This is a genomic window from Ignavibacteriales bacterium (assembly GCA_015709675.1).
Taxonomy (GTDB): Bacteria; Bacteroidota; Ignavibacteria; order Ignavibacteriales; family Ignavibacteriaceae; genus H2-BAC3.
Genome location: CP054182.1, coordinates 2,768,227 through 2,998,912 on the forward strand (window position 1 = coordinate 2,768,227; position 230,686 = coordinate 2,998,912).

183 protein-coding genes and 7 tRNA genes (2 of these 190 running past the window's edge) are annotated in these 230,686 nt (G+C 41.9%); 64 read left to right on the forward strand and 126 right to left on the reverse strand.

The window, feature by feature from the left end:
• A protein-coding gene (locus HRU80_10575) for a hypothetical protein (GenBank protein ID QOJ29301.1) crosses the window boundary here: on the reverse strand, positions 1–325 show its beginning. It extends 551 nt beyond the left edge of the window; 325 of the gene's 876 nt are visible here — the first part of the coding sequence; its start codon is at positions 323–325; its stop codon lies off the left edge, out of view.
• A gap of 4 nt (positions 326–329) precedes the next feature.
• On the reverse strand, positions 330–1,430 hold the full coding sequence (gene alr, locus HRU80_10580; protein QOJ29302.1) for an alanine racemase: 1,101 nt from the start codon (positions 1,428–1,430) through the stop codon (positions 330–332).
• A 185-nt stretch (positions 1,431–1,615) separates the two neighbouring features.
• Here alr and HRU80_10585 point away from each other — a divergent pair, with 185 nt between their 5' ends.
• The 14 genes from HRU80_10585 to HRU80_10650 all read left to right on the forward strand — a co-directional run bounded on the left by HRU80_10585 (position 1,616) and on the right by HRU80_10650 (position 13,465).
• Positions 1,616–2,062 (forward strand): NADH-quinone oxidoreductase subunit A, encoded by a 447-nt coding sequence (locus tag HRU80_10585; GenBank protein QOJ30521.1) that lies wholly within the window; start codon positions 1,616–1,618, stop codon positions 2,060–2,062.
• Positions 2,062–2,553, forward strand: coding sequence for an NADH-quinone oxidoreductase subunit NuoB (nuoB, locus tag HRU80_10590; GenBank protein QOJ29303.1), 492 nt, complete (start codon positions 2,062–2,064; stop codon positions 2,551–2,553). The genes HRU80_10585 and nuoB overlap by 1 nt, the downstream gene beginning before the upstream one ends.
• Positions 2,550–3,077: an NADH-quinone oxidoreductase subunit C gene (locus HRU80_10595; GenBank protein ID QOJ29304.1), complete on the forward strand. Its 528-nt coding sequence runs from the start codon at positions 2,550–2,552 to the stop codon at positions 3,075–3,077. Before nuoB ends, HRU80_10595 begins: the two co-directional genes overlap by 4 nt.
• 1 nt (position 3,078) lies before the next feature.
• Positions 3,079–4,221, forward strand: a complete 1,143-nt coding sequence (locus HRU80_10600) for an NADH-quinone oxidoreductase subunit D (protein QOJ29305.1) — start codon at positions 3,079–3,081, stop codon at positions 4,219–4,221.
• Positions 4,218–5,288: an NADH-quinone oxidoreductase subunit NuoH gene (nuoH, locus tag HRU80_10605; protein QOJ29306.1), complete on the forward strand. Its 1,071-nt coding sequence runs from the start codon at positions 4,218–4,220 to the stop codon at positions 5,286–5,288. Before HRU80_10600 ends, nuoH begins: the two co-directional genes overlap by 4 nt.
• On the forward strand, positions 5,285–5,848 hold the full coding sequence (locus HRU80_10610) for an NADH-quinone oxidoreductase subunit I (GenBank protein QOJ29307.1): 564 nt from the start codon (positions 5,285–5,287) through the stop codon (positions 5,846–5,848). The genes nuoH and HRU80_10610 overlap by 4 nt, the downstream gene beginning before the upstream one ends.
• 1 nt (position 5,849) lies before the next feature.
• Positions 5,850–6,347, forward strand: coding sequence for an NADH-quinone oxidoreductase subunit J (locus HRU80_10615; protein QOJ29308.1), 498 nt, complete (start codon positions 5,850–5,852; stop codon positions 6,345–6,347).
• Positions 6,347–6,658: an NADH-quinone oxidoreductase subunit NuoK gene (gene nuoK, locus HRU80_10620; protein ID QOJ29309.1), complete on the forward strand. Its 312-nt coding sequence runs from the start codon at positions 6,347–6,349 to the stop codon at positions 6,656–6,658. Before HRU80_10615 ends, nuoK begins: the two co-directional genes overlap by 1 nt.
• A gap of 2 nt (positions 6,659–6,660) precedes the next feature.
• Positions 6,661–8,727, forward strand: coding sequence for an NADH-quinone oxidoreductase subunit L (gene nuoL, locus HRU80_10625; protein QOJ29310.1), 2,067 nt, complete (start codon positions 6,661–6,663; stop codon positions 8,725–8,727).
• A gap of 31 nt (positions 8,728–8,758) precedes the next feature.
• Complete coding sequence (locus tag HRU80_10630) at positions 8,759–10,348, forward strand: NADH-quinone oxidoreductase subunit M (GenBank protein ID QOJ29311.1); 1,590 nt, start codon at positions 8,759–8,761, stop codon at positions 10,346–10,348.
• Positions 10,349–11,851 carry an NADH-quinone oxidoreductase subunit N gene (locus HRU80_10635; GenBank protein QOJ29312.1) on the forward strand — a complete coding sequence of 501 codons (1,503 nt, stop codon included), beginning with the start codon at positions 10,349–10,351 and terminating at the stop codon, positions 11,849–11,851. It begins immediately after the preceding gene.
• Between the two features lie 203 nt (positions 11,852–12,054).
• Positions 12,055–12,390, forward strand: a complete 336-nt coding sequence (locus HRU80_10640; GenBank protein ID QOJ29313.1) for a hypothetical protein — start codon at positions 12,055–12,057, stop codon at positions 12,388–12,390.
• 11 nt (positions 12,391–12,401) lie between these two features.
• On the forward strand, positions 12,402–12,752 hold the full coding sequence (gene erpA / locus HRU80_10645; protein ID QOJ29314.1) for an iron-sulfur cluster insertion protein ErpA: 351 nt from the start codon (positions 12,402–12,404) through the stop codon (positions 12,750–12,752).
• Between the two features lie 110 nt (positions 12,753–12,862).
• Complete coding sequence (locus tag HRU80_10650; GenBank protein QOJ29315.1) at positions 12,863–13,465, forward strand: superoxide dismutase; 603 nt, start codon at positions 12,863–12,865, stop codon at positions 13,463–13,465.
• A 51-nt stretch (positions 13,466–13,516) separates the two neighbouring features.
• On the opposite strand, the gene atpC is transcribed toward HRU80_10650, so the two are convergent.
• The 16 genes from atpC to HRU80_10730 form a co-directional block, all read right to left on the reverse strand.
• Complete coding sequence (gene atpC, locus HRU80_10655; GenBank protein ID QOJ29316.1) at positions 13,517–13,924, reverse strand: ATP synthase F1 subunit epsilon; 408 nt, start codon at positions 13,922–13,924, stop codon at positions 13,517–13,519.
• 1 nt (position 13,925) lies between these two features.
• On the reverse strand, positions 13,926–15,338 hold the full coding sequence (gene atpD, locus HRU80_10660; protein QOJ29317.1) for a F0F1 ATP synthase subunit beta: 1,413 nt from the start codon (positions 15,336–15,338) through the stop codon (positions 13,926–13,928).
• A 97-nt stretch (positions 15,339–15,435) separates the two neighbouring features.
• A complete protein-coding gene (locus tag HRU80_10665) occupies positions 15,436–17,748 on the reverse strand; it encodes a T9SS type A sorting domain-containing protein (GenBank protein ID QOJ29318.1) in 2,313 nt (770 codons plus the stop codon).
• Entirely contained in the window at positions 17,748–18,836 is a 1,089-nt protein-coding gene (locus HRU80_10670) for a hypothetical protein (protein ID QOJ29319.1), read from the reverse strand. Before HRU80_10670 ends, HRU80_10665 begins: the two co-directional genes overlap by 1 nt.
• Positions 18,833–19,813: a PorV/PorQ family protein gene (locus HRU80_10675; protein ID QOJ30522.1), complete on the reverse strand. Its 981-nt coding sequence runs from the start codon at positions 19,811–19,813 to the stop codon at positions 18,833–18,835. The genes HRU80_10670 and HRU80_10675 overlap by 4 nt, the downstream gene beginning before the upstream one ends.
• A gap of 4 nt (positions 19,814–19,817) precedes the next feature.
• The gene (locus HRU80_10680) at positions 19,818–22,625 is read right to left on the reverse strand and encodes a TonB-dependent receptor (protein ID QOJ29320.1); all 2,808 of its coding nucleotides are present in this window, start codon (positions 22,623–22,625) and stop codon (positions 19,818–19,820) included.
• The gene (locus HRU80_10685) at positions 22,622–24,184 is read right to left on the reverse strand and encodes a hypothetical protein (protein QOJ29321.1); all 1,563 of its coding nucleotides are present in this window, start codon (positions 24,182–24,184) and stop codon (positions 22,622–22,624) included. The genes HRU80_10680 and HRU80_10685 overlap by 4 nt, the downstream gene beginning before the upstream one ends.
• An 11-nt stretch (positions 24,185–24,195) precedes the next feature.
• Entirely contained in the window at positions 24,196–26,316 is a 2,121-nt protein-coding gene (locus tag HRU80_10690; protein ID QOJ29322.1) for a T9SS type A sorting domain-containing protein, read from the reverse strand.
• Positions 26,317–26,327: 11 nt separating this feature from the next.
• Positions 26,328–28,400 (reverse strand): hypothetical protein, encoded by a 2,073-nt coding sequence (locus tag HRU80_10695; GenBank protein QOJ29323.1) that lies wholly within the window; start codon positions 28,398–28,400, stop codon positions 26,328–26,330.
• A 1-nt stretch (position 28,401) separates the two neighbouring features.
• Positions 28,402–29,328, reverse strand: a complete 927-nt coding sequence (gene lipA / locus HRU80_10700) for a lipoyl synthase (GenBank protein QOJ29324.1) — start codon at positions 29,326–29,328, stop codon at positions 28,402–28,404.
• Between the two features lie 36 nt (positions 29,329–29,364).
• Positions 29,365–31,101, reverse strand: a complete 1,737-nt coding sequence (sucB, locus tag HRU80_10705) for a 2-oxoglutarate dehydrogenase, E2 component, dihydrolipoamide succinyltransferase (protein QOJ29325.1) — start codon at positions 31,099–31,101, stop codon at positions 29,365–29,367.
• A gap of 13 nt (positions 31,102–31,114) precedes the next feature.
• On the reverse strand, positions 31,115–33,214 hold the full coding sequence (locus HRU80_10710) for a tungsten formylmethanofuran dehydrogenase (protein QOJ29326.1): 2,100 nt from the start codon (positions 33,212–33,214) through the stop codon (positions 31,115–31,117).
• Entirely contained in the window at positions 33,215–33,928 is a 714-nt protein-coding gene (gene lipB, locus HRU80_10715; GenBank protein QOJ29327.1) for a lipoyl(octanoyl) transferase LipB, read from the reverse strand.
• Positions 33,906–35,309: a dihydrolipoyl dehydrogenase gene (lpdA, locus tag HRU80_10720; protein ID QOJ29328.1), complete on the reverse strand. Its 1,404-nt coding sequence runs from the start codon at positions 35,307–35,309 to the stop codon at positions 33,906–33,908. Before lpdA ends, lipB begins: the two co-directional genes overlap by 23 nt.
• Before the next feature lie 124 nt (positions 35,310–35,433).
• Complete coding sequence (locus HRU80_10725; protein ID QOJ29329.1) at positions 35,434–37,404, reverse strand: acetoacetate--CoA ligase; 1,971 nt, start codon at positions 37,402–37,404, stop codon at positions 35,434–35,436.
• Between the two features lies 1 nt (position 37,405).
• Positions 37,406–38,380 (reverse strand): flavin reductase family protein, encoded by a 975-nt coding sequence (locus tag HRU80_10730; protein QOJ29330.1) that lies wholly within the window; start codon positions 38,378–38,380, stop codon positions 37,406–37,408.
• A 46-nt stretch (positions 38,381–38,426) separates the two neighbouring features.
• Here HRU80_10730 and HRU80_10735 point away from each other — a divergent pair, with 46 nt between their 5' ends.
• On the forward strand, positions 38,427–38,837 hold the full coding sequence (locus HRU80_10735) for an NUDIX hydrolase (protein QOJ29331.1): 411 nt from the start codon (positions 38,427–38,429) through the stop codon (positions 38,835–38,837).
• On the opposite strand, the gene HRU80_10740 is transcribed toward HRU80_10735, so the two are convergent.
• The 9 genes from HRU80_10740 to HRU80_10780 all read right to left on the reverse strand — a co-directional run bounded on the left by HRU80_10740 (position 38,790) and on the right by HRU80_10780 (position 44,686).
• Positions 38,790–39,464, reverse strand: coding sequence for a regulatory protein RecX (locus HRU80_10740; GenBank protein ID QOJ29332.1), 675 nt, complete (start codon positions 39,462–39,464; stop codon positions 38,790–38,792). The two genes, HRU80_10735 and HRU80_10740, sit on opposite strands and share 48 nt — an antisense overlap.
• A complete protein-coding gene (recA, locus tag HRU80_10745) occupies positions 39,464–40,534 on the reverse strand; it encodes a recombinase RecA (protein ID QOJ29333.1) in 1,071 nt (356 codons plus the stop codon). The genes HRU80_10740 and recA overlap by 1 nt, the downstream gene beginning before the upstream one ends.
• A gap of 27 nt (positions 40,535–40,561) precedes the next feature.
• Positions 40,562–41,110 carry an RNA 2',3'-cyclic phosphodiesterase gene (gene thpR, locus HRU80_10750; protein ID QOJ29334.1) on the reverse strand — a complete coding sequence of 183 codons (549 nt, stop codon included), beginning with the start codon at positions 41,108–41,110 and terminating at the stop codon, positions 40,562–40,564.
• Complete coding sequence (locus HRU80_10755; GenBank protein ID QOJ29335.1) at positions 41,100–42,356, reverse strand: competence/damage-inducible protein A; 1,257 nt, start codon at positions 42,354–42,356, stop codon at positions 41,100–41,102. The genes thpR and HRU80_10755 overlap by 11 nt, the downstream gene beginning before the upstream one ends.
• A gap of 18 nt (positions 42,357–42,374) precedes the next feature.
• Entirely contained in the window at positions 42,375–42,968 is a 594-nt protein-coding gene (gene pgsA / locus HRU80_10760; protein ID QOJ29336.1) for a CDP-diacylglycerol--glycerol-3-phosphate 3-phosphatidyltransferase, read from the reverse strand.
• Positions 42,969–42,971: 3 nt separating this feature from the next.
• Positions 42,972–43,307 carry a DUF971 domain-containing protein gene (locus HRU80_10765; protein ID QOJ30523.1) on the reverse strand — a complete coding sequence of 112 codons (336 nt, stop codon included), beginning with the start codon at positions 43,305–43,307 and terminating at the stop codon, positions 42,972–42,974.
• The gene (locus HRU80_10770) at positions 43,261–44,163 is read right to left on the reverse strand and encodes a phosphoribosylaminoimidazolesuccinocarboxamide synthase (protein QOJ29337.1); all 903 of its coding nucleotides are present in this window, start codon (positions 44,161–44,163) and stop codon (positions 43,261–43,263) included. Before HRU80_10770 ends, HRU80_10765 begins: the two co-directional genes overlap by 47 nt.
• Before the next feature lie 113 nt (positions 44,164–44,276).
• Positions 44,277–44,349: transfer RNA gene (locus HRU80_10775), tRNA-Phe, on the reverse strand.
• 49 nt (positions 44,350–44,398) lie between these two features.
• On the reverse strand, positions 44,399–44,686 hold the full coding sequence (locus HRU80_10780) for an ATP-dependent Clp protease adaptor ClpS (GenBank protein QOJ29338.1): 288 nt from the start codon (positions 44,684–44,686) through the stop codon (positions 44,399–44,401).
• Positions 44,687–44,810: 124 nt separating this feature from the next.
• Between HRU80_10780 and HRU80_10785 the strand changes: the two genes are divergently transcribed.
• Genes HRU80_10785 through HRU80_10795 form a run of 3 tightly spaced genes read left to right on the forward strand, consistent with a single transcriptional unit; the run spans position 44,811 to position 47,134 of the window.
• Positions 44,811–45,557: an electron transfer flavoprotein subunit beta/FixA family protein gene (locus HRU80_10785; protein ID QOJ29339.1), complete on the forward strand. Its 747-nt coding sequence runs from the start codon at positions 44,811–44,813 to the stop codon at positions 45,555–45,557.
• 9 nt (positions 45,558–45,566) lie between these two features.
• Positions 45,567–46,535 carry an electron transfer flavoprotein subunit alpha/FixB family protein gene (locus HRU80_10790; protein ID QOJ29340.1) on the forward strand — a complete coding sequence of 323 codons (969 nt, stop codon included), beginning with the start codon at positions 45,567–45,569 and terminating at the stop codon, positions 46,533–46,535.
• A gap of 2 nt (positions 46,536–46,537) precedes the next feature.
• Positions 46,538–47,134, forward strand: a complete 597-nt coding sequence (locus HRU80_10795) for a bifunctional nuclease family protein (GenBank protein ID QOJ29341.1) — start codon at positions 46,538–46,540, stop codon at positions 47,132–47,134.
• On the opposite strand, the gene HRU80_10800 is transcribed toward HRU80_10795, so the two are convergent.
• From HRU80_10800 to HRU80_10860, 13 genes are all read right to left on the reverse strand, one after another.
• Entirely contained in the window at positions 47,135–48,535 is a 1,401-nt protein-coding gene (locus tag HRU80_10800; GenBank protein QOJ29342.1) for a DUF2851 family protein, read from the reverse strand.
• Positions 48,536–48,538: 3 nt separating this feature from the next.
• Positions 48,539–48,889 carry a hypothetical protein gene (locus HRU80_10805; protein QOJ29343.1) on the reverse strand — a complete coding sequence of 117 codons (351 nt, stop codon included), beginning with the start codon at positions 48,887–48,889 and terminating at the stop codon, positions 48,539–48,541.
• Between the two features lie 11 nt (positions 48,890–48,900).
• Positions 48,901–49,701, reverse strand: a complete 801-nt coding sequence (gene pyrF / locus HRU80_10810; GenBank protein ID QOJ29344.1) for an orotidine-5'-phosphate decarboxylase — start codon at positions 49,699–49,701, stop codon at positions 48,901–48,903.
• 1 nt (position 49,702) lies between these two features.
• Positions 49,703–50,965 carry a rod shape-determining protein RodA gene (rodA, locus tag HRU80_10815; GenBank protein ID QOJ29345.1) on the reverse strand — a complete coding sequence of 421 codons (1,263 nt, stop codon included), beginning with the start codon at positions 50,963–50,965 and terminating at the stop codon, positions 49,703–49,705.
• Positions 50,937–52,730, reverse strand: coding sequence for a penicillin-binding protein 2 (gene mrdA / locus HRU80_10820; protein ID QOJ29346.1), 1,794 nt, complete (start codon positions 52,728–52,730; stop codon positions 50,937–50,939). Before mrdA ends, rodA begins: the two co-directional genes overlap by 29 nt.
• Positions 52,727–53,218: a rod shape-determining protein MreD gene (gene mreD / locus HRU80_10825; protein QOJ29347.1), complete on the reverse strand. Its 492-nt coding sequence runs from the start codon at positions 53,216–53,218 to the stop codon at positions 52,727–52,729. The genes mrdA and mreD overlap by 4 nt, the downstream gene beginning before the upstream one ends.
• The gene (gene mreC, locus HRU80_10830; protein QOJ29348.1) at positions 53,211–54,047 is read right to left on the reverse strand and encodes a rod shape-determining protein MreC; all 837 of its coding nucleotides are present in this window, start codon (positions 54,045–54,047) and stop codon (positions 53,211–53,213) included. Before mreC ends, mreD begins: the two co-directional genes overlap by 8 nt.
• A complete protein-coding gene (locus tag HRU80_10835) occupies positions 54,047–55,072 on the reverse strand; it encodes a rod shape-determining protein (protein QOJ29349.1) in 1,026 nt (341 codons plus the stop codon). Before HRU80_10835 ends, mreC begins: the two co-directional genes overlap by 1 nt.
• Before the next feature lie 8 nt (positions 55,073–55,080).
• The gene (gene purH, locus HRU80_10840) at positions 55,081–56,589 is read right to left on the reverse strand and encodes a bifunctional phosphoribosylaminoimidazolecarboxamide formyltransferase/IMP cyclohydrolase (protein QOJ29350.1); all 1,509 of its coding nucleotides are present in this window, start codon (positions 56,587–56,589) and stop codon (positions 55,081–55,083) included.
• A 7-nt stretch (positions 56,590–56,596) separates the two neighbouring features.
• Positions 56,597–57,208: a phosphoribosylglycinamide formyltransferase gene (locus HRU80_10845; GenBank protein ID QOJ29351.1), complete on the reverse strand. Its 612-nt coding sequence runs from the start codon at positions 57,206–57,208 to the stop codon at positions 56,597–56,599.
• 68 nt (positions 57,209–57,276) lie between these two features.
• A complete protein-coding gene (locus HRU80_10850) occupies positions 57,277–58,779 on the reverse strand; it encodes a DUF3808 domain-containing protein (protein ID QOJ29352.1) in 1,503 nt (500 codons plus the stop codon).
• Entirely contained in the window at positions 58,779–60,404 is a 1,626-nt protein-coding gene (locus tag HRU80_10855) for a CTP synthase (protein ID QOJ29353.1), read from the reverse strand. The genes HRU80_10850 and HRU80_10855 overlap by 1 nt, the downstream gene beginning before the upstream one ends.
• A 128-nt stretch (positions 60,405–60,532) precedes the next feature.
• On the reverse strand, positions 60,533–64,312 hold the full coding sequence (locus HRU80_10860; GenBank protein ID QOJ29354.1) for a T9SS type A sorting domain-containing protein: 3,780 nt from the start codon (positions 64,310–64,312) through the stop codon (positions 60,533–60,535).
• A gap of 233 nt (positions 64,313–64,545) precedes the next feature.
• On the opposite strand from HRU80_10860, the gene HRU80_10865 reads away from it, so the two are divergent.
• Genes HRU80_10865 through HRU80_10885 form a run of 5 tightly spaced genes read left to right on the forward strand, consistent with a single transcriptional unit; the run spans position 64,546 to position 68,814 of the window.
• A complete protein-coding gene (locus tag HRU80_10865; protein QOJ29355.1) occupies positions 64,546–65,643 on the forward strand; it encodes a glycosyltransferase in 1,098 nt (365 codons plus the stop codon).
• On the forward strand, positions 65,637–66,059 hold the full coding sequence (locus HRU80_10870) for a cytidine deaminase (protein ID QOJ29356.1): 423 nt from the start codon (positions 65,637–65,639) through the stop codon (positions 66,057–66,059). The genes HRU80_10865 and HRU80_10870 overlap by 7 nt, the downstream gene beginning before the upstream one ends.
• Positions 66,059–66,634, forward strand: a complete 576-nt coding sequence (locus HRU80_10875) for a thymidine kinase (GenBank protein ID QOJ30524.1) — start codon at positions 66,059–66,061, stop codon at positions 66,632–66,634. The genes HRU80_10870 and HRU80_10875 overlap by 1 nt, the downstream gene beginning before the upstream one ends.
• A 3-nt stretch (positions 66,635–66,637) precedes the next feature.
• Complete coding sequence (locus HRU80_10880; protein ID QOJ29357.1) at positions 66,638–67,990, forward strand: NupC/NupG family nucleoside CNT transporter; 1,353 nt, start codon at positions 66,638–66,640, stop codon at positions 67,988–67,990.
• Positions 67,990–68,814: a purine-nucleoside phosphorylase gene (locus HRU80_10885; protein ID QOJ29358.1), complete on the forward strand. Its 825-nt coding sequence runs from the start codon at positions 67,990–67,992 to the stop codon at positions 68,812–68,814. Before HRU80_10880 ends, HRU80_10885 begins: the two co-directional genes overlap by 1 nt.
• Here the strand turns inward: HRU80_10885 and HRU80_10890 are convergent.
• The 16 genes from HRU80_10890 to HRU80_10965 all read right to left on the reverse strand — a co-directional run bounded on the left by HRU80_10890 (position 68,804) and on the right by HRU80_10965 (position 85,771).
• Positions 68,804–69,208 (reverse strand): SPOR domain-containing protein, encoded by a 405-nt coding sequence (locus HRU80_10890; protein QOJ29359.1) that lies wholly within the window; start codon positions 69,206–69,208, stop codon positions 68,804–68,806. The genes HRU80_10885 and HRU80_10890 overlap by 11 nt on opposite strands.
• Before the next feature lie 139 nt (positions 69,209–69,347).
• Positions 69,348–70,670: a hypothetical protein gene (locus tag HRU80_10895; protein QOJ29360.1), complete on the reverse strand. Its 1,323-nt coding sequence runs from the start codon at positions 70,668–70,670 to the stop codon at positions 69,348–69,350.
• A 13-nt stretch (positions 70,671–70,683) separates the two neighbouring features.
• Positions 70,684–71,931, reverse strand: coding sequence for an outer membrane protein transport protein (locus HRU80_10900; protein ID QOJ29361.1), 1,248 nt, complete (start codon positions 71,929–71,931; stop codon positions 70,684–70,686).
• 35 nt (positions 71,932–71,966) lie between these two features.
• Entirely contained in the window at positions 71,967–72,461 is a 495-nt protein-coding gene (locus HRU80_10905) for a hypothetical protein (protein ID QOJ29362.1), read from the reverse strand.
• Positions 72,451–73,944, reverse strand: a complete 1,494-nt coding sequence (locus HRU80_10910) for an acetyl-CoA carboxylase biotin carboxylase subunit (protein ID QOJ29363.1) — start codon at positions 73,942–73,944, stop codon at positions 72,451–72,453. The genes HRU80_10905 and HRU80_10910 overlap by 11 nt, the downstream gene beginning before the upstream one ends.
• Positions 73,941–76,289, reverse strand: coding sequence for a Smr/MutS family protein (locus HRU80_10915; protein QOJ29364.1), 2,349 nt, complete (start codon positions 76,287–76,289; stop codon positions 73,941–73,943). The genes HRU80_10910 and HRU80_10915 overlap by 4 nt, the downstream gene beginning before the upstream one ends.
• Entirely contained in the window at positions 76,290–76,808 is a 519-nt protein-coding gene (locus HRU80_10920; protein QOJ29365.1) for a CvpA family protein, read from the reverse strand.
• Complete coding sequence (locus tag HRU80_10925) at positions 76,809–77,258, reverse strand: GatB/YqeY domain-containing protein (GenBank protein QOJ30525.1); 450 nt, start codon at positions 77,256–77,258, stop codon at positions 76,809–76,811.
• A 74-nt stretch (positions 77,259–77,332) separates the two neighbouring features.
• A complete protein-coding gene (locus HRU80_10930) occupies positions 77,333–77,746 on the reverse strand; it encodes a biopolymer transporter ExbD (protein QOJ29366.1) in 414 nt (137 codons plus the stop codon).
• A gap of 14 nt (positions 77,747–77,760) precedes the next feature.
• Positions 77,761–78,300, reverse strand: a complete 540-nt coding sequence (locus HRU80_10935; GenBank protein ID QOJ29367.1) for a biopolymer transporter ExbD — start codon at positions 78,298–78,300, stop codon at positions 77,761–77,763.
• Positions 78,301–78,325: 25 nt separating this feature from the next.
• Positions 78,326–79,006 carry a MotA/TolQ/ExbB proton channel family protein gene (locus HRU80_10940; GenBank protein ID QOJ29368.1) on the reverse strand — a complete coding sequence of 227 codons (681 nt, stop codon included), beginning with the start codon at positions 79,004–79,006 and terminating at the stop codon, positions 78,326–78,328.
• Positions 79,007–79,120: 114 nt separating this feature from the next.
• On the reverse strand, positions 79,121–79,822 hold the full coding sequence (locus HRU80_10945; protein QOJ29369.1) for an SDR family NAD(P)-dependent oxidoreductase: 702 nt from the start codon (positions 79,820–79,822) through the stop codon (positions 79,121–79,123).
• On the reverse strand, positions 79,819–80,868 hold the full coding sequence (locus HRU80_10950; protein QOJ29370.1) for an endonuclease: 1,050 nt from the start codon (positions 80,866–80,868) through the stop codon (positions 79,819–79,821). Before HRU80_10950 ends, HRU80_10945 begins: the two co-directional genes overlap by 4 nt.
• Position 80,869: 1 nt before the next feature.
• Positions 80,870–82,681 carry a KUP/HAK/KT family potassium transporter gene (locus HRU80_10955; protein ID QOJ29371.1) on the reverse strand — a complete coding sequence of 604 codons (1,812 nt, stop codon included), beginning with the start codon at positions 82,679–82,681 and terminating at the stop codon, positions 80,870–80,872.
• A complete protein-coding gene (locus HRU80_10960; GenBank protein QOJ29372.1) occupies positions 82,674–84,242 on the reverse strand; it encodes a sodium-dependent transporter in 1,569 nt (522 codons plus the stop codon). The genes HRU80_10955 and HRU80_10960 overlap by 8 nt, the downstream gene beginning before the upstream one ends.
• Positions 84,242–85,771, reverse strand: coding sequence for a dicarboxylate/amino acid:cation symporter (locus tag HRU80_10965; GenBank protein ID QOJ29373.1), 1,530 nt, complete (start codon positions 85,769–85,771; stop codon positions 84,242–84,244). The genes HRU80_10960 and HRU80_10965 overlap by 1 nt, the downstream gene beginning before the upstream one ends.
• Before the next feature lie 181 nt (positions 85,772–85,952).
• Between HRU80_10965 and HRU80_10970 the strand changes: the two genes are divergently transcribed.
• Positions 85,953–87,377, forward strand: a complete 1,425-nt coding sequence (locus HRU80_10970; GenBank protein ID QOJ29374.1) for an amino acid permease — start codon at positions 85,953–85,955, stop codon at positions 87,375–87,377.
• On the forward strand, positions 87,367–90,123 hold the full coding sequence (gene polA, locus HRU80_10975; protein ID QOJ29375.1) for a DNA polymerase I: 2,757 nt from the start codon (positions 87,367–87,369) through the stop codon (positions 90,121–90,123). The genes HRU80_10970 and polA overlap by 11 nt, the downstream gene beginning before the upstream one ends.
• A gap of 71 nt (positions 90,124–90,194) precedes the next feature.
• Here polA and HRU80_10980 read toward each other — a convergent pair whose 3' ends face one another.
• The 15 genes from HRU80_10980 to HRU80_11050 form a co-directional block, all read right to left on the reverse strand.
• A complete protein-coding gene (locus tag HRU80_10980) occupies positions 90,195–91,478 on the reverse strand; it encodes an oleate hydratase (GenBank protein ID QOJ29376.1) in 1,284 nt (427 codons plus the stop codon).
• Positions 91,475–92,323, reverse strand: coding sequence for a presqualene diphosphate synthase HpnD (hpnD, locus tag HRU80_10985; GenBank protein ID QOJ29377.1), 849 nt, complete (start codon positions 92,321–92,323; stop codon positions 91,475–91,477). Before hpnD ends, HRU80_10980 begins: the two co-directional genes overlap by 4 nt.
• Positions 92,310–93,176: a squalene synthase HpnC gene (gene hpnC, locus HRU80_10990; GenBank protein QOJ29378.1), complete on the reverse strand. Its 867-nt coding sequence runs from the start codon at positions 93,174–93,176 to the stop codon at positions 92,310–92,312. The genes hpnD and hpnC overlap by 14 nt, the downstream gene beginning before the upstream one ends.
• 216 nt (positions 93,177–93,392) lie before the next feature.
• Positions 93,393–93,476: transfer RNA gene (locus HRU80_10995), tRNA-Leu, on the reverse strand.
• Positions 93,477–93,513: 37 nt separating this feature from the next.
• Positions 93,514–95,757 (reverse strand): PBP1A family penicillin-binding protein, encoded by a 2,244-nt coding sequence (locus HRU80_11000; protein ID QOJ29379.1) that lies wholly within the window; start codon positions 95,755–95,757, stop codon positions 93,514–93,516.
• A 12-nt stretch (positions 95,758–95,769) separates the two neighbouring features.
• On the reverse strand, positions 95,770–96,504 hold the full coding sequence (locus tag HRU80_11005) for a UDP-2,3-diacylglucosamine diphosphatase (GenBank protein QOJ29380.1): 735 nt from the start codon (positions 96,502–96,504) through the stop codon (positions 95,770–95,772).
• Between the two features lie 13 nt (positions 96,505–96,517).
• On the reverse strand, positions 96,518–98,194 hold the full coding sequence (locus HRU80_11010) for a M1 family metallopeptidase (protein ID QOJ29381.1): 1,677 nt from the start codon (positions 98,192–98,194) through the stop codon (positions 96,518–96,520).
• 34 nt (positions 98,195–98,228) lie between these two features.
• Positions 98,229–100,256 carry a dehydrogenase gene (locus HRU80_11015; GenBank protein QOJ29382.1) on the reverse strand — a complete coding sequence of 676 codons (2,028 nt, stop codon included), beginning with the start codon at positions 100,254–100,256 and terminating at the stop codon, positions 98,229–98,231.
• Positions 100,257–100,272: 16 nt separating this feature from the next.
• Entirely contained in the window at positions 100,273–101,643 is a 1,371-nt protein-coding gene (locus tag HRU80_11020) for an NAD-dependent succinate-semialdehyde dehydrogenase (protein ID QOJ29383.1), read from the reverse strand.
• An 80-nt stretch (positions 101,644–101,723) separates the two neighbouring features.
• Complete coding sequence (locus tag HRU80_11025; GenBank protein ID QOJ29384.1) at positions 101,724–102,956, reverse strand: serine/threonine-protein phosphatase; 1,233 nt, start codon at positions 102,954–102,956, stop codon at positions 101,724–101,726.
• Between the two features lie 82 nt (positions 102,957–103,038).
• The gene (locus HRU80_11030) at positions 103,039–104,310 is read right to left on the reverse strand and encodes a peptidase M64 (GenBank protein ID QOJ29385.1); all 1,272 of its coding nucleotides are present in this window, start codon (positions 104,308–104,310) and stop codon (positions 103,039–103,041) included.
• Complete coding sequence (locus tag HRU80_11035) at positions 104,307–105,437, reverse strand: mechanosensitive ion channel family protein (GenBank protein QOJ29386.1); 1,131 nt, start codon at positions 105,435–105,437, stop codon at positions 104,307–104,309. Before HRU80_11035 ends, HRU80_11030 begins: the two co-directional genes overlap by 4 nt.
• Entirely contained in the window at positions 105,434–106,018 is a 585-nt protein-coding gene (locus tag HRU80_11040; GenBank protein ID QOJ29387.1) for an orotate phosphoribosyltransferase, read from the reverse strand. The genes HRU80_11035 and HRU80_11040 overlap by 4 nt, the downstream gene beginning before the upstream one ends.
• A 2-nt stretch (positions 106,019–106,020) precedes the next feature.
• A complete protein-coding gene (locus tag HRU80_11045) occupies positions 106,021–106,305 on the reverse strand; it encodes a 4a-hydroxytetrahydrobiopterin dehydratase (GenBank protein QOJ29388.1) in 285 nt (94 codons plus the stop codon).
• A 104-nt stretch (positions 106,306–106,409) separates the two neighbouring features.
• Complete coding sequence (locus tag HRU80_11050) at positions 106,410–108,908, reverse strand: ATP-dependent Clp protease ATP-binding subunit (GenBank protein QOJ29389.1); 2,499 nt, start codon at positions 108,906–108,908, stop codon at positions 106,410–106,412.
• Between the two features lie 195 nt (positions 108,909–109,103).
• Between HRU80_11050 and floA the strand changes: the two genes are divergently transcribed.
• The 3 genes from floA to HRU80_11065 are packed head-to-tail and all read left to right on the forward strand — an operon-like array spanning position 109,104 to position 112,686.
• Positions 109,104–110,099 carry a flotillin-like protein FloA gene (gene floA / locus HRU80_11055; protein ID QOJ29390.1) on the forward strand — a complete coding sequence of 332 codons (996 nt, stop codon included), beginning with the start codon at positions 109,104–109,106 and terminating at the stop codon, positions 110,097–110,099.
• Positions 110,099–110,683, forward strand: a complete 585-nt coding sequence (locus HRU80_11060; GenBank protein QOJ29391.1) for a hypothetical protein — start codon at positions 110,099–110,101, stop codon at positions 110,681–110,683. Before floA ends, HRU80_11060 begins: the two co-directional genes overlap by 1 nt.
• The gene (locus HRU80_11065; GenBank protein QOJ29392.1) at positions 110,680–112,686 is read left to right on the forward strand and encodes an ATP-dependent helicase; all 2,007 of its coding nucleotides are present in this window, start codon (positions 110,680–110,682) and stop codon (positions 112,684–112,686) included. The genes HRU80_11060 and HRU80_11065 overlap by 4 nt, the downstream gene beginning before the upstream one ends.
• Positions 112,687–112,787: 101 nt before the next feature.
• Here HRU80_11065 and HRU80_11070 read toward each other — a convergent pair whose 3' ends face one another.
• On the reverse strand, positions 112,788–118,655 hold the full coding sequence (locus HRU80_11070) for a choice-of-anchor D domain-containing protein (GenBank protein QOJ29393.1): 5,868 nt from the start codon (positions 118,653–118,655) through the stop codon (positions 112,788–112,790).
• Between the two features lie 241 nt (positions 118,656–118,896).
• Here HRU80_11070 and HRU80_11075 point away from each other — a divergent pair.
• The 4 genes from HRU80_11075 (at position 118,897) to HRU80_11090 (ending at position 120,742) form a co-directional block, all read left to right on the forward strand.
• Positions 118,897–118,969: transfer RNA gene (locus HRU80_11075), tRNA-Gln, on the forward strand.
• Positions 118,970–119,161: 192 nt separating this feature from the next.
• Positions 119,162–119,938: a hypothetical protein gene (locus HRU80_11080; protein ID QOJ29394.1), complete on the forward strand. Its 777-nt coding sequence runs from the start codon at positions 119,162–119,164 to the stop codon at positions 119,936–119,938.
• Entirely contained in the window at positions 119,931–120,440 is a 510-nt protein-coding gene (locus tag HRU80_11085; GenBank protein ID QOJ29395.1) for a hypothetical protein, read from the forward strand. The genes HRU80_11080 and HRU80_11085 overlap by 8 nt, the downstream gene beginning before the upstream one ends.
• Positions 120,437–120,742, forward strand: a complete 306-nt coding sequence (locus HRU80_11090) for a hypothetical protein (protein QOJ29396.1) — start codon at positions 120,437–120,439, stop codon at positions 120,740–120,742. Before HRU80_11085 ends, HRU80_11090 begins: the two co-directional genes overlap by 4 nt.
• Here HRU80_11090 and HRU80_11095 read toward each other — a convergent pair.
• The 13 genes from HRU80_11095 to HRU80_11155 form a co-directional block, all read right to left on the reverse strand.
• Positions 120,717–121,361, reverse strand: coding sequence for a TonB family protein (locus tag HRU80_11095; protein ID QOJ29397.1), 645 nt, complete (start codon positions 121,359–121,361; stop codon positions 120,717–120,719). The genes HRU80_11090 and HRU80_11095 overlap by 26 nt on opposite strands.
• Positions 121,362–121,364: 3 nt before the next feature.
• On the reverse strand, positions 121,365–121,772 hold the full coding sequence (locus HRU80_11100) for a biopolymer transporter ExbD (protein QOJ29398.1): 408 nt from the start codon (positions 121,770–121,772) through the stop codon (positions 121,365–121,367).
• Positions 121,773–121,774: 2 nt separating this feature from the next.
• On the reverse strand, positions 121,775–122,437 hold the full coding sequence (locus HRU80_11105) for a MotA/TolQ/ExbB proton channel family protein (protein ID QOJ29399.1): 663 nt from the start codon (positions 122,435–122,437) through the stop codon (positions 121,775–121,777).
• Positions 122,438–122,457: 20 nt separating this feature from the next.
• Positions 122,458–124,344: an SPOR domain-containing protein gene (locus tag HRU80_11110; protein ID QOJ29400.1), complete on the reverse strand. Its 1,887-nt coding sequence runs from the start codon at positions 124,342–124,344 to the stop codon at positions 122,458–122,460.
• Positions 124,328–125,917 (reverse strand): hypothetical protein, encoded by a 1,590-nt coding sequence (locus HRU80_11115; protein ID QOJ29401.1) that lies wholly within the window; start codon positions 125,915–125,917, stop codon positions 124,328–124,330. The genes HRU80_11110 and HRU80_11115 overlap by 17 nt, the downstream gene beginning before the upstream one ends.
• Positions 125,914–128,856 carry a tetratricopeptide repeat protein gene (locus tag HRU80_11120; GenBank protein ID QOJ29402.1) on the reverse strand — a complete coding sequence of 981 codons (2,943 nt, stop codon included), beginning with the start codon at positions 128,854–128,856 and terminating at the stop codon, positions 125,914–125,916. The genes HRU80_11115 and HRU80_11120 overlap by 4 nt, the downstream gene beginning before the upstream one ends.
• Before the next feature lie 91 nt (positions 128,857–128,947).
• Positions 128,948–129,709, reverse strand: coding sequence for a tetratricopeptide repeat protein (locus HRU80_11125; GenBank protein QOJ29403.1), 762 nt, complete (start codon positions 129,707–129,709; stop codon positions 128,948–128,950).
• A 27-nt stretch (positions 129,710–129,736) separates the two neighbouring features.
• Positions 129,737–129,821 (reverse strand) — tRNA-Leu (locus HRU80_11130).
• Positions 129,822–129,950: 129 nt separating this feature from the next.
• Positions 129,951–130,694, reverse strand: coding sequence for a 2-oxo acid dehydrogenase subunit E2 (locus HRU80_11135; protein ID QOJ29404.1), 744 nt, complete (start codon positions 130,692–130,694; stop codon positions 129,951–129,953).
• 110 nt (positions 130,695–130,804) lie between these two features.
• Positions 130,805–131,770: a hypothetical protein gene (locus tag HRU80_11140; protein QOJ29405.1), complete on the reverse strand. Its 966-nt coding sequence runs from the start codon at positions 131,768–131,770 to the stop codon at positions 130,805–130,807.
• A 1,031-nt stretch (positions 131,771–132,801) separates the two neighbouring features.
• A tRNA-Val gene (locus HRU80_11145) sits at positions 132,802–132,876 on the reverse strand.
• Positions 132,877–132,939: 63 nt separating this feature from the next.
• Positions 132,940–133,012 (reverse strand) — tRNA-Gly (locus HRU80_11150).
• Between the two features lie 38 nt (positions 133,013–133,050).
• Positions 133,051–136,665, reverse strand: a complete 3,615-nt coding sequence (locus HRU80_11155; protein QOJ29406.1) for a multifunctional oxoglutarate decarboxylase/oxoglutarate dehydrogenase thiamine pyrophosphate-binding subunit/dihydrolipoyllysine-residue succinyltransferase subunit — start codon at positions 136,663–136,665, stop codon at positions 133,051–133,053.
• Positions 136,666–136,792: 127 nt separating this feature from the next.
• On the opposite strand from HRU80_11155, the gene pdxH reads away from it, so the two are divergent.
• Positions 136,793–137,437, forward strand: coding sequence for a pyridoxamine 5'-phosphate oxidase (pdxH, locus tag HRU80_11160; protein QOJ30526.1), 645 nt, complete (start codon positions 136,793–136,795; stop codon positions 137,435–137,437).
• A gap of 6 nt (positions 137,438–137,443) precedes the next feature.
• Here pdxH and HRU80_11165 read toward each other — a convergent pair whose 3' ends face one another.
• The 5 genes from HRU80_11165 to nuoE all read right to left on the reverse strand — a co-directional run bounded on the left by HRU80_11165 (position 137,444) and on the right by nuoE (position 145,260).
• Positions 137,444–138,295 carry an EamA family transporter gene (locus HRU80_11165; GenBank protein QOJ29407.1) on the reverse strand — a complete coding sequence of 284 codons (852 nt, stop codon included), beginning with the start codon at positions 138,293–138,295 and terminating at the stop codon, positions 137,444–137,446.
• A 369-nt stretch (positions 138,296–138,664) separates the two neighbouring features.
• Positions 138,665–140,794: a T9SS type A sorting domain-containing protein gene (locus HRU80_11170; GenBank protein QOJ29408.1), complete on the reverse strand. Its 2,130-nt coding sequence runs from the start codon at positions 140,792–140,794 to the stop codon at positions 138,665–138,667.
• 234 nt (positions 140,795–141,028) lie between these two features.
• The gene (locus HRU80_11175) at positions 141,029–142,759 is read right to left on the reverse strand and encodes an iron hydrogenase small subunit (protein ID QOJ30527.1); all 1,731 of its coding nucleotides are present in this window, start codon (positions 142,757–142,759) and stop codon (positions 141,029–141,031) included.
• A 24-nt stretch (positions 142,760–142,783) separates the two neighbouring features.
• Positions 142,784–144,769, reverse strand: coding sequence for a 4Fe-4S binding protein (locus tag HRU80_11180; GenBank protein ID QOJ29409.1), 1,986 nt, complete (start codon positions 144,767–144,769; stop codon positions 142,784–142,786).
• Positions 144,763–145,260: an NADH-quinone oxidoreductase subunit NuoE gene (gene nuoE, locus HRU80_11185; GenBank protein ID QOJ30528.1), complete on the reverse strand. Its 498-nt coding sequence runs from the start codon at positions 145,258–145,260 to the stop codon at positions 144,763–144,765. The genes HRU80_11180 and nuoE overlap by 7 nt, the downstream gene beginning before the upstream one ends.
• A 249-nt stretch (positions 145,261–145,509) precedes the next feature.
• Here nuoE and HRU80_11190 point away from each other — a divergent pair, with 249 nt between their 5' ends.
• The 3 genes from HRU80_11190 to HRU80_11200 are packed head-to-tail and all read left to right on the forward strand — an operon-like array spanning position 145,510 to position 149,719.
• Complete coding sequence (locus HRU80_11190) at positions 145,510–146,664, forward strand: trypsin-like peptidase domain-containing protein (protein ID QOJ29410.1); 1,155 nt, start codon at positions 145,510–145,512, stop codon at positions 146,662–146,664.
• Positions 146,665–147,963, forward strand: a complete 1,299-nt coding sequence (locus tag HRU80_11195) for an adenylosuccinate lyase (protein ID QOJ29411.1) — start codon at positions 146,665–146,667, stop codon at positions 147,961–147,963.
• A gap of 19 nt (positions 147,964–147,982) precedes the next feature.
• The gene (locus HRU80_11200; GenBank protein ID QOJ29412.1) at positions 147,983–149,719 is read left to right on the forward strand and encodes a T9SS type A sorting domain-containing protein; all 1,737 of its coding nucleotides are present in this window, start codon (positions 147,983–147,985) and stop codon (positions 149,717–149,719) included.
• Between the two features lie 134 nt (positions 149,720–149,853).
• On the opposite strand, the gene HRU80_11205 is transcribed toward HRU80_11200, so the two are convergent.
• Complete coding sequence (locus tag HRU80_11205; protein QOJ29413.1) at positions 149,854–151,386, reverse strand: aldehyde dehydrogenase family protein; 1,533 nt, start codon at positions 151,384–151,386, stop codon at positions 149,854–149,856.
• A 316-nt stretch (positions 151,387–151,702) separates the two neighbouring features.
• Between HRU80_11205 and HRU80_11210 the strand changes: the two genes are divergently transcribed.
• Together HRU80_11210 and rsmI are read left to right on the forward strand one after the other, a co-directional pair.
• Positions 151,703–153,052: an L-lysine 6-transaminase gene (locus HRU80_11210; GenBank protein QOJ29414.1), complete on the forward strand. Its 1,350-nt coding sequence runs from the start codon at positions 151,703–151,705 to the stop codon at positions 153,050–153,052.
• A 66-nt stretch (positions 153,053–153,118) separates the two neighbouring features.
• The gene (gene rsmI / locus HRU80_11215) at positions 153,119–153,823 is read left to right on the forward strand and encodes a 16S rRNA (cytidine(1402)-2'-O)-methyltransferase (protein ID QOJ29415.1); all 705 of its coding nucleotides are present in this window, start codon (positions 153,119–153,121) and stop codon (positions 153,821–153,823) included.
• On the opposite strand, the gene HRU80_11220 is transcribed toward rsmI, so the two are convergent.
• The 19 genes from HRU80_11220 to HRU80_11310 all read right to left on the reverse strand — a co-directional run bounded on the left by HRU80_11220 (position 153,807) and on the right by HRU80_11310 (position 178,629).
• Positions 153,807–154,532 (reverse strand): RDD family protein, encoded by a 726-nt coding sequence (locus HRU80_11220; protein ID QOJ29416.1) that lies wholly within the window; start codon positions 154,530–154,532, stop codon positions 153,807–153,809. The genes rsmI and HRU80_11220 overlap by 17 nt on opposite strands.
• A gap of 18 nt (positions 154,533–154,550) precedes the next feature.
• The gene (locus HRU80_11225; GenBank protein ID QOJ29417.1) at positions 154,551–155,882 is read right to left on the reverse strand and encodes a DUF58 domain-containing protein; all 1,332 of its coding nucleotides are present in this window, start codon (positions 155,880–155,882) and stop codon (positions 154,551–154,553) included.
• On the reverse strand, positions 155,882–156,835 hold the full coding sequence (locus tag HRU80_11230) for a MoxR family ATPase (protein ID QOJ29418.1): 954 nt from the start codon (positions 156,833–156,835) through the stop codon (positions 155,882–155,884). Before HRU80_11230 ends, HRU80_11225 begins: the two co-directional genes overlap by 1 nt.
• Positions 156,810–158,015, reverse strand: a complete 1,206-nt coding sequence (locus HRU80_11235; GenBank protein QOJ29419.1) for a hypothetical protein — start codon at positions 158,013–158,015, stop codon at positions 156,810–156,812. The genes HRU80_11230 and HRU80_11235 overlap by 26 nt, the downstream gene beginning before the upstream one ends.
• Complete coding sequence (locus tag HRU80_11240; GenBank protein ID QOJ29420.1) at positions 158,012–158,632, reverse strand: DUF4129 domain-containing protein; 621 nt, start codon at positions 158,630–158,632, stop codon at positions 158,012–158,014. Before HRU80_11240 ends, HRU80_11235 begins: the two co-directional genes overlap by 4 nt.
• 45 nt (positions 158,633–158,677) lie before the next feature.
• Positions 158,678–159,502: a hypothetical protein gene (locus HRU80_11245; GenBank protein ID QOJ29421.1), complete on the reverse strand. Its 825-nt coding sequence runs from the start codon at positions 159,500–159,502 to the stop codon at positions 158,678–158,680.
• Positions 159,495–160,460, reverse strand: a complete 966-nt coding sequence (locus HRU80_11250; protein ID QOJ29422.1) for a stage II sporulation protein M — start codon at positions 160,458–160,460, stop codon at positions 159,495–159,497. The genes HRU80_11245 and HRU80_11250 overlap by 8 nt, the downstream gene beginning before the upstream one ends.
• 1 nt (position 160,461) lies before the next feature.
• Positions 160,462–163,872, reverse strand: coding sequence for a hypothetical protein (locus HRU80_11255; GenBank protein ID QOJ29423.1), 3,411 nt, complete (start codon positions 163,870–163,872; stop codon positions 160,462–160,464).
• 154 nt (positions 163,873–164,026) lie between these two features.
• On the reverse strand, positions 164,027–165,259 hold the full coding sequence (locus HRU80_11260) for an ABC transporter permease (GenBank protein ID QOJ29424.1): 1,233 nt from the start codon (positions 165,257–165,259) through the stop codon (positions 164,027–164,029).
• The gene (locus HRU80_11265) at positions 165,259–166,503 is read right to left on the reverse strand and encodes an ABC transporter permease (protein QOJ29425.1); all 1,245 of its coding nucleotides are present in this window, start codon (positions 166,501–166,503) and stop codon (positions 165,259–165,261) included. The genes HRU80_11260 and HRU80_11265 overlap by 1 nt, the downstream gene beginning before the upstream one ends.
• A 1-nt stretch (position 166,504) precedes the next feature.
• A complete protein-coding gene (locus tag HRU80_11270) occupies positions 166,505–167,230 on the reverse strand; it encodes an ABC transporter ATP-binding protein (GenBank protein QOJ30529.1) in 726 nt (241 codons plus the stop codon).
• Positions 167,231–167,245: 15 nt separating this feature from the next.
• On the reverse strand, positions 167,246–168,541 hold the full coding sequence (locus tag HRU80_11275; protein QOJ29426.1) for an efflux RND transporter periplasmic adaptor subunit: 1,296 nt from the start codon (positions 168,539–168,541) through the stop codon (positions 167,246–167,248).
• Between the two features lie 12 nt (positions 168,542–168,553).
• Positions 168,554–169,894 carry a TolC family protein gene (locus HRU80_11280; GenBank protein ID QOJ29427.1) on the reverse strand — a complete coding sequence of 447 codons (1,341 nt, stop codon included), beginning with the start codon at positions 169,892–169,894 and terminating at the stop codon, positions 168,554–168,556.
• 166 nt (positions 169,895–170,060) lie between these two features.
• Positions 170,061–171,479 carry an HD domain-containing protein gene (locus HRU80_11285; protein ID QOJ29428.1) on the reverse strand — a complete coding sequence of 473 codons (1,419 nt, stop codon included), beginning with the start codon at positions 171,477–171,479 and terminating at the stop codon, positions 170,061–170,063.
• Positions 171,463–172,545 (reverse strand): AI-2E family transporter, encoded by a 1,083-nt coding sequence (locus HRU80_11290; protein ID QOJ29429.1) that lies wholly within the window; start codon positions 172,543–172,545, stop codon positions 171,463–171,465. Before HRU80_11290 ends, HRU80_11285 begins: the two co-directional genes overlap by 17 nt.
• Positions 172,545–174,677: a hypothetical protein gene (locus HRU80_11295; GenBank protein QOJ29430.1), complete on the reverse strand. Its 2,133-nt coding sequence runs from the start codon at positions 174,675–174,677 to the stop codon at positions 172,545–172,547. Before HRU80_11295 ends, HRU80_11290 begins: the two co-directional genes overlap by 1 nt.
• 16 nt (positions 174,678–174,693) lie before the next feature.
• Positions 174,694–175,959 (reverse strand): UDP-N-acetylglucosamine 1-carboxyvinyltransferase, encoded by a 1,266-nt coding sequence (murA, locus tag HRU80_11300; protein ID QOJ29431.1) that lies wholly within the window; start codon positions 175,957–175,959, stop codon positions 174,694–174,696.
• A 13-nt stretch (positions 175,960–175,972) separates the two neighbouring features.
• Complete coding sequence (locus tag HRU80_11305; protein QOJ29432.1) at positions 175,973–177,886, reverse strand: protein kinase; 1,914 nt, start codon at positions 177,884–177,886, stop codon at positions 175,973–175,975.
• A 2-nt stretch (positions 177,887–177,888) separates the two neighbouring features.
• Positions 177,889–178,629, reverse strand: a complete 741-nt coding sequence (locus tag HRU80_11310; protein QOJ29433.1) for a Stp1/IreP family PP2C-type Ser/Thr phosphatase — start codon at positions 178,627–178,629, stop codon at positions 177,889–177,891.
• Between the two features lie 246 nt (positions 178,630–178,875).
• On the opposite strand from HRU80_11310, the gene HRU80_11315 reads away from it, so the two are divergent.
• The 11 genes from HRU80_11315 (at position 178,876) to HRU80_11365 (ending at position 190,347) form a co-directional block, all read left to right on the forward strand.
• Positions 178,876–178,957, forward strand: a tRNA-Leu gene (locus tag HRU80_11315).
• A gap of 28 nt (positions 178,958–178,985) precedes the next feature.
• Positions 178,986–180,275 carry a trigger factor gene (gene tig, locus HRU80_11320; protein QOJ29434.1) on the forward strand — a complete coding sequence of 430 codons (1,290 nt, stop codon included), beginning with the start codon at positions 178,986–178,988 and terminating at the stop codon, positions 180,273–180,275.
• Positions 180,276–180,294: 19 nt separating this feature from the next.
• Positions 180,295–180,906: an ATP-dependent Clp endopeptidase proteolytic subunit ClpP gene (clpP, locus tag HRU80_11325; GenBank protein ID QOJ30530.1), complete on the forward strand. Its 612-nt coding sequence runs from the start codon at positions 180,295–180,297 to the stop codon at positions 180,904–180,906.
• A 41-nt stretch (positions 180,907–180,947) separates the two neighbouring features.
• Complete coding sequence (locus HRU80_11330) at positions 180,948–182,432, forward strand: serine hydrolase (GenBank protein ID QOJ29435.1); 1,485 nt, start codon at positions 180,948–180,950, stop codon at positions 182,430–182,432.
• Positions 182,433–182,497: 65 nt separating this feature from the next.
• Complete coding sequence (locus HRU80_11335) at positions 182,498–183,595, forward strand: hypothetical protein (protein ID QOJ29436.1); 1,098 nt, start codon at positions 182,498–182,500, stop codon at positions 183,593–183,595.
• A 9-nt stretch (positions 183,596–183,604) separates the two neighbouring features.
• Positions 183,605–185,122: a magnesium chelatase gene (locus tag HRU80_11340; GenBank protein ID QOJ29437.1), complete on the forward strand. Its 1,518-nt coding sequence runs from the start codon at positions 183,605–183,607 to the stop codon at positions 185,120–185,122.
• A 110-nt stretch (positions 185,123–185,232) separates the two neighbouring features.
• Positions 185,233–186,222, forward strand: a complete 990-nt coding sequence (locus HRU80_11345; protein QOJ29438.1) for an Omp28-related outer membrane protein — start codon at positions 185,233–185,235, stop codon at positions 186,220–186,222.
• 9 nt (positions 186,223–186,231) lie between these two features.
• Positions 186,232–186,954, forward strand: coding sequence for a T9SS type A sorting domain-containing protein (locus HRU80_11350; protein ID QOJ29439.1), 723 nt, complete (start codon positions 186,232–186,234; stop codon positions 186,952–186,954).
• Positions 186,951–187,442 carry a TlpA family protein disulfide reductase gene (locus HRU80_11355; GenBank protein QOJ29440.1) on the forward strand — a complete coding sequence of 164 codons (492 nt, stop codon included), beginning with the start codon at positions 186,951–186,953 and terminating at the stop codon, positions 187,440–187,442. The genes HRU80_11350 and HRU80_11355 overlap by 4 nt, the downstream gene beginning before the upstream one ends.
• Positions 187,443–187,501: 59 nt before the next feature.
• The gene (locus HRU80_11360) at positions 187,502–188,989 is read left to right on the forward strand and encodes a hypothetical protein (GenBank protein QOJ29441.1); all 1,488 of its coding nucleotides are present in this window, start codon (positions 187,502–187,504) and stop codon (positions 188,987–188,989) included.
• A 14-nt stretch (positions 188,990–189,003) separates the two neighbouring features.
• A complete protein-coding gene (locus tag HRU80_11365; GenBank protein ID QOJ29442.1) occupies positions 189,004–190,347 on the forward strand; it encodes a cytochrome P450 in 1,344 nt (447 codons plus the stop codon).
• Between the two features lie 8 nt (positions 190,348–190,355).
• Here HRU80_11365 and HRU80_11370 read toward each other — a convergent pair whose 3' ends face one another.
• Genes HRU80_11370 through HRU80_11395 form a run of 6 tightly spaced genes read right to left on the reverse strand, consistent with a single transcriptional unit; the run spans position 190,356 to position 196,366 of the window.
• Positions 190,356–191,483, reverse strand: coding sequence for a saccharopine dehydrogenase NADP-binding domain-containing protein (locus tag HRU80_11370; GenBank protein ID QOJ29443.1), 1,128 nt, complete (start codon positions 191,481–191,483; stop codon positions 190,356–190,358).
• Complete coding sequence (locus HRU80_11375) at positions 191,480–192,418, reverse strand: lytic transglycosylase domain-containing protein (GenBank protein ID QOJ29444.1); 939 nt, start codon at positions 192,416–192,418, stop codon at positions 191,480–191,482. Before HRU80_11375 ends, HRU80_11370 begins: the two co-directional genes overlap by 4 nt.
• Positions 192,419–192,421: 3 nt before the next feature.
• Positions 192,422–193,843: a ferrous iron transporter B gene (locus tag HRU80_11380; protein QOJ30531.1), complete on the reverse strand. Its 1,422-nt coding sequence runs from the start codon at positions 193,841–193,843 to the stop codon at positions 192,422–192,424.
• A 17-nt stretch (positions 193,844–193,860) separates the two neighbouring features.
• Complete coding sequence (locus tag HRU80_11385; GenBank protein ID QOJ29445.1) at positions 193,861–194,661, reverse strand: 50S ribosome-binding GTPase; 801 nt, start codon at positions 194,659–194,661, stop codon at positions 193,861–193,863.
• Positions 194,662–194,666: 5 nt separating this feature from the next.
• Positions 194,667–195,689: a metal-dependent transcriptional regulator gene (locus HRU80_11390; protein ID QOJ29446.1), complete on the reverse strand. Its 1,023-nt coding sequence runs from the start codon at positions 195,687–195,689 to the stop codon at positions 194,667–194,669.
• Entirely contained in the window at positions 195,686–196,366 is a 681-nt protein-coding gene (locus HRU80_11395; protein QOJ29447.1) for a metal-dependent transcriptional regulator, read from the reverse strand. The genes HRU80_11390 and HRU80_11395 overlap by 4 nt, the downstream gene beginning before the upstream one ends.
• Before the next feature lie 68 nt (positions 196,367–196,434).
• Here HRU80_11395 and HRU80_11400 point away from each other — a divergent pair, with 68 nt between their 5' ends.
• The 10 genes from HRU80_11400 (at position 196,435) to HRU80_11445 (ending at position 206,816) form a co-directional block, all read left to right on the forward strand.
• A complete protein-coding gene (locus tag HRU80_11400; GenBank protein QOJ29448.1) occupies positions 196,435–197,838 on the forward strand; it encodes an APC family permease in 1,404 nt (467 codons plus the stop codon).
• A 20-nt stretch (positions 197,839–197,858) separates the two neighbouring features.
• Positions 197,859–199,376 (forward strand): beta-lactamase family protein, encoded by a 1,518-nt coding sequence (locus HRU80_11405; GenBank protein QOJ29449.1) that lies wholly within the window; start codon positions 197,859–197,861, stop codon positions 199,374–199,376.
• 75 nt (positions 199,377–199,451) lie between these two features.
• Positions 199,452–200,063, forward strand: coding sequence for a TetR/AcrR family transcriptional regulator (locus HRU80_11410; GenBank protein ID QOJ29450.1), 612 nt, complete (start codon positions 199,452–199,454; stop codon positions 200,061–200,063).
• A complete protein-coding gene (locus HRU80_11415; GenBank protein ID QOJ29451.1) occupies positions 200,060–201,028 on the forward strand; it encodes an efflux RND transporter periplasmic adaptor subunit in 969 nt (322 codons plus the stop codon). Before HRU80_11410 ends, HRU80_11415 begins: the two co-directional genes overlap by 4 nt.
• Positions 201,006–201,944, forward strand: coding sequence for an ABC transporter ATP-binding protein (locus HRU80_11420; protein QOJ29452.1), 939 nt, complete (start codon positions 201,006–201,008; stop codon positions 201,942–201,944). The genes HRU80_11415 and HRU80_11420 overlap by 23 nt, the downstream gene beginning before the upstream one ends.
• Positions 201,934–202,869 (forward strand): ABC transporter ATP-binding protein, encoded by a 936-nt coding sequence (locus tag HRU80_11425; GenBank protein ID QOJ29453.1) that lies wholly within the window; start codon positions 201,934–201,936, stop codon positions 202,867–202,869. The genes HRU80_11420 and HRU80_11425 overlap by 11 nt, the downstream gene beginning before the upstream one ends.
• Positions 202,866–204,008, forward strand: a complete 1,143-nt coding sequence (locus HRU80_11430; GenBank protein QOJ29454.1) for an ABC transporter permease — start codon at positions 202,866–202,868, stop codon at positions 204,006–204,008. Before HRU80_11425 ends, HRU80_11430 begins: the two co-directional genes overlap by 4 nt.
• Positions 204,009–204,067: 59 nt before the next feature.
• Positions 204,068–205,138, forward strand: a complete 1,071-nt coding sequence (locus tag HRU80_11435) for an ABC transporter permease (GenBank protein ID QOJ30532.1) — start codon at positions 204,068–204,070, stop codon at positions 205,136–205,138.
• Positions 205,131–205,502, forward strand: coding sequence for a methyltransferase domain-containing protein (locus HRU80_11440; protein QOJ29455.1), 372 nt, complete (start codon positions 205,131–205,133; stop codon positions 205,500–205,502). The genes HRU80_11435 and HRU80_11440 overlap by 8 nt, the downstream gene beginning before the upstream one ends.
• Positions 205,503–205,742: 240 nt before the next feature.
• Positions 205,743–206,816, forward strand: coding sequence for a hypothetical protein (locus tag HRU80_11445; protein ID QOJ29456.1), 1,074 nt, complete (start codon positions 205,743–205,745; stop codon positions 206,814–206,816).
• Positions 206,817–206,874: 58 nt separating this feature from the next.
• On the opposite strand, the gene HRU80_11450 is transcribed toward HRU80_11445, so the two are convergent.
• Together HRU80_11450 and glmS are read right to left on the reverse strand one after the other, a co-directional pair.
• A complete protein-coding gene (locus tag HRU80_11450; GenBank protein QOJ29457.1) occupies positions 206,875–208,191 on the reverse strand; it encodes a GTPase in 1,317 nt (438 codons plus the stop codon).
• Positions 208,192–208,211: 20 nt separating this feature from the next.
• Positions 208,212–210,044, reverse strand: coding sequence for a glutamine--fructose-6-phosphate transaminase (isomerizing) (gene glmS, locus HRU80_11455; protein ID QOJ29458.1), 1,833 nt, complete (start codon positions 210,042–210,044; stop codon positions 208,212–208,214).
• A 182-nt stretch (positions 210,045–210,226) separates the two neighbouring features.
• Here glmS and HRU80_11460 point away from each other — a divergent pair, with 182 nt between their 5' ends.
• The 4 genes from HRU80_11460 to HRU80_11475 are packed head-to-tail and all read left to right on the forward strand — an operon-like array spanning position 210,227 to position 216,404.
• The gene (locus HRU80_11460) at positions 210,227–210,889 is read left to right on the forward strand and encodes a TetR/AcrR family transcriptional regulator (protein QOJ29459.1); all 663 of its coding nucleotides are present in this window, start codon (positions 210,227–210,229) and stop codon (positions 210,887–210,889) included.
• Positions 210,886–212,208 carry a TolC family protein gene (locus HRU80_11465; GenBank protein ID QOJ29460.1) on the forward strand — a complete coding sequence of 441 codons (1,323 nt, stop codon included), beginning with the start codon at positions 210,886–210,888 and terminating at the stop codon, positions 212,206–212,208. The genes HRU80_11460 and HRU80_11465 overlap by 4 nt, the downstream gene beginning before the upstream one ends.
• A 15-nt stretch (positions 212,209–212,223) precedes the next feature.
• Positions 212,224–213,291, forward strand: coding sequence for an efflux RND transporter periplasmic adaptor subunit (locus HRU80_11470; protein QOJ29461.1), 1,068 nt, complete (start codon positions 212,224–212,226; stop codon positions 213,289–213,291).
• A gap of 11 nt (positions 213,292–213,302) precedes the next feature.
• Complete coding sequence (locus HRU80_11475) at positions 213,303–216,404, forward strand: efflux RND transporter permease subunit (protein QOJ29462.1); 3,102 nt, start codon at positions 213,303–213,305, stop codon at positions 216,402–216,404.
• Between the two features lie 32 nt (positions 216,405–216,436).
• On the opposite strand, the gene HRU80_11480 is transcribed toward HRU80_11475, so the two are convergent.
• Positions 216,437–222,166: a T9SS type A sorting domain-containing protein gene (locus HRU80_11480; GenBank protein ID QOJ29463.1), complete on the reverse strand. Its 5,730-nt coding sequence runs from the start codon at positions 222,164–222,166 to the stop codon at positions 216,437–216,439.
• Positions 222,167–222,664: 498 nt separating this feature from the next.
• Between HRU80_11480 and HRU80_11485 the strand changes: the two genes are divergently transcribed.
• Positions 222,665–223,360, forward strand: coding sequence for a PIG-L family deacetylase (locus HRU80_11485; protein ID QOJ29464.1), 696 nt, complete (start codon positions 222,665–222,667; stop codon positions 223,358–223,360).
• A 20-nt stretch (positions 223,361–223,380) separates the two neighbouring features.
• Here HRU80_11485 and HRU80_11490 read toward each other — a convergent pair whose 3' ends face one another.
• From HRU80_11490 to HRU80_11520, 7 genes are all read right to left on the reverse strand, one after another.
• Positions 223,381–225,072 (reverse strand): hypothetical protein, encoded by a 1,692-nt coding sequence (locus tag HRU80_11490; protein ID QOJ29465.1) that lies wholly within the window; start codon positions 225,070–225,072, stop codon positions 223,381–223,383.
• 37 nt (positions 225,073–225,109) lie between these two features.
• Positions 225,110–225,736: a sugar transferase gene (locus HRU80_11495; GenBank protein ID QOJ29466.1), complete on the reverse strand. Its 627-nt coding sequence runs from the start codon at positions 225,734–225,736 to the stop codon at positions 225,110–225,112.
• A complete protein-coding gene (locus tag HRU80_11500) occupies positions 225,696–226,859 on the reverse strand; it encodes a DegT/DnrJ/EryC1/StrS family aminotransferase (GenBank protein QOJ29467.1) in 1,164 nt (387 codons plus the stop codon). Before HRU80_11500 ends, HRU80_11495 begins: the two co-directional genes overlap by 41 nt.
• Positions 226,852–227,817, reverse strand: coding sequence for a glycosyltransferase family 2 protein (locus HRU80_11505; GenBank protein QOJ29468.1), 966 nt, complete (start codon positions 227,815–227,817; stop codon positions 226,852–226,854). Before HRU80_11505 ends, HRU80_11500 begins: the two co-directional genes overlap by 8 nt.
• A complete protein-coding gene (locus tag HRU80_11510; GenBank protein ID QOJ29469.1) occupies positions 227,814–228,911 on the reverse strand; it encodes a glycosyltransferase in 1,098 nt (365 codons plus the stop codon). The genes HRU80_11505 and HRU80_11510 overlap by 4 nt, the downstream gene beginning before the upstream one ends.
• Positions 228,908–230,242: an O-antigen ligase family protein gene (locus HRU80_11515; protein QOJ29470.1), complete on the reverse strand. Its 1,335-nt coding sequence runs from the start codon at positions 230,240–230,242 to the stop codon at positions 228,908–228,910. The genes HRU80_11510 and HRU80_11515 overlap by 4 nt, the downstream gene beginning before the upstream one ends.
• Before the next feature lie 110 nt (positions 230,243–230,352).
• Positions 230,353–230,686, reverse strand: partial view of a glycosyltransferase family 9 protein gene (locus tag HRU80_11520; GenBank protein QOJ29471.1) — the 3' portion only. 650 nt of this gene lie beyond the right edge of the window; the window shows 334 of its 984 coding nt (coding positions 651–984); the start codon falls outside the window, past its right edge — the gene reads right to left on this strand; the stop codon is at positions 230,353–230,355.

Genomic DNA, 230,686 nt, shown 5'->3' on the forward strand with positions numbered 1-230,686 from the left:
CTTTCTGGAATCTTACTCCTGTCAGTATATCAAGAAACGGTGTCAGATCTTTTAAAAGAAGATCTGAATGTTCCTCAAATTTCTTTGATATAGTCCGGAACTCAATCTTTGTGGTATTCAGATACACATAAATATCGTTAAGCCGGATTGCCAGTTTGGCAAACTCCGTTACCTTTTTCATATTTCTGAATAATACTTCAGGGGATTCTGACTTATATATCTGCTCTTTCAGAAGTGTTATCACTTCCAGTTTGCTGCTGTCCAGTCTTAGTTTGTTGGAGCAGTCGGTAAGAACCTGAATCAGATAGTCTTTAATGAAATCCATTATCTCAGATATATACCCTTGGAACCCGTGCTGATATTCCGCAGGTTATTTCATATGAAATTGTATGGGCAATTTTTGCCCAGGTATCAGCAGTTGTTCCTGTTTCACCAAAAAGGATTACTTTAGCATTTTTGTCAATGGGATCATTTCCGCAGTCAATCATAATCCGGTCCATGGTTATAGTTCCTGTCTGCCGGTACTCTTTTTCACCGATACGCACCGAAATTTTTCCAGACAGAATACGCGGAATACCATCCGCATAGCCGGCTGGTATGGACGCTATCTGCGTTTTTTCAGTTACGATATACTTCCTTCCGTAAGAAACTGATTCACCTTGCTTAAAATATCGAATCGTCTCGACTTCAGAAACCAGAGACATCACAGGTTTTAACGGAATACGTTGATTGCAAAACTCAGACGGATAGTAGCCATAAAGTGATATTCCGGCCCGCACAAAATCCGCACCTTGCTGATCAAGATTGTGAATTCCGCCGCTGTTTGAAAAATGTGTAAATCCGACGGGCAATCCCTGATTCTGTAAGTCCCTTGTCAAAGATAAATATCTTTCAACCTGAAGCCGTGCAAATGATAAATCCTGCTCATCCGAAGTCGCCAGATGGGTATAAACTGAGTGAATTCCGGAATTTTTGCCGTTAACCAGAGTGCGGAGCGCCTCAGCCACTTCCTCAATTGTAAATCCCAGTCTGCCCATTCCCGTATCCACTTTTACGGCCGGGTGCAGATTACCCCGTTTTTCCTCTGAAATAGCTGAAAACACACGTAAGCCGTCAGCATCCGCTATAGTAGGCGTAAGTCTGTATTCAAGATGTTCTGTTATATTACCCCCTGAAAGATTTTCAAATACCAAAATCGGAGTTTCAATTCCCGCTTTCCTTAAGGTTATGGCCTCCTCGGTCATCGCGACGGCAAAAATTTCAGGCGGAAAATCGGTTTTTAATAAAGAAAATGCCACTTCCGCAGCCCCATGGCCATAACCGTTTGCTTTAACCACAGGAATAACTCTCGAAGGAAAACTGTGTTTCCTAATGTTGAGATAATTTTCTCTGAGATTAGAAAGGTTAATGACTGCTTTAGTGGGACGCATGGAAAATAATTATGGTAATTTTGAACAGAAATATATCCGAATAATAGCAGGATTACAAAGAAAATGCCTAAGTTTTGAGGCGAATGAGTGTTGGCATGAGATTTGCACGATACAAATGGTTTTATCAAAATTATTGAAAAATTCGACACTAAATTGACTTTTGAATACTCTAATCCGGAAAGTTTATCATGACTGAATTCGGTAAAATCCTGGCTTTCATGATTCTGGCTATAGTTTTTGTTATAGTTGGAATTTTTACAGCCTACCTCATAAGACCCCATCGCCCTACCGACGAAAAATTATTAACATACGAATGCGGAGAAAATGCTCAGGGCTCCCCCTGGGTCAGGTTTAATTTCCGTTTTTATATAGTAGCCCTGATATTCCTGATATTTGACGTGGAAATTGTGCTGCTTGTACCATGGGTGATAATTTACCAGGAATACGGAATCATTGGATTTGTAACTGGATTTGCCTTTATTTTCCTCCTTGTAGCAGGTATGGTTTATGAGTGGAGAAAGGGCGATCTGGAATGGGACCGGCCGGAAAGTGAGAAATTCATGTCAAATACGTTTAAGTTACCGCAGGTTACCCTGCCAGCCAAAAAAGTAAAAGAAGAGGTTACAAATTAATGGGACTTCTCGATCAGAAATTCGAAAACGAAAATATAGTAATAACCAATCTTGAGGATCTCCTCAATTGGTCCCGCCTGTCATCACTTTGGCAGGTTGGATTTGGTCTTGCCTGCTGCGCAATCGAAATGATGGCTACTTCAGCTTCTCATTACGATTTTGACCGTTTTGGGGTAATCCCCCGCCCATCCCCCCGTCAGTCAGACATCATTATTATCTCGGGTACCGTTACCCTTAAAATGGCTACGAGAGTAAAAAGACTGTACGAACAGATACCTGATCCAAAATATGTAATATCAATGGGAAGCTGCGCCAATTGCGGAGGACCGTATTGGGAGCACGGCTATCATGTGCTTAAAGGGGTGGACAGAATTATACCTGTTGATGTTTATGTCCCCGGATGTCCTCCAAGACCGGAAGCACTCCTGGAAGGACTTCTGAAACTTCAGGATAAAATCCGTAATGAATCTCTTGTTAGGAATGCATCATGACGCAGGAAGAAATTAAAACTTACATCACAGAACATTATCCAGCGCTTAGCGGACTCGATTTTGATAAATCTGCGTCAGATAAAGCTCTTGAAGTACCGGCAGATAAACTGATTGACCTTATGTCAGTTCTTTATGGTGATTCAGAGTTAAAAATGGATAATTTAATCCTCCTTTCAGCTGTTGATGATTTCAATGGTACAAAATCCACACTGGAAGACGGGAGCACGGTTATGACCGGTGGTACCCTTTCGGTGTATTATCACCTTGAATCACTAAGTCTTCGTCATAAATTTAACGTTGTGGTTCACGTTCCCCGGGAGACTCCGGATGTCCCTTCCGTAACTTTTATCTGGCAGGGAGCAAACTTCCACGAACGCGAAGGATATGATATGATTGGGATCAATTTCACAAACCATCCAAATCTTATCCGGATTCTAATGCCTTATGACTGGGAAGCAGGATATCCGCTCAGAAAAGATTACAAAAATCCTGAATTTTATCAGGGAATGAAGGTCCCCTACTGATATGAGTGAATTTTTAACTTTACCCCCTCAGCAAGTAAAAACTGAAGAAATGGTCCTGAATATGGGACCTCAGCATCCTTCTACGCACGGCGTTCTTCGCCTGGAAATCGTTCTTGAAGGAGAAGTAATAGTTGATGTAAAACCGCATGTTGGATATCTGCACAGATGTTTTGAAAAACACTGCGAAGCGCTTACCTATCAGCAGATTGTTCCTTACGTTGACCGGATGGATTATCTGGCCGCGATGGGTAATGAAATGGGCTGGGCAATTGCATGTGAACGCCTCATGGGAATTGAAGTACCACAGCGCGTTGAGTATATCCGTGTCATCATGGCTGAACTGCAGAGAATTGCCTCTCACCTTGTTGCCGTCGGAACTTATGGGCTTGATATTGGAGCATTCACTCCTTTCCTCTATTGCTTTAGAGACCGCGAGAAAATATTAAATCTCTTTGAAATAACCTGCGGCGCAAGACTTCTTTATAATTATATGTGGCCGGGCGGTCTTTCACATGATATTCCCCCTGACTTTGTGAGACTGACCAAAGAGTTTCTCGAAGAATTCAAACCGACTGTAAAAGAACTGAATAATCTTCTTTCATACAATAAGATATTTATTGAAAGAACGGCAAATGTCGGAATACTTCCGCTTGATGCTGCAATTAACTACGGCATGACTGGTCCAAATTTACGGGCTTCCGGCCTTAAATGGGATCTAAGACGAGATGACCCATATTCAGTATATGACAAGTTCGACTTTGATATACCAGTCGGCGAGGGCTGGCATGGAACTGTCGGAGACTGTTGGGACAGATATTACGTACGTGTTCTTGAAATGGAACAGAGCATACGGATTATTGAGCAAGCCATTGATCAGATACCAGAAGGTGATGTAAGTTCTGCCATTCCGAAAAGATATAAACCCCCTGTCGGGCATATCTACGCAAGAGTGGAAAATCCCCGCGGAGAACTCGGTTATTTCATTGTGAGTAACGGCGGACAGCAGCCCGCAAGAGTAAAGGTACGGCCTCCATCTTTTATTAGTCTTGGAGTTATGGGCGAACTTTGCAAAGGCCATCTGGTCGCGGATGTTGTGGCGATTTTAGGAAGTATTGATATTGTACTCGGTGAGGTAGACAGATGATTTTCGATTCTCTTTTTGAGTTAACCAATAACCTGTTCATTTCCTTAACTGTAAATGCTGCTCTGCCTTTAGTTTTTATCATACCCTTCGCGCTTTTTGCGGTCTGGTGGGAAAGAAAAGTATCAGCCCATATGCAGGACCGCCTCGGCCCGATGCGGGTTGGTAAACATGGCTGGCTGCAAACAGTTGCTGATATTTTAAAGCTTATTCAAAAGGAAGATATTGTTCCGAAAGTAGCTGACCGGAAACTATTTAATATCGCTCCGGTACTGACCTTCATGGGAAGCTATGCAGTGTTTGCGGCAATTCCCTTTGCAGGTGCCTATATCGGTTCGGACATAGATCTCGGTCTTCTTTATATTGTGGCAGTTTCCGGGCTGGTTGTCGCAGGCATTCTTATGGCAGGGTGGGCATCGAACAACAAGTATTCCCTTCTTGGTGCAATGCGTTCAACTGCACAGATTATCAGTTATGAAATTCCGACAGTGGTTGTTATTCTTACAGTTGCAATCGTTGGCGGCTCGTTCAATCTGAGAGAGCTTTCTGAAACACAGACTGCTAACGCGTTTAACTGGTTTATATTCGGCGGTTCTTATCCTCTAATGACCAAAATTGCACTTATCCCGTTAATGATAATTGCCTTTGTGATTATCTATATAAGTTCCCTGGCCGAAGTAAACAGAACTCCTTTTGATATCCCAGAAGCAGAATCAGAACTCGTCGGTGGATACCACACTGAATACAGCGGTATGAAGTTTGCGATGTTCTTTCTATCTGAATACGCGAATATGTTTGCGGTATCTGTTCTTGTTGCAAGTCTTTTCCTTGGAGGATATCATTCTCCGTTCGGATATATAGGTGACCTTGTGGGCTCTCCTCTCCTGAAGGGCATTGAACAATTTTTCTGGTTCACGTTTAAGGGACTGCTTCTGGTTACCGTTCAAATGTGGCTCAGATGGACTCTTCCGCGTCTTAGAGTTGATCAGCTCATGGCTCTGTGCTGGAAGTATCTGATTCCCATTTCGATTCTTAATTTTGTTATAGTAGCACTTTTGATGGTCTTATGAGAGAATATTTATCAAATATTTATACAGGCCTGATGACTGTCTTCATAGGAATGAAGATAACATTACAGCATGTATTCACAAAATCCGTAACGATACAATATCCTGATGTAAGAGTTCCCATGGTTGACAGAGTCAGAAACAGACTATATGTCAATATGGATGACTGCATTGGCTGCGATCAATGCGCACGTGCATGTCCAGTGGATTGTATCACAATTGAAACTGTAAAATCACTTCCCGGTGAAGATCTTGGCAAGACATCAAACGGCAAGAAAAAAGCTCTTTGGGTAACCAAATTTGATATTGATATCGCAAAGTGCTGCTACTGCCAGCTTTGCGTTTTCCCCTGCCCGACCGAATGTATTTACATGACTGATACCTATGAGTTTTCAGAGTATAATCGTCAGAATCTGATCTACAACTATTCAACTCTTTCTCCTGAAGAAGCTGAACAAAAAGTGATCAACTTCCAGAAATTTGAAGAGGAAAAGAAAGCTGCAAAAGCCGCTGCGGATGCTGCCGCTGCTGCAGCAAAAGCCAAGGAAGGAGAAGCTAAATAAGATGACCTATTATTCTCTTGTTTTCTGGCTGTTTGCCCTTATCACCGTCGGCTCTGCTTTTATTGTTGTTATGAGCAAGAATCTGATATATTCAGTTTTTGCTCTAATGCTGACTTTCTTCGGTGTCGCCGGCTTATACGTTCTTCTGAGCGCTGATTTTATCGCTATTGTTCAGTTAATTGTTTACGTTGGCGGCATTCTGATTGTACTGATTTTCGGAGTGATGCTCACGAACTCAGTTCTTACAGAAGGAATTAAAAACAGCATGACCAATCTGCTGCTGGGTTCAATTGCGACCGGTGCACTGGCTGGTCTTCTCATTCTTCTTTTTACCGAAAGCGGTTTATATACGAATGCAGCAGTTCTGACGCCTGTTCCGTTGAAAGAAATCTCACGGCTATTTATAGTTGATTACCTGGTGCTTTTTGAACTGCTCGGTGTTCTTCTTCTTGCTGCACTTATCGGTGCTGCTTCTATCGGAAGAAAGGAGAAAATCTAATGTCTGAAATCACCCTCAATCATTTTCTTGTTATCAGTTCGCTGTTGTTCAGTCTGGGGCTTTATGCAATGATCACAAGAAAAAATTCAATCCTCATTCTGATGGGTGTTGAACTGATGCTTAATGCTGCAAATATTAATTTTGTGGCTTTCTCCCATTTTGGAAACTTTGGCGCATCGGGCCATCTTAACGCACTGGTTATTATAGTACTTGCCGCTGCTGAAGCAGCCGTTGCACTGGCCATTGTGCTCAATATTTACAGGAATTTTAATACAGTAAACGCTGACGAAGCAGATAAACTAAAAGAGTAATTATGAATTCTGAGTTTCTCTCTCTTATTGCAATAATCGCACTCTTTGCTCCGCTGGCAGGATTTTTTACAACTCTCCTGCTTAATAAATGGACAAAGAATGCTCATTATGCGGAGATGTTCTTTATCGGATTAAATGTTATTGCCGCAGGTATCCTGCTGTTTATGACTTCCGGTGATTTACATTCACTTCATCTTATTTCGAGTTTTAACTGGATAGAGTTCCCCGGCATTACTATTGAGCTGGGATTTCAGTTTGACAGTCTCTCGGTAATCCTGCTTTTCGGCGTGGCTCTTATCAGTTTTCTGGTTCATACCTTTTCTCTCGAATACATGCACGGTGATAAAAGATACTCACGCTACTTTGCGTATCTGGGTATCTTTACCTTCTCAATGAACGGAATCGTTATTACGAATAACCTCCTTATGATGTATATCTTCTGGGAACTGGTAGGACTCTCCTCTTACCTGCTTATCGGGTTCTGGTTCGAAAAAACATCTGCTTCGGACGCGGGTAAAAAAGCGTTCATCGCGAACAGATTCGGTGATTTCGGAATGCTTGCGGGTATTCTTCTGGTATTTGTGACCTTCGGAACTTTCTCATTTGACGGCATTAAAGAAGGTCTCCTGAGCGGCGTTCTTCCATTCAACAGCGGTTTCTGGCTCACTGTTATGGGCGTTCTTCTTTTCTGCGGTGCTATCGGAAAATCGGCTCAATTTCCCCTGCATGTCTGGCTGCCAGATGCAATGGAAGGCCCGACCCCTGTAAGCGCACTGATCCATGCTGCAACAATGGTGGCAGCCGGTGTTTACATGGTCATTAAAATATACTTCCTGCTATCAGCTGATGCATTACTGGTTATTGCAGTTATCGGAGCTTTATCAGCACTGATTCCGGCTACCATTGCATTCACTCAATATGACATCAAGAAAGTACTCGCCTATTCTACACTCAGCCAGCTTGGCTTGATGGTTATGGCAATCGGACTTGGCGCCTTCGGTTTTGCATTCTTTCATCTCATGACTCATGCTTTCTTTAAGGCTGGCTTATTTCTTGCAGCAGGTTCAGTTATTTATGGTATGCACCATGAGCAGGATATAAGACACATGGGCGGACTAAGAAAGTATATGCCTAAAACATTTCTTGCATTCGCGATTTATACATTGGCGATTTCCGGAGTTCCATTTACTTCAGGATTCCTGAGTAAAGATGCAATCCTGAATGCCACAATGATCTACGGTTCATTAACTGGAAACTGGTTTTTCGCGGTCGTTGGTTTTGGAGTTACATTCCTGACAGCCTTTTATATGTTCAGACTTCTCTTCAAAGTGTTCATCAAAGGAAATATAAGCGGTGTAGAGCATCATATAGCTCATGGTCATAAAGTCCATGAGTCCCCAAATGTTATGGTCATCCCGCTTCTGATTCTGGCTGCACTTTCAGTATTTCCGTTTTACTCATTTAATCCTCTTTCAGGTGAAAATGGCTGGCTGATGAAGGGAATGAACTTTGCCTCCTCAGCTGTACCCGATGGATTGCGGTACTCATTCATGACTTTAGCAGGTACATCAGCTACAGGATATACAGAAGCGTATGCTGAGGCATCGCATCATTACCATTACATAGCTATGGCTCTTTCCCTGCTCTTTGCCTTTGGCGGATTTATGTTATCATACACCGTTTATTTTAAGGAAAAGATCTCAACAGACATATATAAAGAGAAGTTCCGTCCGGTTTATAACTTTCTTTACAACAAGTGGTACTTTGATGAGCTTTATGAGGTAATAGTAGTAAAGTTTTCTATGCTCGTAAGCAGAGTTCTTTATTGGTTTGATGCAACTATCGTAGATGGTCTGGTTAATTTATCCGCATATGTAACCCGTAAAGTTTCTGACTTAGGCGGTCTGTTTGACAAATATGTTGTTGATGGTTTGGTGAATTTTACAGCAATGTTCACCGGACTTATAGGTTTATTTATGCGGAAGCTGCAGACTGGTAAAATTCAGACTTATGTGGCTTTCATTGTAGTTTCAATAGTTTTAATATTTTTCTTTTACGCAAGACAGTAGATAATCGGAATAAATTATGTCAAGTTTCCCTATGCTAACACTTTTGACGTTTTTACCCATCATCGGTATGGTCATCATAATGATGTTACCGAAAGAAAAACGTACGCTCATAAAAATCACCACACTGGTAGCAACCGGACTTCAGGTTGTTCTTGCCGGTGTTATGTGGGCCGGATTTAATTATACACAGGCAGGAATCAATAACCCCGCTACCTTTCAATTCGTAGAAAGAGTTCCGTGGATTACCTTTGATTCAGGTTCCTGGCTTGGAATGATTAAGATTGATTATTTCCTTGGCGTTGACGGACTTTCAGCTCCCATGGTGCTTTTGACCGCGCTGATCTCTTTCATTGCGGCAATTTCATCCTGGAATATTGATAAGTCAGTAAAAGGATACTTTGCCCTCTTCCTGCTGCTTGACACAGGTATGATGGGAACTTTCCTTGCACTGGATTTCTTCCTATTCTACGTTTTCTGGGAAATCATGCTTCTTCCGATGTATTTCCTGATTGGTATCTGGGGTGGTCCTAGAAAGGAATACGCAGCAATCAAGTTCTTTATATACACACTCTTCGGAAGCGTATTTATCCTTCTTGTTATGATCGGTTTGTATCTTTCAGTAAATGAAGTTACCGGTGAAGGAGCATCATTCCATACCTTCAACATACTTTCAATGATGGATCCGAAAAACTATACTCAGGATGGTATTCTCTCTCCGTTTAATCCGGCAAACCTGAGATTTATAGCGTTCATCGGATTGTTTGTGGGTTTTGCAATAAAAATACCGATGTTCCCTTTCCATACATGGCTGCCCGATGCACACGTTGAAGCTCCGACTCCAATAAGCGTTATACTTGCAGGCGTACTTTTGAAGCTCGGCGCTTACGGTATTATCCGGTTCAATTATTCCATCTTCCCGGAAATCACCCGTGACTTAGTCTGGTGGATAGCACTTTTCGGAATGATTAATATTATCTATGGTGCTTTCTGTGCAATGGCTCAGAAAGATTTCAAGAAACTGATTGCGTATTCTTCTGTATCTCACATGGGATATGTACTGCTTGGTATGGCCGCCCTCAATGAAGTAGGATTAGGCGGTGCGGTTCTGCAAATGTTCAATCATGGTACCATAACAGCTATGCTCTTCCTTCTGGTGGGCGTGATTTATGACAGAACTCATACACGCGGTCTTAATGATTTTGGCGGGCTTGCAGTTAATCTTCCGGTTTATACAGGATTTGCAACTGTTGCATTTTTTGCTGCAATCGGACTTCCCGGACTGAGCGGTTTTATATCTGAAAGCTTTGTTTTCCTCGGAGCATTTAAGGTTGAATCAATCCGACTTCTGACCATCATCTCTGCTGCTGGTATTATCCTGGGTGCAGGCTATATGCTCTGGACTATGCAGCGTGTATATCTCGGTAATCTGAATCAAAAGTGGGCTGATCTGAAGGATCTGGATTTCAGAGAATATACAATGCTTGTTCCTCTTGCAGTGATCGTTCTGATTCTCGGTATCTTCCCTTCAATTATGCTTGATCTGATGAATACTTCAATCAACGAACTGGTGAATCAGGTTAGTAAAACGGATTTTCAATCCTTTATGTCAGGAATGAAATAAATGGAACTTTCTCAGAACCTACATGATCTGCTGAGTTTGCGGGCAGAACTGGTACTGACAGGAGTCATACTGCTTCTGCTGACGATTGAACTCTTCAGTAAAGGAAATAAAATACTTCTAAGAGCTGTTTCCTTAACCGGAATTGGTCTTGTACTTATTATTCTCTTTGGAGACAGTAATACCAGTATGAAACTTTTCACCGGTTCAAACGGTGTTCCCCTCATGAGTATTGATCCTCTGGGAACCTTCGTTAAAATAATAGCATCAATTTCTGCTTTATTCACTGTCCTTTTTATGGGCATTAACCGTGAAGATGCAACTATGGAAAAGCGGGAGGGTGAATTTGTTGTTCTTCTGCTATGCACAGTACTTGGAGTTTTTTTCCTGTCATCATCTTATGACCTGATTCTTTTGTATGCCGGCTTTGAATTGCTCTCCATTTCATCTTACGCTTTGTCGGGATATTACAAACGCTCGTTACAAAGCAGCGAAGCATCGTTAAAATATCTTGTTTACGGAGCGGCATCTTCTGCAATAATGATATATGGTATATCCATTCTATACGGTTTAACCGGAACTACCAATATCTTCATCATTCAGGCGATTTTGGGATCCGGCGCAGTAAGCGGTGCCCTACTGCTGATGTCGGTCGTATTTATCCTTGCTGGTGTTGCATTCAAAATCTCCGCATTCCCGTTCCACTTCTGGACTCCGGATGTTTACGAAGGAGCCCCGACTCACTTTACAGCGTATCTTTCGGTCGCCAGTAAAATAGGCGGATTTATTCTGCTTCTCCGTCTCATTCTGGACCTTTTCTTCAGAAAAGGATTTAATTCTGATGTATTACAGCCAATAAGCAGTCTGCCCTGGAACGATATTCTTATTTTCATAAGTATCGGTTCAATGACTATCGGAAATTTGATTGCGCTTTGGCAAAGGAATGTTAAACGACTCCTGGCCTATTCCAGTATTGCACATGCCGGTTATCTTCTGGCGGGAATAGCTGCCCTGAACTCAGCAGGCATGGTGGCAGTGCTGGTTTACTTTGCGTTCTATCTTCTGATGAACTTAGGTGCATTCCTCGTTGTCATTCTCATTAAAAATGAAATTAACAGTGAAATGCTCGAAGATTATAACGGAATCGGCTCTAAACTGCCGCTTTATGCCATAACGCTAAGCATTTTTCTGATATCACTGACCGGACTACCCCCGACAGCCGGGTTTATCGGAAAATTCTATATTCTGATGGCCCTAATAAACGCAGATCAGGTTCTGCTTGCGTTTTTCCTGTTTCTGAACAGCGTTATCTCACTTTATTACTATGTAAGAGTGATGAAACACCTCTTTATTTCCAAACCAGAAAAGGAGCAGGGTCCGGTAACTCAGAATGTGTATGGCGGGGTTTTAACTCTGGTTCTGGCAGTACCGACCATAATTTTCGGAATTTTCTTTACTCCGATTATTAAATTTGCTGAAGCAGCCCTGAAGTTTTATCTGCCATAAAGGGTTTTTCAAGGAATTTATTAACCGCAGTCAGCAAAACTGGCTGCGGTTTTTTTATGGCCTTAGACTGCATAACTAACTGTTAATAAGGAACTTACACCGCTAAAACGGTGTTGAATTTGTTAAGAATTGCAGTCTGACACGCATTCTTCTTATATTTAATACTATAATATTTCTAAATTAGCCGTATCCGAAACCCCAGGGTGTTTAATACATCTAATATCAGGCCTGAGGATACAATAAACCTCTTCAAAAACAGAAAACTTATGGAAAATATCAACAGTTTTATTGAGAAATTCAGAAAAAGATTTAAGTTCTTTTACAATTCAAACATCTTTTTCAGGGACATTCACTATACCTTAGTGCATGATACCCTGCCTAAAGGACAAAATCTGCATCTTTCGGAAACAGAGAAAAAAGCCAAAGAAATTGTAAAAAATATGATTGAAGCCGGGGTTATAAGTCCAGTTTCAGATCACGCGTACAGAGTTATTGATACAAAATACCAGGAAAATAAAGAAACAGCAGTAGTTAGTTAACAGGAGATTATATGGAAACAGCACAGATAGAGAGAGAGATTACCATTACAGCAAAAGCCGTTAATCAGATCAAAAAAGTGATGGCTGAAAGTAAAATTCCAAGCGGTTATGGGCTAAGAGTTGGTGTTAAAGGAGGCGGGTGCTCAGGTCTTTCTTACACCCTTGGGTTTGATGAAAAAGCAAAGGACGGCGACACCATAATTGAAGAAGAGGGTGTAAGACTGTTTATTGATGGGAAAAGTCTCTTCTATATCTCAGGTATGACACTTGATTTTACGGACGGATTGAACGGCAGAGGGTTTGTTTTCGACAACCCGAATGCAACAAAAACCTGCGGCTGCGGCAGTTCTTTCGGGGTTTAACCGTGAAGCGGCGCAGTTTCATCTCAGCATTTTCTCTTTTCGGGGCAGGAATGACCCTCGGAATGAACAATTTAGGTATATTTTCTAATAGTAAAGGAAGGACATCTTTAATGGCTAATTACGAATTACCGGCACTCCCCTATGCTCATGACGCATTGGAGCCGTTTATCGACAAAATGACGATGGAAATTCATCATGGCAAGCATCATAATGCTTATGTGACCAATTTGAATAATGCTCTTGCAGGCAATGAACTTCTCGGTTCATCACTCGAACAATTGATGGCAGGTATCTCAAAATTATCACCCGCTGTCAGAAACAATGGCGGAGGTCATTACAATCACTCACTTTTCTGGAAAGTTATGAAGCCAGGAGGTTCAGCGCCGGAAGGAAAACTTCTTGACGCAATTAATTCTGCATTCACCTCTGTTGACGAGTTTAAAAAACTCTTTGCTAATGCAGCAATGACAAGATTTGGTTCCGGCTGGGCATGGCTTTCAGTAGCAGATGGAAAACTGGTTATCTCTAGCACACCAAACCAGGATAACCCGCTGATGGATGTTGCTGAGGTTAAAGGCACTCCAATCTTAGGACTGGACGTTTGGGAGCATGCTTATTATCTGAAATATCAGAATAAGAGAAACGAGTACATTGAAAACTGGTGGAATGTTGTAAACTGGGGTGAAGTAGCGGCCCGTTTCGCAAAATCTTAAAATATCCCTAAAAGTAAAAAGGCCTCAGAAATTCTGAGGCCTTTTTTTTATTTATAACCCTTTGGCTATTCGCAGCCGGTTAAGAGCTCTGGTTAGAGCAGCTTCAGCACGCGGAACATCCACGTCACTGCTTCCCTTTTTCGATAGTCTGTCCTGAGCCCTCTTTGCAGAGTTTTCTGCTCTTTGAACATTGATTTCGTCAGCACGCTCGAGCGAGTCAGCAAGTATAAGAATTTTATTATGCAACACTTCAACTGTTCCGCCTGATGTTGCAAATAAAACTTCATTATTGTCGGCTTCAATTATTTTAATACCACCAACTTCAAATGTACTCATCAGAGGTGCGTGAGCTCTTAAAACCTGAAACGAACCCTCAGTTCCGGGAATGGTAACAGATACTACTTCACCATGGTACACCGGTTTAGAGGGGGTAATTATTTCAAGGTCAAGATTTTTCATTTTAGACAGCCGCCATCATCTTTTTAGCTTTATCTTCAGCTTCATCAAGAGTACCAACATACATGAATGCCTGTTCTGGCCATTCATCGCAAGCACCTTCGAGGATTGATTTGAAGCCCGCAATGGTGTCAGCAAGTTTAACGTATCTTCCCTGATAACCGGTAAACTGTTCAGCTACGCTGAAAGGCTGACTGAAGAATCTCTGGATTTTTCTGGCTCTGTTAACGACAAGTTTATCATCATCTGAAAGCTCATCCATTCCAAGAATCGAGATAATATCCTGCAGATCCTTATATGACTGGAGTACTTCTTTGGTGCGCTTTGCAACAGAATAATGCTCAATACCGATGATTCCTGGCTCAAGAATTCTTGAGGTGGAATCAAGCGGATCAACTGCCGGATAAATACCAAGTTCGGTAATTGCACGGCTTAATACGGTTGTTGCATCAAGGTGAGAGAATGCAGTTGCCGGAGCCGGGTCAGTAAGGTCATCAGCAGGTACGTAAATCGCCTGAACTGAGGTAATTGAGCCGCGGTCTGTAGAAGTAATTCTCTCCTGAAGAGCACCCATTTCAGTAGCCAGCGTGGGCTGATATCCTACTGCTGATGGCATTCTGCCCAGAAGCGCGCTCACTTCGGAACCCGCCTGAGTAAAACGGAAAATGTTATCAATAAACAGCAGAACGTCTTTGCCTTCTTCATCTCTGAAATATTCAGCGATTGTGAGACCTGTAAGAGCCACACGAAGTCTTGCTCCGGGAGGTTCGTTCATCTGTCCGAATACCAGTGCTGTTTTGTTAATTACACCTGATTCGGTCATTTCAAGATACAAGTCATTACCTTCACGGGTTCTTTCACCTACTCCTGCAAATACAGAGTAACCACCGTGATGCTGGGCAATGTTATTAATAAGTTCAAGGATTACGACGGTTTTGCCTACACCCGCACCGCCGAAAAGACCGGTTTTACCACCCTTTGAGTAAGGCTCGAGAAGGTCAATGACCTTAATTCCGGTTTCAAACATTTCCGTCTTTGTTGAAAGACTTGCGAAATCCGGAGCTGGTCTGTGAATAGGGTATCTTTTACCGGATGTAATCGGTTCTTTACCATCAATAGTGTCACCAACAACATTAATAAGTCTGCCAAGAGTCTGGGGACCCACTGGTACCGTTATTGGCTCCTCAGTGTCAAAAGCATCCATACCACGGACAAGGCCGTCAGTGGAGTCCATTGCAACGGTTCTTACCCGGTCTTCACCGAGGTGCTGCTGAACTTCAACAATCAGTTCTTCCTTCTGACCGTCTGCATTGGTTCTTGGAATTTTGATAGCGTTATAAATCTTTGGGAGATGGTTATTCTCAAAGTGAATGTCAACAACAGGCCCGATAACCTGGATTATTTGTCCTTTTTGCAAGATGCAGTTACTCCTGAATTTTAAAACAGTTTAGAAATTTACTGAATTTTTTACTCATTTCAAATGAACACATTTCCCAATAACCACGAAATAGGGGCTACTTGAGGTAGACCATTTTACGGACTGAGGAGAAGGAATCCCCCGTCAGCCGGTAAAGATAGACTCCTGAAGCCAAATCGAGCCCGTAAGCAGAAGGACTAAAGTCAACAGCAATAACACCCGGCTCAACCTCTCCCTCAAAGAGTATTGCTAAATCCCGCCCAAGGATATCCGTAAGTATGAGGCTTATATTCTGCCTTTGTGACACGCTTATTTTAATCGTTGTCATTGGATTAAATGGATTGGGATAATTCTGATATAGTTCAAATGATGAGACGGAAGCTCCCATTGTTTCCTGAAGACCGGTAGGAACTATGAATATACCAGTCCCCCCTTCATCATTATATCTCTTTTTGAACTCCTGCATGTACTGATTGGCTACGAGCGGATCCACTATAATGAGGGTATTCTCATCATTATTGGTTTCCGCAGCAGTTGACCAGTTATGTGACCCGGTTATTACCGTCGGGAAACTCTCCGGATGAGATGGATCAACGACAGCATATTTATGATGCAGAACACCTGCAGAGGAATTATCAAAAACCTCAGAGAAGGTTTTCAAGTAATTATACTGTGAACTCGCATCACCCGTCTGGTCAATAATGCCTCTTAAGTTTACTCCCAGATCATGACGGTTACGCAGCGTTGTGGCAATTTCACCACGAGTAAATGAATATAATGCATAAAAAACATGATGATTTGCCGTGTTAATTGCAGACATAATCTTGCTGGTTGTCTGATCAGAGGGGCTGAAATACAATTTAACATCTCTTCCTCCCACGGTAAAAGAGTGAGGCGTATTGTCAAGCTTTTGTGAACCGAACCGGGCATTTGCAGCATTTGGTTCATCGGTATTACTTCCCCACATTTCCTCAAACTCAATCATATACGCCTGAGCAAGTGATGGATCATTAATCTCTATGATATTATTTTTCCAGTTGAGTTCAGTTGTAGTAAGATTATACGAACCCGTCCATATCCAGTCATTGGAAAGAATAGTATCTCTGGCGTCAATAACAAGGAATTTATTGTGCATGATACCGCTCGTGGACTGTCTTTTGCTCATTTTAATACCGGCGTTGAGCAGTGAGATCATTCCCGGCTGATTTGTTCTGCTGTCATATACAACACGAATTTTCACTCCCCGGTTTTTTGCCGTCAGCAATGCAGCTATAACATCAGTGAGTCCGGTAAAACTATATACCGCCATATCAATTGAGTAGTTTGCCCTGTTTATTCTTTCAACCAGCTTTTGCTGAAAATTCACATTCCCCTGTGCGGCATTTCCGGGCAATGCAACGGAAGTATCAACAGAATAATTGAAATATACATTAATTTTTCCAACTTCTGGATCATCAGATGCTGTGATAACACTCTGAAGACCGGAAACACTCAATCCGGCTGAATTCGCAGATAAGGCTTTGAAGAAATACCTTGTTCCGGGTTCTAATCCAGTAACCGGGACGGAATGTGATGTTGTATCTACAGATATCAGAAGAGTATCAAGTTCAACATTTTCCGTCAGACCGTATGCAACTCTGGAATCTCCGTTTCTCACTGTTGAAAAATACACCTTGAAGGAGGATGTCGTAATATCTGCAGCTAAAACAGGAGTTAGAATCTGAGGTGCTCCATCGTACACAAAATCAGCAATAAATCTCGGCATGATCTGATAGCCTGAACTATAGGGGGCGCTAAACTTATACTGAGCAAGTATACCCACAATATCAACTGATCCTGAAGGAATCGGAGTTCCGATTACTGAGGTGACATTATTGTCAATCCTGAGTGTTAATGTACCTGTACCGTCAGTTATATTATAATTAGTAGCAGAAGCAAAATTACCGCTGCCCGTAATAGTACAGTTATCTATTCGTATAAGTTTGCTCTCATATTCCTCATACCCATTCCACTGTTGAGCCAGTATCTGAGCTATGGTAAGTACTTCCGGCTCAATTTGCTGCCCCGAAGATATCTTGAGAACCGTTGACCCTGAAGCTGCCAGATCAAATTGCGTAAGTCCGTTAAAATGGGTAACAGAAGAATAAACTTCTACTGTATCACCCGGCACCAGAGGGCCTGCAAAAGTTGATCCATAAACACTAATAGCACCAGTTTCATCCTGAATTGCACCGGGGCCGGCTGTTCCGAAATGATTCGAAGCAGTTACCACTCCCCGTACCTTGAAATACTGACCCATGGTAACAGGAATTCCGGATGCGTCATTAACACGGAGATTAACTATGGGAGTGATATCCTGTGCGGCCGCAAAGCCGGAAATCACTAATAAAAGGAGAACAATTCTGTGCATTATATATTCGTTGATAAAATAAATCGAAGTATCCGGTTATTCTTTGTATCTGCGATATACAGAGTACGGTCATAAAAAGCTACACCCATCGGCCCGTTAAACATTGATGACCCGCCAAAGGACTGAGCTTCATCACCCGAGGAGTTGAAAACAAACACGCTGTCCTTCTGTGCATCAACAATAAACATGTTGCCTGAATTGTCAATGGCTACATCTTCAGGCTGTTCAAATCTGCCAACCCTCATCAGATCAGCATTACCCGGCTGCAGTTTACTAATGTAACCTGAAAACTCTGTAGTTTCAATAAATGTGAACCACTGTGTTTTAAACGAGTTTTCACCAGTGAGCGTAACAACGATATCCTGATTCCTGCGGTTAAATGCGGCTATTGATGATAAATTGTTTGCACTGAGCAGTCCCGTCCCAAGGGGTTCAATAAGCGGAACTCTGCCTATAAGGGTATCCTTCTTAACTCCTCCGATAATTCTTCTTTCAAAGAAAAGGATAGAATTATCAGGAAGTTTAAAAATGTTATTGTTTATAGGGCCCTTCCTGGTTACAAAGATACGGTTATCATAAAGAACCGTAACTCCGGTATATTTTAATGCAGTATTAAAATCATCAGCCACACCAACTCTTGGAAGAAGCCGGGTAACAGGAGCAGAAGCTATGTTATGATTGGAAGCAACAAGATCAATTTTATACACTGCATCGTAGGTTTGCAATGCTCCGGTTGAGAGGACTGTATCAAACTGACCGCAGACAATCAGATTGAATTCATAATCCTGGGCAATAGCTATCGGGTGTTTTATGGGTAAAGCACCTGCAATAGTACCATCCAGTCTCATCATCACAATGCGGTCATTATCGGTATCAGCAACGTAAATAAAGGGCTCTCTGCCGATGAGAATATCCTGCGGATTATTAAATCCGCTCCATACCGGATTCAGCTGAATGTATGTTGTATCGCCGGGAGGAGTAGTATCCCTTACGGAATTTCCAAATTCGGTCAGATCAAGTTTGTCACTGCATCCGCCAAGGAAAATCAACATTCCGGAAAATATTGCTGTTAAGATATGTTTTTTCATAAGATACCGACACTCACTGAAATTCTGTGGGATGAACCAAGTCTCTCAAAACCAGCATAAGCGTAATCAAATGTTAAGAGCGAAAATCCTGCATTATATTTAATACCTGCCCCAAAAGTCAGATCCTGCTCAAGAACATTAAATTTATAACCACCGCGGAGAGCAAAAGAAATTCCTTCAAAGGAATTAAAGACATATTCACTTCCGAAGGAAATATTTTCACTGTTATCATTCGGATGATTCAGCTGGAGACTGGTAGTCACCATCTGATGCTCATCCTGATACGGTTCAAATGCAATTCCAAACCGGAACATAGTCGGAGGAGAGAAACTCTGCCAATCCGATTTTGAACGCTTACCAACCAGGGTTACTTCCCCGTCTGGTGCAAGCTGGTTTCCAAAGTTGGTAACTGAAACCGCAAAACGTGAGGTGCCCAGACCCGTCCAGTAAAAAGTACCAAGGTCAATGAGAACGCCTCTCATTTTCAATTTATCAAGTGTTTCTTCCATATATCTTACGGTTGCACCAAAACTAAACTGATCAGTCATTTTCTTTGCAAACGTAAGTCCGATTGCGATATCAGAGAATGCAAAATACTGACCTGTGCCAAAGGGGGCAAATTCCGTAGTTACTTTCATTTTATCCATAGTCACAGAGGTAAACGAAAGCCCTATAGCGTCACTTGGGGTTAAATGATAAACCGCACCAAGAAAATCATGATTGATATCTACAACCCACTGGTTATGGGAGAACATGATTTCATTTGTAGTAAACTGAGTAATTCCAGCCGGATTCCAATAGAGTGCTGATGCATCATCAGAGATAGCCACAAAAGCATCGCCAAGTGAAGTTGCACGGCTTCCGATACCAATTTTCAAAAACTGAGCGGTTGATATACCGCTTCTCTGTCCGCCCAGATTCGGAAACAACTGAGCATGAATAGTGCCGGTCAGAAAAACGACCAGCAGGAGGATTATTTTCTTAAAATCTGACTGTAACACCGAACTTTACATTCCTTCTGGTTAAATATCTTGCCGGATTAAACGGATACGGATTAAGAGGCGCCTGAAGATCAGGATATAACGGATCATTCCAGCTGTTTGGAGTAGGATCACCAAATTCATAAGCCCGGCCTGTGACCGGATTTATAATAGCACTATTCTTATGATCAAACAGATTGCTCACTTCCATGAACAGGATGAATCTCATACCTCCAACTTTAATATTCTTCTCGAGATTCAGATCAACCCAGAACCAGTCATCCCCAATCTGATTATATCTGGCGTTTCTAATAAATTCATATTCAGGACGTCCGTCTTGCGCATAACTGCCTGAGAAAACAGCGGGAGTATATCTCTTGCCTGACTGATAGAACATTCTTAACAGCAGGGTGATATCATCAAGATAACCATTGCCGAAACCAAACAGCGCTTTGTCCTTCTCAATATAAAAACTGGTATTCAGACTGCCTGTAAAAGGTCTGTCCCATCCGACATATTCTTCTTTAATTGATTCTTCAAGAAGTCCGCTGAGAACAAGTACACCGTCATCAGCAGATGATGCTTTTCCTGTTACGATCGAATAAGAGAAATTTGCTGCTCCTGTAAACCACTTACCTATTCTCTTTTTATACTCAAGTTCAAGACCGCGCGAACGAGCGTAATCCTGATTGACATAGGTAATAAATCTCTGAGTAGCAAAACGCGCTGAGGAGATAAGAGACGTGCGTGTATTTACGTAATCAAAGATATCCTTATAATACGCTGTAGCAGTCAGAACGTCATCATCAGTAATCTGAGTTTTAAGTCCAAGTTCATATGCCACAGTTGTTTCAGGTTTTAAATTCGGATTTCCGAATCTCTGAAATGATGATTTAGCACTGTAAGGACTAAGTTTTGCATAGACGAACTGTGGTCTGGGCCATTTACTGAAATGTCCGTAAGAAAAGAACAGAGTTTGAAATTCGGAAATCGGATGAGATATTCCAAGCCGGGGACTTAGTCTTCCTTTGTAGTGACGATTTCCAAAAAGGTTAAAACTTTCCTCCTTATACTTTTTCCTGATTTCATCGGGAATAGTAATTACATCCGGATTATCAACCGCATCATCAACAAATTTTCCCGGGAACCAGAAATCATATCGCAGCCCAAAATTCAGTATCATACCGCCAAAGTTGATATTATCCTGGGCATACATACTTCCGATGGTCGGATATACTTTATAGATATCATTATTGAGACCGAGTTCACCTACCCAGGGACGAAAGATATCTACAACCTGCATTTCCTGGAACTGAATATTAAACCCGGCCTTAAATTTGTTTTTCTCATCAAAGAAAGAGGTTATATCTCCCTTAACTGAGAATTCTTCAACATGGTGATCACGCCAGGTTGAGGGATTACCCACATCCCAGAAACCATCTCCCGGAATTATACCGACGGTATCTCTGCCGATATTATAATACTCTACAGGGAAACTTGGGATATCCTTAGGTTCAAGATATTCACTCCAGTGTTTGCCGTTGGCATCTGCACGGAGGTGAGTAAAAAAATGTCCCAGTTTTAACTCATAAAAAGTACGGCTGTTAAGCGTGTGCGTAAGAGTTAGCGTATTATACTTATTATTATGAGTAAAGGTATTGGCATCTTCAAGGATATTCTGGAATTCATACTGATATCCCGGTGATGGTTCAACATATTCCAGATTTGACTGCAATGACTGCGAGTTCTGATTAATGCTGACCGACTGGTTAAATGAATATCCGATTTTGAAAGTTGGTGAATACTTATAAGTCAGTTTTCCCAGCGCGAACCAACTGTTTTCAGCTCTGAACGCGAACTTATCGCCATTAAATATTGAGGAATAAATTATTCTTGACTTTGGTTTATAATACCCCTGAGTTATACCGTCAGAAAGCCCTGCATATCCGTTTACGAAAAATGACAATTCACCCGGCACTTTAAGTCCGATTGCAGGCAGAATAAAGTTCGTAAATGGTTCAGGTCCGCTCAGGTTAGCTTCGATAATATCAATATTAAAAACGTGCGGAGAGGTTTTATCACCAAAATTATCTTTCTTATAGGTAACAGATCCGGCATATTTTGTTACACTCCCCTCTCTTGTCCGGACGTTAACAATTCCGGAAGTTGCCTGACCAAATTCAGCATTAAATCCACCAGTGATGACTTCAACTTCTTCAATAGAATTAGCGCTCAATTGAAGTCCGAAGCCAGTACCAGCAAGAGGATCCTGAACTGACACTCCGTCAAGCATAAATGCATTTTCATACGAACGCCCTCCGCGGATATGAATGGAATTATCCGATTTCACAACTCCGGCCTGCTGTACAACAATATCATTTACGTTTTCCACAATTGAAAGTTCTATATCTTCACGGGATATAGATTTCTTGCTTTGTGTTTCTTCAATATTAATAAGCGGCTTTTCACCAACAACAACAATATCCTGATCAAGCGTTAAAACTGTTTCCTCAAGTAAAACTTCCAGAACAGTAGGTTTTCCTTCTGTAACTTTTACGCCGGTATACTGAGTAGTTTTGTAACCAATAAGAGAGACTTCAATGGTATAGGTACCGGGAGTAACATTTTCTATCTTGAAGTTACCATTAAAATCGGTGGCTGCTCCGTAATAAGTTCCTTTAGCGATAATGTTTACGCCAGGTAAAGCATCCTTCGTTTTGGCATCCGTGATTTTTCCCTGTATTGAACCTTTTTCAGCAGGGAAAAGAATAATTGAAAAAAGTAATAGGAAAGGTAATATTCTTGTCATGGAGTCAGACCAAATTTTTCGAATAATACTTTTGAAATAAATTGTTCAGCAGTTCCGGCGGTACCGTTACACTTACTTAAAGGAAGTCCGATAAAATAAAGACGGTCAGCAGTATCTGTAAAACCGATATCTCCCGGAAGAATTCCTGATGCAAATTTATAGAATGGTCTGGCAAATTCCGTTGAAGGATAAAAACTCCTTACACGTGGAATACTGCCCACAGTTGTCAGCACCGGAAAATCTGAGAAACGTGTTGAATCGGGATTCAACTGTGAATTCGGGAAGAGGAAATTAATAAAATTGGTCGTGCTGTCAATAGGAAGGAATCCCTGTAGAATGCTCACATCAAATGTGGACGGGAACGACATGGAAAACAGAATCTTTCCGCCGGCATCATTGAATTTCTTGACGGCACCAGCAGCTAAATCAAGAGAAGGATTTGTATCTGAATACCATAAAACATATTTGAATAGTTTCAGAGTAAGCGGAAAAGTCACGCTTGAAAACGGTACTTTAGAGCGGTTATAATCCCAGGTATCAAATTTTCCTGAGAGCTGACTTCCATTAATAGTATGAAGCGTTCTTGAATAAAAATCAGCAGCATCATCTATTATTGTATAATCATCAAACAGAAGAAACTGTCCTTTGGGTTTCTTAACATACCAGTTTATGCCTGCGTCAGGAATACTTAAATACCGGCTTGTTGCACCAGATATATCCCTTGCCCTTACAAAAAGTCTGTTAACAGCATCGAGCTGCATTCCGGGTAAGGTTACCGGATGAATGGTTGTCTCGAGTCCATTAAGCAGTATCTCAGCGGATACGGTATTGAAAGCAAAATTCTGAACCCGGAGAGTAATCAATCTGATATTACCGGGGATGGAAACTATATTTCCGGACGCAGTACTGTCATTTAGAACAAGTTCAATTGCAGATATCGTCTGATCACCGTCAATATCACTTGCATTCCAGCCAAAGGTCATTACCGGATAGGAAGAATCCGGGAGCACTGTAAGTGTATTAAGCGATATGACCGGTGCAGAATTTTTAATCGGAAACGGCAATGAAACAGGATTTGGATCCATTGCCCCTATATCCACGAAAACTTCACCGGCATCATATACGCCATTTCCGTTTGCATCTTCGAACGGTTCCGGACCGAGATTAATTCCGTTCCTTACAACTGAAGCATCGAAAACCCCGTTACCGGCATCATCCACTGCTGCAACTCTGAATGTATATATAGTATCCGCGGCACCAATCTGCAGGGAAAAAGTACTGTCTTTTCTTGTTGTAAACGACCAGTTTGTATTATCCCACGTGAAATAAAATCCTACAACCAGACCATCGGAATCATCCCCCCACCAGTTTACTTTCAGGCGGCTTGCCTGCTGGCTGATAACCGAATCCGGTGAAAGGAACAGACCGGTTTTAGGTGGTTTATTTACATAAGGCACCTCCGTAACATCTTCGGTGCATCCTCCCGCAAGTAATAGGAAGATGAATGAAAGATAGAGGTATCTTCTTCTGATAAAATTTATTAAAACCGGTCTGTTCATCTTTAATTTTTTTATTTAATGAGAATCATTTTCTTTGTGCTGACAAAATTATCAACAGTCATCTGATACATATATAAACCTGAAGCAAGTTTGGATGCATCGAAAATAACTTTATAATCACCCGGAGTCTGTTCAAAATCAACAAGTGTTTTAACCAGCTGACCCAGAGCGTTATAAATGTTGATTTTTACATGTCCGGCTGATTTAAGACTATAAGATATCGTTGTTGCCGGATTAAAAGGATTCGGATAATTCTGATGCAGTGTATAGTCAGAAACCGCGTAACTCTCATTAACACTTGTAACTACTCCGTTAAAGTCATCATCTTTACGGGGGGTGAGTTTATAGTTGCTGAATGAAAAATAGAGAATACCCGAAAGATCAGATATTGTTGTGCCCTGGATGATTCTTTCAAGGTTTGGATTCGATGTAAACGTTGAATCCCACAGATTGTGATATTTATGATTACCATCCTGCAGTTCAACGCGGGTATTGATACCTGAGGTATCTGCAACAAATATTTCACCAAAGTTATTTGTAGTACCTGAATTACCGTCAGCATTATCATCGGTTACGGTAACATTTTTATACTTTACAAGTACACCTTCATATTGTTCTGCATTAACCGTTCCGCTCGGCTGTGTTCCGATGGTTCTGGTAGTAACTTCAACAGCCAAAGGCAAAGGATTATTAGAACTGTTAACAATAATCTGAGTAATTGTATCTATACGGGTATAACTGAAATCCTCGATTACCGTACCCGATACAGTTACATTGTCCCCTCTTCTGAGATTAAGAGCCGAAGCTCCGTTAATCTGAATACCTGACCAAGGTCCGGTACCGTCCTGAATATGAACTCTCAGTGCAGTTGATCCAAATCCCGGAATATCAGAAGTATCAGATGTTACAACACCTGAGACTGTTACTTTGTAAGCAGTATACCCGCCAAAATTTCCTCCGAAAGGACTATACTGAATGTCCCGGATAGTAACCGGACGGTTAAGTACAAGATAGAAGTATTTACTTCTCACAGTATCAGTCGGGTTTACGGCTATTCTGCCATCATTATCAGTAGCAACTACATAATAACTGATAAGTGAAGAGTCTGCATTCACTCCCGGAATCGTACCCTGAAATACATTGGAGTCAGCAGGGGTTCTGGTCATGTTTATTACAAAATTCTGATTTGCACCAGTGCTGTAGTGAAGTTTTGCTGAAGTTACAAAACCATCAAGGTCAATAACTCTGGATGTGATTACAACTGGCTGATTTGGTCCGACAGTCGGAGCGTCACGTCTGATATTTGTAACATTCGGTGGTGTAGCAGAAATCATGATATCACCCGGATAAATCGGAGTGATATAGTAACCATCAGCACGGGTCTGAATCACGCCTCTGATGTATTCGATTGCAGAACCATCATTTGGAGCCTGATAAGTTGTCAGACCAGTAAGGCGATGAGCTCTTGTGGTGAAATACCCTGACTGGTCATACATGGTCATATAGTTACCCTGACCATCATTTATTCTGAAAGTACCGTTGGATGTATTTCTGTCGCTGCTTATAACATTACGAATGACAACATACATACCTTCGTACTGCTCTGCAGTAAGTTTTATCTGACCGTTTTCCATGAAGTCCGTAATCTGCAGTTCAAGCGGAGCCGGTCTCTGCGGAAGCTGATTGATAACATTAACAGGGACAGCTGGATTTACCAAAATATCAAACTGTGTAGTCGTGCTGAATTCATTAACAACACCGGTAAATTCTACAACCTGGGCGGTATCTACCAGATCAAAAAATGTATTGTGGTTAGCAAGACTGGTATCATGCTGGAGAAGCGCTATTCCGCCAAAAACATTTCTGTTTTCATCCATAAGATAGGTGTGCCATCTGGCGCCAGCAGCAATTACTCTTCTTCTGTCAGTTGCGGGGTCTACCACAGGACGAACCATGATAACTCCTCTGACTCTTACTGTATCTCCCTGCAGAACTGACGGCGGGTCAGAGACACCAAAAAGTGAATCAGGGACTCTCTGTATATCCTGCAAAGTTACGAGCGGATACGTCTGTGAGTATAACTCACTCGCTCCTATAATTAAAATGAAAAATAAAGCTAAAAAAGATCTCATTTGAGCATCCATTATTTTATGATTAAAAACTTTCCGGATTTAATAGAACCGGTCTTTTTATTCTTTACTGTAAACAAATACAGGCCGGTTGCAATGGCCTGATCATCGTTTGTAATTAAATCCCACGCATGTTCCCCGCCGCTAAAAACCTGATCCTGTTTGGAAGAGAAATTATTGAACCAGCGGATTTCACTTCCCCCTTCACCCGGTTCATGATTAATGGTTTTTACAATGTCACCTGAGATTGTGTATATAGTTATTTCACAGGATTCAGGTAAATTATAAAAATAAATTTTTCTCAACCGCTCTGAACCGCCGTCCCAGTAAGCATTTCCGTAATATGGATTTGGATATACACCAATCTCAGTATTCTCATCTTCAACGTGCGGTGTACCCGGAACAATTCTGTTCAGATTTGCAAGCAGGGAGGATTCCAGACTCTCCGTATTAATTTCTTCATCACTCTTGTCAAATGCCGTAACGGTAAACAGGTACTGCCATCCGTTAAGGAGATTGTCAATTGTATATTTATACCAGTATGTAACGGTATCCCCCGGGAATGTGACCGGAGTACTAAGCCGGACAGCACTGAATCCGGTGTTAAATCCGGTACTGTTACCTGTACTGTCAAACGCAGCAAGTAATGTAAGAGCGTTTAAATCATTCTGTGAGGATGTAAGATCAAACCCTGCACTGGATCTGTATAAACGGTAACCTTCAAAATCTTTTTTTGCAGATATAGGATCAACAGATTCTTCGCTGTTCCTGTCCCAATAAATATCTACTTTTTGTGAAGAAGGCACAACTTTCACGAAAGGTGAATTCGGCGGTGAAGGTAATATATACCTTGTAATCTTGCCGTCCCTGTCTGTATCTTCACCGGGATCAAGTACACCATTCCGGTTTCTGTCTTCACCATAAAATGCACGGAGTGCCCAGTCTGCATTATCATACAGATTTTTTCTCTGCTCTTCGGTATCAAAAGAAGCTGCCTGAGTTCCGAATTTTTTTGCAGCAAGGATTGCAAATACAACGTTTATGGAATCTCCCGGAGCAATTTTTTTGAAAGGACCTGCAGAGATCATGAAAGACCTGTTTGCGGGCTGCTGGAGAGTTGAGGGATTAATACCTGAACCGTAACGGTTTGTGCCTCCGAAAAAGCCCTGCATTTTATAATACTTGTCACCATCCGTTACAGGAGCGAAAAAGTTCGGGTCTGAAGTATTTCTGAACTGCCATGAAACATAATTAACGCTGTCATATGCTCTGTCAGAGCCAAGAAACATTACTCCAAGATAACTATCCGTAAAACCAACATCACCATTAGAGTCAAATTCGTATGCTAATCTCAGTGAATCCTTAAATCCATTTCCCCCTTTATTATAAAACGCCGTTCCGCCCGGTGACGTAACTTTAGTATTTCTGACAACTGCATCGGTCCAGAGGCCAGCATAGACGCTGTCGATATACTTGTTACTTACATTTTTTACCCAGTAATTCATGATTACAAAAAAATCAGCAAAAGGAAAGTTCCATGAATAGGAAGAATGTGTTACTTCAATTCCTAAGGGAGAGTGATCGGTAATTATTTCTCCATTATCCAGAACCGTTGATGTATCACTGAATACTGAAATAAAATCCTGGTGAGAAACCGCCTGAGGCGAATAAAACTTGGAAGTGATAAGAGATGAAATTTCCTTTACAAATGTTCCCTTTTGATTGGTAAACTCAAAACCTCCACCTCTCTGAGAAACAGAAGCAGCATCAACAGCAGCTGTGGTTACAAAAGGACCGGTTCTGTTAGCACCGAGAGAATCGGTTGAGATAAATCCTCCAAACCAGAGACCGCCGTCAAATATATGTTCAATTCCGCTGCCTAATGGATATTCACATGATGGCTGAGCAGGCCATTTTGCAAATCCATGACCGTAAGTTCCGAAATTGGTTATGGTCAACCCAATACTTCCGACATTGGTAAATTTTGTGTTGTCATCATCCAGCTGTTTCCGGAATCCCTCTCCTTGCTGTGCCAAAAGCGAAAACGAGAATATTGCTGTCAGGATTAAAGTTCTGAGAAAAATCATATCAGTTTGTTTTGGATGATTCAATAAATATCTGTCTTGCCTGTTTATCTGCATGGTAAGAACTTCTTACCAAAGGAGCTGATTCAACAATTTTAAATCCCATTTTCAGTCCCTCTTCTTTATAAAAAAGAAATTCTTCCGGAGAAACAAAGCGATCAACAGGCAAATGTTGTTTGGAAGGCTGCATATACTGTCCTATCGTGAGTATATCACAGCCGTGGTTAAGGAGATCATTCATGAGCTCAAGCACTTCATCAGGCTTTTCTCCGATTCCCACCATAATACCGCTTTTGGTCTTCAAACCTTTTTCCTTGAACCATCGGATAAGTTCAAGACTTCTTTCATATTTTGCCTGAGGCCTGACTGCATGATAAAGCCGCTTTACAGTTTCAAGATTATGATTAAGTATATCAGGCGGATCATTCAGAATTATCTCAAACGCGGTCTCTTCACCTTTGAAGTCGGGTATCAGAATCTCAATAGTACATTCCGGAAGTTTCTGTCTGATTCTTCTTGTTGTCTCAGCAAAAATTTCCGAGCCGCCATTTTTTAACTCATCACGGTTAACCGAGGTGATTACAACATGCTTTAACTGCAGTTTCTCAACTGCCGAAGCAACTCTTAAGGGTTCAAACAAATCAAGTTCATTTGGCATCCCGACTTTTACATTACAAAATCCGCAGCTTCTTGTGCAGGTATCTCCCAGAATCATGAAGGTTGCAGTTCTGTGGTTCCAGCATTCTGCAATATTTGGGCATCTTGCTTCCTCGCAGACGGTATTCAGCTTATGCGAATGCATTAACTCCTTAAGGTCTGCGTAGTTTTTTCCTGATGGCAGTTTCACCTTCAGCCATTCCGGGCGTTGTAGTTTTACTTCTCTGCTTTTCTCTGCAGTTTCTTTAAATGTGCGCTGATGCCTGTTAATCATTATCTTTTCTTAATGCAAAATATCCAAAATACTGTTTCAGGAAGTTAAATTACCATTAAAGTTTTCAAGATGGTCTTTCACCGCTTTCAGGAATCGTCCGCCTAACATGCCGTCAACCAGACGATGATCATGAGAAAGCGTAAGATACATCATGCTTCTTACGGCAATCATTTCTGTTCCGTCATGTTCAATAACAACCGGTCGTTTTACCACCGCACCGACACCAAGGATAGCGAGTTCCGGCTGATTGATGATTGGTGTACCAAAAAGAGTACCAAAAACTCCATAGTTAGTTATGGTAAATGTACCGCCTGAAATATCATCCGGAGTAAGTTTTTTAGTACGGGCTTTCTCCGCCATTTCTGCAATACTCTTTGCAATTCCAATGAGATTCTTTTCGCCGGTGCGTTTGATATTCGGAACGATTAGTCCGTTTGGTTCAAGAGCTACAGCAATTCCAAGGTTGATATCTCTTTTCCTGATAATCGTGTTATTGTCAATCGAAGCATTAATCAGCGGAAATTGCTGAAGTCCTTTAACAACTGCCTGAGAGATAAAAGCCATATAGGTTAGCTTGGCACCATACTGCTTCAAAACATTCTCTTTTTCAGCCGCAAGGAAATTAGCAATCTTTGTCATATCAACTTCAACCAGACCCGTCACATGTACACTCGTATCCCGGCTGTGAACCATATGCTGCATAATTTTCTGACGGATGTTATCCATTGGTATGGATTCAAATGCTTCAGCTGGTAACGATGTTGAGAAGTTTGCAAATGCGGAAGCTGCAGAACTTGTCTGAGTAATTGTCTGTTGAACAGGGGCGGTGTATTGCTGCACCGGTGTAACAGATGCAGGCTTTGTAACAACACCAGCGGTTCTGTTTTTTAAATAATTCAGAACATCATTTTTTGTTACTCTTCCGCCTAATCCGCTCCCTGAAATGTTCTCCAGTTCACCCATGGATATATTCTCAGTTCTTGCAATATTAAGGACAAGCGGAGAATAAAACCGGTTGCTCAGTCCGGGTTTTTGACTTGCCTGGATCTGTGGAGGAGTCTGACTAACCGGTAGTTGTGATGTGACTGCCTGTGCAATCATATCATGCATTGATGAAGCAGGAGCAGAGGTTTGTGCTGCTGGAGCCGAGACTACTGATGAACCATTGCCACCCAACCGGGCTACAACAGTACCAACTGGGACAGTCGTCTGCTCACTGACTAATATCTCAGAGACAACTCCTTCTGATGGTGAAGGTACTTCTGTATCAACCTTATCCGTGCTGATCTCAAAAATGATTTCATCCTTCTTTACTAAATCTCCAACTTTTTTATGCCATTTTATGATGGTCCCCTCCATTACAGATTCACCCATTTTTGGCATAGTTATATCAATTCCCCCGGTCATTGCCGGCTGCGCAATCACTGCACTGGGAGCGGCCGGCGTAATTACTTCCGGAACAGATGGTTTGACCTCCTGTACAGGTTCTTTTATTTCCAACGGCTTTTGTGCTGGCGCGGGAACTGAAGCACCGGGTTCAGATTCAAGAATTGCAACTACCTTACCCACCTCAATGGTTTCCCCTTCACCGAAAAAAATCTGGGTTATATACCCTTCATCCTGAGAAGGTATTTCGGTATCCACTTTGTCAGTGCTGATTTCAAAGATAATTTCATCGCGCTTAACAAAATCTCCCGGCTTTTTATGCCATTTAATAATTGTTCCTTCGGTAACGCTTTCACCCATCTTGGGCATTATAATTTCTGAACGCATGAGAAAACCTTTATTAATAAAGTATAAGTTCTTTAATGGATTGATAGATACCTTCCCTTGAAGGAAGCACTGCATTTTCTAAAATCGGGCTGTATGGAATGTGTGCATCTTTGGCTGCAACCCTACGCACCGGACCGTCAAGATGCTGGAAACAGTTTTCTGTTATTCTTGAGGAAATTTCTGCACCAAAACCAGCTGTTAGGGTATCCTCATGAATAACGATCACCTTGCCGGTTTTTTTAACTGACTGGTAAATCAGTTCTTCATCAAGCGGAATAATTGTTCTGAGATCAATTATTTCAACTGTATAACCTTCTTCCACGAGTCTTTTAGCTGCGAATACTGAATCCCATACTGAAGCACCATAGGTTACCACAGTCACATCACTTCCTTCCATGACAATTTTACCCTTACCGAAAGGTAACAGGTAATCTGCTGATGGTTCAGGTGCTATAGCAAAACTCTGACGGTATAAGCCCTTGTGCTCACAGAAAAGCACAGGATCATTTATTCTGATAGCGGTTTTTAGCAATCCTTTTGCATCAGCGGAATTTGAAGGATACGCAATATAGATACCAGGCACATGCGCAAAAATGGATTCAATATTCTGGCTGTGATAGAGTCCTCCGTGTATATATCCGCCCACAGCAACCCGGGTGACAACAGGAGATGACCAGTAATTAAAGGAACGATAACGAATGGTTGCCAGTTCATCCTTCATCTGCATGAACGCGGGCCATATATAATCACCAAACTGTATTTCGACAACCGGTTTCAGTCCGGCAAATGCCATACCGGTAGCCACTCCCATAATACTTGCTTCGGCAAGCGGAGAATTAAATACTCTGTCCGTGCCAAATTTTGTGGTAAGTCCCTTTGTCGCAGTAAATACCCCTCCTTTACCATCAGCAATATCTTCACCAAAAACATAGATATCCGGATTCTTCTCCATCTCTTCGTGAAGAGCATGATTGATAGCGTCAACCATTACTATTGGAGTACCAGCAGGCTTCTCTTTTTCATAGGTTAATGACTCCTTGAATCCGCTTTCGTCATATACATATTTAGCTGCTTCATCAGCTCTCGGATCTTCAGAGTTTAGTGCTTCTGCTGATGCTCTGTCAACTTCATCTCTAACCTGAGCCTGAACTTCATCAAGTTCCTTCTGAGTCAGCAGATTGTGACTAAGTACATAGGTGGAAAATTTCTGTATCGGGTCATTCTTTAAGTCTTCTTCAAGATCCTGAAGATCCCGGTATTTTTTCTGATCGTCAGATGATGAATGCGATAACAATCTAACGCACTCAGCTTCAACAAGCACTGGTCCCCTGCCTGAGCGTGCATATTCATAAGCTTCGTCTGCCGCTTTCATTGAATCAGTAAAACTGGTGCCGTCAATTTTCATCCTAAGCAGATTGTCATAACCCGCCATCATCTCTGATATTGAGTGCCCTTTTCCGCCTGACTGCTGCGAAACATGTACGGAAATCGCATACTTATTATTCTGTATAACAAACACAACTGGAAGTTTTTCGCGGCTTGCCCAGTTAATGGCTTCATGAAACTCACCCTGACTGGTTGTTCCTTCTCCTGAGCTTACATAGGAAACTGACTTGATCCCTTTTTTTACAGCTGCAAGTGCAGTACCAACAGCCTGAAGAAATTGCGTACCTGTGGGGGATGACTGAGTCGGGATATTTAATTCGCGGGTATATCCCCAATGGCAAGGGAGTTGCCTTCCGCCGCTGGATAAATCGCCGCGTTTAGCAAAACTCTGCATGAAAAAATCGATCGGCTTATATCCCATGGCAAGGATTAATGCTAAATCACGGTAATATGGAAAAGCCCAGTCAACTTTGGGATTTAATTTTTGTCCAAATGCTACCTGTACTGCTTCATGTCCCGACCCTGCTATATGGAAAAAAGTCTTGCCCTGCTTCAGGTAATTCATCGCTTTTACATCAATATGCCGGGCTGTATACATTAACCGGTAAAAATTGAGCAGTTCCTCACGGGATATATCAGGCCTGCCGTTATTCTTTCCCGCTGACAGAGATTGTTTTTTCTCTGAAGCGGAATTAGCGGTTGCCGTTTTATTACCTGATTTCGCCATTTAATTTGCCTCTTTTAATTCTTGCTCATGAGTAATAATTCGTTCAATAGTACTTACTGAATCGTATTCAAAAACGTCCGAAAATATGTTAATGATTTTTTCCTTTACCAGTTTCATGTCATGCATGATTCCGGTTTCCAGCTGCAAAGAAGTTACATCCTTATCCTTGATTCCGCAGGGAATAATGCCGCCGAAATAATTAAGATCAGGTGCTATGTTCAGTGCAAATCCATGCATGGTTATCCACCGGCTTATTTTAATGCCAATGGCAGCAATTTTTTTCTGTTTAATCCAGACCCCTGTGAGTCCTTCAATTCTGCCTGCTTCAAGAGAAAATTCTCTGCAAAAAGCTATAAGAACCTCCTCCAATGCCCGAAGATATTTGTGAGAATCCAGTTTCCATTTTCTCAGATCAATGATTGGATACCCGACAAGTTGTCCAGGTCCATGGTACGTAATATCTCCGCCACGGTCAATATCAACAACTCTTATCTTATTTTGTGCCAGATATATATCATCGGCCAGAAGATTCTGTCTATCCGCCGTTTTGCCAAGGGTATAAGTATGCGGGTGCTCAAGCAAAACAAGGGTATCGTTTTGGCTTCCTTCCAATACACGCGCGAAAATCTGCCGCTGTAAATCCCAGGCAGAATGATACTCTAGCAATCCTGCATCAAGTATCTGTAATGACCTAGATATGGATTGATTCTCCATATGCGTTTGCCGCAGCTTCCATTATTGATTCTGAAAGAGTCGGGTGCGCATGAACTGTTTTAATGATTGTTTCACCGGTTGCTTCTAGAGATCTTGCTAACCCGAGTTCGGCAATGAGTTCAGTTGCTTCAGATCCAATGATATGAGCGCCAAGAAGCTCATCGTATTTAGCATCAAATATCAGTTTAACAAAGCCTTCTCTCTCCCCGATCGCAAATGCTTTTCCGCTTGCCATAAAAGGGAATTTTCCGATTTTCAGTTCGTAACCGGCTTCACGGGCTTTCTGTTCCGTCATACCTATACTTGCAACCTGGGGCTGGCAGTATGTGCATCCTGGGATATTATCATAATCAACCGGAACGGGATGATGACCGGCAATCACCTCAACACAATGAATTCCTTCTGCAGAAGCCACATGTGCTAACCATGGAGGACCTATAACATCCCCAATAGCATAAATGCCTTCAATGTTAGTCTTATAGGTGGTCTTGTCAACTTTGATGTGATTTTTATATATTTCAACACCCAATTCTTCTAACCCAAACCCGCTGATATTGCCTGAGACCCCGATGGCAGATAGTACTTTATCTGCAGAAATAACTGATTTCTCGCCATTCCGGTTTATGGTTACTTCAACCTTTTTCCCTTTAACCTCTGCCTTTTCAACTGAGGTTTTTGTATGAATCGTAATGCCCCGTTTTTTAAAGTTCTTCTCAAGGAGTTCACTTACTTCCTTATCCTCAATCGGAAGAATATTGTCGAGCATTTCAATTACAGTAACTTTTGTTCCCAAAACACTGTAGAAATATGCAAATTCAATTCCTATAGCACCTGCACCAATAATAATTAGTTCTTTAGGCTGCTCAGGCAGGCTCATTGCCTCTGTGCTGGTGATAATGTTTTTATGGTCAACAGGAATATTCGGGAGGATTCTTGGGGAGGCACCTGTAGCAATGATAATGTGCTTAGCTGTTACGGTTTCAGCCACTTTACCGTCTTTATCAAGTATGTCAATGGTATTTCGTGAAGTAAGTTTACCAAATCCACGGTAACGCTCAACCTTGTTCTTCTTAACCAGCATTTCAACATTTTTTGTAATCCGGTCAGAAATATCCCTTGATCTTTTTATGATCTTGGTGAAGTCAAATTTGAGGTCAGAAAAGGAAATTCCGAAATCAGAAGCATGATTATTTAGATTATCATACATTTCAGCGTTTTTCAGGAGTGATTTAGTCGGAATACAGCCCCAGTTAAGGCAAACTCCTCCCAGATTATCCTTATCAATGATAGCAGTTTTGAGCTTCAACTGCCCAGCTCTGATCGCTGCAACATAACCACCAGGTCCGCCGCCTAAGACAATTAAATCGTATTCCTTTGCCATTACCTTCCTTGTAATCTTAAGAAAATTTGAACAACAAATATAGCTAAGCTTACTCTATTAGGAAACGAGGTAAGACCCTCCGGAGGCGGTATTGAAGCCATTCCTCAGATTATTTATGACAGTTTTACGCCTTTTTTAAAACCCCGGCAATTTTACGAATTTCTGCAAGGCATTCCTGATTAACTATCGAATCAGTATTTGATATCGGCTGGCTATTTAGAATTTTTGTAACAGCAACTTCAACTTTTTTTCCATTTATCGTTCTTGGAATATCTGAAACCTGGAAAAAATATGACGGAATATGCCTGGGTGAAAGTGAATCTTTTATTCTGTTTCTTATTCTTGAAATGAGGGCATCGTCCAGAGTTATTCCGGGTTTGAGGACCAAAAAAAGACAAATCTTAGCATCGTCCTGTTCGGTAACCGATGCAAGAATCGAATCAGAAATTTCCTGGAATTCCTCCACCACCCGGTAAATTTCAGCTGTTCCGATGCGTACTCCCCCTGGATTGAGTGTAGTGTCCGATCTTCCGAATACCTTAAAACCCCCGGTCAAAGCTTGTTCAATATAATCACCATGCCGCCAGATACCGTAAAAGTATGAAAAATATGAATCCCTGTATTTTTCATTCCCGCTATCTCCCCAGAAGCCAACTGGCATTGAAGGAAATGACTTAACACAAACCAGTTCCCCTCTTTCAAGTAATACACGTTTACCTGAATCACTCCATACCTCAACTGCCATTCCAAGTCCCGGACCCTGCAGTTCTCCCGGGAAAACCGGAGACAAAGGATTACCGAGCATGAAACAGGAGATAATATCAGTTCCCCCCGAGATTGAGGAGATGTGAATATCCTTTTTAATGTTTTCATAGATGAAAGAGTAATAGTTTTCCGTCAGCGGAGCACCTGTAGAAAGAATCATCTTAAGATTTTCCAGCTGGTGGGTATCCTTCAAATTCAAATGAGCTTCCCTGCAGAGAGAAAGAAATTTTGGACTAATACCCAGATGTGTCAGTTGTTCTGATTCAGCAATGTCCCATAACCGGCTTGTTTCAGGATAAACCGGAGATCCGTCATAAAGATGTATCTCAGCACCCGTCATAAGCCCGCTTGCCAGCCAGTTCCACATCATCCAGCCGCACGTGGTAAAAAAGAGTATTTTACTTTCCTCTGTCAGACCAGAATGGAGATGAAGTTCCTTATAGTGCTGAATAAGTGTACCCCCTGCTCCGTGAACAATGCATTTAGGTTTACCGGTAGTTCCGGATGAATACATTATATAAACCGGATCATTAAACGCCGTTTGTGTAAATGTTAATTCCGCCGCATCATGAGTAATCAGATCACCAAATGTATTTTCATCTTTCAGCAGTTCAATGTTCTGTTCACTATTTCCTGCTGCGAAGTCAAAATAAAGTTCAGTCCAGATAATTTGTTTAACTGATGGTAATTTATCTCTTACGTTTCTGATTTTATTTTCAATAGAAAATAATTTACCATTATAAGAATATACTCTCTGGCCAACCAGAACTTTGGGGGTGATCTGTTCAAACCTGTCAAGAATCGCGGACTCACCAAATTCCGGAGATGAAGAAGACCAGATTCCTCCAAGTGATGTAACAGCAAGCATCAGAATAACAGCCTCGGGTATATTTGATATAACAGCAGCTACTCTGTCTCCTTTTCCAACACCCAGATTTCTCAGATAATCAGCAGCCGAAGCAACATAGGTATTCAAATCTGCATATGATATCCTCAATACAGGCCTGTTTTCCCTGTGTGAAACTAATGCGAAAGATGAACTTTTGCTTCTCAGCAAATTTTGCGCGAAATTCAATTCTGCACCTTCAAACCAGCGGGAGAGAAACATTTCATCACCGTTGAATAAACTTGAATATTCTTTTGTCAGTTCAATCGGTGAGTATTCAAGTAATAATTTCCAGAAGAGTTCGTTCTGCTCAACAGTCCATAAATGCAGTTCCTGATAGGATAAGAAATCTTTACCGGTTCGCTGTGAAACGAATTTCATGAACTGAAACATCGGAGAATTAATGATACTCTCTTTTGAAGGTACAAAAACGGGAAGATTCATATCAGTCAGCTTTTCCTGAAATTAGTATATACCAGGCGATTTCAGTCATATTCGCCTGAAGAAATGCTTTTGCGGCTAAAATATAATCATGATTATGATATTTTTTACCGGTCTTCAGACGGTAAGCAATATGACTGAGTGTTTCTTCGGGACGGAATGAACTTAATGACCTGAAAAAACTTTCTTCAGTATAGTACGAAGCATCTTTAAGGGATAGCTGGTAATTATGAAAATACTGACCTGCTTCCTCATCATCGGGAATTTTTTCAAAGTTCGCTAGTTTCGCAAGATCATTGGCTGATAGTATATCAGAGTGCTTTAGCTCACCGGGAAGATTTTCGTACCCAATACCTAATTTGTTTAATGGTTTTACTATTTCGAATATGTTCGGTGAAACAGCTCTGTTATAGTAATCACTCCCCATCCTTGCAACAAGATCTATCCGGTCAGGCTGAATCACACCCTTCTCCATAATATCCTCAGCAACATGAAAAAGAATTACTTCACAGATGACCAGGTTAGCCGATGCGCCTCCGTTCCCATAACTCTTAATTTCCAGAACTTTACACTCCATCTGGAAAGGTGACTCTTTTACCCTTGAGGGTTTTACCATTACCGAAGGAACCGGGGTTAACCCTGATTTTATGAATTCATCAATTTCAGGAGAAAACTCCGCTGAAGCAAGATTAATCTGCTCAACCATTGGATAGGTTACAGACTGTATGACACACTCCCCCGTGGATTCACAATTAAAATAGGTATCCTTTAGTGTAGCATCTCTCCCCCTGCGGGAAGGGGAAAAAACCACAATAGGTGGATTTGCACCAAAAACATTATAAAATGAAAATGGACTAAGATTAGGTATTCCCTCGGCTGACAGGGTTGAAACCAGGGCAATCGGTCTAGGTGCGATACCTCCCTGAAGCAGCCTCTGAACCTCAGGTACAGGTAAGGTTTTCGGATCAATTTGTTTCATACTCTTTTCTTTTTAAAATTGCCTGATAATTAAAATATTTTTTGTATTGAGACCATCATTTAAGCTTTATCAGTCCGGACTCCTTGCTTATAAAAAAGAAAACGGACAGATACATTTTCTCCTGATTACATCACGCAAGAGTAAAAAATGGATTATCCCGAAAGGATATATTGATTCAGCTCTTACTCCTTTTGAATCTGCCCAGAAAGAGGCATATGAAGAAGCAGGAATAATTTGTAAAAATAGTGAAAAAATGATTGGCGAATGGTGGATTCAGAAAAAATACGGGAAAAATGTGGTGGTGGTCTATTGCGCTGAAATTGTGAAAGAACTGGAGCAATATCCGGAGAAGAATGAAAGAATCAAAAAGTGGTTTTCCTCAGATGAGGCCATAAAAGAAACTGCCGGCTCAGAGTTGTCCGTCATCCTCAAGAAGGCTCTCACTTTCATCGGATAATTGATCCATATTCTCGTTGATGCATTTCTTTATCTCCTGAAAAGTAAATCCCCTTGAGAGCAAATACCTGGTCACCCGGATAATCATGTCCTTTTGTTCGAGGTTTTTTTTACCCAGCTGTTTCCATTTTTTCCTGAACTCCTCGGTTAGTCCTTCCTGATATTCCTCAGCTAATTCGTCCTGAGTCCGTTCAAGATTTTCTTTTGAGATTTCACGGCTTATACCCTTCTCAAACAATTTGGCTTTAATTTTATTAACGCCTGAGTGTTTCCGTACCAGAGATTCAGTATAATGCTCAGCAAATTGTGCATCGTCCAGCAAACCCTGCTCAGCAATGTTACGGAGCACCTCATCAATCAGATCATGCTCCCGGAATTTTGTCCGGAGTTTTCTTTTAAGTTCTGCCTGAGAATGCTGCCGCATATAAAGCAAAAAAATTGCTCTCTGTTTTATTTGCAGCCTCATTGCCTCAGTGGTAATTTGCCCTAACAGCTCTTCCGTAATCTGCTCCCCGACTCTGAGCTTATAGGAAAAAAAAATGTGAGGCTCCAGAAAGAACCTCACATCATCAATGGTTACCTTATAAATTCCGCTTGAAACCAGCTGAACTTTAGATACATAAGGCATTAATTTTTAGGCGTTTTTTCTTTCTTTGCAGGAGCTTTTTCCGGCTGTGGTAATTCAGATTCATCTATATCAACTTCTCCAACACCTAATCTTATTTTTACTTCAGCGGAAAGCTTTTTGAACATATCAGGAAATTCCAGGAGTTTCATCCTGAACTGCTCCCTGCCCTGGAAACGATCCTCTCCATACGTAAACCATGCTCCGCTTTTCTTGACCAGGCCAAAGTTTACAGCGAGATCCAGCACATCGCCTGATTTACTAATACCTTCATTATAAAGTACGTCAAACTCCACTTCCTTAAATGGCGGAGCAACTTTGCTCTTTACAATTTTTACCTTGGTTCTGTTGCCAATTACATCATTACCCTCTTTTATCTGGGCAACGCGTCTTATATCAAGCCGGACTGAGGCATAAAATTTGAGTGCATTACCTCCTGTAGTGGTTTCAGGATTACCGAACATAATGCCTATTTTGCTTCTTAACTGATTGGTAAAAATCACTGAGGTCTTTGATTTGGAGATAGCACCAGTCAGTTTTCTTAATGCCTGAGACATCAGTCTCGCCTGCATAGCCATATGTGCATCACCCATTTCTCCCTCAATTTCACCTTTTGGTACAAGAGCAGCAACTGAGTCAATAACAATGACATCCAGTGCATTACTGCGCACCAGTGTATCGGTTATTTCAAGAGCCTGTTCGCCGTAATCCGGCTGTGAAAGCAGCAGATTGGCTGTATCTACTCCAATCTTTTTGGCATAATTGACATCCAAAGCATGCTCGGCATCAATAAATGCAGCTAAACCTCCGGTTTTTTGAGCTTCAGAGATAATATGAAGACAAAGAGTTGTCTTACCTGAAGATTCCGGACCGTAGATCTCCGTGATTCTGCCGCGGGGAATTCCGCCAATACCAAGAGCCCAATCCAGCGATAATGCTCCGGTTGGAATAAAATCCACCGGGGCTACCACACCGTCTCCCATTTTCATGATGGCGCCTTTGCCATGTGCTTTCTCTATTACACCGATGGTGTCTTCAAGAATCTTGATTTTTTGATCTCTTTCACTGCTCATTTTTCTTTACCTTTTTCTGTTGAAAACTTACATAATTTCGAGGAGAGGGTGATACACCGACCCGGTTCTTAATAACTTACTTTCATAAAGCACAAAACTACGAATCCTGCTGCGTAAATTTCTAACATCTGATGATAGAAATTTATCCAGAAAACCATCCGGAAGCTTCCTCTTTGCCCGCATCAGAGTAATATGGGGTTTGAAATCGCCGCCAGTTTCCGGGAACCCTGCCGAATGCAATATTTTGTTAAGTGAATGAAAAAATTCAGATGGCTCAGGATTTAACCTTGCTTGAGCAAGTAAAACTATCCTGTCAGACTCTCTTCCAAAATATCCATATTTATCAACCTCAACTTCAAGTTCCGGCAGTCTGAGACCTTCTCTCAGCATTTCCGACAGGACTTTTAACCTGGAGGGTTCAGAATCACCAAAAAACTTTACTGTAATATGCAGTTTTCCGGCCTTTTCAATTCTTCCGGAATCAGGATACTGCGAATGAACCTCCTCAAAACGCTGAAACAATTTTTGCTTAAAATCATTTTGCAGGTCAAATGCCAGGAATGATCTAATTTTCAAAAGGTATACCCAGCAAATGTCTTCTCAGCAGCTCTAGTGCTGCCTGTATTACGCGATCTTTATTTAACAAACGGTTATCTCCCATCAAATAGTGCCTGGCATATGAACCTTCTTGCGAAGCAATTCCGATAAAGACAGTTCCCACTGGTTTTTCAGCTGATCCTCCTGACGGCCCCATTATACCTGTTGCTGAAAGTCCGATATCCGAACCGCTAATTGCTTTTATTCCGATGGCCATTTCCAAAGCAACCTCTTCACTTACCGCTCCCTTTTCCATTATAAGATCTTCATTCACATTCAGAATTTCAACCTTTGCTGCATTACTATAGGAAACTACTCCTCTTTCAAAATAAGCACTTGAGCCGGCAACATTTGTTAGTTGATTCGCGATACCTCCTCCGGTGCAAGACTCTGCCACAGCGACAGTTTGTCCCCGCTCTTTAAGTAATCTCCCTACAACTTCAGCAAGAGACTCTTCACCTTTTCCGTAAATATATCTTCCGGCAACAGAACGTATTTTTTGCTCAATTTCAATTAATGATTCCTGCGCTGCAGACTTATTCTCCGCCTTGACAGTTATACGTAATTTTACTCCAAACTGACTTGGTAAAAAAGCAAGTTTATTACCTTTAAGGAGTTCGTCCAGATTTCCCAGTTTCTGAAATAATACGGATTCAGGTATACCTGTCGTCAGCAGTGTGGACATAATTGTATAGCTTCCGGTATCTTGACGAAGACGAATTATCTCCGGGATAACATAATTCTGCATCATTGCCTTCATTTCTGACGGCACTCCGGGCATAAAAAAGAATGTGCAATTCCCTTTCTTTAAGATATATCCCGGAGCAGTGCCCTGCAGGTTTCGCATAATAGTTGCAGATTCCGGAACCATTGCCTGATCTTCATTGAGCGGAGTAAGTACTCTGTTTAACCTTGCAAATCTTTCTGCTATATCCTGGTATACCCGTTCATCTTTAATGAGACTTGCAGAAAAATATTCAAGAATGCAGGATCTGGTAATATCATCATGAGTTGGTCCCAATCCTCCGGTAACTATTACAGCATCAGCTTTTGCAGCACAGTAGTCAAATTCATTCAGAATTTCCGTTCTGTCATCCCCGATCACACTTGAGCGTACAATATCCGTCTGATTTTCGGTCAGCAGATTTCCAATATACGAAGCATTCGTGTTTATGGTCTGACCAATAAGCAGTTCATCCCCGATACTTAGAATAGCGGCTTTCATTAATTTTTTCCAGTCATATTATTTATCAGCCTTGAATAACTTTGAAAGAACTTTCTTTTCCTGCCAAAAGTAATCAGCACCGGAATGGAGAGTAATTGCCATAATAGCTAAAAGAAGAAAAGTGATCACGGTGTTGTCTAAAAGCATCTCAATAACACTCTTGTATTCCGCAGTCCAGGTGGCATTGAGCAGTATATATAAAATAAGGACATAATACAGAAAAACCATTTGCAGAAGGGTTTTTAACTTAGCGTAAAAACTCGTAGGAAAGGTAAATCCCTTATATTCAGCAAAAGCTCTGAAGCCGGTAACAAGAAAATCCCGCAAAAGTATCAGATAAACTGGCCAGCCCAGTAGGACACCTTTATACACAAGACTCAGAAAAGCCCCCGCAGTGAGGATTTTATCAGCAATAGGATCCCAAAACTTGCCCCATGCAGATATATAATTGAATTTTCTCGCGAGCCAGCCGTCATACCAGTCTGTAAGAGCAGCAATAAGAAAGATTACCAGAGCAATTTCTCCTGAATACTCTCCCTCTGAAAAAAAATAGAAAACAAATACCGGAGTAAGAATAATTCGAAGAATAGTAAGCTGATTTGGCAGGGTCATCTGTTATTCCAGATTCATTGAACGCAGATTACTGTATTCGTATATTCCTGTGCTGTGTCCATCCTGCCAGATGACGTTGAGTGCATACGATCCGACTGCTTTAAGCTCTTTAACCATAATCTGATCCCGCATGTAAAGAGGTATATATTTGGAAGACTGTCCTGCCTTTTCTGCGACACAGGTAGCACACGGACATTTTTTGCGGAGTTCCTGTAGTGGTATTCTGGATACCTGACTGTCATTCCACTCAATTATCAGCTCTTTACCCCCTGAGAGGCGGATTTTAACGGGCTCAGCCTTCAATGGAGTTTCCCGTAAGAAGTTTAAATGCTTCCTTATAGAGGTGTGATGTTTTCTGAATTACTTCCTCAGGTAAATCCGGTGCAGGCGGTTGTTTGTTAAAATTAATCGAGAGCAGAAAATCACGCACATATTGTTTATCAAAATTTGTCTGCATTTTACCCGGCTGATAGTCTTTTTCAAGCCAGAACCGAGACGAATCCGGTGTAAGAACTTCATCAATGAGGATAAGATCCCCGTTTTCATTATATCCAAATTCAAATTTTGTATCTGCTATTATTATCCCCCGGCTTAATGCATAGTCTGATGCTCTTTTGTATATTTCTAATGATTTTTTATTCAGCACATCAATCAGTTGAGTCCCGAATCGCTGCTCAGCTTCCCCAATACTGATATTTTCATCATGCTCGCCAATTTCAGCTTTTGTTGATGGAGTAAATATCGGGAATGGCAATTTTGAAGATTCAATCAATCCTTCCGGAAGTGTATTTCCGCAAATCTCTCCTGTTTTTCTGTAATCATTCCAGCCGGTCCCGGCAAGATAACCTCTCACTATACACTCCACAGGTACAACTTCTGCCTTTTGGACGAGCATTACCCTGCCCCGGTAATCATCTTTCTGATTCTGAGGGATATAATCAATCTCATCAACATTTGCGGTAATCAAATGGTTTGGAATTATATCCTTTATCATGGAAAACCAGAAAACCGCCATTGTATTCAGAATCTTTCCCTTAAATGGGATGCCCTGATTCATTACAACATCAAAAGCAGAAAGCCGGTCAGTGCTCACAATCAGATAATATTCACCTGCATGATACACATCCCGGACCTTTCCCCTGCGGTGCAGTTGGAGTCCCTCAATGCTGCTGTAGAGAATAATGGATTGTTTCATAATTCAGAAATAATAAATAGGAAATATAAAAATTCACAAGGTGAGAAATGGCACCTCTGATGATCCTGAAATATTTTAAAATAAAAAAGGCACCCGGTTAAGAGTGCCTTCTGTGGGCAGAGAGGGAATTGAACCCCCGACACAAGGATTTTCAGTCCTTTGCTCTACCGACTGAGCTACCTGCCCTAAAAACAGACTCCAAATATAGTATTTACTTTAAAATAAGTCAAATCATTTAGCCAAGAATTTGAGTGTGGAGTGCAATTTCTTCCAAAACCGATGAAACTTTGAGACATGAAGCCATATCACCGTAGTAAACAATTGCTTTTCCCTTAAGATGGACTTCAAATGTGTACTTGCGTGCCTGCTGCACTGAACACTGGACGGCTTTTATAATTTGGTTAATCACCTCATCAAAAGTGTGCCAGTCGTCATTGAACAGAACCACCTTATACGGTAATTCAGTTTCTGTCAGTTCAGACTCAATTATTTCCGGTTCAGGAGTTTGTTGTGTATTGCCCATAATTCTGCTTTTAACTGGTCGAAAAATAAGAACCCGCAGGGACTTTTCGTAAAAAACCTGTCAAGTTTCTTTCTCCTGAGGTATATTTGTGCACTTAAATTATCTAGTTTTTAGCGGAGAATTAATGAAAATCGCTGTTTGCGTTAACCATGTTCCGGATACTGCAACCAAAATAAAAGTTGGTCCGGATGGTAAAAAAATCGACACTAACGGTGTCACCTTTATTGTTAACCCTTATGATGAATACGCTATTGAGGAAGGTCTTAAATTAAAAGAGAAAACTTCCGGAACAGTGTATGTTATCGGACTGGGGGGAGAAGCACACAAAGAATCCCTCAAAAAGGCATTAGCGATGGGGGCAGATGAAGGAATCCTACTTAAAACAGACCAGGATTTTGATTCTGTGACAGTTGCCAGACTGCTTGCAGATGAGATAAAAAGTCTTGGATGTGAAGTTGTATTCACCGGTAAGCAATCAATTGATTTTGACAATTCTGCCGCCGGACAGCTGATTTCCGAATTTTTAGGTTTTAATTGTGTTAGCAACGTAGTTGCTTTGACTATTGATAATAATGCTATACAGGCTGAAAGAGAAGTCGAGGGCGGTAGAGAAGTTGTGAAAACCTCGATGCCGGCTGTTATTACGGCTCAGAAAGGTATTAATGAGCCCCGTTATGCTTCCTTAAAAGGTATCATGGCTGCAAAGAAGAAAGTAATTACAGAAAAAGCGGTTTCAAACAGCACTCCTAAGTCAACCTCTCTTGGATTGCGCCTTCCTGCACCAAAGAATCCAGGCAGAATTCTTGGTTCAGATGCTGCAGCAATCAAAGAGTTAGTCAAATTATTACGCGAAGAAGCGAAGGTTATATAGGAGTCATCAATGAAAAAAGCAATTGTATTTTTAGAAGTCAGAGAGTCTAAAATTAAAAAATCCTCAATTGAGGCATTATCTGCTGCACTTATGTTTAAAGGCAGTTATTTTAACGAAATTCATGCAGCCGTATTTTGTGATGTTAATCCCGATTTTAGCGTTCTTGACGGACTCTATCCGGATGCTATTCACCTGTTCAAGAGTCCTGAATTCAATAATTATACGCCTAAATCGTTTAAAAATGAACTGGCCGCACTCAAATCAGGAGCAGACGCAGCCGTTTATTTCTTCAGTAATACTGCCCAAGGTAAGGACCTGGCTCCCCGGCTTGCCGCCACTCTGTACTGCGGCCTCGCAATGGATCTGGTTGAAATGAAGCTTGACGGTGACAATTTTGTATTCACCAGACCAGTTTATGCCGGAAAAGCACTTGAAGATTTATCGATAAATACCTCAGATAAAGTAATAACACTTCGTCCAAATGTATTCCCGGTAAGACTTGGTTCGGGAAATTCAGAAGCCAAGGTAAGTGAGATTACAGTAAACAATCCTGATGTTTCCGTAAAAACAGTGGAAATCAAAAAAGCTGAGGGTAAACTGGATGTCTCCGAAGCGGGAATAATCGTTTCAGGCGGCCGTGGGCTTAAGGGTCCTGAAAACTTTCATTTGATTGAATCCCTCGCTGAGGCCTTAGGCGGAGCGGTCGGAGCATCAAGAGCAGTCGTTGATGCCGGCTGGAGACCTCATAGAGAGCAGGTCGGTCAGACAGGAAAGACAGTCTCCCCTTCTTTGTATGTAGCAGTTGGAATTTCCGGTGCAATTCAGCATCTGGCCGGAATGTCAACTTCTAAGTATATCGTTGCTATCAATAAGGATAAAGACGCTCCGATCTTCCAGGCGGCTGATTATGGTATCACCGGAGATGCTCTTGAACTTCTCCCAATTTTTACGGAAGAAGTAAATAAGCTTAAAGGATAGTTTTGAGTAAGATCGAATGTGAAATTCTGGCGCTCTCTTCCAACCCCACATCAAGCGGCGCTTATGCATTAGTTCTGAAGGAAGTCTTCGGTAACAGAAGACTTCCTATTATTATCGGTCACTTTGAAGCACAGGCCATTGCGCTTGAACTTGAAGGTATCCATCCTCCCCGGCCTCTTACCCACGATCTCATTAAGAATCTGATTGAGAATCTTGGAGGTACAGTAATGGAGGTTGAAATAAGTGAGTTAAGAGACAATACTTTTTACTCAAAGATAATACTTGAAGTTTCTTCTCTGACTAATGAGGTGGATGCCAGACCAAGTGATGCGATCGCGATCGCTTTACGTACGGGTGCTCCTATATATGTAGCTGAGCAGGTTCTTGAAGCCGCAGGTTTTATTTCATCTTCTGAAACCGAAGATACCGGCGAATTTAATCCCGAAGCAATGGAGGAAAACGAGCCGGAAGTACCTAAGGGAAAAGAATCTAAACTGGCTGCGCTGCAATCTAAACTGAGAGAAGCACTTGAAACTGAAGATTATGAGCGGGCTGCAAAGATTAGAGATGAAATTCAGCGGTTGACGAATAGCAACTGATCAGAATACAAGTCCCCCAATTTTGCACTCCTCACATTTTCCCTTCCTGCAGTATTCATTCGAAAGTTCAACTGCGCCCTGATAATATACAGCGGTACCGGTCTTCTCTCCGTGAAGTAATTCATTCAGTATCCTAGCAATACTCCCGGGGTATTTGGGAATTTTCATTTCGAGATAAATATTCCTGCAAATCTCCGTCATTCTGGTATTGTCTGTTGATGAATAATACGCATAAAGTCCCGGCAACAAAACATTGATAAGAATTTCCTGAATTCTTGATTCACCCGGCAACGTATGGATCCTGCCCGGTGTTTTCTTAGTAAATGACGAATGCTGAGACCAGAAATTTCCTGCATCTGTTCGAATTATTTCAGCCAGCCTGTTCTGATAATCCTTTATATCTGTTTGAGTATCTTCATAATGGAATAATGCAGTAAAACCATCCTGCCATAAAACAGCAACAATTTTCACCGCCGTATAAATTCTTAAATAAACCGAAGCATTTGGTCTCAGACTGCGGGTCTTCCACTGATAACGGGAAATCCTTGATGCATTAAGATAAAGTTTCACTTCTTCCCAGCGCTCTTTCAGATTCCGTAAGTAACTTATTGCCTCACTTTCCTCAACCTCAGAAAGTTCAGGCAATAACCCTGTCAGTTCCCAAACATAAGCCTCAAGATACTCTGGAAAATTGGGATTTTTTGAATAGTCAGTAAAAAAGTGAGGATTAATCAGAGAAAACAGATCTTCCATAAGACCGCTGTTGGCTGAATAACCCATCGCCCTGAATATCATCGAGGAAATAGTATATTTCCAGATATATTCTGCATCTGAAGTGAGAGAATATAACAGGTTTACATTCTGGGCAGAATTATAATACAGATCACTAAATCTTCTGCATTTTTTTTGAAACCGCTGAATAGCAAGTTCATACAGAACTTTTTTAGAAATTTCAGTCGTAATACGATGTAAATTCCCTGAGCAAACCAGGGTTGTGTCACGAGGAAGATTTCCTTCTGAAATTAATCCAGAAAGAGCGGTCTGCATACTTTCTGAAAGGATTATATCAATTGGTAAAGAAAGAATTTGCTTTTCATTACTCAGGGAAACAGTATCAGAGCCGGATTGACTGCCATGAATATGTAAAACGCATGGCAAAAAAGATTGATCTGAACAGTGTCCATGTGAAATCCACCCGGACTGTTCCGCATCAATTTCAATTGAACCGTTAAGGAGAGTTCCATTTATTTTTACTGAGACGTCTGAATAATCAGGTCCTCCATGATTCCCGGTGTACTTCCCCCTATGGATAATTTCTATTCTGTTATTTTTATAGTTAATTATCTTTTTAAGGGAGGAAAATTCCCAAAGTGCCCAGAGGATGTTTTCCGGTAAATGCATAATTCATTTCAGGTATATCACCTGCTCCTTTGAACGAATTACTCTGTTATAATATAGTATAGAAATCTTTCTTACTTTTGTTGATAAAGGCACAATAAATTTATATCTGCCTTCAGAAATATTGAAATACAAATCATATTTTACATCATTAACCAGGCAAATCAGATTAATCTCATGCAATTCCGGGGGGACAACAACCATAATAGAAATTTCATTTTCACCTTTTTCTATATCACAGGCAAGAGCGGATAACATAGTATTGACCGGCAATTCAGTATACTCAGTTTCAATCGGAAATACAGGCTGAAACTCAGCGGCAGAGAGATTAGAGAGATCAGGATTCTTTTGCATCATTTCTCCGATTATTATAAGTATTGCCGTATTAAATCGTCAGTTTTCTTTATTTCACTCCTGACTGCCTCGTGAAATCTCACAGAAGTATCACAATAGAGGAGTGAACGGCTGAAATTTATTAAATAGCGGAATGAATTATTCGCAGCAAAAACAGGTATAATATCCTCCAGCCGGGCACCCTGTGCACCAACGCCGGGGAGCAATAGGTCAAAATTCATGAAAGCAGAAATCTTTTCTTCAAGCATCTTTTTCTGGGTAGCTCCAAACACAAGCCCAGTGTTATTTTTAACATTCAGATTTCTGCACAATTCCACGGTCTCTTCAAATACAGTGGTCCCCTGCTCCGTTTTTTTTAATTGTAAATCTTTTGATCCCGGATTTGATGTCAGGGCCAGTACGTATGTAAGTTTTTCTTCATACTTAAGAAACGGTTCGATTGAATCCTGCCCCATGTAAGGTGCAACGGTACAACTGTCAAACCGGTAAACTTCATACATTGACTTAGCATACATATCGGAGGAATTACCAATGTCTCCCCGTTTTCCATCTCCAATTACGAAAACCTCATTTTGAAGATATTCAATCGTCCGGAGCATCGATTCAATTCCCCTGATTCCCAGGCTTTCATAGAATGCCAGATTGATTTTATAAGCAGCTGCGTAATCTCTGGTAGAATCAATAATAATTCTGTTAAAATCGAACAGCGGATCATCAGCACGCAATATATGGGAAGGTATCTTGGTCAGGTCGGTATCAAGACCGACACATATATGCATTCCTTTTTTATTGGCATCCCGGAGCTGCTGTATCATATCAGGAATAATTCTTTCTTGTACGATAAATGTTAAAAATAATTCCAAGCATCGTCATATTAATAAGTAATGAAGAACCGCCATAACTGATAAAAGGAAGCGGAATGCCAATAACTGGAATAATACCTATTGCCATACCAACATTTATCACAAAATGAGTGAAGAATATTGAAAGAACACCCACAGCAATCAGACTGTGGAACTGATATTTACTCATATTAGCGATGCGGAGAATCCTGGTGAATAAAATCATATAGAGAATCAAAATTGCCAGACTTCCTGCAAATCCAAATTCTTCACCAATAACGCAAAAGATAAAATCAGTCCACTGTTCCGGAATAAACTGAAGCTGCGTCTGATTGCCGGACAAAAATCCTTTGCCAAATAGTCCCCCTGAACCAATTGCAATTTTTGCCTGAATTGAATTGTAGCCGGACCCAAGAGGATCTGAGGCCGGATCAAGAAAGGATGCTATTCTCTTTTGCTGATGAGGACTAAGAAATTCATATACAATATCAACAAAAAATCCGACTGCAATATTGACCGCGAATATTGATCCGGAAAAAAATAAATCTCTTTTAAAATATATAAGACCGGCAATTACAACAAGGAGAGCCAGAAAGAAATAGAAACCGCCAAACAGCGCTGCCCCCATAACGAGAACTGGACTCAGAACCAGAAATAATCCAAAAAGACTTATTCCCTTCCAAAAAACCATTGTTATCATCATTCCTGCGAATACCAGTGAACTTCCAAGATCCGGCTCCATGAGAATAAGAAGAACAGGCACTCCTCCTATCGAAAGAGTAATAATAATATCCTTTAGTGAATCAATCTGTGTTTGATTTCGTGACAAATATCTGGCCAGAAAGATTACGGTGGCCATTTTCGCGAATTCTGCAGGCTGAAATGAAAAAGTTCCGAAATAGAGCCAGGCTTTTGCACCGCCTACTTTTCTTCCGAAAAGCAGTACCGCAACCAGAAGCACAAGCGAAAATATGTAAAGCGGCAGACTGGCCTTACTTATTATTTGCGTCGGAAGATTATATATAACCGCAAAAACACTTAATGAAAGTACAACTGCGATTGTTTGCTTAAGGAAATTTCCTTTTTCAATTACGGTATTCTGAGTACTGCTGTATATGGCAAGAAAACCCATAGCCAGCAGTATCAGTACCGATAAAAACATTACCAGATCAAACCGGTCGTTAACAGTATAATATACCTGAGGAGAATCAGTTCTTCGCGAGAAGGGATTTTTCATCCTTATTCTTTTTCTCCTTGGTATCTCTTAATAAATAACTTTCAAACATTTTTTTTGCAATCGGTGCTGCATGAGTCCCGCCAAATCCGGAATTTTCAACAAGGACACAGATGGCAATTTTGGGATCTTCGAATGGGGCAAACCCGATAAACCATGCATGATCCTTGCCATGCGGATTTTGTGCAGTACCGGTTTTACCGGCTACATGTATTCCCGGAATTCTTACATGGGTTGCTGTTCCGGCTCCATTGACAACCAGGAACATTCCCTTTTTCACAATTTCAAACGAACTTTCTTTAAGACCAGTATTTACCTCATCCACGAGATTCGGGGAAAACTTTTTATTCTCATCAAGGTATCCCTTTACAATATGAGGTAAATATGATTTTCCGTTGTTTGCTATAAGGGCCGTATAGTACGCTAGCTGAAGAGGTGTCAGAGAGATTTCGCCCTGTCCGATTCCCAGACTGACCAAAACACCCTGCGGCCAGTTCTTTCCGAATGCTCTTTCATAATATTTTGTATTTGGAATAAGACCACCAGATTCCTCAAAAATATCTATTCCTGTTTTGGTTCCTGTCTTAAACCTTTTGGCGTATTCATGAAGATTATCCAGTCCGATTCTGAAAATCAGCTGGTAAAAGAATGAATTGCATGATTTTTCAATCGCACGGGTAACATTAATGGCTCCATGCACACCGCCATGGCACTTAAAGAACCGGCCGAACGTAAAACCTCCTGCACAATACAATGTGGTATTCTCATCAATTACTCCCATGTCTAGTGCAATCGCAGCACAAAGAACTTTAAATGTTGAACCAGGAGGATGCAATGACATTGTTGCACGATTAAACTGGGGGATGCCAGGGTCAGCAGCGAGCTGACGCAGATAATCTCTGGACGTAACATAGGAGAATTCGTTCAGATCGTAATCAGGAGCTGAAGCCATCGCGAGAATCTCTCCGGTCTTTGGTTCAACAGCAACCACAGCACCCGCCTTACCCTTCAGATTTTCTTCAGCAATTCTCTGTATCTCAGCATCAATACCTAAAACAAGGTCCATGCCTTTAGTTGATGGGATATCCTGGTACCCCTCTTTAAATTTCGAAATTTCCCTTCCACGGCTGTCAACAATAATAAAGGTTTTACCTTTAACTCCTCTGATAATTGATTCATACTTACGTTCAATTCCATTGTAACCGATCAGATCTCCTGCCGAATAATAAGGATCTATTTTGATCTGATTCTTGTTAACCTCTTTTGAATACCCGAAAATATGAGAACCATGCACCCCCGCCGGATATCCTCTCTGTAGTTCAATTATATAATCAACACCATGGAACAACTCTGAATTCTCTTCAATCCATGCGATTGATTCAAAACTCACACCACGCTTCACTTTAATGGGTGAAAATTTACTATAATCCCTGTTTTTTTTCAGAATCGTTCTTATAGAACCTGCATCCATTCCGGCAATTTTCTCAAGAACTCTGTTATTTGCAGTGTCGTAATAAGCCGGAGTAATTCTAATGGTGTAAGCAGGAGTATTTTCTACCAAAAGTTCCCGGTTGCGATCATAAAAAACCCCTCTCAGCGGAGTTAGGTCAATCGCTTTAACAGAATTCTCTGTTGACTCCTTATCAAACTTCTTGTGTTCTACTATCTGCAGCTGAAATAGCCTGACAGAATATACAAGCACAATAAATACTATAATCGAAATCAGAATTCCGCTGCGGTTTATGTTAGAAATTCTCTCGGTTGTCATATAGTAAGATACCTCTTTGGAAAGAAAGCGGCAATTACAGAGGCAAGAACCGCAGTATAGACAGCAGGAAGAAAGGTCATTCTAACCGCAAGGTCTGCAGGTGTAAAACTGACATCATAAGCAGTGAGCAGACTGTATGTAAGATTATTTATAAAAGCGAACAATATAGTCAGGTAAATAAAACGGCCAGATTTGACGAAACTCTCGACCCGGATTTCTGAATAAAAATACCCGAGAATAAAGGCCGAAAGCGAGAGCGAGAACATAGCCCCGCCTAAAAGCTGGAAAGATACCAGTGCAAATACTAAACCTGCATACCCCCCGAAAAACATTCCCTGAATCTGGCCGGATTTCAGCACGACATAGAGAACATAAATTGCGATTAGATCGGGAGCAATCCCAGCTATTTCGAACAGAGGTAATACGTATATCTGAATCACGATAACGGGAAGAATTAAAAGGAAATGTAAATAATACTCTTTATTCATTTCCGGTTAAATCAGCTTCTGGGTCATAAAATGGGTTATTCTTCGATTTCATCTGCAGCACAAACACATATTCAACCACATCAAGATGAGCAGATGGTGTGATCTCTATATCACTGAGCAAACCTTGTTCGGGATTAATAATTTTCGAAACAGTTCCTACTGTCAGAGGTACAGGGATAAGACTGCTTATAGGTGAGGTAACAATTCTGTCCCCAATCGTGAGTTCAGCAGTCTTGGGAAGATTGGTTACCTTAAGACTGCTTCCGTTCCATCTGAGAATTCCGTTATATCTGCTTCCCTGTTCTTTAACAACTACCTTAAAATTCACATCTTTCAGTGTACGGATAACGGAGAAATTTGCATCCACTGAATGAATAATACCTATAAACCCGCCGAATGCAATGACAGGCATACCCCGTTCTATTCCGTCATTTCTTCCCGAATTTATAACCAGAGTTCCCTGCGTTGAAGAAAAAACGCGGTATACAACCTCACTGAATTTTAATTTAAGGGTAGTTGTATCCTTTATGCCCAGAAGTCTTTTCAGTTCTTCATTTTCCAGCGCTGCCTTGCGCAGTTTATTTACTTCAACCAGCAATTCCGCATTTTTATGTTTCAAAGTCATGTTCTCGCTGCGAAGAGAAGTAGTATTCATCACATTCTTCAGAAATTCAGTTGAAACTGAAAACAGTCCGAAAGTAAATGTGCGGAAATTCATGAGCTGAGGCGAATCACTCAGAGCTATAAGGAAAAGACTCGCGGTAAGCAGCAATGAGAGAAATATATACTGCCGGAAATTTCTGAAAAATTTAGCCGGGAAAAATTTCATTAATAGCGTCTGCTGCGAATAAGAACGCGGGAATACTTATTAAGGTTTTCTATAACTTTACCAGCGCCCCTGACAACCGCGGTCAGCGGATCTTCAGAGACATGAACGGGAAGATTGGTTTCAAGACGGATTCGTTCATCAAGTCCTTTAAGGAGAGCTCCTCCGCCCGAAAGCATAATGCCCTGGTCAAGAATGTCAGCGGATAATTCAGGAGGGGTTCTTTCCAGTGAAAGTCTTACCGCATCCACTATCTGTGAAACACTTTCATTAAGCGCTTCACGTATTTCAACTGAAGAGATCTCAGTGGTTTTGGGAATACCATTAACGAGGTCTCTGCCTTTTACCTGAATAGTAAGTTCTTCCTTCAGAGGCATTGCTGATCCCACCTGACATTTGATCGCCTCGGCAGTTTTCTCACCAATGAGCATATTATGATTTTTCTTAAAGTAATGAAGAATTGCATTATTCATCTCATCCCCTGCAATCCGGATTGATTCTTCATTAACGATACCTGAAAGGGCAATAACCGCGATTTCGGTGGTTCCTCCTCCGATATCAATAATCATATTCCCTACTGAAGCTTCAACGCTCAAACCGATACCAATTGCAGCAGCCATTGGTTCTGCAATAAGATGAACTTCCTTTGCGCCGGCATGCTCTGCACTGTCTCTTACCGCCCGTTTTTCAACTTCGGTAACACCGCTGGGCACAGCAATTACAATCCTTCTGCTTGAGAACATTCCAACATCAACACGTTTTATAAACGCACGCAGCATTCCCTCGGCAATTTCAAAATCAGCAATTACACCATCTCTCATAGGCCTGGTAACTTTTATCTCACGGTGCTCTCTTCCGAACATCTCTTTTGCCTGTTTACCAATTGCGAGAATTCTCTTCGTGTTTGCATCATAGGCAACAATTGATGGCTCATTAAGCACCACCCCTTTACCCTTTACATAGATTAGCGTATTGGCAGTACCAAGATCAATGGCAATATCTGCAGCAAAAAAATCTAAAAAACTCATTTTTCCTCTTAGTGTTTAAAGTGCCTATGGCCTGTAAAATACATTGAAACCTGCAGTCTGTTTGCTGCAGCAATAACTTCCTCATCTCTGACTGAACCTCCCGGCTGAACAATTATGCCTGCACCCGCAGCAACGCATTCTTCAAGACCGTCCGCAAAAGGGAAGAATGCATCAGAGGCAACACAACTTCCGTTAAGATCATGTCCTCTGTCCTTAGCCTTCATCACTGCAAGTCTGACCGCATCAACCCGTGAAACCTGTCCTCCTCCAATTCCTAAGGTCATTTTATCCCTGGTAAACAAAATTGCATTTGAGCGGATATGTTTAACAATTTTCCAGCTGAACTCTATTTCTTCCATCATATCCGGGGTGCTGGTTTTTTCAGTTACGCATTTAAATTCCGGTTTCAGACCTCGGTCGGCAGACTGATATATCAATCCGCCAGGTATAGATCTGAACTCAATTTCTGAAGCGCTGAATAATGAAATTTTTGAAAGTATTCTTCTGTCCTTCTTCTTTTGAAGAATGATAAGCGCATCATCCGTATATCCTTCCGCAATAATCACTTCAAGGAAGATTTCATTCAGTTTTTCAGCCAGTTTATTATCAACTATTCCGTTAAAACTAACAATGCCTCCGAATGCTGATACCGGATCACAGGAAAGAGCTTTGGTATATGCTGTTAACAGGTCTTCTGCCTGAGCAACACCGGCAGGGTTAACATGCTTTATAATAGCGGCAACAGGCCGGTCAAACTCTTCAGTTATCCCGACAGCCGCGATAGTATCCATTATATTGTTATAACTAAGTTCTTTACCGTGATGAACTCTTATGCATGAATAAAAATCACCATACATACCTGCTGACTGATGTGGATTTTCACCGTAACGAAGCGGGGTGCCGGAAGTGTAGTTTAATGAAAAAACGGAATGATCAAAAAACCGTTTGCTCAGGGTTCCTGATATAAGCGCATCATACTGTTGTGTATAAAGAAATGCATCAACAGCGAATGTTCTCCGTGATTCTTCTGTGAGAGAATCACCTGCAATTAAGGAAAGAAATTTTTCGTACTGCGAAGGATTGGTAAGTACAGTGACAAACTTATGGTTCTTGGCGGCGGCTCTGATCAGAGATGGTCCGCCGATATCAATATTTTCAATAAGTTTTTCAACAGTTGAATCGGGGTTTCTTGCCGCAGCCTCAAACGGATATAAATTCACACAGACTACATCAATTGATTCACCTCCGATTTGAACCAATTGCTGCTGATGTTCCTGATTATCACGCTTGTAGAGGATTCCGCCGAATACTACCGGATTAAGAGTCTTTACTCTTCCCTCCATCACTTCAGGGAATCCGGTGAGCTGACTAATTTCAGTAACTTGGAAATGATGATCCTTAAGATATGCTGCTGTCCCTCCCGTCGCAATAATACTGTAACCGTGTTTACGGAGGCCTTCAGCTAATTCAATCAGATTTGTTTTATCAGATACGCTTATGAGAGCAGTTTTTTTCAAATTTTCACTAATATATTACGGTTACTCTGCCGTTACTGATTTTAATTCTATCCTCAGCAAATGCATGAACTATTTTTGGCAGTAAAATATGTTCAGTATTTAAAACTAATTTTGCAATTTCTTCAGGAGACTTTGCAGCTGATATATCACAGGTTTCCTGTGCAATAATTTTTCCTTCATCATACTGATCATTTACAAAATGAACAGTTGCCCCTGATTTCTTCATACCGGAAAGAAACACAGCATCATGCACTTTTGAACCGTAGAAGCCCTTTCCCCCAAAAAGAGGAAGAAGTGCCGGATGAATATTAATAACCCGCCCAGGATACTGCTGAAGAAGAAAATCCGGAAAAAGTTTCAGATAGCCGGCAAGTACAATCAGACCAATATTGAGTTCAGAAAACAGATTAAGAACCTGTTCCAGAAATACAGAATCAGTCCGGTATCGTATGAATGAATTAACTACAGGGATATTTTTCCGGGCTGCGAACTCAAGTGCTCCACACACTTCTTTATCACTTACGACACATCCTATCGAATAGGAGCCATAAATGAAACTTTTCTCGTATAAAGAAACAAGGCTGCTTCCCTTTCCAGAGGCAAAAACTGCAACTTTCAAGAAAAGTAACTTTTCATTGCAAAATTAGCGATTTTATGCGTTTTTTTCAATAAAAATCACCAAAATCCCTATATTTCCACACTATTGTTTAACCGGTATTCCAGGGAAAAGAAGAGACCCTCCAGGCGTGAGGGAAAGTCAAAATTGCTGTAATTCTCCACCCTGTTTTTATACTCGGCGAAAGACTCCTGGTCCCTCTCCCTGACAGCGATTTCCGAGAGCAGATAAAGACTATAGGGATACAGCCAGACCTCGCTAAGATTCTTTTTACTCAGGATACTCTCTGCCAGTTCTTTCACCTTTCTTAGTTCATTAGAACTCAGGTAGAGCAATGCTAATTGGTACTCCGCCTCGGCTATCATTTCAGGTTCGGTCCCTTCGTTAATCACCTTATTGAAAACCGATTCAGCTGAGTCTGTCTTTCCTCTCATGACAAGTGATTCTCCATAAAGGAGCAAAGCTTCATCATAATAAACGATTCGGCTGGTCAGTTGTTTCCCTTTCCGTTCAGCATAACGATCCTCATCAATAGATCTGCTTCCGCTGCCGGTTAAGGCATAAATCTCTTCAGCTTTCCTTCGGTTGCCCGAAAGATCATATGAATACCCCAGACGAAGAGCAGCAATCCCCTTATAATCATTTTCTTTTGAAATAGCTAAGAAATCGGTATAAAACCTGATTGCTTTGCTATAATTACCCGAGTAAAAGTGAACATCCCCCATCAGAAAGTGGGTAAACGCCAGCAATTTTGGCAGGGGGTTGTTTTTAACTCGCTGAATCTTTTGGAGCTGTTTTTCCGCAACATCAAGATCCCTTAGTTTTATGCTGTTCACGGCAAGGAAATAGCTAAACAGAAGATTTCCGGGATATTTTGCTGATAGTCTGGCTAATACCTTCTCGGATTTACGATAATCATGAAGAAGTTCTGACAAAATGAAGGCATAGTAGAATTTTGATTCAACCTCATTTTTTTCAGCTTTTTCTGCTGCTAAGGTTAAATATTCAAGCCCCAGTTTAAGGTCGGCCTTAAATCCGATGACTTCAAGAGCCCACTTAAAGGAGGAAGGTACCTGAGAAAGAAATATTTTAAATAATCCCAATCCCAAATATGCATCGTAAACATCAGGGTCGGAATTCTTTAACTTCTCTAGAAAACTGTTGGCTTTTTGGGCTGCCCAAATGCATTCCAGGTAATTTTCTTTTCTGGCAAATGCAATAGTTCTGAGGGTATAAGTATTTCCTGCCAGAAGAAGAAGATCATTATCAGGATCATTCTTCTTCATCATTACATTGATTTTATCAATAGCCAGATCTGAATACTTTAGGAACTGGTCAAAATCCGCATTATCGGGCACACTCATCAGTTTCCAGAAGAAAAGAGACGACTTGTGGTAATATGCAAGCGGATTATCCGGGCTGGCTTTTATCAGCTGATCATATACTCTGGCAGCTTCATTAAGCTTAAAATTGTAAGAAAGCTCAATTCCTTCATTCAGCTGATTATTATAATTATTCGCGTTTACGGAATTTAAAAAGAAAAGAATGGAAATTATGAACAGTATTTTTTTCATCAGTGCTTCTTAGATGCCTTGTTTTCCAGAGAAACACGGATGAATTCCCTGAATAATGGATGTGGTTTTGTAGCCCGTGATTTAAGTTCAGGATGAAACTGACAGCCGAGAAACCATTTATGCCCGGGCAACTCAGCAATTTCAACTAAAGTTTTATCAGGTGAGAGACCCGAGAATTTCATTCCGGCATCACTTAGCTGCTTTCTGAAGTCATTGTTAACCTCATAACGATGTCTGTGTCGTTCAGTTATATACTCGCTTCCGTAAGCATTGAATGCAGCCGAATTCTTTTCGATAATTGCCGGATATGCGCCTAATCTCATGGTGCCCCCCATATTCTTCACACTTTTTTGTTCATGCATCAAATCAATAACGCTGTATTTATTCTTCTTGAATTCAGAACTATTTGCATGCTTTAACCCGCAAACGTTTCTGGCATATTCAATGATAGCACATTGCATACCTAAACAGATGCCAAAGAATGGCAGATTATTCTCTCTCGCAAATTTTATAGCGTTTATCTTTCCTTCAATACCCCTTTCCCCAAACCCGCCCGGAACCAGCAGACCGTCAGCATCCTCAAGTATCTTCTCAAATCCAGGCTTTTCACATTCTTCAGCTGAGAGAAATACCAGATCCACCTTGGCATCATTGGCAGCACCTGCATGCACAAATGACTCAACTATAGATTTATAGGAATCAGCCAGGTTGGTATATTTGCCGCAAATGGCAATTGTAACTGATTTTTTAGGATTTTTAATTTTATCTACAAATTTTTCCCATTCGTCCAGCTTTGATTTCTTATCAAGCAGATTCAGCCGTTTAATAATCATCTGGTCAAGCTTTTCTTTATGAAGCACTAATGGTACTTCATAAATTGAGGTGCAGTCATAGGCTGAAATAACCGCCTGCTCCTCAATATTGCAGAATAAACCAATCTTGGCACGTATTTCAGCAGGGAGTTTCTTTTCAGAACGACAGACCAGTATATCGGGCTGGATACCCAGTTCTAATAGATTCTTTACCGAATGCTGTGTAGGTTTGGTTTTTAATTCCCCTGCTGACGCGATGAAGGGTACCAGGGTCACATGTATGGCAAGTGCGTTTTTCCTTCCAACCTGCAGCATAAACTGTCTCATTGCCTCAATGAAAGGGAGGCTTTCGATATCACCGACCGTACCGCCGATTTCAGTAATCACAATATCATACTGCCCCAGCGTGGCAAGACGATTCATCCGCTCTTTAATCTCGTCGGTAATATGGGGAATGACCTGAACGGTAGCACCCAGATACTCTCCCCGTCTCTCTTTTTGAATTACGTGATTATAAATCTGCCCTGTTGTAACGTTATTCAACCGGGTCATATTATCATTTATGAACCGTTCATAGTGTCCGAGATCAAGGTCAGTCTCAGCCCCGTCATCGGTGACATAAACTTCTCCATGCTGAAAAGGGCTCATGGTACCCGGGTCAATATTGATGTAGGGATCAAACTTTTGGATGGTCACCCTGAATCCGCGCTGTTTTAGCAAAAGTGCCAGAGATGAGGCAGTAATTCCTTTTCCGAGAGAAGAGACCACCCCCCCGGTTACAAATATGAATTTGACCTTATTTTTTGTCAGCATTTCGGGTATAGATTATAATTAAATAAACAAGAAAATTAAACTTAAAGCAGAAATTCTTCAATAAAACTTTGGAGAAATCGCGATATTTTTAAAATAAAAAAGGGAGCCGAAGCTCCCTTTTAAGGAAATTACTTAAGTAGAATAAGTTTCTTAGTTGAAATAAACTCACCTGCTTCAAGTTTGTAGAAATAAACACCTGAGGAAAGTCCTAAAGCGTTGAATTCCACCTCGTGGTTGCCTGATTTTCTTACTTCATTAACTAGAACTCTTACTTTTTCACCCAGTGCATTAAATACTGATAATTCAACGCGGCTTTCAACCGGCAGGCTGAATTTTATCAGTGTTGAAGGGTTAAAAGGATTCGGATAGTTCTGTTCCAGCGCAAACTGAACCGGATTCAGGATTTCTACTTCCACCACATCACTGTAGGTGTGAGTACCATCAAAATCAATCTGTTTGAGCCTGTATGAGTAATTACCTTCTTCAAGACCTCTGTCTGTGAAGACATAGGAATTTTGCAGAAGTGAGGTTCCGTTACCCTGAACGAATCCAACCTGCTCAAATGAGCCCTTAGAAGATTTTCTTTCGATTTCAAATCCAAGGTTATTCTTTTCAGAAGCTGTAATCCAGCTGAGAGTTACCTGATCATTTGTCGTGCTTGCGGTAAATGATGTTAACTCAACGGGAATGATACCGGAAGCAACAAAATTGAATACGTTCTCAACAAGAGCGGTTCTCTGCTGAAGGTTATTCATTCTTCCGATTGCAAACGCAAGGAATACATTTCTGATGTTGTAAGGATTATTGTTTGGTGAATAAGCAATAATACTTGCAGAATCGGGCATTGCACTCCAGGTACCGAGTTTAAAGACACCTGTTTTATTCGGGATGATTCTCATTGCATCTCTTGTTCCCCATGAGGAGGATGAAGGATTGGTGAATGAGAGAGTATCCAGAATCGGATTCGGGAAATTGAAAATTGGATGCAGCGGATCCTTCTTGAAAAGAGTAGAAGTTGTTACGTCACTGACCCATGCGCTATCATTGAGCACATTTCTTCTGAAATACGGATCTTTATCTGTCGTAGTTCCGGAAATACGGTAAACATAACCCACTTCACCGCCTTCAACGATAACTTTACCGCCTCCGAGGGTGTAGTTCACAATTTCCGTTCTCTTTGCAAGGTCGTCGAACATTGCTGAGGTACGTGTACCAGCTGTAAGACAAACAATGTCATAGTTATTGAGCGTTGCTGCATTCAGTCCGGCCCACTCAACAGTGTCTACCACATAACCAGCATTAACCAGTGTCTGGGCGATGAATGATGACGATGCACCAAGAGGAGTCTCCAGATCACCAGGTCCGCCTTTGACTGATGAAACTCTGGCAGCCAGGGTATTGTCATCGTTCACAACAAGAACAACTCCAAGCGTGTTAATAACAGTGAATTTGAAATATCCGGTTGAAGGATAATAAGAAACGTTTTTATTAGTTGAATTATCAACCGCTTTTATCCTGTACCAGATTGAATCGCCGACCTGTACAACGGTGGTATCAATATCAAATACACCCGTAAAGCCTGCACCCTGTGGGCTGAGAGAAAACATTCCGGTGTTGGCAGGAAGATTACGATAGTATTCAACTGATGCTGCGCTGATACCAAGTGTATCATAGATACCAGCATCCACTCTTGCCGGCCAGCGGAGTCTTGGCTGATCACGGAGCGGCAGATGTGTAACAACCGGTGCTGTCTGATCTGCTACAAATGCAAAAGTAAACCAGGTATTTGCTCCTGGAGCATAACCATAATTGCCAAGTGAGGAAGCATCCTTAGCTTGTATTCTGTAATATACAGTATCGCCTACGGCATACTGAGAGGAATCAGAATTAAACACTCCGCTATAGCTGTTATCGGTTCCGGCTGCTAACATAAATTCAGAGACTGAACCGCTAAAGCCCTTTTTATGGAGTACTTTTACAGTATCAACACCGATATTATCAGTAACTACTGCATTCACCTGCTTTGGCCAGGTCTCTCTGAACTGATTCGGGAGTGCAGTGTGAGTAATCACGGGTGCAATTGAGTCAATGTTCGCAGTGAACGAGAAGTAATTTCCCGGTGCTCCTGCAGGAAGTAACGTTGATCCGCCCTGCTGATCAGCAGTTGCAATGTAGTAATTATACACAGCAGGAGATCCGTTTCCGGGGATATTAGCTGAGTACTGATCTGTACCAACCATGGTAAGTTTTACTGAATCAGTAATTGCACCATTGGCACCTCTGCCCCAATGAACATAGAGTTTATTAGTATCAAGAGGGACTGAAGAAGAAATTCCGACATTTACAGTATAAGGGCCGGTGAGGTTTTCGGTATTGGTGAGTGCATCATGAGTAACCGATGGTCCGAATGTAACTGTTGACATCCAGATCTGATAATTACCTGTTCTGTCATCAGCCCAGGTAGGATACACGGTATTTCTGTTTGCAGCAATGCCGATATAATCACCCTGGTAACCGCTTGCTAAGCCAGAGATTGTTTTTGGTTTGAAAGCCCTGTCAGTTACTTTGATGTTATCAAAGGTTGTTCCGCCGTCAGTACTGCGTGCAATATAAACATGGGCGCTGTCATTTGTAACATCACGGCTGTCATAAAATACTACATAGACATTACCTGTTGACTGATCAACGGTCATCCAGGGATAATACTGATCTTTGCCATTATTCAGAGGATCGTTATTTACTCTTACAAGCGGAGCCCAGGTCTCACCGCCATCAGATGATTTTGTAAGAACGATATCCGGATCACTGCCGGCTGGTGCGACTGTTTTCTGCGGCCACACTGCATAAATTGTTCCGTTACGCGATCCACCCGTGCGGTCAACTCCCATTACAGGAAAAGAAGAAACACGGATATTGCCTTTATTGGCAAGATTACCTCTGATACCAAAATTGGCAGCAGAGTAAATTCTTTTTGGCTGCGCCCATGTAGCACCGCCATCTGTGGATTTATTAAAACCAATAGCATCTTCCCCGTAGACACCAGCAGCCCAGTTATCGTAGACTGCCCAGAGTGCATACACTTCACCATTGGGTCCGGTTGAAAGATTAATGCCCTGATCATGAGAACCGGCATTAATCGGACCACTAACATTGGATGAATTACTCCAGGTCTGGCCATTATTGGATGAGTAACGAACCTCAATATCATTATTATTAGGGCTGGTTGAAACAAAAGCTGTCCAGGCAGCATAAACACGATTTTCGTAAGGACTGCCGGCTTTTTTATCAACAACTAAGTGGTTTTTGTCAAGGAGATCAGATGCGCCAGGAGGTCTTGGACCGACAACATATCTGCTCCATGAATTGCCGTTGTTAGAGGTAACAGCCACACCCTGACCGCCGTCATTTGTTCCGGCGTCAATAAATCCTGTGTAAATTAATCCGTTTGTACCAATACTTACGGCCGGATCACCTGAGGTGGCGCCATATGGGGGCTGATCAAATCCAGTCCAGCTTGTACCGCCGTTTGAAGTAAAATAGCCGCCGGTACCGTAAAGCGTGGTTACGGGCCAGTTGGTAGTATTAGGGGATACAAAAACGATATTTTCGTTTGTAGGATGAACATCCACACTCACTTCAGATTGTGTGGTGTTGCTCATAGGGAAAGGTCTGTAATTCGCTGAAACGGTTCCGGCTGATTTACCAAAATCATAAAACCGGGGACCGTAGAAGGTCGGGATGTAAATGTAATTTGCATCTCCTGGTACAGTCTGTGGAATATCGGATTTCGATATTTTAGACCATTTTTTATCCAATTCTCCTTCTCTCACAGGGGAATTACTCTGAGCGATGAGAGAGGCTGAAAACAGGAATAAATACGCGATTACAAAAAGTCGCATTTTTTTCATTAGTTTTCCTAACTTATGTTGATGATGATTTTGATTTCGGATTCAATGACGCAGTGTCTTTTCGAAGTACGAGTGAGCGAGATTTCTTTTTTCCTGAAATTTAGGAGCTAATATTTCAATATCCTTAATAATAAACAAATGATTTTTTCACTCTCTTTACTTCGTGTGATGTCAGCATCTTTCGGTAAAGTTGCCGGCTCTCGCGTGTTACCATCCGGCTCCGGTTATTCATTATGAATTCATTTTTGGATTGGTTTATTCTCTATGTATTTGCGGGCTGTATTTTATTCAATCTGGGACTGATTCTTATTCTCTGGAGAGTATTCCGGTCTGCAAAAAAGAGTGCTCCAACGCAATCCGGAATCTGTACCGGACTCAGTGTAATAATTGCCGCCAAAAATGAGGCCGGAAGGCTCCCCTTCCTGCTGTCAGCATTGGAAAACCAAAAACCCGTTTCAGTACCATTTGAAGTAATTATCGTTAACGATGCTTCAGAGGATTCTACTCCCGTTCTGCTTCATAAGGCATCACTTAAATATCCCTGGCTCAAAGTAATTGACCTTCCGCAGAGTTCAGGAAAAAGAAGGGCATTAACCCGGGGTGTCGAAGAAAGTCAATATAACTCAATAGCGATTACTGATGCGGACTGCCTTCCCCAAGATGGCTGGTTCCGGGCACTGGTGAATAACTTCAATCAGGATTATGATGTGATTTTCGGAGTGGCCTATTCTGAAATTAACGATAACTATGTCTCGAGAATAGGCTCCTATGAGAATTTCAGGGGAACTCTCCTCCTGCTTGCGGCAGCATATCTGAAAATCCCCTATTCGGCACGGGCAGCAAATTTTGGATTTAAGAAGGCATCCTTTCATGCTCTGGGCGGCTATCATTCAACAAATGATTCCATCAGCGGAGACGATGATCTTCTTATCAGGGAAGCATTTAAGGCAAAAATGAAGATTCATTATTTTACTGATGAATCTTCATTTGTGAAGTACTTTCAGAAAACATCGGTTTTTGACTATCTCAGACAAAAGGCCCGCCATACCGGCTCCTCACACCATTATCTCTTTTTGCATCAGTTTATCCTGACTTACTGGCATGCAATGAATATCTTCGGCCAGTGGGCAATCATTTTCGCTCCTTTCTCAGTCTGGTTTTTATGGCTGACGGTTCTTAAAACACTGTTTGATGCAGTAATTACCTCTCTTTTTGAAAGAAAATGCGGGTATAAATTCCCGTTAATTGATAAATTCGTGATTCCTTTTATTTATGAATTTTTTATTGAAGTCAATTTTTTTTACTCCTTTTTCAGAAAATCCAAATGGTAAGAGTATCAGAAGCAAAAGCTAAAGAGTTAGCGCTGATTGCCCGTGAAACCAGAAAAAACGCCCATGCCCCCTACTCAGGATTTCACGTTGGATCTGCCCTGCTCACATCAGATGATAAAATATACACTGGCTGTAACGTTGAAAACAGCAGTTATTCACTTACAAATTGCGCGGAGCGAACAGCAATATTTAAAGCAATTTCAGAGGGGGAAAGCAAATTTAAGGCTATCGCAGTCGCTTCAGACAGTCCTGATTTCCTTCCGCCCTGCGGTGCTTGCCGCCAGGTTATTGCTGATATCTGCGGAAATATAGATGTGGTCATGATCGATGAAGAAGATTCCCTTAAAATACTCTCGATTTCTGAACTTCTTCCCCTGGCTTTCAGCGGGGACCAGATCAAACCGGAGGGTAAATGATGGAATCCTCTATCCCTCACCTCCTGCCAAAGGATACCGGCTGGATTGAAGTAATAACAGGCTGCATGTTCAGCGGAAAAACGGAAGAACTTATCCGGCGGCTCAGGAGAGCTCAAATAGCAAAGCAGAAAGTGCTTATTATTAAACCCGCAATTGACAATAGATACTCAGAAAACAATATAGTCTCACATAATACCCAAAGTCTGCCCTCGGTAGTTCTGGATAACAGTTCTGCCATCCGGGATCTGGCAAAAGACGCTCAGGTTATCGGAATAGATGAGGTCCAGTTTTTTGACGGAGATATCCTTTCGATCTGTAAAGAACTTGCATCTGACGGCAAACGAGTGATAGTAGCCGGACTTGATCAGGATTACACCGGCAAGCCATTTGAACCGCTTCCCCAGTTTCTTTGTGAAGCAGAATATATAACAAAGACACTTGCTATCTGCGTTGTCTGCGGCAATCCGGCAGACCGGACTCAGCGGACAACCGTAAGCAAAGAGAAAGTGTTAGTTGGTGCTGCTGATTATTATGAAGCACGCTGCAGAAAATGTCATTATATACCCGGAGAATAACCAATGTTTATCGAGAATTTGTTCAGAGGGATTCTGGGGATAATCCTTATACTTGGAATCGCCTATCTTTTATCGAATAATAGAAAAAAACTTAACCTCAGGCTCATTGGCGGCGGTCTCACTCTGCAGATAGTATTTGCAATACTGGTCATAAAGGGAGAAGAACTGCGTCAGTTCTTTTTTATTTTTGGCTGGCCGCAGGATGCATTTAAGGCAATCAGTTCCGGATTTGTAGCGATAATGAATTTTTCCTCTGAAGGTGCGAAGTTTATCTTTGGCAATCTTGGCATCGCACCTGGTTTTGAAGGAAGTATGGGGTTCTTCTTTGCTTTTCAGGTTCTCCCGACAATCATTTTCTTTGCATCATTAATGTCCGTGCTCTATTACCTGGGTATTATGCAAAAAATTGTTCAGGGAATGGCATGGATAATGGCCCGTGTAATGGGCACTTCAGGTGCCGAATCATTGAGCTGCACTGCAAATATCTTTGTCGGTCAGACAGAAGCTCCGCTTATGATACGGCCATTTCTTAAAGATCTTACCAAAAGTGAAATGCTGACTATTATGGTCGGCGGTATGGCGACTATTGCCGGCGGCGTGATGGCTGCATATATACAAATCCTTGCATCTTCACTTGCTGCAGCAAAGGGCATTCCTATTCAGCAGGCACAAATTGAGTTTGCCACTCATCTGCTCGGCGCCAGCGTTATGGCGGCACCAGCTGCTCTTCTTATATCAAAAATTATATATCCTGAGACTGAAGACCCGGTTACCCAGGGGACAGTAAAAGTAAAAGTTGAAAAGAATGCAGGCAATGTCCTTGAAGCCGCTTCCGCAGGTGCTGCAGATGGTCTTGGCCTCGCACTGAACGTCGGTGCAATGCTTATAGCTTTCATTGCATTGATTGCCCTTCTCAATGCAATTATTATGTATATCGGTGATGTCACGGGACTGAACGGAGTGGTTAAAGCTGCTTATAACACAAATTTTAACTTTCAGTTTATTCTCGGATGGATACTGCAGTGGCTTGCGTATGGAATTGGCGTACCCTCAGCTGATGCATTAAGTTTTGGCGGACTGGTAGGTACAAAACTGGTGCTTAATGAGTTTGTTGCATATATGGATTTTGGCACACTTATTCAAAACAAAGTTATTCTTTCTGAAAAAGCTATTATTATGGCAACCTACGCACTTTGCGGATTTGCCAATTTTAGTTCAATAGCCATTCAATTGGGCGGTATTGGTGCTTTAGCTCCTGAGAGAAAAAGTGATCTTGCCTCTCTTGGCATCAAAGCAGTGATAGGCGGCACACTTGCCACTCTTATGACCGCAACTCTTGCAGGAATTCTTTACTGATGATCCAGATCTCTGAAATATATCCGGAAACGGTTAAATACTTTACTTCCCTAATTGGAACTCACAGACCTGATTCGGCGATCATTCTGGGAAGCGGACTGGGAGAAATGCTTGACGGAAATGACATACTGTTCGAAGTTGATACAGGTGATATTCCGGGCTATCCGGTTTCTACTGTCTCCGGTCATAAAGGAAAGATTCAATTAGTTAACGTTGGCGAAAAGCTCATCCTTGCATTCAGCGGGAGAATTCATCCCTACGAAGGATATAAACTCTCCCAGTGCCTGCTTCCTGTTCATCTGAGTTATACAGCAGGAGTTCAAAATATAATTATTACTAATGCAGCGGGAGGTGTAAATCCTGATTTCAGCCCGGGTGATTTAATGCTGATCACCGGTATTAATCCCGGCGCACTTAAAATGAAAATCAGTGAGTTTTTCGGTACCCCACTCTCAGAGACTACTTCCCTGCTCAGAAGGTTCCCAGATCCTCTGCTCTATAATAATCTGATTGAACTCGGTCTCTCAGAAAATATCTATTTGCAGAAAGGGGTATACTGGTATATGAGCGGTCCGAATTATGAGACCCCGGCGGAAATACGTATGATTAAAAATTCAGGCGGAGATGCAGTCGGAATGTCAAGTGTTCATGAAGTACTATATGCAAATGCACTCGGCATCAGAACAATTGGAATTTCCTGTATTACAAATATGGGGGCAGGTATTTCCCCGGTGAAGCTAAGCCACTCTGAAGTGAAAGAAACCGCTGAAAGAGTCAAGGATAAGTTCAGCAGATATTTAAAAAGAGTTTTAGTTACTCTATAACTTTTACAACAAAAGCGTCTTTAAATTCTTTTTTCTTCCGGATACTGCGTTTTATCTTATGTGCCTCATCTGATTTTGCAACCGGCATCAGTTGCACTACCCAGAATTTCACTTCTGTTGAGTAAAACGTTCTGAGTTTTTTCCCCAATAGTTTCTCAGAAGTTTCAATATGCTTTTTTGCATTTGCTTCTGAAGAAAACGCACCAACCTGAACCGCATATACCGTTTTGGCATTAACTGAAGTATCTCTGACGTAAGTAATGAGTGAATCATTTTTTTCCTCAGGATCAGGCGTCTCTTTTTCTTCCCTGGTTACTTCTTCTTCCTGAACATCAAACACATATACAGAGTCAACGGGTTGTTTGTTTTCTTCCTCGCGTGTAGTGGAATCCATACCGCTGCACCCGGTTAAAAGCGCTGAGAAAATAAAAACTGCCAGTGGAAACAGAAATAAATAAGTTTTTGATTTCATTATGTATTGAATATAAAAAACAAGGGGACAGCCTTAAACTGTCCCCTTTATGGAATTCTATTTAGAAATAGAGATTATCAAGAGTACCGGCCGGTATGACTGGTAATCCTAACGCGTTATATTCTATCTTTTTGCCAAATCCGAGACCACCAGGTACGGTAGCTACGTTGATGCGCGGAATAGCAGCACCAAATTTTGTATTAATAACTTTAATGAACTCGTTAGCAATGATAGCAGCACCCTGATTTGAAGGATGTACGCCATCAAGACTGAAGAGACCGCCGGTTACAAATACATTAGTAAATCTGATTCCGTCAACTACCTGACCATTTGAAACGCCCGGGAAGTAAACATATGATTTAAATGCTGTATTCATGTCAACAAAACCGAAGTTCTTTGTTGTTGCAAGATTCTGAATAACTCCATTAAACTGCGCAACAGCAGTCTGAGCAACAACAACTTCACCAGAATCAAGAACTGCACTGTTAGGGAACGGTGTAGCCTTTGAGAAACCAGTCGGAGGAGTTGTATTTGCTCTGAGGGTAATAAAGTTCGGAGCACCATTTGCTGTCGGGAGGAGGCTTACATAAGCAGTATCACCTGTTGAAGTGACAGCCCAAACCTTTGTGACACCATTGAGAACGAACTGACCGCCAACGGTGGTGAAGAATGGAATGTCTGTTACATTCGGGATATTTGCAACTACAACACCGGCACCAAGAGATGCAATGGAATCTGCAAGCTGCGTATATAAAGCGGTAAATGTTGCTAACGGAGTCGGTGCTGCAGGAGCAGTTCCGCCCGAAGTAGCATAACCGAGCACATCGTTATTGCCGATCCAGAGAGTTAAGAATGTCGGGCTGAGTGCTTTAGCCTGTCTGAACTGTGAACCGAGATTTAATGCTGAGTTTCTTAATACCAGATCAAAAAACGGATTTGGTGACCCTGCCAGACCGGAAGCTGAATTGCTGGCGGTAGTTGCATTCATCACATCATAAAGTAATGCACCCGGAACACCGAGGTTATTATATGGTGCGCCATAGGTTGTGTTTGTTGGTGTACCTGTTGCAGCATTAGTTACAAGTGTGAACGGGCTAAGTGAACGGATTTCAAGTCTTCCGCCTGAACCCGGATCAGAATAGGTAGGCTGAGCAAATGAAGTACCAACCTGACCTGCAAGCTGAGCAGCCCATCCGTATTTCTGTGCACTTTCATAAAGAGCACCAGACTGATATCCGGCAGTAAGACTGTTACCAATAGCGGCGTATCTGGTAAAGTTAGCAGTACCGGTATTTACTGCAGGCGGAGCAGTAAGTTCACTTCTGTCTTCACATCCGGAAAAAACAAGCAGTCCTGCTGCTAATAAAAGCAATAATCTTTTCATTGATTTCTCCTTCTTAGAAGCTGTAATTAAATGTTACTGAAAAGAGATTACCTGTTGAGTTATATGTTCCGTTAAGCGGAGCAAAACCGCTTGAAGCATAGTTCACATCACTGTTCGTGATTGTTCTCTCAGCAAATCTCAGATATAAATAGGAAGCATCCAGCGAAAGGGTATTGGTTAACTGATAACCGAATCCAAAGCTGAAACCGAGTCTGTCTGAATCAGGAAGACTTGGGTCAACCATTTCATCCGGAACCGGGTTATTGTCAATAAGGAATCCGCACCGCAGATCAAGTGTCTGGTTATAAGCATACTCAGCACCGAAGCGAAGAATATAAGTATCTTCATAAAGTCTTGCACTTGCAAGATCAGTATATGCAGCATTCTTAAAGTCAACCTTTAAGGAGTCATAACTTGACCAGCCGACAAACTGATAATCTGCAGTGATCAGAAGGTCTTTGGTAACCTGATAACCAAGACCAAAAACAAACTGCTGGGGAGAAACAAAGGTAGCTTCAATATCACCTTCAGGAACTCTTCCTGTTAAAGCAGCAGGTACTCCTGTGGTTGTTGCTGTTCCTTCAAAAGCATATTCCACTTCACTCTTATAAGAAAGTCCGAGTGAAAGAGCTGAGAATGGCTGATAAGCAACGCCAAGATGGTATCCGAATGCACCGCTTTCACTGCCCTCGAGGAGGATTGTACCCTCACCCTGGAAAGGAGCGAAACCAATAGCACGGTCAAGTTTTACATGTGCAAGATTATAAAGAAGACCAACACCTACTGAAAGGTTATCCATTACTTTGTATGCAATAGAAGGCTGGAAGCTAAAGGTCTGTAAATCAGCTTCGATGCTGGAAAATCTGCCAACCCAGTCTTCTGACCATCTGGTACCTAATCCAAAAGGATTATTGACGCTTAAACCGGCTACCAAACCATCACTGATTTCATAGGTGAGGTAAAGGTGACTTGGCGGAAAAAGCTGTTTTTCCATTTCGGTTTCAGCAATTGAAGGGCTTGGACCTCTGAAAGATGCTGCAGGTGCAATAAGAGTGGTACCAACGGTGGCATTCCATCCTCTTAAACCGGCCATACCAGCAACGTTAAAATACAGCGAGGACGGGTCATTTACCATTGCGGTAAACGCACCACCCATGGCCATTGCTCTGGCTCCGTGCTCGTTAATCTGAAATCCACCCGCGAAGGTGTTTCCAAACATCATGAGAACGAAAAGTGTACAAAGTAAAGATATTTTCTTCACACTGACTCCTCTAGTGATTGTTTTGTGTTTATTTGTTACTTGACAGCGAAAAGGGGTGCACCCTTCTCAATGTTTTTATTCTCTTCGACATAAATTTCTTCTATGACGCCTGAATAAAAACACTTGATGGCGTTTTCCATTTTCATAGCCTCAAGAAATAATATGGTATCACCAGCCTGAACATTCTCCCCTTTTTGCCTGACAATTTTGGTGACCAGCCCCGGCATCGGAGAAACAACGTGGTGCTCTCTGCCGCTCTTTTTCTCCGCTTCGGCTATCTTTTCAAGATATTCGGTAATTTTATTTTTTATGCGTAGCCGAAAATAAACCCCCTGAGTGTAAATATCAAATACACTTTTTTCATTATTAAGATAAACTTTGTAGGGTTTCTGATCAATTTTGACGATTGCATAAGAATTTTCAACAGTCAGCACAGAAAAGGAAAATTCCCTGCCATTTACCCTCAGTTTATCTTCACTTGCCTCAATCTCAATAACTGAGGTACCGTCGTGGTATTTTTTAGTCTTCATAGAGCTGCCTTCTCCAATTTGACGTTTCTGCCTCTGTGGCCTCCCTTTGTCCTGAATTATTACGGACTGATGACTCAATAACCGCTAGTGCAGCCGCAAGAACCTCATCCGAAACTCCCTTTTCAGGGCGCAATGACTGTATTGCATCCATGGATTCCTCAATACTATTTATCGTATGGCTGCCCTTCACAAATTCAGGAAACTGGAGGAGTTTCTTCAGAAATTCAAGATTATTACCGCAACCTGCCAGAACCAGTTCATTTAACGCCCTGATGCCCCTGCTGATCGCCTTAGGGCGGTCGGCTGCATGAACGGTCAGTTTAGCAATCATGGGATCAAATGCGGTCGTAATTACAGAGTTCTCAGTAACCCCCTCATCAATCCGGATTCCCGGGCCGGATGGAAATACCAGTGTTGTAAGTTTTCCTGTTGCAGGAAGGAATTCATTATCCGGGTCTTCAGCGTAAATTCTGCATTCAATTGCATGTCCTCTGAACGAAATTTCATCCTGCCTGAATGACAACTCTTTCCCCTCCTCAATAAGAATCTGTTCTCTTACAAGATCAATCCCGGTTATCATCTCCGTTACCGGATGCTCAACCTGAATTCTGGTATTCATCTCCAGGAAATAAAAACTTCCATGTTTATCCAGAAGCATTTCAATCGTACCAGCGCCAAAATATTTGACTGCTTTTGCCGCATTGACTGCAACCGTAGTCATCTTCTCTCTTAAGTCAGGTGTTATTGAGGGAGAAGGAGCCTCCTCAATTACCTTCTGATGCCTTCTTTGCAGGGAACATTCTCTTTCAAATAGATGGACGGTATTTCCCATCTTGTCAGCAAGTATCTGCACTTCAATATGTTTTGGCTGCTCAATCAGCTTTTCAAGATATACGGCACCATTTCCAAAGAACTTTATTGCTTCCCGGGTTGCGGAGTTAAATGCATCCTCAAGTTCTTCAGGATTAAATACTTTTTTCATCCCCTTTCCGCCCCCTCCTGCTGTGGCTTTCAACAGAACCGGAAATCCGATCCGTGCTGCTTTTTCATACAGTTCCTCAACGGTTTTTATAACACCATCCGAACCAGGGACAACAGGGACACCTGCTTTTAATACAACTTCTCTGGCATTAGTCTTTTCTCCCATTGCTCTCACTGACTCTGCAGATGGTCCGATAAATCCTAACCCTGACTTTCTGACTGCTTCAATAAAAGATGCATTCTCTGATAAAAATCCATATCCGGGATGAATAGCATCTGCTCCTGCCGCTTTCGCAATTTCAATTATACGCTGTATATTTAGATATGTAGAAGAAATATCACCTTCACCAAGAAAGTACGCTTCATCCGCGGCAATGGCATGAAGAGAGGTTTCATCATTTTTATTATATATAGCCACAGCCGTTATGCCCATCTCACGGCATGTCCGGATAATTCGTAAAGCTATCTCACCTCTGTTTGCTATAAGGATTTTACGGATCATGTGAACTCCACAATGGTAATGCCATCACCGCCGAAATCAGGCGATGCAAAATAGAACCGTGATACACCGGGATGACTGCTCAGGATTTCTTTTACAAGCGCTTTCAGAGCGCCGGTACCCTTTCCGTGCAGTATTTCAATCCGTTCCATACGGCCAGCATAAGAATTATCAATAAACTTTGTCAGTTCAAGCCGTATTTCGTCAGGTCTTGCTCCCCGTATATCAATCCGATAACTGAGAGCTGACGCGTCATGATGAGCAGAAGAGGAAGAGACTGTTAACTCTTTTGCTGCCCCTTTCGAAATAACTTCAAGAGACGCAAAATCTGAATCCAGACGTAAACTTCCGGCCAGAACAGTTGCGCGCTTTTTTACCGGATCAGCTTCAATAACTTTTCCTGTTGTATTGGTACCCCGTATTTTGACGAACTGTCCGACTGATATCTGAATTAATTCTGTTTCAGTTCTTTCAGATTTTTCATCTGAAAGTGTCTTAAGGATTTCCTCTCCTTTTGAAATGACCTTTTTAACTGCAGATTTTTCACCTTTAGATTCTTTCAATTCCTTAAGAACCTTATTCATGTCCGATTTACTGGACTCAACTATTCTCTCTGCCTGTTTTCTGGCTTTGATTAGGATATCCTCTTTGCGCCTTTCGATATCATCAAGTTTCTGACGATAGAGTTTTTCCAGTCCTGCGATTCTTGATTCCTGAAGTGAGAGTTTATTTTCGCTTTCTTTTAACTTCTCCTGAAGGATTCTCACCTGAATTAAAGCATCTTCAGAAGTAATCGTTTCCTTACCGGCAAATAGTTTTGACTGTGCTATAAATTCATCATCAAAACCCAGTTTACCGGCAAGTTCAAAAGCATAACTCAGTCCTGGAAGACCCTGCTTAAGTATATAAGTAGGTTTAAGTGTATTTAAATCAAAATCAAACCCGGCGTTTTCAATTTCAGGATTAGAATCTGCAAGTGATTTCAGCTTGGAGTGATGCGTGGTCGCCAGAGTAAACGCACCATTACTAAGAAGTCTCAGCAAGACTGCGGATGCAATTCCTGAACCGGCATTTGGCTCCGTGCCGTTTCCCAATTCATCCAGAAGCACTACCGCCCCTGTTCCAGCCTCTGAAACAATTCTGTTGAGATTAAGAAGATGGGATGAAAAAGTGCTGAGGTTCTCTTCAATTGACTGATTATCCCCTATTTCAATATAAAGACTGTCAAAACTGCCGACAACAGAATCCGGTGAAACTGGTATCTGAATGCCTGCCTTTAACATAATTAACAGCAGACCCACAGTTTTCAGTGCAGCTGTTTTACCGCCGGCATTAGGACCGGAAATAATGATGGTTCTGCATTTCGAAAAATCAATGGAAATAGGGATTGTACTGTTATACCCGATTGATTCAATCAGCAAGGGATTTCTCGCCTGAAGAAGCGAAAGGGTCTGATATTCCTTTAACACCGGAGTAATTCCATTAACTTTCAAAGCATATTGTGCTCTGGCAAGATAAGAATCAAGCTCCCCGAGTACAGACAGATTAGTCATGAGCTGAGCAGAGAACTCTCCGATTTTAGAAGTGAGTTCCATGAGAATCCTCTCAACTTCCCTTTTCTCTGCATAGGTCAGGGATACAATCTCATTATTAAGGGCGAGTGATTCTTCAGGTTCAATGTATACGGTCTGACCAGTTGCTGATTCGGAATGTATAAAACCCTTTATCTGCCTCTTATATTCAGCTTTGACAGGAAGAACAAATCTCCCCTCTCTCAGGGTTATATAGTCCTCCCTGATGATATCCTCCTCTGAATAAGTCCTTCTCAAACGGTCAAACAGAATACGCAAATCGCGGCTCCGCCTGCGTATATCCTCCCTGATATCTCTCAGTTCCCTGCTGGCTGAATCTTTCACCTCACCAGTTTCTGAAAGGATGGATTGTATATGATGTTCCAGAGTAGAACTTGAAGTTATTCCCATGACAAGCAGCTTAAGATCCGGAACTTCTTTTTCAAGATTTTTTACGAATCCTGCCACGATACGGGAGTTTTGCAGAAGGCGAAGAACGGCCAGAATTTTTTCCGGCTTCATTATCATTCCTGAAACGCCTGAAGAAAGCAAATCTTCATTTAAATCGGGATGATACTCAACCGGGATGTTAATATTTCCGAGAAGAAGAGATTTTGCCTCTTCTATACGGGTGAAGACTTTAGATAGATACTCGAAGTTATAAACTGGTTCAAGTGACTCTATATAATTCTTTCCGGGATCGGTTACTGCAAATTTTCTGATTAAAGATAAAATTTTGCTGAACTCGAGTTTCCCGGCAACTGAACTGGGAATCATTTAAAGAGAGTCCTTTTCAATGAGAAATTCTTTGATTGATTTTTTTGTATCAGGATTCAGGTTTTCTATCTGATCAATGACGCCCGGCAGGAATGATGCGAGCGGTGAATAGAGAAATGATTCATTCCGGGTATCCTGCGAGGGAATCCGGAAGACGTTAAGCAGATAAAGTGCTGCACTGATAAAGAACAATATCTGAATCATACCCGTTATGCCTCCCAGAATCCGGTTCACCATGTTATTAATTTTATCGAACGGATGAACGACTCTTTTGATAACAGAAGTCAGAACAATCACAATTACAAATACGAAAAAACCCGCGAGAATTTCCGAAAAATAGGGTTCAATTCCGGTAATGGAATGCAAAACACCGCCGGCACTTTTAGCTAAAATCACCCCGAGAAAAATTGCAATGAAGAAACCGGCTGTCCCGATAATTTTTCTGATGATGCCATCCTTGAATCCAAGAATAAACGCAACCACCAGTACTATTAAAAGGATGATATCCAGATAATTCAATTATGAACCAAGAAATTCTTCAACGAGGGTTCTAACGATCTTACCGTCGGCTTTTCCTTTAAGCTCTTTTGCTGCAGCCGGCATTAGTTTTGAAAAATCAGCCTTGGATACGGCACCAACAGCAGAGGCCAGAGATTTAATCACATTACGAATTTCATCCTCGGTGAGTTGTTTCGGAAGGTATTCCTGAATGATTAGCATCTCTGATTTCTCTTTCTCAGCAATATCATTCCTTCCTGCAGCCAGATATTGTTCAATGGAGTCTTTCCGTTTCTTCACTTCCGATGAAAGCAGTTTAATTTCATCATCCGGACTCATATCACGGCCAATACCGCTTTTTTCAAATTCCAGGATTTTGGCTCTGATTGCCCGGACTGATTCAAGACGGAGTTTATCACCCGACTTCATGGCGGCTTTTAAATCTTCGTTTATTTTTTCCTTTAATGTCATATATACCTCAACTATAAAAAGAAAAGGCAGGCCTGCAATCTGCAAACCTGCCTTAAAGTACTATTTTTTACTGGTCAGATTTTAACACTTGCAGAATAGTTAATTCTGAGGCAGTAAGCCTTTCTGAGTTCCTGCTGAATATCGGTAACCATGCCCATATCAACGTTTTTATCTATTCTCAGTGATACAATCACATTGGGAAGAATCTGACGTTTTCCGTACATGATGCTCTGAACTTCTTCGATTTTCACAACTGCATCATTTAACTGAATACGCTTGTCATTTCCAACCCAAAGATAAGATATCAAACGTTTATTCTCTACTTTTTCCACGGCTTTGGCTTCAGGAAGTGAGTATTTTACAAATACTTCCTGTTCCCTGAGCGTAGTAGTAACCATGAAGAAAAGAAGAAGAATGAATACGATATCCGACATAGAAGCGGTCGGGATATTGGCTTTTGACTGTGCGCGTTTTTTCTGAAATTTCATAATCTACTGCTCCTTTAGGATCCTATCTTTTCGGGCTCAGCGATCGAGATAATAATCGGCACTTTTTCTCTTACAACGCCCTGATCGTCAACGTTCAGTTCATTGTATTTTTTGCCGTATTTACCGAGTGAATATTCATCTCTTACTTCAAAGTATGAAAGTTTCACCTGATCGAGCGTCTGAAGATATTTATTATAAACTGTCTTCCTGTCAGTTTTAACAGAAACGATAAGCTTCTTGTTTGATGGAAGTTCAATTTTACTCTGAATCCGCGGTTTTAGATTATTTTTAATCTGTGGAATCGCGATGATCGCGCCATCCAGAAGCACATCACCGTTTTCATTAATAAGCAGAGCTGCCATTCTTTCTTTTGAAATTTCAACTAATTGCTGCTCTTCCGGCGGAATATACTCCGGCAGAGTGAGACCGATACCTGTATCAATATCAATAGTCGTCGTAACTAGAAAGAACAGCAGAAGCAGAAAAGAAATATCCGACATGGAGGCGGTCGGAATTTCCGGTTCAGTTCTGGGTTTTCTATTTAAAATTGGCATTTTTTAACTCTTAAGGAATAGTGCCTTATTTAGACTTAATTTCGTAGAGAGCATCAATCAGTTCGATTGAGCTTTCTTCCATATCAGCCACTAAACGGTCAATTCTTGAAACAAAATAGTTATAAATTGTCTGAAGAATCATAGCTACAACCAGACCGAAAAGGGTGGTCAGCAATGCAACTGCGATACCGGTAGCAACGATGCTCGGAGAAATCTGGTTTGCTGCTGCAATAGCGTCAAATGATTCGATCATACCCTGTACCGTTCCGGTGAATCCAAGCATCGGTGCAATGGTGATACAGGTGTTAATCCAGATGAGTCCTCTTTCAAGGAAGCCCATTTCGATTGCACCATAAGCCATAACTGCTTTTTCAACAGATTCCAGGCCTTCATCAGCTCTGAGGAGACCGGCATAAAATACTGAAGCAACAGGACCACGGGTGTTCATGCAAAGTTCTTTTGCCTGTTCAACTCCGCCAGCTTTAAGAGCTTCTTTGACTTTTACGATAAAGTTTTTTGTATTGATAGAGGATCTGGTGAGAGTCCAGAATCTTTCAATTGAGAATGCTAATCCGATGATAAGACAGGCGAGAATAGGGTGCATAAAAATACCGCCTGCGACATATTTTTCTGTGAGCCAGTTCATCGCACCACCCTGCTGGGCAATGAGATTGACTGAATTTACAAGGATTTCTCCAAACAACATATAGATAAACCTCCTGATTAGGAAATAATTAGATTATGTAATAGCTCTGCTTAATTTTGAACTAATATAGCGAAATTAGAAAATTACGCATTCAAATAAAAGCAAAATTTCAGGTTATTCCCCTGCTTTATGAAAATTTAACAGTTGCAATCTCTCTCCCAATTCGATGATATTGCCCGAGAGTATATGGGAAAACCTGAATATCTGATGAACCAATTCTCCAACCTCCTCAGGTTTTTGCATTGTTCCCCATCTTTCCTCAGGCATCCATTCCCGATTAGCAGGAGTATCAATCAGATATGGCGCAATTCCGCAGACACTTAAATTGATTTCTTTGCCTTCAAGAGCAGCAGATTTAATCAGATGATTCAGGGCCGCCTTCGATGAGGCATATGCCGCCCGGTTAATATCAGGATGCCCTCCGGACCAGGCTGAAACAAAAATGACCGAACCGCCTGCAGACTCTTTTACAAGCCGCGTGAATGCTGCCAAAAGATTATAGGAGGTTACAAAATTTTTGTTCATCATCTCAAGGGCTGAATCGGTGCCGGTCTCCCAGATTGCCTTTCCGCCTGAGAAACCCCCGATCGCGCTAAATAAGAAAAAATGAGTATCAGAGGAAGATTTAATCCCGGCAAACAGTCGACTCACAACTTCACCATCAGCAAGGTCAGGCCGTTCTCTCCTGACAGAATTTTTAGCTGAATTACGTGAGGATAGGAGAATGATCTCATCATAATCCTTGCCAGATAAGACGGTGTGAATTCCCCTGCCCAAAGCACCTTCATGCCCTGCGAAAATCAGAATTTTTCTCATCTGATCTTTGAAGTTATTTTCAACATTACCGGGAAATGGTCACTATATCCTCCGAGGTAGTTCCTGCCTCCAAATGTCGGGAGCGCTGTACCGGCATATCTGCCGTCTTTCTGAACTAAAAAATAAGGTTTCACCACCTCAAATGAACCGCAGACATACTGGAAGTTTTCTCCCAATACCAGTCCGCGGGAAATAATTATCTGATCCAGCATATTCCAGTCATCACGGTATTTATAACTGCCTTCCCCCCGGCTTTTAGGCTCATAGGAAAAGTTAAGAAGTTCTGTTTTTGCTGCTTCAGTTGTTAATGCTGGCAGCGAATCGCATGTTACAGGTTTTGCTCCCAGGGTGCTTATAATGGAGGTGTTCAAAGGTTCATCATTGAAGTCGCCCATAATGATAAACTGGGTGGCCATGCCGTTTTCCTTCATTTTCGCAATTGCAAGCGAGGCGGTGGCCGCGGCGGTTACCCGGTTGATCTCAGACTCTGCCTGCCCTTGTCTTCTGGATGGCCAGTGATTTACCAGTATCGCAATTTTTTCAGTGGGATTTTTTTTAACTTCCAGAATTACCATCAGGATATCCCTGGTCTTGTATCCATCAGGCAGTAAAACAGGAAATGTCTCCTTATCAAGAACCTTGAATTTCGAACCGCGGAATAATAGTGCTACATCAATTCCCCTTTCATCCGGAGAATCAAAGTGTACGAACTGATACTGAAGATCAGCCAGTTTTTCATCAGAAAGTTTTCTTAGGACATACGCATTTTCCACTTCACAAACCCCGAGCAAATCAGGTCCCCTGCCGAAATTCATTGACCTTATAACCGCAGACTGGTTTAAAAGTTTTTTATTGAATTTATCATTATCCCATTTCCTTTCAGATTCCGGAAGAAATTCCTGATCATTTATTTTGGGATCATCTTTTGTGTCAAAAAGATTTTCCAGATTCCAAAAAGCTATGGAAAGAGTATCTTGTTTTGTGGACTGTGCCCCCGCTGTAAAGAAAATACCGCATAACAGGAGGAGCAATATTGTTTTTTTCATATTACACCTTTAATCTGGTTACAACACCGTGAATTTTGCTGCTCGGCAGATCATAGAACTGCACGAAGTTGGGAGAGAATTTTTTAAATATCGCGTAAAGTTTGAGTATGATATTACTGGTCTGTATATCTTCAACTCCATAGAAAATTACCCGCTCATTCACCTTTTCCCTTTTAAGAATAGCAGGCAGATCTATAATTTCCATATATCCAGCCGTAATGGTAATGCCTGATAATCCTTCCGAGAAATCGGGATGAATTTCGACATGCTGTCCGTGAGGATCTTCCGTTCTTTTGATTGCAACCAGTATATTTTTTTCATACAGAATACTCGAACTGATAATACAATGGACCATATATGCGGGAATAGAATCTACACTCCGCGTAAAAAAGATTGCATTCCCTTTAATTTTACTCAACTGTCCATAAAGCTGTTCAAAACTTACCTTAAAGGTTTCAAGATCAAGCGACCGGTATTTTTTATAGGCTGCTTTTTGACCGTATATCCATAAGAGCGTTGTAAAGAACGGGATTGTCGCTAGGACAAGTGACCAGTAACCGCCGAGAGGGAGTTTACTAAACATTGCTCCCAGATAAGCGAGTATTGAAACAAAAAAGATACTGGCCAGTACCAGTTTCAGGTGATCCTTTCTGTTCTTGAAGATAAGAATCATAAAATAACCGGTTATTGACATAGTCATAGTCACCGCCAGACCGTATGCCGCGGCAATGTTCGCTGACTGCCGGAAGAAAAGCATCATGAGAACTACCGCAACAAATAGTCCCCAGTTCACTGAACCAATATAAATCTGTGATTTAAGTTCCGTGGAAGTGTACTTAATCCTAAGTAGTGGAAAAATTCTTGTATTAATACCCTGGAATACCAATGAAAAAACAGCACTGATCATTGCCTGCGATGCAACGATTGATGACATGATAGTTAAAATCAGGAAGGGCACATAGAGAAACTCTGCGTGAAATTTGACCATCTCAAACAGGAACAATCCTGGTTTACCTGATTCAAGTATATATACCCCCTGTCCAAAATAATTCACCACCAGCGCAACAAAAACAAATAACCAGGCGGAACGTATCGGTTTGTCACCGAGATGTCCCATGTCAGCATAAAGCGCCTCCCCTCCTGTGGCACAAAGAAATACTTCTGACAAGATAAAATAACCTATTAAACCGTTATTAGCCAAAAAATCATAAGCATAATAGGGGTTAATTGCGGACAGAATAGAAGGCATTCTGAGTATGCTGAGCAATCCGAAAATGAAAAGCGAAGAAAACCAGACAACCATAACAGGCCCGAAGTACGTTGATACTTTGTCAGTACCGCGTGACTGAAACGCAAACAAAATCAGAGCAAGAGTAATAGCAGAAGACAGCACTACCCAGTATGGAGTATTTTCAAAACCTGGTATCAGGGGAATTCCTTCTACAGCAGATAATAAAGTTATAGCGGGAGTTATCACACCATCCCCCATAAGCAGTGAGAGTCCTATATAACTCATAAACGCAACCCGGTTATACTTTTTTCCCTTTTTAAGATATCCGGACAATAATTCTTTCAGAACTATTATTCCCCCTTCCCCCTTATGGTTCAATGACATAGCCAGGAACCAGTAACCGAGTGTTACTATAATAACAAGAGTCCAGAAAATCAGAGAAACCACTCCCAGTATATGATCCAGTGTAGGAGCAGTTAGCGTGAAGATGATTACCAAAGTATATATTGGGCTGGTACCGATATCACCGAATACCAGCCCCATTGCTTTAATTACATCTTTAGGCGGAGCCAGTTTAGCCATTATTATGTTTTAAGTTAGCTTCCTTTTTATCCCACGCAAGTTTTACCAGGAACAGAATCAGCGCGCTGATTGCAAGCATGAGCAGCCGTGCGCCCCAGATATATGGCTGATTCTCCTCCGGTACTCCTTTAAGCAGAAGGATCGGGATTGCCTGATCAACTGCCCACCAGACCATGATAACAAACAAAATAACAGGTGTCACATATTTCATAATATAGAGGAATATCACTGGAATTTTGATATCACCCCCCATATTCATCTCTTCCCATGCTTTCTTACTGTCAAATACCCACATGAAAATCACAGTTTCCATGAATGCAAAAACTACCAGACCGAATGTACCTGCCCAATAGTCCATTTCGTCAAGGAATCCATATTTCAGGAAAAATACAACGAACTGGACGCAGACAAATACTATCAACGCCAGAAGCATTGTTGCTTTTTTTCTGTCCATTCCAAGTTCATCCTCGAGAAAGGCTATAACCGGCTGTCCCATCGCGACTGAACTTGTAATACCTGCGAAGAAAAGGAGGAGGAACCAGATGAATCCAAAAAACTCACCAAATGGGATTTTTGTAAAGATAATCGGCATCGAAACAAAACCCAGATTAAAAGACCCCCCCATAGCTATCTGGGTGGTCATTGTTACACCAAAAAAGGCTACTGCAGCAGGGATCGCAATTGAACCACCGAGTACTACTTCCGCAAACTCGTTCGTGGAAGCAGTCGTAAGGCCAGACAGCGCAATATCATCTTTTGGTTTTAAGTAACTTGCATAAGCATGAATCGTACCCATCCCGACTGACAGAGTAAAGAAAATCTGCCCCGCGGCAGCCAGCCACACACTCGGGTTGCTCAATAACTCAAAATTCGGATTCCAGATAAAGCCAAAGCCATTCCATACAGAATTCTCCGGCTGTGCAGGATCAGGTGTTCCGAGAGTAATTACTCGGATCGCAAGAATGATTGCAAATATAAAAAGCATCGGCATAGCTATTTTGGCAAGTTTTTCAATGCCTCTGGAGATTCCGCGGTATAAAATCCAAAAGTTGAGTGCAAAAGTTGCTACCAGAAAACCATATGCCGGCCATACATTGCTAAAATGGTCACTTTGGGAAACCCCCTGATAACTCTTCAGGAATGAAGTCATTCCTTCGAAGGTGGTCTGGTCAAAATAAAGCTTTGTCAAAGAAAAGAAACTGAATGCCAGAGTCCAGGATTCAATAAAAGTGTAGTAAATCATAATGACCAGAGAAATAACCAGTCCTAATGCTCCGAGATATTTAGCAACCGGGTGTTTCCAGAGAACCTGAAACATACCAGGAGCGCTGCCATGACGGTATTTTCCTCCATGCCTGCCTATTCCCCATTCTATCCACATCAGGGGAATACCAAGCAGAAGGAAGAACAGGAAATAAGGAATCATAAAAGCACCGCCGCCATTTTGGGCTGCCTGGACAGGAAAACGAAGGAAATTACCTAGGCCGACTGCATTACCAGCAACAGCAAGGATAAGACCTATTTTACTGCCCCATTCTTCTCTCTGATTGAGTTCTGACATTAAACCTCCTTTTTATTAGGATTTTCTGATTCAGGGATAATAATTTCATTCTGATAAGTAGCAACTATTGTAGCCACTGCCAGGTCTCCGGTTACATTGGTAGTCGTTCTGCACATATCCAGAATCCGGTCAATGCCAAGAATAAGTGCAATGCCGATTTCCGGAATATGAACTGATTTCAGGATTACGACAAGCATTAGAATCCCGACTCCCGGCACCGGTGCGGTTCCTATTGAAGCAAGAGTAGCCATGAGCACAATACTTAACTGCTGAGTGAGAGTAAGATCCATACCAAATACCTGCGCGATAAAGACAGCCGCAACACCCTGATAAAGCGCGGTTCCATCCATATTAATAGTCGCCCCGAGAGGCAGTACAAAACCGGTTACACTTTTAGAAATACCAAGATTTTCTTCAGCACACTGCATCGAAACGGGCAGTGTCGCCGCACTTGATGAGGTTGTAAAGGCAATGGTTTGTGCCTCCCGGATGCCCCTGAAAAATCGCACAATTCCGGTTTTCGAAAATGTTTTTAGTAACACACCATATACAACAAAAGTATGAATCCCCAGTCCGATCAACACAGTTGCCGCGTACCAGAATAGAATAACAAGTATCTGGTAACCAAGATCGGCTACGGTATACATGATAAGTGCAAAAACCGCAAGCGGCGCAATCTTCATAACAAGGTCAACCATAACGATCATAACATCGCTTAGTCCGTCAAAAAATCTGATAACAGTCTCCCCTTTTTCTCTGCTGACTATATTTAGTACAATACCGACAAAAACAGCAAAAAATACAATCTGCAGCATATCACCGCTGGTGAGTGCAGAGAATATATTACGGGGAATAAGCGGGATGAGAAAGTCATTTATGAAATTAGTGCTTGGCTGTACAGTTACTTTTTCAGCAGCATCAGCAGAATACTCAGCAATAAGCTGATCTCGCACTGAACTGTTGAGTTGTTCCCCTGGTTTGATGATATTCGCGAGCGCCAGTCCGATGGTTATGGCAACCGCGGTAGTTGAGAGGTAGAAAATCATCGTCCGACCCCCCACTTTAGTAAACTTCTTTATATCTCCAAGACTTGAGACTCCGACAATCAGAGTTGAGATAACCAGCGGTATAGCAATCATATTCAGGAGTCTGATAAAAATATCGCCAATCCACTTAACAGAATGAGCAAATGTTTCAGGTTTGGCCAGATTCAGAGGCCCCTCATATTCACTGATCTGTCCGTCCTTGTTGTTTACTCTCACAAGAATGACGGTTCCGGATTTAACAAACTGTTTGCTTTTTTGAATAAGGGAGTGAGTGTTTCCTGCAGAAAACCTGGCGGAATCCCCCGAATTTGTAAGTAATGCAACAGTACTCCAGTCCTCAACCCTTTCCGGTTCCCTCCCATCTGAAAAGTTGATGGTAAATACCTCTTCCGGCTCTTTTACCAAAACACCGGCAAGAACTCCTAAAATGAGGGCTATTAGTATTTGTGTATGAAGTTTTGGGAATTTCAGGTAATTGCTCAATAACTAATATTAAAGCCCAAAGTTAAGAGGAAAGCGTAAATTCTCAAAAAAAAATGCATATTTTTAAGAAGAATCCCCTCATTTTATAATGAAATTGATATTTTAAGCGTTTGTTCGAAAAAACTTCGCAAAACACACTTCTTTTTGCAAAAATGATTTATAAACTAAGCTGAAAGCCAAAATGAAGGAAGAACAGGCCAAAAAAGAATTAATCCGAGGACTCGGCGTAACCGCTGCCACAATGATTGTTGCCGGATCAATGATCGGATCAGGAATTTACCGTAAACCAGCAACAATGGCAGGGCAGCTCCTTTCACCGGAGTTATTAATCGGGATATGGATACTGGCAGGTCTGATTACATTTATCGGGGCTCTGGTAAATGCCGAAATAGCCGGACTTTTTAAATCCACCGGCGGACAGTATATCTATTTCCGTGAGATGTATGGGGATTTTACGGCTTACCTATACGGCTGGTCAGTTCTTGCTGTTATACAGACCGGGAGTCAGGCGGCAATTGCCTATGTTTTTGCTGAGTATCTCAGTTACTTTTTTCAGTTCCCTGAGGCGCCTCAGTTCATGAAAGAGATAACTGTTTATATGCCCTTTGTGGGAGATATAAGACCATTCGCGGAATTCGGAACTAAACTGGTAGCAATTGCATGCCTCCTTTTCCTGACGGGTGTTAATTATGTTGGGGTTGTCTTTGGTGGTATTGTGCAGACAATAGTGACGTTCATAAAAATCGGTTCAATCATACTTCTCTCATTTATCATTATTTTCTTTGCTGATGGGAGTTTTTCTAACGTGTATACCGGTTTTGAACTGGCTCCCGAACTCACCAATAACTTCCTTCCTATGATCGGCCTTGCTCTTGCAGGTGCATTCTGGGCTTATGACGGATGGAATAATGTAACATATGTGGCCGGTGAAGTAAAAGACGCGCAAAGAAATGTGCCCCGTGCACTCTTACTCGGAACCCTGATAACCATGGGGGTATATATCCTGATAAATCTTGCGTATTTATATGTGCTTCCTATTGATGAGATGAAGGACTCCCCTCTTGTTGCTGCTTCGGCGGCTGATAAAATTTTCGGAGCAACTGGCGCTTCGATCATTGCCATAAGTGTAATCGTTTCAACTTTTGGCGCACTTAACGGAAGCATTCTGGCAACAGCGCGCGTACAGTTTGCAATGGCCCGTACCAACCTCTTTTTTGAAAGTCTTGGCAGAATTCATCCGAAATTTGCAACTCCGCACATCTCGCTTCTTGTACAGGGTCTCTGGTCAGCGGTTCTTGTTCTTTCAGGGTCGTTTGATACCATTTCTGATTATGTAATTTTTGCTGCCTGGCTGTTTTATATGCTCGGAGCTTATGGTGTAATCATACTCAGAAAAAAGATGCCTGATGCCCCCAGAAGATATAAGGTATGGGGTTACCCTTACACACCTCTCTTGTTTGTTGCTTTCTCATTTTTCTTTTTACTGAATTCATTAGTTTCTGATACGGAAAATGCAGCCATGGGACTTATGCTAATCCTTATGGGCCTTCCAATCTACTTCTACAGAAAGTATAAGACAAAACAGGAAGAAAACAATGTCCGGTAAAAAATTTGTAATTATTGATGCAATGGCTCTTGCCTATAAGGCATACTTTGCATTCAAGACAAGACCTCTTTACACAAAAAATGGAGAGCCAACCTCGGCTGTATTCGGATTTCTGAATCAGATAATTAAAATTTATGAAGATCTGAAGCCCGATTATGCTGCTGTTGCATTTGATTCAAAAGAAAAAACGTTCAGACATGAAATGTACGCTGAGTACAAAGGTACCCGGGACGAAATGCCGGACGATATGATTCCGCAAATCGGAAGGATAAAGGAGGTTGTTGAAGCACTCGGGATTCCTCTGCTGATTCTTCCTGGCTATGAAGCGGATGATATCATCGGTGCCGCAAGCAGTAAGGCTGAACAATCAGGGCTGTTTACCTATATGATCAGCCCTGACAAAGATTACGTCCAATTGGTCACAGACAGAGTTTATCTTGTTAAGCCCGGGCGTTCAGGTGAAGATTATACTATTCTCAGTCCCGAAAAGGTCCTGGAAACGTATGAATTCAGCCCCAATCAGATGATTGATTATTTATCTCTGCTGGGTGACCAAAGCGATAATATCCCTGGTGCAAAAGGCATTGGAGAAAAGGGAGCCCTTAAGCTTATCAAGGAATTTGGAACGATAGATAGTATCTATGAAAGAATCAATGAGGTTACACCTGAAGGAACAAAGAAAAAGTTATTAGCCGCCGCGGAGGATGTCAGGATTTCAAAAGATCTGATTACAATCAGAAAAGACATCCCTCTTGATTTAAATCTCTCCGAGATGGCTGTTAAAAAACCTGATTACCCGGTTGTAAGAAAACTTTTTACTGAACTGGAGTTCTCGCGCTCTCTTAACCGTATCATTGAAATATTTAAACTCACTGATACTGATCTTGAAGGGCCTCATGAAACCACCTTGTTTGATAACAGTACAATTTCCACCCAGAGCAAGAATTACACTCTCATTCGTTCAGTGAAGGAAATGAAAACTCTTGCGGAAAAGCTCAGCAAACAGGAACTTTTTGTATTTGATACTGAGACTGACTCACTTGACAGGTTCAGGATGAATATGGTTGGGGCAGCCTTTTCTTTTAATGCACACGAAGCATACTATATTCCGTTCCGTTATGCACAGTCGGATGCCAGCTGGCCTGAGGAATGCACGACGGATGCTTTTGCCGAAATATTCAAACCGGTATTTGAAAATGCTTCCGTTAAAAAGATTTGTCAGAACGGTAAGTTTGACATATCAGTACTGAAAAATTATGGCATCACCGTTAACGGTTTCTACTTTGATACCATGGTTGCATCTTATATTCTTGATCCCGATCAGAAGCACAATATGGATGATCTTTCAAGAAAATATCTTGATTACGATCCCATTCCCCTCTCTTCACTTATAGGGGAGAAAAAAGATCCTTCCAGAATATATTCGGTACCCGTAAAGAATATATCTGACTATTCCTGTGAAGATGCCGATGTTACCTATCAGCTTTTTACCATACTCAATAAAAAAGTTCAGGAAACAGGTCAGGATAAACTTGCTCATGAAATAGAATTCCCGTTAGTCGAAGTGCTTGCTGATATGGAAAGAGCAGGCATCAGAGTTGATGTACATGCTCTGAAACAGCAAAGTAAGGAACTTCAGAAGCTTATTGAAAGTGAAACCACCGTCATACATGAGATGGCCGGACAGATATTTAATGTCGGCTCCCCTGCCCAGCTGCAAAAAATCCTGTTTGAAAACTTAAAGCTCCCTCCGACTAAAAAAATTAAATCGGGCTACTCAACCGATGCACAATCTCTCGAATCAATCCGTAATGAACATGAGATTGTTGAGCATATTTTAAATTACCGTACAGTTTCAAAACTGAAATCAACATATACAGATTCCCTTCCGGAGATGATTCATCCTCTTACCGGCAGAATTCATAGTTCCTTTAATCAGGTTGTAGCAGCTACCGGACGGCTTTCAAGTGTTGATCCTAATTTGCAGAATATTCCTATCCGGACAGAGCTTGGCAAGGATATACGAAAAGCGTTTATTCCCGCCGATAATGACCATATACTCCTGAGCGCGGATTACAGCCAGATTGAATTGCGAATTATGGCTCACCTCTCAGGCGATGAATATCTGGTGAATGCATTTAAAAATGGCGAGGATATACACCGCAGCACAGCGGCGCTGGTCTTTGGTATCAGTAAAGATGAAGTTACATCCGATATGCGCCGCAAAGCGAAGGAAGTGAACTTTGGTATTTTATACGGGATCGGGGTATTCGGACTTAAAACACGGCTCGGTATCTCTCAGCAGCAGGCAAAAGAAATTATTGACGGTTATTTTACCACTTTTAAGTCAGTTAAATCTTTCATGGATGAAAGTATCAATAAAGCAAGAGAACGGGGCTTTTCAGAGACCATAACCGGCCGCAGGAGATATCTTAAAAATATAAACAGCAGCAATTTTACAGTTAGGCAGTTCGAAGAGCGTGTAGCGATTAATATGCCAATACAGGGAGCAGCAGCAGATATCATAAAACTTGCAATGGTACGCCTGCATCATTATTTCAGGGAACAGAAATTTAAGTCACGTATGGTGCTTCAGGTGCATGATGAACTAGTCTTTGATGTTTATAAACCGGAACTCGAAAAAGTTAAAAGTGCAGTGATTGATATTATGCAGAACGCTTTGCCCCTTTCTGTGCCTATGCTGGTAGAAGCGGGAACCGGTGTTAACTGGCTTGATGCTCATTAAAGGTATTTAGAACATTAGAGACCGCTTCGTTCGGAACGAAGTGGTCAGGCTATTTTGTTTCTTTCGAGATATTAATGACCAGGACTAAAAACAGCCTCAGCCGCAAGCCGTCCGCTTAGCGCAGCACCTTCTATGGTTGCCGGAAGTCCGGTATCGGTCCAGTCTCCGGCAAGATATATCCCCTTCTGATTAGTCCTCGCAGGTAATCGTAGTTTTGAAGAATTTATATCAGGGACAAATGTTGCCCGTTTTTCTTTTATAATTCTGTAAGCAGTGAGTTTTTCCGAGCCCAGAATGTTATGCCTAAGCAGTTCCGGGATTATTATCGAGAGGATTTCCTGATCACTTAGATCCTTATACTCATCCGCATCACTTATTACAACCGACAAAAAATCTTCATTGTGAAAAACCCAGTGCACTGGCGAGTTATGAAGTCCGATAAATGATTCTCTGAGAAGAATTTCATCTGACTTAATGTGTACTGACAGAATGTTTGAATAAGTGAGGTCACTCTGCTGATCAATTACGAGATCCTCAGGTAATGCAATTTTATTAAGAGCGTGCCGCGGAACAGCAAGAATAACTGCCTCCGCGGAAATTTCTTCTCCGTTCTTTAAGAGTACAGAAAAACCATTATCTTTTTTGTTAATTCTAACTGCCTGCGAGGAGTAGTTTATTACTCCCCCTTCAGAAGTAATCTTTGCCTCAAGAGTTTGCACCAGTGAAGATTGCAGGTCGCTTTTGGGAAGAATAATGGTTGAGGATAATTTTCCGCGAAAGAAAATTTCCTTAACTATTTTACAGAAAATTCCCGCATCAGCTTTTTCAACCGAAGTATTCATTGCCCCGATTATCAGCGGAGTCCATAAGTACTTAATCAGATTATCATTCTGCCCATTTTCTTTTAACCAGACCACTACATTTTTTCCGGATGGACGACTGGAAATATTGGCCAGAACGCGCATCATCAAAAACAATGCTGCCAGGGATTCATTAAATGACAAAGGTTTATATCTAAACAGGGCAATTGCCAGATTAAGAGGATAGAAATACCTGGGTGCCTTTAGGGTATATCGCTCACCGTCTGAATAATCAATATGGAGTGATTCGTTCAGTATGAAATTCGATTTGATTTCCACCTGAGAAAATAAGGAAAGAGTCTCCTTATAACAGCCCATGAGGATATGCTGTCCGTTATCAAGGTATGAATTGAAATTGGGATCAAAAAATGAGGTAGTTCTTCCGCCGGCTTTTTTTGTGGATTCAAGAAGAAGTGGTTGTATACCTTTGCGGAGAAGATGCACTGCTGCAGAAAGCCCTGCAATGCCTCCCCCGATAATAACGACTTTTTTCATCGGTAAACAAGCTGATATTTCGCCCACACTCCGAGCGAGATACCAACTTTTTCAAAGGTATTCAGTTTAATTTTTTTGTTAAAAACATCAAATTCCGCCTGGACAATTCGCTGAAGCACGCGGAAATAAATATGCTGCATTGCTCTTGCAGCAAACATACTTGGCTTATCTTCCAGTGTCAGGGCTTCAGTAGCCTTGCGGAAATATTCTTTGGCTCTTTCTGACTGAAACTGCATCAGGTTGATATATGCTCTGTTTATGGTATTGGAAAGAAGCTCTTTTTCTGAATATCCAAAACGCTCAAGTTCATCCATTGGAAGGTAAATTCTTCCTTTTGCGGCATCCTCCCCCACATCTCGGATGATGTTTGTCAGCTGAAGGGCTATTCCAAGATTCTCGGCAAACTCTTTTGCGGATTCATTTTTGTATCCGAATATCTCAATACACATCAGCCCTACAGTGGAGGCAACTCGGTAACAATAGAGGCGCAGTTCTTCAAAATTTTCATACCGGTTTTTGACCAGATCCATTTCCATCCCCTTAATGAGCTCAAAAAGGAGTTCCGGCTGAATTCTGAACTGAGTTATGATATTGGCAGTTTTATTCAGGAGCGGAAATTCAGATTTATTAACAGCGGCTAACTCCAGTTCTGAACGCCACCTGACAAGATTATTGTATTTAATCTCGTTTTTCAGAGATTCCTCATCCACAATGTCATCAGTTTTCCGGCAGAAGGCATAGATGATATTCATCGCTTCCCTTTTAGCGGCGGGGAGAAGATTAAAAGCGTAGTAAAAACTGCTTTTGCTTTCCTTTGAGATTAACTGAGCTTCAGACAACTGCATGAATGAGTGATTTTATTCCAATTTGTAAATAATCTGATTTTTTCAGGACTGGTCGAATAGTGGAAACCTGATACCGAATATTGCGGATTTTTCTGATAATTTCCAAGCCACCATTTATGGTAGCTGCAATTTCGAATCTCAGACGGAAGGGTAAAAACGGGAGCAGATGCCTCCCTTCCAGCAGCATCCTTTCAGACTCTCCTGCTAATTCTTCCATCATTTTTCCAAAATTCAATTTTTGCTCATCCAGGAGAAAATCTGATTCTGAAAGATAATATCTTTTAAGAGTGTCCAAAGGCAGGTAAATTCTCCCCTTTTTAATATCCACCGAGACATCCTGGTAAAAATTGATCAGCTGGAGTGCAGTACAAATTTTATCAGAGTAAAAATTTGCCTGTTCATTCCGGATATTAAACAATTCAAGCAAAAGCCGTCCTACTGGATTAGCTGAACGGCGGCAGTAGTCGGAAAGTTCTTCGTGGTTCAGATATCGTTTTTTTTTCGTATCCTGACGAAAAGCTGAAATCAAATCTTCAAAATTGATTATCGAAAGATTAAAAGCAGAAATTGTATATGCCAGCGCCTGCCATTTATAATCCTTTAACTCCCCCCGGATTGCAGATCTGAATGAATCAAGAAAAGAATCTAATTCACTCTGTCTTTCGGATATACTTTTCTCCCCTTCATCCGCTATATCGTCAGCAGTTCTTGCAAACCAATAGATAACAGCAATGTGTTTCCTGTAATTTTCGGGAAGTAAAATTGAAGCAACGGGAAAATTTTCATAATGGGCGGCGGCCAGTTCAATTGCTTCTGCGTAACCTAATGCTGCAGGAATCGGAACAGAATTCAACTTGCAAATACCAATTCAAAATCAGGAAAAAATGAAACACACTGAGTAAAATTACATTATTTCCCCTGATTGAGGATAATAATTTCTTTGATGATCAAACGGAAATGAAGTTCAAAAGGAGGTAAAGGAAATGGAAATCGCTGAGAATTAAGAAAAAAAATGCCCAAAATCATAAAGATTCTGGGCAATTACTTAAAACACATCGGTAAACCGTTGTGCCCGAAGGGGGACTCGAACCCCCATGCCGAAACCGGCACTAGCTCCTGAAACTAGCGTGTCTACCAATTCCACCATCCGGGCAGATTTTAGCCTACAAATTTAGTAAAATTTTAGATAATTACCAACCAGACCCCCCCGAAGTATTTTTGTTTTGTGTATCAGCCTGTCCCCCTGGTCTTCTTGGGGGTCCCGGATGAAAAATACACTGCTCAGGCGGATTCTCAGTATCAATAATGTCTGAAATTACCTCCGGACAGGTCTCATTGGCCAGAGCTGGTACTCCCTGACTGACAGCATATTTGCAAAATTCCGCATATGCTACACCGGATGGAATATCAAAATATTTAAGCGGAAGATTAAGTGTTTTATAAGTTTCCGCCATGAATTTAGCCCAGATCGGCATAGCCGCTTTGGCTCCCTGACCGTACCAGCCGCTAAATTTTACCCTGTGATCATCAAAACCGACCCATACTACACCTAGCAGCTGAGGAGTAAATCCTCCGAACCAGGCATCAGAATACGCCTGCGTGGTCCCTGTCTTACCGGCAGCCGGTCTGTGGAAATATCTTCTGGCTCCAGCGCCTGTTCCCCAGTTGACAACATCCTGCATCATATCCACAACTATTGCAGCGGTTCTTGGTGAGAGAACGTTTTTCTTTTGAGGTCTGGTCTCATAAATCACAATACCATTTCTGTCTTCAACCCGTAAAATTGAGAAGGGTTTCATATAGATGCCGCCGTTGGCAATAGTTCCGTATGCGCCAGCAAGTTCAAGCGGAGTGATTTCAGAAGTTCCAAGGGCTATTGATGGAAAAGCACGCAGTTCGGAATTGATCCCCATATCCTTAGCAAGCTGTACCACCTGTTCTGGAGGGGCATAATCAGATGTGGTTAGCCTTCCTGCAATAACGTTAACTGAGCGGGCTAAGGCTTCCCTCAGAGTCATAAAATCACCATATTCTCCGTCGCTGTTTCTCGGTGACCACCCTTCATATTCAAAGATCTGATTCTCAAACAACTGTTCCGGAGAACAGCCATTATCAACTGCAACAGCATAAACAATGGGTTTAAAGGATGAGCCTGGCTGCCTTCTGATCTGAGTAACATGATTCAGTCCGTAAAGAAAATCCTGGTTCTCACCCCCCACCATTGCGCGTATCTCACCGCTTGACTGATCTGTAACAACAAACCCAACCTGCACCGTGGCTTCTGCAATTTTTACTGAATCTACGAATTCAGGATCATTCTTGAGGAGATTTAATACTCTTTTCTTTTCTGATTCGGTTTCCGCAGAACGGTAAAGATTACTGTTCCTGGCAGCCCGTTCAACTAATGACTTCAGAAGTGCGTTATTTTTCTCCCATTTCCAGTTTTTATTAAACAACGCCTGATACTCAGCGAGATGTTCTTTCGAAACTTTATTCGCTATAATCTGCATCTGATAATCCAGAGTTGTATAGATTGTCAGTCCGTCCCGATAGAGATCAGCAGAAATTCTTTTATCAGCTATCAGCTGCTGCATTTCCTGACGGATATATTCCAGAAAATGCGGTGCAACTGTTTTTATATTTACTTTCTGCCCCCTTGCAAGAACGATCGGTTCCCTTTTGAACTTTTCATATTCCGATGAAGACAAAACTTCCTGCTGTACCATATTGTACATGACAATATTTCTTCTTTGTTTTGCCCTTTCCGGTCTTTTTTCTGGATCATAAAATACAGATGATTTTAAAAGCGCAATGAGCAAAGCAGATTCGGGTACCGTCAGCTCATCAGCTTTTTTATTAAAATATATCTGTGCAGCGGTTTCTACTCCGTAAGCTCCCTTACCAAAATAGGATATATTGAGATACAGCTCCAGAATTTCCTTTTTTGTAAAAGTACGTTCAATCTGAATAGCAGTGAACCACTCCCGCAGTTTTCTGACGCCCGTATCAAAAAGATTTTCTTTCGCTCCTTTAAGCTGATAAAGATTCTTTGCAAGCTGCTGCGTTATGGTGCTTGCCCCCTCCCTTGAAAAAGTAAAGATATTTTTCACCATTGCTTTAACAAAGCGGTCAAGATCAACACCCCAGTGATCATAAAATTTCCTGTCCTCCGTTGCAATGAGAGCTTCTATCAGATGTTTCGGAAGACTGTCAATGTCTGTTTCGATTCTGTTCTCAATATAAAACTGCCCGACAAGTTCACCATCAACGGAATAGACCTTTGTCGCAAAGTGTGGATCCGGATTTTCCAGTTCTTCAAGCCCGGGCAATCCGCTTACAACATACCACAGAAATAACAGAAAGAGGACAACAATACCTGAAAATATATATAACTTTTTATGGCCTGGATTTTTCTTTTTAACTGTTTTATTCATGCTATGCGGATTTTAACTCAAATCATTAATCGTAAATATATCGTTTTCAAATTTTCCGTAACAGGGCTTTTCCAGCCAGGTACCGAGATTAACATACCATCCACCACCGATATTTTGCATGACTCTCCGGTGTGTATGACCGAAAAGAACATAATCGAAACCGGTACTCAGGATTTCCGAGGCTTTATCCTTCAGACCATCTGTTTCCAATCCCGTCCGGGAAGAAGTATGCTGACGGCTGGTCTTGCTTGAGTGGCCTGCCAGACTAATGCCCAAATCAGGATGAATAAGAGAATAGAGCCACTGAATCTTTTTATTACGCAGTACCATTTTAAGCATCTTATAACCATAATCTCCTTTTAACAAGCCATCCCCATGGGAGATATAAAATCTTTTGCCATTCAGTTCTGCAGTAAAATCATCCTCGATCATCACGGCACCGATTTCAGATGAAAAAAAATCCCTATGCATGAAATCATGGTTACCAATAACATAAACAATCTCAGTACCCCTGGCCCGCAGATTATATAATGAATTCAGCAGACGGAAAAAACCCTTCTGATACACTCTGCGGTATTCAAACCAATAGTCATAAAGATCGCCTGCAATGAATAATACCTCGGCGTTTTTTATACTATCAAGAAAGCTGACAAGAACTGATTCTTTGTTTCTTTCAGTTTGCGGATCAGATAATCCAAGATGGATATCTGATATAAAATAAAATGGTCCTTTACTGTAAGACTTCAATGGCTTATAAAATTTACTTTGCGGGGACGATCAATCCGATGAAATTTCCGTTTTTATCCGGCAGAATTTTTTTTGGCAGAAACCGGGTCTTAAAAACTTTCGTTTCAGACCAGTCAGTCAGGAGAATTCTCTCATCAGAAGTTTGATCTTCACCACTCAGGGTAATATCAAATTTAACCTGATATGGTTCAGTTACATTTTTTTGTTCAAATACTATGGTGGTCTGATACACCGCCCCCTGCTTCTCAACGGAATAGTGGTATCTGATCACCGGAATTTCGTTACCGTAATAGACGTACTGATTAAAAAAACGTCTCAAATCAGTACCGGAAACCATCTCACAAATATACTGAAAGTCCTGCGTTGAAGCATTTGAATACTTATACGTCTCGTAATAGGTTTTCAAAACCCGGGAAAACAGACTATCTCCTATTTCATATCTCAGAGCATGAAGTACCCATGCTCCTTTGTCGTAGACCGCCCTGTTAAAAATCTCATCATGGCCCGGATTATACATTTTATCTGGGTATTCTATCCTTCGTAATCCGGCCATATATTCAGAAATATCCCTAATTTGACCGGTGTAAATGAGATAAAGTCCTTCAAAATAGCTTGCAAAACCCTCATTCAGCCAGATATCCCTCCACGTTTTTGGACCAACCGAATTCCCAAACCAGTGATGTGCGAGTTCATGAAGATATGTTGTCTCCATAGCCGAAGATTCGTCAATGAGTGAATGCCCGACTCCTGTGATTGTCTGGTTCTCCATGGCTCCGCCCTGCCAGTTGAATCCTGCCACACCATATTTTTCTCTTTTGAAGGGGTATTCTCCGATTGTAAGTTCCATAAATTCAAACATATCTGCATGTCTGGCAAAAGCGGTTTCAGCCGCTTTACGTTTCGAAGGAACTACATAATACTCAATTGGAATGGTATCTCCCGAGGCAGAAATGTATTTATCCTCAAATCGCTCATACTGACCTGAATACAGGGCTATCAAATAGGTCGATACGGGATAACTGCTCCTCCAGTGATACGTTTTTTGATCCCCTTCCGTTATTACCGCAATCAGGGAGCCATTTGAGACCGATGTAAATGAGGTGTCATTAGTTATACGAATATCCAGGAGCGCCTTATCATCTGGTCTGTCATTACAAATGAACCAGGAAGGATTAAGATTTGGTTCTCCGAGAGTACTGATTACCCTGGCTCCGTTAAATCCCTGCCAGGTAAAAGACCCGTCTCCCTGATTAAGTGGTTTGCCCGAATAACTAATTTTTACCTCGAGTGTATCACCCGGAACTGAGGATGAAAGAACCGAGAGTACCATTCCGCTTCGTTTATACTGAACTTCTTTGCCATTCAGCAGCAGTTCACCAATCTTTAGACTGCTGCCAAAATTCAGATCGACCGTGTTTATGTTCTCTGTTACAACAAGAGTAATGATACTTTCAGCCTGAATATTCTTTGCAGAATAGTCAAGTCTGATTGAAAAATCATAATGAAGGACATCAATTTTATACTGTTCAGGCGTGTTATATAAGTCCTGCCAGTTCGGGAATTTTGAATAAGAGGAAGAATCGGAGGTAAATTGACCCAATTCGGCCCGCATACCGCCAGAACCGTAATACTCCTGGAACAGTGAAAGGAATAATCCGGCAAGAGATAAAAAGAGAAATATCCTTGGCATAATTCCTATTTTCTCCACCGGAGCATCCTCTTTATCAATAAGCCAGCAGCTCCTTCAGTTCTTTCTCCAGTCTGCCTGAAGGAAGAAAATTATTCTCAAGTTTTACTGAGAAAGGAACAGGTGTATCAAGCGAAGCAGACCGGTAAACGGGAGCATCAAGATATTCAAAACATTCTCTGGAAATTCTGGCAGATATCTCTGCTCCGATTCCGCCCGTAAGCGTATCTTCGTGAAGAATAAGAACCTTTCCTGTTTTCTTTACACTCGAGAAAATTAGTTCATAATCAATCGGGACAAGAGTACGTAAGTCAATGATTTCCAATGTGTTCGAAAGAAATTTCTCAAGCATATTCTTTGCCCAGATGGTGCCATAACCATAAGTAATTATGGTAACAGAGTTACCTTCCGAAAGTTTGGCAGCCCTGCCGAACTCTAAAGAGTAATACTGTTCCGGTACAAATCCGGATAATGATCTGTAAAGGCCTTTATGCTCAAAGAAAAGAACGGGAGCAGGATCTTCGATAGCTCTGGCTAATAACCCCTTTGCATCATAGGGATTCGAAGGATACGCAATCTTAAGACCTGGTGTATGGAAGAACCATGCTTCATTGGTCTGGGAGTGAAACGGTCCTGCTCCCACACCTCCTCCGCATGGTAGGCGGACAACTACATTTGCAGGAGCTTCCCAGCGATAATTAATCTTTGCCAGATTGTTTACAATCTGATTAAAACCGCAGGAAACAAAATCTGCAAACTGCATTTCAACTACAGCTTTGCCCCCTTTAATGGCATATCCAAGCGCTGTGCCAATGATAGCCGACTCACAAAGCGGCGTGTTCCGGATTCTCTCTTTCCCGAATTCCGAAATAAAACCATCCGTAATTTTGAATACTCCCCCATAATCGGCAACATCCTGCCCCATGACGATCAACTCAGGGTTATTCTGAAGTGACTGTTTCAGTCCTTCAGACACCGCATCAATAAAGCGAATCTCTCTCTTTGTTTCTTCAGGAGCGGGTGCAGCAGATTTGGTAAATCGCGGATACATATCATTGAGTTCAAAGATGGTATCTGGGGTTACTTCCGGCTCCTTTTCGCTCCGTTCCCACTCCTCATTAATTTCCTCCTTGATCCGCTCTCTTATAGCAGCTGTCTGATTTTCAGTCAGTACTCCTTCATCAATCAGATAATACTCGTAATTGGAAACCGGATCTTTTTTACCCCACTGCTCAAACAACTCTTTCGGCACATACTTGGTACCAGAAGCTTCCTCATGTCCCCTCATTCTGAATGTTAATGCTTCGATAAGGAATGGACGAGGGTTTTCCTGCTGCTTCTTATAGAGGGATGAAATCGTGTCATACACCTCAAGCACATTATTACCGTCAATTCTGATTGATTCAATTCCGTACCCTATTCCCTTATCAGCAATTGTCGCACACTTATATTGCTGGGAGGTTGGTGTTGAAAGTCCGTATCCATTATTCTCAACAATAAAGAAAACAGGCAAATCCCAAACAGCCGCAACATTAAGTGCCTCATGAAAATCCCCCTGACTTGTTCCTCCGTCTCCGGAGAATGCAACAGAACACTTTCCAGTTCCTTTAAGTTTTTCCCAGAGTGCTGCACCATCAGCAAGAGCTAATTGTGGTCCGAGATGGGATATCATTCCGCATATATGATGCTCCAGACTGCCAAAGTGAAATGACCGGTCTCTTCCTTTGGTAAAGCCGTTGAACTTTCCCTGAAACTGCGAGAAGAGCCGTGCAAGCGGAATTCCCCTTCCGGTAAAAATTCCGAGATTGCGGATTAAGGGCATGATCATCACATCTTGAGGCAGAGCGGTAACAGTACCTACCGAAATAGCTTCCTGCCCGATACCTGAAAACCATTTGCTTATTTTACCCTGTCTGAGAAGATTCAGCATTTTCTCTTCAATAAGACGAGGTGTTATTAACTTGTAATATATATCGGTTAACGTCTGATTTGAAAGTCCGCCTCGTTCATAGGTGATAGCTGATTTAGTCTTAAGTTCTTTTATTTCCGTCTCTGTAGATGCCATGAAGTAATTAATATCTTTATTTTATGTAAACAGTTTTGATGTTGGTAAATTCTCTTATTCCGAACGGGGCTAATTCCCTGCCGTATCCGGATTCATTAATTCCCCCGAAAGGAAGACGCGGGTCTGAGCGCACAAAATCATTGACAAACACAGAACCGGCTTCGATATACTCCTTTGCTGCTATTTCTCCGAAATGCCTGTCGGAAGTAAAAACAGCGCCTCCCAGGCCGAACGGTGAATCATTCGCAAGTCTGAATGCATCTTCTGCGTCTTTTGCTTCGATGATTACCGCAACAGGACCAAAAGTTTCTTCCCGAAAAAGGGACATTTCACTGGTTACACCGGTGTATATCCTTGGTGTGAAATAAAATCCTTCGCTGAAGGCTGCTTCTTCCCTGTATATAAGCCGGGCACCCATTTTCTCTGATGATTCACAGATCAGTGCTATCTCTTCAACAAATTCTTTTTTTGCGAGCGGACCAACTGAATACTGCTGATCCATCGGATTACCTGTCCGGTAGGTTTTGAATTCTGACACTAGAAGTTCAGTAAACTCCTTAACAACATCCTTCACCACGATAAACCGTTTGGCAGCAATACAGCTTTGACCTCCGTTGATTAATCTCCCTTTTGCACAGGCAGCCACAGCTAAAGGAAGATCAGCATCCTTTAAAACAACATACGGATCACTTCCGCCAAGTTCCAGAACACATTTTTTTAGATACTTTCCGGCTATTGAGGCAACACTTTTACCTGCCAGAGTGCTCCCGGTAATGCTGACCGTTTTAACTGCAGGATGACTGATAATATCTTCCATTGATGCTGCAGGATATATGATACTTCTGAAAACATTTTTTGGGAAACCGGCATCTTCAAAAAGCCGCTCAATGACTAATGAAGATCCGCTGACATTGGAGGCGTGTTTCAGCAGCGCGGTATTCCCTGCCATGACAGAGGGAACCGCGAACCGGAAGACCTGCCAGAATGGAAAATTCCAGGGCATGATACCAAGCGTTACTCCGAGCGGCCTGAAGGAAACTAAACTCTTAAAGGCATCAGTAGCAATCTCGGTATCCTGAAGAAATAACTCGCCGTTTTCAGCATAATAATCACAAACCCAGGCGCACTTCTCTACCTCAGCTTTTGCCTGAGCCAAAGGTTTACCCATTTCTGAAGTTATCAGTTCGGCAAGAGCAGTGGTCTCAGACCTGAGTTCCTGAGAGAGATTTTTAAGTAAAAGAGCTCTCTCTTTGAAAGAGGTTTTCCGGAATTCCTTTTGCTGATGACTAAGGGAAGCTATAATTTCTTCAGCTTCCTGGCGTGAATGGAGTTTATACTCGTGGAGAGTTTTCTCGGTAGCGGGATTTACTGTTGCTATAGTTTTCATGAATGCTCCTGCTCAAAATTAGCTGAAAATGCCACCTTTACCAAGAAAAACCGTTATTCCCTGATGGTAAATAAGGGTCTTTATCCCCTTTTTTTGATAATCACCAGGGTTTTATCGTCATTATACTGTCCGTTTTTTGAGAACTTAATTACATCCTCAATAATTTTTAATGCAATCTCACGGGCACTTTTATTACTGTTCCGTATCAGCATGTTCTTTAACCGGCTTTCTTCATAAAATTCGCCGTCTGCATTCTGAGATTCAACAACTCCGTCTGAGTAGATCAGAAGAATATCCCCCGGGTTAAAATTCACATTTTCAACGGTATAGGACGCTTTTGGGGAGGGTCCGAGTACGGGACCGGTCGGATTCAGGAGGATAACATCTTTAGCCCCTTTTTTCAGGAAAAACGGAGGATTATGCCCGGCGCTGGCAAAAAGAAATAATCCCGTTTTGTCATTTGAAAGCTCACCGTAAAACAGACTGGTAAACTTATCATCCGAGAAAATCTGATTTACCAGGGCATTCATTCTTTTCATTAATGGAGCGATCTTAATCTCGAATGTGCTTGCCATTCTGAGGGCCCCTGAAATATACATGGCTTCGGCCGCAGCACTGACCCCTTTGCTGGCCGCATCTCCCAATATTATGCCTATTCTGTCCTTTTCTCCCTTTGACTCCAGGTAATCAAAAAAATCACCCCCGACCATCTCTGCCGGAACCGTGAGTCCATAAATATCATAATCAAAGAAGACGTACTCATGCTGGGGAAGAATTGACCTCTGCAGTTGTCTTGCTTTATCAAGGTCTTCCATTAATGTTTTGGCCGATTTTGAAGAACGGCGCAGGCGGATTTTTGAAGTAAGCACTGATGCCATAATGTTGAGCAGATACTTAAATTCTTCATTAAGTACCGACCGGTTATAAGCAACCAGATACTCGTAATAATATTTTCCGCTGATTTTTATTCTGTCACCGACTCCGGATGCTGCAAACTTAAATATCCCCTTTTTCATCAGTTCGTGATTGGTCTCATGACCAAAAATGGTTCTCTCATTCACAAAAAGATCCATGAATGAGTAGTCAGAAACTTTGATTTCAAAATTCTTCTTAATCAGCCCCATCTTACCCGTCTGATATACTATTCTGTAGCACCCTTCATCAGGAAAAAGTTTCCAGAGACGCCCTCCGATAATTTCCTGAATCTTGTCATGAACGAATTCATCAATGACTGAGGTAATCATTTTTTCTTCGGATTCAAAAGCTTTTGAGGTAACATCCTCAATTGTCTTATGGAGTTTTTTATAGATCATATCTCACACAGTTTTATCCACAATTCACATGCGCAGTCATGAGTCCTCAGATACAGATCCGGTTGAAATTGCATAATACAATTCATCTTGAATAAAAATCAATCATATCTGAGAGGGCTTTTGAACAAACAGGGCAAAAATTATCAACAGATATTGATTTCATTGTACAGTCCTGTCTGGGACGATAGATCCCTTTTGCTGCATATCCTCCCCCTTCAAAAGCTCCGAGTTTGTTTTCATACTCAACAGTTGCAGGAGTCGGGACTGGTGTCCCTTCAGCAATCATATGTTTCCATTTTTTATCAAAATCAACCAGCGTTGTTACGTTTGCCTCAAGAGGTTCAATATCAACCGGGTAAAACTCATTATATGCAACCTCACTGGTGTAGTATTCATCAGCAAGCGAGGCAAATCCGTGACCAAACTCATGGACAAAGATATACTCCTCAGACTGATTATTATTAACACAAACTGAATAATGATTGTATATGGCCCCGCCGCCATATTTACCGCTATTAACCAGAATGAATATCTGATCGTACGGAACATTGGAGGCTGCATCTCTGACCGCAAAGAAAGATTCGGTCATCAGATAGCGTTCGACATCGAATGTATAGAAAGAACTTCCCAATGCAGTATTCCTGTAAACACCTGGTTTAGGGATATCTGTACCCGCTTCTTTGGAATGGACCTTTACACCCCAGATATTAAAATCATCTTTCCGCTCTTTGTATGGAGACGAGTTGAATAAGTAATCTGTAAACTTCCGGCAGTCCGTTTCAAACTTACCCATATCATCAGCGGTGTATCCTTCAGCCAGAATTACTATATCCAGTTTCTTATGATGATCACCTGTGTAATGAATCCGCATGGTATCAAACGGCATCCTCTGATCCTTCAGAATGAAATAGTTTGCAGGATCAATCTCAACAGCATACTTTTCATGCAGAGCATTTCTTCTGTCTCTGGTATAGAATTTTACGATTACCGGCTTTTTTGGAAAAGGGGTAAGCATACTCTCCTCAAAAGCCTTGGTTATTTTTTTTGCCTCGTCGGTTGTCTGCCATTCACTAAAAAGTGTTGCATAATGTCTTGAATAAATCAGCTTACCGCTTACCTTGTCAATCAGTTCAATTTTATATTTGCCCAGATTAAACGTATCAATCAGATTTACCAGTGATCCTCCCCAGTATGGCTCTTCACGTAGTTCTTTAAGAAAATAGGAATCTTCTGTTGCATTTCCGGCATGGATATAATCAATACGGAGAGACTTATCCTCGAAATAACTTTCAAATTTTATTTGAGAATAAGAAACGTTTGCGGAGATAATAAATATGAGAATTAACAATCTCATTCATTTTCCTTTTTTATGTATACGGTTCTTGTCGGGAATGCAAAACTGAATCCCTTAGCATTTAATTCATTATAAATTTTTTCGCGGAGCCTGCATCCAAGGTCGAATGCATTGCGGTAATCAGGCGTTTTTACATCGAGACGCATGAGCAGGGAGGATTCTTCAAATCTGAGAAATATAAAATCCGGCTTTGGAGTTTCAGCGATGAGCGGTTCATCCTTAATAAGGTCCATTACCGCCGCCCTGAGTTTATCTATATCCGTCCCATAAACCACACCAAACTCAACCAGCACTCTTGTCAGTTCATCGGGATACGTAAAATTAATAATTCTTGATTTTACAATATCATTATTTGGCACGATCATAAGGTTCTTATCAAAATCCAGGATTTTGGTGCTTCTGATGCCAATTTCTACCACATCTCCGTTAATGTCGTTGCCTATTTTTATTCTGTCCCCTATTCTGAAAGGCCGGTCAGCCATGATGATAAATCCCGATATCATGTTGGAAAGAGTTTCCTGGGCTGCAAGAGCTACGGCAAGTGAGCCGACACCAAGGGATACCACAAATGCTGATATATCAATGCCAAGTTTTGCAAGGATTATTACCAGTGCCAGAGCGGCAAAAAGCAATTTGCTTAATTTCTGAAGGAGAGGGAAAATACTGCCATAGAGATTCGTATTTTCCTTTGCCTTAATTGAATCTGCATACCACTCAAATACCAGCGTGATTATCTGGAACACCGTTATCAGAATAGTGATGACCAGAATCACATAGAGAGCTATTTCGAAATAGTCAGCTATCTGATACAAATAAGGATGTTCTTCAATCAGTTTCCGCTTTGAGTAGTTGGAAACCAATCCGAAACCCTGACGGAACATCGCTAGAGCAAAATAAATACCTCCTACGAAAAGCAGTCTCGAAGAACCTTTTCTGATGACTTCAACAATTTTGTCATCATACTCAGTCTCGGTTTTGCTCACAATAGGTTTGAGGATAACCTTTATTACATAACTGATTAACCTTGCGAGGGCATAAGAAACAATGATAATGCTGAGCGAAATAATAATCTGATAAAGCAGATCATCGCCGACGAATGAACGGAGGTTTTTTAATAAATCTTTCATGATGTGAACTTGCGTGAACCAGGTTTTACTAATGGAATGCCCTGCCTGCACAACGGACAATCTGCACTTTCATATGCAGTGACTTCAATAGAGACTGCACCTACCTGCGGAAATCCAAACTGCACTCTGCCATTACTTCTGTCAACCAAAAATCCAACACCCGCAACCAGACCTCCTGCAGACTGAACAATATCTATCACTTCTTTAACCGAACCCCCCGTTGTTACCACATCTTCGCAGACAAGGAACTTTTCACCCGGTTTAATTTCGAATCCCCTCCGCAAGGTGAAAACTTTATCTTCCCGCTCAGTGAATATGAATTTTTTATCAAGCTGACGGGCTACTTCATAGCCTACGATAATACCCCCCATGGCGGGCGCAATTACACCGTCAATTTCCGTATTACGGAAAAACTCCGCGATATTGGAAGAGATGATTCTTGTATAATCAGGATACTGCAACACTTTAGCGCACTGAAAATAAGAGGCACTATGCTTACCTGAGGTAAGAAGAAAATGACCGCTCAGAAGCGCTTCTGCTTTCCTGAAAAAATCTAAGGCCTGATCCTGGGTTACTGCCATGACTACTTTCCTGAGAGTTGTTCGATTATTCCCGCGAGCTTCAGATCTGCGGAAGTGACTGCATTTGCTGAATGAGTATATAGCACAATCCTTACTTTATTCCAGCTGTACAGTGAAAAGTCAGGATGATGGTCCATTTTTTCAGCTTCTACGGAAACCTTGTAAAGAAATGCAAATGCAGACACAAAATCCGGGAACTGGTATTCTCTGGTAAGGCGTCCTGCATCATCAAGCTTCCAGGTTGTATTTTCACCAAGCCATGTATTCAGATCATTATTTACCGTCACAATATTCTCCTTAATCTATAAAACAAAAAGGCGTATTCACTGAAGATAAATACGCCTTTTGATATCGTTCTTCACACTATGATTGCTGCATCAGTCCTGTTATATCAGGATTTTTCCTCAGTCTCAGCAGGTCTTTCTTCAACGGTATCCGAGCCGACGAATACAAGACGGTCACTGCCTTCCATATATTTGGCAATGATACTGCTGCCTTCCTTAAAGTTGGAAAGCAATATCTCCTCAGCCAGCGGATCTTCTATATACTGCTGAATTGCCCTTCTGAGAGGTCTTGCACCAAACTTCGGATCATATCCCTTGGATGCAACAAATTCTTTTGCGGAATCCTCGAGAGAGAGTTTCATCTTATTCTCTTTGATATTGTTCATCAGGTCTTTTACCTCAATATCAATTATCTTAAGTATATCTTCTTTCTCAAGACTTCTAAATACTATTGTCTCATCAAGCCGGTTCAGGAATTCCGGACTGAAGAGCCTGCGCATTGCATCTTCAACGGTATTTTTCATGCTCGTATACTGGTCATCAGTACCGGACTGGTTAAAACCAAATGAGCTGATCGTCTTGATATCTCTTGCGCCCACATTTGAGGTCATTATGATAATCGTATTCTTGAAGTCAACCTTCCGGCCAAGACTATCCGTAAGAATACCTTCATCAAGAACCTGCAGCAGAATTCCGAATATATCTGGATGCGCTTTTTCAATTTCGTCGAAAAGCACAACTGAATAAGGTTTTCTTCTCACTTTTTCAGTAAGCTGTCCTCCTTCTTCATACCCGACATAACCCGGAGGCGCTCCAACCAGTCTGCTGACGGCAAACTTTTCCATATATTCACTCATATCTATTTTGATCAGAGCATTCTCTGAATCAAAGAGATATTTAGCCAGTACTTTACACAGTTCCGTTTTACCAACTCCAGTTGGTCCTAAGAAAAGGAAGCTGCCTATCGGACGGTTCGGTGATTTAAGACCGGCTCTAGCCCGGCGGATTGAGCGGGTCAGTTTTGAGACTGCCTCATCCTGACCGATAATCTGTCCTTTAAGAGCATCTTCCATTTTGATGATTTTATCAGTTTCAGTCTGAGCAACCCGGTTGACCGGTATTCCCGTCATCATTGCAACTACAGTAGCGATATCATCTTCAGTAACATCATATACAATGTCCTTTGATTTGATATCCCATTCTTTCTTGGCAATTTCAAGGTCGAATTGCAATTTACGCTCTTTATCTCTGAGTTTCGCTGCTTCTTCGTAATCCTGGCGTTTAACTACGCTGGCTTTTTCCTGACGTACTGCATCAATCTCATTTTCCAGAACAATGATATCTTCAGGAACCTTGAAGTTACCCATGTGAACGCGCGACCCTGCTTCATCAAGCACGTCAATCGCCTTATCCGGCAGATGGCGGTCTGTTATATACCTGTTGCTGAGCTTTACTGCTGCTTCAATGGCATCATCAAGATATTTTACATGGTGATGCTCTTCATATTTAAATTTAATGTTATTAAGAATCTGAATCGTCTCTTCATAACTTGGAGGATCAACCATTACCTTCTGGAATCTCCTGTCGAGCGCGCCGTCGGTCTCTATATACTTCCGGTATTCATCAAGCGTGGTCGCACCGATGCACTGTATATCACCTCTTGCAAGAGCAGGTTTAAACATATTTGATGCATCAAGCGATCCGGAAGCACCGCCGGCACCAACTATGGTATGCAGTTCATCAATAAAGAGGATAATATCCTTCGCCTTTTCAAGTTCATTCATGAGAGCTTTCATCCGCTCTTCGAACTGTCCGCGGTATTTTGTTCCTGCAACCAGACCGGCGAGGTCAAGAGTAACAACTCTTTTATCCTGCAGGATTCTGGGCACCTTTTTCTGGATGATACGAATCGCAAGACCTTCAGCAATCGCGGTTTTTCCGACACCCGGCTCACCAATCAGCACAGGATTATTCTTTTTTCTGCGGCTGAGAATCTGAGCAACACGCTCAATTTCCTTTTCACGGCCAACTACCGGGTCAAGTTTATCATCTATTGCGAGTTTTGTCAGGTCGCGTCCAAAATTATCCAGAACCGGGGTTTTGGTTTTGTCCTGTTTCTTTTCCGGAGGATTTGGCGGGGTTGCTCCTCTGGAAGGATCTTTCGCCTCCCTTCCGGAGAGCATATTGCTGAGTTCGTTCCGGGCAGCATCGTAATTAATGCTGAACTGAACGAGAATCTGGGTTGCCAGATTATCCTCATCCCTGAGGAGTGAGAGCAGCAGGTGTTCTGTACCGATTACGTCAGCCTTGTAGATTTTGGCTTCAATCTGGGTAATTTTCAGAACTTTTTCAGCCTGTTTTGTTAAGGGGATATTTCCCAAAGTAAGGGTACCGCCGCTGGTTCTGACGGATTCTTCAATTGCTTTTTTTAATCTGAGAAGATCACAATCAAGGTTCTTCAGGATTCTGATAGCCACACCCTGCCCTTCCCTGATAAGTCCGAGAAGGAGATGTTCAGTACCAATATAATCGTGTCCGAGCCGTAGCGCCTCTTCCCTGCTGAGCCGGATTACATCCTGTAATCTGTCAGAGAAATTGCCTTCCATGTATTCTTATTCCTGTTCTAAAGTAAAATCTGCTAATATAAAATCTTGATTCTAAAGTAAAAATATATCAAAAAGCCTTGCCAATCAAGGGTGTAAAATCAAATCTCCAAAAGATTTGACGAATTGCACTCATATTCTATTAGTAAAACCACTTGTGATTCACTAAATTTGCGCAATTCACAAATGGAGTTGTTTATGGATATCACTGAATTTGCAGCCGAATTTTCGCTTGTTGCGATAGTCCTGCTTGTATTCTTAATCATTTTATTTTTCTATTTTGTTCCCGTCGGGCTGTATATCACCGCTTTTTTCTCCGGTGTCCGGGTAAAAATTGCCCGTGACCTGATCGGAATGAGATTCAGAAAAGTACCGCCTCACGTTATCGTCAGAGCCAAAATTACCGCTACTAAAGCAGGTATTGACCTTGACGTCGGAAAACTGGAAGCCCACTATATGGCTGGCGGAAATGTGGACAAGGTAGTAAATGCCCTGATTTCAGCCGACAAAGCAAATATCGCGCTTTCATTTGAACGTGCCACCGCGATTGATCTGGCCGGAAGAGATGTTCTTGAGGCAGTCAAAATGTCCGTACTCCCAAGAGTGGTCGAAACCCCGCTGGTTGCCGCTATGGCAAAAGACGGTATTCAGCTGAAAGCCGTTGCCAGAATCACCCTGAGAGCCAATATCGAGCGTCTTGTGGGTGGTGCCGGCGAAGCTACTATTCTTGCCCGTGTGGGTGAGGGTATTGTTTCTACCATAGGTTCGAGCGACAGCCACAAACATGTACTTGAAAACCCTGATTCCATCTCAAAAGTGGTGCTCGGTAAAGGATTAGACGCAGGAACAGCGTTTGAGATTCTTTCTATTGACATCGCGGATGTTGATGTGGGAGAAAACATCGGTGCAAAACTGCAGACTGATCAGGCGGAAGCCGACCTGAAAATTGCCCGTGCCCGTGCAGAAGAAAGAAGAGCAGCAGCGGTAGCTCTGGAACAGGAAATGATTGCTGAGGTTTCCAAACAGCGCGCTAAAGTTATTGAGGCAGAAGCCGAAATTCCGAGAGCAATTGCAGAAGCATTCAAATCAGGTAATCTGGGTATAATGGATTACTATAACCTGCGAAATGTACAGGCCGACACCCAGATGAGAGAAGCAATCGCAAAGCCGGAAGAGAAAAAAGGTAAAGAATAATGGATGACATTATTCAATATCTGATCTACGGACTTCTTTTTTATTACTTCTTCCTCGGAGGTAAGAAAAAGAAACCGGTTGAGAAGCGTCCGGAAGAACAGGGACTTCCCCGTCAGCAGACCTCCAGCCAGGATGAAGAGATTGAATATTCAACCGAACCGGTCTCAACTCAACAGACCGGTTCGGATGATCTGCTTAAAGAAGTAGAAAAAATTCTCGGACTTCCTCCGCGGCCTGAGACCACAACACGGGCTGAAATTCCTGAGGTAAGAAGGAGAATTCCTGATCCTGAAGTTCAGCCAGCCCCAAAGATTTACAGACAGGAAGATTTCAGCATCCGTAAGCAAAAAATCACCGATCCCGTTAAAGCTTCGAGCCATGCTGAATTTTACGGCAATTCAGAATTTCATCGAAAGATTATTGCGTTTGATTATGATAAAATTCCCAACCGCTCGGAAACCGGAGTTCATCATGATTTCGCGAAGGATCTGAGAGATAATCTCAAAAAGAAAAAAAATCTTCAGGAAATGTTTATTTTTTCAGAAATCATTAACCGTCCCGGAAGACACCGAAGATTTCGTTGAAAAAATATACCCTTAAAAGGATCTCCGGTCAGACGGGCTCCATCAGCCAGCAGCTTGATGAAGCCCGTTTTACTATAAACTATAAGAACCTTCTTAACCCGGCACAATTTGAAGCAGCATCCGCCATTGAGGGTCCATATCTGATTATTGCGGGAGCCGGAACCGGGAAAACAAGAACACTGGTTTACCGTTTAGCAAGGCTGATTGAATCTGGTTATGACCCTAAAAGCATACTGCTCCTCACTTTTACGCGAAAAGCCGCCAGGGAAATGCTCACCCGTGCAACACAGCTGCTGGATCACCGTTGCTCTCATGTAAATGGCGGTACCTTCCATTCATTTGCTAACCTTCTGATGAGAAAATATGCAGGTGCAATGGGAATTCAGAGCAATTTTACGATACTTGACCAGGGGGATAGCGAAGATGTAATAAATCTTCTCAGAACTCAGGCAGGGGTTGTCTCAAAAGATAAACGCTTTCCCAACAAATCAACCATTTTTAGAATTTTAAGTCTCAGCTTAAATACCTATAAAAGTGTTGATCAGATTATTATTGAGGAGTTTCCTCATTTTATCAATGAGCTTGATAAGATAATAACCATAGGGGAAAAGTATATCGAGTACAAGAGAAAGAACAATCTCTTTGATTATGATGATCTTTTAATTTTCGCCAGAGATTTTCTTCTCTCCGGCTCCCCTGCTTCAATCTCATTTCTTAACACGATCAACTTTGTCATGATAGATGAGTATCAGGATACTAATAAGCTGCAGGCGGAATTAGTGCGGGGGCTGACCTCACTGAAGAAAAATATTATGGTGGTCGGAGATGATGCACAGTCAATATATTCCTTCCGCGGCGCTAATTTTCAGAATATTATGGAATTCCCCGAACAGTACCCCGGGACAAAGGTCATCTTACTTGAAGAAAACTACCGCAGCACACAAAATATCCTGAATTTCGCAAACCGTATCTACGAAGGGGCATCAGAGAAATTTGATAAAGAGCTTTTCACCAGCAGAACCGGAGGAAGCTCCCCTCTTATTGTAGCAGCAATTAATGACAAAATGCAGTCTCATTTTATCGTTGATCAGATACTCGAACTGAGGGAACAAGGTATTCCCCTTACCGATATAGCAGTGCTCTTCCGGTCATCGTTTTTTTCATTTGACCTTGAACTTGAGCTTACCAAAGCAAATATCCCCTATGTAAAATTCGGCGGAATGAAATTTGTGGAAACTGCGCATATTAAGGATGTTCTAGCCTTCATGAGAATAAGCGTTAACCCTACGGATTATGTAAGCTGGTACCGCATTTTACTTTTGCACGAAGGTGTTGGTCCCCGTTCCGCTGAAAAAATTATTGCAGAATTAAACAGCGGAACACTGAGTATAGAACGGGAGCCGGAGCGACAGCAGATGCGGCACGGTGATACAATCTATAACCTGATGCTGATGTTCTTTAAACTTATCAGGACACAGGAGACACCGGAGCAAAAGGTTGATCATATACTGCAATACTATTATCCGTTATTCAAAGCAAAATATGATGATTACAACAAGCGGCTAAAAGACCTTGAGTTCCTTACTAATATGGCTTCGCAGTATCAGTCGCCCGAATCTTTTCTCAGTGACCTTGCAATAGAACCGCCGGTTGACAGCGTGACCGATATGGGAGACGAAGACAAGAATGATGAGTATCTAACCCTATCTACAATTCATTCAGCAAAAGGATTAGAATGGAATTCAGTTTTTGTAATTCATGTACTTGACGGGCACTTCCCCTCCTCGCGAAACGGAGAAAAACTTGAAGCCCTTGATGAGGAGCGCCGGTTGATGTATGTAGCAGTGACCAGAGCAAAAAACAATCTCTACCTCACCTACCCCATGAATATCTACGACCGGGAGTCAGGCACAACACTTTCAAAACCCTCACGTTTCCTTGATGCAATTACACCCGACCTTGCAGAAGGATATCTCATTGACGGGACTGCTCTGCTGGAATAAAGCACTTAAGCATTTTCAGATTCCAAGAAATTTCTTAATACAATAAAAAAAAGGCCGCTTCATTTCTGGAGCGGCCTTTTTCGTTTTAAGTATTCAGATGATTACTTCAGGAACATCATCTTCTTAGTTGCAGAGAACTCACCTGCTTCGAGTTTATAGATATACAGACCGGTTGAAAGTTTTGTAGCATCAAAATTAACTACGTGGTTTCCTGCTTTAAGGGAACCGCTAATGATGGTAGCAACTTTTTCACCGAGTACGCTATAAACGCTCAGCGTAACATTTGCATCTTTTGGAAGAGCAAACTTAATGGTGGTTGAAGGGTTGAACGGATTCGGATAGTTCTGAGCAAGCTCAAATACTCCCGGAATCTCAACGTTAACTTCAACTTCTGCTGAATAACTGAATGTTCCGTCAAAATCAATCTGTTTCAGACGGTAGGTATATACACCAGGGGTTACATTTTTGTCAGTATAGGTATATCTGCTTAATTCAGCAGTATTGCCTTTACCTTCAACGAATGAAACTGAAGTGAATGACTCACCTGCTGCTTTTCTTTCAATGCTGAAGCCGCTGTTATTTACTTCCGATGCGGTTGACCAGTTCAGAACAACATCGCTGCCTGAAATAGCTGCCGCAAATGAAGTAAGTTCAACAGGAACTTCCGCAGTTGTATGATACAGACCGAAGCCGTTATTTGTACCAAGTACAAATACATCAACGGTACCGTCAGGATTGCGTCTTACTTCAAGGTCGCCGGTTCCGCCTGCATTGGAATTATTGCCCATAGTCGGGGTAATACCATATGTAAATGCATTGGCGAAATCACCTGCCGGAACTCCGACAACGCGGCCATTTTCATTGCCAGCACCATACTGATAGGTAGCAAAGTATTCTACACCTGCTTTTGAACCAACATAACGGATTGCGTTAGTACCGGTAGCTACTACCGTTCCTGGCACTGTTCCGAGCAAGGTTCCATCTGCAGCATATCTCTTGGCACTGTTTCCGCCGGAATTCCAGTAGAAACCGCCGCCAGGGATCGGGCCGACTGCGGCTGAACCGCCTGCTGCACCATCAGAAAGGGTAATTGAATCAGGTAATGCATTAAATGCTCCGCCGGTCATTTTCCAGATATATACTTTGCCAACACCTGCGGTTGCACTTGCAGCCCAGATTTCAGCGGTATTAGCTGAAAAATCACCAACAACGGTAATCTTGTCGCCAAGTCTTACCAACTGTGCCGGTGCGTAATCAACAACTTTTACCGGAGCTGTAGCTTCATCATTCCACATATATACGCGGAAAGTATCCAGAACGGTTGTCCTCAGGTTAGCTGCAATTATTTTGCCGTCCATGGTAACACCTGCATCGTTCAGAGCAAAAGTACCACCAGCAATACCTGTAACATCAAGAATACCTGCGTCGTTACCGGTGATTGCATTGACTACCCGTACATTGAGGCCGGCGTTACGGCTAACAACATAGAGGCGCTGATTTCCGCCAACAACACCGTAACCAAATCCGCGTTCGGTATTGCCGCTTGGTGAGAACCATGACGGAAGATTGTTTTTGTATTTGGATTTTTCCCATGAGGTTGTAAGCGCAGGAAGCTGCCATGCAACACCAACTGAGCGGATGAACCATGCTCTTTCGGTTGTAACAACAAGCGGGCTCCAGGTTTTACCAGTGTCAGCAGAAATATAGCTTCTGCCGGGAGTGGTCAGTGGTGAGTTATGAGCACCTAACGGGAACTGAATTTCTGAGTTGAATGTCAGAGATATCCAGTAATCTGTTCCTGCCTGGAATCCGGGGGCATCATCACCCAGCGGAAGTGTAACATAAGCACCGCCTGAGCTGAGATAATTTACGCCGCCGAATTTCTTCATATAAAGAAGCGGACCAGGAGCTGAAGTTGTTGCACCAGGACCCCAGATACCAACCATGACGGAGTCAGAGCTGGCTTCGGTTCTGTAGTATGCATCAACGTTCGTGAGTTTCACATTTGCCTGCGCAGTGAATCTTACTGCACCCCAAAGTGAAATGTTATTTGTGCTGAATCCAATAAAAGTATTCGGCAGATTCTGACCATTGTCATATCTGTTTCTGATTGTTGAATCAGGATAAACCAGAGTTTTATGATTAGCACCCGTATTATTAAATGAATTAATCGTATCACCTTCAGCGGTAACAGTTACAACTGTTGATACGGTACCGCGGGTCAGAACGGTGGTTCCGATATTGACTGTATCAACAGATCCAGGTGCAACACCAGGACGATTTATCGGAGTACCATTAACCCCGGCAATGCTGCTGTTGAATACATAAGGAACATTGGTTAAACCAGCATTCGCTATATATGCATCTAATGATACAGGAACATTTGCCTGAACGTTAAACGGAGTCGGACCCTGTCCTACAACCTGCAGTCCATTATCTGTATAGGTATTGTTACCATAGATAATGTTTGTGCTGTTTTCCAGACCGGAGCGTTCTCCCGCAGGAAGCAGTGATGGATTTATAGCCAGCACTTCTTCACCCTTAACAAGTCCGTTTACTCCTTCTGACGGGAATACCGGAATTGCGTTAAGCTGTTTAACTTCGGCAACTGCATAGTCAACCGGTGGTACCTCAACGATGGCAACATCATCAAGGAACAAATACCACTGATCAGCAAGGCTGTATGCCTGGAATCCTATATAATAATTACCATTTACAGGTACCTGGAAAGTACCAACACCCAACTCGTAGGTGGCATTAACAACATTCGGATGATCTGCAAGTACCGTATATAAACTATCCGGCACAGGAGCAGAACCGATTGCTACTTTTAGTTTTTCAGGATAGGTAGCACTCTGAGCTTTATAGTAATAAATCACTCTGTAAGTCTTTCCTGCCTGAAGTGTTGTTGCAGGAGCAATCAGCCAGTCGTTGCCGGGAAGAGTTCCGCTATAGTTGTAACGGGCACTGTTAGCACCTGAATTTGGTGAGCTGTTGCTCTTGATCCAGGTTGTGCCGCCGTTAACATCAACAAGCGTCCATCCGGTTGGCGGGAAGACACCTTCAAAACCTTCACTGTAAGGAAGTGAACTAACGGTAAATGGAGTAACAGTCAGAACACCTGAAACATTAGTTGTTCCGTCCCAGAAACCGCCGCCATTGGTGCTGTAACCGCCGTAGGTATACGGACCGTTCTGCAGCTGCCATCTGGAAGCATAGTAATAAGTGCCAGGAGCAAGATTTGCACCGATATCAGCCATATATTCGTCATTATTGCCCTGCTGGGTATTATATACTGCAGGCACCCAGGTTGTCCAGGTGTTCGGATTTGTGTTTGCGTTTGAAACACCAATCCAGACGGAAATGGTTGAATCAGGACCCGGGTTTGGAGTAACATTATTTTCCCAGCCCTGGGTATATACTGTAACCGTGTTTCCGGCAACAATATTAGCTGTCGCAGGCCACTGTAGGTTGTGCCAGTCCATGGTTATCTGCGGAACTTCTTCGATCACGATATCATCAAGACCGGTACCGTAAGCGCTGAAGCTTGCATTCGTCTGATCACGCCAGCGGAGAAGTCTTCCGTTGCCGGCATATGCAGCTAAATCAAATACTGCTTCTTCGTAAGCTGACTGAACAGCAGGCGCTGAAAGGAATCCAAGAGTTGTCCATGTAGCACCCATATCAGTACTTATTTCAAAGTAGGTTGTGTCCTGACCGACGATAAAAGGAGCTTCGTACATATATACGTTACCTTCATCATCAATCTTTTCAACCGGAGCAGGACGTCCTGCTGTAATATCATCATCTTTCCACCAGAAGGTGATTTTTGCATTGGCAGGAAGATTTACTAAAGGTGTCTGAAGAATTGCACCATTTGTACCTGCTAAGTGATTATATGCAACCCTGGCAGCATAAGGAAGTGATTTTGCTTCAGTGCCTCTTCCCCAGAAATTACCGGGGTTATACCAGCCTGGAGGTGGGACAACACCACCGGTACTGTCAAAATTCTGTACATAAGGGAATGTAGTAATAGTGAAATCAACGCCTGAACCGCTAAGTTCGAGTGTATCAACAGTTCCGGCTGCATTATGCCCGACAATTACCACTGCGGATTTTGCACCGGTATCAGCGGGTGAAAATGCTACGGTGAAAGTAATACTCTGACCTGCAGTTACTGTGGCAGGATAAGTATTATTATCCACTTTTGTAAATGAACTTGCGTTTGAACCGGTAAGTGTTGCTCCGCTTACGACCAGGTCACCTGCGCCATTATTTGTAATGGTAAAGGTCTGAGCTGCAGATGTTGTTCCAGTCTGCAAAACTCCAAAGTCCTTAAATTCAGGAACAACTGAATAGACAGGATTAAGCGGTACTTCACCAATTTTAAAGTCGTCAATAAAAAGATCATTATCTGCATTCGACACAGTTGATGCAGCATAGAATCCGATTTTAATCTGACCAGTATATCCGGCAAGTGAGACTTTTTCTGTCTGACCGGTGTTCGAAATGACATTTGCTGAAGTATATACCTTTATCGTGTTAGCAGGCAGCCAGCTAACACCATTATCGGTAGAGACAACTACCGCAAGCGTATCATCAGGACCTAATGTTGCTGCCAATGAACCATTGTAATTTGTAAGAGCCAGGTTAAATTCCACCTGTTTAACCGGGCTGTTAGAACCCAGGTCAATCGTCGGAGACGCTAACAAATGTCTTAGGGATGTACCAAAAATGTTCACTCTGGCAGAACGATCAACCGGAGAGGTAACATTTCCAAAATCATCAGGACCCCACGTGGTATTGACAATTGCCATCGGATTGCCGTTTAGAAATCCTGTATATCTTGCCCATCCGCCCGGTACCCACGCATCTTCAAAATCCTGAGTTGAGGCCATGTTAAAGTTTACAGATGCAGCGGCAGGATCAAAGGTGTAGGCTCCCACACCATTATTGGTAGCAAATGCAAAAATAGTAAATGTACCATTGCCGTTATCTCTGACAGCTACATCACCAGATGCGTTGGTGTTTGTATTAGTGCCAAGACGAGAGGTTTGCGCAACCGGAACAGCAACAGAATCATTGATCACCTCAAGAATTCTGACTCTTTCATAAAATGATGTTGCTGTACCAACGGTGGTAGTAACGCCGTTTTGAAAAATAGCAAGAAACTTACGTGCACCTGATTCAAAATAGCGGATTGCGTTTCCGTTTGTCGGAGCAAAGTCCGCATGAACAACAGAATACAAAGTATTGTCTGCTTTGATTCTGCGCAAATTAGAGCCTCCGCCTTTTACCCAATAGCCATTAACACCATTATTGATCGGAGCTAATGAAGCAGCAGTACCGGATGATAAACCGGTTGCGGTTATAACTTCTCTGTTGAAGGTCGCACCGTTATCGGTGGTGGTAAATTTCACAATTTTATTATTGGAAGCAGCAACCGCATAAATTATAATTGAGTTATCTGCAGTTGAACCAACAACAGTAAATTTATCACCTAAGCGGAAAGCTCCTGAGTCCATCTGAGCCACAACAACGGGGTCTGCGGCCTCATTCGCCCATTTGTATATTTTAAACGGGGTAGCGACAGCTGATGAGGTTACAAGATTAGCACCGAAGATTACTCCATCTGAAGAAACTTCTATATCGGTGAGTGTGAGAGTTCCGCCGGTTATTCCGTTTCCGGAAAGTACTCCGACAGAATCACCGGTTAGTGCATTTAGAATTACAGCTTTTGCGCCTCCTGTAACCGTTGCCACATAAAGGCGTGGGTTACTGTTTACAACACCATACCCTATACCGCGCTCATTATTAGCGGTTCCGATATAGGATGGAAGTGAAGAGGTTAGCTGGGATTTTTCCCACAAGGGTGTCACCTGAGCGTTAACATTAATTGACAGAAAGCCTATCAATAATGTGAATATCAGGTACCATCCTCCTGAGAAGCGACTCGTATATGAGTGCATTTTTCCTCCGAGATTTAGTTGAATAGGATTGAAATATTAAGTTATTACTTTAAGTTAAAATTTGCAAGGATTTCCGGCATTTTTATGTCAAAATTGTTTTTGAGGCACAATATTATGCGTTTATCTACTCAGATTCCGTAGAAATTAGTTTACGATTTGTGATACGAAAATCTGCCAAAAGTCAAATTTAAGGTTTCTTTTTTTTAGAAATTTTGGTAAATTTGTTATTCTAATAAGAAATTGTCCTGTGGTGTAACTGGCAACACGTCTGACTCTGGATCAGAAGAGTCTAGGTTCGACCCCTAGCAGGACAGCTCACTGCCCCGGTTTTACCGGGGTATTTTATTTTAAATCATTCATTTCTTCCCCTGCTGTCTGTTTTACCGGGCAAATCTTGGCTATTTTTGTGTTTTCAAATGTGCAGGTTTCAGATTTTTAGATTTTTTTCACTTTTCTTCTTGCTGCTTCCACTCTTTCAGGTGAATGGGCAGGATTCTGTTGATTCCGTGAGCAGGACAAATCTTGATTTCACTCCCCTGCTTGTTACCCGGAATCCGTCAGGATCGTTTTATCTGATTGATAAAAATACGCTTGAGGTTGTGTTATGTGATGCGGCCGGAAAAGAACTAAAAAGGGCTGGAGGAAGCGGTACCGGCTCATCGGGGTTTATTGACCCTGCCGAAATTATCTGGAGGGGTATGATGCTTTATGTACTGGACCGGGGTGCAAAATCGGTAAAACTATTTGACCGGTTTCTTAATTTTATCGGAGAGAAAAAGCTTGACGGCATATTCGTGACCTCAAAAATCGCCGATCCTTCATCCCTGACCGTGAATGATTTTGGAGAGATTTTTATCTCCGACCGTCTTAACCACACAATCCTGGCAGCAGATCAGGCATTTAATGAGAGAAACGATATCTATTACATAGAAAATATCCCTGGAAAAAAGATGCAGTTTCCGGTAAGAATTATTTCGGATGGTGATTATGTGGCGGTAAAAGATTCCGCCGGTCTGTATCTTTTTGACAGATTTCTCAATTACATTAACTATACCCCGCTTCATAAGGAAGAACAGTTTGCGGGAATTCCTAAGGGCAGCTTATTACTAATTGAAAATAACACAATTAGGGTCAGCAAACTATCAGCTCCAGAGGGGATTCCGCGTTTATATGTGCTTCCGGATGAAAGAATTATCAGTCCGGTTGTTATACTTAACCGTCTCTATTATATTTCGGGCAACACAATTGCTTCAGTAAATCTGGATACTCTTCTTTATGAATAATATAATTCACAAATTTTTTACTCCGGCTCTTGTGGTCGGGTTCGGACTCGCGGCCCTGCTGAGCGTTTCTATCATGCAGATGTTTTTCATTCTGGTTGTCCCGGCGGCCGGTTTTCTGGCTTCCAGATTTGAATTCCGCCTTCATCCTGAAAAAGGAGAGCGCCCGTTTCTATCCTCAATCCGGACCGGTATCGCCGCAGGCATCTATGCTGCTTTTTTTATGACCATTATTGAAGTGATTGTTACCATGATCTTCAAAACGAATAATTTTGTTGCACTTATGCCCGAAGCTATGAAAATAATTAAAGAACTTGGTCTGCCCGAAGCAGATCAGTCGGTCTCTCTCTTGAATAGTCTGATAGATGATATACAAAGGGACGGTTTTTCAGGTCTTTATACATTCATTTATTTTATAAGCAACTCGTTTAGCAATGCTATTTTCTGCCTGATCGGCAGTGTTCTTTTTGCATTTTCATATAAAAGAAATTCCGGAAACGTATGATAACCGCTTTTATATTCTTTGCCCATTTATTGTTTATCCTGATAATCTTTACAAAAAAATGGCAGGATGAAAACCTGACAACCGCTTTTCTGAATGCAGGTCTTATTGCTATTTTATTCACGGTGGGGTGGTCAATTGCGGGGATACCAACCAAATATCTGATTGATCCTGAGGGATTCGGAATTTATTATGACAGAGATGCCATAACACTCACTTTGCTTACAATCGGGGAATATTTCTTTTACCGGATGTATTATCCGGAGTATTTTAGAAAACCTACTGAACCCGGTACGGGAACGTAATTACTGCTGTCTGAATAACTTGATTCTGCCTCGCGGGGAGCGGTTCAAAGCGCCACTGACGCAGTGATGTAATAGCCGCATTTTCAAGACGGGTATCTGCCTTGGCAAGCAGAAAAATACTTCCTACGGTACCGTCAGGAAGGATGGTAAACCGTATCCGAATATCAATATTTTTGCTGACTCCTTCCGGATATGCCGGCAGGATAAAACTGTAGATTTTCCTCTGCCCCATTCCTCCCCAGTCTATATCATAACCTGAAGAACCGCCGGAGTTCTGGCTGTTGCTGTTCTGGTTATTATTGGTATTTTTGTTCTCTTCCGGCTTCTTTTCATCCACTTTTTTTATGGATGGATCTTCAGGATTCTCCCCTGCTTTAGGCAGATTTACATCATCATTTTTTTCTTCAACCTGATCGGAAGATTTTTGTTCTTCTTCATTATTCAAACCGGGCACTCCGCTGAACATGGTGGAACCATCACCGCCAAAACCGATTTCAATAAACTCCTGTACCTCTGTTTCTGCTTCTATGCGGTAAAAGAACAGGAAGAGAAAAAGCAAAAAATGAAAAAAGAGAGAAATCGCAACCGAGCGCTGCCGCTCCTCAGCCCTTGTAGCCATGGATTAGTTCAGCCGGTCTTTTTCAGTTTCAATAATAAATTTATCTATTCCCGCGGAACGAGCTGCATCAATAACTTTTATTACCATCTCTATCGGAACTGTTTTATCTGCCCGGATAATCAGGTTATTATCTTTGTCAGCTGCTTTAATCATCGAAAATTTCATCGGCAGTTCGCTTAATGCCGTCACCTCGGTCCCGATATATACAGTGCCATCATTGGTGATGGTAACCGAAAGATTGGAAGTGGTAAGCGGCTCATTGCTTTTTGAACCGGGCAGTTTCACTTTTACTCCGGTCTGCATCACAAACTGCGAGGAAAGCAAGAAGAAAATCAGCAGAAGCATCACAATATCCGTCAGTGACGAAAAATTGAATGATGACAGCGGTTTGTTTTCAGTGCTGAACCTCATGATTATAATTCCATCTCAAGCTCGTCCTGGTCGGGAGGCAGTTCTTTTCCGGTGAGCGCTTCTTCAAGACTGTCAAGAACATCGGTGGAAATTACTTCCATATCATTTACCAGTTTGGTAATCTTTGCCAGAAAATAATTGTACATAATCAGAGCGATAATACCGACACCAAGACCGAAAGCTGTTGTAAGAAGGGCTTCCCAAATGCCTGCGGCAAGATCACTCGGGCTGGCAGAACCCTGCAGATCCTGAATTTTCATAAAAGCGCCTATCATTCCAGTAACGGTTCCGAGAAACCCCAACAGCGGTGCAACACCTGAGATAGTTGCCAGAACGCTGAGGCCTTTTTCCAGTTTGGTAATTTCCTGTTTACCTGCTGTTTCAATTGCCTCTTTAACACGGTTGTGGCCAAACCGGACTTTACGAAGCCCCTTTCGAATCATGTTTGAGGCCGGAGTTTTTTCAGCCATACAAAACTGAATAGCACCGTCTATATCCTTCTTCTTAACCATTGAACGGATGGCGGCCAGAAATTTTGGTGCGTTTAATCTCGCTTTTCTGATCACGAGATAACGGTCAATGGAAATTGCGACTCCTACAACTGAGGCGATAAGAATCGGCCACATGAGGAATCCGCCCTGGAAGAACATGTCGAGTAAACTCATCGTATTCCTTTTTTATTTGCTCACTTTAATTTATTTGAATAATCTTCAGCTTCCTGAAGTGTCTTAAACTCTCCGACACGTACCCGGTACCATCTGCCTCTGCCAGGAATGCTGGCAGACTGCACATAAGCCGGATGGCCGAGTCTTTCTAAACGTGCTGCCTCCTTATCCGCAACAGCTTTATCCCGCCAGCTAGAAACCTGAACCGTGTAATTATCACCTTCCCGGAAGATATTTCCTTTTACCAGCACCGAACCCGAAGCCGGTGTCTCTGGCTTTTGACTTATCACGGGAGCTTTCTGTTCCGTTGATGCCGGAGGCTTTTGTTCGGTAACTACAGGTTTTTCTGCAGGGGTAACCACCTGGTTTTCTTCCCGTTTTATGGTTACAACCGAATCAGGCTTTACACTCTGTGTGTTTTGTATCGGCACCGGCGGTACCGCAATTGAGTCAATGCCAAGCATCGGTATATCTGCAGGACTCAGCGCTTTTTTATAAGGATAGGTAATGGGAATAACATAGTCCCTTTCAATAACGGTAGCCACAATTGGCGGCAGTTCAAATCCGGTTGATTTAGGGAGATATTCAGCGATAAAATCTGGAACTCCAAAGCGGTGTATATAAAGCGTGATGCCAACCGCTGCGACGAAAATCACTGAAAGCAGGGTCCAGATAATCGGCTTCTTCTGCTTTGCCAGTTTAGGAAGCTGTGTTTTTATCAGACTGCGCGGGTCAAATCCGGAATATTCATCTTCCTTGTTGAACTTTGGTTTCAGATTAATTACGTCAGCAAGTTCGCCCGATTCCTCATCGTTTTCCCCCTCTGATTCCAGCCGCTTTCTTAAACTGTATTCATTTTCAAGATATGCTTTTTCTTCCGCCTCCCTGGCTGCTTCTCTAGCTTTTCTCCGCTCCTCCTCCTTTTTTTCGATCGGGTCAGGTATAGCGAAAAGAAAATTTTCGGCTATGGATTTCTTAAAGAGAGAATCAAGATCATTCTGCGGAGTAAAAGATGTAGGGTCAGGAGGAAGAAATATATCCTTCTGATTTAAGGTTTCCTCAGCCTCTAATTCGGATAAATCAATTTGCAGTTCGCGGGTTCTGGATGAAACTGGTACAAATTCTTTTTCATCCTGTGTTATATCAAGGTTTGTGCGCGCAAGGTCATCAAAACTAATATCAGGCCCTGATTCAGCAGGTGCTTCTTCACCGCCGAAGTTCCACTCAGTAAGATCTGCCTCACTAAGTATATCCTCACTCTCCACCTCTTTTTTCCATTCAGCGCCGAATTCCCAGTCCATGGAATCAGCAGGTTCTCCAGAATCAGGATCAGATTCTTCAATGGCTCTCCATATATCCTTTTCAGAATCCTTCTGGTTTAAAATTTCTTTGAGATCTGACACCGACAGATATGCTTCAATGGAATTGATGTCAATAATGGTGCCTGAGGTAAAAAGTTCTTCAGCTTTTTGCTCTAGAAATTCCCTGCTCTGATTACCGTTAAGCAGCAGAAATGCCTCTGTATCCCCCGCTGATTCAAGCGGTATAACCGGTTTATCGAAGCTCAGATTCATGAGATTATCCGCCTTTGATTCAACCGCAGCTTCTGCAGAAGGGAGATCAAAAAGATGTCTCGATGCTGTGAATGGTTCTTTTCCCTCAAAGAGTATGGCTTCAACGTAATTGCTGACTGAGAGCTTCCCTGATATATTAACATGAACAGGCCGGAATTCGCCCAACTCATCAATAAAAAGTGATTTACCCCCCTCAATATGCTCCCGTATATACTCAAGGAAAAGCTCCATAAAGTCAACAGCCTGATAAACAGGGATGCCGATTTTTGAAGCAATATTTCTAATGAGTTCTGACTTGGTCATTTTGGAAAATACATCAGAATTGTAATTCAAAACCCAGCCGGATATCGGCAGGTCTTCCGGGATATCCCTCCCAGTAACTGTTATCTGCACTCAGCAGATTATTAGCTCTCAGGGTAAGAAAACTCCCCTGACCTAAGAAACTAAGATAATAGCGCAGAGTCAGATTAAGATCAAAAAAGGAATCAGCCTTGTTCAGATTTGCTCTGTCAGTATATGGAGCGCTGTGGTATTCAGCACCGGTAATAAAATCAAAGGAGGAGTTAATCTTTCTGCCATAAAAAAGGCTGCCGCTTATGGATGAAACATATGGCAGAAATTTATCAGTATCATCTTTAACTGAGGAAAGATTTACATGACCGTAGAGGAATCCCATCGGCCCTTCATGAAACTTTACATCAGCCCCAATACTCATTACCGAGGCATCGGCAAATCCTGCTCTGAATACCCCGTCAGAAGTGTCTCTTAGAAAATAGTTCACTTGCTCTGTTTTACCACTATTAATGAAAACTGATGCCTCAAAATAGTGTTTAAATCTGTATTTTGTTTCAAAACGGATATGGTTTATATGGTTTTCATACCTACTGAATGATGTATCCGGCACAAAAAACTGTATCTCAGCCAGATTTTGCATCAGATCAACCCTTTGCCAACCCTGCTTATAAGTCAGCCCAAAACTCAGGGCCTCTGACAAATTAAAGCTCCCTTTTCCGTCAATAAAAATACCGTTATTCTCCCCTGCTTTCACCGCTCCGCCTGAGACACGAAGACTGAATTTACCAGGAGTTACAATCGCAAAGGAAGGTCCAATTCTGTAATCTCCCTGGCTGAGATCGTTAATGGAAACGGACCCCAGCTCAGCATCGGCGCCAATAACCACTTTGGAGAAAGAAATAAACCCGCCGAGATTTAACTTTGTGACAGCACTCTCGGCATTAAACTCTTTTACTGCTGCAGAGGCAACCTCAGCTGAAAGAGAGAATCCTGAACCTCCGGAAAACATCTTTCTGGCACCGGCGGATACGGAATAAAGATTCAGATTCCGGTTCTTAAAAGATGTATCATCCGTATAAAGTTTTCTGCTGTGAGAAAAGAAGCCGGCGTCTGCATCAACTATCAAGCCACTAAAAATTCCGGATTCAGCTCCGGTTGTGTAAGATGAACTGAGATCGAAGCTGTATATATTTTTCCCGTTATTAGGTTCATACTCACGGATATTCTTAAGTGAGAGTGAAGGTGATAACGTAAATCTTCCCATCTGTAAAGTATAGCTCCCCGTCATCTCCGGAATGGTGAGATTTCCGAATGAAATAGAAAAAATACCAGGATAGACGGCAACTGAATCCTTCTTGAAAGTCACGATTGTTTCCGGTGTGCTGATCTCACCTGCCGAAAACTCTTCTGCTTTATATGGAGGATTAATGAATTCCTCTGATAGCGCGGAGATAACATCAGGTTTCATTTTTTTCGCCGGAGGAAATGTAATCTGATCTTTACCGGTAATTACAAAGTCAGGAAGTTCCACGTTGGATTTTGGTTCATCCTGTGCAAAAAGAATTCCAGTTAAAAGAAAACCAAGCAGAAAAATGCTTAAAGATGATTTCATTTCAGTTTCCTCAGTTTTGCCTGTGCTTCTTTACCATACTCATCATCCGGATGCTTGGCAAGTACATTTTTATACATTTCTCTTGCCTTATTTTTATCTCCGGATTTTTCATATAACTCTCCCAGCCGGAGGTAACTCTTGGTAACCCATTCATCATATAATGAAAAGATATTTGTAACCCTTACAAACGCGGTAACTGCCTCACTGCTTCTCCCTTCTGCGGTATAGACAAGCCCCAGAATATACTGTGCTTCAGCTGCAAGGTCATCCGTTCTTTTCGAAGTAACTTTCAGCAGAACTTCAGCAGCTTTTTTATAACGTTTATTCATCATTTCAAGACGGCCAAGTTCAATCTTTGACTTATCACCAAACAGATTATCTGCATAAAATACTGAGGTTTCATCAAAAAGGTCATAGGCACCTCCTATATCATTCATCACAAGCAAAAGCTTAGCCTTTGTGTAAAGCAGTTCAGGATATCTGGCACTTTTGGTAAAATTACTCATGACGGAGTTAATCACTTTTAGTGCTTCTCCGTTATTATTATCTGCCTGATAAAGAGATACAAGCTCCACCACAGCAGAAACGGTCACTTCTGCCGAAGGGTAACGGTCAACCAGAGCCCTGAATGTCTGCTTTGCTTCCAGTACCATTCCGGTATTGCGGTAACTTTTTGCAATCCAGAAGAATGCATCCGCGGTGAGCGGAGAACCGCTGAACAAATCAATAAATTCGTTGTAATACGTTATTGCACTCTGATAATCAGCATTTGTATAATAAATCTCTCCTTTTTTAAGGAATAATTCATCTGCAAAATCTCTTGCCTTATACTGTCTGGCATAACGGTCAATAATCTGCGCGGCGCCTGCTAAATCACCTTTTGCTATATAACAATACTGTATACCATTTATTGCGTCAAATAAATAGGAACTTCCTGCATGAGAGGTTATGATTCGGCTGTAATAAGCGATGGATGAATCGTAACTTCCCAGGTTAAAGTAGGAGTCACCGATGGAATAAAGCACCATAGGAATAAGCCGTGAGCGAGGCATGGTATTCAGCATAAGAAGATATTTGTCTATGGCGGCGCTATAGTTACCCTGTTGAAAATGAATCCAGCCGGCAAGATAGACAGCATTTTCACCATACTCACTTCGGGAATAAAGCGCGGAGACTGAATTAAGTTCGGTAAGTGATTCTTTAATTTTACCCGCCCGGTAATAAGCAAGAGCAAGCTGATAACTCACATAATCCGCCCGGACGGATTTACTTTTTCTCACAAGAATATCCCGGTAAGTTCTTACCGCGGAATCATAATCCTTGATGGCAAAATAGCTGTCACCCAGCCTGAGCAAAGCATCATCAGCTCTTTCATCATTCTTAAACAGCTTCTGAAAATCGGAGAAGAGAAAAGCAGCATTTTTGTAGTCTGCCTGATTATAATATGCATATGCTTTGCCGTAAAGAGCAAAGTTGCCGAACTGCTTATCTTCGGTGCTTATTTTATTATAATAAGCAATTGCATCTTTATACTTCCCCTGGTTAAACAATGCTTCCGCAAGGAAAAAGCTTACCTTTTCAAACTCAAAATTCGGGTCATCATTTTCGATCTGTTTAAGAATATCAGAGGTTATTTTATATTTCTCCTGATGGAAGGATGATATAGCGCTGCCCAACCGGGCACGGTAAACAAGTGAAATATCGGCAGGATTCATCGAAATGACTGAGGCAAAATAGTTATCAGCAAGCTGATATTTTTTTCTGTAAAGTTCAATTTCTCCCAGCAGGATATACGATTTAACTGTGATGACCCGGTCCTTGCCTGAAACCGAGCCCACAAGAAATTTTACTGCCTGCTCATATTTCTTATCTGAATAGGAGATGAGCCCCAGCTGATATCTGACACCCTGAACTTTTTCTGAATTCGGGAATTTTAACAGAAATTGTTCATAGATTTTGAGCGCTTCTGCCAGATTACCTGTATATCGCTTTGCTTCTCCCTTCCAGAAAAATGCTTCAATTCCCATGCTATCTTCTGTTTCTGAGACAGAATTAAAAAACTTATAAGCATCAGCATACTTCTTCAGCCGGAAATTGGTCCATGCAAAGGCATAACGCAAATCACGGATAAATGATACCGATGGAAATTTATTCTGTATATCAGCATAAATCTTATAAGCACCCTCATAATCAGAGGTGTGATACATAGCGTTTGCCAGAAGATAAAGAGCCTCGGCCTGCTTTTCTGAATCCATGGTACCGATATTAGGATTAGATAATTCAAGTATTGAAGCATCATAATCCTTCAGTCTGAAATAACAATAACCAATCCGGATTTGGGCTGCAGCAAGCAGCTGGCTTCCCCGGTAAAATGATATCAGCTCATCGTAATAGGTTACAGCTGATTTATAATCCCCTTTTCTTTCATAAACACCAGCAAGCGAGAAAATGGCAAAGTCACGGTATTTATTCCCCGCCCTGCTACTTATAGCATTCTCTAGGTAACTGATAGCTTCATCAAATTTACCCTCATGAACAAAGGATTCTCCGATCCAGTACTGAGCCGAACCGCTATATTCACTGCCGGGGAATTCATTTATTAACGAGTAATACAGTTCCCGTGAACGTGAATATTCTCCGGATTCAAAGTAATGGAGCCCCAGTTTATTATATACCTGTTCCTTACGTGAGGAGAGCGGATACTCTCTTATAAACCGGGCGAAGAGGTCAGCAGCTTCTGCATACTCATTCAGGTAGTATTTGGATTTTGCTAAAAAGTAGAGAGAGGTTTCCCTGTCAGGATGATCAAAGGGAATAGAATTTATGTATTGCCTGAAAATCTGAGCAGATCGGCCATATAAACCATTGTTATAATTACGCATTGCTTCCTGATATTCAGTTCCGGCAGAATGGAGCTGAACGGACAGAATAAAGAGCAAGAAAAAAACACCTGCAAACCTGATCATAATTCTCTTTGAGTATTACTGAATTTCTAAAAAAAAACCCTCGCTGACGAGGGTTTTTAATTCTTTACTTTAAGAGTGATATCTCGTATTCGGCGTTTTTCCGGTAAGTGGCATCAGCTTTGGCTTTATTAAAAGCTTCAAGAGCTTTGGCCTTATCACCTTTATTTCTGTATGCTAAGCCCATATAATAGTAAGGACCACCTGTACTTATTTTGGACTTATGTTTAATGGCATTTTCTGCAGCTTCAATAGCTTTGTCAAAATTTGCGATTTCGTTGTAGGCCTGAGCTAAATAAAGCCAGGCAGCGTCATAATTGTTTAAAGCAGTTGCTTTGGTCAGGTACTCAATGGCTTTCTCATAGTTGCCATCAGCCATACTTGAGGACCCAAGCTTCGTGTAGGAGCTTGAGAGGGATTCCTTTACTTTCTCTTTGAGAGTTGCATTTTTGGAGAGACTCTCAACTTTTTCAAAATTATCTATTGCTTTCGCATAATCTCCGAGCTGAAAATAAGCTGATCCTAGGGCATTGTAAGCCAGATCAAAATCCGGCTTCAGTTTGAGGCATTCATTCAGGGAAGCAATTGCATCCTGCACTTTATTTGCGCGGCGAAGAGCAATACCCTTCTGATAGTAAATCCTGTAATCTTTCTCTTTTTCCAGTGCCTGGTCAAAACTTGCAATGGCACCATTATAGTCACCGGCCTTCATTTTATCATTACCCTCATTATAAAGACGGGCAGCATCCGGATTCATCTGCTGAGCAGAGAGAGAGATTGTAAATAAAACGGCAAAGACGGTGAAAAGGGAAGAAATATTCTTGAGCATTAGGAATCCTCAGATGTATTTAAGAATTGGTGCGGAAGACGGGACTTGAACCCGTACGAGTTGCCCCACACGCCCCTCAAACGTGCGCGTCTACCAGTTCCGCCACTTCCGCAAAAACTGAATTCGAAATTTACACTCATTTTCTCATATTTTCAAATAAAAATGAAGAAATTTTCGGCAGAACCTGTTTTTTATACGATTTCAAATGGTAAAAGTTCCCGTAAAAATGCAGAATTCTACCTTAATTATTTGCCGCATTTTGCAATCGTGCAGTAAAGTTACTAATAAACCTCAGCCCGTAAGCGCCATCCGCAATGGTATGATCAATAGCAAAGACCAGGTTGATTTTTATGGTCTTATTGCCAGCTATGTCGGTGTTTTCCACGGTATTTCCTGCATAAAGTTCAAGACATCGCAGGGGGTTCCCAACCGGCCACATCCTTTCATTAGATACCTTCCCTACACTGCTGAATGATGTTGTCCCGAAAATAGTCCTGTACCGATCATGGGATCTTAGGGAATGCCTGAGATAGGCTCTTCTCAAAAATGCCGGAAGTTTTAGGAACAACTTTTCAATTCCTATCAATGGCTCAAAATCACTGCTTCTGAAATACTGAATGGCCTTGTTGATTTCTTCCAGAGTCATCTTTTCAGCCGATCTTATAATTGAAGGGTAAATAATGTACTCACCTTCCGTTTCTTTTTCAACCGGCATGAATACATCAATATTAGGGAACCGGTAAATGGTATCCTCCCCTTTTCTCATACAGTTTAATTCAGGAAACTCCATGAGAGTATCAGCGAGAGATTTTACTAAATATCCTGTTAAACCCGGTGATTCAGGATTCATTTCTTTTTGTCCGGCAATAGAAGAAAACAAACCAGTAATATCAGTCTCAGTAAATATGAAATAGTGAGACTTGCCATTTGTTAGAGAAATAGCATCCTTAACCATCCTTCTCAGATGGTTTTCCTTTACAATCATAAGCTATTGAGCAAAACTTTCAAAAATTCAAATAAAGCTAAAATACTCCTTTCCGCTGAATTTCACACCTCGTAGTTTCTCATCTGTGTCCGGAAAATAACATTAGCATTTCAGCTTTTCTGTGATTCCCACAGCTTATTCATCATTTCAATAATTTCAGCTGCCTCCTTAGCCGTTGCCAGTTTGCTGCCGTTGACCGGGAAATAATTATCTGTTTTCATTCTTTGCATCACAACTGTATAACTTTTATCAATGCGGTACATTGCTTGGGATTTATTTGTCAGCCATTGATAATTGAATTTTCTTGTTGTGGAATCAACCGCTCCAAAACCGCGTATCCGGTTTGCATCGGGTTCAAAACCGGTGATTCCCCTATTCGCACGCCAGCACCAGAGAGTATTTGTTTTCCAGTCAACCCCCATACGGAATTCGTGTCTTCCAAGTTTTCTTAATGGGATAATTAAAGGAAGCAATGCAGCACCTACGATAAAGAAAACAGGAACCATTTCAACATCTCCTTCTCGTCCTTCAGCCAGGACAAGCAATCCTATCAGGAATGAGAAAAGCGCCGTAACAATAGGAAAATAATACGTGAACTCTTTCCAGCCTGAGCTTTTCCAAACCGTCAGTGAAATTTGCGGAGAAGAGGGTCCTGTATCAATATTGTTCTTTCTTACTTTGTCTCTGTCGGTGGGCAGAATTTCAGGTTTAAGAGCAGTTCTTTCACCTATCTCTTTCATTTTTTGCTGAAGTCTTTCTCTTTTGTCAGACCTTTCGCCGGTAAGAAGAACTTTTTCAATTGCATCCAGTGACATATCTGTGCCCGTATCATTATCGATCAGTTTACCGTCACCCGGAGTCAGCGTCAGCAGGATTTTCTGTCCGGATTGAATAATCAAATTAGGAAAGCAAAAATCTCCTTCAGTCTGTGGTATCGGAATTTTTTTGAACCGAAGCAAAAGATCAAGAATTTCCCCGAAAGTCTTTTCTCCCAGGTTAACCTCATCATAGCTGCCGTTAAAAGATGAAAGATCCGGATTAATCCCCTGTGCTGATATTTTGAACAACTCTGACATGATAACCTCACAAAAGCGATTATAAATGAGTGATTGCTGCAGTTATTGCTTCTTCAGGTGTAATTCTCTCATTTGAGAAGCAAAACAACATGGAAATCTCCAACACATTTTATGCCAGTCCGGAAGAAAATAGGTAGTTATTACCATAACGAATAAAAAACGAGGTTCTATGAAACCTTAATTTTTTAATACTGAAGGAGTCTTCGCAGGAATCACTTAGGAGAACCTCCGACCCGCTGATTATGAGTCAGCTGCGCTAATCAACTTAGCTAACTCAACAAAAACAAAACAGCCCCGGATTTCTCCGAGGCTGAATCTTCCTGTGGGGGCTGAAGGAGTCTTCGCAGAATCCCTTCGGGAGAACCCCGACCCTCTGCTTGTAAGTCCCGACGAGTCGGGGATCTAAACCAACTGAGTTGACCGTTTTAAAACAAAACAGCCCCGGATTTCTCCGAGGCTGAATCTTCTTGTGGGGGCTGAAGGAGTCTTCGCAGAATCCCTTTGGGAGAACCTCCGACCCTCAGCTTGTAAGTCCCGACGAGTCGGGATCTAAACCAACTGAGTTTATTTAAAACAAAACAGCCCCGGATTTTTCCAGGGCTGAATTTTTGTGGGGGCTGAAGGAGTCTTCGCAGAATCCCTTCGGGAGAACCTACGACCCTCTGCTTGTAAGTCCCGACAAGTTGGGATCTAAACCAACTGAGTTTGTTTAAAACAAAACAGCCCCGGATTTCTCCTAGGCTGAATTTTTGTGGGGGCTGAAGGAGTCTTAGCAGAATCCCTTCGGGAGAACCTCAGACCCTCTGCTTGTAAGTCCCGACTGGTCGGGATCTAAACCAACTTAATGAACCCAATTTAAAACAAAACAGCCCCGGATCTCTCCGAGGCTGAATCTTCATGTGGGGGCTGAAGGAGTCGAACCTCCGACCCTCTGCTTGTAAGTCCCGACGGGTCGGGATCTAAACCAACTGAGTTGACCGTTTTAAAACAAAACAGCCTCGGATTTCTCCGAGGCTGAATCTTCTTTCTTGTGGGGGCTGAAGGAGTCGAACCTCCGACCCTCTGCTTGTAAGGCAGATGCTCTAAACCAACTGAGCTAAGCCCCCTTATTTTTTCGAAAACAGATTAGAAATATATGGTTTCGGAATATATTCTGCAAGTAATTTTTGAGCGAGTGACGGGATTCGAACCCGCGACCCTTAGCTTGGGAAGCTAATGCTCTACCAACTGAGCTACACTCGCAATTCACTCTGCAAAATTATCTAACCACCGGATTATTCTCAACAGTTAAATGCATCAAAAATTAATTTATCCTGCTGCTGACGTGAAAGTTTGGACGAACCCACTGCCGGACTTGCACTTGCTGGTCTTCCTGCATAGAACAAACGCTGGCCGTCGAAAAGATCTTCAAGCAGTCTGCCATGGAGGAAATTCCAGGCACCCATGTTCTTTGGTTCTTCCTGTACCCAGACAACTTTATTTGCTTTCGGATAGGATTTCAGCAGTTCTCTCATTCCGGCATCATCATAAGGATAATACTGCTCAACACGGACTATCGCTGCATCCTCATGATTCTTCTCTTTCCGGTAATTGACCAGTTCATAATATACCTTGCCGGATGTAAGTATTACCCTGCTCGCTTTTTCCTTATTCACAGATTTATCATCAATCACTTCTTCAAAAGTGCCGGTTGTGAATTCGTGGAATTCAGATTTGGCTTCAGGTAATCTCAGCAGACTCTTTGGAGTCATTATCACCAGCGGACGAAGCAGTCCTTTTCTTACATGCCGTCTCAATAAATGGAATAACTGTGCGGGAGTTGTCGGATTACATACCTCCATGTTATCCTGCGCGCATAGAATCAGGAATCTTTCAATTCTTGCACTTGAATGTTCGGGACCCTGTCCTTCAAAACCGTGCGGAAGCATCAGTACTACATTTGATGGTACATGCCATTTTTCGTAAGAGGCAACTATAAAGTTATCAATGATAACCTGCGCACTGTTTGCGAAGTCGCCAAACTGCGCTTCCCAGATAACCAGCGCAAGAGGATCCGCGGTGCTGAAGCCATATTCAAATCCAAGCACTGCCGCTTCTGAAAGAAGACTATCATATGCCTCCATCTTCACCTGATCAGGATACATATGATTAACCGGAAGATACTCTTCTCCTGTTTTGATATTCGTTAAACCGAGATGCCTCTGACTGAATGTCCCACGGACAACATCCTGACCGCTTAGCCGGACAAATATTCCTTCTTTCAGCAAGGTAGCAAATGCCAGCGCTTCGCCTAGTGCCCAGTCAGCTGATTCTTTTCCGGTGGCAAGATCCGCCCGCTTCTCCAAAAACTTCTTAAGCTTTGGATGAAGCTGGAATTCAGGCGGGACGGAAGAAATCTTGGCTATAATTTCTCTAAGCGTCTGTTCATCTACCGCCGTTTTATGCGTGGGTTTAAATGAACGGATTTTTTCTTTCGAGATTGCTAGCGGCACATCAATTTTGAAATCAATATGCTTCCGCTTTACTTTATCAAGGGCATTGCTCAGGGTTTCACTGAATGATGATTTCATTCCAGCCGCTGAAGTCTCATCAAGCAGGCCGGATTTAACCAGTCTGGATGAATATATACTTACAACGGAAGGATGCGATTTGATTTTATCATAGAGCAGCGGCTGAGTATATCCGGGTTCATCACCTTCATTGTGTCCGTGCCTTCTGTATCCAAGAAGATCAATAACCACATCTTTTTTATATTTCTGGCGGTAGAGATACGCAATTTTAGCAACCCAGAGAGCAGCCTCAGGATCGTCGCCATTCACATGAAATATCGGCGCCTGAACCATCTTCGCAACATCTGTTGCATAGACCGATGAACGCGCATCTTCAGCAGTTGTAGTAAAGCCAATCTGATTATTAATTACCAGATGAATCGTTCCTCCGGTGCGGTATCCTTTTAACTGTGACAGGTTAAATGTCTCGGCAACTACTCCCTGCCCTGCGAATGCAGCATCACCGTGAATCAGCAGCGGAATAATTTTGCTCTCAGCATCACCGTTTAATCTGGACTGCTTTGCTCTTACGATACCTTCCACAACCGGATTCACCCACTCAAGATGGCTCGGGTTGGATGCAATGGATATTCCAATCTGATTTCCGCTCAGGGTTTTATACATACCGGATGCACCAAGGTGATACTTTACGTCACCTGAACCCTGATAGGAATTAGGATCAATAATATCTTCAAACTCTGAGAATATTGATTCATAGCTTTTACCAATAATATTCGCCAGAACATTAAGACGGCCCCTGTGAGCCATGCCAAGAACTATTTCTTCAACACTTTCCTGTGAGGCAAGATCAAGTATATAATCAAGCACAGGGATTACCGTCTCTGAGCCCTCAAGGGAGAATCTCTTATGCCCTACAAACCGGTTGTGAATAAAATGTTCAAATCCCTCCGCCTGAATAAGTTTCTGCAGCAGCCGGATTTTTACATCATTAGAAAAAGCCGGTTTATTCTGCACCGGCTCCATCACACTCTGAAGCCACAGTTTTTCCTCATGATTCTGAATGTGCATATATTCAACGCCTATCTTCTCACAATAGGTGCTCTGCAGGATATCCAGAATTTTTCTCAGGGTTGCTGTTTTCAGTCCGCCGAACCCGCCGGTGATAAACTGGCGGTCAAGATCCCAGATGGTAAGTTTGTGGAATGAGGGGTCAAGCTCTGAGTGGTATATATTCTTTGTTCCCAGAGGATCAATACTTGCGACAAGATGGCCGCGGACGCGAAACATATTAATAAGCTGCAGTACCCTGGCCTGCTTTTCAGTTTCTGAAAGATTGGATATATCATTATATCCTCTCGGCTGTATATCAGTTTCCCAGGTGCTGGGCTTAAGAGGAATTTTAAGTGATTCGAAAATCTCCTCATAAAAACCATTCTGACCGAGCAGCAGTTCATGCAGTTCCTTTAAGAAGAGCCCTGACTCAGCTCCCTGGATAATCCTGTGATCATAAGTGCTGGTAAGCGTAAGTACTTTGCTGATTCCCAAAGTGGAAATCGTCTCAGGAGACATCGCCTGATATTCTGCCGGATATTGAATTGCACCTGTTGCTATGATTGCACCCTGCCCCAACATCAGACGGGGTACTGAGCCAACCGTTCCAAGTGTGCCAGGATTGGTAAGAGTAATCGTTGTACCCGCAAACTCGGCCGGGTCAATCTGCCCGGTGCGGGAGCGCTTTACTAATTCTTCATATTTATTGAGGAATCCGGCGAAATCAAGCGTATCACAATTTTTAATATTGGGCACCAGCAGTGACCGGCTGCCGTCTTTTTTCTCAACATCAATGGCAATTCCAAGATTGATGCTTCCCCTCTGAACAAGATGCGGCTTCCCATCTTTTATGGTATAAGCATTATTCAGAGCAGGATGTTTCTTCAGGGATTTGATAATGCCCCACCCAATCAGATGAGTAAATGATACTTTTCCCCTGCCCTGCTTCTGAAGATGATTATTAATAAGAATTCTGTTTTCTTCCAGCAGTTTAACAGGAATTACCCTTTGGGTAGTAGCGACAGGAATCGCCAGACTGGATTCCATATTATCAATAATACGGGCCGGAGCACCTGCCAGAAGTTTCAGAGTATCATTTGAGTTCCCCTGAGGATAATTAACTGTCTTCCCCTGAGGAGGGACTGCACCTGCCGGGGAAGTATAATTTCCGTTGCCATTCCCGGTTTTTGGTGTTTCGGTTACGGTAAAAGCTTTTTCCTGCGGTAAGGCAGCATCTGAAGTAAAGGAATCACTTTGCAGATATTCAAGATACCAAGAATTGGCACCGAATTTCTCGATTTCCTGTTTCTGTTCCGGAGTTAATTTCTGTTTCATATACACATCTAAACTTTGTAAAATCGCCTCTTTAGTCCGTTTGTTCCCGCCTGTTAAGCCCTCAAATCAAAACGGAAATATTATTATAATGGACATCAAAAATAAAAAAAATAACCAGAATACTGTGATGGAAATTGATATTGCCGCAATGAGGCGTAATTACAGCAGGGCTGACCTGGACGAAACCAAAGCTGCCCGCAATCCTTTTGAAATGTTTCACCTTTGGTTTAATGAGGCGGTTGACTCCCAGATTGATGAACCTAATGCAATGACCCTTGCCACTGCTGATTCTTCAGGCGCTCCATCAGCAAGAATCGTTCTGTTAAAAGGAATCAGCCAGGAAGGGTTTGTATTTTATACGAACTATGGAAGCCGTAAAGGGGCGGATATTAGTAAAAACCCCAGGGCAGCACTTCTTTTTTTCTGGAAAGAACTGGAACGGCAAATCAGAATTACCGGAACCCTGACCAAAGTCAGCCGTGCTGAATCAAAAGAATATTTTAACTCCCGCCCGTTTGAGAGCAGAATTGGTGCTCTTGTTTCTCATCAGAGCGAAAAGGTAAGATCGAGAGAAGAACTGGAAAAGAAATTCGCGGAAGCAATGAAACTATACGAAGGGAAAGAAGTTCCGCTGCCCGATTTTTGGGGCGGATATCGGTTACTGCCGGAAAGTTTTGAATTCTGGCAGGGGCGCCCTTCCCGCCTGCATGACAGATTATTTTACGAAAAATCCGAATCAGGTGAATGGGTTATTTTCAGATTATCCCCTTAAGCCGGCTCATTCAACCAGTATCGGTTTTTGATCCCTGCGGTCAAACCAGAGAGTTTTTATAATTAGTCCGGTCAGGATAACCGAACTGCCGAGAATGGCCCATCCGGACGGGGTTTCACCATGCCAGATAAACACCCAGACAGGGTTAAGTACCGGCTCAATCATGGAAATAAGTGATGCCTCGATTGCCTGCACCCGTTTAAGTCCCAGGTTAAAAAGGAAATAAGCCGTACCAATTTGGAAAATGCCAAGATAGGCAGTCATCAATAGGTTACCCGGCTGAAACATAAGGGAAGGCTCAAAAGAACCGATGCAAAGAAGCGCTATAAGAATGTTCCCCAGAATAACCGTTGAATTCTGATACTCTTCCCCGTTTTTACGCATCCCGATCAGAAAAGCTGCAAATGCCACTCCGCTCAGTAGAGCAAGCAGATTTCCGCTAAGATGACCGGGCTGAAGATCTCCCAGAAAAAAGAGCGCCATTCCAAAGAAACAAATAAGCACCGAATAGATGTTCTTTCTCTTAAATCCGGTTTTTAACAGCAGAGGTTCAAACACCAAAACATAGATTGGGGCAGTGTACTGGAGAAAAATTGCATTAGCCGCGGTAGTCAGCTTAGTGGCTGCCACAAAAAGGATGAGAATTCCGGCATAAAATAAACTATTCAAGGCGACCAGTTTATTAACCCTGAACGAGCTTTTTCCTGAGAGTACCATCAGAATTCCCGCGGCAAAAACCGAACGGGCAAACGAAATCTGGAAAGCATCAAGAGGAAGTATTTTTATAAACAGTCCGCCGGTACTCCAGAGAATGGCTGAGATAAGGATAAAGAGAATGCCTTTGTTATGGTCTTTCATGCCGGGTTATTTGAGCTATTTAACAGAGAAATCAAAATGCAAAAATAGAGAGCATGAATGAATTATATGCAACATATTTACTAACGATAGAGGAATCTTTTTCAGAATCAGCAGAAGGATTTTCGCAAAAGATTACCATCCCCGGTAATTTGTGGAATCACCAGATCTTTTGTCCCGGGAACGCTTTATATCAGTCAAACCTCAAAGTAGTGCTGCAAATTCAGTAACAAGGGCATCATATTTTTACACTCAACATACACCAACAAAAAAGCCCCGGCTGCAAACCAGGGCTTTTTTTAGTTAAAAGTTAAGAGTGAAAAGTTAAATGATCTTTTTAACAATTCATACTTCATACTTCATAATTCATAATTATTTGACCAGGCTCATTTTTTCTCTTGCGAGGAAGGAGCCGGCTTTCATTTCGTATATATAGATTCCGCTTGAAAGACCTGATGCATTAAATATGATATCATGTCTTCCTGCTTCGGTAAAGCCGTTTACCAGAACCGCTACTTCCCTGCCGATAGCGTCATACACTTTCAGAGTCATTTCTGCTGATTCAGGAAGGTAATACTCAATCCGGGTTGAAGGGTTAAAGGGATTCGGATAATTTTTTGAGAGTCCGAACAGCACTGGTTTGTCAATATTGACAAATACTTCCGGTGTAAAATTAAACTTTCCGTCAAAGTCAATCTGACGCAGGCGGTAGCTGAATTTACCGACTTTATTCAGATCACGGTCGGTAAATGAATACTGCTGCGTTTCTGTAACAGTTCCGGCACCTTCAATATATCCGATCTTCTGCCAGTCTTCGGTAATAAGGCCGGTCTGGATTTTTCTTTCGATTTCAAAACCCTTATTATTTGTTTCGGTCGCGGTCATCCATTCAAGCGTTACGCTGTTATCCTGCTGCTTTGCCTGGAATGAAGTCAGTTCAACCGGTATCACCTGCTGAACAAGAATACTTACCGTTCTCTGGTGAACAGGTATTCCGTTCGGTCCGCTTCCTTCGATCACCAGTGTATATGTTCCGGTTGAAACTTCACCGGATGTTTTAATCTTCACCGGAAGTGAGGAAGGGAAAGTCATAAGAGAATCTCCCTGAGGAAAGATCACCTGAAGACTTCCTGAAACAGGAGTTGGGGTAAGTGTTGCCGTGAATTTAACTTTATCGCTCCAGAGTTTAACGCTGGGTATATTAACCGAAACAGTGAGTGAGTCATCAGCATTATACATCTGAGCGCTTTCAGGAGTAACGGTAAGAGCATAGTCAGGGAAATACCCTACATAACTGCCATAGTTATTATTGCGGAAATCAGTCCAGATTGCAAGTGAAACATTTCCAACCGAAGTTATTGCATCATAATCCCCCTGATATGCAGGAGCAGACCCGCTGGTACTTAGTTTGATTTTAAAGGTTCTGTTCGTAATTCTCTGATTAGGAGCCCATGTTACACCTCCATCGTCAGAGTAGGATGCATATACATCCATGCTGTCGCTGGTCGGTACACGTCTGGTATCATACCATTTTGCGAAAAGGCGTCCTGTTTCTTTATCACACCAGATCGCCGGGAAAAACTGAAAATTGCTTTGTGAATTAGGATCATCATTCACGATAACGGGTGAAGACCATGTTGCTCCCTGATCGGTTGAATATCTGCTGAATATATCAGATTTATTTCCGTTGCCTGCCGGATTGTTTGAAGCATATACCAGATATAACCGTCCTCTGAACTGCCCCCATGAATTATCAGCTGCAATCATGGGATAAGGTCTTGTTCTCATCCCCTGTACGGTTGAGCGTCCGCTGATTTCAGTTCCGATAAGATTGGAAAACGTCTGGGTTGACTTAAGAGTAAAGGTCGCGCCGCCGTCGGTTGACACATAAAAGGTATATATACCAGCCGCGTTTGATCCGGAATGTGTAACCACATAAACTGCTCCGCCTGATATATTATTACCGTTTGCCACATTAGGACCTACGGCAACCATCATTCCCGGCAGAAGCTGTGTATTCATCACCGCCGTCTGATTCCAGGTGGCACCAAGATCGGTTGTTCTCCAGAAGTTGCCCGCGCTTGAGGCACTGGGGCCTGACATAACACCATAAACATAATTTGAATACGGGCCTGCAGACTGATCAGCGGCTATCCAGTTTTTATCCCGTCCTGAAACTCCTGTTAAAGATGGACCCCAGGTTGCTCCGTTATCAGTGGATTTCATTACTTTGGCTCCCTGTATCGGGCTGCCAAACATATTCTGATAATACAGGTTGCCAAGACTGTCAAATGCAGTAACCGGGTCGCCTGACATGGAGACACCAAACTGCGGAGTGGACTGCTGCCAGGTCAAACCGTTATAAGAGCGGAAAGCAACATTGATATTCCAGCCAGTGAAGGATTGTCTCGGGTTTTTGGGGTTCAGACTGCCGTGAGGCTCTGCCGTGGAGAGACCAAGATAAAAATTATCGTAGCCGTCAATGGTAACCATCTGCTCCAACGGCGGAACCGGATGAAACTGCTGGCTGAATTTGACAGGATCAATAAAATCTGAATAGGGGTCATCCTGCCCTCTAAGCTGATAACCGGTTAAAAGAAATACTGCAGCAAAATACAGTCATAAAAAGCGTAGCGAAAGCTTCATCCGGGGCCCTTTTATGATTAGTGAAACTGCAAGTTACAAAAATCATTCTATTCCCTGCAAAAGGGAATTAAGACCCCGGGCTGCTTTTTTTTAATCCCTCTCTGAGTAGTGAGTATGCAGAATTTTGTGTGCCTTATGGCTTCCGGGATGTTCCAGGTACTCAGAATAAAGGGCTTTCACGGCTTCATTATCATGGGAGTTTCTTTTTGCAGCTTTTGCATCAAGCTGGTAGAGAGTATCCCGCCTTTTTTCCACCTTATTTTCAATTTTGCGGATCGGCTGTCCGCCGCCATTTACACAGCCCCCCGGGCATGCCATTACTTCGATAAAGTGATATTCGCAGGTACCGTTCAGAATTGAATCCATCACCGGGGCAATACCTCCGATACCGTTAACCACTGCAACATTAACCTTCAGACCGTCAATCTGGACGGAAGCTGATTTCAGATGATCGTTTCCTCTTACTGCTTCCAGATCAGGAGATGCCATATTCTCCCCTTTCAGCATATAGTGAGCGGTACGGATGGCTGCTTCCATCACACCGCCGGTAGATCCGAAAATTGCAGCCGCTCCGGTTGATTCACCCAGCGGATTATCAAATTCACTTTCGGGCAGATTGGCAAAATCGAGTCCGGCAATATTTATCCACCGTGCCAGTTCGCGCGAGGTGAGCACAGCATCCACATCCGGGAGCGTTTCCTCAGAAAGCTCAACGCGCGATGCTTCAAACTTCTTCACGGTGCAAGGCATTATTGAAGTAACATAAATATTATGCGGAGCCAGTCCCATTTTACGGGCGTAATAGGTTTTAAGAATTGCGCCTTCCATCTCATGAGGTGATTTGCAGCTTGAGAGATGACCAAGCAGTGAAGGATAATAGTGCTCAATATATTTCACCCAACCCGGGCAGCAGCTGGTGAACATAGGAAGGGTGCCGCCGGTTTTCACTCTTTCAATAAACTCATTTGCTTCTTCCATAATGGTAAGATCGGCAGCGAAATTTGTATCAAACACTCTTGAGAAACCAAGGCGTTTGAGTGCTGTCACCATTTTACCGGTTACATTTGAGCCGGCAGGAAGTCCGAACTCCTCACCAAGAGCGGCACGTACCGCCGGTGCAATCTGAACGATGGTGAATTTCTCATCATCTTCAATTGCATTAACCACTTCCTTCAGTGAACTCTTTTCGCGCAGAGCAGCTACCGGACAGGACAAAATACACTGCCCGCAGAGTATGCAGGATGAACTCTGGTTCAAACCTTTATTAAACGGAGTAGTAACTATGCTTCTGAATCCCCGGTTCGCGAAATCAATAGCCCCAATCTTCTGAACTTCACCGCAGGTTCTTACGCATCTTCCGCAGAGAATGCATTTTGCGGGATCGCGCTCCATGGAGGGGCTTGATATATCAATAGCATGCTGTTTACATTCTCCGAAATACCGGTGTTCCCTCACGCCATAACGTGCCGCAAGAGTCTGCAGTTCGCAGTTGCCGTTGCGCACGCAGATAAGGCATTCCTGCGGATGATCTTCAATAAGAAGTTCAATGATGGTTTTTCTTGCGCGGCGCACTCTGGTGTTATTCGTGATAACTTTCATTCCTTCAGATGCAGGAAATGCACATGCAGGAACCAGGGACTTGTAACCTTCAACTTCAACTGTGCATAAACGGCAGGCACCGCCGGGTATCAGGTCTTTCATGTGGCAGAGAGTAGGTATATCTATACCTGCTGCTTTTGCGACATCAAGGATTGTTGCACCGTCTTTAGCCGTAACGGATATATTATCTATCTGTAATTCAATCGTCTTTTCTGTTGTCATTTCAAACATGGCATTACCATTCTTCTAATTCACTGTAATTGCATTAAACTTGCACGAATCCAGGCACATGCCGCATTTCACGCACTTATCATCAACAATATAATGAGCCTGTCCTTTTTCTCCCAGTATTGCTTCAACCGAGCATTTCCTCAAACAGATTCCGCATCCGGTGCATATATCATTATCAATTGTAAAAGTCAGCAGGTCTTTGCAGACACTGGCTTTACAATGACGTTCATATAAATGCTCTTCATATTCCTCTTTGAAATACTGAAGTCCTGAAAGAATCGGGTTTGGGGCAGATTGCCCGAGTCCGCAAAGTGCCGTATCTCTGATCACATTAGCAAGACGGCGCAGATGTATTACACCTTTAAAGCGGTGCAGTTCATCTTTTTCATCCTTTGTGCTCTTATAGCTTACAGGAATTCTTTCAATGATCTCGAGCATACGCTTGGTGCCTTCACGGCACGGAACACACTTGCCGCATGATTCGTTTTGTATAAAGGTCAGGAAATATTTCGCTACATCTACCATGCAGGTATCCTGATCCATCACCACAAATCCGCCTGATCCCATCATGGCGCCGACTTCTTTGAGTGATTCATAGTCAACAGGAGTTTTAATAACCGACTCAGGAAGACATCCTCCTGAAGGTCCGCCTATCTGCACGGCTTTGAATTTTTTATTATCAGGAATTCCCCCTCCAATTTCAAAAACCACCTGCTCAAGAGTAGTACCCATCGGTACTTCTACTAATCCGGTGTTCTGAATTTTTCCTGAAAGCGCAAATACTTTTGTGCCTTTGCTTCTTTCAGTTCCGATTTTTTTGTACCATGAAGCGCCTTTTTCAATAACCGCCGCAACATTTGCGAATGTTTCAACATTATTAATGACCGTCGGCTTTCCCCAGAGTCCTGAGACTACAGGGAAAGGAGGCCGGGGTCTTGGCATTCCCCTCTTGCCTTCAATGGAACCGATAAGTGCAGTTTCTTCGCCGCATACAAATGCGCCTGCACCTTTTTTGATTTTAAGATGGAAGTTGAAACCGCTCCCAAGGATATTCTCTCCGATGAGGCCGTATTCTTCAGCAGTAGCAATTGCCCGCTGCAATCGCTCAATAGCGAGCGGATATTCAGCCCGGCAGTATATATAACCGGAAGATGCTCCGATGGCAAATCCTCCTATCAGCATTCCTTCAATCACGCGGAAAGGGTCGCTTTCAAGTACGCTTCTGTCCATGAATGCACCCGGATCACCTTCATCAGCATTGCAGATTATATATTTGTCATCGCTCTTCTGTTTGGAGGCAAGTTCCCATTTCTTTCCTGTAGGGAACCCGGCTCCGCCTCTTCCGCGAAGTCCTGAATCCAGGATTTCTTTAATAACCATCTGAGGATTCATCAGACGTAGGCTTTTATCCAGCGCCTTAAATCCGCCCCAGGCGATATATTCGTCAATTGAATCGGGATTAATGATTCCGCAGTTTTGCAGAACAACCTTCTTCTGCAGTTTGAAAAAAGGATGATCACCTATAAAGGGTACATCCTGAATTCCTGCCACATGAGAGCCGAGCAGCTTTTCGTGATAGATTTTTTTCTCAAGGATCGTTCTTTTAATCAGAGCGGGAACAAGTTTAGGAGTAATTTCGCAGTAAGATACTCTTGGACCGCCCGGCATTTTTATATCAACAATCACTTCTTTTGCGCAGAAGCCGATACATCCGACTGCAACGATATTCGCTTTAATTTCATTCCGGTTAAGTTCTGCCTCAATGGCTTCTTTAACTTTTGCGGCACCTGAAGCAAGTCCGCAGGTTCCCATACCAATGAAGATAAAAGGATTTTCGATATCGTTATATAACTGATACTCCGAGAGTGCCTTAAATTTTGCTTTGCAATGGTCATCAAGATGGCAGAGAGGGCCGTCTTTGCAGCACTGAATATACATCGGGCAGGGATTGCTGGTATCGTGCCAGCATTTATCGCAGCATTTTTCACTGAACTTTAGCATGCTTCCTCCCCTGCTTTAACAGCAACTTTAGCGGGTGTATTCGCCTTTGCCATAAATTTCTTTATGATGCCGGCTACTTCTTTTACAGCAAGTCTGCCATAATACTCTTCGTTTATGGTGATTACCGGAGCAATGCTACAGGCACCAATGCAGTTTACCACTTCAATGGTAAAATTCTTGTCTCGTGTGGTGTCACCTGCTTTGATGCCGAGCTGGACTTCGAGTGCATAAAGCACACCCGATGAGTTTTTAACATGACACGCAGTGCCGCGGCAGACCCGGATGATATTTTTTCCGAGTGGTTTCAGGCGGAACTGATTGTAAAAAGTAGCGACTCCATAAACCCTGCTCAGTGGTATTGCAGTATATCTGGCAATAAGTTTCATCTGTTCTTCAGACAGATAGCCATAAACATCCTGGGTATCCTGCAATAATGGAATAAGTGAGCTTTTCTCGTTGGGGGGGTATATTTTATAAAAATCAGGAAACATTGTAACCTCGTTTGCGTTAATATAATTGAGCAATTCACGTGCCATTTTACCTATTGAGAAATCCAACTAAACTGCTGAAATTCTCTACAATAATTGTTTTTTTTAACCTGCCATCCGGATACAATTCTATTTTTAAGAAATATTTTCTATAAAATGGAAGAATTCTCCTGATTCCGGTCAGAGGTTCAGATTTTTGTATATTTAGGGCATATTTTCACATATTTCCCCAAAAATTATTCAGTTCGACAGATGAAAAAGACATTTTTTATCCCGGTTTTCTTCTTTTTGATAATACCCATTGCGGCCTGCAATTTTTCAGGTGATGACGATAAAGTTTATACGGAAAGTCAGAGGACTGCCGATCTGGATAGGGCAAATGATGAAATTTCGAAATCCCGCAGAAATATCATAACTGAAACAGTGGCTAAATCCAGCCCCGCGGTGGTGGGTATTAACGTTACAGAAGTCCGCCAGTTCAGGGATCCCTTTTTCTCCCCCTTTTTTGAAGACCCGTTTTTCCGTCAGTTTTTCGGCGACAGAACGTACTCCCAGAAAGTAAAGAGCCTGGGTTCCGGTTTTCTTATTTCAGCAAACGGCTACATCCTCACCAATGATCATGTTGCCGGAAACGCGACTGAAATTGTGGTGACTCTGACCAATGGAAAACACTACAATGCGAAAGTGGTCGGGAGTGATCCTGTATCGGACATTTGTCTTATTAAAATAGAAGGTGAAGATTTTCCATTTATTCCGCTCGGTAACTCTGATGATGTGATCATCGGAGAATGGGTAATTGCTCTCGGCAACCCATTCGGACTCTTTGACCTTAACAATAAACCTACAGTGACAGTCGGTGTTATTTCCGCGACCGGAATGAACCTGAACCGGGTTGAAAACCGTTACTACCTGAATATGATTCAGACCGATGCTGCTATTAACGGCGGTAACAGCGGCGGACCGCTTGTGAACTCACTTGGTGAAGTTATCGGGATGAATACAATCATCTTCACCTCAGGACAGTCTCAGGGAAGTATCGGACTTAGTTTTGCAATTCCAATCAATAAAGTTAAAAAGATAATTGATGAACTGAAGGAAAAAGGGAAAATTGACCGTGACTTTACGACCGGACTGACTGTTCAGAATATTGATGAAGCACTTGCGAAGTATTTCAAACTGGATGATACCAAAGGAGTAATCATAACAAAAATACGACGAAACTCATCTGCCGATAACGCAGGTCTGAAGCCGGGTGATGTGATTATCCAGATTGATGATTATAAGATTGATAACGAAACAACTCTGATAGGTGTTCTGCAGGAGTACCGGACAGGCCAGTCTGTAACCTTTTCCATACTTCGTGACGGAAAAACAGAAACTTATAAAATGAAACTGGAGAAGAATTAAATGATTGACCGGTATTCCCGTCCTGAAATTAGCGCAGTCTGGTCAGATGACTTTAAGTATAAAACCTGGCTCAGTATTGAGATTCTTGCGTGTGAAAAGCGTGCACAGTCAGGTGAGATACCTCAGGAAGATCTGGATACGATTAAGGAGAAAGCTAATTTTGATATAGCAAGAATACTCGAAATTGAGGAAACGACCAATCATGATGTAATAGCGTTTCTGACCAATGTTGCAGAATATGTGGGTCCTGCCTCACGTCATATACATTACGGAATGACTTCCTCTGATGTGCTTGATACTGCACTCTCCTATCAGATGAAAACTGCCGGTGAAATTCTCCTCAGAGAATTACACACACTTAAAGAAAGCCTGCAAAAAAGAGCGGTTGAACACAAGAATACCCTCTGTATCGGCAGAACACACGGCATTCACGCAGAACCCGTAACCATGGGACTGAAGTTTGCTCTCTGGTATGAAGAAACAAAAAGAAATATCGTCCGACTCGAACAGGCAGTAAAAAATATATCATTCGGGAAGATCTCCGGAGCAGTCGGAACGTTCGATCACCTTGATCCTGATGTTGAGGAGTATGTATGTGAAGGAATGGGTCTGAGCCCGGCTCCGATTTCTACTCAGGTGCTGCAGCGTGACCGGCATGCCGAGTATATAACTGTTCTTGCCATCATCGGAGGAACATTGGAAAAAATAGCCACGGAGATACGGCATCTGCAGAAAACCGAAGTATTGGAAGCAGAAGAGTTTTTCTCCAAAGGGCAGAAGGGGTCGAGTGCAATGCCTCATAAAAGAAATCCGATAACCTGCGAAAGAATTGCGGGAATGGCAAGAATTCTGCGCGGTAATGCAACTGCCGCTCTGGAGAATATATCGCTCTGGCATGAAAGAGATATTACTCACTCCTCCGTTGAAAGGGTTATCATCCCCGACTCCACCATTCTGCTTGATTATATGCTTGCCAAGACAATACAGCTGATTGATAATCTTCTGATATACCCCGACAATATGCTGAAGAATTTAAACAAAACCAGGGGTCTGGTCTTTAGTCAGCGGGTCCTTTTGCGATTGGTTGAAAAGGGACTTACCAGAGAAGCTGCTTATAAGGCCGTGCAGACCGCTGCCATGACTGTCTGGAGAGATGAATCCAAAAATATGAAAGATGAACTCTGTGCTGATGAATCAGTAATGAGTTTTATAACAAAAGGTGAACTGGAAGAGATCTTTAATCCGGATAATCTTCTCAGGAATATTGATAAGATATTTGAAAGAACCATTCATTCATAAATAACAATGGAGTAAAAACATGAACGCCCGGATCATGCTTTTTTCATTTACACTGCTCATCTCGGCTATTATATTACCTCAGGGAATAAACTTCCCTCTTGAGGTAATTGCGTCGAACAATCTCTTCAATAACAGGCAGTTTGCCGCTTTTGATCAGAACGGCAAAATTCATGTCTCTTACACCGGGCAATCCGGAACAAACAGCAACAGCAGAGAAATTTATTATGTGTATGAAACCGCAGGTGGCTTTTCCGATACTCTCAACATCTCTTCAAATACCGTAGACGACAACTATTCCACTCTTTCAATTGACAACAATAATAAAGTGCACATCGTCTTTATCGGACGGGATGCAGGCAGCCTGTTTCAGTTAAAGTACACCAATAATATTTCAGGAAGTTTCTTTACGCCGGTATATCTTTCAACCGGTGGTTTGAACAAGGCAACTCCATACAGTAAGATAGGGCCGGACAGTGTTCTGCATATAGTGTATTTTACCTTTACTAATGATCCTGATAATGCCTATTATTTAAAGCATGATTTACGGACCGGTCAGAGTTCATCTCCCCTTCTCTTAGCAGCAGCAGAAACATCAGGAGACTTTGATGCAAGTCTTGATGTTGACAGCAATGGCAAAGTGCATATTCTGCTTAAATCAGGCGGAGTATTCGGCGGCCCGCTCCGTTATTACAATGATATTTCCGGCACCGTAACCCAGGTGAATTTACCTGTTACAGCAAACGTAACCACCTGTAAAGTTGCCGTTGATAAAACAAATAAAGTGCATATTGTTTACCGACTCGAATCAGAATTACGGATGTATTATACTTCAGGAGAAAATGGTGTTTTCAGCACTCCGGTTGTTTTTACTCCGCCGGGACAGAGACCATCAGGCATGCAGAACATAGCAGTGGATGACAGTCAGCGGGTCTATGTAATATATCAGTCCTCATCTGCAAATTCAGGCAAGGGATTTTATCTTGTTTACGGCCAGAATGGAATTTTCTCTGACACTACTCTGGTTTATGAAATTCCGCCCCAATACGTTACCAGAAATTCATCCGCCATTCTTGCAAAAGGTAACGGATATATTGCCGCATTTTTTACTCCGGGAGGAGTCAGAGATGGAATAGTACTTGCAGATATATTCATGAAGCGCGGTCAGCTTTTTGAACCCGTACCGGTTGAGTTCGCCAGTTTTACCTATACCATTGACAAGAACTCACTTTTGCTTTCATGGGTAACAGCGAGCGAAACTAACAATAATTTCTTTACTGTCGAAAAACTTACCGACGGAAACTGGGAAGCATTAGGAGTGGTTAAAGGACAAGGAACCGCCATAAGTTCAAACAGCTATTATTTCAGAGTTACAAATTTCGCTGATGGAGACAGGTTCCGCGTTAAGCAGACAGATTTTGACGGCACTTATTCCTACAGTAATGAACTATCTGTTGATTCAGGCCCTTCGCCTGATCGTTTTGCTTTACTGACAAACTATCCGAATCCGTTTAATCCGACTACAACGATCGAATATACTCTGCGGGAGCCGGGGTATGTTACAATTTCGATTTTCAACACAATGGGTGAACTTGCAGCTGTTTTAACTCAAAAACAACATGAAGCGGGTAATTACAGAATGGAGTGGAATGCAGAATCATATCCATCCGGGGTGTATTATGCAGTTATGGATTTCCAAACTAAAGGGAAAAATCAATCCGCACAAATGTTTGTACAGAAAATGGTATTGATGAAGTAAATTAGAATGATATCTCGCTTTTTGTCAGGTGGTGTGTTCGAATCGTAGTGACAGGTCGTGACCTGTCATAACGTGTAGATATATAAATGCAGAAACACGCACTTAAGCGTGTCTCTGCATTGTTATTATATAGATCAGATTTCGAACTTAATACCCTGTGCCAGCGGCAGAGTGGTACCAAAGTTAATAGTATTGGTCTGACGGCGCATATACGCTTTCCATGCATCAGATCCTGATTCGCGTCCGCCTCCGGTTTCTTTTTCACCGCCGAATGCACCGCCGATTTCAGCACCTGAGGTTCCAATATTCACATTTGCAATACCGCAGTCTGAACCCCATCCTGAGAGGAATTCTTCAGCTTCGCGCATATTGTTCGTGAAAATCGCAGAGGAAAGTCCCTGCACCACATCATTATGAATTTCAATTGCATGGCTTACATCACCTGAGTATTTCATCAGATAAAGAATCGGTGCAAAAGTTTCTTCCTGAACTATTTCATAATGATTTTCTGCTTCAACTAAAGCAGGGCTTACATAGCATCCTGATTCATATCCGGGACCGGATAAGTTTTCACCGCCGAAAAGAATTTTGCCTCCCTCCTGCTTTACTTTATCAAGAGCAGCGAGGAATGTTTTAACTGCATCTTTATCAATAAGCGGACCCACATGATTGTTTTCATCAAGAGGGTTGCCAATGCGCAATGAGGCATACGCCTTCGTAAGAGATTCTTTCACCTTGTCATAAATTGATTCATGAATGATGAGTCTTCTGGTTGAAGTACATCTCTGTCCGCAGGTTCCTACAGCACCAAAAACTACTGCCGGGATAGCCAGTTTAAGATCTGCATCCGGTGTGATGATAATACCATTGTTACCGCCGAGTTCAAGAATCATCTTGCCAAAGCGTTTACCAACTACTTCAGCGCAATGACGGCCAACTCTAGTTGAACCTGTTACACTGACCAGAGGTACATTCTTATCTTCCAGCATTCTTTCACCGATAGTAGCGCCTCTTCCGACAATCAGAGAGAAAACTCCTTCAGGTACATTGTTTTCTTTCAGAACATCTGCAATAAGGTTCTGAATTGCAATAGCGCTGAGGGGCACTTTTGATGAGGGCTTCCAGAGATTAACATCACCGCAAACTGCTGCCAGCATGGCATTCCAGCCCCACACGGCAACCGGGAAATTAAATGCTGTTACAGTGCCAACAATACCGAGGGGATGGTACTGATCATACATCCGGTGATTCGGGCGTTCTGAAACCATGGTATTGCCGTAGAGCTGGCGGGAAAGGCCAACTGCAAAATCGCAGATGTCAATTATTTCCTGCACTTCACCCATCCCCTCCTGGAGTGATTTGCCCATTTCAAATGAAACCAGGCTTCCAAGGGGTTTTTTGTAATCACGAAGCTTGTTTCCGATCTGGCGAACAACTTCTCCTCTTTTAGGGGCAGGAAGTTTTCTCCAAACCTTAAAAGCTGCCTTCCCTTTTTCTATCAGGTCGTAATAATCCTTTTCACTTGCCTGATAAACTGAACCAATGAATTCGCCGGTTGCCGGGGAGGATATTTTAAGCTCCCCCTGGTCAGTGGTTTGATACCAGTTCAGCCCTGAAGCTGCACCGTAATTTTTGTCTTTAATGCCTAATTGTTTTAAGAATTCCATTATCATCCTATGAAAAAAATCGAAAAAAGTAACCGTAAATATACCAAATTAGAGGGTCCGCTCCTTTCAGGAAACCCTCTGAGAGACTGAAAATAATGGGAAAAAGACGGGCACCCAACTGTCTTGTAAAATTCTCAAAGGTTCTTTAATTTTGCAACTACATTAAAATTACACATGAAAAACATTTTTGACAGATACAGCAAACGAAGCTATCTCGTATCGAGATTCGAAAATGTATTTTAAACTTACCTGATCTCCGCCTAAGTTCTCTTTTCTCAGTAATTTTTTCAAAATTTTTTAATTTTTAGGTATTCACATGGAAATTGTGCATCATTCCCCCTTTTCATTGGTAAAACCAGAAGCGGTTCATGCTGTTCTCTCAAAAAATATGCTGGCTGACGGTTTTGAATTTGTACTCGATCTTGAGAAAAGTCAGGGTTCCTGGCTTTATGACTCAAAATCAGGTGACAGATATCTGGATTTCTTCTCCTTTTTTGCTTCAAATGCACTTGGAATGAATCATCCGGCCGTAACCACCCCGGAGTTTAGAGAAAAACTGATTCTTGCCTCACAGAACAAACCTTCAAATTCGGATATTTATACCGAATTTATGGCGGAGTTTGTTCAAACCTTCTCATCCATTGCCAAACCGGATCATTTTAAGTACCTTTTCTTTGTTGAAGGGGGCTCGGTCGCTGTTGAGAACGGACTGAAAGTAGCATTCGACTGGAAAGTAAAGAAAAACTTCAAAAAGGGTTATAAAGAAGAAAAAGGTACCAAGGTACTTCATTTTAAGGAGGCTTTCCACGGAAGAACTGGTTATACCCTTTCTCTTACTAATACTGACCCGAATAAAGTTCAGTATTTCCCGAAATTCGACTGGCCGAGGGTTACAAACCCCAAAATAACCTTCCCGCTTGAGAATAACCTGGGTCATGTAATTGATCTGGAGAACCAGGCAATATCAGAAATCGAAGCGGCTATTGCAGCAAATAAGGATGATATCGCCTTAATAATTCTCGAACCTATTCAGGCAGAGGGAGGAGATAATTTCTTCCGGAAAGAATTCCTGATGAAACTCCGTGAAATAGCAGATGCAAATGACATTCTTTTGATGTTTGACGAAGTTCAGACCGGAATGGGAATGACGGGCAAAATGTGGGCCTCTGAGCATTTTGTTATGCCTGATATCGTCTCTTTCGGCAAGAAATTCCAGGTTTGTGGAATCATGGTCTCAGACAGAATTGATGATATTGAAGACCATTGCTTCAGGAAATCCAGCCGTATCAACTCAACCTGGGGCGGAAACCTTGTTGATATGGTAAGAGCCACAAAGATTCTTGAGGTTGTAAAGGAAGAAAATCTGCTCGAAAACTCTCGAAATATGGGTTCATATCTGCTGGATAATCTGAAGAATATTCAGAAGGAGTTCCCTAATCTTGTTTCAAACGTGAGAGGGTTGGGACTGATGTGTGCATTTGATTTCCCCCATCATGACCTCAGAAATGAGTTTACAAAGCACCTCTATAATCATAAAATGATTATCCTTGGCTGCGGTACCCAGTCAATACGTTTCAGAAACCCGTTAACGGTTAATACTGAGGATATGAACAAGGGCTTGCAGATAATGCGGGATGTTTTATATTTGATGTCATCAAAAAACTAATTACTAATACTACTTGCATGGAGCGGCTCCCCTTTAACAGGGAGCCGTTTCCGTTTTAAAAGTTTAATGCTTTACATTGCTGCCACACCAATTGGTAACCTTGAGGATATCACCCTCAGAACTATCCGGATTCTAAAGGAAGCGGATCTGATTCTTTGCGAAGATACCAGGGTAACTGGCATTCTCCTCCGTCATCTGGAGATTCCCCATAAAGAGTTCATTGTGATCAATGCCTTTAATGAAGCGAAGAATCTGGACAAAATTATCGAGAGAATATCCGGTGTGCAATCCGCTGTGCTGGTTTCTGATGCCGGCACTCCCGGAATCTCTGACCCGGGTGTAAGGCTGGTCAATGCTGCAAGAAAAGCCGGCATTGAGATAGCAGCCATCCCCGGTCCCTCCTCGGTTACCGCTGCACTTTCTATTGCGGGGATTCCAACAGATTCTTATCTATACGAAGGATTTCTTCCTCTTAAGAAAGGAAGACAGAAAAAATTGACACAACTCTCAGAAATTGAATCAACCATTGTGCTTTTTGAATCCAGTCACAGAATAGAAAAACTGCTGAACGAGCTAAGCCAATTTATGCCGGACCGTTTAATCCTGGTCATGAGAGAACTTACAAAAAAGTTTGAAGAAACATGGGAGGGATTCCCGGGAGAACTTATTGCCGCATTCCCATCGAAAATCAGTAAAGGCGAGTTTGTTGTCCTGATAGCAAAGACGGGATTCAGAAGATCCGATGAACTGAAAGTTAATCTTCCTGAATAGCTAAAAAGTAGTAATCCCTTACTAAAATCTGCAGTGAACCTGCGTCCGGGGAAAGCGAAATTCCAAGCCGTCTGCTGATAAGTTCTGCCGTCCTTTCCAACATCCCCGAGTCCTCCGGTCTGTGAACACCCGTTGTTACGCGGTTTATCACTTCATTTATCAGTCTGATTTCCTCATCATTCAATAATCTGACTTCCGGGTAGGTAACACGGTAACCCGCAGGAAAATTAATAAGACGTATACCATTTCGTATATTTCTTCCTGATATTTTAACCACTGACGTACCCGCGGCTATATCCCCAAGTCGTTGTCCTTTCCCGGAGAAAAAATAGGTCATGATAGCAAGTCCGCCGAAACTGAAAGAAATGTCTATAAACCGGGTCATCCACCTTATAAAGTAAGATACAAAGGATGGTGCGGCACCGTCAAGTCGTATAACTCTCAATTTTAATATCATCTTGGCAGGACTCTGCCCTTTGAAATAATACTCAAATATAAGATCATAAAAAAAGAGAGGTATATAAAGCAGCAGCCCAGCTGTATATGCTAAATCTCCCATCGCAAAGATGCCTATAAGATAAAACACTGCCAGGATATACACTGCGATGAATCCCGCATCAATGAACCAACCTGCTATTCTCAGGCCCAGCGATGCGTATTCATATTCAATCCGCACATTTTGCGGAGTTTCAATCTGTATGGTACTCATTTCCGCTTAGAATCCATATCAGATGAGTCCCCTTTTTTTGAATTCGATATATTTGCTCAGCACATCAGTATTTAACGCCTCAGGAGTGGTCAGCACTGCAGGAATTCCGCGAAGTTCAAGTTCTTTAACCACTCTCAGCTTCTCTGCTGAGAAACGAAGGATGGTATCTTTCAGAAGCAGATCCTCAAGACTAAAAGCAGAATCATTCAGAACCTTACCGGTTTCAGTATCCTGGAAAAAGATAACTGTGACAAGATGATACTGTGCAAGCCGGCGGATATATGGAATCTGCCTGAAAAGAGAGCTTGTTGTCTCGAAATTAGTATAGAGGAGTACCAGACTTCTCTGCCGGACTTTAGTCAGGAAATAAGCAGAGAACGATTCAAAATCTGATTCGCCGAATTCAGTTGTCAGATTATACAGCAAATCATTAATATCCTGAAGGTGCTTCCTGCTGTTTTCCGCGGTAATAATCGAAGTTTTTCTTTCCTTAACTAACGCAATACCAGCCCGGTCCTGTTTAAGCATGGCAATATCTGAAATCATAAGAGATGCATTTACCGCATAATCAAGCAGTCTCATTCTGTTAAAAGGAATTTTCATTACTCTGCCGCAATCAATCACCGAATATACTTGCTGCGATATTTCGTCCGTATAATGATTTACCATTAGTTTATTCCTCCGGGCACTGGCTTTCCAGTTGATGCTGCGTAAATCATCTCCCGTGACGTAGTCTTTTATCTGCTCAAATTCCATCGAGTGGCCGATCCTGCGCACCTTTTTCATACCGCTTAAAAGAACTCTGTCATTAACCGCAGTCAGTTCATATTTCTTTAAATGGAGAAAAGAAGGGTACACTTTTACCACCTCCTCCTGGCCAAAGCTGAATCGTCTCCTGAAAATACGTAACGGACTATGTAAAAAGATTCTTGTAAGACCGAACTGATATTCGCCTCTCTGAACAGGGCGCATTGTGAATTCAGCAGTTTTAATCTCTCTTTCATTTAAAGTAAAATCTTGTCTCAGATCCCTTCTCTGGAACTGAGACGGTATTTCATCTATCAGTGTGATAAATACTTTTCTGCCTGTTAGATTTTCAATAATTATATGATAAACATTATCATCCCCGTTAGAAAACCGGGCTGGCAGAATCCTTTTGCCAGATATCAGACTATTCCCGAAAAAAAGGTAGATTGCTTCGGCGGTTAAAACTGTGGCAACAACTGCTGAACAAACATACCCCCAGAACATTGACATATCTATAACATACAGCAGCACCCAAATAACAGCGAGTGCCGCAAGCAGCAGGAAAAAACGGATAGTAAAATAAAACTGTGAAAGAGATTTCATCAGCGGGGTACTTCTATCCTGTCTACTAACATACGTATAAGGTCATCCGGTTTCAGGCCTTCCATTTCCTTTTCGGGTGATAATATAATCCTGTGTCGTAAAGCAGGCAGAGCCACTGCTTTGATATCATCCGGGATTACATACGGCCTTCCCTGCAGAACCGCATGAGCTTTCGCTGAACGCATGATTGAGAGTGATGCACGGGGCGATCCCCCCAGAACTATATCACGGCTTTTTCTTGTGGCTATCACAATGGCTGCAACATAGCCGGCAATCTTCTCATCAATATAGATTGACTCAACTTTGTTTCTCAGAACTTCCAGATCAGAAGGGGCAACAACCGGATTTATCAGACTCAGTTTATCTGATGCCGAAGCAGACTGATAGTTCTTGAGGATTTGTACTTCTTCATTATCAGCCGGATAGTCTATAAGTACTTTAAATAAAAAGCGGTCAAGTTGTGCTTCAGGCAGTCGGTAGGTACCCTCCTGCTCAATCGGGTTTTGCGTTGCATAGACTATGAAAGGAGGTGTCATAGGATACGTAGTTCCGTCAACGGATATCTGCCGTTCCTCCATGACTTCGAACAGCGCGGACTGCGTCTTGGCAGGCGCTCTGTTAATCTCATCAATGAGAATAATATTCGAAAAGAGGGGTCCTTTTCTGAAATAGAATTCCGACTTCACGGAATCAAAAACCATGGTCCCAACCAGGTCACTTGGCATAAGATCAGGCGTAAACTGAATCCTGCTAAAACCGGCCGAAACAGATTTTGATATACATTTGGCAATCAGGGTTTTCGCAATACCCGGTACCCCTTCAATCAATATATGGCCGTCAGCGAGAAGTCCGGTAATTAACTGTTCCGTCACCTTGTCCTGACCAATAATTACCTTTCGGATTTCATTCTTCAGCCGGTCTAGAGTTTCAAATACGATATCTTCTTTTTGCATACATACCTGTCAGTTTATAAAAATTATCAATTTTTGTTATGAGCCCGGAAAGTGCATCCCCAGGTTTTTCCATTTTCCTTACTGCTTCAAAATCCTTTTCTATCTGCCGGTACAGAATTCCCGACTGGATATTATCAGCATCAATCAGTAAGATATTTTCTTTCGCGAAGATATCACCTGACATTCTGTAATACGAAATAACCCGTGCAGAGAAAGCATCAAAAAGTATAACAATGGAATCCTTATTCCCCTTTTTCCGAAGCAAAGCCGTTTGTTTATAGAACTCAAGTGTGGAGTTAATAAATGGTTTAATCACCGGAATTATTCTTTGCTCCCTTCTTCCATGGAGAAAGATAAATAATACAGCGGAAATAAGCAGAATATAGTAAGCCCACGCCAGGCGTGGTTCAGAAAGAATAAACCGGAGGGGCGTTTTGACCATCATTCTGCCCGATTTATAATATTCATCCCAGATAATATTACTCACCGGAAGATATGCGAAGGATTTATACGCAAAGTCATAACCGTCCTTTTCCGTCATATAGTAATTAGTAAACCCGATCGGAAAAAGATGGATATAGAGTTTCCCTTTTCCGAAAATTTTGGAAAAGTATACATGTTCACCAAGATCATTCTTTGCATAAATCTCCAGATTACCTGCTTCTGCTTCACCACTCAAAGAACTTAGCGGATAATTGAATTTTGAAACTGAATAATTTCCTGGTGTTGATTTACCTGAATCTACGAATGTAATATAATCCCACTGTGAAAACTGAAAAGACGGGGTGAAACGGATTCCAGTCTTATCCTGAAAATCCTTTGAAAACTCAAATGCTGAAATAAATACTATCCCCCCCGATTCCAGATGCCTTAAAAGTCTGTCTGTATCGAACTCATCCGGTTCAAATACATCATTCACAAAAATGAATGCTGCATCAGAATCAGAGGTATCTCCGGGAAACTCATAAATAGTTTTGTACGAGTATTGAATTCGCTGATCAGGAAAAACATACGGAAGATTATTTTCAATGATTTCACACCCGTAAGGGAGCGTGCTTCCTGAGGTAAAATCAAAGCGCCAGTCTGTTGCTGATGGCCGTGTTGAATTCAGAATCAATAAGAGAATGATGAGCATTCCCGAGGCAAGATAAAGTACCTTATTGTTAAAGAACCGATTCATACACCAGCCCCCGAACTTATTTCAGATCTGAAATACTCAAGTTCCTTCGCACTCACATTAAAACCGCCATACCAGGAATTCTCGAACATCATTGTAAGTTTGATAAACTTTACCTGCAGATTTTTATCACGTAATTCTGAGGCATATTCCCAGTTTGTTTTCTTAGCATCGAGCCGGAGCATATTTTTTTCGGCTAGAATGCGCAAATATTTAATGTAAAGTACCCTAAGCAGTCCCCTGTTATTTCCTTCTGAAAGATACTTTTCTTCAAGTTTATCCAGATCACCGGTATCTGTTTCATGCACAGAAATATCAACAGAAGATTCTTGGTTACCCGCAAAATCAGATTTTGCAGTGAACAAATACATCTTTTTATTGAGGATATAAAACACCCCGGCTGCTATGAGCAGAAGTGCAGCAATCTGATAATAATTGCTGTTTTCTCCAAAAATGGTTGAATATAAGATCCAGTCAATAAAGTCAATCACTGACCTGACTATGTGTTCAAATAAGGTGTCTGGCTTCACCGGAGTACGGTCATAGACATACCTGGGACTGTTCAGATATTCATCCATCACCTCTTTTGGCGGCAGACGGAGGGTAAACTTTGTATCCAATAAGAATATCACCCGCAACTCACAGGATTATGTGCCGTCAGATTATTAATGATTACCAAATTTTTGCTCAATCTGGTTAAGAAGAACATCACCCTGTTTCATTTCCCTCAGGTTAAAATACTGCATATAGATACCTGTCCAGAAAATTATTGAGAAAAGATAGGCAAACCGGCTGGACAGCTCAATCAGCTGTAATATCATTACGTCCGTAAAGCCAGGTGAATTCACTGCATCATGCAGACTGAGAGATATTTGGAAAAACGTTGCAGGCAGTTCAAATACAAATCCCATAAAAAATTGTATAATTCCTAAAATCATGCTCAGCCAGAAGGTCTTCCAATAATTCCTCTTAAGGAGCTGATGTGCTTTCCTAATTGAATTAAAAACAGGAACTTCTTCAACCACAACTTCGGCCGTTGCAATGGAATAAAGAACATAAAGAAATAAAACCGGCACAAAAAGCAGGATTACGGAAAAAGCCGCCGCGATAAAAAACAACAGGGTCAAAACAAGGAAAGGAAGCCCGCTGATTCTGACAGTTCGCATGATTGAACCCGGAGATATGACCTCACCCCGGTAATGAAGCGTCAGTCCGCTTAGAACAAAAAGCGAAATAAGCATATATGAGAAAACTGATCCTGCCGCTGAGTAGTATGAACCCTCCAGCAGATAATCAAACAAACTACTCCCTCCTTTGAAGTAATTAAAACTCAGATACGATTCAGCTACCATAATAATCAGAAGAACCGGCAGTGTTATTTTAATCAAAGGGAGGAAAAGAACCCTAAAATTAGCTGAGAGAAAGCTGATTGATTCTGAAATTATTTTATCGTTCGTGCGAAGTCCGGTTAGTTTAATTTCTTTATTCATTCGTATTTCTAACTCTTTTTGCAATTTGGGCAGGATAAAAATAAAAGTACGTTACAGAAAAGATCAGGGAAGCCGCGATGATGGTTAATTTAATAATCCAGTGCATCCCGGTATATCTTGTTACAAAAGATTCGATAAAACCAGCCATTATGATAAGCGGTGCAATTCCAAGGATCATCAGAGCCGCATTTTTTGACCGGACCCTAAAGGACGTTGCCCGTGAATATGTTCCTGGGAATAATATTCCCTTACCAATAACAAAACCCGCGGCTCCGGCAACGGTAATTGAAGCTATCTCAATTGTCCCGTGGAGCCATACGATCAGCATTGCGTCAGCAAAAACATTTTGCTGATACAGAAAACTAAAAAAGGTACCAATCAGTACGCCGTTAACAAAAAGGACATAAATGCTTCCGAAAGAAAACAGAATTCCTCCTGCAAACGCAAGAAATGAAACCCTCAGATTATTCAGTGTTATTCCAAGAAACATATCCGCCTGATTCATCTTTTTATATACTGCCATCGGGTCCCCTTTTTCAATATTCTCCATGGTCATTGCAACATACCGGTCTCCCAGAATGAGGCGCACAAAATAGTCATCATTAAAGGTTGAAAGAGCGCCGATACTCACTGCGACCATCATGAGTAGTAATGCAAGGGCCATTTCCTTTCGTGCGGAGTAGAAAACCAGCGGAAGTTCTGTTAAGAAGAAATTCTTAAAGTACCCTTTTTTATTCCAGGTGTATTTATACAGCTTTTCATGAAGTGAAGCTGACAGGGCATTAAGATACCGTACTGCCTGTGAATCAGGATAAAATGTCCGGGCATATGCAAGATCATCGGTAACTTCCAAAAATGAAGAAGCTAACTTATCTGTATCGGAGCCTTTTATACTGGCGGCTTCTTCAATCTTTTTCCACTTCTCCTGATTGAGCTTTATAAATTTTATTTCTTTCATCTCAGAAAAAGGCCCTTACTTCACTTCTGGCAAGATTAATAAACCTTCCCCCTCCGAGTGATCTTCCTTCATAGTACATCGTCGCCTGTAAGTTTAGTGATATCCTGTAATCAAAATTAAACCTTACAAAATAATTCTTTCCGGCAGAATTCCCGCCGGTCAGCTCATAAGGCAGATAATTTTGTGTCTGTTGAGTCAGTAATTCCGTACGTTCCGCTTCCAGACGCAGTCTTCCTGAGCCAGTAATTGCATAATTAATTCGTAAAGTTATTGAATTAATATCAAGCACGGTTGGCTGGACCGGGTAGATATCTTCGCTTCTTGCAACTTTTACTTTAAAACCAGTTTCAATGTTCCTGACCGGCCGGTAACTAAAATCAGAGGTAAAGGACTCAGTCCTGATCATCCGGTTCCTGCTCACGGCGGCAGCAGAAGAGAGATTATCATGCAACGCGGAAATTTCGGTGGTATTACTGATCTCCGGTATCAACCTTATACTCGCCTGAATACTCAGCTCGCGGCCAAATCCCTGTTCAGTACCACCGCTGAATTGGTTCATACTTTCTCTTTGATTAAATCTTCCGCGGAAAGAAAGATCACTATTCCCTCCAAAAAGGAACAAATCCTGTTGAAAGAAATATATCCCCCTGATGGTCGTCAGAGGATCCCTGAATACAGAAAAATCAAGCAAATAGATTTTAGCATAATCTGTGAGAGTTGAATTCTCTTCAATCCTGAATGAAGTTTCGGAAGAAAACTGACTGAGTATATTTCCGGCAATTCCTCCGAAATGAGCAATATTTAACGTATTCAGCCGAATACGCGGAAGAAGATTCAAAGTTATGACGGGGTAGAGTTCATCAGAAGGCACCGTCAGCAGGATATAATCTCCGTCAAAGGCTGTGAGCTCAAATTCCCCCTCATCTTTTATCCCGTCGTTATTCAAGTCTCCTCTGTACCGGTAATTCCCTCTGCCGGTTTCAACCTGCAAAAAGACTCTTTCAGGTTTTGTGGTTTTTTTAGTGGTTCCTTCGTAAAATATATCACCCTCGATGTCTCCAACTGCCAACCTGAAGCGGGTTGATGACTTCACCAGAAGAACATCATTGTCAGTCCGGTTAAGCAGTCTGAATTCCTCAGTGAAGGTTTTTTTCCGGTAGGTAATTGAGGAAATGGAATTAAATTGCCTTCCCCCGGTTATTTGTAAATCTCCTCCATACCCCGATGAAACAGATTCTTTGATAAGATTTCCGAAGATTGGTGAAAATTCAGTCCGGCCAGTGACGTGTATTCCAGCAGTGAGAATTTCAAACGGTGAGATTTTAAGTCCGGGAGAAAGTTCATAAAATCGGAATGAACTGTTATTCACGGAATCACTCCCCGGCCTCTTTTCGGAACGATCCTCATACAATACCGGAAAATCAAACTGCAGGATTCCGGCGGTGAGAGAAGATGTTATTTTTTGTTTTAACCAGTAACCTTCTGATATACTGTAGGTTGTTGCATTATAATCAGTATTCGAAGAGATGACAAAAGACTCGTCCCGGTATTCAGAAATATTGGTAAGGCGGTTAGTTGAAAAATCCCTGCCTCTGGTAAGTACAGAATAGCCGGTCTGATTTGAAAAACGCTTGCCAAGAGTATATTGAACCCTTCCCTCCCTCAGAGACTCGTCAGAAGTTACCGCCCCGATAAGATTAAAATCACGTTCAAACTCAACAGAATTTAACCGGTCAGGTGAAACATATCTCTCTTCAATATATCTTTCCCTGAAAAAGAGAGAAACAGTTTCTCCTCCATCCGAAAAAATGCTCAGTGGTTCAGGAGTATATCTCAGGGAAATGTTGCGCGCATATCCCCCGTTTTCGTTATCATCAAGTGATGAAAATCTGTTGCGGTCATAAAGTGATCCGGATAATTCTGCTGAAATTATTACATCATTAAAGTTTAACTCCGCGGTAATGTTTCCGCTCTGTGTGAGAGCCGGCAGCGGCAGAAAAATAACCGGAAGATATGCACCTGATCCTTTTCCCGAAAAGATAAAATTACCGATTCCTGCGCGCCGGTAATCACCTTTAAACTCACCAACATAGGTAAAAGTGACGTTATACACCGCAGATGTATCACCAGGATTATATATGTAAATAGTTTCAGGATTACCGTTAATTGTCGTATCCCTTGCAGCATACGTACCCCGCCGTAATCCGAGTGAATCAAGTGCAGCTATTGTAACCCCGGATCTGACAGCCATAAAACGGTCATCCCCTGCCTGACGCAGCAGTTCTTTATCAGAATCACTTAATGAAAGATCAATCGGCGAGTCCTGGTCATCCCCTTCCCTGATAAACTGGATTCCCATTGAAAAATGTTTTGATAATTTTGATTGAGCGCCGGCTAAAAAGATATTTCGTGTATATCTTCTGTCGGTATATTCAAAATCAACAACAATACGGCTTGCTGAGGTAATTATAAATTGTGAATTAAATGTTATTTCACCTAAAGAATAATCTATTGTATACTGGTGTATTTCCCCGCGTTTTAATTCATTGCCATCAACAAAAACTTTTTCGGTTCCCGCTATTACAATGATTTCTCTTTCACCGTTTAAGCCGGAAAGCCTGTAAGGGCCCTGCACACCATCCAGACCAGAGAAACTTTGCGAGTGGAATTTACCTCTGGCACTGGCAAATCCAAAGTACGCAGAATTTCCCTCATATTCTCCTTCAGCTAAAAATCCCTGCAGTTTTCGTTTTATACCTCCAAACTCACCATTCTTTTTTTGCAGCTCATAATCACCAAAAACTGCAGAAAAATTTTTATGCCTGAGCTGAATAAATACTTTGTCCAGTTCTTCCAGACTTTCAGTAGTCCCTTCCGGCTGAATCGGGGTGTTTTCATCGGTGAGTGCAGCGCTGATCTCAATATCGTCGGTAAGGTAACCGGAAAATTCCAGTCTCATACCGCTTTGCAGAGAGAAGTCCCGGTTTGTACCTACAGTAAATCCCCTGTAAATGGAACCGCTCCTCTGTATCCCCTTGCCAAAGATTGATTCCTCAATTGTTACAAATTCCCCGCTGCCAGCAATAAGAACTGAATCCCCGAGCATATCATCATATTTTTTAAGTAGTGTCCTCTTCTGGTAAACAGGCTTTAACGTTATGAGCAGAGAGGAATATGAAACGAATAATGTATCAAATACGGATATCATGACAGAATCAGCAAGACTGAAGGATAGCTCACCATAATTCATGAGATATTCAGTTCTGCTCAGGACCCTTCCCCTCAGAGTAATTATTTCGCTTTCGGGAATAATATTAAAATGTTTTAGTAAGTATACGTTTTTAGGATTAAACAGAAGAGTGTCTGTCCGCGCAATGGAATTAAATTCCTGCGCGGTCAGGGTAAAACTCATTAGAAATAATGCTATGAGGACTATTCGCAAATCAAAGTATGGGAAATCACCTGCGAAAGATACTTAAAAGGGGAAAAAAGGTAAGGGGGAATGTAAGGTAAAAAACAGGAAGGAATCCGGTTTTAGATACCGGATTCCTGCTCAAAATTGCTAGTTATTCGTATCGGAGGGCTTCGATAGGATCAAGATTGGACGCCTTATAAGCGGGGTACGTCCCAAATATTATTCCAACCATTACACACATGGTCAGTCCGATGAAAACCCAGTCAACCGGTACTGCAACCTGTGCGTTTAATTGCATTCCGGCCAGGATACCAATACTCACTCCGGCAATTATGCCAATGATACCTCCAAAAAAGCAGAGAAATACTGCCTCTGAGAGAAACTGCAGCATGATGTTTTTTCGCTTTGCACCGAGGGCTTTTCTGATACCAATCTCTCTGGTTCGTTCCGTGACGGAAACCAGCATAATATTCATAATTCCGACTCCGGCTGCAAGTAGTGCAATAACGGATATAACCAATGCCCCGATTTTTATGCCTGAGGTAATCTCGTTGACCTGGCCAATCAGTGACTCATTGGAAAAAATATGGAAATTATTCTCCTCTCCCGGGGCGAGTTTTCGGATTGTTCTCATATATCCAATTGCAGATTCAATCACCTGATTATACTCAGCTTTGGTAGCAGTCATAACAGTTATGTTTACTGATCTGCTTCTTCTGCCGTAGATACTTTGAAATGTCGTCAGTGGTGTGACCACATAGTTGTCTCTTGAACTGCCGAATAAACTTGGCTGCGGTTCCATGACACCTACAACACGGAAAGGATAGCCATCAACTTTTACATACTGACCGATCGGATTGACATTCTGAAATACCTTTTCAACCACTTCCTTACCAAGCAGACAGACATTTGCTGAATAATTAATATCTGCATCACGAAAATCACGGCCGAATTCAACGTTCCAGTTGTTTGTCTTCATGGCGTCAAGGGTGATACCGGCAACCTGAATATTAGGGTTTGTCTCATTATTGCCAAACTTTACTACCTTGCCAAACTGCCACTGCTCAGCCCCGATATACTCAGCCGTTTTTAAAAGTTCTTTCAGCCGTTCATAATCCTCATAGGTGATATCCGGACGGTTTCTGTCTCTTCTTCTGGATCCCGGTCCCCCCATCTGGATATTGTCCCATTTCTGAATCTGAAACGTATTTTTATTCAACTGCGAAAATCCGCTCTCAATGGTCGTTTGCAGCATGGTAATTATAGTCATAATGACTATAATGGAAAAAATTCCGACAACAACACCAAGGATGGTCAATGAAGTTCTTAGCTTATTAGCCCTGATGGACTGAAAAGCCATTGAAACAATTTCCTGAAAATTCATTATTCGTACCTCAGCGCTTCTACCGGATCAAGTTTAGCCGCGGAATATGCAGGTGCAAGACCGGCAACCACGCCAGTTATTAAAGAAATCATTATTGCAAGTGTAACTGCTTCGAACTGAATAGAAGTTGTTATAAATCTGTCTATAAGACTGCTGAGCAGCACCGCAAACAGTAATCCAATAAAGCCGCCTAACAGGCAGATGATTGATGCTTCAAGCAAAAACTGAGAAAGAATGGTTCTTCTTTTTGCACCCAAAGCTTTTCTGACTCCGATTTCTTTGGTTCGTTCCTTAACCGATACAAACATGATATTCATGATTCCAATAGCACCAACGAACAATGAAAGTCCGGTAATAAAGAATCCGGCAACCTGAATAACGCCAACCGTCTGATTGTAATTATCAAGCAAACCTTCCTGCTGATTTATTGAGAAATCATTTTCATCACCAGATTTAAGCCCTCTGATTTTCCGCATTATGCCTTCGGCTTCAATCTTTGTATCTTCAATACTTGCGTTATCTTTTGCTCTAACATTAAAAGTGATGGTGTTTCTTTGCTCATTTGCAAAATGTTTAAAGATGGTACCCATTGGTAAAAAAACCTGGTTATCCGGGTTAAATGCTCCAAGGATAAAGCTTCCCTGCTCCGCAAGAATACCAACAACTCTGTAACTCACACCGCCGATCTTTACCGTTTTATCAAGTCCGTTTCCCATGGGGAAAAGTGACTTTGCTATTTCACTGCCGATAACGCAGACATAACGGCTTCCGTTGCTCTCTGTTTCTGTATAAAATCTTCCGAGATCAAAAGTAAAATTGGTAGTTTTTATATAATCGGCGTTTGAACCGTTCAGAAATACATTTTCAACAACTTTGTCATTATATTTCACATTCTGACGTGAATTAATTACCGGAGCTACTGCAATAGGAAGCTGGGCAAGCTGCCTGAACTGCTGAAACTCATCAAGAGTCATGTTTTTACGGTTTCGGATCTTCCACCAGTCCTCGTTTGAAAACCAGGCCCATTTATCAATATACAGAACATCGGATCCAAGGGCAGATATGCCAGACTGAAATGAATTATCAATTCCGCGTATTGCAGTGCTCATGGTCACCACGGAAGTGATTCCAATAACTATTCCCAGCATAGTTAATACAGACCGGACTTTGTTAGCCCTGAGAGCCTGAAGAGCAATTAAAAGCCCTTCTTTTAATTCATACAACAGCGGTTTTAGATTTTTCATATCAGCTATCTTGCATGGTTTGTTCGTTTTTCAGTTTGGGCACAGTTCGAGCTTCAACAAACTCATCGCTGGAGATATATCCGTCTTTCAGGCGGATAATTCTGGCAGCATGCTGTGCAACAAACTCTTCGTGAGTTACAAGAATGATTGTATTTCCTGAATCATGAATCTGTGAAAACAGATACATAATCTCATCACCGGTTTTTGAGTCAAGATTTCCTGTCGGTTCATCGGCAAGAATAATTGCGGGATTAGTAACCAGCGCTCTTGCTATAGCAACGCGCTGTCTCTGTCCTCCGGAGAGTTCATTTGGCTTATGATGAATACGGTCAGCCAGACCAACATCAACAAGTGCCTGCCGTGCTCTCTCTTTCCTCTCAGCACTTCCTACACCCGCATAAATCAGTGGTAATTCAACATTGTGAAGAGCATCTGATCTCGGAAGCAGATTAAAGGTCTGAAAAACGAATCCGATCTCGCGGTTTCGTATTTCAGCAAGTTCGTTATCGCTCATCAGGCTTACATTTTTACCCTTGAAATCATATTTGCCGCCAGTCGGAGTATCCAGACAGCCTAGCATATTCATTAAGGTAGATTTACCTGAACCTGATGGCCCCATTATTGCAACATATTCATTTTTGCTGATGGTCAGCGAAACATCCCTCAAGGCATGTACTTCCACGTCGCCAATCTTATACATCTTTCGGATATGTTCGATACTGATAATATTCATGATGTTGCCTTATTTATTATCCGGTTTTTTCTTGCCGCCGTCTCTGTTTTCAACCTTAACGAGTTTACCGTTTTCAAGTTCTCTTGAAATTGCACGGTAACTTCCGGAAACTACTTCTTCATCACCAGCCAGTCCTTCGGTAATTTCAATATAGTTATCATCACTGATTCCGGTTTTCACTTTTACAGATTTGGCTTTGCCTTCTGATACCAGGAATACGATTTCCTGAGGCATTTCACCATTTCCGTTCTTTTTTGTAGAGACCTGCAGTTGTGAAGGCTCTTCCTCATCAGATTTCGGAATCTGTTCAACGCGGGCAGTTACACTGGGAATAGGAACACTGATAACCTGAAATCTGGTTTCGGTTTCTATATTCGCATTACAGGACATTCCCGGACGTATTTTTTTATCCTGTGCAAAGATTTTTATTTTTACTTCAAAATTAATGACCTGATCCTGCGTGCCGAAACCGGATTGTTTGGCGCTATTGCCTATTTCATAAACAACACCAAGAAACTCATGATCGCCAAACGCATCAACTTTTACTCTTGCGGTGTCACCATACGATATCAGGGTTATATCATTTTCATCAACATCAACAATTGCCTGCATATTCGAAAGATCAGCAACCGTCATGATATTTGTACCCTGAGAAAATCCGCTTCCAAGAACTCTCTCACCTAGTTCAACATTAAGTTGTGTAACCGTTCCATCCATCGGGGAAACAATGGTAGTTTTATTCAGCTGCTCAACGGCTTCCCGTACTGCGGCTTCACTCTGCAATACGTTCGCTTCCGCTCCGTTATATAAGGAGGACAGACTGAGGTACTGGCTCTTAATTGCTTCAAGTTCTGCATCACTGGAGAGTTTTTTTGCGTAGAGCTCTTTTGCCCTGTTATAATCAGCGGTTATTTTATCAAGCTCTGCTTTCCTGGCTGATAAAGTCGCCTTTGCTGACTGAAGATTTGCTTCAGCGCGCTCTTTCGCGGCAAGATAGGTATCAGCTTTAATTCTTAGCAGCACTGTTCCCTTTTTTACAACATCACCTTCTTTAACCGGAAGCGATACGATTTCACCGGTAACTTCCGGTGTAATTACTACCTTAAAAACAGGATCAATACTGCCGATTGCTGAAACCGTCTGCGTGATATCACGCTTGATCACATTTTCAGTCTGGACGATGATAATTTCTTCTTTATTCCCCTTGAGAATAACCAGAATTACCAGAGCCAGCAGCAATACACCGATGCCGCCGAATATATAAAGTTTCTTTCTTGATTTCTTTTTTGCCTTAATTTCTGTCATCGGACACGTCCTTTACTTTTTTCCAAAATTTGATGAATCAAGCAGTCCTATCTGATAATCAAGCTGCTCTTTCAGCTTCAGATAATCGAACTGTGCTGTTATATAACTGGTCTGAGCGTTTGTATACTCTGAGTTCGCGATAAGAACATTAAGAAGAGTCGTTGCTCCTAAAAGATATTTCTCCTCTTCAATTTTTCTGTTTTCTGAGGCTGCAAGTACATTGCTTTTTCCAACTTCAAGTCTTTTTTCCGAGGCCTGAAGATCAAGATAGTTTTTCAGCAGATCGCGTTTAATTTCTCTTTCAAGATCACGCAGCTCAAGTTCCTTTACGGTTTTATCAATTTGAGCGAGCTGAACCTGCTGGTCGGTACTCCACCCGCTGAAAATTGGTATATCAAGCGTTAGCCCCACAGAATAACTCTTGTTTTTGAAGAGGTCACCGGGCCTGTCAGACTGAGTACCAAAGCTAAAGGTGTTCCTTAACGATGGCAAATATCCTGATTTTGCAATGGTTATAGACTCATCTGCACTCAGCAATGAAAGTTTGGTGCTCTGATAATCCTGTCTTGTACGGAGCGCCTGGTTAATAATATCTTCCAGTTTGAGACTGCCAATGCTCCCCTCTCCCAGTTCGAGTGAAAGCAGCTGTTCGGTTTTATCTTCAAACTCGTAATTCTCAAAAACATCTATACCAAGAGAATAAAAGAAATTACTTTTCAGGGTCTCATAATTATTCTGTGCTCTTATTGCTTCAAGTTCAGCATTTCCAAGTTTAACCTGCTGAGCGTAAACGTCAGCAATGGTAACCGAACCAAGCCGGTTTCTCTCCTGAATAATTTCAAAATTCTTCCTGTTCCATTTAAGATCATCCTCTTTTACAGCCAGAAGTTTTTTGGCTGTGAGCACATCATAGTACGCTGCAAGAGTCTGATACATTATGTCCTGTTTCAGCTTCTGAAAGTTCAGCCGGGCAGCCTCAAGATTGCTTTCACTCCGGTCTAAATTTGCATAACTGGCAAGACCATCAAACAGAGTCCACGACCCTCCAATTCCTGCTGAATAGCTCCTTGAATCAAGAGATGATGAGGAACTGCCTCCGAAAAGTCCGGGAGTTGTTGCAGAACTCTGGTTTCTGTTCCAATTCCATGAAAAATCAGCACCTACCGCAGGAAGTAGTGCCCCAAATGCGGATTTATTCGATGCCTCAAAAGATTTCAGATTTTCCTGTGATTGGAGAAATACGGTATTCTTCTGCAAAGCGATGTTAACCGCATCCTCAAGAGTCAGAATACTCTGAGCATGGGAAGCAGAAAACATAAAAATGAGGAATACGATTATTCCAGAAAATTTCATTGTAACTCCGGTAATTCAATTTTAAGTTTGTTTTTCATTCTGTGAACCGGTTTATTTTTCATTATTACCGGTTAAAAACTAATAAATCCATATAGGTCATGGCCTTGTAAGTGTACGAACGGGCTTATTGCATGACCAACGGAGGAACTGAACCGATGAATGAGTATCAGATACCTGACTTTCTGAGTATCTCTTCCTTGTGTTCCATCATATAAGCATAGGCAGCATCATACTCATTCGGAATGACTCCATCCAGAATCGCTTCTTCAATTGCTTTTTTGATGATTCCGACAGATTTGCCTGGTTTCAGCCCCAGATCTTTCATTATCACGTCTCCTCTAACCGGAGACTGAAATGCCCTCAGACGGTCTTTTTCCTGAACTTCATAAACGCGCTCCATGACCGTGTTATAATTTTCAAGATACTTATTAACCTTTTCCCTGTTTTTGCTTGTGATGTCAGCTCTGCAAAGGGAAATCAGGTCGTTCAGGTCCTCCCCGGCATCTACTATCAGTCTTCGGATTGCTGAATCAGTGACACTCTCCTCAGCCAATGCCATTGGGCGCTGATGAAGTCTCACCAGCTTGGTTACATACTCCGCCTTGTGGAGAGGCATTTTCATTCGTTTAAAAATCCCCTCAATCATTCTGGCGCCAACTTCCTCGTGGCCATGAAATGTCCAGCCAGTTCCCTCATAAAACCTCTTGGTAACCGGCTTTCCAATATCATGAAGAAGGGTTGCCATACGGAGCCATAAATTATTTGAAACCCTGCAAAGATTATCAAGGACATCGCAGGTATGATAAAACACATCCTTATGATGGTACTCTTTTCTCTGATCCACTCCCCCTAAGCGTGCAAGTTCAGGGAACACTATATTAAGTACACCAGTGCGGTACAAAAGTATCAACCCTACTGAGGGATAATCTGATTCCATAATTTTCAGAAACTCATCGGTAACCCTTTCCTGAGAAATGATGGAAAGCCGTTCCCTCATTTTGTGGGCAGCAGGAAATATACTTTCATGCGGCTGAAAGTTTAGCTGAGCCGCAAATCTGAATGCCCTCATTATCCTGAGCGGATCATCATCAAATGTCATCTCGGGATCAAGCGGCGTCCTGAGGATTTTATTCTCCAGATCTTTCAAGCCGCCCGTCAGATCTATCAACTCACCAAAGGAATCTGTATTCAGGGAAACTGCCAGCGCATTAATAGTAAAGTCTCTGCGGAGGATATCATCTTCAAAAGTACCGGATGTAACCAATGGATTCCTGCTTTCCCTGGAATAGGATTCCCTTCTGGCACTCACGAATTCAAAATTCCAGTCAACACTATGAAAATGAGCGGTACCAAAATTCTTATAGACTGTAAATCCTGAGCCGTTAAGCCGTTCACAGATCCGTTTTGCATAAACTTCGGAATCACCCATAACCAGAAAATCCATTTCCGGTTTTTTATGGATTCTTTCCAGTAAAATATCACGCACAAAACCACCAATCAGATAGACGTTTATTCCGGTCTCCCGGGAAGTCTCTGTCCAGTTGGAAAGAAACGGATATTTCTCTAATTCAATTTTCAGATTCATTCTTTGGTTCTTCAATACTTCCGCCCAGCAAAAGAGCCAGGGGTTTTAGAGGATCAATATTCTCAAATATTATAATACAAATGGCTGCAAAAGGAACTGCCAGAAACATTCCGGATAAGCCCCAGACCCAGCCCCAGAAAAGAAGAGACAAAAGCACAAAAACCGTGCTTAAATTCAAATGCCGGCCAAGGTAAATTGGTTCAATATAATTCCCCATGATATTCTGATTTATTATCAGCAGAATACTTCCGGCAATAAAATTAAAATTGATTCCAAATTTAAGGAATAAAAAAAGCACCGGAAAGGCAGTAGCAATCAGCGAGCCGATATTCGGAATAAAATTCAGCAGAAAAGCAAGAATTCCCCATAAAATCGCAAAATCGCCTCCTGTAAGGAGCACAATCAGCCAAGTGAAGATTCCTGTGATAAGACTGATAATTGTCTTGATGAATATATATGATTGAACCTGTTTATTGATCCTTGCGTAGGATGTCATTATTCTCCCCTCGCGTCCCTCAAAAATTCTGTCAAGTTTCTTTTCAAAAGCGTCCCTTCCTCCGCTCATAAAAAGCCAGAAAAGCAGAATAATAAACACATTTCCTAGAAAATTAGTAATCCCGCCAAGTAATCCGGCAATGATTCCGGATGAAAAGAAAGCATCAAATACGGCTGTCAGATTAAGGCCTTTGGCTTCGCTGTCAATAAGGTTCAGAATTTCATCAGTTGTATATCCGAACAGGGAGAGAATCTGTCCGATAATTGAAGCAAGCCTTGCCGAATAAATACCCCAACCCTCCGAGAACCCCCTCGATGAGGTAGCAACAAGTATATAAATCAGGAAGAGCACTCCTATCAGGAGAATCAATACAGACATGATTGCTATACTTTTCGGCACTTTCCAGCCAACCAGCCGCTCAATAAGAGGATATGTCAGCAGTGTAAGGAGCATTGCAAAAACAAATGGTATCAGTATAGACTGAAGCTGGATAAGCACAAAGAAAATCACAACAACCGAAAGCATCCCTAATGAGAATCTGAGCAGAGTATCGTTTCTTGCTGTATCCACTATTCTTCCTTACTGTTTTTGTGAACGATTAAATAATTTCTGAAGCGCATTAATTCATGATAATCATTAAGTGAACCTGAAGGCAACAGTCCCGGATTAGTTTTATCCAGAGCTGAAATAAATTCATCTGACACCCCGGCTGCCAGACTTCTTCTGGCAATCATAAGTTTACAGTACTCAGTCCAGACATTCTTCAAGGGGAATTCTTCGCTCATCCTTAATACTTCTGCCCCGGATGAGAGGCTGAGCAGAGGATACAGCAAATATCCTGTACTGTCTTTTATCTGTGAGATAAGAATTTCTCTTTTTAAGGAATCACCTGCCGAAATATAATCCTTAAGGACTCCCCGTTTGTAAAGAAATATTCTCGTTTTAATCACTGCATCAAATCTCAGATTCGGTGAATTGCTGAGAAGCTGACCATATATTCCATCGGAGATTCTTTCACCATTTAGCAGTTGAATATCCGACGTTTTAAGCTTAATATTTATATCTGAAACTTCCTCCCCGATATCTGCAAGTAGATCCAGAATTTCTGCATATCTTTTCTTCTTCTCCAGCAAAGCCGCATAGGTGAGAATGTACTGAGGCTCACGGCTTCGAGAAAGCAGCTCCCGTAAAATTGTTTCAGCTGCTTCACTATTCCCTTTGTTGATTTCTTCAGCAGCACTCTCAAACTTTTCGGCCAGGTATCGCGGACAAATTTTTAGAAGAAAAGGTTTTGCCCTGAAATAATACTCTGCGGCTACCGAATCCCTGCCGGCTGCCCTGACAGTCAGTTCATTCATTGCTTCAGCAAATAACTGCTCAGAATTTTTCCCGAGAATTTTGGTAAAATCACCAGTTTGATAAAGTTCTTTTACTTTCTCTGCACCATAATCATTATTAATCTTGTTGAAAATCAGACCGGCCTTGAGATATGCGTATCTGGTGTTCGCCGTAAAGAAAGATTGGGTACCGGATTTTCTGGCGGTATCACGGTGATTTTGACCAGAAAAAGCTGCAAGAATAACAGGGATATCCTGATCATCAAACGAAAAACTGGCATATACGGCCAAACCCTCAATCAGCCAGGGGTTAATCCCTCCGGCTACATAAAAGGGAGGATTTGAAAATTCTGAAGCTGCAACATGTGCCAGTTCGTGCCGCAGATTTCTGAATACAGAACTTATTGAGGTATGAATTTCCCTTTTCCAAGGTTTGGCAACGTCCGCATTCTCAGAACCAAATAAACGTCCTTTATCTTCATAATTCCTGTAGATAAATGAACGGACTTTTTCATTCCCCTGCAAATGAAGTTTTTTTCGAAGTTCGGCCCATTGAAACTCATGAAATGCAGTGAGCATTTTCTTTTTCTCCCGGGTGATTCCGGCCGGATGAACAATGACAAAGTTCTCAGTCTCTGTAACAGTATAGCCGTTACGTTTCAGGTGATCTGAGGTTGTTATGAAGCCAAAAAGAGGAGCAATAGTATAATAATAAAAACCGATACTGAGCAGGATTACCAAAATTCTGAATTTCAGGCCAGTTACTTTGAGCAGCAGAAAATATAGTGCGGTGAATCCTGCCACGGAAATGAATCGGTGAAGAAACAGCCTTGTGTCGGGTTTGATCAATTCATCATAAATTGTTCCGGGGAAATAAAATATCACAGGATTATAAAAATGAATCTGACTCAGAAAATAAAACTGTAATAATGGTTCCAGCAGAATCAAAAGCAGGACTGCGAGAAATGCAGCAAAAACGAATTTTTGGAGAAATAACTGAAGAATTCTTACAAGAAAAAAAGAAGCTGCAACCGCCGGCAGGCCTCCGATAAGGTAAAACCTGATACCATGAGCATAGGAGCATCCTGCAGTGAAGAATGAATGAGCCAGTCGCACCAATGGCTCAATTGAGAATAAAACTGCAATCCCTATTATCAGGGCGCCGGGATTGACCTCCCTTCTGCCTCCAAGAAATAAATAAAGATATCCGCTAAGCAGAAACAGCATGAATGAGTGGATAATGGCCGATTCATAACTGAAATATCTGGTAACCGGGAAAAATAGCAGAGAAATACTGACCAGTAACTGCAGTATCAGCGGAAAGATGAGGATTTTAACGGAGAAGGTATTCACCAGATTGGACATATTATTCCAGCCCGGATTAATACTCAGAACCTGCTACCCGCTGAATCCTTGCTCCAAGTGAATTGAGTTTTTCTTCCAGTTTTTCGTAACCACGGTCAAGGTGATATACTCTTAACACTTCTGTAGAGCCTTCAGCTACGAGCCCGGCAAGTACTAACGAGGCACTCGCCCTTAAATCTGTTGACATTACCTTTGCTCCCTTCAGACGGTTCACTCCCCTCACAATCGCACTGTTCTCCTTGACGGTGATATCTGCTCCCAACCGGTTGATTTCAGCGACATGCGAAAAACGGTCAAGATATATGGTATCTGTTATTGTTGAAGTACCGGCAGCAGTGGTCATATAAGCCATCCACTGGGCCTGCATATCAGTGGGGAATCCGGGGAAAATTGATGTAGTGACATCGCTCGGAATTATCTGTTCATTGCCTGAGCTGATCGTAATTAAACCATTGTTATTCAATACTTTAGCTCCTGCATCTTCAAGTCTTGCCAACACCGCGATCAGGTGGTTATCATTTATATTTGTAAATGTAACACTGCCTCTTGTCATTGCGGCAGCAATCATCAGGGTACCCGCCTCAATACGGTCAGGTATGGTGGCAATCTCAGCAGGCTTCAGTTCATCAACCCCTTCCACAGTCAGAATGGGAGATTCTATTCCTGAAATACGTGCTCCCATTTTATTGAGGAAATGTGCAAGGTTTGAAATCTCAGGTTCCATTGCAGCATTATTGATAACGGTTGTTCCCCGGGCAAGAACGGCAGCCATTAAGACGTTGCCTGTTGCTCCCACTGATGATTTATCAAAATTAATTTTTGCTCCCGTTAGTTTTTTTGAACGGGCAATAATATACCCGGCATCAAGTTCAATTTCTGCTCCGAGCTTTTTAAGACCCTCCAGATGAAGATTGATTGGTCTGGGACCCCATGCACAGCCGCCCGGAAGTGATACTTTTGCATATCCGTATTTTGCCAGCAGCGGACCGAGTACGTAGAATGAGGCTCGCATCTTCTTTACAAGTTCATAAGGAGCTTCCATTGAAGTGATAGCGGATGTATTAATGTGCATTACATGATCAGCAAAGGATACTTCTGCCCCGAGATGCCGCATGATTTTTATCATGGTATAAACATCATTCAGTTCAGGAGTGTTACTGAAAACTGAAACACCATTCGCAAGAAGCGCTGCCGGCATCAGAGCCAGGGAGGCATTCTTTGCTCCGCTGATGGAAATTTCCCCTGTAAGTCTGTGTCCCCCTTCGATGATTAATTTATCCAAATACTTTTTTCAATCAGTTTTTATTAGTTAGAACAATTCCGTTAAATCCGGCAATTATCAGTTTGGAGCCCTCCACAACTGCTGCCCGGTTCAGAGAATAATAATTTCCGCTTGAGGAAATAGACCAGGTTTTGCCTCCATCAAAAGACTCCAGAATCTCACCTTTGTTCCCGGTAATTATGCCGTTACTATCATCAGTAAAAAGCACTGAGACGAGCCCTGAGTTGGTTTTCGATTCAACAGAAAGCCAGTTCTCTCCTCCGTCTGTTGTGCGGTAAATTTCTCCTCCTGCTGCAACAACAATGGCCTCATCACTTCCGGTCAGGTAAATATCTCTGAAATACTTGTCGGTAAATGCACTCAACTGCCTCCAGGTATACCCTCCGTCAGTAGTTTTAATAATGGTTCCGTTCCAGCCGACTGCCATGCCGGATTGGGAATTGAAGAAATGAACAGAGTAGAGCAAACTTTGTGTTGGGGTAATCACTCTCGTCCAGGATAATCCATTATCCGTTGTTCGGATCATTGCCCCTCTGCTACCAACAGCATAACCATTTCCGTTACCGATGAAATAGATTCTGAAAAGAGTTTCAGATATACCCGTCGGAACAGGAAGCCAGGTTAATCCGTCATCAGCGCTTTTATACATTTTACCCCCGTCTGCCGAAACGAATAATGATGAAACTCCATTATACCTGACGTCAAAAAAGTTGAGAGAGTCAGGAGGTAAAACCCTTTCCCATGAATTGCCGCCATCAGTTGATTTGATTATCACTCCACCTTCACCAACAGCAAATCCAAGCCCGTAATTAACAAATGTGAGACTATTCAAATTAGAGGTAATCCCTGAATTAAGTGCGAGCCAGGAACTCCTTGGCTTAAAAGATGGATTATTTGAATAACCGGAGTCGGTAGTATCAACTTCCCCGGCTCTTTGCTTTGTAATAGAGGGCCAAAAATCAGAAATAGCTGAAAAAAGAACATATCCGAGTCCGGCGAATAACCCCAGTACCAGAAGCGTGATAAAAAAGACCCGGACTTTATGTGAGGTTTCACTTTTTTCCTTTACCGGCTTGGCTGCCTGCTGTGTAGTCTGCGACCTCGCCATGTTATATTTTGCAGTCACATCATCTATCTCAGTGATAAACTCGTCACAGTCTCGGTATCTTTTTATCTGATTTTTATCAATGGCGCGGCTCACAATTTTATCCACTTCCGGCGGGATGGTTGAGATACTCGCCGAAACCCTCTGGGGTACCTTTTTGAGGTGACCTTCCATTATTTCGTATTCGGTCCCATAATCAAACGGGGTCTTCCCGACCAGCATTTCATAAAGTGTAATCCCTATTGAATAAATATCACTCTGCCGGGTTGGCTCCTCTGCTTTGATTTGTTCAGGGCTCATATAGAGGATAGTACCGATCTTGGTGCCGGTCTTGGTAATTCCTTTTTCAGCAATGGATTTTGAGATACCAAAATCCATGATTTTTACCACTCCCTCACGATTTATGATGATATTCGAAGGTTTAATATCTCTGTGGATAAACCCTCTGGAATGTGCATACCCGACACCTGAGCATATCTGTTTGGTGATACTTAATGCATCAAATGGCTCAAGACGCTTTTTCCTGATAACCATTCTTTCAAGAGTTTCCCCCTCAACATATTCCATTGCGATCCCCAAAATACCATTCTGATCAGTAAACCCATAAACCGGCACAATATTCGGGTGGTTTAGTTTGGCCTGATTTCTTGCTTCCCGCTTGAACCGCTCAATAAACTGCGGGTTATTAACTGCCTGTGAACCAAGGATTTTAAGGGCCACGAACCGCTCTAATTTCATATCAAGCGCTTTGTAAACAACTCCCATTCCCCCTTCCCCGAGCATGGAGATGATTTTGTAATTTTCTATTACACTTCCAATCATGGTTACCTGCCTGCCTGGACTTGATTACTGATAATCACAAAGGTAAAATTATCCGGCGCTCCTCTTTCCTCTATTGCCTTTGTAAACTTATTAGTTATAAACTCAAGATCATTCGGGATTAACATCTGCTCTATTTCCTCATTGGAAAGCACCCCGCTTACACCGTCAGTACAGAGGAAAAATTTCCAAGGTTCATTCCTCTGGACGGTAAAATAGTCATGATCCACTTCGATATCCGGTTTATCACCTAATGCCCTCATTATTACATTCCGGTGAGGATGTGATTCGGCCTGTTCAGGGCTGATATAACCATCATCAAGAAGCCGTTGCACATAAGAATGATCTTTTGTTACCTGAATCAGTTTATTCTGATAGTAAAAATAGATTCTGGAATCCCCCACATGACCCCAAAAAGCATAATTTTTATTGAGGTACACAGCCACAGCGGTAGTTGCCATGCCGGTATGCTCAGGTGTTCTGAGAGCACTTTCCTTTATTCTGACGTTTGAAGTTTTAATGGCATGATTCATTCTTGAGAGATAATCTTCATCATCATTCTGTAAGAAATAATCCCGGATAGTTGAAACAGCAAGTTTGGATGCAATTTCCCCGGCGTTATTTCCGCCTAATCCGTCACAAACAACCGCCAAAAGACCTTCCTCTACCTCAAAAACATCGGCGTAATCCTCATTACCGCTGCGTTTCAGTCCGGTCTTGGATGTGAAGATATAATTAATTTTCATGCAAATTCAGCCAACTTAATTCTTGGAAATAATATGGAACACTATTACAATTTAGTAAATATCTGAAGGTTATGGATTGGACTAGGTAAAAAATAAGAAAAATCTTCGAATTTCCGACAGATTCTTGCAAAAAAGAGATGAAATTGCTGCATTTTGGCGAAATTTCCCCTAAAACCTCCTTCAACCGCGGATTTTGGTAAGGAGGAAAAAACTGAGTATTTTTAAAGTTCGGCTATAATAAATTACGCGAAAGTGGCGAAATTGGCAGACGCGCCAGACTTAGGATCTGGTGGAGTAATCCGTAGGGGTTCAAGTCCCCTCTTTCGCACAAAAAATGATAATCATAAAGGAAAACCTTGGAAACCAAATTTAATATCATCCACGAGTCTGAAAAAGAAATAGAAGTAACTTTAACTCCAGAAGATTATAATGAGTCCCTCAATAAAGAAGTAAAAAAACTTGAAGGGAAAATTGAGATTAAAGGATTCAGAAAAGGTAAAGTGCCGCAGCAGATTCTTAAGCGGATGTATGGTGATTCACTTCAGTATGAGGCAGCAGAAGAAGTTGTTCAGAAATCATTCGCGGAGATTGTTAAAGAAGGCAAGATTAATCCTCTGCCGGGAACTCCAAGAATTGTTGATTTAAAATTCAAACCTGCAGAAAATTTGGAGTATAAAGTACGGTACGAAGTTAATCCGGAAATTGAACTTAAACAGTATAAGAATATCGAAATCGAAATAGATGAACTTACTGTTTCTGACGCAATGCTGACTGAAGAGTTACTTAAACTGTACGAAGGGCACAGCACCCGCGAGCAGGTTGAATCTGTAGATGCAGAAGATCTGATGCTTACTTTGGATATAGCTAAAATCCTTGATGACGGTTCACTGGACCATAATGCGGGCGGCAAGAATATGGAAGTACGCCTGAATAATCCGAATGTGAATGCTGATATTGTTGCCAACAGTAAAGGTAAAAAAGCCGGTGATGTTTTCGAATTTACTTTTGAAGACCGTCATACTCATGATCATGAGGATGGTTCAAAAGAGGAACATGTTGTAAACTTCAAATATCAGGCAACGATTGTCAAAATTGAAAAAATTAATCAGCCTGAAAAAACTGAAGCGCTCTTTATGGAGCTGAGTAATGAGGAATGCAAAACCGAAGAAGAACTGAAAGCAAAAATCAGAAAAGAACTTCAGGCATATTATAATCAGAGGATGGATGATCTTTATCTCAATAAACTTGAAGATAAAATCCTGAACGATCACCCTTTCACTCCCCCTGCTTCATTTCTTGAAAGGTATCTGAACCGTCTGGTGGATGAAGAAGTGGAATACAGAAAGAAACGTAAAATGCCAGAAGCCAAAAGAACAGAAATAGCTGAGGCAATGCGTTCAAGAGCGGATAGGGCTCTCCGGTGGTATTTCATCAGGGACAACATTGTTGTTGAAGAAAATCTTGAAGTTACTCCTGAAAAAGTCAGGGAAGTTGCTGAGAAAGTTGCTGAATCCACCGGATATCCGGTTGATGCACTCGTGCAGTTTTACAGCGGAGAAAAAGGGTACGATGAAGTAAAATCACGGATCTTTACGGATTTTCTTAAGTCTAATAACGTCAGGAAACTTGTTTCCAAAGCAGAATAAAAGCATTTAAAGGATTATGATGGATACGAAGAAGTTTGAAATATTTAACCAGTTAGTTCCCTATGTAATTGAGCAGACAGGCCGTGGTGAACGGGGCATGGACATCTATTCAAGACTGCTGAGAGAGAGAATTATCTTTCTTGGCTCAGCGGTTGATGATCATGTTGCGAGCCTTCTGGTGGCCCAGCTTATCTTCCTCGAAGCGGAAGATTCGCAAAAGGATATTCACTTGTATATAAATTCACCCGGCGGTTCAGTTTCTGCAGGCCTGGCTATTTATGATACAATGAAATATATAAAACCGGATGTTGCCACAATTTGCGTTGGGTTAGCAGCCAGCATGGGTGCAGTTCTGCTCGCAGGCGGAGCAGCAGGCAAAAGAACCAGTCTTCCCCATTCAAAAATTATGATTCATCAGCCCTGGGTCGGCGGGCTTCAGGGACAGACCACCGATATTGAAATCCATGCCAAGGAGATGATTAAAACCCGCGATACGCTTTATGATATACTATCTGAGCATACCGGCAAACCCCGCGAAGTTATTCATAAGGACTGTGAACGCGATTACTTTATGTCCGCAGAAGAAGCCAAAGAATATAAAATTATTGATAATATTCTCGTTAAGCGTTAAGGTTTCTTATACGATCTGTATATCAAATTTATGAGTAAACTTTGATCAATATTTCTTTAAGTAAGAGCAGATTAACCAGTCTGCTCTTTTTTTTATTATTTACCATTGCTGCATCCGGTCAGGAGACCTCCCCGCAAACAGCCTCGGCAGAAGCAGTTCAGAAACTAAGAGAGTTCACTCAGCTTTACTTTGAACGGAGAGGTATTCCGGGACTCAGTTTTGCACTTAGTCAGGACGGAAACACCTTATTTTCGGAAGTGAGAGGGTATGCGGATATTGAGAACCAGGTGAGCGTTCAGACGGGCTCCCTCTTCAGAATAGCTTCCATTTCAAAGCTTATAACCTCTGTTGCAGTACTCAAACTGGTACAGGATGGAGCAGTAAATCTTGATGAAGATATTAAAAAATACCTGCCCTATCTTAACAAACTTAATGGCAGAGTGACCCTCAGAAACATTCTGAATCACACATCGGGACTTCGCGGCTACCGGCATGGAGAATTTAACAGTACAAAAAAATACTGGACAACTAAAGAGCTCATGGATTATCTGAAAGATGATACCCTTGAGTATAGACCGGGAACTAAGTATCTATATTCCACTCTGGCTTACAACTACGCAGTAGCTGCGATTGAAGCTGCAACAGGAAAAACTTTTAACCAGATTCTCAAAGAAAAGATTTTTCTGCCACTGCAGATGAGCAGCACACACCTTGACGAGCAGGAAAAAATTCTCCCTTTAAGGGCCAGAGGATATATAAAAAATGACTACAGAGAACTGCAAAATGCCCAGCTTGCGGATCTATCCATCAAATATCCCGGCGGAGGTATGATCTCCACTTCAGGTGATCTGCTCAAATTCGGAAATGCGCTGATAAACGGAAGTCTGCTTTCATCTGCATGGCTTGATACTCTGACAAAAATATCCAAATTATCAGATGGCACTCCGCTGCAGTATGGACTCGGCATAAGTGTAGATACAGATCCGCAAGGAAGAAAAATAATTTCACATTCGGGAGGCGGTACCGGTTTTGTGTCACTGCTCCAGATGTATCCTGCTGAAAAACTGGTCTCGGTTCATCTTTTGAATATCGTGGACAGAAATTCGGGCAGTCCGGCACGAGATCTCTCAAAAATTTTCTTAGGCGACTCAGTTATCGTTCCCCTTAAACCAACTGCCGACACTTTGATGCAGGTTTATCTTGTTTCCGGAATTCAGGAAGCATTGAAGACTTATTCTTTTATCAAACAGACTCCCTCTCTGCAGTTTAATCCAGACAGAGAAGAATTTAAACAGTTTGGCTATGATCTAATTAAAATCTCTCGTATCCCTGATGCTATTGCGGTTTTTAATGAAATGCTGAGGGATGATCCGCAGAATAAAAGTGCATATATAGGTCTGGGCGACGCTTATTCTAAGGACGGAAATACAGGACTGGCTGTAAAAAATTACCGGCAGGCACTAAGACTGGACCCGGCAAATAAATACGTACAGTCGCGGCTTTCAGTGCTGGAGAAAAAGAAGTAACCTCCGGCAGAGAACTTTTTCAGGGGGAAATGCGTTTATTACAGTAATTAACCATCAGGAAAACAGTGCTCGGAATCAGGTTTGCAAAATATACTCCCCCGCCTCTCAGCGGCAATAGGTTTGAGGACCTGCTTAAACTGTTCCTCCAGTTGTTAACCATTACCTCAGGTAATGTTTCCCAGTCCCTCCAAATTCTCAATGATCTTGACAGACGTTACCGTCTTACAGACCCGGCTTACGGAATGGGTGATTTTATCGAGGATCTTAAACAAAAGGGATATTTGGAAGAACCCCAGGCAGGCGGAGAGTTCGGCATTACTGCCAAAACCGAGCAGTCAATCCGGAGGCAATCACTCGAAGAGATTTTTGGAAAAATTAAAAAATCCTCAAAAGGCAACCATATAACACCAAATACCGGTCAGGGGGATGAACTCACCTCAGACAGGCGGGAATACCGCTTTGGTGACAGCTTTGATCAGATTGACCTTACAGATTCAATCCGTAATGCACAGATCAATCACGGTGTTGAACAATTTAATCTTTCCGAAGAAGATCTGACCGTTCAGGAGAAAGACTGGAAGGCGCTTACCTCAACAGTTCTGATGATTGATATATCACATTCCATGATTTTATATGGAGAGGATCGCATTACACCGGCCAAAAATGTAGCAATGGCACTTGCAGAACTGATCAGAATTAAATATCCGAAAGACACTCTTGATATTATTGTCTTTGGAAATGATGCCTGGCCGATCGACGTTAAGGATCTCCCCTATCTTAAAGTCGGCCCGTATCATACCAATACCGTTGCCGGACTGGAACTGGCGATGGATATTCTGAGGCGCCGTAAGACCAATAATAAACAGATTTTCATGATCACTGACGGAAAACCAACCTGCCTGAAAGTTGGTCTGCAGTATTATAAGAACAGCTTTGGACTCGACAGAAAAATCCTGAATAAAACGCTCGATTACGCAGCCATTGCACGGAGAAGAAATATCTCTATTACAACATTTATGATTGCCCGGGATCCTTATTTACAGCAGTTTGTAAGTGAATTTACCAGGGTAAATAACGGCAGAGCTTTTTATTCCAGTCTTCAGGGGCTTGGAGAATATATATTTGAAGATTATATCATTAACAGGCGTAAACGCTTACGCTAAAAGGAATTTATGAACGTTACGGAAATTACAACTCTCGGTGAACTGAAATCAACCGGATATAAGACGAAAAGTATCCGTGAGGAACTTCGGTCGAATCTGATAACTGCTCTGCGTGAAGGGAAAAACCCTTTTGAGGGCATTCACGGTTATCATGATACCGTTCTTCCGGATCTGCAAAAGGCAATCCTCTCAAGGCATAATATTATCCTTCTTGGTTTACGGGGGCAGGCCAAAACCAGAATTGCCCGCCTTATGGTCAGACTGCTCGATGAATATATACCCGCTGTTCAGGGATCGGAAATTCATGACAACCCCTTTGCGCCGGTATCTAAATTTGGAAGAGACATGGTTGCCGAACACGGTGATGCCACCCCGGTAGAATGGATACACCGCGATCTGAGATATACGGAGAAACTCGCGACCCCTGATGTTTCAACCGCTGATCTGATCGGCGATGTTGACCCTATAAAAGCAGCGTCTTTGAAGCTTCCCTATTCAGATGAAAGGGTGATTCACTTTGGACTTATTCCCCGCTCAAACAGAAGTATTTTCGTAATTAACGAACTTCCTGATCTGCAGGCAAGAATTCAGGTAGCACTGTTTAATATTCTTCAGGAAGAGGACATACAGATCCGCGGGTTTAAGATGCGGCTGCCGCTTGATATACTCTTTGTGTTTACCGCAAATCCTGAGGACTATACCAACAGGGGCAGTATTGTAACCCCCCTCAAAGACCGGATCGACAGCCAGATTCTAACGCATTACCCGAAAGACAGGGATACTGCACGGATGATTACCATGCAGGAAGCAAAAATCACACCGGAACAAAAAGAGAGAATATCCATTGATCCCCTGCTTGCTGATCTGATTGAGCAAATTGCGTTTGAAGCCCGCTCGAGTGAATTTGTTGACCCAAAGAGCGGTGTCTCCGCACGTCTTACAATTTCAGCTTATGAAAATCTTTTTAGCACTGCAGAAAGAAGGATGCTGATTACCGGCGAATCCTCGACAGCCATCAGAATCAGTGATCTCTATGGAATTATTCTAAGCATCACCGGAAAAGTAGAACTGGTTTATGAGGGTGAGCAGGAAGGTTCAACTAAAGTCGCGGTTACGGTGATCGGTAAAGCAATCCGGACTCTTTTCCGTGATTATTTTCCCCTGCCGGAAAAAAGTAAGAAGGACACTCAGCAGAAAAATCCATACAGAGAAATTATAGGCTGGTTCAATAAAGGTAATAAAATTGACATACTTAATACAATCCCCAACAGCTCCTATATTGCTGAGTTAAATAAAGTGGCAGGGCTGGGAGAATTCGTTTCTGAAAAACTCAATGGGGCAGAACCGGAACGGTACCCGCTTTTTATGGAATTCCTCCTTCACGGACTGGCTGAATATTCACAGCTCAGCAAATATCGCTTAGAAGGCGGCGGAGTTCAGTTCAAAGACCTTATCAGCTCCATGTTTGCGGGGGGCATATCTGCGGAAGACGATCCCGATATTTCTGAAGAAGAATTCTACAAATAAATAGCGGAATTCGCTTCCCAATGACTGCCCATTAAAAAATGAGCAGTCTGGTGGTTTGAAATAGCCCTGAAAATGGCTAAATTTGGAGTTTATGTAATTTCCCTGAAATTATGAAACTTAAACTTCACATTGCAGCACTAATGCTGGTTTTTATCACTTCCTGCACAACGGAACCTCCTAATGTAATTGAGCAGGAAGACAGGTACGGCAAAATCTTTGTTCAGTCAAATACCTCCGGTGCCGCCATTTTTGTAAATGGAACTCCGTCAGGAAAAATTACTCCTGATACTGTTACCGCAAAAGCGGGTAATGCAATCATCCGGCTGGAAAAAGATGGGTACCTGCCTGCAACTCTGAACGCAATCGTACTGCCTGATTCCCTCATTGCAGTAACGGTTAATATGGAGGTACAGTCTGCGCCTAAAGTTGTGCTGCTTGAGGAGTTCTCAAATGTCAGCTGTGTTCCCTGTGTAGCTACGAACAGAATAATCTCCAAACTTCCGGAGAGCGGTTACAGCAAGGAAAAAGTGGTTATTATAAAATATTCAGCAAATTACCCATCTCCTCTTGATCCTCATTATCAGCACGCAAAAAGTGATATGGATTCGCGCCTGATGTATTATACAGTGTTTTCCACTCCGACGATATATGTGGACGGAACTGTTTCGCCTGTTGCATCAGATTCAAATTCCATAAAAAGTGCATTAGATTTAGGTCTTGCAAAAACACCAAAATTCAGAATCACCATAAAAGATTCAATTGACGCCGGAGAATATAAAATAGGCATAACGCTTCAGAATCTTGATTCAACGGGAATATCTTTCAGCAATCTTATCCTTCACACGGTCGTGACCGAAAGTCAGATTACTTACTCTTCACCTCCCGGTGCCAATGGCGAAACAATCTTCAAAAATGTCGCGAGAAAAATGCTTCCCTCCAAAGACGGTGAGGCACTCACTATATCAAACTCAATGAATACCGTAACTTACAGCAGAAGCATTCCGCTTCACTCAGCCTGGAACCCTGCTAATCTTCGGTGTGCAGTATTTGTACAAAATAAATTAACTAAAGAAGTATATCAGGCTTCATCAACGTATTAAAGAAAACCTATGATCAAAAACATTTTCATAATTCTGCTTTTAAGTTCAGCCATTAACGCACAGAGTTTTAATCTGGTACAGCACCAGTCCTCAATTACCGATACCCTTGGCACTGAAATTATATTTTATTTTTCAGTTATCAATACCAGCAGTTCACCTCTATCCTTTTATGTAAAAAGAACAGAGAATCTTATACCCGAAGAATGGCAGAGTTCACTTTGTTTCAGTTCCTGTTTTGCTCCCTTTGTGGATAGTATCGTCAATAATGTAACATTCAACAGCGGTCCGCTTGCACCGGGAGATACAGCTTCAGTCTCAGTCCATATATTCACGATGTTAGCTCACGGACAGGCAACAGTATCATTACGATTTGGCAATGTTGATAACCCGCTGGAAACAGTAAACAGCACCGTTTTTGCAGCAACAAGTCCGACTAATATTTTTGATAATGCTGATGCAGCAGACAGCTATCTTCTTATTACCAATTACCCGAATCCTTTCAATCCTGAGACAAAAGTAAATTTTTCGATAAAGGAACCTGGACCGGTTAGTCTCTCCGTTGTATCATCAGACGGAACAATTTATACCGTTTTGGAAGAAGAGTATCGAAGCGCAGGAAATCATATCGTAAATCTTAATTTCGGAAGTCTGGGTCTTTCATCCGGTATATATTTCTTAAAACTGCAGTCAGGAAAATTCACCTCAATCAGAAAGGCAGTATTTCTCAAATGATCAGGTTTTTATTATCAATAATTATTTTATCTGTTTTGCTGACTGCTTCAGACGGGAAAAAAATACCTTCACATAAGTTCGAAAATCTTGAGGGTAAACAATCTGAACTGAAGACACTTCTCTCCAAACAAGTAACCATCATCACTTTCTGGGCGACCTGGTGCAAACCGTGCGCGGAAGAAATGAGTGAGTTTCAGAAACTACTTGATATCTACAAAGAATCCGGGTTAAAGGTAATTGCCATCTCAACAGATAATGAGCGGAGTATCTCAAAAGTAAAACCGTTTATGAAATCAAAAAAGTTTGAATTCACTGTCCTGCTGGACACAAACGGAGAAGCAATGAGGAAATTCGGGGTTCAGTCTGTCCCCCATACCTTTGTTGTATCGGAGGACGGAACAATACTTTATAATCACAGCGGATACAGCAAAGGGGATGAAAAAAAAGTTGAAGAAATAATTAAAGCTAAACTGAAAGCCGGCGCGTGAATTTAAGGCAAGCAACTTCTCTTTTCCTGACAATTTTTTTACTTCTCTGCACTCCGGATATGCAATCCCAGGATCATCAGCAGCCGGTTCAGCTGCCTGAGGGACTTTCACTTCAGAATGACCTGAAGTATTCATTCGATATTGAAAACAAGCGGGAAATTTTTGAAAACTGGCTGAATCTTGACTATCAGACAAGTATATTCTCCGCCGGAATCAGGTATGAGTTTTTTCAGCCGAATGACCCCAATCCTGCAGTATCCAGGGGGAAAAACCGTTACGGCGATATAGGATTCAGATATATTGGAATATCACTCGGTGATGCAAATGCAGGAGGTGAGATCACAGCGGGAAATTTTTATTCCCTTTTCAGCCGAGGAATGGTAATTAAAATTTATGAAGACCGTAATCTCCGGGTAGATAATAATCTTTCAGGTATGAGTTTTAAGGGATGGTATCATGATTTTTATCTGAAAGCATTCTCCGGTATGGCTGAAAATACCTCTGGCGTTAGAAATGAGATTCTGCACGCTGCTGATATAGAATACCGCGGATATGATTTCCTTCATGCAGGATTAAGCTACGCTTCAAATCAGCCGTCATCCCCAGCACTTGCCAGAACAGGAATGGCATCGGGAAGAATTACATCTTCCTGGGATAATTTTGATATTTATGCGGAAGCAGTCATTAAGCACAATGACGATATCCGGCAGATTCCTGCACTTAATAATGACCGTATTGCAGGAAAGGGATTCTATGGAAATCTGAACCTTTATTATGAATCCTTCAGTGTAACTGCAGAATATAAGCTCTATGATAACATCCTCTTTGCATCCTCGGACGGAACAATCATCTACAATACTCCTCCCGGCGTGAGGAAAGATTACAGCTTTGCCCTTCTGAACCGTCATCCTGTTCCCTTAGATCAGAACAATGAACAGGGGTTTCATCTGGATTTTAATATCCCCTGGTCATCTCACAACCTTTTAAACATTGCCTGGTCTAAAACAACTACTCTCACGCCTGACTCCTACTATAAGAGACTGATAGGAAGTTCCGTGGCAAGTTCAACAGGGTTGCAAGAATTATTTGCCTCCACACAGTTTGATATCTCAGAACATGGTAATATCCTTCCCGCAATAGGATATATGGAGGAAGACGTCACAAAAACCATCAGTATCACACCGATTGTTCAGTATATTCATACAACCGGGGATTTCACGTCACTCAGGTTTTCTCTTGAACATCAGTATGTAAGAAACCGCAGTACATCAGAGAAATATTACACTGATCTTCTTACGGCTGAATTCCACCGCTCACCTGATATCAGAGTGAGTCTGGTTTCTGAAATGGAAACAAAGGAGCCGGAAGCTGGGAAAACCATCCGTAAATTCTGGAATTTTGTACAGTTTTCATACAGAGTAAATGAGCAGTATCGTTTCTCCATCCTCGCAGGATCAAGGCAGGCAGGAAATATTTGTATAGGCGGAGTCTGCCGCTATGAACCAGAATTCAGAGGTATTGAATTAAGAATGTTCACTACACTTTAATTCTCTGACTTTTCATGAACAAACAGTTTCCATCTCCTCCCCTCTCTAAAATCATATCAAAAGCCCATCTTTTCTTAAAGGACGACCTCTCTTATTATCAGTATTTCCTTGAAACCTACGGTGATATGGTATTTATGCAGCTTGGTGACTTTGAGATGCTGCTTGCAAATGATCCGGGATTTATTCAGCATGTTCTTAAAACCAATTATACAAACTATTCCAAACCTAAGGCACTGCGTGAGCTGGCTCCTCTGCTGAAAGATGGTATTTTTTTTCTTGAAGATGAAGCCTGGCGCAAGGAAGTACAAATCCTTAAACCTGCTTTTCATCAATCAATGATTGCTCTGAATGAGTACGTCGTTAAAGAGGAGGTGGAAAAAACCTTTAGGTATCTTGATGAACTTGCAGTGCAGAAGAAAAGCGCAGAGCTTTCTTCGCTTTTGAGAAATCTGTTCCTTACCATCCTGATCAGGACGCAGTGTTCACCTGCTGCTTCCGTTGATCAGAAGCGGATGATTCACCTCCTTTCAGTACTGCTTGACGGGGTGAGACCGATTCAGTTTTATACTCGTGTAATTAAAAAAGAATTCAACAATTTCGTAAATGCCGGATTTTTCAATGATCCTTTCCCAGCAGCAGCTCAGGAAATTGAAGATATGATGATGGAGGTATTTTACGCAGCTGAATCAGGAAAAATTGAAGCAACCGGAATTCTATCAATGATTCTTACAGCATATAAGGACGGGAAAATTGACCTTGCAACTGTCAGAGGAGAAATGCGTAATCTTGTTTTTGCAGGGATGGATACCGTGGCAGACAGTATGACCTGGTTTATGAATAATCTTATGCTTCATAAGGAAATTCAGAATACCTGTCGAGATGAAGTTATCAAATTATCGGAAGAAAGCATTCTTTCATACAACCTAATAGATAGATTCGTATACTTCTATGCTTCTTTCAGAGAGTCATTACGTCTTAATCCTTCTGTTTGGGCATTTCACCGAATGACACTTGCAGAGGATTCATGGAACGGATATAGGATCCCAAAAGGAGTATGGATTTTTATCTCCCCTCTTTTTCTCCACCGTAATGGTAAATACTGGGATGAACCGATGAAATTTAAGCCGGAAAGATTTATCGGGACTACAATAGTGAACCCGTTTTATTATATACCTTTCGGTCAGGGTCCGCATTATTGCCTTGGAAGCAGAATAGCACAACTACAAATAATGCAGATTACAGGCAGTCTTATTAAAAGATATGAATTTACAAGATCGTCATCTAATAATAAGAAGTTTTATGCAGGAGTAATGCTGCATCCCGCTCACGGACTTTATGCTGACCTTAAGAAAATCTAGAATTCAGCTTATTCTTCCTGAAAGCTTATAGCAATCCCTCTCTCAGTGAGATAACCGATAACTTTTTGGAAGACAGAAGTATCATGCGGGAGATTTTCAGGAAATACGACCCCTGATTCAGTAATCAGTCCCTCACTGATAAGTTCAGTAAATGCACAACAGGTGTAACCGGTCGTACGCTCCATTGAAGAAAAACCGGTTGCCTGATCCCGTTCATCATATAAATCGCATATGATTACCCCATCAGCCTGATCTTTTGTATATCCCATTTCAACGCGCATTAAAGTAAACTCATCATAACCTGGCTCTCCTTTCCAGGCGTCAGTCAGGAGTAAGGCAGATACATCCCTTGGTGATATGGATTTCCCATTAACAGTAATCTCTTTTTCATCAAAAAATCCTGCAGACTTAAGAAAACGCATATATTCTGCATGTTTAGGATACCGAAGGGTCATCTCCTTCATATCCGGCAGTTTCATGGTATGGAGCAGCGATCTCAGTCCATCAGTATTAAAAGCTTCAAGTTCACCAACCCGCGGAAATGTAATGATTTCCGGTCCGGAAAGCGCTTCTTCAATAATCAAAGATCCGTCAGATACAAATCTGGCAGGTCGGGTATATTCTTCAATAACATCAATTGGTGAGAACGGCGCACAATATTCATGAGGATACTTACGTTCTTTAGGCAGACCTCCCACATAACATTTAAAACTGTTCAGGGAATAAATCTTATTATAATACCCTAGGATAAAGTTGCTGAGTCCGGGTGCGACACCTGCGTCCGGTATCAGAACTGATTTATTTTTTCTGTATAGCTCGTCAAGTTCTTTGGCATCTTCCGGGAAAAATGAAATATCAACAACTGGTTTCCCAAAGACAGCAAGTTTACTCATTAATTCATATCCCATCCACCCTGGAACGGCTCCTACAAACAAATCTGCTTCTTTTAAGGGAGCAATTTCATTAATATTGCCGCGTAAGTCACAACAGACTGTCTTAATGGATGAATTTCCTTCAAACCTCCTAAGTGCATTCTCAGAACTGTCTGCCACGATGATTGAATATCGCTCACTGAGCGTCTGCGCAATACATCCCCCTACTTTACCTGCTCCAAGAACTGCAATTGTATTAATCATCGGATTTCTTCTACTGGAATTTTGACCAAAAATGTATCTCTGTTTTTATTCACCAGTTTACTATCCCGTATCCAGGGATTGTAATACTTCAACTGTGCATAAGTAATCCCTTCAGCTTTTGCAAAATCGATCCAGCTTTGAACTGTTCCGGTAACTTCAATCTCATAGGTGCGCAAAGGCTTATAATACTGGTCAGGCGAGAGAAAATAGCCATACATTTCCGGATGCTGATGAATGAGTTTATATGCCATAGCCCTGAATACATACCGTGCAGTTTCATCAGCCATGTGAAGCGAAAAATAATCGGATTCACCCTGTGCTTCAAGTTTGCTTCCTATTCCTCTCATTCCTGCATTGTATGCAGCGGCCGCAAGAGTCCAGGTTCCAAAATTACCCTTTGCCTGTTTAAGATATCTTACTGCGGCAAGTGTCGCCTTTTCAGGATCATACCGCTGATCAATTTCTTTATTGATGACCAGCCCATAATACTTCCCTGTTTTATCAAGTATCTGCCAGAATCCAACTGCAGCAGCCGGAGATATCGCATTGGTTAAATTACTCTCTGCTATCACAAGATATTTCAGATCATCAGGAATTCCCTCACGCCTGAAAATGTCTTCAATCATCGGGAACCACCTTCCCGTTCTTTTTAAGGACATGAGGGTCAGAGAATATGAAAAGCTGGAAACAATAAGTTCACGTTCCAGCCGCTCACGTATATACCACTTGTCAAGGTCAACCTTTTCGCCTGCAAAAGTCATCTCGGCAGGAAGCGGAGGAGATGAACTGTATCCAAACTGAGGTTTCGGCCCGGTTATAGTATCTCCGATAACCGTATTGCTCTCAGGCAGAGCGACAGGAATAGTTGTCAAAAATAGCGCTGAAGCACCCGTAATTATACCAACCGTGAGGATTAGAATTTCTTTTTTTGTCATAGGTCAATTTATCAATAAATAATAACCCTGCGCAACCAGAAAACAGATGATAAAGCCCATAATCAGGGGAATAAATGTTGCCAGAGCAGTCCATTTAATACTTCCGGTCTCCTTATATATGGTATAAATGGTTGTTGAACAGGGATTATGCAGCAGGCTAAAGAGCATTAATGATATACCGGTAAGTGCAGTCCATCCGCCTGCGCTAAGAATTTCCGCAGTCAGAGAAACTGAGTCTGCCTCAAACATAACACCGGCACCGGAACCGAGGTTCTCAAGTCCCAGAACATGTACCGTGAGCATTAAAATGGTTGGAACCACTATCTCGTTGGCGGGTATAGCAATTATATAAGCAAGGATAATTACCCCGTTAAGCCCGAAGAATAGCGCATAAGGATCCACCCAGGTAATAAAATGCTGTGCTATACTCAGTTCACCGATATTGATATTGCCAGTCAGCCAGATTAACACTCCGGCAGGAGCCGCAAAAATCATCGCCCTCCATAAAACAAACAGAGTTCTGTCTATAAGTGACGTATACAATATCTGAAGAATTCGGGGTTTTCTGTAAGGAGGCAGTTCAAGACTGAATGATGATGGTTCTCCTTTAAGAACAGTGTTTGAAAGCCCGCGGCTTACCACCAGACTGAGAAAAATGCCAAAAAGTGCCACGGCAATTACCGCACCCGCTGTAGCGATGCCGGAATATACCGGCGGTACCAGCGCTCCGATAAAGATTGATGCAATAAGAATCTGTGTCGGCCATCTGCCGTTACAAAGTGAAAAATTATTCGTTATGATAGCTACTATTCTTTCACGCGGACTGTCAATAATTCTTGCTGCTACAACACCGGCTGCGTTACAGCCAAAACCCATGCTCATCGTCAATGCCTGTTTTCCATGAGCTCCTGCCCTTCTGAAAAGCGCATCTAGATTAAATGCCACTCTCGGCAGATATCCTAAATCTTCAAGAAAGGTAAAAAGAGGAAAAAAGATTGCCATCGGCGGCAGCATAACACTTATTACCCATGCCAGTGAGAGATAGGCTCCATCAATCAGGATACCGCTCAGCCACCAGGGAAATCCGGCATTAACAGCAAGGGACTTCAAAAGAGGATGAATCGTATCCACCAATAAAACAGCAAGCATGCCGCTGGGAATATTTGTACCTACTACAGTGAGCCAGAAGACCAAAGCCAGAATAAGAAACATGATGACAAATCCCCAGACTTTTGAGGTAACCAATCGGTCAATTTTACTATCAAGAATTGCCGCATGTTTTTTTCTGTCGAGCGCAATTGCATTTGATGCAATAGAATTTGCTTCTTGGTAAATTGAGCTTATTACAGAATCGTGTATATTCTCACCGATAGCGTAACGGAGTTTATTTGCTTCTTTAATTATTTGTTCGTTCGGATTCATAATTCTTCCTAATTTTTTTATTATGCAACGGTATGCTGCAGTACAAGTGCTTCAGCAAGTCCTGATAGCTCACCGGTTTGTACCGCCTCGATCATTCTCTGATCCCCTTCGAGCAGTCGTAACGCAATCCAGCGGGTATTTGGAAGCCCGGGGAATGCTGTTTCAATCTGAGTAGAAAGATGTTCAATAGCACTCCTTATTTCTGCAGGAAGACTGGTAATACGGTATGGTTTGCATGCTATCTCACCTTTTGCAACTCCTTCTACGGCAGTAAGCAAATCCTGCATTCCTTCACCCTGGCGTGCGGAAGCTAGCACCACTGGAACACCAAGCCTTCTGCTAAGGTATTTTGGATCAACACTTATACCATGTCGCCTGGCCTCATCAGCAAGATTAATGCAAACCACTACACGTTCAGTAATTTCGAGAATCTGCAGTGTAAGATTAAGATTTCTTTCAAGCCGGGTTGCATCAACAACAATTACGGTGACATCAGGTTTTCCAAAAAGTATGAAATCTCTTGCTATCTCCTCATCAGATGAAGTTGAAAGCAGAGAATAAGTGCCGGGCAGGTCTATTAACTTATACTTATTTCCGTTAAAGATAAAAGCACCTTCTGCCCTGCTGACGGTTTTACCGGGCCAGTTTCCAGTGTGCTGATGAAGACCGGTCATATAATTAAATACTGTACTTTTACCTGTATTAGGATTTCCGGCAAGAGCTACCAGGAAATCGTAATCATTCATTTCAATTCCCAGCCGCTCAAGATTTTTTTTATTATGAACAGTGCACGTCGTGCAATCCTGATTTATATTCTGCATGGCAATCAGATCCTTATTTTTTCAACAAATATCAACGAAGCATGTTCACGTCTGAGTGCTATCAATGCACCCCTTATAGAATAAGCCCTCGGATCCTCGGCAGCGCTGGAGAATTTAACCTCGATGATTGAGCCGGGAACTACGCCTAAATCCATCAGACGTCTTCTCTGCTTTCCTCTCAGTGCTTTTGCAATTCCGATTACTTTACAGGTCTCTCCCACGCTGAGCGAGGAAAGAGCTATATACTCTTCCGGAATTACTTCATCAAATGCAAGTGCTGCAACGGTTATGTTTCCTGCAATCTGCGGTGAAAGTACGATCTCCTCACCATTTGCCTCAAACCGGATTCTTTCACTGTCTGAAGAGATCATTCTGACATGCATTCCGGGATATAAACCGACAGCAACAATCTGAGAATATATAATTTCCGGTTCATCTTCTATGTGTATAATCTGACCCGTTTCCATAACCGGCAGCTGGGTAAGATTGAAGCCTTGCCGCTGCGGAACTTCACCATCTTTCATCGGGATAGGATCACCGTGAGGATCGAACATGGGATTGCCAAGCTTTGCTGCAAGTGCATCTGTTTCATCACTGCTCAGCTGATGTTCTTTTTCTTCAGCAAGGTGATGCCAGGTCATCTGATCGGTACCGGTTTCGTCAGCCAGATACCTTTCCCATAACCGGTGAGTTCTTATCACCCTGAGAGCGTATGATCTTCCCTGCTGAGTAAGCCGGTATATACCATCTCTTTCAGCCTCAATTAGTCTGTTTTCTCTGAGCCGGGAAATAACCAGAGCGGCTTTATCACGGGAAATATTCAGGAACCCGGCCAGACTGTCCGATGTTCCTGTCAGATGTCTTTCTTCACAATCGTAAAAATGTTTTAGTGCATCCTCAGTTCTTGCTCTGTTTGAGGTATTGCGGTTTTTAAGGAGATACTTTCTCAGCGGACTGTTGGGAAAATAGATCCAGCTCACAGCACCTGCAGTGATCAGAAGTACTCCGATATATAGAAATTCACTCATAGAGTATTGCTCCTCTTTTCACTTAAAGATTCAACAAAAATATTTGAAGCCGTCTTCTGGCTTATGGTAAATGTGTTTCCGTTACACTCGGCAACCATGGATCCGTCATAATTAATTACTTCTTTAACAAAGATTTCGGATTTCAAATCAATACCCAGATTGGAAATATGGGCTAGAAACGAATTATCTGAGTCATTGACCCTGAGAACCGAAACAACAGCTCCTTCCCCTGCAAGCGTTAGAGGAAACTGGCTAGGGCTGACCGGTATTCTGCCATTTTTATCAGGAATGGGGTCGCCGTGAGGATCAAACTCGGGGAAATTAAGCATCTCTTCCATCCGGTTAATCAGTTCATCTGAAGCACAGTGTTCAAGCTTTTCCGCCTCATCGTGAACCTTTTCCCAGGGCAGGCCAACAATCTGGAAAAGGAACAATTCCCAGATTCTGTGCCTCCTTACAAGAGTTTTTGCGTATGAATTACCCTCCTCAGTAAGCGATATACCCTTATACGGAGTATAGTTAATCAGCCCCTCCTTAGATAGCTTTTTGACCATATCCGTTACGGCAGCATTGGAGATTGAGAGTTTATCCGCAATTACATTCGGCTTTATCTCTCCTGACTCATTCCGGTTCTTATAAATTACGCTGAGGTAATCTTCTGTTGATACATTCTTCATATTTAAGATATTTTGTTAATTAAATTTAAGCGAGCTTAAACTAAAAGTCAAGCTAAATTAAAAATAAAATGGATAAATTTCTTCTCCGTTTATGGGTATATTTGCGGGAATTTTTTCAAAACGGAGCTCATTTGCAGGAAAAGCTTAAACGAGAACTTAATCTTACCCAGTCAACCGCCCTGAATATGATTGACATGGTGGGTATTGGACCCTTTATAGTTGTTCCATTAGTTATTCAGGAGATGAACGGCCCTCAGGCAATGTTAGCCTGGGTTCTGGGAGCTTTTCTCTCCTTTCTGGATGGATTCGTCTGGGCTGAACTCGGGGCTGCCTATCCAAACGCGGGAGGTACATATTCATTTTTGAAAAATATTTACGGGGAAAAAGGCCCGGGGAGGTATTTCTCGTTTCTTTTCATCTGGCAGACGATTATCCAGGCCCCTCTGGTGGTTGCTTCAGGGGCAATCGGTTTTGCTCAGTACTTCACCTATCTGGCACCTATTGATCCTCTTATGCAAAAGGCAGTCTCCGGTGCTCTGGTGCTTCTCCTTGTACTTCTGCTTTACAGGAGGATTGGAGAAGTAGGCAATATTTCTGTACTTCTCTGGATTGGCGTCGTAGGAACCATGGTCTGGATTATATTCGGCGGGGTTACTCATTTTGATCCGGCTAAAGCTTTTGATTACCCTGAAGGTGCTTTCACCTTCGACCTGGTATTTTTTGCGGCACTTGGCAGCGCCACGATTAAAACGATATATACCTATCTGGGTTACTATAATGTCTGCCATCTTGGTTCCGAAGTTAAGAATCCTGAGAAGATAATCCCGCAAAGCATGTTTATTTCTATTGCGGGTATTGCAGTGCTCTATCTGATAATGCAGATGAGTTTTCTCGGCGTTATTCACTGGGAGGAAATTAAAAACAGCCAGTTTGTTGTGAGCCTGTTCATGGAAAGAATTTACGGCACCACTGCAGCTAAAATAGTTACTCTGCTGATACTCTGGATAGCATTCTCTTCCCTCTTTGCCGTCCTTGTGGGCTATACACGCATTCCCTATGCAGCAGCTCTGGACGGAAATTTCTTCAAGGTATTCGGCGAAGTGCATCCGGTAAAAAATTTTCCTCATAAATCGCTCCTGATTCTGGGAGGTATTGCATTCGTATTCAGCCTGCTCTTCCGGCTGAAGGATGTCATTGCGGCAATTCTGGCTATGAGAATACTTGTTCAGTTTGTTAATCAGACTATTGGATTAATATATCTTCATAAAAAAGGGGTCAGGGAGAACTTCCCTTACAAAATGCCATTGTTTCCACTTCCCCCGCTAATCTCCCTTCTTGTATGGATAGGGTTGTTTTTGTCAACCGGATTTAATTTTATAGCCGGAGGTCTGGGGATGATTATGCTGGGAAGCATTGTTTATTTTTTCAGAGCATACAGACAAAAAGAATGGCCATTCGCGCAGCAGCTTTAATCGCAGCAGTTTTTTTTTCAATGGTGTCTGTCAGCGGACAGGAATACCAGTATGAACGTATTGTATCAGATTTCAGTTCTCTCAGGGAAAAACTCAATATACCCGGTTTAACCGTCGCCATCGCTCAAAATGGCGAAATAGTTTTTTCTGAGGCTTTTGGCTATAAGGATCTTATCACCCAGACGCCCATGACTGAAAATACTGTATTCCATACAGCTTCGATCACTAAAACTTTTACGGCCTATGTACTGGGCCTCCTTGAGCAGGAAGGCAAAATCTCCATGAGAGATGAAGTTAAGAAATATAATCTTAACCTTGGTGAAGGGGTTCGGGTTGAACACCTGCTTTCTCATACTTCACTCGGAATTCCGGGTAAACAGTTTTATTATCACAGCGGCCGGTTTAACAAACTTGATACAGTGATCTATGAAAGCACCGGAAAATTTCTTTCGGGTCACATAACCGATAAAATTATCCGAAAAATTCCCCTTACATATACATTCCCTAACCCTTATGATACGGCAGATTTCCGTTTGTTCACCGATGAATCACCGCAAAAATTCATCGAGCAGCTTTACACCGGTTATATACACGGAACTGCAAATGTTACCACAAAATCAGAACTTGAAAAAGCATTTGCCGCTTCTGCAGGACTGATGTCGACATCAACTGATCTGGTCCGTTACGGTAATTTCCTGATGAGTGAGACAAATGCCTATGCAGTTTTAAAAAGATTAACCCGCCAGCGCTATTCCCCTGAAGGAGAGTCATTCCCCTACTCCCTTGGCTGGTTTACCGAGTACATAGATTCAGTGAAGTTTGTATGGCACTACGGATATATGGGTACTAATTCATCTCTGCTGATACTTGTGCCGGAAAAGAAATTAACGTTCGCAATTCTCGCGAACAGCAATAATCTCAGCAGGATATATCCCCTTGAGGAGGCAACTTTTACTGCAAGTGAAGCCGGCCTTCTGTTTTTGAAACACTTTTTACCGGGACTGAGCCAGGGTGCTTACAGGGATTTTTCACTTTCAGGGAGGTTGCCGGAAGACACACCTGACTTCAAGCAAATTAATAATTTACTGGATTATGCAAATTATCGCCTGAACTATTATACCTATGGTCAGGTTGCTGATTCGCTTCTATCTAACCAGAAACGAACCGTCAGCGATCAGGCACTCGCAGTTTTAAGCGCTGACTCAAACAATCTAAAGATCAGCAAAAAGTTTTTAATCAGTCAGGAGACTTCTGTCCGTTTCATTTCATCCGGAGAAGGAATCTTCGGTCCGTTGTCAGACTATGGATCCTGCACGGATACAGAAGGGAAAGTGATATGGTCAATGGAAGACAGTCCCAAATATCATGCAGGCGGAAATGCGAAGAATCTTCTTAGCATCTCAGACATTGTCACACTTTTACCCGGAGAGTACACCCTTCACTACCTCACGGATGAAAGCCATTCCCCGGAATTTTGGAACAATTTACCTCCTGATGACCTTTTTTGGGGGATTTATGTTATGCCTACGCCAAATTAATTGAGTTACGGAAACTATTTCTTGCTTTTTTAGTTTCCATGCTGTAAGTTTGGGAATCATAAAGTAAAGTATGAAATGGAAACCAATCAGGGTCTGCTGATTGAGAAAATAAGCCGGATATTCTTCACAAAGGGATTTCAGAAAATCTCAATGGATGAACTGGCCCTGACCTTAAAAATAAGCAAAAAGACCTTCTACAAGTATTTTCCCTCAAAGGAGCAAATCGTAAGGGATTGTGCATTTACCTTCCTGAAAAAAAATATTGAAGCTATTCAGAGCATTGCCGCCTCTGATGAAAATCCTATCCTCAAGTACCTTCAGCTCCTCTCTCACATTGGTAATAATATCGCAACCATTAATAAAGTCTGGCTTGAAGATGTCAGGAGCAGCATGCCCTCTCTGTGGACTGAAATTGATGAGTTCAGAAAGCTGACCCTGGAATCCAGCATGCAGATTCTCTATCGTGAGGGGCTTCAGCAAGGTCTGTTTAAGGAATACCCGGAAGGGCTGATAGTCCGTCTCTTTTCCGTAAGCATTCGAGGTATTATGCATCCTGATTTCATTCTAAACGCAGATTTTGAACCTAAAACCGCATTAATGAACACCATCCATCTTCTCCTTACAGGTATTCTGACTGAAAAAGGCATGAAGGTATATAAAGAAATTCAGAAAAGGAACGAGTTATGAATCGTTTATATTTCATCCCCGTCATTCTTATAAGTTTCTTGATCTCCTCCTGCGGCAAAGGTGATGATGAGGAATATCTGGAACTCACCGGGAATCTTGAGGCTGTAACAGTAACGGTATCGAATAAAACCGCAGGAACGATAATTAAACTTATGGCTGATGAAGGATTTAAGGCAGAGAAAGGTGACACACTCGCGATTATTGATACCGAAGCATTGCTGCTTCAGCTCCAGCAGGCCAGGGCAAACCGTGAGGCTATTCAGGCACAGTTTTTATTACTGAAAAACGGCGCAAGAAAAGAGGATATTGCCCAGGCCGAAAGCATATATAAACAGACAGAAGCGGCATATAAGACATCACTTACGGATCTTCAAAGAATTGAAGCGCTGTTACAATCTGGAAGTGTTACACAGAAGCAGTTTGATGACATACAGCTTGTAACTGAAACCCGCCGTCTGCAGATGGCTTCAGCTCTGGAGAATCTGAATAAACTCCGTTCAATAGCAAGGCCGGAAGAACTGATGCAGGCAAAAGCCCGTCTTGATCAGGCGGTTGCAGCAGAAGAAATTATCGCAAAGAGTTACAGGGACTGTTTTATCCTCTCACCGGTTTCAGGATATATCAGCAAGTCTTTTTTTGAGGAGGGAGAACTCGTTCAGCCAGGTACTGCGCTTTTTAAGGTCACCAATCTGGATAATATAGAACTGATCGTTTATCCGGAACAAACACACATCGGTAAAATTCAGATTAACGACAGAGCAGATATAATGATTGACAGTTTCCCTGATAAAACCTTCAAGGGAAAGATTGTATATATTTCTCCTGAGGCTGAATTCACTCCAAAGAACATTCAGACAAAAGAAGAGAGGTCGAAACTGGTATTTGCAGTAAAAATTGCAGTTGAGAATAACCAGAACCAGCTCAAATCAGGACTCCCTGCTGATGCAAGAATTTATCTTAAATAAAGCAATTCTTTCGGTAAGCGGACTTACTAAAAGCTTCGGAACTACTGAGGCGGTAAAAGATATTTCCTTCAGCGTATCAGCCGGTGAAATGTTCGGTATGGTTGGTCCGGATGGTGCAGGAAAAACAACAACTCTGAAGGCTGTATGCGGACTCCTGACACCCGATTCGGGAGATATTCTGCTGTTTAATGAAAAGGTGAAACGGTCTGGCAAATCAACGCAGAAGCGCATTGGATATCTCTCTCAGCGTTTTAGTCTCTATGGTGATCTGAGTGTTGATGAAAATCTTGATTTTTTTGCCAGAATCCACGGGCGTAAAGATTATCACGAGGAAAGAAAGTCACTCCTTGAAATGACCCGTCTTTCGGAATTTACCAAAAGACCTGCCGAAAAATTATCAGGCGGAATGAAACAAAAGCTTGCACTCGCCTGCTCCCTTATTCATAAACCCGATTTACTGATTCTGGATGAACCCACAACCGGTGTTGATCCTGTTTCAAGAAGAGATTTCTGGAAAATTCTTTCACAACTCAGGCTGGATGGATTAACTATCATCATGTCAACTCCCTACCTGGATGAAGCGGAAAGATGTGACCGCGTTGCTTTGTTCAATCAGGGAAGAATACTCAGCCTCGATAATCCTGTAAGAATGAAGGAAACCTGCGGTTTTCGGGTATATGAGATTTCAACGTCTTCTATACGGGAAGCTGATGTTTTAATCAGAAACAATTTTCCACTTGTGCCCCAGCTGTACGGAGACCGGCTGCACATCATAGTTGATTCTGAAAGCACACTGCCTGAAAAAATTCTTCCCCTGCTTGCCGAAAATGGAATCAGCGTATTATCATCTGAATATATTATTCCTTCACTTGAGAATATTTTTATAAAAGCTGCTGAAGTGTCATATGCAGAGTAACACACCAGCTATTGAGGTAAAGAATCTTACAAAGAAATTCGGAAATTTTATTTCTGTGAATGATGTAACATTCTCCGTAGCTAAAGGGGCTATTTTCGGTTTTCTGGGAGCAAACGGAGCTGGCAAATCAACAACGATAAAGATGCTAACCGGGCTGCTGAGTCCTACATCGGGCGATGCTTTTGTTGCCGGTTACTCCATTAACGAGCACCCTGACAAAGTGAAATCATCAATCGGTTATATGTCCCAGAAGTTTTCTCTGTACAATGATCTGACCGTAAGGGAAAATATTACATTTTTCGGCAGAGTATACGGACTTGATGATAAAAGTATAAATAAACGACTGACCGAGGCTGTTTCAATAGCGCATCTGGAAGGAAATGAAGATAAACTGACAGGATCTTTGCCGGGGGGTATAAAACAGCGTCTGGCATTGGCTACCGCCGTACTTCATAAACCCGGGATTGTGTTTCTGGATGAACCTACCAGCGGTGTTGATCCCATCGCGCGAAGAGGATTCTGGGATCTTATTCATGATCTCAGTGCTCAGGGAACAACAATCTTCGTAACCACGCACTATCTTGAAGAAGCGGAGTATTGCCATGATATCATTCTTCTTGATGCGGGTAAAATTATTGCACAGGGTTCACCAAAAGACCTGAAATCAGATTATATCGAACACCCGATATTATCAATTGAAACAAACAACCTGGTCTCCGCCATGGGTATAATGGAGAAAGATAAATATGTTGAAGATGTATCCGTATTCGGAAATTCCATTCATGTCGTAACCTCGCTTCATTCAAAACCTGAAGAATATTTCAGAAATCTTCTTGGAGGACACGGATTACATGTCAGCGAATGTAAAAGTGTTCAGCCGACTCTGGAAGATGTTTTCATTTATTTACTGGAGCACAAGAATTGACTGATTCCATTAACCGGATAGGAATTATCGTCGTAAAAGAATTCCGGCATCTTTTAAGAGATGTGAGAATGCTTGCAGTGCTTACCTTTTTTCCGGTATTTCTGCTCCTTATGTTCGGTTATGCGGTTAATTTTGATGTGGATAATGTACCAATCGGCATATATGACGGAGATAAATCTGAATTCAGCAGGGATATGAGATCCGCATTAACAGCATCTGGTTATTTCTATGAATCAGTTCAGATAGCTTCTGAAGATGAGATTTTTGAAGTTATTAATGCTAACAGGGCTAAATGTGTAATTATCATTCCTGAAAATTTTTCATCAGACTACCATAAAGGGAAGGAAGCGAAGTTACAGTACCTCATCAACGGAACGGACGGAAATTCTGCTAATATCATTCAAAACTACCTGACATCATTCACCGCTGGCTATTCGAACCGGCTGCGCACTGAGATTTTGGAAGCAAAAGGTTTTTCAGCGTATACCCCCGTTGATTTCAGGCCGATCTACTGGTATAATCCGGAGTTGAAATCTACCAAGTTTCTGATTCCCGGACTAATGGCAATGATTCTGATTATGATTTGCGTCATTACCGTTGCGCTTTCAATTGTGAGAGAAAAAGAACGAGGGACAATGGAGCAGATTGAGGTCTCCCCTGTGCTTTCTCATGAATTACTCATCGGAAAAACCATTCCTTATATACTACTTTCCCTGCTGAGCGGTATATTTATTCTCATTGCCGGTTTTGTATTATTCTCCGTGGAAGTTAAAGGAAGTTATCTGCTCCTGTTTATATCCACCATTCTGTTTATCTCCGCATCTACATCACTTGGCATCTTTGTCTCAGTAATCTCGGATACCCAGCAGGTTGCATTTTCTATTGCTACATTTATCTCAATGCTTCCGGCAGTGATTCTGAGCGGATTTATTTTTCCGCTGGAGAGCACACCGGTAGCTGTTCAGGTTCTGAGTTACATAACTCCCGCAAAGTATTACATTATTACCTTAAGGTCTGTAATTCTCAGGGGTGCAGGAATATCTGCATTCTGGGAACAGCTGCTGTTGTTAATTGCATATACGGCAATTTTTCTATCGCTCGCCAACATTGCATCTAAAAAGAAAGCCCTTAAGTTGTGATAAGATCAATAATTGCCATAATCATAAAGGAGTTTCAGCAGTTCAGGCGTGATCCTAAAATGTTTGGAATCATTCTTGTCGCCCCGGTGGTTCAATTGATTTTTTTAGGATACGCAGCCACCTTAGATCTGAAATTTATCCGGCTTGCGATCTATGATCAGGATAACAGCCGTCCAAGCCGTGAATTAGTAAAGGAACTTGAAGCCGGTAAAATCTTCTACATAGAAAAATATCTGAGCAGTTATCAGGAACTTGAAGAGAGCATGCAATCAGGTAAAATTCTGATTTCTATCGTTATTCCTCAGGAGTACGAACAGAAACTTTCAAGGAGGGAGACGGCACACCTGCAGATTATCGTTAATGGTTCTGACGGTAATGCCGCTTCAATAGCCACCGGATATATCAGCAAATTTCTTTCCCTTTACGGTCAGAAATACAAGGTCAATCTGTTTGAGAAATCCGGTATGCGCCCGCCTCCCACAGGAACAATAGTCGCCGAACCCCGTGTATGGTTTAATCCGCTCCTTATAACCAGAGTTTACATGGTACCGAGTATCGTCGGGCTCTTACTGAGTATCATCACCCTGATTCTGACAGCGCTGGCCGTTGTAAAAGAAAAGGAAATTGGCACGTATGAACAAATCATCGTCACGCCAGTAAAACCTTATCAACTCATACTTGGAAAGCTCATTCCCTTTATAATTCTTGCTTATGCTGCCGCAATGATTGCACTTGCTGCGATGTGGTTTATTTTTGAGATTCCAGTCAAAGGAAGCCTGAGTTTTCTTCTTATCTCCTCCTTTTTCTATATCCTTTCCACCCTTGGACTTGGACTTTTTGTCTCCACCGTGAGCAAAACACAACAGCAGGCAATGATGATAGCCATATTTGGAGTTTTGCTTCCTATGGTCTATCTTTCAGGGTTCGCTTTCCCGCTGGATAACGCACCCCTGTTTGTGCAGATAGTCAGCTATTTTATACCCCTTACCTACTTTTTTAAGGTAATCAGAGGGGTGATATTACAGGGAAACGGATTTATTGAATTATGGGATGAAGCGCTTATTATGCTTCTTATGGGTGTTATAATTCTCATTGCCAGTGCAATTCGTTTCAGGAAAAAGCTTGACTAAAATTACCTTAAATGCAAAACTTATTAAAGATGTGTTCGAATGGGACAGAACTAACTGGGCAGCATCAGTTGAATTCTGGAATCCGTGGATAGATACCAAAGAACCGGGAAACTTTCTCACCCTCGGAGAAAAACATGGCGGTCTGAGTCTTCTTTTTGCATTATACGGACATTCAGTAACAGCCACTGACCTGGAAGGAGTTACCGGCAGGGCGTTAAGTCTTCATAAAGAATACAACGTCTCTGACAAAATGACGTATGCAAAAGCAAATATGCTCGAAATACCTTTTGAGAATAACAGCTTTGATTTTATAGGATTCAAATCGGTGCTCTGCGATCCAGAGAAAATCAGAAAATCGCCATAAATGAGATGCATAGAGTATTAAAACCAGGCGGAACGCTCCTCTTCGCTGAAAACCTCCTCTCCACCAGACTGCACCAATATCTCCGGAAAAAATTTATTCCCTGGGCTCATTATTGGTGCTATCTCAATTATGATGAGAAGGAGGAAATGTTTGGGCAATTTAGCTCAAACAGTTTTACTACCCACAGAGTAATTGGTTCACTTGCACCAACGGAGAGTCTAAGATTCGCTGCCGGATATCTTGACAAAACAATCTCCCCCGTTTTTCCGCCAGGTTTACGATATATCTTGTTCGGTGCCTGCACTAAATAACAAACAGGGCCGTAGCGCTTCAGATACTCTTACATTGCTTTGGGCTGCAAATGAAAGCTTTGCCGGCGCTTTCCTGCATGCCCTGAATATTCCGTTTAAGGGTATGTATCTTACCGGTTTTTCGCTGTTAATTCTGCAGATGATTGCACTTTCAGCGCAGGGCAAGTTAAAATTCGCCGCTTCAGGATTGCGGGTTTCTGCTATTAAAGCCGTTATTAATCCCTTTGCTTCAATCAATTCTCATCTCGCGGTAATCCTGCAGAGTGTTTTGGCTGGTATATTTCTTTATAAACAACACCTCTCCCTGTTGCGATTACTCCTCCTCAGTATTTCTGCAATGCTGCTATCAGCAATTCAGAGACTTTTTCTTCTCTGGTTGTTTTACGGAATGCTGTTGTATGACGCAGTAAACATTTTTATTCAGAAGACCCTAAGCGAATTCGGGTTAGGAACTCATGTGACAACCACGGATTTCTCGCATCTGATACTGCTGATATATCTGACAGCGCATTTTGCCGCAGGTATTGCTGCGGGTACGCTTATATACAAGTTTACTGGCAAGGATATTACAAAGACAAAGCTAAATGAAATTGAAGAACGCCTGAGCCAGTTTTCTCCCCGTAAGCAAACCAGTGCTGCTTCGCGCAGTAAAAAAATAAAACAGCTCGGTTCATTGATTATACTCATCTTTCTTGCCGGAATCTCCTACACCATCAGCAGTGAAAATTTCCCAATGCTTCTCGCGCAGATAATTATTCGATATGCTTTAGCAGTGCTGGTATTAATGGTAATCAGAGCCGTTTATCTTGGTTTGATTAAGAAACGGTTAGATGATCATACTGACTCCGGTCATTCTGTCGCAGAAGATGTCACTTCGATGAAGGTCTATTTTGCTTTTTCCTATCATGAGACAAAAGGAAAAGCGGTTTACAAAAAACCCTGGATTTTTCTCAGCACACTGTTTTCGATAGCCCGGATTTCAGCAGCATCCGGAGATACATAAAAAAAGCCGGCGGATATAAACCACGCCGGCTTTGCACTTAACAGAAATTCTAGTGTTCTTAGAGGAAGCCCTTCTCAGTAAGAATTTTCTCAAGTGTCAGATCTCCGATTTCCTGCAGATCATAGAAAACACGGCAGGAAGGTTTATTGATCTTCAGGATTCTACCGAGATCGATTGGAGTTCCAATGATAACAGAGTCACAATCTGTAGCGTTAATGGTTTTTTCCAGATCTGCAACCTGCTGATCACCATAACCCATCGCCGGCAGCAATTTTCCGATTTTCGTATATTTATTATACGTATCGGTAATAGTACCAACAGTAAAAGGTCTGGGATCAACAATCTCAGCCGCACCGTAATTCCATGCAGCTATGGTACCAGCTCCGTACTCCATTTCGCCATGAGTGAGGGTCGGGCCGTCTTCAACAACCAGTACCCTTTTTCCTTTAATCACTGAGGGATCAGTGACTTTAATTGGTGAAGCTCCGTCAATAATCACGGCTTTGGGATTAAGCGAACGGACATTATTTCTCACCTGCATAACCGATTTTGGGTCTGCTGATTCAACTTTGTTTATGACCACAACATCCGCCATTCTTACTGAAGTATTCCCAGGATAGTAATTCAGTTCATTACCTGGTCTGTGCGGATCTGCAACGGTAATGGTCAGATCAGAAACATAAAATGGGATATCGTTATTGCCGCCATCCCAGATAATGATATCAGCTTCTTTTTCTGCTTCACGAAGAATTGCTTCATAATCAACTCCGGCATAAATAACTCCCCCTGCAGCCACATGCGGCTCGTATTCTTCGATCTCTTCAATCGTACACTCATGCTTTTTCAGGTCTTCAAATGTTGCAAAACGCTGTACCTTTTGCTTAACCAGGTCGCCATAAGGCATCGGATGGCGGATTGCCACAACCTTTTTACCTGCAGCTCTTAGAAGATTAACGATTTTGCGGGAGGTCTGTGATTTGCCGGATCCGGTTCTTACGGCAATTATTGAGATGACCGGCTTTGTGCTTTTAACCATGGTTTCAGTTGAGCCCAGGAGCCGGAATGAAGCGCCGCAAGCGTTTACCATGGATGCGATATTCATTACATAGTCAAATTTTACATCAGAATAAGCAAACACTACCTGGTCAACTTTGTGCTCCTTTATAAGTTCAACAAGGTCTTTTTCCTCATAGATCGGAATGCCCTTGGGATAATCTGTACCGGCAAGTTCAGGAGGATAAACCCTTCCTTCAATATTCGGTATTTGCGTAGCGGTAAAAGCTACAACTTCATATTTCGGATTATTTCTAAAGAACACATTAAAATCATGGAAGTCGCGCCCTGCGGCTCCCATAATGATGACACGGGATTTCATATAATACCTGTAATTTGTGATTATTCAACCGTGACGCTCTTTGCCAGATTTCGAGGTTGATCCACATTTAATCCTTTTTTTACCGCGACATGATACGCGAGTAATTGAAGAGGAATCACCGTAAGAATAGGCATAAGCATCCGAATCGTTTCCGGAATCTTAACCGTATAATCGGCTAATTTATCAATTTCGGAATCGTTTTCATTTGCAATAGCAATTATCTTGCCTTTTCTTGCGCGTATCTCTTCAATGTTGCTGACTATCTTGTCATAGGTAGAATCCTTAGGTGCTATGAAGACAACAGGCATATTTTCATCAACTAAAGCAATAGGACCGTGTTTCATCTCTGCGGCAGGGTATCCCTCAGCATGAATGTAGGAGATTTCCTTAAGTTTAAGTGCCCCCTCTAAAGCCACCGGAAAGTTATAACCTCTTCCCAAATACAAGAAATTTTTCGCATTTTTGAAATCGTTCGCAATCCGCTCAATCTGATCATTAAGTTCAAGAATCCTGCGGATTTTGTCAGGGATAGTATTAAACTCCTCAACAATCATCTTTCCATCAGCCAGGCTCATGTCTCTTTTACGGGCGATTAAAAGAGTAATCAGAGCAAGTACTACCAATTGGCCGGTAAAAGCTTTGGTTGAGGCTACACCGATTTCCGGTCCGGCGTGGATATAAACACCCGCATCGCTTTCACGGGCAACAGAACTGCCTACGACGTTACAGATACCCAGACATAGCGCCCGTTTTCTTTTTGCCTCTCTGAGAGCGGCCAGCGTGTCAGCCGTTTCTCCGCTCTGTGAAATAAATATAATGGTATCATCAGGCTGTATTATCGGATTACGGTACCGGAATTCAGATGCGTACTCAACCTCGGTCGGAATTCTCAGGAACTGTTCAAACATATACTCCCCTACCAGACCGGCATGCCAGGAGGTACCACAGGCAGAAATAACGATTCTCTTGCTGGCAGCTAAACGGTCAACAACCGTATCCAGTCCCCCGAGTTTTGAGGTTCCCTCATCTAAAAGCAGGCGGCCTCTCATTGAGTTGAAAACGGATTCCGGCTGCTCCATGATTTCTTTTATCATGAACGTAGGATGCCCTCCCTTATCAATCTCCTCCAGCGTCATGCTTACCTCGATGACTTCTTTCTCAATATCCTCATCAAGGATCGTTTTCGCGACAAATCTGTCAGCGTAAACTTCTACTATTTCACCATCTTCTACGTAAACAATGTTTTTTGTATGGGCAATCAATGCAGAGACGTCCGATGCTATGTAGTTCTCTTTTTCCCCGATACCAATTACAAGCGGTGAGCCTTTACGGGCAGCGATTATCTTGTCAGGTTCCTTTGAGTACACAATGGCCAGGCCGTAAGTTCCATCAACTTCAGAAAGAGCCATTCTTACAGCTTTTTGAAAGGAATTCCCTTTTATTAAGAAACTGTCGATGAGGTGAATAATTACCTCAGAATCAGTTTCACTCTTGAAAACATACCCCTGTGAGCGAAGCTGTTTTTTCAGAGTCTGGTAATTTTCAATAATGCCGTTGTGGATAAGAAAAAGTGTGCCATCCTGATTTGTATGCGGATGAGCGTTAACCTCATTAGGTTCACCGTGGGTCGCCCATCTGGTATGTCCGATACCTATTGACGATTCAATTTTTTCCGCTTCGAGTTTCTTCTCCAGAAGGGAAACCTTACCCTTGTTTTTAACTATTTTGGAAGCACCATTGATCAGCACACCTACACCGGCTGAATCGTAACCACGGTATTCAAGCCTTTTCAGACCCCCGATGATAACGGGGATGCTGTTTTTAGTACCTATATACCCGACAATTCCACACATTTTTTCCTCTATACAAATTTTAAAGTTAAATATTAAAGCTCATTCGATAAAGAAAAATGAGGGCTAATCAAAAATTTCCAGGAAAAAATATTTTACCTCTGAATTTTCCTGCAATATCCTCTTGAAAAGTCATAAATCTGAGTTATTTTTGGAAACTAAATAAACTATTTTCGTTTCCATAAATGAATGACATTACCAATACCCTGCCAGAAGATACCCTTTCGGATACTTTTAACAGGATTCTTGTCTACTCCGAGTCACTATTCACTCAATTTGGATTCACGCGGGTCACTATGAGTGAGATCGCCGCCGGACTTTCAATCAGCAAGAAAACCCTTTACAAGCATTTCAAAAACAAGGAAGAAATAATCCACGCCATTTTAAGCAGGACAAAAAGAGCCATTGAATTGCACGTAGACCTTCTGCTTGAAAATCAGCATCTGCCTTTTCTAAAAAAACTCCATTTGCTGCTGGAATTTCTGGGTAAATCAAGTTCCCGGATGAAAGGCCCTCTGATTGAAGAACTGAAGCAGCACTTTCCCTCAGTGTATCTTGAGATCAAAGAGTTTCAGAGAGACAGAGGATTAAACAAATTCACTGAATTAATTAAGGAGGGAGTTGAGAAGGGTGTTTTCAGAAATGATATCAATACAGAAATTATCGTTTATATTTATATCAGTGCGGTAAAAGAACTGATTGATCCTTCATTTCTTTCCACATCTTCACTTTCAGCAGATCAGGTATATGCACATATAACCTCTATTCTCTTTGAAGGAATTCTCACTGAAAACTCCCGCAAAGAATTTATTGCAATTTCACACCTAAATGAAGAGGAACAATTTTGAAACTAACTTTATTTCCTTCTGTAATTTTCCTCCTGTTCTTTTTTATAAACATGCCTCTTTCCGGTCAGGAAGTTCTCCCGCTTACTGAACAGGAAGCCATTGAAACAGGACTAAAGAATAATAAAGTTCTTAAGAGTCTTTATTATAAAACCGTTGCTGCTGAGGCAAAGTATAATGAAGCCGGAACCTATTCTCTTCCCTCTCTTAAATTTCAGGCCTCATACACAAGACTCAGTAAAATAGATCCCTTCAAGATTACCGTTCCCATGCTTGGCAGCTTTGTTCTTAATCCTTCACTGCCGGATAATTATGGGATGAAAGTCTCTCTGCAGCAGCCTTTGTTCACAGGATTTAAGATTTCAAGCGGCACAGACGCAGCAAAATATATGAATATTTCAGCAGCAGCAGAATATGAATCCGAGGTGAGAAATACTAAACTGCAGATTCAGACAGCTTACTGGAATCTCAGGAAAGCTGAACTGATGAAAAAAGTTATGGAAGAAGCGCTTGTTAATCTGAACTCCAGAGTAAAAGATGCTGAGAACTTGTTTAAGCAGGGAATGATAACAAAAAATGATCTGCTTAAAATTCAGGTACAGCAGTCGGATATACGTTACAGGCTGATTGAAATTACAGACGCAGAAATATTCGCAAATACCTATCTTTCTACAATACTCGGACTTGAAAAAAATCCAAAAATAGCTCCTACTGATGAAATCTCCGGAATTGAAAACATTCCTCTCAGTGCGGATGATCTGATTGAACACGCGGTTACCCAGAGAACTGATATCAAAGCACATCAGTTCAGAATATATGCCGCACGTGAGCAAATAACGATAGCACAATCTGCCTGGTATCCGCAACTATTTCTGGCAGGAAATTATATGTACGCGAAGCCAAATCAGCGCTACTTCCCTGCTGAAAACAAATTTCAGGATTCATGGGATGTAAGCGTGGTTATCAGTTATGATATATGGAACTGGCTTGCTCCGCTTTATGTAACAGAGCAGGCAGAAGCAAATCTGAGTACCGCAGAAGAATCCATGAATGCAATGAAAGACGGGATAAAGCTGGAAGTAATTCAATCCTATCTTCAGATTCAGCAGGCTGTAGAAAAGCACAAAGTAGCAAAACTTGGGCTTGAACAGGCAGAAGAAAATCTTCAGCTTACAGAATCAAAATTCCGTGAGGGAATGTCTTTGAGTTCGGATCTCATTGATGCTGAGTCATACCTGATTCAGGCAAAAGTAAATTATACAAATTCGATAATAGATTATAAACTTTCTTACGCACGTCTCATGAAAGCAGCAGGAAAGTAATAAAGAGAGTCCCATATGAAAATATTAAAAAGTAAAACCGGATTACTGGCTATTGTTCTTCTACTTATAGCGGTTCTCATCGCTCTGCTCTTTTATAACCGGACAAAAACTGAAGAGGAATCGGGAGGATGGAGAGCTGACAAATACTACGTCTCCGTCAATAAAGCGGTTCTAAAGAATGTTTCAGAGGAGGTTACTCTTACGGGCACTACAAATGCCTTCAGTGATGTGAACCTTATCTCCGAGACGACAGGTAGAGTGACTTCTGTTTTCTTTAATACAGGTGATTATGTATCCAAGGGAAAGCTACTCGCTCAGGTGGATGATGAACTGAGACTGGCAGCGTATGAGAATGCAAAAGCTATTTACGAAAAAGTAAAAAAGGACTTTGACCGGGCGCAAAATCTGCTTGCTGCAAATTCAGTTACAGAATCACAGTTTGAGTCCGCAAAAACAGCGCTTACTCAGGCAGAGACAAATCTTATCGTCACGAGAAGACAATACCAGGATACAAAAATAACAGCACCTGTTTCAGGATTTGTTACACTGAAAAACATTGATGTCGGATACACACTGCAGGGTCCGCCAGCACCATCATTCATAGCAAATATTGCAGACATCAGCAGGCTGAAAATTAAAGTACTCGTCTCCGAAAAACTTGCTGTTACGATAAAAAAAGGAGATAAAGCGAAAATTGAAACAGATGTCTTTCCTGAAAAGCAGTTTAACGGAACAGTTTTATCAGTAAGTGTAAAAGGAGATGAAGCGCATACCTATCCTGCAGAACTGCTGATACAAAATGATAACAATCTGATGAAAGCCGGAATGTTTGCCCGCGTTACTCTGAAATCCGGAATAATGAAGGAATCCCTAATAATACCACGTAAAGCACTTCTTGAAAGCAAAAAGAATTCAGGAGTTTTTATAGTTCAAGAAGGTAAAGCCCGCTTCAGAAAAATCGTAACAGGAATAGAAACCGGGACAGAAATCGAAGTTCTTTCAGGCATTAATAAAGGTGACCTTGTGGTTACATCAGGGCAGAGTCTTCTTAAAGATGGTTTTGCTGTTGAGATAGTCGAATAGAAAGTTAAACTATGACAATTACTGAACTTTCAATTAAACGGCCATCCCTCATAATAGTGATATTTTTATCGCTGACTCTCCTTGGCATTTTCAGTTACACACAGCTTAAATACGAACTTATTCCAAAGGTCAGTCCTCCTGTAATAACCGTTACAACAGTTTATCCCGGTGCCTCGCCAAATGAAGTTGAAAATGGTGTTTCAAAAATTATTGAGGATGCCCTTTCCGGAATGGATAAAGTCTCAGAAATCCGTTCCACTTCTCAGGAAGGCCTTTCATTTGTTGTGTTGGAACTTCTTAACTCGGCTGATGTAGATATTTCACTTCAGGACGCAATAAGGAAGGTAGGAGAAGTTTCTTTTCTGCTTCCCGAGGGTGCCAAGAGCCCGACTGTCTCCAAAATTGCACTTGATGAAATACCCGTCCTGAGAATCGGAGTTACTGGTAATTTACCCCCGAAAGAGTTTTATACCTTTATTGAGGATCAGATAAAACCACAGCTATCCAAGATTCCGGGAGTTGGTCAGATTTCCATAATTGGCGGTGAAAAACGGGAAATTAAGATTAATCTCAATCAGGATAAACTTCGCTCACTGAATATTCCGTCAACCCTCGTTGCACAAATCGTTCGAGGCGGAAATCTTGACTTCCCTACCGGCACCATAAAAGATGATGATTTACAGTTTGTGGTAAGGATAGCCGGAAAGTTTGAGGCTATTGAGCAAATCAGGCGGCTTCCGGTAGCATCTTCCCGCAACGGCGGCACTATCTATCTTGAGGATATTGCTGAAATAGAAGACGGCATTGAAGATTTAAGAAACATTACCCGTCTTAATGGTAAAACCATGATTGGAATCAATGTTTCAAAACAGACTGATGCTAATTCAGTTGAAGTTGCTAATCTGGTAAAAAATCAACTGCTGGAACTTGAAACCCTCTATAAAAATAACAATATCAAATTTAAGATTGCACAGGACGGTTCACTCTTTACCATTCGTGCGGCAGATGCGGTTAAGTTTGATCTGGGCGTTGCCGTAGTATTAGTTGCATTAGTGATGCTGCTTTTTCTGCATAGCATAAGAAACTCGCTGATAATACTGGTTGCTATCCCCGCCTCTCTTATTTCAACATTTATTGCAATGTATGCCTTCGATTTCAGTCTAAATCTGATGACTCTCTTGGGGCTATCACTGGTTGTAGGAATACTTGTTGATGATTCCATAGTTGTACTTGAAAATATCTATCACCACCTTGAAAACGGAGAGCATAAAAGAACCGCAGCACTTCGAGGCAGAAATGAGATTGGATTTGCAGCACTTGCAATCACCATGGTTGATATAGCCGTTTTTCTGCCGCTGGGACTTGTAAGCGGTATTATTGGCAATATTATGAGGCAGTTTTCTCTTGTTGTCGTATTCTCCACACTGATGAGTCTGTTTGTATCTTTTACGATTACTCCTATGCTTGCCTCCCGGTTCGGAAAACTCGAAAGACTAACAAAAGATTCCCTTGCCGGCCGGATCGCACTCTGGTTTGAAAATGCATTTCACTCATTTACCGAAAAGTATATTAACTTTCTGAAGTGGAGTCTGATCAACAAAAAGAAGGTAATTCTGTATACTGTAATCTTCTTCTTTGCATCTTTATCACTCATTCCGCTGGGATTTATCGGCTCTGAGTTTCTTGCTGTTGCTGACCGCGGACAGTTTGCTATTACTGTTGAATTGCCTCCAGGGTCAAAACTTCATGAAACTAACCGTGTATCCGACCGTATTGAGAGAATGATTAGTGGAATCCCTGAGGTTCAGTCAACCTATGTTACGGTCGGAGCATCAAACGAAGGGCTTATCGGCTTTAGCAACAATAATGTATCAGAGATAAATGTAACACTTACTGATAAATGGAGCAGGAACAAAAGCACTCAGGAGGTGATGAATTACATTAAATCGGAAATAGTAAAAGTTCCCGGAATCAAAGTGCGAATTAACCCCATTGGGCTCTTTGGGATAGCAGACTGGACACCTATACAGATGGCAATAAGCGGTACCAATGTTGATTCGGTCCAGCTCGCCGCTGAAATGATAGAAGATGCTGTTTCTGCCGTACCGGGAACGGCTGATGTCAGATTAGGATCGGAGTCCGGTAATCCTGAAACCAGAATAGTTATTGACCGGGAGAAATTAAATCAGTTTGGACTTAGTATTGCTGAAGTTGGTGCCGCAGTCAGGATTGCATTAACTGGAGATGATCAGTCTAAATTCAGGGATGGCAATACTGAATATACAATCAGAATACGGCTGGACTCGTATGACAGAAATTCTATTGAAGATTTATCAGTAATTCATTTCATCAACAGAAAAGGACAAAAGATAGAGCTTGGACAATTTGCAACTATCGTAAGATCAACAGGACCAACAAAATTGCAGCGTCAAAACCGAAACAGTTCAGTTCTGCTTTTCTCACAGGCAATTGGCAGACCGAGCGGGACAATTTCCCAGGAAATTGAATCCTCTATTGCCGGACTCAATCTTCCTGAAGGTATAAGTGTCACTTTTCTGGGTGATGTCAAACATCAGAAGGAATCATTTGAAAGTCTTGGTCTGGCACTTCTGGCTGCTATTGTTTTCACTTATCTCATCATGGTCGCTCTCTATGACTCTTTCTTTTACCCGTTTGTTGTCCTCTTTTCAGTACCGCTCGCGATTATCGGAGCACTACTCGCCCTGGCAATTACCAATAAGGCCTTAAGTATTTTTTCAATACTTGGCATTATAATGCTGGTAGGACTTGTTGGTAAAAATGCTATTCTGCTTGTTGACCGCACAAATGCAATGAGAGAAAAAGGTCTGCCCCTTTATGAAGCAATATTAGACGCTGGGAAAATGCGGTTACGTCCTATTATGATGACAACGCTCACAATGATATTTGGCATGATGCCGATTGCGTTGTCTGCGTCTGAAGGTGCAGAATGGAAGTCTGGTCTGGCTTGGGCATTAATAGGCGGGTTAACCAGCTCCCTTATCCTTACTCTGGTTATCGTTCCCATTGTATACCAGCTGATGGATGGATTCATTGAAAAGTTGAAAGTAAGAATAAAAAAATATACTGACTAAAGAAAAAGGGCACCTTTTCAGGTGCCCTTTTTTTATTTCATCTTTACCAGTTTTTTAATTGTTTCTTTTGTCTTATCTCCGTATTTCGTTATCATTTTATAAAAATATACGCCGTTGGCAATTTCATCGCCATCCTGATCCCTTCCATCCCAGTATATTTTATTAAAACTTATCGCATATTGAGACTTATCAATGGTGAATTCTTTTATCTGTCTTCCGGCAACAGTAAATATTTTAATTTTAATCTCATCAGGAGTATTAGTACCCCGCAGCTCAAAAGTAAAATAGGTATCTGAACTGAATGGATTCGGATAATTATAAATAATATCAATATCGTCCACATCATAGACAAAAAAGACTGTTCGCTTGTAAGTAGAATCAAAGAAATTTCCTGATGCATCCTTTGCCAGTACATCAAGCGTATGCCTTCCTCTGGTTAAAGTCGGTTTCCAGGTAAGTTTAGCTTCACTGTTCGGATATGGTGTATATTCAAAATTTATTTTATCCCTGTAATAACTCATCGGAATGTTATCATAAATCAGGGTAAATAATGTTGTATCAAGAGGAAGAGGACTATTGTCACGTAACGTAATAACGATTTCAGGCCGCTTTGAGATAATATCTCCGTTTATAATCTCTTTGCCGTCAATTGTTATATTAAAATTTGGATTCACGCTGTCGCGTGCTACAAAGAACTTTCCGCTCAGAAGATTATTAAAGCCATAATACTCCTGCCCGTTATGTTCGAAGGCCGCTCTTACCGTCTGATCAAATATCATTTGTGATGTGTTTATACTCGCCGAAGTCTCAAAACTGGAATCTCCGGGAATAACTGCCGGAACCGTATAAAAAGGATCATCCTCATCATTAAGGTAAAACTTCAGTCGTACTGTATCCGATGCCCCTTCACCGTAATTAAACAGTTTAGCATTCAAAACGATATCCAAGCCCTGAAGCAGTGAGTCAGGAGCAAATGATATCGCCTCTCTCCGCCAGAGTAGCTCAGGAAGTCCGGTGTAATCCACCTGAAGTTCCCTGAAGGAAAGCGGATTTACAATCGTATAAGCTGAATCGGTAATTTTCGCATTCATTTTAAGCGATGTATAACGGAGAGGATCTATTCCGCTAAGATCAAGCGGTGATGCGAAATCCACCGCGAGTGTATCCCACTTTTTAGCTGCCCTGTCATATCCATAGAGGATAGGTGTAAAGTGAGTGGTTGCACTCTGGTTTTCGAGCAGGTAATGCAGTCTCTTCCATTCTTTTGCCGGTCCGACTTCAGGTGATGCAATCACTCCGTTTGCATCAAGATAACGTCCCGGATACCTGGCAAGGACTCCGATTCGCGGTACTCCCGGCCTGTACACCGATGCATAAACATGATTATTTTTCCAGTCATATGTCCAGGCATAATACCGGATGTGCTGATTTGGATCTTCTACGAACCAGGGAATCCACTCAGCATCAAAGTATCCGTCATCAATTCGTATCCTGCGAAGATAACCGGAAATATAATTTTCAGCGGGGTAAAAATATCCGTCAGCTACAAAGAAATTCGTAAATCCCTGAAAACTGCTAATATTTTCATAAAAATGTTCTGCGACAACTTCCCAGTTGTTCGAAGGATCAAATATTCTCAGAGTATATCTGGGTCTGTTCAGACTGTCACGGATAGCTAAATTATAAACAAACTGGCTGTCTGAAGCAAGGTAGTAAGAACCCGGGGCAACTTTTCCTGCTGTTTTTTCAATTAATCCGGCCGGAACATCAATACTGTCAGTTACTCCTGTTTCAGGATGTACTCTTAATACCTTATAAGGCGTTGAGATAGGGAAATAAAGATAACCATCAGAATGATAGGTCATCTGGTCCCCTATTCTGTGATGAAAGCCAGGTACCATACCATAGTACTGCCCTTCCACGGTTCCTTCATTACCCGTACCGAATTTATATATCCTTGTTCGTCCGGTCGAATCACCATACAGCGTAAGCATCCAGTACCAGAGATTTGACACATAAAAATATTTGCCATCGGTAGCAATACAGCTCAGTCCAAGATTAAATGAAACTGTTGAATCTAATTTGAACTCACTTAAAAGCCGGTTAATCTGCGGTTTGGGAGGTAATGGCGTAACATTCAAAGCAAGAGTCTGATTACCGGAGATATAATTTACATTCTCTCTGTTAAAGAGTTGCAATTGTTCATTGCTGAGGTAGAAACCATCCTTGGCATCAGTCCCGACGGATAATGTCCTAACTGCAGTCCATCTGCCAAAATTTTCACCATCAAAGATTCTGGCTCGCCAGAAGTATGAACCATTAGGAAGTTGTGCATTATAGTTCACCAGCCCATCCTCCGCCGACAGTGCGGGAGTAGTAATTATGGGATTACTAAACGTTAAGGATGTATCAATCTCTATGAAGTAGTCAAGATCTCTTCCGAGATAAAGACCATAATCTGAAAGTGAGAATCTGATATTACCATTGGTAAATCTTTTTCCATCTAAAGGATAGAGGATGCTTGGGTTATTGATATTAAATACAACCATTTGAATGGCTGCTTCATTATCGGTGTAATCAAGCTCAGTTATTTGCTCATTAAGATTTATTTTTGCTATAAGATTAAAAAGTCCGCCGGCATAAGGTTTCCAGTTGAAAGTAACGGAATCCGTATTCCCGAAAACCGGAATTTTCTGTGATGCAATAAATCCGGTTGTATCCTGATTAGAGAAAAATAATTCAACCAGAACTGAATCATTTTTGGAAATTCCGTAATTCTGCAGTTTTATCTTAACATCAATCGAATCTCCGAGGACAGGGTTGCTGTTTGACAAGGAGAAATCTGATGGTCTTACTGAAAAATCTGCATCAGTGGGGAGCGCCATCTGCAGCACAGGATCACCGAGCAAAGTTAACAACGCAATCTGATTTGCATAATATCCCACAGGAGGCGTCTGAGCTTTCGAAAACATGATTGATTTACCCAGACTGTAGTTTTTGTTTGTGAAAACCTCCCGGAAAAACAAGTTATTGATAAATTTACCGATATCCCAGTGGGTCAGTCCGCTGCTTCCGAAGAAAGCAATACTGCCCTTACCCTGCACCTTATTAAACTGTTCGCCAAACACATCCTGATTATCAAAATGTGCCGTATAACAGGTTACAGAGATAATCACAGGCAGGCGGCCCCCGTTCTGGAGCAGATAAATATCATCATTCAGGAATGTTTCATCCCACTGATAGCCGCCGCCGTGTCCATAATAGTTGGCAATTGCGGCACCGGTATTAAATGCCGACCGGATTTCATATGTACCCCCCTTAAAAATCATATGTTCAGGACGGTTGGGATATGCAAATATGCGCGAAGCATCAAAACCACCCGGCTTGATATACTGATTAAACAGATACATCGAAGCATCGTTAAATCCGTACCTGTTTTCATCCTCATTGCTGAGCCCTGAAGCCATAAACATGATGGTTTCTTTCCATTTCTTTCCTGCATCATTCGGATATGCTTCAAGTTTATCCAGCAGAATATTTCCCTCAGCTATTGTTTCCATGCTCAGACGTCCGATGGTAAGGTCCGGAATAACATCGGTACCAGCCACGCTCACAAAAAGGTTATCACTAGCCGCCTGCCCATAGGTATACGAATGATGAGGCATTGACGGAATAAAATTTCTTCTGCTTCCGTTTCTTAACATGCGGTAATCATAACTCATGTCCCCAACCAAAACCACGTGGGTCGCGGCAGGACGTGCCCAGTTCTCAAACACATGTTTTATAAACCTTTGAATTGCCGCAGGCTCCAATAATCCGGCACTAAACTCATCATATATTTCCAGCACATCCACAATCGCAATCCTTGGATTAGGGATGGATTTATCAGGAAAATCTGTCTGCCGCATTGATTTTAACCTCTCAGCGACGGGCAGAAACTCCGGATGTGTAATAATCAGATAATCAGCAGCGTTCGAAGCTGTCCTCAGATTAACGGAAATATCCTTCCTGATGGAATCTACCGTTCGAAAAACATTATGCCCGACAAGAAAGTAGTCCTGCACTGTGGTTGCTGAGTCACTAAAAAGAACAGTTCTATCTGCATCATTGAGATACTGAGGGTCATTGATAATCACTTTTTGAGAAGGACTAAAAACCTTCATAGTGGTATCCTGCCACTGCCATATCCTGAATATATTATTCCCTGTTTGTGATGAAGAATTATTGAGCATGTAAGAATTTCCTAAGACTCTGTTATCCGAGTAATAGGATATTTCAAACCAGTTTACTCTGATTTCATCACTTGAATCCGGATGGCAGACTAATCCGTCAGCAATTACCTTGAGATAATTACCTGAGGGATAAATATTAAAACTATCAGTGGATATTACAAAATATCTGTCATATGTATACGCCTCCTGTCCGCTCCATTTTGCTCTTCCGAGTTCTTTTTCATTCCAGACAATTTTAACATTATGACTGTAAAGACAGGAACTCTCGGTCATTCCGTGCATATTAACGCGGAGTCTGACCTGCGGGAAGTTCATATTAAAATTATGCAGGGGCTGAAACTGTGCCTGAAACTGCTGGGTTGGAATTCTCCTGTAACCTGCTGCTCTGCCCCAGTACCAGTAATCACGCTGATCATTTAATGCATAGCCAAGCCGCTCATAAATGCTGTCTTTTTCGTAGTAATCACTGCGGATATAGCCAACCAGGATATTATCACCAATCGTCGGTCTTGAGGATTTGTAGCGATAAAAGAAATCACGCGACTGCCCCTGATAAGAAAGCCAGTAAACATTGGACAAATTATATATATTCTGTCTGACATGGGGTGAAGCAGGTGCAGGATAACCCGCAAATTGAATATAATCTCCGCTATTAAATACCGTATCCCCTGCTGACACAACTTCAATAGGAATCTGTACTCCGTTATTAAATAATTCCAGGGAATAAATATCTGTCCCCGTACTGGGAAATCCGGCTGTAACAAGTTCCTCGTAGGTTATGCGATAGACCCCTTTTTCTTTAAGATATATTTTAAAGTACTCTTTTTGCGGATCAAACCAGGTTGTTGTCTGAGGTGAAGCAGCGGTCTGAAGTTCCTTTCCGATCAATCGTTTCCCGACAGAATAATTGGCAGCCGCACTTTCAAGAAAAGATAAGGTCATCGGATCATTTATATACTCGGTTGTCTGGCTGACCGGAGCATGATAATTAATTTTGATTGTGATCTTTTCGGTAAAGGTTAAAACTCTGCTCACCGGATTGTATCGGAACGGCGAAACACTTACAGGCAGTATTCTTGAGTAGCGCATAGTGTAGGCATCCTCAAATTTCACCGCTCTTGCAGGGAAAAACTCATTCCTGGAATATACTTCCTGATTAAACTTCGTTAAATCAAACTCACCGAAATAACTGCTGTTATCAGGATACGGCAGGATAAATTTCTGACTGAATTCCCTTTCAGTTGAACTAATGGTAATCAGCTCCGGATTTGAGCCAAACGGTATGGCAAGACTGGCAAATACCTGCGGAAGCCAGGGTTCTCCAATTTCACGGAGTGAGTGCCCCTCTCCGGCAATATAGTCGAATCTGGCACCATCAATGAGGGTATCCCTGACAGAGAACTTACCCCGAAAATCAAACTCTAAAGTGATGGACTGATTCCCCGATTCCTTGACGGTAAAATACTGGGAAAACGCAGTGTGTGAGAAAACCTGAAGAAAAAGGAAAAATACGAGAAATCTGCCGTTCATTCAAACCTGTGAATAATTTTTATCAAAAGATGAGAAATAAGAAAGTGCCCTACAAGGTCAAAAAAAAGGCCTTTAGGGACGTTATTACCAGTTTTCCGGGCAAAAATGACAAAGCGAAAACTAACAATTGAACGAAAAACATTTGCAGCTTTTCGGATTCCGTCTTTCAGTTTTTTACCCGGATTAACCTCTCCCGTAGAGAGTTTTCCTCAACTAAACCACAAAAATAAGCAGAAAATTTATCTTTGATGATATGATAGAATCGTGGTATTTTGAAAACTTGTTTTGAATTTCCTCAAATCGGCGGGTCGAACACCGGTAGAGTGGTGGAAAATGGATTACTCATTCAGGCTGAAAACTCCTCTTCAAAAAACGAGTAAGAATCAACGGTGATTAATCCCGGTTCCCTCAGGAATTTCAATATGTATGTCCATATCAAGACTTCAGATGATATGGTGTGTTTTCCAGAATTTTAACCTAACACATTAGTAATTTCGTATGATTCTGAACTTTAAGAAAGTCTTAACATTTTACTCTCACCCGGATGATGAAACATTGTCAGCCGGTGCGACGATCAATAAAATGATTAAAAACGGTACCAGGGTTTATGTGGCAATACCGAATACCGGAGTCCATGGCAGAAGAAACACCGTGGATGCAGCAACCAGAGTTCAGGCTCTTAAAGCCCTCAGAAAAGATACAGTACATGCTCTTTCAATTCTTGGCATAAAGGAATCCGATCTTTTTCTGGGAGAATTCTCGGATAACGAAATGGATAAACATACACTCCTGGAACTTACCCACTGGCTGGAGAATATCATACAAACAGTAAAACCTGATGCTATTTTTACCCATCACCGGTTTTGCACAAATATTGATCATCAGTATTGCCACGAAGCCGCTGTTGTTGCCACACGTCCTTCCGTGCATTCTCATATTCCACTGTTCTGTGGTGAAGTACCATCTTCCACAGGGTATCTCAGACCGGCTATGTGGGAACCAAACTTCTATGTAAATGTTGAAAAAGAAGATGTTGAAGCGAAAATCAGAGCGATGGAAGCCTATAAAATCGAAGCCCGCCCTGATCCCCATCCCCGCTCGCCGGAGGTTTTACGTGCCCTTGCTAAAGTTCGCGGCGCTGAAGGAGGATTTTTCTTTGGAGAGGCATTTATGATTCAGAAAATTTATTCCTGACCAGCCAAAAGAAACAACTGTCAGTAACGTTCTCCGAACGGTGTATATACAAAAGAAATGAGCGTATTAGCTGTTTCGTTTGTAATTCCTTTAAAGACTGACTGCTCATACCGAAATCTGGCCGTAAGTAAAATATGGTAACTGAATCGGTATGAAAAATCAACAGCAACGGCTCCTTTAGTCAACCGCTCTCCCGCTAATAGTTTATGTACTCTGGGAGTAAAGTAATTGTAACTTTCCCTGAAATCCCCTCCAAAATTATAAAGCAGGGTTCCGCCAGCCGCATACGTATTTTTTCCATGCAGCGTATAATCAGCTTTAATTCCGAAAACATACGCATACGATGGCTGCCATGAAAAGAACAATGAATAATTCACACTATTCGGCTCAATTTTGTCCCCCATCAATACACCATTATTAGTGAAATTCAGTGCGTCTTTATAACCCGGGTGTGAAAATGTAAAAGGTCTGACAGCAGTTATTTCAAATCCTGCCAATGCATTACTGAGCGGAAGCAGTTCCGGAAAAAAAAGTGCTGTCCTGAATAAAGTTGTATTTTGTAAACTGTTAAACCCCTCAGATCCGAACGTATCAAAATTAATATCATCAGCCAGAATCTCAGCTGTCAGCCGCACTCCGCTAATCGGGTCGTAAGTAAAATCAAAGCCCAGTAAGCCATTATCAGGATCATTCATTGAACGCTGAGCTGACTCCCAAAAAAGAAACGGGGTCAGATAAGCAAGTTCCGGTGACCGGTAAGCATATATCATCATTTGCGTAAGACCGATAGAGAAGTTATCAAACATTCTCCATTCAAGACGGTTCATTGCAAAATATTTATTAGGTTTATATTTTTCAACCGTCTTCCCCGAAAGTGATATCTCCGCTAGTCCGGTAGTCAGCCATGAGTGAAGAAAGGAGTATGAAACACTTTTATACCGGGTTTCAAATCTTATACAATCAAAATCAGGTTTTTCCTCACCTGAAATGGTTCTGTTTATTATTGATGCTCCGATGAGAAGCTTTTCTCTGCCCGTTGACAGACTCAAATGTTCATTAGCTATCCTGAAGTACCCCCTGCTGAAATCAAAGTTATTTCGTCCGGTGGCAGTGAATGTATGGCTGTTCCTGATGCGGGCTTCACTTAAAGCAGCATCCCTGTCACCGTAAGAATTGCCGTTCTGAAGCATAAGAGAAGCAGCCAGCCAGTCTGAGTACTGAAATTTGAATTTGGCCCCATATCCCATCAGAAAAGAATTCCCCGGTTTCGCGTTATCCTGCTGCTGAAATACCAGTGAAAAATCACCCGCAAGATCCGCATCAAATCTTATTATGCTGTCATGATATGAGTATAAGGCAGATGCTTCATTAATTGATGAATACTCGTAAAAATTCCATTCCTCTCCCTCTTTCAGGGATATATGGGGGTCAGAAAATGACCTTATATAACGGATATATTCAGTGGTAAGATTATTCTCATGGCCCGAAGTTCTTTTTTCTCTCAGAAGCAGAGAATCTAAATACACAAGTATCTGGCTGGTTGTTAGAGGAAGAATATGCGGTGCATATTCAGAAAGATACCCTTGAGATGATTTCAAGAAAAGATAATTATAAACAGGATGGTCCGCTGAAAGTGAATGCACCTGAGCATTGCTGTTCCCAGGAACAAGAAGAAGAACAGCAAAGAGTTGAATGAGCAGTCTTCTTCGCATGAATTATAACCTTTAGCCGCAGTTATTCATTGACTATTTATCTGTTTCCTTTATTGGAAAAGATAACAGTGAATGTGTTAAGAAGAATCTTAAAATCTGATTGCAGCGTAGCAGATTTGCAATACTCTAAATCAAGAGTTGCTTTTTCCTGCCATGGAATATCGTGACGCCCGTTTATCTGACCCCAGCCGGTTAATCCGGGTTTATAATAAATCAGTTCTTTCTGTTCCTGGCTAAACTGTTCTACAATTATTGGTAATTCAGGTCTCCAGCCTACCAAGGTCATATGACCCAAAAGAATATTCAGGAACTGCGGGATTTCATCGAGACTTGTCCGTCTGAGGAATCTTCCAAAACGCGTGATTCTCGGATCATTTTCTTCAGTATGTACTTCGGCTGTTTTATCAGAACCGGTATACATTGTACGAAGTTTGAACATTCGGAATATTTTTCCGTTTAGTCCTACTCTTTCCTGAATAAAAAACGGCGAGCCTTTTGAATCAAGTACGATAAGAATGCATAAAACCAGTAATACCGGAGCAAGTAAAATAACAGCAGGAATAGAGACCAAAATATCGGTAACCCGCTTGGTTATCAGATAACCTTTATTTTTCAATTCAATCTCACTTCTTGTGTTTTTGTAATATTCTGCTAACAGTTTCAATAACCCTTTCAATATTTTTATCCGAAAGACCTGGGTAAATCGGAAGTGTAATTACCGTGTGATAAGCATGCTCAGCATGGGGATAATCCTTCAGATCCAGTTTAAAGGTATCCCTGTAAAATGGATGACGGTGTACCGGTATAAAATGCATACTGGTACCAATACCCTCTTCCTTTAGTTCCTGGATAATCTGATCACGTGATACGCTCAGTGCATCCTGGTTTACTCTTACAGCATACAAATGATACGAAGATTCACGATCAGGAAAATGCTTTGGCAGCGTAAGCAGTTCATTATTAGTAAATCCTTTGTCGTATATTCCCGTTATCCTTTTCCTGGCTGTCCACATTTCTTCGAGTTTGCGAAGCTGAACAATTCCGAGTGCAGCGTGAATATCAGTAAAATTATATTTATATCCCGGAGCAATAACTTCAAAGTACCAGGAACCGGCGTTTGCGTATCTGTTCCATACATTACGGTCAATGCCATGCAGCCGCATGACAGATACTCTTTTTTGAATATCCTCATTATCGGAACAAACCATTCCCCCTTCGCCGGTTGCGAGAGTTTTAGTAGCGTAAAAACTGAAACAGGTTATATCACTCAGGGTACCAACTTTTTTCCCTTTGTACCATGAAGGAAGAGCATGAGCAGCATCCTCAATCACAGTTAAATTATATTTCTTTGCGATCTGATTTATTTCATCCATATCACAAGGAAGACCGCCATAGTGAACCGGAATAATTGCGCGTGTTTTTGAAGTTATCCGCGATTCGATTTGGGAAACATCCATATTCATTGAGTCAGGATGTATATCCACCAAAACCGGCTTTGCCTTAAAGTAACAGATTATTTCAGCAGTTGCAGGAAAAGTAAATGTTGGAATAATTACTTCATCCCCCTCTTTAAGTCCAATTGCCTCAAGTGCAAGATGACCGGCTGCGGTCCATGAGTTAACCACTGCAGCGTATTTCGAACCGATATACTCCCGGAATCGTTCTTCAAATAGTAATGTCTTGGGCCCTACACTCAGCCAGCCTGAACGAATGGTATCAGCCACTTCATGTATTTCTTCATCATCCATATAAGGACGGTGAAAATGTATATACTCTTTTTCAGTCATTGACATAATACTTAAACAATCTGCTGAAGCCCTTCAGGAAACCAAGGCCGTATGAAAAATGTAAAGTAAAAAATATTAAGAGACTTTCAGGAGTTTCCTGCAGATTCCTGAAGGTTTTAAAAGAAAGAATCAGTGTTATGATTACATACAACAACACCGGCAAAAGGAACAGATACGACCCAGTCAACCAGACAGCCAATGGCGATAAAAGAAAATACAACACCAGAGCCGATGGGAAAAAGTTCCTGATTTTGATACCAATTGTTGATTTGCTCAGTGAAAGTGGTTTAAAGTCTCCATATTGAAAATACTGGCTAAAAAGCCCTGACAACGAACTCCGCGGGTAATACCAAAGTTTTATTGCGGGGTCCCGGTAAATTTTAAATCCGGCGGATTTAGCACGGTAATGAAACTCATCATCCTGATTTCTCAGCAATGACTCGTCAAAATATCCTGTTTTTTCAAAAATATACTTTCGCCACGCACCATAAGCGACCTGATCTGAATATCCTTTGATTGTAACGTCGAAAGCTTCGCTTCCTCCGGTGCCCCATTTACTTGAAAGAGCTGATCCTACATTCTGCTGAAATGCGGTTTTATATTTAAGATTATATCCTCCGCCTGCAATATCAGCACCTGTGGTCTCAAAAACCTCCAGAATTTTCTCATAGTAATCGTCAGCATATTCTGTATGTGCGTCAATCCTGATAATAGGATCCCCCTTGGCTGCTGTTATGGCCATGTTAAGAGCGAACGGAACATACCTTTTAGGATTATGCAAAAGGATAATATTTGAATACTTATCTATATATTCCTGGATGATTTCTGTTGTCCGGTCGGTTGATCCGCCGTCAATAAGAATAAGTTCTTTTTCTGCCGGTTTGACAGAAATAAAGTGATCCAGGATATGTTTTATAAAATGTTCTTCGTTAAAAACCGGACAAATAACGCTGATCAAACTCTCTTACTCAACAATGAACGGTATGTCTCTATTTGCAATGTGACACACCGGTTTAATTTATAATATTGCGCGCGTTCTGCTGCATGTGTTAGTAATGATTGCTTAAGTGCATCATTATTAATTAAGGAGAGTATTTTTGCTGCCAGATTATCCGGCTCTCCTTGCCGGAAACGTAGACCAGTGACTCCATCAGTTACAAGTTCATCAAAAGCAGGAATATCACTGCAGATAACAGGTATTCCTAATGCCATGGCTTCAAGTATTGATACACCAAAACTCTCCCTCTCTGAGGTACATACATGAATATCCATTCTCCTATGGAAGTCAGCGATGGTGGAATATGGCTGTCTGCCGGTAAATTCAACTTCATCGGAAATTCCTTCCTGAACGGAAAGCTTCTGTAAATCAGATTTTAATGCTCCATCTCCGACAATAAGAAGTTTTAGATTTTGGCTTACTTCTGACTTTTTCTTTGCTATCGCAAAAGCTTTTATGAGGACATCAATACGATAATGGCTCTCCAACGACTTTACTGACCCGATCACAATCTCCGGGACAACACCGGTTACTTTAACCGGATTTCTGGAAAAAAACGAGTTTTCCAAGCCAAAATTAACAACTTTTACCTTATCGGTAAACTGTTCTGTGATTTTCCTCAAGAATTCTCCGGTTGCCTGTACCTGAGCAGCCCTGTTTAGAACTTTTCTCAGCAAAAATCGATGAATGGGCGATTTACCCGGAAAACTCATCACATCAGACCCCCAGACTGAGATAATAAAGTTTTTCACTCCGGACATTGCCCCTAAGAGACCGTAACTCGTGGCATAGTGTGCATGCAAAATATCCGGACGAAACCGTTGAATGGTCTGCCTAAGATGACCGAGCTGTTTAAGGTAGCCCAGCTTACCCATCGTCCCCTCCTTGTTTGCATCCACATAAATACCCGGGGAGGAAATACGAGCTAAGAGTTCATCCTCATAATCAGCTTTTTCAGGCTTGTTCAGACTCCAGAGGTAGAGGTCTATGCCTGCCGCGAAAAGTGCCCTGCTCCACTTTACCAAATGAGGGGCCAACACATCCCCGATAATCAATACCCGGATAATCCGATATCCTCTCTGCCTGCATTACCGGTCTTTGTCTTCAGACTTCCCGCCCTGAAGAGAATCAGAATAAAAATCCAAAATGGGAAATCCCTTGAAATCCAGCCATGGGATAAGATTCCGGTTGCCTCAATAATTGATCGAATGAAAATTCCTGAGATGACAGCAATTACCAGCCCTGCAAGAAGGTGGAGTTCCTGATTATTATTGACCCTGGATTCGTTAAATAACTTCAGACCTTTATAGGGAAGATACGCGTAAAGCCATATTGTGGAGAAAAGTCCTAAAAGACCAAGTTCAGCCCATCTGAAAAGAAGAAAATTGTGGGAATGGCCAAGTCCCCCCTTTTCGAATACCCACATCACCTGATCCCCTGTCCAGGTATCGAACATAACATTGGTATACTGGGTCCAGGCAATTTTTGGTACTCCGGGGCCGGTTCCTAAAATCACATTCCTTTCTATCATATTCCATGTCAATTCCCAGAGAGTATACCTGGTATTCTCGAAAACCCTCTCCGTTCTAAAGAAGAGGTTTATCACATCAAAAAAACCAGAAAAAATAAGGAAGGACAACACAAGAATTCCTGCGCTCCAGACTATAATCTTCCCAAATCGTTTTCTGTTCATCAATAACTGATAGGTTATGCTGCCTGCCGCAGCGCAGAGCATTGCGCCCCGGGAATTCGTAAGCAGCAAACCAAGCACCAGGATAAAGGTAAGAAATATGTTAAGATTTTTATTGGTAAGAATAATACCCTGACCTGAAACTATCCTGTAGTTCATAACTATCAGCGCGATAGCAATAAGTGCACCTGGTCCGGCTACATTCGAGAACAACCCTCCTTCTTTTACCATAACCTCCGTGATTAATTTTTCAACTGACGTAATGTTGGAAAAGAAACTCTCAATAATGGTAAGAGCGACAAATACGGAAATCAGGATAAAGAAATCAATAATTTTTTGTATATCCTTATACTCCCTGATTATATTATAGGTAAAGTATAACAGGACAAAAAACATAAACTGTCTGAGAGTGTGCCCGGAGCCTAATACATTATATCCCGAATTCAGAGTCGAGATAACCATTGATAAAAGTATCACAATAAAAAAGACTGTCAGCGTACCCGGAAATCCGGCATGAGTCCGTTTTGTAAAAAAATTTCCTTTTAACATCAGAATCCCTGCGATACCGAATGCTGTCAGATTGAGTATCGTACGGAGTTCGTCACCCACATCCCCTGAAAAACCAATCAGAAGAAATAGTGAAATAAAGAGAAGGAAATCATCCCCGAATTTTTCATTCAGTAAATATAGGACCAATAATACCGGCAGGGTAAAACTGTAAATGCCTGCAAAAGCAAATAGTAGCACTGCTAGCAGCAGAATTGGAACTCCTTGCATGTAGAAGAGTTTTATGGAATACTTGCCAGTCATCTATTCAGGTCCCGCGGTACATTAAACGAGTCTATAAATTCTGAAAGCCGTAAATAGACTTCATCAACTGTAAGTTCTGACATGCATGAATGATGAAAACAGCTTCTGCCTCCCAATTCATGACAAAACTTTTCTGTGACGGGAGAACATGCTATCCTTTTTACAGCGAATCCATGCCCGCTGCCATAAGGCATATGAAAATCAGGATTGGTCGGTCCATAAACCGCAAAAGTAGATTTCCCCAGGAAATTTGCTATATAGAGTGGACCCGTATCGTTTGACAGGAATAAGTCATATTTTTCTATGCATTGAATAAGCTGAGCAATATCT

Excerpts from the sequence above, each read along its gene's own strand:
- HRU80_11250 (QOJ29422.1), bottom strand. The coding sequence starts at position 160,460 with ATGAAAGAAATAAAATTTATAAAGCTCAATCAGGAGAAGTGGAAAAAG.
- HRU80_11060 (QOJ29391.1), top strand. The coding sequence starts at position 110,099 with ATGGATGACATTATTCAATATCTGATCTACGGACTTCTTTTTTATTAC.
- mrdA (QOJ29346.1), bottom strand. The coding sequence starts at position 52,730 with ATGACAACCGAGAGAATTTCTAACATAAACCGCAGCGGAATTCTGATT.
- HRU80_10850 (QOJ29352.1), bottom strand. The coding sequence starts at position 58,779 with ATGAAAAAAATACTGTTCATAATTTCCATTCTTTTCTTTTTAAATTCC.
- HRU80_11210 (QOJ29414.1), top strand. The coding sequence starts at position 151,703 with ATGGAAATTGTGCATCATTCCCCCTTTTCATTGGTAAAACCAGAAGCG.
- HRU80_11500 (QOJ29467.1), bottom strand. The coding sequence starts at position 226,859 with ATGACTGAAAAAGAGTATATACATTTTCACCGTCCTTATATGGATGAT.
- HRU80_10600 (QOJ29305.1), top strand. The coding sequence starts at position 3,079 with ATGAGTGAATTTTTAACTTTACCCCCTCAGCAAGTAAAAACTGAAGAA.
- HRU80_11350 (QOJ29439.1), top strand. The coding sequence starts at position 186,232 with ATGATCAAAAACATTTTCATAATTCTGCTTTTAAGTTCAGCCATTAAC.
- nuoK (QOJ29309.1), top strand. The coding sequence starts at position 6,347 with ATGTCTGAAATCACCCTCAATCATTTTCTTGTTATCAGTTCGCTGTTG.
- HRU80_11040 (QOJ29387.1), bottom strand. The coding sequence starts at position 106,018 with ATGGCAGTAACCCAGGATCAGGCCTTAGATTTTTTCAGGAAAGCAGAA.
- HRU80_11205 (QOJ29413.1), bottom strand. The coding sequence starts at position 151,386 with ATGGAATTCTTAAAACAATTAGGCATTAAAGACAAAAATTACGGTGCA.
- HRU80_11360 (QOJ29441.1), top strand. The coding sequence starts at position 187,502 with ATGCAATCCCAGGATCATCAGCAGCCGGTTCAGCTGCCTGAGGGACTT.
- HRU80_11410 (QOJ29450.1), top strand. The coding sequence starts at position 199,452 with ATGGAAACCAATCAGGGTCTGCTGATTGAGAAAATAAGCCGGATATTC.
- HRU80_11485 (QOJ29464.1), top strand. The coding sequence starts at position 222,665 with ATGATTCTGAACTTTAAGAAAGTCTTAACATTTTACTCTCACCCGGAT.
- mreC (QOJ29348.1), bottom strand. The coding sequence starts at position 54,047 with ATGAAATTTTTCCCGGCTAAATTTTTCAGAAATTTCCGGCAGTATATA.
- HRU80_10895 (QOJ29360.1), bottom strand. The coding sequence starts at position 70,670 with ATGAAAAGATTATTGCTTTTATTAGCAGCAGGACTGCTTGTTTTTTCC.
- nuoB (QOJ29303.1), top strand. The coding sequence starts at position 2,062 with ATGGGACTTCTCGATCAGAAATTCGAAAACGAAAATATAGTAATAACC.
- HRU80_10885 (QOJ29358.1), top strand. The coding sequence starts at position 67,990 with ATGATCCAGATCTCTGAAATATATCCGGAAACGGTTAAATACTTTACT.
- HRU80_11390 (QOJ29446.1), bottom strand. The coding sequence starts at position 195,689 with ATGAGTGAATTTCTATATATCGGAGTACTTCTGATCACTGCAGGTGCT.
- HRU80_11275 (QOJ29426.1), bottom strand. The coding sequence starts at position 168,541 with ATGACAGAAATTAAGGCAAAAAAGAAATCAAGAAAGAAACTTTATATA.
- HRU80_11070 (QOJ29393.1), bottom strand. The coding sequence starts at position 118,655 with ATGCACTCATATACGAGTCGCTTCTCAGGAGGATGGTACCTGATATTC.
- lpdA (QOJ29328.1), bottom strand. The coding sequence starts at position 35,309 with ATGGCAAAGGAATACGATTTAATTGTCTTAGGCGGCGGACCTGGTGGT.
- HRU80_10950 (QOJ29370.1), bottom strand. The coding sequence starts at position 80,868 with ATGAAAAAAACAATATTGCTCCTCCTGTTATGCGGTATTTTCTTTACA.
- HRU80_11305 (QOJ29432.1), bottom strand. The coding sequence starts at position 177,886 with ATGATTGGAAGTGTAATAGAAAATTACAAAATCATCTCCATGCTCGGG.
- HRU80_10955 (QOJ29371.1), bottom strand. The coding sequence starts at position 82,681 with ATGGCTAAACTGGCTCCGCCTAAAGATGTAATTAAAGCAATGGGGCTG.
- HRU80_10945 (QOJ29369.1), bottom strand. The coding sequence starts at position 79,822 with ATGAGAAAAATTCTGATTTTCGCAGGGCATGAAGGTGCTTTGGGCAGG.
- HRU80_11450 (QOJ29457.1), bottom strand. The coding sequence starts at position 208,191 with ATGAAATCCCGTGTCATCATTATGGGAGCCGCAGGGCGCGACTTCCAT.
- HRU80_11460 (QOJ29459.1), top strand. The coding sequence starts at position 210,227 with ATGAATGACATTACCAATACCCTGCCAGAAGATACCCTTTCGGATACT.
- HRU80_10970 (QOJ29374.1), top strand. The coding sequence starts at position 85,953 with ATGAAGGAAGAACAGGCCAAAAAAGAATTAATCCGAGGACTCGGCGTA.
- HRU80_11225 (QOJ29417.1), bottom strand. The coding sequence starts at position 155,882 with ATGAAATCTCTTTCACAGTTTTATTTTACTATCCGTTTTTTCCTGCTG.
- hpnD (QOJ29377.1), bottom strand. The coding sequence starts at position 92,323 with ATGCAGTTGTCTGAAGCTCAGTTAATCTCAAAGGAAAGCAAAAGCAGT.
- HRU80_10690 (QOJ29322.1), bottom strand. The coding sequence starts at position 26,316 with ATGAGATCTTTTTTAGCTTTATTTTTCATTTTAATTATAGGAGCGAGT.
- HRU80_10665 (QOJ29318.1), bottom strand. The coding sequence starts at position 17,748 with ATGCACAGAATTGTTCTCCTTTTATTAGTGATTTCCGGCTTTGCGGCC.
- HRU80_11050 (QOJ29389.1), bottom strand. The coding sequence starts at position 108,908 with ATGGAAGGCAATTTCTCTGACAGATTACAGGATGTAATCCGGCTCAGC.
- HRU80_11175 (QOJ30527.1), bottom strand. The coding sequence starts at position 142,759 with ATGACAACAGAAAAGACGATTGAATTACAGATAGATAATATATCCGTT.
- HRU80_10680 (QOJ29320.1), bottom strand. The coding sequence starts at position 22,625 with ATGACAAGAATATTACCTTTCCTATTACTTTTTTCAATTATTCTTTTC.
- HRU80_10650 (QOJ29315.1), top strand. The coding sequence starts at position 12,863 with ATGGCTAATTACGAATTACCGGCACTCCCCTATGCTCATGACGCATTG.
- HRU80_10730 (QOJ29330.1), bottom strand. The coding sequence starts at position 38,380 with ATGAAACAAATTGATCCGAAAACCTTACCTGTACCTGAGGTTCAGAGG.
- HRU80_10635 (QOJ29312.1), top strand. The coding sequence starts at position 10,349 with ATGGAACTTTCTCAGAACCTACATGATCTGCTGAGTTTGCGGGCAGAA.
- HRU80_11140 (QOJ29405.1), bottom strand. The coding sequence starts at position 131,770 with ATGTCAGAGTTGTTCAAAATATCAGCACAGGGGATTAATCCGGATCTT.
- HRU80_11000 (QOJ29379.1), bottom strand. The coding sequence starts at position 95,757 with ATGAATAAAACAGTTAAAAAGAAAAATCCAGGCCATAAAAAGTTATAT.
- HRU80_11310 (QOJ29433.1), bottom strand. The coding sequence starts at position 178,629 with ATGAAAATTAATTATATCTTCACATCCAAGACCGGACTGAAACGCAGC.
- HRU80_11155 (QOJ29406.1), bottom strand. The coding sequence starts at position 136,665 with ATGAAACAGAAATTAACTCCGGAACAGAAACAGGAAATCGAGAAATTC.
- HRU80_10630 (QOJ29311.1), top strand. The coding sequence starts at position 8,759 with ATGCTAACACTTTTGACGTTTTTACCCATCATCGGTATGGTCATCATA.
- HRU80_11200 (QOJ29412.1), top strand. The coding sequence starts at position 147,983 with ATGAACGCCCGGATCATGCTTTTTTCATTTACACTGCTCATCTCGGCT.
- HRU80_10960 (QOJ29372.1), bottom strand. The coding sequence starts at position 84,242 with ATGTCAGAACTCAATCAGAGAGAAGAATGGGGCAGTAAAATAGGTCTT.
- HRU80_11255 (QOJ29423.1), bottom strand. The coding sequence starts at position 163,872 with ATGAGTTTTACCCTGACCGCGCAGGAATTTAATTCCATTGCGCGGACA.
- floA (QOJ29390.1), top strand. The coding sequence starts at position 109,104 with ATGGATATCACTGAATTTGCAGCCGAATTTTCGCTTGTTGCGATAGTC.
- HRU80_11095 (QOJ29397.1), bottom strand. The coding sequence starts at position 121,361 with ATGGCTACAAGGGCTGAGGAGCGGCAGCGCTCGGTTGCGATTTCTCTC.
- HRU80_11100 (QOJ29398.1), bottom strand. The coding sequence starts at position 121,772 with ATGAGGTTCAGCACTGAAAACAAACCGCTGTCATCATTCAATTTTTCG.
- HRU80_10740 (QOJ29332.1), bottom strand. The coding sequence starts at position 39,464 with ATGCCTTATGTATCTAAAGTTCAGCTGGTTTCAAGCGGAATTTATAAG.
- rsmI (QOJ29415.1), top strand. The coding sequence starts at position 153,119 with ATGCTTTACATTGCTGCCACACCAATTGGTAACCTTGAGGATATCACC.
- nuoL (QOJ29310.1), top strand. The coding sequence starts at position 6,661 with ATGAATTCTGAGTTTCTCTCTCTTATTGCAATAATCGCACTCTTTGCT.
- HRU80_11220 (QOJ29416.1), bottom strand. The coding sequence starts at position 154,532 with ATGAGTACCATACAGATTGAAACTCCGCAAAATGTGCGGATTGAATAT.
- HRU80_11280 (QOJ29427.1), bottom strand. The coding sequence starts at position 169,894 with ATGAAATTTTCTGGAATAATCGTATTCCTCATTTTTATGTTTTCTGCT.
- HRU80_11235 (QOJ29419.1), bottom strand. The coding sequence starts at position 158,015 with ATGAATCGGTTCTTTAACAATAAGGTACTTTATCTTGCCTCGGGAATG.
- HRU80_11285 (QOJ29428.1), bottom strand. The coding sequence starts at position 171,479 with ATGAATCTGAAAATTGAATTAGAGAAATATCCGTTTCTTTCCAACTGG.
- HRU80_10980 (QOJ29376.1), bottom strand. The coding sequence starts at position 91,478 with ATGAAAAAAGTCGTTATTATCGGGGGAGGCATTGCAGGGCTTTCTGCA.
- HRU80_10595 (QOJ29304.1), top strand. The coding sequence starts at position 2,550 with ATGACGCAGGAAGAAATTAAAACTTACATCACAGAACATTATCCAGCG.
- HRU80_11355 (QOJ29440.1), top strand. The coding sequence starts at position 186,951 with ATGATCAGGTTTTTATTATCAATAATTATTTTATCTGTTTTGCTGACT.
- HRU80_11165 (QOJ29407.1), bottom strand. The coding sequence starts at position 138,295 with ATGAAAGACCATAACAAAGGCATTCTCTTTATCCTTATCTCAGCCATT.
- HRU80_10670 (QOJ29319.1), bottom strand. The coding sequence starts at position 18,836 with ATGAAAAAACATATCTTAACAGCAATATTTTCCGGAATGTTGATTTTC.
- HRU80_10790 (QOJ29340.1), top strand. The coding sequence starts at position 45,567 with ATGAAAAAAGCAATTGTATTTTTAGAAGTCAGAGAGTCTAAAATTAAA.
- HRU80_11490 (QOJ29465.1), bottom strand. The coding sequence starts at position 225,072 with ATGCGAAGAAGACTGCTCATTCAACTCTTTGCTGTTCTTCTTCTTGTT.
- HRU80_11340 (QOJ29437.1), top strand. The coding sequence starts at position 183,605 with ATGAACGTTACGGAAATTACAACTCTCGGTGAACTGAAATCAACCGGA.
- HRU80_11105 (QOJ29399.1), bottom strand. The coding sequence starts at position 122,437 with ATGAGTTTACTCGACATGTTCTTCCAGGGCGGATTCCTCATGTGGCCG.
- HRU80_11260 (QOJ29424.1), bottom strand. The coding sequence starts at position 165,259 with ATGAATTTTCAGGAAATTGTTTCAATGGCTTTTCAGTCCATCAGGGCT.
- HRU80_11090 (QOJ29396.1), top strand. The coding sequence starts at position 120,437 with ATGATAACCGCTTTTATATTCTTTGCCCATTTATTGTTTATCCTGATA.
- erpA (QOJ29314.1), top strand. The coding sequence starts at position 12,402 with ATGGAAACAGCACAGATAGAGAGAGAGATTACCATTACAGCAAAAGCC.
- HRU80_11425 (QOJ29453.1), top strand. The coding sequence starts at position 201,934 with ATGCAGAGTAACACACCAGCTATTGAGGTAAAGAATCTTACAAAGAAA.
- HRU80_11115 (QOJ29401.1), bottom strand. The coding sequence starts at position 125,917 with ATGAAATCATCTTTAAGCATTTTTCTGCTTGGTTTTCTTTTAACTGGA.
- HRU80_11190 (QOJ29410.1), top strand. The coding sequence starts at position 145,510 with ATGAAAAAGACATTTTTTATCCCGGTTTTCTTCTTTTTGATAATACCC.
- HRU80_11245 (QOJ29421.1), bottom strand. The coding sequence starts at position 159,502 with ATGAATAAAGAAATTAAACTAACCGGACTTCGCACGAACGATAAAATA.
- HRU80_10855 (QOJ29353.1), bottom strand. The coding sequence starts at position 60,404 with ATGCTGACAAAAAATAAGGTCAAATTCATATTTGTAACCGGGGGGGTG.
- atpC (QOJ29316.1), bottom strand. The coding sequence starts at position 13,924 with ATGAAAAATCTTGACCTTGAAATAATTACCCCCTCTAAACCGGTGTAC.
- pgsA (QOJ29336.1), bottom strand. The coding sequence starts at position 42,968 with ATGACCCTGCCAAATCAGCTTACTATTCTTCGAATTATTCTTACTCCG.
- HRU80_10915 (QOJ29364.1), bottom strand. The coding sequence starts at position 76,289 with ATGATTCCCAGTTCAGTTGCCGGGAAACTCGAGTTCAGCAAAATTTTA.
- HRU80_11385 (QOJ29445.1), bottom strand. The coding sequence starts at position 194,661 with ATGCAGAATATAAATCAGGATTGCACGACGTGCACTGTTCATAATAAA.
- HRU80_11475 (QOJ29462.1), top strand. The coding sequence starts at position 213,303 with ATGACAATTACTGAACTTTCAATTAAACGGCCATCCCTCATAATAGTG.
- HRU80_10890 (QOJ29359.1), bottom strand. The coding sequence starts at position 69,208 with ATGGATTCCACTACACGCGAGGAAGAAAACAAACAACCCGTTGACTCT.
- HRU80_11345 (QOJ29438.1), top strand. The coding sequence starts at position 185,233 with ATGAAACTTAAACTTCACATTGCAGCACTAATGCTGGTTTTTATCACT.
- nuoH (QOJ29306.1), top strand. The coding sequence starts at position 4,218 with ATGATTTTCGATTCTCTTTTTGAGTTAACCAATAACCTGTTCATTTCC.
- HRU80_11125 (QOJ29403.1), bottom strand. The coding sequence starts at position 129,709 with ATGCTCAAGAATATTTCTTCCCTTTTCACCGTCTTTGCCGTTTTATTT.
- HRU80_10615 (QOJ29308.1), top strand. The coding sequence starts at position 5,850 with ATGACCTATTATTCTCTTGTTTTCTGGCTGTTTGCCCTTATCACCGTC.
- HRU80_11135 (QOJ29404.1), bottom strand. The coding sequence starts at position 130,694 with ATGATTGTAAAGGAAAACCATCTGAGAAGGATGGTTAAGGATGCTATT.
- recA (QOJ29333.1), bottom strand. The coding sequence starts at position 40,534 with ATGAGCAGTGAAAGAGATCAAAAAATCAAGATTCTTGAAGACACCATC.
- HRU80_10935 (QOJ29367.1), bottom strand. The coding sequence starts at position 78,300 with ATGCCAATTTTAAATAGAAAACCCAGAACTGAACCGGAAATTCCGACC.
- HRU80_10905 (QOJ29362.1), bottom strand. The coding sequence starts at position 72,461 with ATGAAGACTAAAAAATACCACGACGGTACCTCAGTTATTGAGATTGAG.
- polA (QOJ29375.1), top strand. The coding sequence starts at position 87,367 with ATGTCCGGTAAAAAATTTGTAATTATTGATGCAATGGCTCTTGCCTAT.
- HRU80_11370 (QOJ29443.1), bottom strand. The coding sequence starts at position 191,483 with ATGATTAATACAATTGCAGTTCTTGGAGCAGGTAAAGTAGGGGGATGT.
- mreD (QOJ29347.1), bottom strand. The coding sequence starts at position 53,218 with ATGAATAAAGAGTATTATTTACATTTCCTTTTAATTCTTCCCGTTATC.
- HRU80_11020 (QOJ29383.1), bottom strand. The coding sequence starts at position 101,643 with ATGAAAACTATAGCAACAGTAAATCCCGCTACCGAGAAAACTCTCCAC.
- clpP (QOJ30530.1), top strand. The coding sequence starts at position 180,295 with ATGGATACGAAGAAGTTTGAAATATTTAACCAGTTAGTTCCCTATGTA.
- HRU80_11365 (QOJ29442.1), top strand. The coding sequence starts at position 189,004 with ATGAACAAACAGTTTCCATCTCCTCCCCTCTCTAAAATCATATCAAAA.
- HRU80_11375 (QOJ29444.1), bottom strand. The coding sequence starts at position 192,418 with ATGACAAAAAAAGAAATTCTAATCCTCACGGTTGGTATAATTACGGGT.
- HRU80_11295 (QOJ29430.1), bottom strand. The coding sequence starts at position 174,677 with ATGTCCAATCTGGTGAATACCTTCTCCGTTAAAATCCTCATCTTTCCG.
- HRU80_10710 (QOJ29326.1), bottom strand. The coding sequence starts at position 33,214 with ATGGCGAAATCAGGTAATAAAACGGCAACCGCTAATTCCGCTTCAGAG.
- HRU80_10860 (QOJ29354.1), bottom strand. The coding sequence starts at position 64,312 with ATGAAAAAAATGCGACTTTTTGTAATCGCGTATTTATTCCTGTTTTCA.
- HRU80_11470 (QOJ29461.1), top strand. The coding sequence starts at position 212,224 with ATGAAAATATTAAAAAGTAAAACCGGATTACTGGCTATTGTTCTTCTA.
- HRU80_11030 (QOJ29385.1), bottom strand. The coding sequence starts at position 104,310 with ATGAGATTGTTAATTCTCATATTTATTATCTCCGCAAACGTTTCTTAT.
- alr (QOJ29302.1), bottom strand. The coding sequence starts at position 1,430 with ATGCGTCCCACTAAAGCAGTCATTAACCTTTCTAATCTCAGAGAAAAT.
- HRU80_10755 (QOJ29335.1), bottom strand. The coding sequence starts at position 42,356 with ATGAAAGCCGCTATTCTAAGTATCGGGGATGAACTGCTTATTGGTCAG.
- HRU80_10910 (QOJ29363.1), bottom strand. The coding sequence starts at position 73,944 with ATGATCCGTAAAATCCTTATAGCAAACAGAGGTGAGATAGCTTTACGA.
- HRU80_10800 (QOJ29342.1), bottom strand. The coding sequence starts at position 48,535 with ATGCATTTACCGGAAAACATCCTCTGGGCACTTTGGGAATTTTCCTCC.
- lipB (QOJ29327.1), bottom strand. The coding sequence starts at position 33,928 with ATGGAGAATCAATCCATATCTAGGTCATTACAGATACTTGATGCAGGA.
- HRU80_11415 (QOJ29451.1), top strand. The coding sequence starts at position 200,060 with ATGAATCGTTTATATTTCATCCCCGTCATTCTTATAAGTTTCTTGATC.
- HRU80_11015 (QOJ29382.1), bottom strand. The coding sequence starts at position 100,256 with ATGGCATCTACAGAGACGGAAATAAAAGAACTTAAGACTAAATCAGCT.
- HRU80_10875 (QOJ30524.1), top strand. The coding sequence starts at position 66,059 with ATGGAATCCTCTATCCCTCACCTCCTGCCAAAGGATACCGGCTGGATT.
- sucB (QOJ29325.1), bottom strand. The coding sequence starts at position 31,101 with ATGCGTTCAGAAATTATAATGCCCAAGATGGGTGAAAGCGTTACCGAA.
- HRU80_10865 (QOJ29355.1), top strand. The coding sequence starts at position 64,546 with ATGAATTCATTTTTGGATTGGTTTATTCTCTATGTATTTGCGGGCTGT.
- HRU80_11405 (QOJ29449.1), top strand. The coding sequence starts at position 197,859 with ATGGTGTCTGTCAGCGGACAGGAATACCAGTATGAACGTATTGTATCA.
- HRU80_10785 (QOJ29339.1), top strand. The coding sequence starts at position 44,811 with ATGAAAATCGCTGTTTGCGTTAACCATGTTCCGGATACTGCAACCAAA.
- lipA (QOJ29324.1), bottom strand. The coding sequence starts at position 29,328 with ATGATTAACAGGCATCAGCGCACATTTAAAGAAACTGCAGAGAAAAGC.
- HRU80_10685 (QOJ29321.1), bottom strand. The coding sequence starts at position 24,184 with ATGAACAGACCGGTTTTAATAAATTTTATCAGAAGAAGATACCTCTAT.
- pyrF (QOJ29344.1), bottom strand. The coding sequence starts at position 49,701 with ATGATACAGCAGCTCCGGGATGCCAATAAAAAAGGAATGCATATATGT.
- HRU80_11435 (QOJ30532.1), top strand. The coding sequence starts at position 204,068 with ATGTTTGGAATCATTCTTGTCGCCCCGGTGGTTCAATTGATTTTTTTA.
- HRU80_11230 (QOJ29418.1), bottom strand. The coding sequence starts at position 156,835 with ATGCAAAAAGAAGATATCGTATTTGAAACTCTAGACCGGCTGAAGAAT.
- HRU80_10695 (QOJ29323.1), bottom strand. The coding sequence starts at position 28,400 with ATGATTTTTCTCAGAACTTTAATCCTGACAGCAATATTCTCGTTTTCG.
- HRU80_10725 (QOJ29329.1), bottom strand. The coding sequence starts at position 37,404 with ATGAATCTTCCCGTTTTTGTACCTTCAAAAGAGAGTATCATTAATTCT.
- nuoE (QOJ30528.1), bottom strand. The coding sequence starts at position 145,260 with ATGTTTCCTGATTTTTATAAAATATACCCCCCCAACGAGAAAAGCTCA.
- HRU80_11085 (QOJ29395.1), top strand. The coding sequence starts at position 119,931 with ATGAATAATATAATTCACAAATTTTTTACTCCGGCTCTTGTGGTCGGG.
- HRU80_11480 (QOJ29463.1), bottom strand. The coding sequence starts at position 222,166 with ATGAACGGCAGATTTCTCGTATTTTTCCTTTTTCTTCAGGTTTTCTCA.
- HRU80_10780 (QOJ29338.1), bottom strand. The coding sequence starts at position 44,686 with ATGGGCAATACACAACAAACTCCTGAACCGGAAATAATTGAGTCTGAA.
- HRU80_11420 (QOJ29452.1), top strand. The coding sequence starts at position 201,006 with ATGCAAGAATTTATCTTAAATAAAGCAATTCTTTCGGTAAGCGGACTT.
- HRU80_10940 (QOJ29368.1), bottom strand. The coding sequence starts at position 79,006 with ATGTTGTTTGGAGAAATCCTTGTAAATTCAGTCAATCTCATTGCCCAG.
- HRU80_10835 (QOJ29349.1), bottom strand. The coding sequence starts at position 55,072 with ATGAGTTTTTTAGATTTTTTTGCTGCAGATATTGCCATTGATCTTGGT.
- HRU80_10930 (QOJ29366.1), bottom strand. The coding sequence starts at position 77,746 with ATGAAATTTCAGAAAAAACGCGCACAGTCAAAAGCCAATATCCCGACC.
- HRU80_11010 (QOJ29381.1), bottom strand. The coding sequence starts at position 98,194 with ATGCCAAGGATATTTCTCTTTTTATCTCTTGCCGGATTATTCCTTTCA.
- HRU80_10870 (QOJ29356.1), top strand. The coding sequence starts at position 65,637 with ATGGTAAGAGTATCAGAAGCAAAAGCTAAAGAGTTAGCGCTGATTGCC.
- HRU80_11265 (QOJ29425.1), bottom strand. The coding sequence starts at position 166,503 with ATGAAAAATCTAAAACCGCTGTTGTATGAATTAAAAGAAGGGCTTTTA.
- HRU80_11195 (QOJ29411.1), top strand. The coding sequence starts at position 146,665 with ATGATTGACCGGTATTCCCGTCCTGAAATTAGCGCAGTCTGGTCAGAT.
- HRU80_10925 (QOJ30525.1), bottom strand. The coding sequence starts at position 77,258 with ATGACATTAAAGGAAAAAATAAACGAAGATTTAAAAGCCGCCATGAAG.
- HRU80_10880 (QOJ29357.1), top strand. The coding sequence starts at position 66,638 with ATGTTTATCGAGAATTTGTTCAGAGGGATTCTGGGGATAATCCTTATA.
- HRU80_11025 (QOJ29384.1), bottom strand. The coding sequence starts at position 102,956 with ATGATCTATAAAAAACTCCATAAGACAATTGAGGATGTTACCTCAAAA.
- pdxH (QOJ30526.1), top strand. The coding sequence starts at position 136,793 with ATGGAAATTGATATTGCCGCAATGAGGCGTAATTACAGCAGGGCTGAC.
- HRU80_11180 (QOJ29409.1), bottom strand. The coding sequence starts at position 144,769 with ATGCTAAAGTTCAGTGAAAAATGCTGCGATAAATGCTGGCACGATACC.
- HRU80_10610 (QOJ29307.1), top strand. The coding sequence starts at position 5,285 with ATGAGAGAATATTTATCAAATATTTATACAGGCCTGATGACTGTCTTC.
- HRU80_11400 (QOJ29448.1), top strand. The coding sequence starts at position 196,435 with ATGGATAAATTTCTTCTCCGTTTATGGGTATATTTGCGGGAATTTTTT.
- HRU80_10770 (QOJ29337.1), bottom strand. The coding sequence starts at position 44,163 with ATGAAACAATCCATTATTCTCTACAGCAGCATTGAGGGACTCCAACTG.
- HRU80_10805 (QOJ29343.1), bottom strand. The coding sequence starts at position 48,889 with ATGATGCAAAAGAATCCTGATCTCTCTAATCTCTCTGCCGCTGAGTTT.
- glmS (QOJ29458.1), bottom strand. The coding sequence starts at position 210,044 with ATGTGTGGAATTGTCGGGTATATAGGTACTAAAAACAGCATCCCCGTT.
- HRU80_11035 (QOJ29386.1), bottom strand. The coding sequence starts at position 105,437 with ATGAAAGATTTATTAAAAAACCTCCGTTCATTCGTCGGCGATGATCTG.
- rodA (QOJ29345.1), bottom strand. The coding sequence starts at position 50,965 with ATGAAAAATCCCTTCTCGCGAAGAACTGATTCTCCTCAGGTATATTAT.
- HRU80_11395 (QOJ29447.1), bottom strand. The coding sequence starts at position 196,366 with ATGAAGAATGTATCAACAGAAGATTACCTCAGCGTAATTTATAAGAAC.